Origin of the sequence: Marinobacter xiaoshiensis (assembly GCF_031631795.1) — a bacterium.
Taxonomy (GTDB): domain Bacteria; phylum Pseudomonadota; class Gammaproteobacteria; order Pseudomonadales; family Oleiphilaceae; genus Marinobacter; species Marinobacter xiaoshiensis.
Genome location: NZ_JAVMBO010000003.1, coordinates 287,119 through 517,804, shown reverse-complemented (window position 1 = coordinate 517,804; position 230,686 = coordinate 287,119). Strand labels below are relative to the sequence as shown.

The window sequence follows — 230,686 nt, the reverse complement described above, 5'->3', positions numbered from 1 at the left end:
TTCAAGAGTGTAGGTGAGTTGGTGTACTTCGTTCATGGCTTCCGGGGTGAGTTCACCGGCCAGCACTTTCTCCAGCTTGGTGTTGTACTCGGAAAAATTGGCAACGGCCTGCTCAAGGGTGTTTGCTGGCTGGCCTTTGAAGTGGCTGCTGTCGCCGGCAAATGCGGGCACGGCGATCAGCAGGGAGGCAGCTACGGCGGTAAACTGGCGAACGATTGTCATGGTAAAGCTCCGTGGTAAGTTAACGCATAATGTAATGCGAATTATTATCAGTTGCGTTACTGAAAACGATGACCACCGTCAATTTGGCCCACAAAAAAATACTTGCGCCCAAGGTGAAACTGCTTAAAAATTGCGCACTTCACTCAGCGCGATCCCGCCCATGAATTTCGTATCATTTAATATTTTCCGCACACTTGGCTTTCCGGATACGACGGTATTGAAACCGGAGAATTACCTGCGCCATAAAGAATTGCTGCGCAATGCAGACTGGGTGCTATTCCCCGAATACTGGCAGCTCAATGCGTTGGTACATGGCTTGAAATGTCGTGTGTTCCCCAGTGTGGCGAGCTACCACATTGGCCACGACAAAGTGGAAATGACCCGGGCGTTTGAGGCGGTTGCGCCAGAGCACATTCCCTGGACAATCATTGAGGCTAACGGCCCGGAGGAGCGCGAGCACATCTGGAGTGTGATGGCGCTGCCGTTTGTGGCAAAGCTGCCCAAAGCCAGCATGGGCGAAGGTGTGTGGCTGATTGAAACCCGTGACGATTGGCATAAATACTGCGATCGCACCGAGGTCCTGTACGCTCAGGAATACCTGCCGCTGGATCGCGATGCGCGCATTGTGGTGGTGGGCGATAAGGTTGTGACAGCCTATTGGCGCACCCAGGCGGATCAGGGCTTTTACAACAATGTATCCAAGGGCGGCAAGATTGATAACAGCCCGGTGCCGGAGGTGATGACCGATTTGGCGCTGCGGCTTGCCCGAGAGCTTGGCGTGGATCACGCCGGTTTCGATATTGCCTTGGTTGAAGGCTATCCCTTTGTGCTGGAATTCAACCGCTTATTCGGTAATCAGGGGTTGGGCCAGGGCAGCGATCTGAAAGACGCTATTCTGGAATACCTGCAACAGCAGAGTGAGCCCCGGGACCCTGGTGGATCCAACACCCCCGAGCCATTCCACCCTGTGGCGGTTTGAGCCCTGGGTTAGAGAGTTAGACAGTTAAAGGGTTACAGGTTTTCGTAACGGTTAATGTCGAAAATTCCTGCCTGCAGGGGCTGGTGCTCACGGTGCCAGGCGGTAATGTCGTGAAGAATTTCCCAGAATTGTCGGTGGGTGCGGCGTACGCCCCATACGCTCACCAGAGATTCAAACGCTTTTGGTTCCTCTGCCTTCAGGGCCTTCATCCGGTCTTTGAACAAGCCGAGCTGTGCGGCGGGAATGTCGAAGATGAAGTTGGGGTAGCTGCCGATGATTCCCGGGTAGATGGTCAGCTTGTCGTTCTCCGGCTGGTAACGTGAATCCTCTCCCAGCAGGAAGGCGACATTGCTGTGGGCGCGGTCGCGGATAACCGTGTAAACCGTGCGCTGCCCTTCCCCATTGTGAACCCGCAAGAAGGTAACGTCTGGCAGGTAGTTGATTGCCGGGAGGAATTCAGCCCGGGTAGCAGCTAACTCAGACAGTACCTGATCGGCTTCCCGAATCCACTCTGGTTCATCTTTGCGGCCACAGTCACTGCCGCCACAGCGGTTGATAGGGTCATCCCGTTCAGCATTCAGTTTGTGGAATTTCAACAGCATGCGAGCGCCCAGCTCTTCATTAAAAGCTGAAGTGGCATAGGGCACCTGTGAGGGGACCGTATCGTCCATGCTGGCGTAGCTGTAATCCAGTTTTAGCGAACCTGAATCCTGATACCAATTGCGCAAAACCCGATTGCGCTCCCCTGGCGGTATCAACCGGAGGTAATCCTGTTCACCGCCATTCCGGATCAGGTCAAAGTAGAGTCGCGTTTGAACCTGATGGGCCACATTGCCAAACACGTCGAAATTAACCACCAGCTCGTAATAAGTGCGTTCAAACAGCGGGTAATCCATCCACCAACTGGTTAGCGGCACCTGGCCGATGAGCCCGCGCTGTACTGAGGCATTATTGTGGTGGCGGAATACCGTTAACAGGGCGTTGGTATTCTTGCCGTCGCCATCCCAGATATGGTCGAGGGAGGCACCTTTCGGGTAAGCCTCTCTGTAGGCCTGGTTTCGCAGTTCATGGTAGCGGTTACGCTTGCCTTGATAGGTAATCCAGTTTTCCCCCAGATCCAGCAGTGCGCTGTCCTGACCAGGCAATGCCAGTAAGGGGCTTACCTTGTCGCGATACTCGGCATCGGTTATGTAAAGATCGTCTTCCGGATCGTGGTAGCTAACCCAAAAGTGATCCCGGATTACGTCGGTGGCAATCTGGCCACGGCATACCGGCCCGCGAATGAAGGTGCGTGTGAAGTACTCTGCGTTATCCAGCATGAACTGGTAGCGGGCTCTTGCCGGTATGTCTGCAAAGGTTACAAACGGGTTGGCGCGGCTATCACGGCTGTAATCCGGCAGGGTGTCTACCTGCCAATCGCCGGCTTCAAACAGCTCCCGGGTGCGCTCAAAAGGCTTTTCCCCGAACGGGAAGGTGATGTGGCGCTTGTGCACAATGCTGCCGGCAACCGGGCGCAGGCGGTAATACACCGGGCCTTCGGGGTCGTCGTTGGGGCGCCGGGTTGCGATCATGTCGATAGGGGTGCCCGGCACCGTGTAGGAACGCACGATTTCAAAGAAGCGGGTATCGGCCCCCTCATCCTCAAAGTACAGGTGCGCCAGATAAAGATGTTCGTAAATCCAGCGGCTGATCAATTGCTGGCGGGGGCTACGATCATTCAGCCAGGCTTCCCAGCGGTTAATGTGGTTCAGATCGGCGTCATTTAACTTGGCAACCAGCGGGCTGATAGCGCCACCCTGATTAATCCAGCCGGTGAGCGTGGCGTATTCGTCGTCGGTGAGGCCGGTTACGGCCAGTGGCATGCCTTCATAGGGATGGTCGCTGGCGTAATCTGAGAAATCTTCGTTGCTGACACATTGGTTAGCACGGGACAGCCCCAATTCTATGTTTTCGGGCAATTTGCTGTTGGGTGCAAACTCATACTGTTTGCCAAGGCGAATCATGTTCTCGAACAGACTGCGGGTTTGGTCACCTCGGGCCAGCACGGAGTAAAAGCCCATCTCTCGCCACTGTTGTTCGGTTTGGGCGTCAATGCCCAGGCGGGTGGTTTGTTGGGTGTTAAAGCGGGCGCCGTCGTAAACAGGATCTTTGTGGGCACCGCGAATCAGGCCGTCGGAGTATTCCATTTTGAGCTGGCATGGGGCGTCAAAGCAGCTATGGCAAGCCAGGCACTTGGCTTCCACAATGGGGCGCACGTCTTCGTTGAAACTCACGGGTTGGTGAGTTGCAGTGGGCAATGCTTGTTTGAATGTGGGCGGCGTGGTGTTTTCGGCGCAGCCTGCCAGGAATAGCAGGGCCAGGAATGCAGCTGCAATGAGTTTCGGCATTGGGGGCCTGTAGTCGTCTGAGTTTTGTGAATTATAGACGGTTGAATAGGTGTTCGCTAAGGCCTCTTTATTTGGGCCCCGGCTGCTCGGCCTGACGGCCATTCTTGAGAGCAGATCGCTGTACAAATTATGGGTAGATGTGCTCATATCTGTGGGGTGGGAAAAGCTTGATTATCGCGCCCATTGCAGGGGGCCAATTTGGGTTTGGTGCCCTTATTCAATATTGCTTTATTACCCCTGGGGGGACCACCATCCATGACCGAGTCAGCCAACGCTAACATCGCCGATTATTACACTGCCGAGACCTTTGAGCGGATCAAGGCGTTTGCGGATACCAAGGAAACACCTTTTGTGGTGATTGATACCGCCACCATCAACCGTCAGTACGACGAGTTGGTAGACGGTTTTCCTTACGCGAATGTGTATTACGCAGTGAAAGCCAACCCGGCTCCGCAGGTTCTGACCATGCTGCGGGACAAGGGTGCGAGCTTTGATATCGCGTCGGTGTATGAGTTGGAAAAGGTTATGAGCCTAGGTGTGACCGGTGATCGGATCAGCTACGGCAATACCATCAAGAAGGCGCGGGATATTCGTACTTTTTATGAGAAGGGTGTTCGTATGTTCGCCACGGACTCCGAGGCGGATTTGCGTAACATTGCCAAGGCGGCGCCTGGCTCGAAGATTTACGTGCGTGTTCTGACCGATGGCACGCAAACAGCAGATTGGCCTCTTTCCCGGAAGTTTGGCTGTGAGAATGACATGGCCATGGACCTGCTGATTCTGGCCCGCGATCTTGGCCTGGTGCCTTACGGTGTGTCCTTCCACGTGGGCTCCCAGCAGCGTGAAATTGGTGCCTGGGACTCGGCACTGAACAAGGTAAAGGTCATTTTCGAGCGATTGAAAGAAGAAGACGGCATCGAATTGAAAATGATCAATATGGGCGGTGGTTTTCCGGCTAACTACATCAACCGGACCAACGAGTTGGGTGTATACGCCTCTGAAATTACTCGCTTCCTGAAGGAAGACTTTGGCGATGATCTCCCGGAAATCATTATCGAGCCCGGTCGTTCGTTGATTTCCAACGCCGGTGTTCTGGTGAGCGAGGTGGTTTTGATCGCCCGTAAATCCCGTACAGCGCTGCACCGTTGGGTGTTTACGGATGTGGGCAAGTTTAATGGTCTGATCGAGACGCTGGATGAAGCGATCAAGTTTCCAATCTGGACGGATAAGAAAGGTGAAGGCGAAGACTGTGTTATTGCGGGCCCGACCTGTGACAGTGCGGACATTATGTACGAGCACCACAAATACCCGCTGCCACTGAATCTGGCCATCGGCGATCGCATGTACTGGCTGTCCACTGGAGCCTATACAACAACCTACAGTGCCGTGGAGTTTAATGGGTTCCCCCCATTAAAGGATTACTACATCTAACCAAAGTCAGAAGGCCAGGGTGTGGGGTGTCTTTTCCGCCGGGAAAAAGATGTCTGAGCGCAGCGAGTTGTTTTTCCCGGCGGAAAAGACACCCCGCGCCCAGGCCCTGCACCAACGCTAGCAGGCTGAGCTTTACTGTCGCTCCAGGTTTAGTTTGATTGCCAATGGAGAAACCAGAACTCCGTAGGCAATCATTACTGCTATGGCGTGTCGTATGTCGCCGGTCCAATCAGAAAGTACGCCGCCCAGCATAGGTACCGCGAAAGCTACTGTGTAGCCGACAAGAAAGTTGCCGGCGGACAGTCTGCCGGTTTCGTTGGCGGGTACCAGAAGCGGCGGTAACGCCACCATCATGATCAGCAATATGCCCGCCGTGAAGCTCATGAACGTTGCGCTGGCGATTGCCCACCATCCTGTAAACACCAACAAGCCGATTGTTCCCAGCAGGCTGAGTATCAGCATGATGAGCAGTGGGGCTTTTCTTCCTACCCAGTAGCGGGCCATTTTCAGCATCAACAGAGAAGCCACCACCTGAGCGAAGTTGTACCAGAATAATGCTTCGGTGAGGTTTTCGAATTCTCCCCTTTGTTCCAGTAATGCCGCCAGGTAAGCGTTTACGCCAAAAAACAGCGAGCCGGATACGCCGAGTAGTAAGCCCAGTTTAAGCGTGAGCGGGTTTTTCCAGTCTGGTAGCCATGCGACTTTGCGGGTGGGTCTTGCCAGATCGCGCTTGGGCAGGAACAGGCCTGCGGCAACCAGCAGTGCGGGTAATGACCATACCAGCATGGTTGCGCGCCAGCTGTTGTCCAGTAGCGGCATGATGACCGGCAGGGTGATTCCTGCGCCGATGAATTCGCCCATCAGCATGCCGTTCATGTAAATGGCCGAGCCGAGCGCCAGGTTTTTGGGTTCCAGCCAGCGTGGCAGCAGTGCCGGTAGTGCGGGTTGCATCATGGCAATGCCTACACCCATAACGGCGCTGGTGAGCATCAAGGTGATGGTGTCGGGTGCCAGCCCGCGGCCCGCGGATCCGATGACCATAATGAGCATGGCCAGTGCCAGTGTGTTGCGTGGGCCAATGCGGGAAATGGATAGAGAGCCAGGCATGGAGCCTATGGCCAGCATCAGAATGGGTAGTGTAGTCAGGGCACCGGTGAGGGTCTGAGACAGTGCCAGCTCATCACCGATAAACGGGGCCAGCGGTGGCGCAACCAGTATGGGGATACGCAAATAGACCCCGGCCAGCCAAAGTAATATCGCCACCGGCAGCAGGTTTGCTGTCGATGACGGTGTGGATGGCACAGGGTGTTCAGCTACAGACAAGAAAGATCAGTCTTCGCTGGTATCCGGCAGGTAGGCGCCGTCTTCGTCGTGTACTTCCTGACCAGTAACTGGCGGGTTGAATGCACAGATCAGGCGCATGTCTTCAGTGCCTCCACGAAGGGTGTGCTGATCGTGCTTGTCGAGGGCGTACAGCGTGCCGTCGGAGATCTGGTGGGTTTCACCGGTGGCTTTGTCGGTAATGCTTCCATTGCCGGCTACGCAGTAAACCGCTTCCAGGTGGTGCTTGTACCACAGGTTCAGCTCAGCACCGGCAGGGATGATCGTCTCGTGGAAAGAGAAGCCCATGCCGTCTTTTTTCAACAACATACGACGGCTGGTCCAGCCTGGGCCGTGCACTTCACGTTCGGTACCGATGATGTCCTGAATTCGTACAATCTTCATGAGCATTCCTCGTTGCTTGATGGAATAGCCATACAGTATAAACACTCATTTCAGGTCCGGTTCAACCGCCAGTCGTCATAAACTGCCATGCATTGCTCTATAGCGGCGTTAAATTTTTGCTGCTGAGCGCCATCCAGGGGCTGCTGCTTTCGGCATTTATCCAGGGTCCTCTGGATGGTTTGGCGGCTCTTTTTATCGAGGCGCTCGAGCCAGTGATGATCTGCCGGCTGCAGATCGAGCAGGTCCCTGCCCGCGTGGTTGCGGTGGCTGATGTGCCACCAGTGATCCACCGCTCGCCCGAGCACCACATACCCGAACTGGCTATCCTGAACGGGTCCGAAAGTGGCTGTTTTCAAGCCGTCTTGCAGCAAGCCAATATTGAGCACCGGCAGGGAGAGTTTGCCTCCGTATAAATAACTACCGGCTGCACCGATCAGTCCACCCACCAAAGCTCCAGTGCCCAGGGATGAACCCAGGGTCAGGGCATCCAGCCCGGCGCCACTGACCGCGCCTGCACCAAAACCGGCTGTGGCCAGGTAGCGCCTGCTAACAGCCCAGTGCTTCCGGCTGTCTTCCGAGAACAAGTCGTGATCACTGTGCCATTCCAGCTCGGCTTCCTGTCGCCGGATGCTCTGATGCTGATACAGGTGTTCTATTTGAACCCGCAGCGACTGTTCCCGTTGGCGCTGGTGTTGGTACCAGCGCTGCCGGAGCTGATCCGCCAGGGTGCTGTCGCTGGTGCCTGCGACCTGATCCAGTGTCAGGGTGCGCTTTTCCTGAAACGACATCATGTCATGCAATGCCTTGGCAATGATGCCGGCTGCCTGGTGTCGACGCTGTTCGCGCTGAGCCGATAAGTGATGCGTTGCCTGATCCAGAGGTTTTTCCCAGTCTGGTTCAAGCTGCCCGAAGGCGCGCAAAAGGCTGAGATGTTGCTCGAACGGGGCGCGAACTGCATCGAATTTGCGTACAACCTGAAAGAACTGGCCAAGCGCGGAGTGCCAGGTGTCGCTGTAATCGTCGGGCCCGATGCTGTTGATCAGCGCCAGGCTGGGCTGGCCGGTCCAGCGCAGTATGGTCATCTCGGCCTCGTGCTCGGCGCTGTATGGGGCGGAGCCGTCCACCACATAGATGATTCCCGCACCTTCAATCAGCGGTGTCAGCAATTCACACTCGTCAGTGAAGCGGCTGTCGCCCTGATGTTGCAGAACAAATGCTCGAACCGTCTCGCTGTGGTCTGAGGCAGATACACTGTGGGCTTCAAGCCATTCCAGCACTCGCCGGGGGCGTTGAAAGCCCGGAGTGTCCACCAGTGTGTAGAGAACCTTGCCGTCCACTCTCAGCGGGTATGACTGGCGCTTGCGTGTGGTGCCCGGCTCCAGCGCAATGGCAATTCCGTCGTTCTGGGACAGGGTTGCCACGACGCTGGACTTTCCCTTGTTAGGATGGCCGACAACGGCAAATGTGGGTGCGCTGTTCATTCCATGTATCCCCCGTTGACATCGGCAAGGGTTCCATAAATGGGTACCAGGCTTACCGTTACAAACTCCAGCCCGATTCGCTTGGCAAAACGAAGCCACTGCTGAACCTGATGATCATCTGGCTCCCGGTCTATGCGGGTGGCAAGTGGCACCAGTGCAACCCGGGTGCCTTTGGGCCAGTGCTCGCGGGCATTGGCGAGGAAGTCTTCCAATTCCCCAGTGGGAGGCTCCCAGCTGCGGGTTACCACAATAACCGTGCGACCAGCCTGCTCGGCCAGTTGCTCGGCTATTTTTTTCAGTGTTTGCCGGTCGTTTTCGAGCGAAAGCCTGCCGCCTGCTTTGGCAATCAGGCTTTTGCCGCTGGCAAGAGCATCCGGCAGCTCCGGGTCGCCTGCTCCAGCCCAACACAGCACAATGGCTGCGTCTGGCAAGGGTTGCAGTTTGAGTTGGGTGTCGGTATCCGGTAAGTCTGAAGCATCATTGTATTGGTTGCCGGTATCCAGAGCCGGAGTTTCCATTCGATACAGCAGTGCCTGCATGGCCGGGTGGCTGGCAAGCAGTTGCCGGGCTTTGCGCCGGATCAGCACACCTGCCAACAAGGCTAGAATAAGCCGTGGCAAAAGCGCCCAGGTTGTCCAGAGCATGGCTATAAAAGGCCACCATTGGCCCCAACGTGCCGGCTCCATGCCGGCCGCTCCGGCACTGGCACGGAAGAATCGTGTGGCTTCCACCAGCGCTAAATCCGGCGCAGCGGCTGGCCAAATCCAGGCCCAAGGCGTCGCAATCGCAGCAATCAGGCTGTGATAGCGGCTGGCATTGGTTTCAAGCGTGGTGCTCCAGCCAAACGCCAGGTCTTGCAGCACCACCATAACAAGCAGGGTCGCCAGACCAGCCAGGGAAAAACACACGCCGCCCAACTGTGCGGCCCGTGCCATGAGTACTGGCTGAAGCTTTGTGAAAACCGGTGATTCCGGATGATTGCGAAAGCGCCGGAGCAGCGCCCGCCAGGGTTGCCAGCCAGCCAGAGACTGAACGGTGGTCAGCACTGCCAGCAATAGCTGAAAGGCGACAAACGCGACGATAACCGTCACGTTGATACGCTGGCCCCCATCGTAGAACAGCAAGCCAAGCATGGTGAGTAAACCAAACAGGGTGCCTGCAACCATGAAACCAGAGTTGATTCGCTGCCAGAAGCGCAGGGTAGTCGCCGAAGGGGGCGTTCCGGCACCCGGGCCACTCAGATGGTTGATATGAGCCAGCCAGCGTTTCGGGGTGGGCTTTACGTTTTGCTGCTCGCAAGTGAGTGCAAACTTGCGATCCCGCCGGTGCAGAAATGCCGGAGCCTGGCCTTTGTCTCTTTGGGCGCAGGCATCAAAATCCAGCAGCAAGCGGAGGGAAGAATCAGTCATGAAGGGTTCCGGTGATAAATTCGGTCTTTGAGTCTATGGTGTTAGGATATCGGCATTACCCCGTCCGATACCAGATAACGAGTCGTCATGCCCCATCATTTGATGAATTTGCGCCACGTACCCGACGATGAAGCCGAGGAAATCCGGGCGTTGTTTGAAGCCCACGATGTGCGTTATTACGAAACCCCGCCAAGCCGTTGGGGCATTAGCATGGGTGGTTTCTGGGTGCACGACCCAGAAGAAGCGCAAAGAGCCAAAACTCTGCTGCAGGAATACCAGAACCAGCGTTTGCACAGCCAACGAGAAGCCTATGAACAATGGCGCTCGCAGGGCGAGGGTGGCGGTGTCTGGTATATGCTCCGTAAAAAGCCTGTACGCACTCTGGCTGCCCTCCTGGCAATTCTCACCATTGGCGCTCTCAGCCTGCTGCCGTTTATCCGCATAGGATAGCTTTTCAACAATTCTCTATGCCTTGTTTTTATGGTGTCCGGAAGTCCGGACAGTTAAAGTGAAGGCTTGGAAGGCTAAAAACAAGAAAGCTCAAAAGATCAGATAGATATGGATATGGCACGAGATGCGCATAGCAGCTAGTACGCGCGCCCTTCGTTTGCTCGCCTTGCAGGCAGGGCCATATACTTCTGATGCAGCACCTCGCGCGGCTGGGTGCCAAGGCTTTTACTATGAATAATTCTGACTCCGGCGGTAAGCGCTACATGGCACAGTTGTTCGGAAGCAATAATAAAAACGGGCTAACCCGAGAGCTTATTGAAGCGCTTTTCCCTATGTTTGAGGAAGCCAGCGCGGGCGCTATCGCTGTAGATCGCGAGTCCCGGATTACCTGGATAAACAGCAGTTATTCACAGCTTCTCGGCCTTAAAGACCAGGCCGCCGCCATTGGCCGGCCAGTGCGTCAGGTTATTCCTGAAACCCGCATGCCTGAAGTCGTTGAAACCGGAAAGCCCCTGCTGCTGGATATCATGGAGTACCAGCAGCAACAGTTGGTGGTTACCCGGCTTCCCTATTACGACGAAGCGGGCGAGATAGAAGGTGCGGTCGCCTTCGTACTCTATGACGATCTGCAGCCCTTAACGCCACTGGTGAGCAAGTACCGAAGCCTGCATAAGGATCTTGCGGCTGCACGTAAGGCATTGGCTAAAAAAGCCCGGAGTACCCGGTACAGTCTTGGGGATTTTGTTGGTGCAAGCCCGGGCGCACTTGAAGTAAAGCGCCGCGCGCGGCTGGCAGCGGGGCGCGAAATGGCCGTGCTTCTGCTGGGTGAAACCGGAACCGGTAAAGAAGTGTTGGCTCAAGCCATACATTCAGTTTCCAGACGTTCAGACAAAGCTTTTGTGGGTGTGAATGTGGCGGCTATCCCGGAGAACCTGCTGGAGGCCGAGTTCTTCGGCGTCGCTCCAGGCGCCTATACCGGCGCTGACCGGAAGATGCGTGAAGGCAAGTTCCAGCTAGCCAATGGTGGCACCCTGTTTCTGGATGAAGTGGGCGATATGCCCTTGCCACTGCAGGCAAAACTTCTGCGAGTCCTCCAGGAGGGGGAGGTTGAGCCCCTGGGCTCCAACAAGGTTATCCCGGTCGATGTCCGGGTCATTGCAGCCACCAGCCGCAACCTCGAAGCCATGATTGCCGATGGCAGCTTTCGGTCGGATTTGTACTACCGGCTGAACGTACTGGAAATCCCCATACCCCCGCTGCGGGATCGTTTGGCGGATCTTGGGCTGCTGTGTGAAACCCTGTTGTGGGAGGTCAGTGAAGGCCTGGATATGCGGGCCGAGATTGCCGATGCCGGCGTTGCTGCTTTGGCCAGTTATAACTGGCCAGGAAACATTCGAGAACTGCGCAATGTGCTAGAGCGAGCCCTGACCATGAGCGAAGAAGGTGGCGTGCTGGATGCAGATGCCATTTTCAAGGTTCTGCCCCTTAGCAGCGAGGGCAGTATCGCCCGGGCAGCCCCCCGACCTGTCAAGCTGCTGGCCGATATATTGGCCAAGGCAGAGGCGCAAGCGATTGAAGATGCACTGGTTGCAACCCGGGGTAACCGCACCAAGGCCGCCAAGCTACTGGGTATCTCCCGCTCAGTGCTTTACGAAAAACTCGCCAGAATGTCCTGATTTCCGGACATTCGTCCTGAGTTCAGGACAGTTTTATACGACTCTGGTTCAATAGTGTCCAGGTTCCCGGACGAATATACTGCCTCTTGTGCATCGGTGTTTTTTATGTTGTTGATAATAATGAGAAAAATCTGATTGGCACAGTCTCTGCTCAGTCTGCCATTCAGGACGTCAGAACAACACAGAAAACAATGGCTGACGCCAGATACAACAACAAGAAGGATCAGTTATATGTCGATCAAGCAAAAGCTTTCGGGTTTGACCCTGGGTGTTACGGCGGCAGCGCTTATGACAGGCGCTATGGTAAGCAGCAACGCTTTGGCGGCGGAGAAAATTCGTTGGCAAGTGCCCCTGGCATTCCCCTCACATCTTATTGGGCTGACAACGCCCGTCAAACACCTTTCAGAAAACCTCAAAGCCATATCCGGTGGCGATATTCAGCTGCGTTACTACGAGCCAAATGAGTTGGTTCCACCCTTTGAGATCATGGATGCTGTAGGCGGTGGTAAATACCCCGCAGGCTATACCTGGGTTGGATACGACCAAGGCACTATCCCCGCCTTACCGCTGTATTCCGGTGCACCTTTCAACATGGAACCGCCCGCTTATCTGGCCTGGTATTACGAGGGCGACGGCCGTGCGTTGCTGGAAGAAATTTATGCCAAGCGCAACATCCATCCCATGCTATGCAGCATCATCGGCCCTGAAGGCGCAGGCTGGTTCGCCAATCCAATCAAAGGCGTGGAAGATTTTGATGGCCTGAAAATCCGCTTTGCCGGCATTGGTGGCAAGGTTCTGGAGAAGCTCGGGGCTTCCGTAACCATGGTTCCGGGCGGCGAAATCTATCAGGCGCTGGAGCGTAAGACGATTGATGCCACTGAGTTCTCTCAGCCGGCCATCGACAAGATGCTGGGCCTGGATCAAATCATCAAGAACTACATCATGCCCGGTTGGCACCAAACTCTGACCACCTCCCACTTGTTGGTGAACAAAGATGTTTGGGAGAAGCTGGAGCCACAGAGCCGCGCGCTCATCGAAATGGGTTGCGAATCTGCCACGCTTAAAGGCTTTGCTCAAAGCGAGTGGGCCCAGCCAACCGCACTGCGTGATTACGAGAAGGAAGGCGTAAACGCTCAGACGTTGCCAGAACCTGTACTGCGTGAACTGCAAAAGGTCACGAATGAGGTGCTGGATGAAATTGCTGCCAAAGATGAAATGTTTAATCGCGTGCTGACCAGCCAGCGTGATTTCATGAAGCATCACTCCATTTGGCACTCCAATGGCTACCTGCCACGGGATTTCTACAAGTACGACTGATCAACGGATGATATATCGCGGGTAACGGCTGGCCGTTACCCGCATCCTGCCCTGCATCCGAAAAATCCGAGGTTTTTGTGACTGATACCAATATCTCAGGAGATAAGCACGCCCAGGCATCCGGCACAGATTCGCTGCCAATCAATACGATGTCCTGGCACCTTGACCGGTTGGTTGTGGCTGTTGGCCGCTTCGCCTCCTGGTTGTGGATTGCCGTGCTGATCGTAATTCTGATCAACGTATTCTCCCGCTATGTCTTGTCTCAGGGCTCCATTGCCCTTGAAGAGCTGTCCTGGCACCTGTTCGGAACGGCCACCATGCTCACACTGGGCTATGCCGTTGTGCGGGACGACCACGTTCGTGTGGATGTGCTGAAAGAGAAATTCAGTCCCAAAGCCCAAGCCATTATCGAGCTTTTGGGAATTGTGCTGCTGGCGCTGCCCATCATTGCGCTGATGATCAGTGCTCTGGTGCCCTACGCCTGGATCGCATGGACATACATGGAGCACTCGCAGGCACCCAGCGGGCTGCCTTATCGCTTTATATTCAAAAGCATGCTGCCTCTGGGGCTGGTGTTTGTGATGGTCGCGCTGGTATCCCGCGCCACACGTTGCACCACCTACCTGTTCCGTTTTCCCAGGGCTATTGAGCCTCCCTACGATGATCGGCGCTCCGTCGGCCATCCTAATCCCTGAACCGCGAGGCTAACGTCATGGGTGTAGAAGCGATTCTTGTTATCGCCATGTTCGCCAGCTTTATGGTGCTCTTGCTCTCGGGTTTCCCGGTTGCATGGTCACTGGCGGGTATAGGCCTGGTATTCGGTATTGTCGGCCACGTAATGGTCGAATACCTGGATTCTCCCCTGTGGTTTACCTGGCAGGGAACCATTGGCGTTTTGGACGCCAGGATTTACGGCATAGTTGCCAACGAGTTGATGGTGGCGCTGCCCATGTTTATCTTCATGGGCATCATGCTTGACCGCTCAGGCATAGCCGAAAAGCTGATGCACAGTTTGGTGCGCGTGCTTGGCGGCTTGCGCGGTGGCTACGCGATTACAGTGGTACTGGTTGGCGTATTGCTTGCGGCATCTACCGGTATTGTTGGCGCTTCGGTGGTGCTGCTGGGCATGCTGTCTCTTGGCCCCATGATGCAGGCGAACTACAACAAGTCTCTGGCAGTGGGCACGGCGTGTTCGGTCGGTACCTTGGGCATTCTGGTGCCGCCAAGCATCATGTTGGTATTGATGGCCGATCGCCTCGGCACCTCGGAGGCTTCCGTAGGCAAGTTGTTTATGGGCGCGCTGATCCCGGGCGTTATGCTCGCCATGCTGTACATCCTTTACATCATCATCGCTTCCTATATCAAAAAGGACCTGGCTCCGGCGCCGCCTAACCGGCAGCGTCTTGATATCCGGGCCTGGATTGGCGTGCTCTGGGCAATTTTGCCGCCTATGGCCCTGATTATTTCCGTGCTTGGCTCCATCTTCTTTGGCATAGCGACTACCACAGAAGCCTCTGCGGTGGGTGCCGGTGGCGCGCTCCTCATGGCCTTTGTGAGCAAACGCCTCGATATGGAGACTTTGAAGGAATCCCTTTACCAAACCAGTCGCACCTCGGCCTTCATCTTTGGCATTTTTATCGGTGCCACCGTGTTTGCCTCGGTACTGCGTGGGTTGGGCGGAGATGAAGTTATTGAAGGTGCAATCACCGGTTTGCCCTATGGCACCACAGGCGTATTGCTGACCGTGTTGCTTATCACCTTCCTGCTCGGGTTCTTTCTGGATTGGGTGGAGATCACCTTGATTGTGTTGCCGCTGGTCGCGCCCGTGCTGTTCAAAATGGGCGTGGAGCCGGTGTGGTTCGCCATCATGTTTGCCATGTGTTTGCAGACCTCGTTCCTGACACCGCCCGTAGGCTTCTCACTGTTTTACATCAAGGGAGTATGCCCGCCGGGTATTACCACCCGGGACATCTATCTGGGCGTGTTGCCGTTCATCATGCTGCAGCTTCTGGCTTTGGCACTGGTGTTCTGGTTCCAGCCGCTGGCGACATGGCTTCCAAATGAAGTGTACGGCGGCTCCTGACACGCACGTTTTGCGCAGGTTTTCACTAACAAAAATTGAATAATAACCAGGGGGCAAACACCATGCGTCTCGAAAACAATATCGCTCTTATCACTGGCGCAGCGCGAGGCATTGGGCGGGCAATCGCTGAACATTATGGCCGTGAAGGTGCCCGTGTAGCTGTGGCAGACCTTACGCTGGAAAGTGTACAAGACACCGTTAACGCCATAGAGAAAGCTGGTGGAACCGCCATGGCTCTGGCCATGGATGTAACCGATGAGGCCGCCGTGGACGAGGGCGTAGCGGCCATTGTAAAGGCCTGGGGTGGTCTGGACATTGCCGTGGCCAACGCCGGCATCCAGCACATAGACCCGGTTCATAAGCTGGCGTATGCGGACTGGCGCCGGGTAATGAACGTGCACCTTGATGGCGCATTTCTGGTTACCCGGGCGGCGCTGAAGCAAATGTACGCCAACGGTGGAGGCACTATGCTGTACATGGGCTCAGTGCACTCACTGGAGGCCTCGCCCTTGAAGGCACCTTATGTGGCGGCAAAACACGGTATGCTTGGATTATGCCGCGCCGTTGCCAAAGAGGGTGCTGAGCACGGAGTTCGCAGTAACATTATCTGCCCGGGCTTTGTAAGAACGCCACTGGTGGATAAACAGATACCGGAGCAAGCGAAAGAGCTGGGCATTTCCGAAGAAGAAGTCGTCAGCAAGGTGATGCTAAAAAACACAGTAGATGGCAAATTCACCACGCAGGAAGATGTTTCCGAAATGGCGGTGCACTTGGCGGCCTTCCCTTCAGCCGCCCTCACAGGACAATCTATTGTAGTCAGCCACGGCTGGCACATGCAGTAAGCAACAGGAGCAACGGATGAGCGTTATTGAGCAGTCCCCAATAGTCTGGTCTCCATCGGAAGGCGAGTTGACCAATACCCAAATGGGTCGCTTCAAAACCTGGCTGGAAGAGCAGGGCTATGGCCCTTTTGCTGATTACCACGCTTTGCACCAGTGGTCTGTTGATGACCTTGAAAGCTTCTGGGCAAAGGTTTGGGATTATTGTGGGCTGATCTGCGAAACACCGGCCAGTAAAGCGTTGGGTAAGCGGGATATGCCGGGTGCCGAGTGGTTCCCGGGTATGAAGCTGAACTTTTCGGCTAACCTGCTGCGCCATGCTGAGGGGGATCACGCCGATAAAGAAGCTGTGGTGGCTTATTGCGAGACGCGCCCTGTTCTGCGCCGTACCTATGGCGAATTGAAAGCCGATGTGGGTGCCCTGGAAGCCTTCCTGCGTAGCAAAGGCATCCAAAAAGGCGACCGCGTAGCCGGTGTGGTGACCAACGGTTATGAGGCGCTCGCCGGCATGCTGGCGGCAACCAGCCTGGGTGCTATCTGGAGCTCTGCTTCGCCTGATTTCGGTGTGGGAGCCATTCTGGATCGGTTTGGCCAAATTGAGCCTTCTGCACTGATTGTCGTGAACGGATACGGCTACGGCGGTAAGGTGCTGGCACGGCAAGAAGAGTTTGCACAGTTGATCGCCGGCCTGCCAACCCTGAAATGCGTGGTCAGTGTTCAACAGCTACCTGAAGCTGCACAAATTACGGGTGAACTGGTTACCACCTGGGATGAGGCCATTGCCTATGGCGCGGGCGAAACGCCTTCGTACACGCCAGTCGACCCGGATCACCCGGTATACATACTCTATTCTTCCGGCACCACCGGCAAACCCAAGTGCATAGTACATGGCACCGCAGGCCTGCTGATCAATCATGCCAAAGAACTCATGCTGCACGGCGACGTAGGCCCGGAAGACCGGTTCCTCTACTTCACCACCTGCGGCTGGATGATGTGGAACTGGCAAGCCTCCGCCCTGCTAACAGGCGCTGCGGTCATCACTGTAGACGGTTCACCCGGCTACCCCAGCCTCAGCTTCCTTTGGGATACAGTAGCGCATGAGCGCGTAACCCACTTCGGCACCAGTGCAAGGTTCATTGCAGGCTGCCGCAAAGCTGAAATGGCTCCGGCCGAAACCCTCGACCTGAGCAAATTGAGAGTCGTGTTCTCAACCGGTTCGCCCCTGCTCCCCGAGGACTATGATTGGGTATACAGCCAAGGCGCACCCAAAGCCCTGCTGGGCTCAATTGCCGGCGGCACCGACATCTGCGGTTGCTTTGTAGGCTCTACGCCCTTGCTGCCTGTGCGCCGTGGCGAAATCCAATGCCGCTTTCTCGGTGTCGACGCCGTAGCCTACGGCGATGACGGCAAACCCGTAGACCAGGGCCGAGGCGAGCTCGTGTGCCGCCAGCCCATGCCTTCCATGCCCGTCGCCTTCTGGGACGACGCCAACGGCGAACGCTACCGCGAAGCCTACTTCGACACCTTCCCCGGCGTATGGGCTCATGGTGACTTCATAGAATTCACCGAACACGGCGGCGCCATCATCTACGGCCGCTCCGACGCCACCCTCAACCCCGGCGGCGTAAGGATCGGCACCGCCGAAATCTACCGCCAGGTAGAAACCGAAGCGGCCATAAAAGACAGCCTCGTCGTCGGCCGCCAGATCGATGGCGACGTAGAAGTGGTGTTGTTTGTAGTGCCTGCCGAAGGCCAGGAACTCAGTGCCGACCTTCTGAAACAGCTAAAAGCCCGAATCCGCACAGGCGCCAGCCCACGCCACGTGCCCAAGCACATAGTGCAGGTGCCAGACATCCCCTACACCCGCAGTGGCAAAAAAGTAGAGCTGGCCGTAGCCCGCCTGATCAACGGCTCTACCAAAGCCGACAACCGCGATGCCCTGGGTAACCCCGAAGCACTGGACCAGATTCGCGAGCGGCTTGCGGAAGAGAACCTTTTGCCGAGTGGTTGACTGAACAGGTGAAGGGGTAAAACATCCGGGTCTCTACTTTTTGCGGTGTGACTCCGGTGCAGAGTTTTCATCCTAAGGGTTGTTGGAGTTAACTGAAAAGTTTGTCGAGCGGTGGGTGTGCTTTCTCCTAAAACGGTGCGGAGCCATGGATGGCGGAGCCCAAGCGCCACATGGATGTGCCGCAAGGAGCGTGTTTTGGGAGAAAGCACACCCATCGCGATACTCCCAAGCCAGCAAAGCCAACACGCCAAAATGTTAGAAAGTTTCGTAAATTCCCCTCATTTGATCCCCCAGTTACCGAAGATCAAGGGTTTTTAGTCCGTTCTTATACTAAGATCGTAACCCGAGATTACAAAAAAATGCTATCTTAGTAGGTCTATCAAAAGTTTAAAAAATCAGTCATTGCGAAGCTCAGTCGTTCACAAGACGCCTGATCCAGCTATGACCGTCCTGAACCCACCTATTAGCCTGAGGACGAAAATGAAATCATCCAAAGCAAAGATTATTTATACACTGACCGACGAGGCACCTGCCCTCGCAACACGGTCACTGCTACCGATTCTTGAGACCTACGCCAAGCCGGCTGGTATCGAATTTGGAACCAGCGACATCTCCCTCGCGGCGCGTATTCTGGCAACATTCCCGGACTACCTTGAGGAAGACCAGCGCGTTCCAGACGCACTGACAGAACTGGGCGAATACACCAAAGACCCAGACGCCAACATCATCAAACTGCCGAACATTTCTGCGTCCATTCCGCAGTTGCGTGCAGCTATCAAAGAATTGCAGGACCAGGGTTTCAAGGTTCCTGATTACAAAGAAAGCCCTGTAACCGACGAAGAAAAAGATGCGACCAAGCGTTACGCCAAAGTACTTGGCAGTGCCGTAAACCCGGTTCTGCGTGAAGGTAACTCTGATCGCCGTGCACCAGCAGCAGTTAAAGCATTTGCACGCAAATATCCCCACAGTATGGGCGAGTGGAGCCCGGCTTCACGTACCCACGTGGCACACATGCGCGGGGGCGATTTTTACTCTAATGAGCAGTCCATAACCCTCGACAAGGCAACAAACGCCCGCATTGTGTTCGAGAACAAGAAGGGTGAGCAAACCGTCCTCAAGTCCGACCTGCCACTCCAGGAAGGTGAAGTGCTCGACGGTATGTTCATGAGCAAGAAAGCGCTGTGCAAATTCTTCGAAGACGTTATCGAAGACTGCGAAAAGACCGGCGTGATGTTCTCACTGCACGTGAAAGCCACCATGATGAAAATCTCTCACCCGATCGTGTTTGGTCACGCGGTGAAGATTTACTACAAAGAGCTTTTCGACAAATACGGCGAACTGTTTGACGAAATCGGCGTAAACCCGAACAACGGTCTGTCGTCTGTGCTTGAGAAAATCAAGCAGCTGCCAGAGTCCAAGCAGGAAGAAATTCAGGAAGCCCTGCACAAGACCTACGAGCACCGCCCGGAAATCGCCATGGTTGACTCCGTTAAGGGTGTTACCAACCTGCACGTACCGAGTGATGTGATTGTTGACGCCTCCATGCCGGCAATGATCCGTAACTCAGGCAAGATGTGGGCGCGCGATGGCAAGTTGAAAGACACCAAGGCTGTAATGCCTGAGTCTACCTATGCCACGATTTACCAGGAAATGATCAACTTCTGCAAAACCCACGGCGCGTTTGATCCCACTACCATGGGAACAGTGCCGAACGTAGGCTTGATGGCGCAGAAGGCTGAAGAATACGGCTCCCACGACAAGACGTTTGAAATCGAAGAAGACGGTATCGTGCGCATTCTGGCTGAAGACGGCACAGTCCTGACTGAGCACAATGTCGAAGAAGGCGATATCTGGCGTGCATGTCAAACCAAAGACCTGCCGATTCGCGACTGGGTCAAGCTGGCCGTTACCCGTGCCCGTGCGACTGGTATGCCAGCCGTGTTCTGGCTCGACGACGAGCGTCCTCACGATGCCGAGCTGATAAAGAAGGTGAATACTTACCTGCAGGATCACGACACCGAAGGGCTGCACATCCGCCTTGAGTCGCCTGTGCGTGCTATTCGCTGGACTATGGAACGCCTGATTCGTGGTCTTGATACCATCTCGGTAACCGGTAACGTACTGCGTGACTACCTGACCGACCTGTTCCCGATTCTGGAACTGGGCACCAGCGCCAAAATGCTTTCGATTGTCCCCCTGCTGAACGGTGGTGGCCTCTACGAAACCGGAGCTGGCGGATCTGCTCCCAAGCACGTGCAGCAGCTACTGCAGGAAGATCACCTGCGTTGGGATTCACTGGGCGAATTCCTGGCCATTGCTGTATCTCTGGACGAGTTGGGTGAGAAGCACGACAACAACCGTGCACGCCTGTTGGGCCAGACTCTCGACAAAGCTACCGAGCGCCTGCTGGAAAACAACCAGTCGCCTTCACGGGTAACGGGTGAGCTGGATAACCGTGGAAGCCATTTCCACCTGGCTCGCTACTGGGCAGAAGAGCTGGCATCTCAGGACAGCGACAAAGAACTGAAAGAGTTCTTCGCCAAGATGTCTGCACAGCTGGAAGAGAACAAGGACAAGATTCTGGAAGAAATGAGCGTTATCCAGGGTCATCCTGCCGATATCGGTGGCTACTACCACCCACCCAAAGAAAAGGTGGAGGCAGTTATGCAGCCGAGCGCAACCTTCAACAAGATTTTGAAGGATGCCCGTGCATCGGTTAAGTAACCCCTGACGGTATCCGGGCATCGTGCCCGGCCACCTGGAATGAAAACCCGGAAAGCCTTTAATCGGCTCTCCGGGTTTTTTTATGCCTGCTGCAGAGGCACCAGTTTCCCCCCGGTCAAGCTGGCCAGATCAGCCGGAGACAGCTCAATTTCCAGCCCGCGACGGCCTGCGCTAACGTAAACAGTGTCGAAACCTTCAGCGGAGGCATCAATAAAGGTTTTTAAACGGTTTTTCTGGCCCAGTGGGCTCACACCTCCCAGTACATAACCGGTGCGGCGCTGTACCTCTTGCGGGTCTGCCATGACAGCCTTTTTGCCACCGGCAGCCTTGGCAATCAGCTTCATGCTTAGCATGCCGGTAACCGGCACCACGCCTACCGCCAGTGTTTTGCCATCGACAGCAACCACCAGGGTTTTGAAAATACGCGCAGGATCAACCCCCAGCTTGTCTGCAGCCTCGTTGCCGTAGCTTGCACTGGCAGAATCGTGCTCGTACTCGTGGATAGTGTGAAAAATGCCGGCTTTGCTGGCTGCATCGATACCGGGTGTCATAGACTGCTCCAGAAACGGTTGGTTTGCCCCCTGATCAGCTGCCTATAATAACGTCTGAGCCGGCTCGAAATACATTCCGGATTGGATTCGGTGTACGCTTTGACGCACTGGTTGGCGGTTTTCAGCCAATGAACCCGGCAGCGACCACCGTGAAGATAGAATAAAAACAGCCACCACAATCAAGGCGTACCTGATGAACCCAATAGCCCGTCGTGCACTGCACAGTTGCAAGGTTCCCAAGGATTTATCTACCGTTACCCAGCGTGATACCGCAGGCGAAAGGCCGGAAGCAGTTGGCATAGATACCCGCACGGTAGACACTATCTGGAAAAGCGTAGAAGCTTTGTATCGCACCGGTGTCCACCCCGGTATCCAGATATCTGTGCGGCACCGTGGCGAACAGATCCTGCATCGAGCCATAGGGCATGCCAGCGGCAACGGCCCCCACGATACGGCTGGCACGCCTACAGTCGCCATGACCACAGACACACCCATTTGCTACTTTTCTGCCTCCAAGGCGGTTACCGCATTGCTGATGCACATGCTGGTTGAGCAGGGCCTGGTTAACCTGATGGACCCCGTGTCTTATTATTGCCCGGAGTTTGCCCAAAACGGCAAACGTACCATCACGGTGCATCAGATCCTGTCCCACAGGGGCGGCATTCCTTCCATTCCGAAAGAGACACCCATTGAGGTTCTGTGGGATCAGGAAGAGATCTGGCGCTTACTCTGTGAGTCCAGAGCCATTGCTGTAGACGGTGCCAAGGTTGCCTATCATGCAATCACCGGTGGCTATGTGCTGCAGCGGGTGCTCGAAAGGGTAACCGGCGACACCATTGAAAATTACCTGGACAAGCACATTCGCCAGCCCATGGGCATGAAATGGTTCACTTACGGAATTCAGCCAGAGAATTTGCATGAGTTGGCCACCAACTACGCGACTGGCCCGACACCGCGTTTTCCCGTGTCCTGGATCGTAAACCGCGCACTTGGCGGCGATATCTCGACAGTAGAAGAAGTAACCAACAATCCCCTGTTTCAGGAAGCGGTAATCCCGGCGGGTAACCTGTGTGGCACCGCCGAAGAAATGGGCCGATTCTTCCAGATGATGCTCAATGGCGGTACCTGGAAGGGTAAACGTATTTGCAGCGAGATTACCGTTCGCCGTGCCATTCAGCAGTTTGGTTCATTGCAGATTGATCGCACCATGATGATACCCATGCGCTTCAGCGCAGGCATGATGCTGGGTGGTAACCCGGTTGGAATGTGGGGGCAACGCAGCCGGTACGCATTTGGCCATGTTGGCTTGATCAACAAGCTTTGCTGGGCTGATGCGGCGCGGGATATTTCTGTGAGTTTGCTGAACACCGGGTTTCCGATTGTGGGTCACCACATTCCCGCGCTCGGCAAGTTTGTCTATACCATTGCGCGGGAGTTTCCGCTGCGCCCGGAAAGTGAACGCCCGGCGGTGGCCGTTTAAAGCGGCCACTCACAGGGTTCTTAGTTGATCCTCAAGAATACCGAGTACGGATGAAAGTATGTCCCGGAAGTCTGTCAGCGTTTGCGTGCGCTGAATGACTTCTTCGCGGCTTTCATCCAGCCTTTCCAGTTTTGGTACAACACGGCGAATGCCTTCAGTGATCACCTCATAGGGATAGTGGTGGTCCTGAATGCTGAGCTTGTTTATCTCAGACACCTCCTGGCTGAAAATACTGATGATGTCGTACAGCATGTCCTTGTGGGCAATGTTGGAGGCTTCCCAGTAAGCGTCGTCCAGTAGCTCAAGCAAAGACAGATATTCCCTGAGGGTGTCGGCAACGGATGTCGGGTTCATAAACAATCCTGGTAGGGGTGAAATTGGTAATGGGAACTATAGCAGTGGATTCGTCGGGATTCTCTGGGCGCGAAGTTGCCGTCTGATATATTGCGTAGAAGTGAAACTCTATTCATTTTGTTGCACTTTGTTAGACAGTTGTGCAAACTACAGCCTGATAAAGGAATCGCGGCAACTCAATGGATGAGAAACGCAATGGATAAGCCAGTAAATCACCACAAAGAAATCCCCCCCTCGCCCCGGCAGGTTCAGCTCGACCACCACGACAGTGTGCGTACTCACGTGCATCAACAAGTCTGCACCGAAGTGGAACGTTTGGAGCGCCGAATCGAAATTTTGCGACTGGCCAAAGCGCCCCATGTAGCCGTCATGATTTCAGCATACGAACGCATGATCGACCGCAAAAAAGGCTTTTTGGAGAATTGGGAGATGGGTGAGCGTTTGCATTATTGACGCTCGAAGGCGCCTTTAGCTACCCAGCTCACCGCAGCTTCGTTGTTGCTGCAATGGGCATCATTATCCTTGGTTTCGTCAGGGTTTTCGGCGGTTGGAGCATCAATTTTTGCGGGCTCGCCGTTGGAGTGGAAAATTCTCAAGGTAGACGTCACGTAGTCCAGTTCAATTCTCAGGCAATCGGGGCTCGAATCGGCCAGATTAATGCCGTGACGACTCAGGTCTAACAAAGGTTTGTCTGCGCTTTTGATAAACAGCGTGTCGGATTTGTTCTCAGTGAATTCTTGCCTCAGTTCGATGCCGCCAAAATTACGACTTACATAATCTGCCGTAGCTAGCTCCGGCCGGTTGTAGCCTCTTGCGACAAAGCTATTAGCATCAAAGCGGCTCCCGGCAAGCAGGCTAATCAGCTCGGGTTGAGCCTCCGCGTCTTCAGGAGCAACGCTTCTGTTAACATACTGAATGGTCCGGTAAACCTTTTCGTCCAGATCGGTGCCTTCAGGCCCTATAGGCGTATAACGCCAATCCAAAGTTGGATAGACCCAAATTTTGTCGTTTAACGATTCATCGTTAAATACTGCATTTTGGTCTGTAAACTTGATGAGGGCACCGTTCGCGCGGTTGCTGTAGTTGCCTGCTTCAGTGGCGGCAATGCGTTGGCTGATGTAGCGCCGGCCTTCCGTAAAGTTATCTATTTCGTTGAATGCAATTACTTGATTCATCAGATCTAGCGGATTGCGTACCTTTTCATAGCTTTTCCCGTCTGGGCTGCGGGTTGCACGGATGAATTTGTCTATGTGGGTACGAATCTCGTTCGCAGTTTCAAGGTTCTCGTCGGTAGCGTCGCTGCCTGTGGGCTGAATACCCTGATAGAAATCCCAAAAACGGGTGTGCTCAAGGTTGTCAGGCGCCTTGTCGGTATTTTCCAGGTCAAACGTTGATAAAGTCGGATTCACACTGGTAGCAGGATTAAACGCTACCGGCCCGGTATCCGCCATCTTGCACCCACTGATGCCAAGAAGTGCGATGGAGATAGCAGTGAAAAAGCAGGAGTGTCTCATTTCAGAAGGCCCTGAGGTGCGAAAGCAGCCATAAACGGCTAAAGTAAATACCCGCGGGGCGGTCTGCCCCGATCCGACTGCTGACAATAAACTATAAAACAGGCTCATGCCCGCGCGGAGATCACATTTTGCAGCAACGGTGTAAACCGGCCTCATTCAAAGCAGTACAGTGGCTGCTTTTCGTGATATGCCTTGTCACGTCTATGGTTCTGGTGCCTGGCGTGGCGAGCGCTAAAGAGTCGTGCCGCAATGGTCAGCTTGTTCTGGACAGGGGCACGGAAAGCCTCCGCGATTTTGGCGGCTGCATCCAGTATCTGGAGGATGCCGGCCAGCTTTATCTTTTGCCTGACATCCTTGCCATGGCGCCCGAGCGGTTTACCCGGCACGAAAGCGGCGTGCTGAATTTTGGCTATACCGAATCGGCTTACTGGATTCGCTTTGATGTGCGTGCGGATCCCGGAGTGGCCAGTAAAGAATGGATTCTGGAGTTGGCTCTGCCGCTGGTAGATGAAGTTGCCTTGTATATGGTGCGCGACGGTGAGCTTATCGATCAGCGCAAGGCTGGCTATCATGATAATTGGGCAGAGCGTGATCTGGCAGTGCCCAACCCCACGTTCCGGTTGGATCTGGAGCCGGGTAGCGTTTCATCTGTGTACCTGCGCATTATCAATACCAACACCTTCCGTCTGCCCATCAGCCTCTGGAGCCCGGACAGCTACATTGAAAAGGTGTCGGTAGACGAAATTATCCGGGGTGCCCTGCTGGGCAGCTTGCTTGCCATTCTGGCTTACAACTTGTTTGTTGCGGTTTCCGTTCGTGAGCGCAGTAACATCTACTATGTGCTCTATCTGGTGTCTGCTGGCGTGTTTATCGCCACCGAGCAGGTACATGGAATCCAGCTTCTGGACAGCCGCCCTGCGTTGTTCAACAAGGAGTATCTGCATCTACAGATCATCATGACCTGGTTCTGGGGCCTGTTGATGGCCCGGGCACTCCTTGAAACCCGCACCCGGTCTTTGGATCTGGACCGGGTTTTGATCATGTGCCGTCACTCGGTGCTTCTTACCTTTGTTCTGTCGCTCTTTGTGCCTTACCACATTGCCATGGAATGGATTGTTATCGGCTCGATGATACTTTGCCTGATTTTGATCGTGGTGAGCTATTTGTCCTGGCGCTATTACAACCCAGCGGCCCGCTCCTATTTTTTCGCATGGACTCTTGCCCTCGTTGGTTTTGGTATATACGGAATGACGGTTATGGGCTACCTGCCGCTCAATACGTTCACAGGCTATGCACCCCAGATAGGGCTAACTGCGCAGATTATTCTGTTTTCTTTTGCCCTGGCAGATCGCATCAAACAGGTTCAGGGCCAGGCGCTGAGCTGGAGCCGCCGGGCGCTGTCTAACCTGCAGCGATACCAGTCACTGTTTGATAATGCCATTGAGGGCGTTTTTCAGATGTCGGCCGAACGCCAATTTGTAACAGCTAACCCGGCTATGGCGAGCTTGATGGGTTTTGGTAGCAGCCAGGAGTTACTGGAAGCTAACCCCGATGTGTTGGACGCATGCATAGCCGATGACCGGCTGCGGGAGCTAGTGGTTGAGCAATTGCAAGCGCGGGGCACGGTAAAAGGCGTTGAGGCCCGCTATCTGACCCGCTCAGGGGAAGAGCGCTGGGCCATTATCTCGCTCCACACGGCTTACGATGCCAACGGTGAACCTACCCATCTGGAAGGCACCTGTGTTGATTCCACAGAAAGCCACAGGCGTCAGCGTATTGAACGTGAGCGTGAACAGGAGCGGCTCGAAAAAGAACTGGCCCGCAACTCAGCCGAGGCCAAGAGCCAGTTCCTGGCCAATATGAGCCACGAGATTCGCACGCCGCTGGCGGCCATTATTGGTTACGGTGAAACCCTCATGGATCCGGACCTTGATGAGCAGGAAAAGCGCAGCAGCGCGGAGACCGTTGTACGTAGTGGGCGGCACTTGCTGGAGCTGGTGAACGATATTCTCGACCACTCCAAAATCGATGCCAATAAGCTGGACGTTGATGTGGTTTCGGTAAACCTGCCAGAGCTTCTGGAAGAAATTCGCGCATTTTTTGCACCGCGGGCTCGGGAAAAAGGTCTGGACTTCAACATAGTTTGCGAATTTCCCCTGCCTGAACAAATCCAGACAGACCCAACACGCTTGCGGCAAATTATTATTAATTTGTGTGGAAATGCGCTGAAATTTACGGAAAAAGGATCGATCTCCCTGGCCGTACGGTGTGAGCGCCAGGCTGAGATTCTGGTTGCCCGCATAGTGGATACCGGGATTGGCATGAAGCCAGAACAGATAGGCCGGTTGTTCGATCCTTTTGCTCAGGGCAGCGCAGCGATATCCCGGCAGTATGGTGGAACCGGTCTTGGCCTGAGTATCTCGCGCAGGCTGGCGGAAATGCTTGGTGGCAGTATCCGTGTCAGCAGTACATACGGTGAAGGCAGTGAGTTCGAGTTGTCCATTCGCACCGGTTCTCTGGAGCATGTTCACTTTCTGCGGGATGCTTCTGAACTGAGCCAGCGCCGCCGAAGTATCCCGATGACCGTGGCACCGCGTCTTTCCGGGCGTATACTCTGTGCCGAAGATAATGATGTGAATCGACGTCTGGTGTCGTTGCTGGTGGGCCGAACCGGTGCTGAAATGGTGCACGTTGGCAACGGTGCAGAAGCGCTTGAAATGGCCATTCGGGAACCGTTTGACCTGATACTGATGGACATTCAGATGCCGGTGATGAACGGCCGGGACGCTACCGTGGCGCTGCGGGAGGCGGGAGTGAATACTCCGGTGATTGCGTTAACCGCAAATGTCATGACCGAAGACATCGCCGATTACCGGTTGGCGGGCTGCAATGAGCACCTGGCCAAACCCATCGACAAGCAGCGTTTTTATGAGGTTTTGGCGCGCTACCTTGAGGTTGAAGCGGGTAGCTCCGTGGTGCCCGCTCCGCAACATTGCGGCAGGGTGCTGGTAGCAGAAGATAATGCCGACAACCGGCAGTTGGTAGAGCGAATGCTTACACGCCTGGGCCTTGAGGTTGTCTCTGTTGCGACAGGCGATGAAGCCGTGCGCAAGGCACTTTCAGATACAGTGCAGCTGGTGCTTATGGACAGACACATGCCGGAAATGGATGGCGTTGAGGCAACCCAACTGCTCAGGCAGGCAGGTTTCCGGCGACCGATTATTGCATTCACGGCGGGCGATCAGCAGGAAACCGACGCACTGCGTGAAGCAGGTTGCGACGGAGTGCTCGAGAAGCCGATAGACGAACATCGACTGCAAGCGTTGCTGGCTCGTTTTCTGGATTCCGGTCCCGCCGAGCTGGAAGAAGATGAGGCCATGCGCCGCTTGGTAGCCAGATTCCTGGCGGGGCTGGTCACACGCCAGCAGCGAATGAAGCAGGCAATGGCAGACCGTGACCGGGAAGTACTCCAGACTGAAACACACCAGATAAAAGGGTCTGCTGGCACCATGGGCTACCCGGAAATGACCCTTCAGGCAGGCATTGTAGAAGCACTTGTGAAGGAAACGGACCCCCAGTGGAGTCAGATACAAAGCGAGTTTGCGATACTGAATGACATGATCGAGCGTGAACTAACCCAGAACGAAACAGGAACGGATCAATGAGTGAGCGCCAGTTACACCGTGAACAGCAGTCCATGAGCATGATGTACGGCACCTATGCCGACGTACTGTTCGTGCTTTTCCCGTTTCTTGTTATTGGCATGCAGCGCCTATGGGACGGGCGCCTCTACGAGATGCTGATGCATGCAGACCTGAGTATAGCTGCGGCCATTCTTGCCGGGTTGGCCATAGGCAAATTCGTATTGGGGTTGGTAATAAATCGGGATCTTGGCCGTTACAAGGAGCGTATTGTATTCTTTATCGCTCTGACGCTGTTTGTAGTGCTAGGGCCGGCCATCATCCTTATACTGAGCATTATTAGTGGCGCTGAAGTGCCGGGGTATGTGGCGTTTGTGCAGCCGATTCTGCTCATTCTTGCTATATCGCTCTATTCCACCGCCGTGGCAATCAGCAATATTCTGACCCGTGATGGTGATCAGGATGCCTACAGCCCGCGCGCTGAGGGGCATGTAGCAGATGCCGGTAACCCGGCCAGAGCAACACATGCGCCTCTGGACCTTCCCCGGCATACCGGCGCCGATTCGTGGTAATCATCGGGATACACGAAACCCGGACAACCTGCGCCCGACGAAAAAGGAGATAGTAATGGATAAGCTGACGGTACTGGTTGTGGAAGATGAGCCGGTAATGCGCGAACGGTTGGTGGATATGCTCTACAAGGCAGGCGCTACAGATGTAACGGATTGCGAAAACGTAGCAGCGGGCCGCAAGGCGTTTGACGATGGTAAGTTCAATATTATCCTTCTGGATCTTGGCTTACCGGATGGAGACGGACACGAACTGATGAAAGAGTTCAAAAAAGCACGGGATGGCCAGCATATTGTTCTGGTTACAGCAGATGACTCCATCGACAGTATTCAGCGGGCAATCAGTGCCGGCGCCAATGGTTATGTGGTGAAGCCTTACTCGCAGGAAAAGATACTCGATGTGATTAATAACTACGCGGTGGTGCATGGCCCTGATACGGCTGTTATGAATGGTTTGAACCGGCGCCATTGACCGGCTCAAACCATGTGCTGTCGCGTTATGCCACCTGACGCGCAATCCAGGAGTTGTGGCGGGTAGCCAGCGCGCGAACGTAGCGTGCTTCCGCACTGCCCAGGCTGGCAAGCACGCCGTTAAAGATCCACCCCCGCTCGTAAACGCCAAGTACCCTCTGCTCGTCATCCAGATTCACGCGCTGGTTCAGCTTTTTGCAGATAGCATCCAGCAGCGGTAGCTGTTCCGGGCGACGAATAGCCCCTGCCCGGTTATTGATAGGCTGGTTAGCGGCACGCGTTGTGTGTTGTCTTTTCATGGTGATCTCCTTGTCGTTGTTCGACAGCAAAAACAAAACCCCGGAGCCGAGGGCAACCGGGGTTTGCTGGAGATGCTGCCCCGGTCGCTTGAAAGGCTCCCGGGAACTGACCGAAAGCCGTTAGATAACTTCTACCATCGCACGCACACAGTGGCCTTTACGGCATTCTGCTGCGGCACTTATCAAGAGCTGTGGAATCATTCGGATCATAACGGGCGTTTCTGGTGTATTTGATCCGATAGTGTATCCGTTAAGCCGGTGTTTGCAATAGTCCGAGAGCTGCGGCAAACCCCTACAGACGCGGGTAAGGAACGCGCAGTTTTTGGTAGTGGAAAGTCCGTAGCCACTAACTCGTACAGATGTTCGGGGCAGTTTGGGGGATAATTTGCACACTAACCAATCACCCATACTGATAGATACCCAGAGGTTGAAACCTAAGAAAATGTCCGACGAATCCGGATCTGCCCGTAACAAGTTCCGTTTCCATTTTGTCGTAGAAATTATTTTGATCGCCGCGCTGGCCATGTACATGGTGCTGGCAAAAGAACAGGTTGTTGGTGATGATTTGGCCTTCACCGTTATTGGTGCAGGGCTGATGGCGCTGGTTACATACTGGACGCTATCCACTTTGAGAGGTGGTCTGGAAGTGATCGCTCTCAAAATGAGTGCGCTCAAGCACTAACGTAGAAACCAGCTCCAGGTCTTGGCACCTTCGCCCGTTTTATACGGGCGTAAACCCTTCCTGCCTTTGCACTGCTACAATACCGCCTCGTGATTACCCGGTCTTTACAGAACCCTTTATCCGCTTGCCAGGAGCCTGCATGACTGACACCGTGGTTGTTATCTATTCCGGAGGCATGGACTCCTTCACTTTGCTCCACCGCGCCCGCGCGCAAGGGCTGAAGGTTCACGCTTTATCGTTCAACTACGGCCAGCGCCATGTGCGTGAACTGGATGTTGCCCGTTCGGTGTGTGCCAGCCTGGATATACCCCACAAGGTTATAGATATTCGTGCCATGAGCGAGGTTATGTCTGGCTCTGCGCTTACCTCCGGCGGTGACATACCCGAGGGCGATTATGACGAAGACAACATGAAGGCCACTGTGGTGCCAAACCGGAATATGATCCTGCTCTCGCTGGCTACAGGCTATGCGGTGACGGTGAACGCCGGCGCGGTTTGGTATGGCGCCCATGGTGGAGATCATGCAATCTATCCTGACTGCCGGCCCGAATTTGTAGAAAAGATGGACGCTGTATGCCGGGTTGCCAACTATGAGCCCGTTGGCATTGAGGCGCCCTTCATGCACATGACCAAGGGCGATATTCTGGCTGAAGGCCTTAAGCTTGGGCTCGACTACGCTCACACCTGGACCTGTTATAACGGCCGGGAAAAGGCTTGCGGGCTTTGTGGGTCTTGCGTAGAACGACTTGAGGCGTTTGCAGAGAATGGTCTTTCAGACCCGCTGGCCTATGAGGCAGGTCGCTAATGTACAAAGTAAAAGAAGCTTTTTACACCTTGCAGGGTGAGGGCGCCCAAGCCGGTCGCGCTGCGGTGTTCTGTCGTTTCAGCAAGTGCAACCTGTGGACTGGTCGGGAAAAAGACCGGGCGGCGGCCGTATGTAATTTTTGCGATACAGACTTTGTAGGCACCGATGGCCAGAATGGTGGTGTTTTTGAGACAGCAGAAGCTCTGGCAGATCATATTCTCGGCTTGTGGCCGGATGCGCCGGGTGCGCCCTACGTAGTGTGTACCGGTGGCGAGCCATTGCTGCAGTTGGACGAACCGTTGATCGAGGCCTTTCACAAGGTGGGCTTTGAAGTGGGAGTGGAAACCAACGGTACCTTGCCTGCACCCGCCGGGATTGACTGGTTGTGTGTGAGCCCCAAGGCAGACGCGCCGGTGGTGATTGAAGCCTGTGATGAGTTGAAGCTGGTGTACCCTCAGCCTGAAGCCATGCCGGAACGGTTTGTTCACTTCAACGCCCGGCATTTATTCCTGTCGCCAATGGCCTCGCCATCGGCGCCCGACGGCAGTACAGACCCGATCAAGCAGAGCAATACCCGCAAAGCGACGGATTATTGCCTGGCCAACCCCCGCTGGCGTCTGACCTTACAAATGCACAAAATTATCGGCATTGACTGATTTATGCATGAGCTGGGGTGCCGGAGTGTAGAAACATCCTGCCTGGTTTTTCTTCTGCATCCCTGTACCGGCTGGGGCTGCTTCCCGTCCAGCGCTTGAATGCCCGGGTAAAATTTGCCGCATCGGCATAGCCCAGAACGTCTGCAATCTGGTTCAGATTCATGCTGGTGCCGGTGAGCAGTTCCCGGGCACGTTCCAGCCGAACCTGATCCACCAAATTCTGAAAACTGGCATTCTCTTCCTGCAGTCGGCGTTTTAATGTGCGCTCGGATACAAACAGGGTGGCCGCCACTCTCGCCAGCTTTGGTGGGAAGGGATAGCTGGTTTCAATCACCCGTCGCACCCGGCACCCGAAGCCTGCATCTTCTGTAAGCTGTTTCAAGGCATCTTCACACTGGGCGCGTGACGATGCTGCAAGCTGATCGTCACTGAAGCGGATGGGCGCTGACAGCATGCCTTGGGGAATGACCAGAGCATCTTCCTGGGAGCCATAGTTTACCGGTATCACGATCGCTTGTCGGAACCGACGGAAATACGAGGGTTCCGGGCCTTTTCGCAGAATCGCCGCTCCCCCGATAGTGGTGCCCGTAAGCTGTTCGCCCATGAAGGCGCAGCCAAACAGCATGGCGTCCACAATGAACCCCTGCAGCGGCCCCGGGTCGCCATCACAGCGAATGGTGTAGTGCATCGCATCGCCGTGCTCGCGACTGCTAACGCTCAGATGTGGCGCCCGAAGCGTGAGGTAGCGGGTCATCATATCCAGCGCGTCTTTCAACGTGCGGCTGCTCATCACAGCCACGCCCAGCGCACCGTGCAAAGGCAGTTTCAGTTCACGGGCCAGCATAATGCCAAGGCCGGGTTCGCCGCTTTCAATGATGGCGCGGGTCACAAATTCGTTGGCTTGCGCGTGGCTAACCCGAACGTCTGTTGACTGCAGCCGGACAGGGTCCAATCCAACCCTGAGCAGCAGGTCGCGCTCGTCCAGACCAATGGTTTTTAGCAGTTCAGCCAGTATATGCAGGTAGATGGCCGGCATACCCAGATCCTGTGTATTGGAAGCAGAGACACGCATGGTAATCCTTGTTATCCGCTGTTCTTGTTGTCAGTAAATCTGAATGCTGACACTGATTATGACCTTTGCAGCACCCGGCCCCCATGACTTCAATGACGGGTAAATGGGGGTGGCAGGCCAATTGGAGGGTATATCAGCGGAATCCCTCAGGAATATGAGGCAAGGGTCAGAGCCGGATATCGGTAATCACAGGATTATGATCTGAAGAACGCCAGGGTAAGGCAGTGGTGCCCGGCAAACTTGTCTTGTAACCGAGGGCCCGGGGCTCATCTGCGTTGATGGCCCAGGTAGTTGCGTTGAGCACCCGTGGCACCAGAGACGACGACGCAAGCGCGTAATCCAGAGAACCTTTCTGGCCCTTGTACCTGAAGGTGTAGTGATCACACTGCTGTGCTGAGCATGGGTGGAAGTGATGCACCATACTGGTGAAGCCGGCAAGTTTCAGGGTGGTCAGCGGTGTTTCCTTGTAATAGCTGTTGAGATCACCGGTGATCAACGTGCCGACATGGGCTGTGGTTGTTGGTAGTTGCTCAAGCCATTGCACAAGTGCCTGAGCAGCCTCTGAGCGACGGTGAGCGTAACAGCCCTGGCCATCGTTGTTGTCCTGGTTGTTTCCGGTAGCACCCCGGCAGGATTTTGATTTGAGGTGTGGCACGACTACCTGAATGGATAGGCTTTGGCCCTTGGGCCTGAACGCCTGCATTATTGGCGGCCGGCTGAACAGCCCCGTGGTGAGGCGTTCGGGCTGCCCTTCAGCTGTAATGCGATCATGCCGGTACAGCAAGCCCGTGCGTATCTGGTCGTTACCATCTGCGCCCGGGGTCGCGATAAAAGACCATTCCTGGCCGAGGGCTCGGGTCAATTGCGCTATTGCGCTGGTCTCGCTGTAACCGTCGTTTTCCAGTTCTGTAATCGCCAGTATGTCCGGGTCTGGTGCTTGTAGAGCCTCTACCAGCCGCTTGAGCTGGGTTTTGTGTGCCTTTGCGGTTGGCGCACCCCGTGTTGTGGGAAAACCATCGCCTGCACCATCACCATTGAAGTAATTTTCCAGATTCATGGTCATCACCCGGATATGTTGGGTGTCTGGCCGCAACGGGGCTATAGGGCGAGTGTTAACCGGGCTGAAAACCGGAGGGCGCTCGGGCTGTATTCTCCATGCACCAAACCGGTAGTCGAGAATGCCAGCTATTTCATGGGCTCTATCGCCGCTGCGTACGGTGTTCGTGCCCGTTAGCCCGCCCGGGGGCCAGGGAATCGGCTTAGGTTGGCGCACGCCGCGGCCATCATCCAGTAGCAGCCTCTGCTGCAGGTTGCGCGCTGCAATCTTTGCGGCCTTGGGCCCAGGTTCCAGATATTCGGTAGGCACAACCTGATCGTTGCTGGCCAGCGTTAGTTCGCCGTAACGAGCGAGGTTCCAGGAATCAATAATGGTTAAGGGCTGGGTTACACGTACGCGCATGTTTTCCAGCGACTCCAGGTTAATCGACCCCGGCAGGGATAAAATCTGAGCGCCAGGAACCGTCGCGGGGCCGCAAGACTGTATCGCCTTTACCTCAACCAGTTCGGTCAGGCCGTGAAATTCTTTTACGGTACCGGTAACTCGCAGACGCTCACCGGGCGTGCCGGTTTTCTTGCGGGTGTAAACAAACAGGGCTTCCGAGGTTTCAGGGTTGCCATCGGTTTCAGTGTCAGCCTGTTGCAGGTAAAAGCCGCTAAAACCGCCTTTCATGCGGGCATCGAGTGTGAGCACGCCCTCGACAGTAACTTTTTGACCTGCAAGCGGGGAGCGGTCGCCTTTCCCCTGAATTTTGGAGATCGGCGTTGCTGGTCCTCCACAGGACATGGCAGCCAATGCCTGAAAGGACGGCAGCAGCAATAGAATTAAAACTAGGGCGCGAAGGTATCCGGCTCTTGGATTCACACTGCTCGCTTAACGGTTAACGGAGGCCCGCAACGGCTTTCAGAGCACGCTCACGTTTGCTGCCAAACCCTAGGTGGTCCGGATTGGTCAGCTCAAGCTGCTGAACGAGGGGGTCGGGGTGGTAGTTATCCAGAGTGATGCCCAGGCGCGATAACACATAGGGTGCAAGAGCCGCGCGGGTCTCAACTTCCAGGCAGCCATGTTCCATGCCGTAATCCAGCTCGATGATTTTTTGCTGTGCTTCGGTAAGGCGGTGATCCGGGGAGATGGACATGGTAACCGTGCGGTTCCAGTCTTCGTCCTGCTGTATCGAGTGCTTGGCTTTTTGCCGCAGGGCCACAGGTGCAGCATGGAAACGGCTGAGGGCAAAGTCCCGGAACTCCCGGTTGGAATCGCACCAGGCTCGCAGGTGCCAGTTATCACCTGTGCACACCAGAGTATGTGGCTCAAGAATACCTTCTACGGCTTCGGGGCGGCTCAGTGAGGAGTAGCTGGCCCGGAGTTGCCTGCCATGGCGTGTTGCTGTTACCACAGCGCGCATGGTTTCGGGTGCAATGACTCTGTTGGGGCTGTATACAACGGTACTGTCTGGCAAGCCGATATCCAGGGCTTCAAATGTGCTGCTGAGGCTTTGCTGGCGGGCCAGAAGATCCAGGTACTCGCTGACATGCCCGCGGGTTACTACAGGCTGGTAGCGGGGAGATGGCACATAGCCCTTGAGATGGCGATCATAAACAAGGTTGCCCGGAGCGAGTTCGCGCAGGTATGTATTGATATCCTTGGATGCCTGCTGCCTGCCGATGCCAAAGCTGTGGCAAATGTGGTTTGTCGTAAGGCGACCTTCCCACAGTGCGATGGTTTCGATGAGACGGTAGCGAAGCAGCAAATCCCATCGGATGGGCCAGTCCGTTTTTTTCATAACCAGGCGCTCACGGTTTCGTTGAATAATGATTATTGATGTTACCTCCTATGGACTTGCGGGTCTGTTACGGCACATTAATGTAAAATATTGTAAAACGTCGCCATGGCCGCTTGTTGGTATGCTTTGAGGCCTTCTTCGGCTTCGGGAAGTGCTTAGTAGTCAGGCCCGCAAAGGGCTGCTGTAATAGCTTGTTAGAAACCCCCGGAGTTTCCGCCATGACCCGAATGGTCGCCTCTCTTTCAGCTCTCCTTTTGAGCATCGTTTTGCTGGTCAGCGGAAATGCATTTCTGATGACGTTGCTGGGTATTCGCCTGAGCATTGAAGCGGTTTCGCCCGACATCATCGGCTGGGTGCTGGTGTGCTATTCCATCGGCTTTGTTCTGGGCACTCTCTACGTACACCATATTATCGGCCGTGTTGGGCACATACGCGCGTTTGCCGTATTTGCAGCGATTGCGGCGGTAACGTCACTAATGTACCCGATGGCGATATCGATGGTGTTCTGGGCGCTCCTGCGTGTGCTCTCCGGTTTTACCATTGCTGGTGTTCTGGTCGTTATTGAAAGCTGGTTCTCCAGCCGCGCGAGCAACAGCAATCGCGGGGCAATGTTCGCGGTATACCAGATTGTTTTTTACCTTTCTGCTGCAGGTGGTCAGCTCATAATCAACGTGGGCGACCCCGCCAACTTCATGCCGTTTTCCATTGCTGCAATCTTGCTGACACTGGCGTTGGTACCTCTGTCGCTAACGCGGATGGAAGCGCCGGTTATTGAACAGGTGCAGCGCATCTCCTTTTTCACGCTGGCCCGAGAGTCGTTCACCGGTGTTGCCGGCGCCCTGATCTGTGGCGTGCTAATTGGTGGGTTTTATGCCATGGGGCCGGTTTACGCCACCCTGATGGGGCTTGATGTCGCCAAAATTTCAACCTTTATGGCCAGTGCTATTATTGCGGCCATGCTGTTGGCCTGGCCTTTGGGGCGGCTTTGTGACCGCTTTGATCGTCGCCGTGTAATGTTCTGGGTGGTGTCTTTTGCCGCACTTGCAGCGGTTGGTGTCAGCTTTACCGGTGCAGATAACCTTTGGCAGCTAACGCTTCTTGTTGGCGCGTTCACTGGCCTTTCGGCAACGATTTACCCGATCTCCGTTGCGATCACCAACGACCGTATGGAAAGCACACGTATTGTGGCGGCCAGTGCCACGCTGCTGCTTAGCTATGGTGTTGGCAGCGTGATTGGTCCTATTGTGATGGCTGAACTGATCAACCTGCTGGGTCCGAAAGGTTTGTTCCTGGGCAACGCCGGGTTCCTGCTGGTTCTTGCCATCGTTACATCCCTGCGCATTACCTACACAGAAGACGTGGCAGTAGAAGATCAGGAGCACTATGTGCCGGCTATGCCGGAAACATCCTCTGTGCTTACTGAACTCGATCCGCGAAATACAGAGTTCTGCGAGTCCCCCGAGGTTGAAGAAATGCATGAAGAGTCCCTGCGCCAAACGGGCTGACTCACAGGATCTGTATTTTTTGCCGATTCTGTTTTGCGTTTACATCTATTTTTAATACAATTGTTAGCTTACTATTGGTAGCTTTCCTGTAATGTAAGCCTTTTGGTCGGCGCTGCGCGATTCGCGGAGCGCGAATCCGGCCCCGGAACGGAGTATTAGTTATGAAAGATCAGTTCCCTTTTGCTGTCGCCCGGGTAACCCGTCGCTGGCGCAAGCTGTTAGACGAACGCCTGAAAGATCTGGGTGTTACCCAGGCTCGCTGGACCACAATGGTCTACCTGCAAGAAGGCGGTGAAGGCCTGACCCAGCGCGAACTGGCCGGATTGATGGCCATTGAGAACCCGACACTTGTGCGCCTGCTCGATAGCCTGGAACAACAGGGGCTGATTGAGCGCCGGGCATGCCCTAACGACCGCAGAGCCCGTCGACTGCACCTGACCGACCCAGGCCGTGAATTCATGGAAGTCCTCACCGACCGCGCCAACATGCTTCGGGACGAAATGCTCGAGGGCGTGGACGAGGGCGATATTGCAGTTGCCTTGAAGGTGTTCCACAGAATCATGGAAAACGGCGAAAAGCAGAAGTAATCACTTGAGTGATAATTCAGTTGCGGGGCTGACGGCCCGATATGGTAACAGCTGGCGCTGGCTAGCCGTCTGCACGGTCATGGTGGGCACCATCGCTACGGTGCTGAGTGCCACTGTGGTGAACGTGGCGCTCCACGAAATCATGGTGGAATTCAATATCCGCCAAGGCATGGTGCACTGGCTGGCAACCGGGTTTATTGCAGCCATGACCACCACCATGCTGGGCTCTTCATGGCTGCTTGATCACTTTGGCGTGCGCAAGACGCTGGCGGTTGCCATGGCCGCGTTTACGGTGATTTCCGTGATTGGCGGTTTTGCCAGTTCGCCGGAGCAACTCATTGCGGCCCGAATTGGCCAAGGCGCCATGGCTGGCCTTATGCAGCCCATGGGTATGTACCTGGTGTTCCGCATCTTTCCCCGCAATAAACGCGGTCAGGCTATGGGTATCTATGGCATGGGTGTGGTGCTGGCCCCGGCACTCGGGCCGGTTCTTGGCGGCTTTCTGGTGGATCAGCTGGACTGGCGTTTTGTAATGTTTGCACCAGCACCGGTCACGTTCATTGGCGTATTTATGGCACTGAGATTTCTGCCGGTGCCAGCCACCCGGCCAGCTCCTTACCGCTTTGATCTGCCCGGGCTGGTGTTGCTGGGTGCCACTATCGGGTTTGCCCTTGATACTCTGAACCGCCTGCAAAACCTGGGTGGCCAGGAGGTTCGGGTTGCCCTCGAAGGGCTGGTGGCTCTGGTGTTTCTGCTCATGTTTGTACTGCGTGAAAGGCGCATAGAACACCCCCTGGTGAATGTTGGCCTGCTGCGCAAGCCCAGCTTCCTTTACGCCAATCTGGGCGCTATGGCACTGGGGTTGGCCCTGTTTGGTTCCACTTACCTGATACCGCTATACGTTCAAACGGCCTTGGGCTACACAGCTACTCAGGCAGGGCTGTTGATGCTGCCAGCGGGCATTGTTTTGGGAATGACCTTCCCACTGGCGGGAAAACTGGCTGACCGCGGCGGCGATGCCCGCAAACTGGTTATTTTCGGCATGGCGATGTTTGCTTCATCGGCTATCCTCTTTGCGTTATCCAATCTTACTCTGGCGTTTGGCTGGCTTGCGCTATGGACGGTGTTCGGCCGGATAGGAATAGGGTTTATGCTGCCATCCTTGTCTATAGGCGCACTGAACCCGCTCAAACCCGAAGAGCTGGGCGCAGGCTCCAGTACCATCAACTTTACCCGTCAGTTGGGTGGCGCTTTTGGCGTGAACATTGTGGCACTGACTATTGAGTTCGGTGAGCACAGCGGTGGCGTACCCACCATCAATGCGTTCCATACGGCCTGGTGGCTGGTTGCTGTGTTTGTGGCGGTTGCGGTGGTGCCTGTTTGGCGCATGCGTGCCTAGTGATTTGCCAAACTCCGCGTGATTGACTAACATTGGTCCAACTCTTCAGGGGAGTAGCCTCCGCATCGGTTATCCGGGGCGGACGGTAGTCAACATACTTGGGGCTCAATCCCCATGGCTACCGTGTTTCACTTGGATTCAGTGAAATTGGCAAGACCTGAGGCAGTTTCACCTCCAAGGGCGGAAGGTGGGCTGTCTCATGTCTGATCATCCGCCCCGGAAGATTCCATGGACGCATTTCTCACCTCCACAGTAGCGGTTGCCATTGCCGAGATTGGCGACAAAACCCAGCTACTCTCTCTTTTCCTTGTTGCTCGCTACTCCCAGCGTACCCCCATTATCATGGGCATACTCGTTGCAACAATCCTCAACCATGCGCTTTCGGCCTGGCTTGGAGCCTGGGTGGCTGCCTGGATCCCTGCTGCCTGGTTACCCTGGATTCTTGCCGTAAGCTTTGTGGTAATTGCCTTGTGGCTGTTAGTGCCAGACAAAGATGACAGTGAAAACTCGCGATTTCTTGGCATGGGTGCCTTCACCGCAACCACGGTGATGTTCTTTCTGGCAGAGATTGGCGACAAAACCCAGATTGCCACGGTTGTTCTGGCGGCCCGCTATACGGAGACGTCCTGGGTTGTTATCGGTACAACAGCGGGGATGTTGCTGGCCAATATACCGGTTATCATAGCGGGGCACTGGTTGATGGACAGATTGCCACTGGCAAGTGCCCGGGTTTGTGCAAGTATTTTGTTCGCAGTTATGGCGGTTGCAACACTGTCATCCGTGGTTTGGAACTACTGAGAGTGTCGGCTGTCACTGAACGCTAAGAAGCAGGGTTTTCTGGAATGGGATTTATGGGATTTAAAACGTATTCGGTACTGGCTCTGCTGGCGGCGATTCTGGCTGTTCAGTCTGCGTGGGCTGCAAAACCAAAAAGCACACCTGAGCAGCCTGCTGCTGCACAGGCAACGGATCGTAGCCCTCGTGTACCCACGTTCGAGATCAAGGGGGATCTGGCGGGCCGTCTCGACGTGTTTACCACCCAGTATGAGGATACCTTTGCCGAAGTGGGCAGCCAGCTTGCAATGGGCTATCTGGAATTGGTGAAAGCCAATCCGGGGGTTGACCCCTGGCTGCCGGGTGAAGGCACCACCATTACCCTGCCACGCCAGTACATAATTCCTGATGCCCGCCGCGAAGGCATTGTGATTAACCTTGCGGAATACCGGCTTTACTATTTCACCGAAAAGGGTGTGCAGGTGTATCCAGTGGGCGTCGGCACATCTGAGAACCCATCCCCCCTGGCCGACGCAAAGGTCACCATGCCTCTGGAATCTCCGGCATGGTATCCCCCTGAGAGCATTCGTGCCGAGCATGCAGCCTCTGGCGATTTCCTGCCCCGCATGATCCCGCCTGGCCCGGATAACCCGTTAGGAACTCACGCTCTTTTGCTGAGTGAGAAGGGCTATCTGATTCACGGCACCAACAAGCTGTTTGGCGTTGGCATGCCTGTTAGCCATGGTTGTTTCCGCATGTACAACGAAGATATCTCGCGTTTCGTATACCAGGTGAGCAAGGGAACATCGGTACAGATCGTAAATAAGCCGGTAAAACTGGGTCTTTCCGGAGGGGAAGTCTGGCTTGAAGTTCACCGCCCCCATGAAGACTACAGCCAGCAGGAGAGGGATCGCCTTTGGCGTGAAGTGACTCAGGAAGTTGAAGCCTTCCGCGTGAAATATCCGGGTGTTGAGGTGCAGCGCAAAGCGATAGAGCTGGCGGTGGATCAGGCAGACGGTATTCCGACTATGGTTGGTGAGCAGGTTTCAAGAGTGGCTTCGGATAAAACGCCCAAAGACAAACAGAGCCCTGAATCGGCCGAGCCGGAACAGAAGCTGTATTTCTGATTTCACCACTGTGCGGTTTTCCATCTAACAATAAAACGGGAGAGTTCATGAAGCGCACCATACTGATCACCGGAGCCAGTTCCGGGCTTGGTGAGGGCATGGCCCGCGAGTTTGCGGCCAGAGGTGATAACCTGGCCCTGTGCGCTCGTCGCACCGAGCGGCTGGAAGCCCTGAGGGAGGAGTTGGCGGGTAAATACCCGCAGATCACCATCAGTATTCGTGCTCTTGATGTAAATAATCACGAACAGAATTTTGAGGTGTTCCGGGCCTTTCAAGAGGAATTTGGCACCCTGGACCGGATTATCGTTAATGCCGGCATTGGCAAAGGCCAACCTCTGGGCACTGGTGCTTTCAACGCCAACCGCCAAACTGCAGAAACCAACTTTGTTGCCGCCCTGGCGCAAATGGAAGCGGCCATGGAGATTTTCCGTGAGCAAAACCGGGGGCACCTGGTTACTGTGTCGTCAGTAACTGCTGTGCGAGGCATGCCGGGTAATGTGAACACCTACGCGGCAACCAAGGTAGGCCTTGCGGCGCTTTCAGAGGGCTTGAGGGTTGAGCTGAAAAAGGCGAAATCCCCCATCAAGGTGACAACGCTGTATCCGGGCTACATCAGAACGGCAATCAATGAGAAGGTGAAGAATGCGCCGTTCATTGTGGATGCACAAACCGGTTGCAAGGCGATGGTGAAAGCCATTGAGTCCGGGAAGAGCGAGAGTTTTGTACCCGGCTGGCCCTGGACGCCTATCGGTTTCCTTATCCGCCGCCTGCCGGTTTCGGTATTGGCGAAGCTGTTCTGACGAATCAGACGCAATAAAAAAGGCCGGGATTCCCGGCCTTTTTCTATCGTGCTTTCAAGCAGAAGTATTACTTCTTGCTTGCACGCTCAAGCATACGCTTGGCGCGCTCGTTTGCTTCGTCAGCAGATTTCTGAGCTGCTTTAGCGGCGGCCAGTGCACGGTCAGCGGTCTGCTGGGCAGAACGCGCAGCGCTTGCTGCACTGTTAGCGGTGTTCAGTGCCTTGTCTGCGGACTGCTCAGCAGAGCTTGCAGTTGCATTTGCTTCGTCAAGAGCGCCCTGATCGGTAGTTGCACAGCCTGCAGTCAGAGCAGTAGCCAGTGCGATTCCGGCGATTGTCAGTTTACGCATTGTAAATCCCCTTATTGGTCGAGTTATTTCCTGATGTTCCAAAAGTCAGTGTAGACGACTTTTTCACAGCTGCGGCCCGATAGGCATTGACTACCGGAGTCGTGAAACAGTGTAAAACACTCTGAGAGTAAATGTTAACTCAGTATATGTATATTTTCTTAGGATGTGACAGCAACTTAATACTTGTGCCACGGGGATGTCATCAGGGAAGGATGCGAATTGGGGTGCCGTCGTTGACCAGTTGCCAGATTTCATCCATCTCCTGGTTGTTGACTGCAATGCAGCCATTGGTCCAGTCCAGTCCGGCATAGGCAAAGGCCATATCCTCGGCGCCATTTGGCAAGCCGTGGATCATAATGCTGCCACCAGGGCTCAACCCCCAGTTTTCGGCCATCTCGCGATCTGTTTTGCTAGGGTAGGAAATATGAATGGACTTGTAAAAGTCGCTGCCGGGGTTCCGCCAGTCAAGAGTGTACTCGCCCTCGGGGGTACGCTGGTCGCCCTCGTAGAGCTTGTGCCCCTCGGGGTTATCCCCAAGGGATATGCGATAGCTGCGTACAACTTCTTCCCCGTTCATCAGGTAAAGACGGCGTTGCCCTTTTTTCACCAATACCTTGTTCACCACCAGGGAGTCGCTTGGTGAATCCTTGACTACCGGCATGTGGGTATCGGCTCTGGCCAGCAACTCTGTGCCATAGGCCGGAACACAAGCCGTAATGAAAAACGCCAGGAGGAATCGGGGTAATAAACGGGGAATAGCCATATCCTAAGCTTACCAATGATTAATCTTTACGCAGTTCAGTTTATAACATAACTGCTCATTGGAATGTTAAGGGGTTTTGTTAACTTTTATGGCTATCTCGCGCATAGGTCACACGTTTTGTGACCGATCCATTTTTAAGCCTACCTTGGTGACCTGGTCGGCCTCTGTTGCCCTTGCCACCAGCGTGACGGGCCCGAGGACCACGGTATCGCCAATAACCGGGTGGCCCTTGGTGCGTTTGGCAAAGCACTCAGCCAGCGACAGCTCCGGGGCCAGCTCATCAAACTCAATGCCGTAAACCTGCTCTACATCACCAAGCAGCGCATCGCCGTTCAGCACAAAGTCCCCAAAAAAAGCTCTTTCCGCGAGATACTTCGGCGTGTGACGGCCGCTTAGTGCTTTGCCCAGCTCCTTCAGCACGCTCGGCGTCGCAAACATAGCCACCATGTCGCCACTGGACACTTCCAGATCAGCCTCGGGCTGCAGGCAAACCTGGTTGCGGAAGACTCCCGCAACGGCAGTGTTTTCCGGAAAGCGCAATTGGCCGAGCACCCTTGGGGATTCCCAGTTCTCGCCTCGCAAGGGGAATAGCATGAGCTCGTGGTCGCCGGCTGCCGGTACATCAAGCGGCAATCGCCGAAAAGGCTCGCCGTTTGCGGGGATTTCCAGGCGCAGCAGGCGCGCAAGGGGCGTAATTGTGGTGCCTTGAACCAGCAGGGAAACCAGAACGATAAAGAAGGCCGCATGGAACACCAGTTGTGCCTCCGGTAGGCCGGCTATGATCGGGAACAGCGCCAGTACGATTGGCACGGCACCCCGCAGGCCCACCCAGCTGATAAAACCCAGCTCCCGGCGATTAAACCCGAAGGGCCAGAGGGTCGCCAGAACGGTGATGGGGCGGATCACGAAAATCAGTGCCAGTGCCAGTACCAGGCCCGCCCCCGCCAGTGGCAACAGGTCGGAGGGGTTCACCAGAAGGCCCAGAATCAGGAACAGGCAAAGCTGAGCCAGCCATGCCAGGCCGTCATGCACCTGCAGAATCATCGGCATCATCCTGACCTTGCGGTTACCGATCACTACGCCACAAAGATAGATCGCCAAAAACCCACTGCCGCCCAACAGGTTAATTACGGAGAACAACAGAATGCCTGCGGCTACTACCAGCAGTGGATAGAGTGAGGGCATCAGGCGGATGCGATTAGTCAGTTCGGAAATCAGAAAGCCGCCAAGGACGCCGCCAATACCACCAATGCTGAACTGCTTGAACAGCAGAATAAGCGAATCCTGAATGGCGTGGTCGCCGTCACTGGCAATCAGGGTAACCATCATCAGCGTCAGGAAGATCGCCATAGGGTCGTTACTGCCGGATTCGATTTCCAGAGTGGCACTCACCCGCTCATTCAGGTGCAGCCCGCGCCCCTGAAGTAGCGAGAAAACCGCTGCCGCGTCGGTGGATGAAATAATGGCCCCCACCAGCAATGCGGTCATCCAGCTCAGATCGAAAACCAGCCAGGCGACCAGCGCCGCGCCCAGTGCTGTCATGGCAACCCCAACCGTGGCAAGCAGCATGGCGGGTTTCAGGCCTACGCGGAAGGTTTCTGCCCGGGTTCGCATTCCGCCGTCAAGCAGGATAACGCCCAGTGCGAGGCTGGCTACAAGGAAGGAGAGTTGGAAATCGTCAAACTCGATGCCGCCCGGGCCGTCTTTGCCCATCATCATGCCCACCGCCAGGAAAACAAGCAGCACCGGCATGCCTACCCGGCTGGAAAGCGGGCTCAAAAGGATGCTGATGACAAGCATCAGAGCACCGACCAGGGTGAGCATTGGGTCCATCAGAACTCCGTATGTGACTGCTTGCCGGGAAATGGCGGAAGCGCGAGTGGGCTAGCTCAAGTTTGCCCATCGCGGGCCCGATAGACAAGTAAGAGTGTTCCTCAATGTCATCTTGCAATCAGCGCATCAAACGTGGTGATTTCGCCAGGATTGTCTGGCTCATATCCTGACACCGTGTTGATGCGGTCTATCAGTGCCGGTGATTTCATCAATGCGGTCAGGTACTCCAGAGTGGCAGCGGGCAAGCGATCCTGACGGTAGATCAGCATGTAGTGCTCGCAGGCCAGCTCAATAAATCTCAGATTGAACTGCTCCGCCGCAGCCTGCACGCCAAAACCCACTTCTGCCATGCCGGAAGCGACAAAAGCGGCAATGGCAGTGTGAGTAAATTCCTGTTGAGGGGTGCGGTTAATCCGGCTTTCGGCGATGCCTTGCTGCTTCAATAAAAGGTTAAAGAGAACTCGGGTGCCGGAATGGCGATCGCGGCTTACAAAACTGAGCCCGGATTCGCTCAGGTCCTGCAGGGTGCGAATGTGTTCATGCTCACCTTTGCGCATCATCAGCCCTTCGCGCCGGGTAACAAAACGGATCAGGCGATGATTGTTGTCGCTCAGGTGCCGTTGGTAGTGGCTGAGAATCTGTCGAGCGAGTGCCGGGCAGGTCGGTATGTGAAAACTCGCAACGTCGCATTCACCGCTATTGAGTGCAGAAAGAGCGTCTTCCGGGTTCCGGTACTGCAGGTTGATGTTTACCTGCTGTGAAAACTCCGGCAGCAGTGCCACCGAGTACCCGTGGCTGGCATGCAGGCGCAGGGTGGGTTGCGCACCCGCGAGCAACTGCTGAACCTGATCGTTAAGTTCTGCCGTCATGCTGTCGATTTGCGGTCCCAGCCGGGCTTTCACCCGGTGCTCTGCCCACAGCAGCGTTTCGCCCAAAGCTGAGAGTTGGCTACCGTGGCCCTTGCGCATAATCACCAGAGGCAGGCCCAGAATGTCGGCCGCCCGGTTCAGGAGGTTCCACGCATGGCGGTATGAAATCCCTGCAGTTGCTGCCGCAACCGTTAGCTTGCCTGTGTCGCGAATGCTTTCAAGCAAACGAAACAAAACCGGCTCGAAGAACTCGTCGGCATCGGTGCGAAACACCCAGGCAGGGACAATGTCCAGTTTTTTGTTATGCATTCGAGTTCATATTCCTTAGGTGTGCTGGGAGTGCTAATTTGGCTGCAGAGAGCTTGTTTACTGTATCAGAATAAAAACAGGTAGGAACAATTATGCATATGTCAGAGAACGCTAACCACAGCGCGGCGGGGACGACCCTGCCCGAGGACTGGAGCCCTGACATCATCCGTCAGCAAGTCGCAGCTTTGCAGCATGAGCCCGGCGCACTTTTACCCATTCTGCATGCCATACAGAACCGCATTGGTTATGTGCCGGAGGGTGCCGTACCCATCATTGCCGAAATGTTGCAGCAGAGCCGCGCTGATATTCACGGGGTTATCAGCTTTTATCACCACTTTCGCACCCGCCCTGCCGGCAGCAACCTGCTGGAAGTATGCCGTGCGGAAGCGTGCCAGGCGCGGGGTGGCCGCGCATTTGAACGACACGTTCAGGAAAAACTGGGTGTGGACTACCACCAGACCACAGCGGACAACGAGTTCACCCTCGAGCCTGTGTATTGCCTGGGCAATTGTGCCTGTGGCCCTTCTATTCGCATAAACAACGAAACCATCGGGCGAATGACTCCACAGAAATTTGACCAGCTGGCGGACAAGCTCACAACGTCTGTCCTTCAGCTAAAGTAATAGCAGGAGCAAAACTCATGACAATAACAGTGTATGTGCCCTGCGACACCACAGCTCTTTCTCTGGGTGCTGACAGAGTGGCACAAGAGCTGCTGAATGCGGCGGCCACACTCAATCTGGATATCCACTTGGTGCGTAATGGCTCGCGCGGTTTGTTCTGGCTGGAGCCCTTGGTAGAAGTGCAAACGCCCTATGGCCGTATGGCCTATGGCCCTGTGGAACCCGGTCAGGTGAACGAACTGGTGGCCGCTGGCTTATTTGAGGGGCACCCGGACCACCCCTTGTATCTGGGGGATATCACGCAACATCCCTACTTGCAGCAACAGCAGCGCCTTACCTTTGCCCGAATCGGCATTACCGACCCTGTCTGTATTGAAGACTACATTGCCCACGGTGGCTTTGCAGGGCTGAAAAAAGCCGCAGCGCTTACGCCCCAGGGCATTGTTGATGAAGTAAAAACCTCTGGCCTGCGCGGCCGGGGCGGGGCTGCCTTTCCCGCAGGCATCAAATGGCAAACCGTGCTGGATGAGCCTCGCGAACAGCAAAAATACGTGGTGTGCAACGCCGATGAAGGCGATTCCGGCACCTTTGCTGATCGCCTGGTAATGGAGTGTGACCCCTACATGCTGATTGAAGGCATGGTGATTGCCGGCCTGGCGGTGGGCGCGACTCTGGGCTTCATATACGTGCGTTCGGAATACCTGCTGTCCAAAAAAATGCTGGATGAAGCCATTCGCAGGGCAGAAGCCCACGGCTATCTGGGTGATAACGTTTGCGGCAATGGCCGCAAATTCCACCTGGACGTGCGCCTCGGCGCAGGTGCCTATATTTGTGGTGAAGAAACCTCATTGCTGGAAAGCCTGGAAGGCAAGCGCGGGCTGGTTCGTTCCAAGCCGCCGCTGCCCGCCATCAAGGGCCTGTTCGGGCAGCCAACAGTAGTAAACAACGTGCTCTCGCTGGCGGCGGTGCCCTTCATTATGGCTCACGGCGGCAAAGCCTACGCCGATTACGGCATGGGTCGCTCGCTGGGCACCCTGCCCATTCAGCTGGCGGGCAATATCAAACAGGGTGGTTTGATCGAACTGGCCTTTGGCGTGACCCTGCGCAAAATTCTGGAAGAGTTCGGTGGCGGCTCGTTTAGCGGTAGGCCTATGAAAGCCGTGCAGGTGGGCGGCCCGCTCATGGCCTACATGCCGGAAAGCCAATGGGACACTCCCATGGATTATGAGGCCTTCGCCGCACTCGGTGCCGGCATCGGCCACGGTGGTGTGGTGGTGTTTGATGACACCGTGGATATGGGCGAACAAGCCCGTTTTGCCATGGAGTTCTGCGCTGTTGAATCCTGCGGCAAATGCACACCCTGCCGGATAGGTTCGGTACGCGGCGTGGAAGTGATTGATCGCATCCGTGCCGGCGAGAACCAGACCAGCAATCTGGAATTGCTGGAAGACCTGTGTGAAACCATGGTAGACGGCTCCCTCTGCGCCATGGGCGGCATGACCCCCTTCCCGGTTCAGAGCGTTATGAAATATTTCCCCGAAGACCTGATGGCCAGTCCGCGCCAGGTGGAGGCTTGATATGTTGCACTACTTCGATCCAATTACCCAAAGCTACGAGCCTGGCAAGAGCGGCCTGAACCCTGATTTCGACTCTTTTTCCAGGGATATGGGCACACCGCCCAGTCTCTCAGAAGAATTGGTATCCATATCGGTGGATGGTCGTGATATCACGGTTCCCGAAGGCACCTCGGTATTACGCGCAGCCGCATTGGCGGGCATCAACATCCCCAAATTGTGCGCTTCCGACAACCTGGAAGCCTTTGGCTCCTGCCGCCTGTGCGCGGTAGAGATCGAAGGCCGCCGCGGTTACCCGGCCTCCTGCACTACACCAGTGGCCGAAGGCATGGCCGTTACCACCCAGACCGGCAAGCTGGCGAAACTGCGCCGCAACATCATGGAGCTTTATATCTCCGACCACCCGCTGGATTGCCTCACCTGCCCCGCCAACGGCAATTGCGAGCTGCAGGATGTGGCCGGCGTAGTGGGCCTGCGGGAAGTGCGTTACGGGTTTGAGGGCGAGAACCATCTGGAGGCTGAAACCGACAGCTCCAACCCCTATTTCAGCTTCGACCCCAGCAAGTGCATTGTCTGTTCCCGCTGCGTGCGCGCTTGCGACGAGGTGCAGGGCACCTTTGCACTGACTATTGAAGGCCGCGGCTTTGATTCCAAAGTGGTCGCCAGCCAGAACGACCCGTTCATGGATTCCGAGTGCGTGTCTTGTGGCGCCTGTGTGCAGGCCTGCCCTACGTCCACCTTGATGGAAAAAAGCGTGATCGACGCCGGCCAGCCCGAGCACAGCATAGTCACCACCTGCGCCTACTGCGGTGTTGGCTGCTCGTTCAAGGCTGAGATGAAAGGCGATCAGGTTGTGCGCATGGTTCCTTACAAAGGCGGCGAAGCCAACCATGGCCATTCCTGTGTGAAAGGCCGGTTTGCCTTTGGCTATGCCACCCACGAGGATCGCATCAGGGAACCGATGATTCGCGATTCCATCAACGACCCGTGGAAAGTCGTGTCCTGGGACGAAGCCCTGGCATTCGCAGCGAAAAAACTCAAAGACACTCAGGCCCAATACGGCCGTGAAAGCATTGGTGGCATTACCTCTTCGCGCTGCACGAACGAAGAAACCTATCTGGTGCAAAAACTGGTGCGGGCAGCCTTTGGCAACAACAATACCGACACCTGTGCGCGGGTATGCCACTCCCCTACAGGTTATGGCCTCAAAACCACCTTGGGCGAATCCGCCGGCACCCAAACCTTTGATTCGGTAATGAAGGCCGACACCATCATGGTGATTGGCGCCAACCCAACTGATGCCCACCCGGTATTTGGCTCACTGATGCGCAAGCGTTTGCGCCAGGGTGCCAAGTTGATCGTAATCGATCCGCGCCGCATTGATTTGGTCCACACACCCAATGCCGAGGAAGGCCTGCACCTGCCGCTGCGCCCCGGCACCAACGTGGCCATAGTGAATGCCCTGGCCCATGTGATTGTGACCGAAGGCCTGGAAGATCAGGCGTTCATCAACAGCCGCTGCGACACAGAGGCCTACAACACCTGGCGTACCTTTATTGCGGAAGAACGTAACTCCCCCGAAGCCATGGAAGCGGTTACCGGCGTACCTGCAAGTAAAGTACGGGAAGCCGCCCGCCTTTATGCCAAGGCGGGCAACGGCGCCATCTATTACGGCCTGGGCGTAACTGAACACAGCCAGGGCTCCACCATGGTGATGGGCATTGCCAACCTGGCGCTGGCCACGGGCAACATTGGCAAAGAGGGGGGCGGCGTGAACCCGTTGCGCGGGCAAAATAACGTGCAGGGTTCCTGCGATATGGGCTCCTTCCCCCATGAGTTGCCTGGCTACCAGCATGTGAACGATCAAGCCGTGCGTGAGCGCTTCGAAGCTGTATGGGGTGTGCCCATCGATAACGAACCGGGGCTGCGCATTCCGAATATGTTTGACGCAGCCATCGCTGGCAGCTTCAAGGCTCTTTACGTGCAGGGCGAGGATATTGCCCAGTCAGATCCCAACACCCAGCATGTAGAAGCGGCGCTGAAAGCATTGGACTGCCTGATTGTGCAAGACATCTTCCTGAACGAAACCGCCAAGTTCGCCCATGTGTTGCTGCCGGGTTCCACCTTCCTTGAAAAGAACGGCACCTTCACCAACGCGGAGCGCCGCATCAACCGCGTGCGCAAAGTGATGGAGCCCGTTGCGGGCATGGAAGATTGGGAAGTAACCATGGCGCTGTCTAACGCTCTTGGCTACCCCATGCACTACAACCATCCTTCTGAAATCATGGATGAAATTGCATCGCTAACCCCCACGTTTACTGGCGTGAATTACGACAAGCTGGAGCAGTTGGGCAGCATTCAGTGGCCCTGCAACGATGAGTACCCGGATGGCACGCCCACCATGCACACGGTGGATTTCCCTATCGGCAAGGGCCGGTTTGCAGTAACCGAGTACCTGGCTACCGAAGAACGCGCAAGCCGCCGCTTCCCGCTGCTGCTGACCACAGGGCGAATCCTGTCCCAGTACAACGTCGGCGCCCAAACCCGCCGCACCAGTAACAGCGACTGGCATGAAGAAGACGTGCTGGAACTGCACCCAAGCGATGCAGAACTGCGCGGCGTAAAAGACGGTGACTGGCTGGGCATCAGCAGCCGCGTTGGCCATACAGTGCTGCGAGCAAAAGTGAGTACCCGAATGTTGCCGGGCGTGGTTTACACCACCTTCCATCACCCAAGCAGCGGTGCCAACGTGGTCACCACCGACAATTCCGATTGGGCCACCAACTGCCCGGAATACAAGGTAACTGCCGTTCAGGTAGAAAAAGTGTCCCAACCATCGGATTGGCAGCGTAACTTTGTAGACTTCGACAAGCGCCAGAAGTCCTTGCTGAAGCCGGCCATGGAAAGCGAGGGAGGCAGCTATGCAAACGCTCTCAAATAACCAGGGGCAGGTCGCCATGGCTGATACACCCGCAATTATTTCGCCGCCTATGAGTGAGGCCAGGGTGAGTGTACGCGGTGGTATTGAAGGTGCCCGATCAAGAGACCTGATTGCCGAAGAGGTTCCGGTCGCCATGGTCTACAACGGCGTGTCCCATGCCGTGATGATGGCTTCTCCCTGCGATCTAGAAGATTTTGCGCTGGGTTTCAGCCTGAGCGAAGGCATTCTGCAGCGGCCGGATCAACTCTTCAGCATCGAGATAAAACCGGGCGAAGACGGTATAGAAGTAGACATGCACATTGCCGGCGACTGCTATGCCCGCCTGCGCGAGCAGCGTCGCAACATGGCCGGCCGAACCGGCTGCGGGCTCTGCGGTACGGAATCACTGGCCCATGTGGTGCGAACCCTGGAGCAAGTCGCGCCGCAGCCACTCCCAGGCGACAAGGCTGTGCAGGATGCGCTGAGCCATTTGAAGAAGCACCAGCCGTTACAACTGCAAACCGGGGCAACCCACGGCGCAGCCTGGTGCGATTCTCAGGGCAGAATTGTATTGGCGCGGGAAGATGTAGGCCGGCATAACGCACTGGATAAACTGATTGGTGCCCGGCTACGGGAGCATGGCGATCAAGCCTTCAATGAAGGCTTTGCCCTGATCTCCAGCCGGGCGAGTTTTGAAATGGTACAGAAAAGCGCCAGCGTGGGCATCGGCAGCCTGGTGGCAGTGTCTGCCCCCACGGCTCTGGCCATTCGAGAAGCACAAAAAAGCGGTATGAACCTTATCGGATTTGCCCGCCCGGGCCGCCACGTAATCTATACCTGTGGAGCGGCAACGGCTGAGGAGAAAACGTTGTGAGCGACCAGCAGCTGAACAACCTGATTAAAATGCTCGACCAGATAATTGCTAACAACCTGCATTACGGTGATGATGACAAGGTGACAGATGTAGCCGCCGATCACCTGCATAAGTTCTGGGCCCGCAGTATGAAACAGCTGATAATTGCTCACGCAGACCAAAGCCCGGAAGAGCTGTCTGGATTGGCGCGGTCGACAGTTATAAAGTTGAAAACACACATCAACCGGTAGCACATGTCTGGAATTGGTAAGCAGGAACAAGGGTATGTTTAGTTAGTTTTGATCACTGGCTTGCTTTGTGCTGCGGCCTTTACGCAAGCTGCAAATATTTTACACATCGATGATCCTGTACCACAGTTAGGTGATGGCCACTATGAGGCGATCGATGTGAAAAAAAACCTGCCAGTCACAGATGTTGAGTACACCTTTCCAGAGTCGCAAAAGCTGATTTCATCCACAGACCTGAAAGGAAAAATACGCCACTGCAACCAGTCGTTTGTAGAGGTTAGCGGGTTCTCGCGGGAAGAGCTGATTGGCAAGCCACATAACATAGTGCGCCACCCCGACATGCCTCCAGAAACCTATAAAAACCTGTGGTCCCACCTGCAGGCAGGCACACCCTGGATGGGGATGGTCAAAAACCGTCGCAAAGACGGCGACTACTACTGGGTTAGCGCCTACATAACACCCATCACCAAAGCTGGCGCGGTTGTGGGGTACGAATCGGTTCGCTCCTGCCCGTCCAGAGAAGATATTCAGCGTGCTGAAAAACAGTACGCCAGAATTCGCCAAGGCAGCGTCCATACACCTTTCTTCAAAAGATTTGCGCTACAAACCTTGTTTATGGCTGCCGTGGTGGTTGTGGCTGCGCTCACCTTTTTCTCCGGTCAGTCTCTGGCAGCCCAGGCTATTCTGTTGATTGGAGCGATCACCTACGCTCTCTGGCTGCACAGCTCACGGCGCCAGTTAATAAGCTCCGTAATGCAGCTTCTTGATAAAAGCTTTACCGACGACCTCGCCGCACGCAGCTTTACCGACGACGATTTGGAATCCGGGCGCATGAAGGTTGCCGTAATGGCGCAGAAAGCCCATCTGGATGCCGTGCTTTCTCGCCTGGAATACTCCGCAGGAGAAGTGAAAACCGGCGCGGTTCAAGGGCTTGAAGTCACTTACGAATCCCACGAAGCCCTGAGAAAACAGCAGTCAGAAATCAGCAACGTGGCGGCCTCTGTGCATGAGGTATCCCAGACCATTACAGAAGTGTCTGCCAATGTTCAGAGCACGGCCCAGAAAGCAGAAGAATCCCGTGAGCTGGCGGATAGTGGGGCAAGTGTAATAGGAACAACCCGTGAAGGAATTGAAGGCCTGCAAGCGGCAGTGCACAGCATCAGCGAGTCGGTTGGTGAACTGGCTACAGAAACCCAGAGAATCGCCAGCGTTGCCAAGATTATTGAAGAGATTGCCGAACAGACCAACCTCCTGGCACTGAACGCAGCCATTGAAGCAGCCCGGGCCGGCGAGCACGGGCGCGGCTTTGCCGTGGTAGCTGATGAAGTGCGGGGCCTTGCCAGACGAACGCAAGATTCCACCCGGGAAATACACGGAATAATTGAAGCCCTGCTCTCCCGAACCTCCGCTTCTGTGCGCGCATCCGATGAGGGTAAAAAATCGGCCGATAGCGGGCTTGCCCACATGCTGGAAGCGGAAACCACATTGGGGCAGATCGCCAAATCGGTTAGCACCATTGCTGAAATGTCGATACAGATGGCCGCAGCCGTAGAGCAGCAAGCCCAAGTATTTGATGAGATAAATGAGCAGGTTGAGCACATATCCAGCCTGGGCTCCGATAGCCTGCAAAAAGGGGAGCTGGCAATAGAGCGGGTTCAGCGGCTGGAACATATAGCCGGAGAACTTCACGAGCTTGTTGTGCGATTCAAATAGACGGGCAGGCCATAAGTTGCCTTAACGGTTTGTATTTATAAAACAGTCGCTTATATTGTGCTCTGTCGATAATAAAAGAGCATTGCCCGGCATGAGCCAATCGGTTGCCTACTACAACGCGCACGCGCAGCAATTTATAGACGAAACGCTGCATGTGGATATGTCCGCGCTGTACGACGCTTTTTTGCCACATCTCCCTGAAAATGCCCATATTCTGGACGCAGGTTGCGGCTCAGGACGGGACTCCCGCGAGTTTCTGGCCCGTGGCTACCGCGTTACGGCGTTTGATGCCTCCGAAAAACTGGCTGCCCTGGCAACCAAAGCCATAAGCCACCCGGTTTCTGTTCGCACGTTCAGCCAGGTTACTGAACATCAGGCCTACGATGGCATCTGGGCCTGCGCCAGCTTGCTCCACCTCCCCCGGCAGCAGATACCCCAAGCACTTTCCCAACTATGGCAAGCCATGAAGCCCGGCGGCGCTTTATACCTGAGCTTCAAACGTGGTGAACACCAGCGCGAACACAACGGCAGGCACTTTACCGATGCGACAGAGGCTCAGCTTGAAGGCTGGGCAAGTGCTCTACCGGGGCTTGAGAAGATAACCACATGGCAAACTGCAGATCGCAGGCCGGGGCGGGATGAGTATTGGGTGAATGGGGTATATAAGCGCGCAGGGCTGCTTTAATTGCACAGCCACGTCTTCTGGAAGAGATTTATCAGGTGATTAATTAGTAGATATTTTTATTCCTAACGCTTCTGCAGCGGAATTAAATAGGTTGTCGACAAAGCCCTCTAAAGCGTCGTTAGAAAGTGTAGCTAAGTGGCGTGTTTCGTTTTGTAGCCTGACTTGTAAAGTGACTTTCCTCATAAGCTCCTCCATCTTGGACGAGCCGTACGCTTTGGAGGCTCTTAACCAGCCTTCGGCTAGCGCAATTGATAAGGGTCTACTGCTCGCGATACTAGGTCTTTCGGTAATCTGCACAAGAGCGTCTTCGGTGAGCTGTTCCAATAGCTCCCACCTGTGAGGGTGATCCTCACCCCTGTCCAATATCTGCCCTCTTAGCCATAGACGCTGGAACGCATTTCTAACCCCTCCGTGAAAGCGCTCGCGAGCACTTAGGGAGAAGCGCCAAATAACTATGTCTGGCAAGAGAACGGCAGCTATACAAGCCCAGACATCGTCACGCAGGAATTCACCTGTATTAGTGTATTCACTCTCTGCCAGCCAGACTGACGTTTTCACATCAAATATTGCGGCGCCTGAGCGGTCTGGTTGATTTGGGTAGCCAACATTCCTAGCTATATCAAGTATCGCGCCACGCATATCAACCAAGGTAGAATGGGTGGCTTTGCTTCCCCCAGTTGGGGCATACGAAACGGCGTCAGGAAGGCTTGATGCGATAGTAAAGGCCGAGCCACGAGAGTTAGAATCAAGCTTCTCCAACACTTGGTCGACAGCAATTCGTTTAAGTCGAGGGAAAAGTCTTACGTTCATAATTCCTCTTGGCTTTCTGCGATAGCCCAAATGGAAGCTCGGAATATTCCGGGTTGAGATTCAAACTTGTGTTTCAGGCTGACCAAGCTGGATGTTGGCCATGCTAGCTTTATCCAGCTCGCAGCCTGGGCAGCAAGGGAGCCTCCGGGAGCATTAGCTACTATGTCGTCGGCGTCTGTTTCGGTTAGGAGTTTTTCGAGTACCTGACCTACAACATCCACGCTGATTGTTTGTAGCAGAAAGCTATCTCCAGCCTGTATTTTTGTAATAATTTCTGGGTAATCATTGTTTAAATAAAGCCGAACCGCGCCATGAAAGTCGCGATTCCAGTCACCCGGGTTCCAGCTAACAAACCAAGGTGCCCTTGCCTCTGGCAGATTACCGAAGAGGCTTGCAAAGCTCGCTTCTTCGATTGGGAAGCGAGGTTCTTCGCCATCAAGGCGCGTTACAAGCTTATCCTGCCACAGCCTACTGTTTGGGAGCGTAGGAGATAATTTTCCAAAAGCTGAAGGCTTGGAAGCGAGTACGAGAGTTGTAGATATAAAGAGAAATGATGATAGATGCTCACTAGGGGGGATTAGTGATATATCAACTTTAGGAAATGCAGTGGTAATCTTAAAACTGTTTGTTGAAAGAATTTTCCTGGGTAGACGACCCGATCCCGTACCAATATCTACAATTAGCCTGACTTCGAGAGAATCGGAGGGAATTTCCAACAAACTCGAAACATCCTCCATGTTTAATTCTATAGATCTGGATAGGCATAACTCTGTGGCATAGTCCCAATCTGCAATATAGTCGCCGATTGGAGTAGAGCCGCCTCCATCCACACATAGAAACCATGGTTCAGCGCTGATGCATGAGTCTGGAACGGTAAGAAATGGGAACGCGATATTGCGGCTCACAGATCTTCACTCCTCAACATATCAAGGCGCAAAGTCACTGCACCGTGCTCAGGCATCGCCACATATATTTCCAGTGTTCCGTTATTACCATCAACAGATACGCCGGTAGCGTCACCGATAATCAAATGCTCTGGACCTTCAAACCTGTACTCTAGAATCTCTGGCTTCTCTGGTAGATCCGAGTCCGCTGAAATGTTACTACCTTCAATAGCAAACATGGCGTCGCCACATACAACAAGACCGGAGCGGTCCCGGTCTTGCACAACATCAGAGCGAAAAACCGCCACGGCACCAGCGAACTGCCCGTAACCATCCAAGAGCCTGTCAAAGGTCGGCTTGGAAACTCTAGCGCGCTTTGTTGTTTTTCTAGATGGCCGGGCTTTACTTCGACGTGCGCCTGCACCATCACCTAAGCCTCGATCGAGGATTGAGCCGATCATCCCTGCGACTTTCGCAAGTGAAGGCCCCGCTTCGCCGGGGAGGTTGTAGGGCGCTGATTTTGCTGCCACCTCACGGGCAGTTTTTTTTATTTCTCTCAGAGCCACGTTGACGTAGGTCTTAGCGTGCCCTTTTGGGAGATTGTCGGGGATCCAGTTATCGTGGGCTGGTGGCTCTGCATCGGCAAATGCCTGCTCGACTTCGTCGTCATCATCAACTACGAAGACTCCTGCCCATTCCAGCCTCTCATCAGGAAGCGGCTCCCCCTCAAAATACTTGACGACAAGCTCAACTGGCCGCATGACCGCGATGTGGCAAGATAAAGTTGGAAAGATACTTCCCACGCCTACTAGTGGTGTTCTTTTACCCCGCAAACCTTTCTGCAGCCCGAGCTTGCCGAGAGCCTTTGATGGGCGTTGGCAAGATATTTGTGCAACGTCAGCCTCGTTACCCGAGCGAATTTTGTCCATTGCCAGACAGAAGAGATCGAGTGGTGGGAATTGCTCTGGAGCAGGAACTGCCATGGGAATTCCGTCAACTTCTACACTGCACTTAAGACGCCTGTTTGGCGGCGTGCTTTGCATCATTCGTGGCCAGAAATTCCAAAGCAGGGTTTCCATAATTCTTGCGCCGATAACGGTGGGTGACTCCGTCCGCGACTCATCATCATGGATATTTACTCCAAGGATCATGATGGATGTACCACTGCGACTAGCACTTCTTTTAGGGAACCCCACAGCTTCTGAAATTGCGGTAGCGTCAGAATTAATCACTGGCTCAGCAAAGTCACCTTCAGATGTTAGAGTCCCCCACCAGTGACGTCCTGTATAGCGCTTCTCGAAACCTCCTTGCTCAACCCCAAACGACTTGCCTACATGGCATGCCATCAGTCGTCGAGTTTTGTCGCTATCGCCATGTACGTATGTGTCGACGAGGATCGTATTGCACTGACTCATGGCATATAGCGAGACCTTCCCAAACCCGTAAGTTCCTCCTCCATGAGTTGTATCTCTGCTGCTACCGATATTTCGTAAAAAGTCGATGAAATCAGTTTCTGTTGTGCCGATTGGTATTTGATCGGAGCGGGTGGGCCCCCCCAAACCAGTGGTGCCGAAATCACAAATTTCCAAGACTAGAGGAGCTTGTGTATCGAGAAACTGTGCAATACGTTCACGAGATGTAGTTTCACCAGGCAGATCGCTGAATACCTTCGAGGACAGCACAGCCAACTGACCATCTGTCAGATGACGCAGTCTAATTAGGACTTCGGGAGGATTGCCGAGTTTTGACGCATCCAGAGTGTTTTGTACTGACTCCCGGATCACTGTCTGTAGTGGGTCCAGTGCAGGGGAGCCAAGTAGTTTCCGGAAGTTCTCCCCAATATTTCCGGATCTACCGTACTGCTCGGAATGCAGATTCATTCTGGGGAAAGGCATGCAATTAACTCGTTCTGTATAGTTTCTTTTTTGTCAGACGTAATTATGCAGTCACTGGCATGGCTCAAGTCGATTTTGTACGAGATATCCAGGACCCCTTGGGGAGATTTCGAGCCAACGAAATTATCTTCAGTCAGGCGAGGGAAACTGCCGCCCACCTCAAATACTTCTTCACCCTCGAACGAAAAGCTGAGGTGGTTCCACTCATCAGCACTTGGATCTGAGCAATCCAGGCCTAGCAGTATCTCCTTTAGTTTTTCAGGCTCTGAACATCTAAGCGCAGCACGATTGTACAGATTGGCCACGTTGAGCACGCCGCCGGGTGTTGGCTCAAGCGTTAAGCGGGTCAAGTAGAGTTGCCCGCCTGATGGCACACTAAGCTGGTCAACTGACTGGATGGTTACAAGCGTATTTGAAGCAGAACGAGTGCTCTTTACTTCAAGTGCCAAGCTTCCTGCTCTAAAATCATGTCGCCCACCTTGGGGGCCCATCCAGGCACGCCACGCTTCCGGGGAGCGGTCTAACAACTCGTTCAGCACAAATAACTCACCAACCAATCCCAAGACTATCTCTGTTGGAATAGTTTTTGTCGGTGTTAAAAACAGCAGCGCTCTGAAGTCATGAAGGGTTGAGCGTAGTGCTGACGGGACGCTGGTCCCTTCTTGTATTCTGGACAGAATCTCATCGACGACTTCCGTAAAAACGCTTTCCAGCTCTTTTACTGTACACATTATATCCAAAAGGCGGGAAGTTGAGCCGTCGATAACTGCGTGTGTTTCTTTTATGCGCAGTGATGTGCTGACAGGAAGCTTCCCAACCTTCTCGGACTTTGAGAGTGGAAGTAAAAGTCTCGCCTCTTGCGCGGGACCTAGTGCAAAGCGAAGAGGGCCAGCTGTTACCTCGACATTAGCAAGCCTGGTTGGTAGCTCATCTTTGCTTGGAGCGAAGTCCCCTTGGCGAAGGAGGCTCCAGTGGTATCCTGCAGTCCTTTTGCTGTCAGACATTTGCAGCCTCCGCTTGAGCCAGCTCTTCAGCATCAATTTCTTCAATCTCGTCACCGGAAACAAAATCCAGGTCGACGCTGAAGTATTTGCCCGAAGAGTCGGAGCTGCCCGGAAAGACAACTCCAAAGCCAAGAATGTCTGACAGTGCCTCAAGGTTAGATCTGGATTTACTATTTGTTGTTGCTGGCTCTGAGCCCTTATTTATTGCATACAATAAAAGAAGCGGCTTATTCCCTGCCAACTCTTCTCTGGAAACTTTCAGGTCGGACCACTTCATTGTCGAGTCGAACTTAATATCGGTGTCCACTGCCAAATCAGAGCGTGACATAAGGGCTTTTATGTCTGCAGTATCAGGGCGACTGGCCGAGTTCAGTTTTGCGCGATTTACAGTAAAAACGGGCCCGATACTCCCAAGTGCTTCTGATGACTCACCAGCTCGCTTAGTGCCAATGACCGCCATATTCCATTTCTTGAGCGCGTCTCCACCGCCCGAGATAAATTCACTGAGAGTTTCCTCAGATAAATCTTTGTGGTCAGCATGAACGGAATACATCTGAAAGAATCGCGCCACTGCAGTGCGAGGAACATCTCGCCACAAAGGGCTGGTAGACGATTCGTCTCGGAGGCCAAGGTTCTCTGCTTGACTTACAAGATCTGCTCCCGCCTGCCAGTTCTTTTTTAGGATATCAGGGTCTTTGTGGTTGAAGCGGAATGTTTGCTTATGGGTGCCCCAATAACTGATCGCACATCGGTTGGCAGCTTTCATTTTAGAGGCAGCAGTAATCGCCATACCCGGAATGGCACGAACACGCACAGCCATTTCCATGGGGGTAATTTCACGTAAACGATACTCTTCAATCTCTTCTCGGACTTCTGCTTCGATTCCCGCTAAGGCTCTAAATTTGAGAGCTAGATCTTCAGTGGTCCAGATACGAGGCAAGTCCTCATATTTCGGACGAAACCCAAACCAGCGCCCCATCTGGAGCAGGGTATCGTACTGGCTTGCTGACCGCAGGAAGTAACTAACCATTAGTCCTTCAATAGTGAGGCCCCTTGCCAGAACTGAACCACCAACTACGATATATGTCTTGGGCTCTTTTGTGTAATCAATACGTTCGCTGCTCTCTCCATTCTCAACAGGTACTTCTATTGCATCGAGCACCACTGGGATTTCATGAAATAGCTCCGAAAAGGATACAGAGGTAGCGCTGGTAATGTTCGAGTCAATTCTCTTACTTTCGTCTTGCCAGATCTCTTCCATCAGTTCTGAAATAGGACTGTCAGCCTTCTTCAGATCTTCATCCTTGGTCTCAAGCCAGCCATGAATCAACGATGCAAGCTTCTCATGCATTGTCACATATGCGGATGTGTGGACAAGCATGGACATGTGCTTGTCAGTATCACCTCTAACTCTTCTTGCAGCACAACAGCACAAAAAATAAAGAATTGCCCGCTCCAGTGACGGCGTCATTTTGGGCTGAAAAACATCCCTGTCTTTTGCCTTGACGGGCTGCAAATCGGCGATCTCTTCTTCTACGATAAAGCGAATCATGTCTAACCCATCGTCACCATCATCGTCTCGGTCTGATTCAACTGGCGGCTGACCAAACAGTTTTTTTGCGCCAAAGTAGCGCTCAGGAGTTGGCAGACTGGTTACGAAGTCGCTTGGATATAGATCATCAAGAGTGACGCCGTCCGGTTTATAAGGATTGATAAATACGTTTGCGAACGGGGTAGCGGTATAACCGACGTAGGTAACAGCGGGGAAAAGGTGAATTAGCTCTCTTATCCGCTCATTTATTGAGGTCATATCTGTTTCGCCAGAAGCGGAGTTAACGCTGGCTTGGTCGCACTCGTCATCTATTATCAAGACTTTCAACCGATCTAACGCAACCTTTGGAGTTTCTTTAATGGCTTGGTAAAGCTGCCGAAGCGGGGAGACGTTTTTCTTGGCGACTGCCAGTTGAACACCGTTGGGATTGGAGAGTAAGCCTCCGCTAGGTGGAGTCCTGAAGTCGCCTCGTTCATCCGTTGGTGTTCGTACATCCCATAACAACCGACGCCGATCGACGAGGTCTTCTATAATTCGGAGCTGAGTTTGCCGGCGCAACTTGTTGGTCAGGCCTGCCAGTATAATAATTGTGTTGTAGCCAGCATCGACGGCCTTCGCGATTACGCCGGTCATATTTGCGGTTTTACCGGACTGAACATGCCCTACAACTAATCCCTTACAGGTAAAGCGATCTTCTTTCGGGTTGTTTAGCAAAGACACAACTTCATTAGATGACGCATTAATGCTTTCAACGTCATCCGGGTGCCAATCCTTCTCTTTGAGTAAATACCCCTTGAGAGCCGGCCAGTGCAGATCAGAAGGCTTTGGGCCGTAATACCACGGGTCACGTTTGCTGATAATTGAGTTGACCTTGATCACCTCAACATCCTCAAGCCGTTTGGCCAGGATTTTATAAGCTTCCGCGTATACCTCGGGTGATAAAATTCCTGGGCTAAGAGCTTCGAGCCGGCTTTTGACAGTGTCTAATGCCGAATCGAGGTTCTTTGAGCTAGGCATTGCCTCTTCAAGCATCTCGACCAGTTTATCAACCTGAGGGTTGGACATTTCTTGGCTCCCAAACAGCTAAAATTTTGGGATCACGAAGCTAACTGATTGTAATAATTAGAGGCGTGCTTGCGTGATGAATCCCTTCAACTGCACAAACTAGCCGTAATATTGAAAACTATCCAGTGAGCTTGCGAAGTATGCTGTGTGTTTTTACATTATTTTATGGGAGCGATCGCAAAGGAGAGAGAGCACCACTTGTGCAATTCTGTTGGCTAGCAGCGGAGGTACTGCATTACCCACTTGGACATATTGCTGAGTGCGGTTCCCTTCAAAGAAGTAGTTGTCAGGAAACGTCTGAATCCTGGCGGCTTCACGCACCGTAAGGCTGCGGCACTGGGCAGGGTCATAGTGAATGAAGTAGTGCCCGTCCTTTGAAATGTGACTGGTTACCGTGCTGGCCACTCTGTGGCGAGACTGCACTTTAAATCGATCTGCAAAGTGACCACTTTTCCAGTTTTTATGTGCGGGCGCCAGTTCATCTGGATAGTCCGCTGACCTGGGAGATAGGCCTTCGTTTATCTCCGCATAGCAGCTGGCATAAAAGTACCTGTGCAGATCCTCCGGCATATGATTTCTTGCCTGATGATTTGGGACGCCCTCCAGCTCTTTGTCCAAGTACCATTTCTGTAAGGCTTCAGGCATTCGTTGTAGATTCTTTTCGGCTTGCTCTACAAATGGCAGGCCTTGGCCTGGATCCACACTAGGTCGACTGCCAGCTTCCCGCGCATATTTCTTCGCCGCATTTCGGAGCGCGGGTGTTAAACTCGCATGGCCTTCGGCCTTTTTCAGATTATCGAGCCATGCCTGATAATCGTTCTTCAGAACCTTGGTTTGGCCGCTCCTCAGAGAGGGAAGGTCATATAGGACTTGGTCGGCAGTTATTAACTCGTTTGTCTGCCACTGTCCGAGGAGTCGGCTGCTGGGTACTTTATGCTGATGGTCTCTCCTCACGCCCAGAATTATGACTCGATGGCGAGCTTGGGGGATGCCAAATTCCTCTGCTCGAATAACGAAGTCTTTACCTGAGTATTTAGCACGCCCTTTACCTATTTCCACCGCCAATGGGTAGAGATCGTATTCAACGTCACTGCCATGATTGCCAACAGCTTTTCCGGGGTGCCGTAAGTCCTTCTGGATCTCCTCGAAGATAGGATTTCCATTCACCTTGGCTGTCAGGATGCCCTTTACGTTCTCCATCACGAAAACGTCAGGGTTCACAAGGTCGAGTACCTTGAGGTATTCCTGATAAAGGAAATGCCTGGCGTCTTCCTCTGGTTGGTAAGACTTGTTGCCCTTATTTCTGGCCCTCCCGACTAACGAGTAGGCCTGGCAAGGGGGACCCCCAATAACGACTGTTGGCCCCTTATGATTTTTGAGAGCGTCCTCTATTGCCTGAAAAATTTCATCGTGGTCTTCGCTGCCGAGAGCTTTTGGCCCACCCAGGGTTTCATCCTTTGCTGCCTGGAGCTGCTCAAGGTACTCGCTGAAAACTTCGTCCAGGTCACCCCTGCCGCCTGAACGGACGTAGTCGTAATATTCCTTTGGCACTTCTTTGCCTCGAAACTGGCGAAAGAATGCTCTGAGCGTTAGCGTTTTATGCGCGCTGGGCTCCATTTCTACGGAGGCTGCGATTTGAAATGGGAAATCTCCGTTCTCGGTCTCAAGAGCTGAAAATCCTTCCCCTAAGCCACCGGGGCCAGCGAAAAGATCAATTATTTTGATTTGGTTTTTCATGAGATGATCACCGAGATTTGGTGGCGCACTAGCATACCAGGCCTTTGAACGAATTCCAGGTTTTAATATCAGATGACTGACATTGTTGATAAGCAAACACGCTCACGAATGATGTCCGGAATCCGTGGCAAAAACACCAAGCCGGAGCTTGTTGTTCGACAAGCGCTGCATGCCAGGGGATTCCGGTATCGCCTTCATCGTAAGGATCTTGCCGGGAAACCAGACATTACGCTTCCGCGCTACAACGCTGTGGTTTTCATCAATGGGTGTTTTTGGCACGGCCACAGCTGTCACCTGTTCAAATGGCCTAAAACCCGGCGAGAGTTCTGGCGTTCAAAAATTGGTGCGAATCAGGAGCGTGACCGCAAAAGCATTGAAACATTGCTAGATCGAGGCTGGCGGGTTTTCATTCTGTGGGAGTGTTCAGTAAAGAACGCACGCGCTGAATCCCTTGCGTCAGTCATCGACGATCTATCAAGCTGGATTACCGGGTCGAGCTGTTTTGGTGAAACCAGCCCAGCTCGGCCATGAGCTTTCTCAGCTGAACGAAGCTTCGATATCAATGTAGTCGGCAGCGCTTCCTTTTCGACCTGATTCTAACCACTTACTGAGAGCATCTGCTACGGCATTGAAGTGGTCGCATATTTTCTGCACATCCCAGTCCCACTCATAAAAGCTGCCAACTTTGGAGCCTTGCAGGGCTTCGTCCAGCAGATACATGTTGTGATCGCAATAGTCTCCAATCGTGGCAAAATCAGGAATGTCATCGGGTAAAAAGTTGAATTTAATATCCTGTTCTATCCAGGCTTGAGCGACGAGCACTCGATAGCGGATTACGTCCTCGGGCGTAACTGTGTCTGGGTTTGGAATCGGGATATTGAGACGATGAGTTCTGTCGATGCCTTCATCCAGAACGCTTTTTGAAGTTTGAAGTTCCTTCTTCATGAGGGCTCCCTGTAATGAATACTGTGTTTATGTACAGTACTCTGAGGAGTTAATGTTTGCAACGTTAAAAAGCCGCCCAAGTCACAAATTCGGGCGGCTTGTTCATCATGATTTTATTGGCAAAGCGTTGGGTTTTTGAAGAACCTGAGACCTTCAGGTTTTAGCCGAGAACCCATCAATGCAACTTCATCCTCGGCTGCATAGCCCGGCTAATCTTATCCATAAACCAGATCACGCCCGTGCGCAGAAAGCCGTGCAAGGCCACCTGGTGCATGCGGTATAGCGATACATAAAACAGCCGCGCCACCTTGCCTTCAATGTACATGCTGCGGCCAGACAGGTTGCCCATCAGGTTGCCTACGGTGGTGTAGTGGCTGAAGTTGATCAGCGAACCGTAGTCGTTGTACACGAAGGGCACGGCGTCTTTGCCTTCCAGCCGGTTGCACAGGGTTTTGAACAGGGTGTCGGCCTGTTGGTGTGCCGCCTGAGCGCGCGGCGCTACGGGGCGGTCAGAATTCGGCTGCGGGCAGGCTGCGCAGTCGCCGAAGGCGAATATGTCTGTATCCTGGGTGGTTTGCAGGGTTTGGTGCACTATTAGCTGGTTGCTGCGGTTGGATTCCAGCCCGTCGAGGTTGGCCAAAAATGCAGGCGCTTTAATGCCAGCGGCCCAGATGGTCATTTCTGAGGGCAGTTCGGTGCCGTCTTTCAGTACCACAAGGCCAGGGCGAATTTCGCTTACGGGTTGGCCATTGAGTACTTTCACGTGTTGGCGGCCTAGCTCTTTGGTGGCGGCTGCCGATAGCCGCCCCGGCAACGCCGGTAGAATCCGGTCGGCGGCTTCAATTACGGTAATGGATACATCGGAGGCTTTCAGGTGGTTCATGCCGTAAACGGGCAGTTCCCGTGATGCCATTCGCAGTTCTGCAGCCAGCTCAACCCCTGTGGCGCCTGCGCCTATAATGCTTATGTTGAGCGCGTGAGCCCCGCCTTGCATGGCTTCGTGGTTTTTGCGCAAAAAGGCGTTGAGCATCAGGTTGTGGAAGCGCCGTGCCTGCTTCAGGCTGTCGAGGAACAGGCAGTTCTCCTGTGCACCGGGAGTGCCAAAATCGTTAGCGGTGCTGCCTACGGCAATCACCAGCGTGTCGTACTTCAGTCGGCGCTCAGGTACTACTTCAATGCCCTCCTCATCAAAAAAGGGGGCGATCACCAGTTCTTTGGCCTCACGGTTGAGGCCATTCATGCGGCCGAGCTGGAATTCGTAGTGGTGCCTGCGGGCGTGGGCCCGGTAGTTCACTTCGTTGGAGTTGGCATCCAGTGAGCCGGAGGCCACTTCGTGCAGCAGGGGCTTCCACACGTGGGTAAGGCCGGCATCAACAAGGGTAATGCGGGCTTTGCCTTTTTTGCCGAGTTTTCTGCCCAGGCTGGTAACAAGTTCGAGGCCGCCGGCACCACCGCCGACCACCACAATGTGATGAAGGTTATCCATAGCGTTCAGACCTTTAAGTAATGAAAGCCAAACGCTCTTGCGGAAAAACGCTTGGCTGTCGTCACTGGGGCTAGCTTACAGGTAGGATACGGGTGCTGCGGGGATAATACTAACGCGCGCCGGGCAGGCTGCACAATTGGTCGGAAGGCCCATTAATCATTTGAAATACAGCAAGAGACAGGAAGATATGAAAGTAGCAGTTTACTGTGGTTCCCGTTCAGGTAATGAGCCGCTCTATATTGAAAAGGCCAGAGAGCTGGGCGAGTTCTTCGGTAATAACGGGATAGATCTGGTGTTTGGTGGCGGGCATGTTGGCCTTATGGGCGTTGTTGCTGATGCGGTATTGGCAGCCGGAGGTAAGGTTTTTGGCGTGATTCCGCAGCATCTGGTTAACCGGGAGCTGGCGCATCCGGGCCTTACCGAACTTTTTGTTGTAGACAGCATGCATGAGCGCAAAGCGAAGATGGCAGAGCTGGCCGATGGCTTTGTGGCCCTGCCAGGGGGCATTGGCACATTGGAAGAGATCTTCGAGGTGTGGACATGGGGGCAGCTTGGTTTTCACAGAAAGCCCTGCGCTTTCTATAATGTGAATGGATTTTACGACGCGCAGCTTGAGATGGTTAAAACCATGGTGGCTTCCGGGTTCGTCAAGCAGCAATACCTCGACATGATTGTGTTGGCCGATACACCGGCGGCGCTGATAGAGGGCTTTAATGGCTACACGGCGCCGCAGGAAAAGTGGACCTGAGCCCGTGTGGCCCATCAAATGACGTTAAAGCCGGATTACCTTGCTCATTATCTGCTTCCAGCCAATAGGCAGGCGCTTTTCCAGGCTGGCAAGTGCAGGATCCTTCGGGTGTATGGCCTCAAAGGGTTGTTTGCTGGCATACACAATGGTGTTGTTGGTTTTGCTCTTGAAAGCCAGTAACACGGCAAAGTGCTTTTTCAGCTGGCGGAAGTAAGGCCCGTCCGGATCTGGTGGGCGATGGTAATTCAGTGCGAGCCAACCATTGTCGCTCAGCGCCCGGCTGCAGCCTTCTACAAACTGGCGCTGCGCCTGTGCGGGGCTCATGCGGTCTGCGCTGTACAAGTCGGCCAGAATCAAATCGGTGCTCTTTTCAGGGATGTTGCTCAGGGCATCGCGGGCGTCGGCAATGGTTACGTTCAGGCGCTCACTTTCGGGCAGGTCAAAGTACTCCCGGGCCACGTAAAGCACAGCCTCTCGCAGTTCAATTGCATGTATGTGGCACTCAGGAAACAGGTGATGAAAGGCGCTGGCCATTACACCGCCACCAAGCCCCAGTATGGTGACGTGTTGCGGGGTTTTGAAGGCTGCAGGCAGAAACATGGCGCGATTGTATTCGTGCACGGGAACGTGGGGGTAGCGCCTGTCGATCTTGCTTTGTTCAAACATTGAGTTGAAGGTCAGTACCCGATGTTTGCGGTAATCGATCACCAGAATGCTGCCGAGCTTATCCCGGCTGTGATGAATAATATCGCCTGTGTTGAACATACGATGCTCTTGGAGAAGGCCGGGCTAGGGGCTCAGGAGTTTAACGGTGGCTTGGGAATCTGTCGCGCGGGCAAGGCTCAGTGCCGTATTGCCTTCTTCATCCTGTAATTCGGGATTGGCGCCTTTTTCCAACAGGAGTTGTACCGTACCTGCATGGCCGTTGCCGGCAGCAAGCATCAGCAGGCTTTTGCCGTCGCTGGTGCGCATGTTTGCGGGTACACCTGCGTCCAACAAGGGGCGAAGCATGTGGGTGCCACCGTTGCGGGCCAGTTCAAAAATCCCCTGGGCAAAGGCAATGGCGTCTTCATCCAGTTGGCTTTCGGGTTGTTGAGGCTGGCCGGGCTTGTGTTCGCTCATCTGGGCTCCATCTAAATAATTGCTGAACAGTTGTTGTAGACATGAGTACGATACCGTTGATACAACCTTTTATCACAGAATGAGTTAGCTTCAGGCACAATCGTTGTAATAGAACGACGCTAATAACAGCAATAACTGACAGGAGAAAGCACCATGAAACTGAACGTTGAGGGGATTGAAGAGGGTAAGCCGATCCCGGATCTATTCGCGTTCGGCGTGTTCCACCCGGAAGATCGCATGAGTTTTGGTCCTAACCGGAACCCGGGAATGTCCTGGGAGGGTGAGCCAGAAGGCACCAAAAGCTTTGTGGTTATGATGTTCGACCCGGATGTACCCAGTGTGGCGGACGATGCAAACCAGGAAGGCAAAACCATTTCAAAGGATATTCCACGGGTGGATTTTTTCCACTGGCTACTGGTGGATATTCCGGCCCGCATTAGCCGCATTCCTGAAGGCGAAGACAGTGATGGTGTTACGCCAAAAGGCAAAGACAGCGCTGATGGCGTGTTTGGCCTGCGCGGGGTGAATAACTTTACCCAGTTTTTGGCAGGCAACCCTGACATGGCCGGCACTTACACCGGGTACGATGGCCCCTGCCCACCCTGGAACGATGAGCTGCTGCACCACTATCACTACGAAGTGCATGCGCTGGATGTGGAGTCGTTGGGGCTTTCTGGCGAGTTTGATGGCGAGGCGGTGCGCAAGGCCATGAAAGGTCACGTATTGGCCAGTGCCCGGGTAACCGGAACCTATACGCTGAACCCGGATTTACGTTAAAGCCGACCGGTAATGGGCAGCTTATAAGTCTGCCCAGTCGATGGCTCTGAAATTGAAGTTGTTTTCCAGCGTTGGTTTGATTATCTGGAAGTACGGCGATGCATCGAAATCCCTTGGTGTAAACAAGGATGTTTGCCGGATTCGGTAGTGCTCACGAATGCAGTCCCGGCAGTTGGGGTCGTCAGAAGGAATGGTGTCTATGGTCGGAAGTATGGGGTAGCGCAGGCGCTGGAAACCCTCTGCAATAAACGTGGAACATATCGTGCGTGTTGGATCGCCGCTGCCGAGGGATAGTAATTTGTGTCTGTGCCTTGAAGGAACCGGTGGCGTCTGGATGAGATAGCGCGCCAGATCAAACACATTTTTCAGATCGTACCGGTTGCCCAGTCGGCTCAGGGCGTAGTCAGTAAGCATTCGAATATTTTCGTCATCCAGCCCTAAAGGGCGACAGATTCGGGTATGGCTGTTGCGATAGAAGGATAGCGGCAGCGTGCGAATGCCAACCTCCAGGTCTGCCTCAATCAGCGTGTGGGGCTCGCCATTTTCTGATGTTCCCAGCCCGGCATCGGGCCCCAGATAAAGAACCGCATGAGACCAGGTGGATTGGGTCAGGTACTTTATCGCCACACTGATGCGGGTGTCACCCTCCACAAGCAATACATCTCCGGGCCTGAGCGCCTTTGCCATGGCCTCATAGGTTGAGGTGGCCACAGAGTGCTGCGCTACCTGCTTGGAAAGGTAGGCGGCGAGATGCTTCGCTAGCCAGTTCAGAAACATTCTTCACTCCGGTTGTGTATATTTGGCTTTCTGTCTTCAGGATAGCTTCTCAAATTCATTTCATGTGCGCTGCAACATTTGGGCGGTGATCGTGTCACAGCAACAAACGTATTGTTCTAAACATTTCTTACAGGCTTAGACATGAATCGAAGCAAGCTGATACTGATTCTGGCCATTGTGGCCGTGGTTGGCGTTTTTATTGGTCTGGACGGCCATAAACTGCTCACCCTGGCTAACCTGCAGTCCCATCAGGCAAGCCTGGCCCAATGGATTGAGGCAAATCTGCTGCTGGCGGTTGCAGGCTACATGGCTATTTATGTGGTGGTGACGGCGCTTTCCCTGCCTGGCGCGGTAATTATGACCCTCGCTGGCGGTGCGTTTTTTGGCAACATATACGGGCTGCTGGCGGTTTCCCTGGCGTCTACTGTGGGGGCTTCTCTCGCCTTTCTCGTTGCCAGATTCCTGATGCGCGATACCCTGCGTTCCCGCTACCGGGAAACCGTGGCGAAGATGGATCGCGGTGTGGAGAAAGACGGCGCTTTCTATCTCGCCACCTTGCGGCTGGTACCGGTGTTCCCGTTTTTCCTGATCAATCTGGCCATGGGCCTGACGTCAATGAAGCTGCGCACCTATGCGCTGGTAAGTTGGGTGGCAATGCTGCCTGGCACATTCATCTATGTGAACGCCGGAACCCAGCTGGGTCAGGTTCAGTCTACGTCCGATATTGTGTCTGCCGATTTGTTGATCTCCCTCGCCTTGCTGGGCATTTTCCCGTTGATTGCCAAGTTCGTGGTGGGTTTTATTCGTCGTCGCCGTGTTTACGCTGGCTGGCAAAAACCGGAATCCTTTGATTGCAACATGCTGGTGATTGGTGGAGGGTCTGCCGGTTTGGTGACGGCTTATATTGCCGCTGCCGTAAAAGCCAAGGTGGCGCTGATTGAAAAGCACAAGCTGGGAGGCGATTGCCTGAACACTGGCTGTGTTCCGTCCAAAGCACTGATTCGTAGTGCCAAAGCCGCCGATACCATGCGCCATGCCAACCGTTACGGGCTGGAATCTGTGCCTGTGAAGGGCTCCTTCAAAAACATCATGAGCCGGGTGAAGGAGGTGATTGCCAAGATAGAGCCCCACGATTCCCCCGAGCGCTATCAAAAACTGGGTGTGGACTGCATCTTTGGTGAGGCCAGTTTCGTATCTCCTTGGGAGCTTGAAATAAAACACAATGATGGCCGCACTGAACGCCTGACCGCGCGCAGCATCGTGGTTGCGACCGGCGGCAAACCGGCCATGCCTCCGATACCCGGGCTGGCGGAAATGAGCCCGCTGAATTCAGACAACCTGTGGGATCTGGAAGAGCAGCCAGAGCGGTTGCTGGTTCTGGGCGGAGGGCCTATTGGTTCGGAATTGGCCCACGCGTTTGCAAGGCTGGGTAGCCAGGTGATTCAGGTGGAGCGGGATGACCGCTTACTGGCTAAAGAAGACGTTGATGTGTCTGATGTGGTGAAAAAGCAGTTTGAAGCCGATGGCATTGATCTGCGCCTGAACCATGCGGCCACAAAATTCTGCATGGAAGACGGTGAGAAAATTGCCTACTGCGATCACAAGGGTGAGCAGGTGCGTATTCCGTTCGATCAGGTGTTGGTGGCTGTGGGCCGCGCTGCGAATACGTCAGGCTTGAATCTAAACCGGATTGGCATTGAACCCCTGCCTAACGGCACTGTGCCAGTAGACGACGACATGAGCATGCGATATCCCAACGTATTCGCCTGTGGCGATGTGGCTGGGCCATATCAGTTTACTCACGCGGCGGCGCATCAGGCCTGGTATGCGGCGGTAAACGGCTTGTTTGGCCAGTTCAAGCGCTTCAAGGTGGATTATCGGGTGATGCCCTGGGTCACTTTTACCTCGCCGGAAGTGGCTCGTGTGGGCCTGAGTGAGGCGGAAGCGAAGGAGCGGGGTGTGGCTTACGAGTTAACCCGCTACGGCCTGGACGATCTCGACCGGGCGATTACCGACAGCGAAGACTACGGCTTTATCAAAGTGCTCACGCCGCCGGGCAAGGACAAGATTCTTGGTGCGGTGGTAGTTGGCGCCCATGCCGCTGAAATTCTGGCGGAATTTACCCTGGCCATGAAGCATGGCCTGGGCCTGAACAAGATCTTGGGCACGATTCACCCGTACCCCACCTGGAACGAATCAGCCAAGTACGCTGCGGGTGAGTGGAAGCGTGCCAATGCGCCCGAGACGGTTCTCAGGTTGCTGGAAAAATTACACGGTTGGCGACGTGGCAAAAGTCCATGCAGCTTGCCCGACACTTCAAACGTGACGCCGTAATGTCACCGAATCAAGGAGCATCCATGCCCCTGACTGAAACACGACCTGCCAGGCAGCGCATACCCGCGGTAGAAGTGCGGGCACCCAGAGGCCGCGACAGCTGGACCCACACTCGCAATGGCGACCCTCGGGGTTACATTGATGCGGACAAGCTGAAAGAGTTGTGGATTCACACGGGCACCGCCTGCAACCTGGCTTGCCCGTTCTGCCTGGAGGGCAGTCATCCCGGTGATGGTCGTATTCCTGGCATGAAGCTGAGCGATGTGAAGCCGTTTATCCACGAAGCCATTGATATGGGCGTGGAGCAGTTTTCCTTCACGGGTGGCGAGCCGTTCGTGATACGCGATTTTGTGAATATTCTCAATTATGCCAGCCAGCACCGGCCCTGTTTTGTGCTGACCAATGCCACTGAGCCGTTACTCAAGCGCCGGCATCAGGTATTGCCTTTGCTGGATAACCCCTACCCGATTCATTTCCGAGTGAGCCTGGATTTTCCTGATCGTGTACGCCATGACAAGGATCGCGGTGAGGGAAGTTTTGATCAGGCGCTGGAGGGGATTCACTGGCTGATTGAGCAGGGGTTCAAGGTTTCGATTGCCCGGCAGACGGATACCAATGAGGTGCCGGCAGATGTGGAGGCGGCGTTCCGTGGGATTTTCCGTGAGTGGCAGATTCCGGAGAATCTGGCGTTTACGGCGTTCCCGGATTTGGGTACGCCGGGTTCTGAGGATGGTAGTCCTGAGATTACTGAGGGGTGCATGGAGAAATATCCAACGCCTCAGAGTCGTGCTCATTTCATGTGTACTTATACGCGGATGTTGGTGAAGAAGGGCGATTCGGTGCGGGTTTATGCTTGCACGCTGGTGGATGATGACCCTGAGTATGATTTGGGTGGGTCGCTGGCGGAGAGCATGGGTGAGCGCATTATGTTGCGGCATCATCGGTGCTTTTCCTGTTACCGCTATGGGGCTAGTTGTTCGGCGCCTGGTTAGGTGTTTGGCCTGGTAGCTTGCTGGGTAGGGAGTTGGCGGCATGGGGGGTGACAGTTTATTTTCTTGGAAAAACAACTCGCTGCGCTCAGACATCTTTTTCCGGCGAAAATAAACTGTCACCCCCCATACCGCGGGAACACCTTGCGAGCCTCATGGTTTAAAAATGTAAGTGTTTCAGGCGCCTTTTTTGTCGGGGAACGAAAGAACTTGGTTCAGCCAAGGTGCTGGTGGGGTTGGGGTCAAAAAATGTGGAGCGCCAGGGATGGCGCGACCAAGCCCCCCATGGATGGGTTCACGGGCGGTTTTTTGACCCCAACCCCACCAGTGCCGACACCTCTGAACCAGAAAAACGAACAATGCCCCCGGATAAAGTTCTCTAGGCAGCCCCCGGAATACAACGAGGAAGTAAACAACAGTGAATATCACAGAAGCCGCCCTGTTTTGGGGGTTCTTGCTGGTTTATGGCGTGGTTATGTATGTGCTGTCGCCGAAAAGCAGGAACTCGGAGTCTTTTTACAAGGGCGCTGATGATCAGGGTAATCCGGTTAGTCAGTGGTCGCTTACGGCCAGTATTTTTATCAGTTGGATTTTTGCCAAGTCGGTGACGAATGCGGCGAATCTGGGGGCAGATTACGGGGTGGTTGGCGGGCTGGCTTATGCCAGTTATTGGCTTTCGATTCCGGTGGCCGGGTATGTGATTTATCTGATTCGCACGCAGACCGGGGCGCGGAGTTTGCAGGATTTTCTTACGTCGCGGTTTGGGCGTTTTGCAGGGTTGGCGTTTGCGGCGGCTATTCTGATTCGGTTGTATAACGAGGTTTGGAGCAATACGGCGGTTGTGGGTGGTTACTTCGGGCTTCCCGGGGAGTTGGAGTATTACCTCGCGGCGATGGTGTTCACGGCGTTTACGCTGGCCTACAGCCTGAAGGGCGGGCTGCGGTCTTCGATTTTTACGGATGTGATTCAAACGTTCGTGTTTGTGTTTTTCCTGGGGGCGGTGCTGTTCATGATTATCCCGGCCAACGATTCCTCCGCTTTGCTGACCGAGGGTGAGTTCCGTTTGAACGCCGGGTTTGATTTGCTGCTGGTGGCTCTGTTGCAGATGTTCAGCTACCCGTTCCACGACCCGGTGCTGACGGATCGGGGCTTTGTGAACAAGGAAAAGACCATGCTCAAGAGCTTCGTAGTGGCGGGCTTGCTGGGCTTTGTGGCGGTGTTTTTGTTCAGCCTGGTGGGTGTTCACGCGCGGCTTAACGGTATTGAGGCGATGGGCAATGCGCCGGTGGCGGTGGGTCAGTCCTTGGGGCTGGCGGCGCTGTTTTTCATGAGTGTGGTGATGATGACCTCGGCTGGCTCCACGCTCGACTCCACCTTTACCTCGCTGGCGAAATCTCTGGCGGTGGATTTGCCGCGGCTGGCAAAGCGTGCGAAAGAGCGGCTGCCGAGCATGCGGGTGGGTGCCGTGGTGATGATTGTGTTTGCAGTGATCGGCAACCTGCCGATGTTCGCAGGCACGGATATTCTCAAGGCAACCACTGTTTCCGGCACTATGGTGATGGGGCTGGCTCCGGTGTTTTTGTTTTATGGATTTACCCGCTGGTCGCCGTGGAGTTTTCATCTCAGTTTCTGGACAGGCCTTGGGCTTGGCGTTCTTTTGGCGGCGGGGCTTATTCCGGCGAGTTGGGCTATCGGCGATGGCAAGTACGCCACGCTGCTAGGCGTTAACGCCTATGGGTTCCTGATCTGCACCGCGGGCTTCTTCCTGCCGCTGGTGGTGCGCCTGCTGGCCGGGAGAACTTTGGCGGCCGGAGAAGCGCGATGACGGAAGGCCGCAGTTGTCCTCTGGCGTATCGCTATCAACCCGCTGCTTTGTGCGCAGATCCTGTGCCGGTGGCTGAAGACGTTATTTATGTAATTGGCGGGCTCTACGGCAATCCGTTTGCGCTGGATGAAATTGAGAACATGGCCCTTGCAGAAGAGCGGCAGGGGCGCAGCGTAAAGCGGGTGTTCAACGGCGATTTCAACTGGTTTAACGCCAGTGATGAGCTGTTCCGCGATATCAACAGCCGGGTACTGAGCCACATGGCCATTTTGGGAAACGTGGATTATGAACTGGCAACTCCGAATAGCGGTGCCGGGTGTGGCTGTGCCTACCCTGAATTTGTGGGCCAGGGTGTGGTTGAGCGTTCCAATCAGATTATGTCGAGGCTACAAAAACTTGCCGGATCGCACCCGGATATTCAGCAGCGGTTGGCTGCTCTTCCAAGATATCAATGCTTGATGTTTGGAGGACTAAAGGTTTTGGTCTTGCACGGCGATCCGGAGTCTTTGGCTGGTTGGGGGTTGGCCCATGAATCCTTTGCTGCCGGCAACGAACGCAGTCTTGAAGGGTGGTTTCGGGAATCCGGCGCAGATGTAATGGTCTCTACCCATACGTGCCTCCCTGTGCTTTGGTCTGGCCGGGTTTGTGGGAGGCCTTGTGCGGTGGCCAATAACGGCTCATCCGGTATGGGCAACCTGAGCGGAGACACAAGAGGGCTGATTATGCGCATAAGTCGCACGGTGTCAGCTGTTGAGCCTGTGGCTGGCCTGCCTTCGGTTGCCGGGTTGCACGTGGATTTGATACCTGTAGATTATAACGTCAGTGCATGGGTGGAACAGTTCGACCAACTCTGGCCATCGGGTTCGCCGGCAGCAATATCCTATCGGAGGCGTCTTATCGAGGGCGCTTCGCTCAACCCTGGTGAGATTGTTTTCCCTGCGGCGTCATAATCTTTTTGGTGTTGGAAAATGCAGTGAGTCAGACTATTCTCAGAGTGAGTATCAGGGTTTTCCGGGACGTAATTCCCCTGCCCGACTTGAAATATATTTTGTGGTCTATATAATTTAACGCTTAATTTTAAAAGCGAACCACTTAAGTTATGACTTCTGAAGGATCGAATACCACCGCCATCACCCTTCGTACCCCCACTAAGGATGATGGCTTCAGGCTCCACCAGTTAGTGGCAGAGTGCCCTCCACTGGACGCCAACTCCATTTACTGCAACCTCCTGCAGTGCAGCCATTTTGCCGAAACAGGCGTAGCTGCGGAGAAAGATGGCGATCTGGTCGGTTTTATTTCCGGATATATCCCTCCCCAAAAACCCGAAACCGTTTTTGTATGGCAGGTTGCCGTGCATGAAAAGGGTCGCGGACAAGGCTTGGCCAAGCGGATGCTGAAAGAGATCGTGGCCCGGGAAGCGTGCAAAAACGCGACCCACATGGAAACCACGATTACCGCCGATAACGAAGCTTCATGGGCGTTGTTCCGTTCCTTTGCGCGAGATATGGGCGCAGAGATTGAGCACCATGAGCACTTCGAGAAAGGCATTCATTTTGGCGGCAAGCACGATTCTGAATTTCTGCTGCGCATTGGGCCGTTTACCAAGAAGCCCTGAGTGCCCGCACGAACAACATCAGAACCATCAATCAATCATTCTGCATTAAAGTGCCGGAAGGCAAAGAGGTAACATTATGGAAATTTTCAAGTCCACTGAATCGCAAGTACGTGTATATAGCCGCGCATTCCCCGTGATTTTTAACCGCGCCAAAAACGCGCATCTTTACACGGAAGACGGCAAGCAGTACCTGGATTTTCTGGCCGGCGCTGGTTCACTGAACTACGGCCACAATAACGACACACTGAAAAAAGCACTGCTTGAGTACATTGAGGCGGATGGCGTTAGCCAGGGCCTGGATATGTTTACGACAGCCAAGCAAGGTTTCATGGAAGCTTACAAGAAGTACATTCTTGATCCCCGTGGCCTGGACTACAAAATTCAGTTCACTGGTCCTACCGGCACCAACAGTGTGGAGGCCGCTCTGAAGCTGGCCCGCAAGGTAAAGGGCCGTTCCGGAATCATTTCGTTCACCAATGGATTCCACGGCGTAACCATGGGCGCTGTTGCGGCTACCGGTAACAAGCACCACCGTGGTGGTGTGGGTGTGCCGCTGGGCAACGTAGATTTCATGTTCTACGACGGCTACCTGGGTGAAGACGTAGACACCCTGGAAATTATGGACAAGGTGCTGTCAGATGGCTCTTCCGGTGTTGAAGTGCCTGCAGCAGTCATTGTTGAAGCCGTTCAGGGCGAAGGTGGCCTGAATGCTGCCCGTGCCGAGTGGCTGAAAGGACTGGAAGCGCTGTGTAAGAAACACGACATGCTGCTGATTCTGGATGATATTCAGGCGGGTAATGGCCGTACCGGTAACTTCTTCAGCTTTGAGTTTGCGGGTATCAAGCCGGATATCGTAACGGTTTCCAAGTCGCTGAGTGGCTATGGCCTGCCAATGGCGCTGGTGCTGTTCAAGCCGGAGCTGGACATCTGGTCTTCAGGTGAGCACAACGGAACCTTCCGCGGTAACAACATGGCATTTATTACCGCCCGTGCTGCCATTGAGACTTACTGGAAAGACGATACCTTTGCCAAAGAAGTACAGGAAAAGGTTCAGGTACTGGGCGATGCGCTCAAGGCCATTTGCGACAAGTATCCGGGTGAGTTCAAAATGAAGGGCCGTGGCTTGATGCGGGGCATCGAGGCGACCAATGCTGATATTACCGGCCCGATTACCAAACGCGCCTTTGAGCACGGCCTGATTATCGAAACCAGCGGCCCGAATGATGAAGTCATCAAGTGCCTTATGCCGCTGACAACCAGCAAGGACGACCTGAAACTGGGTGCCGAGTTGCTGGCAAAGAGTGTGGATGAAATCATGCAGGAAGGAATCCGCGAAGCGTCGTAAGACGCTTGCGCACTCAGGACATTCATTCTGCAGGGTAGCCAGGGTAGGAATATGACAAGCCAATTACATACCGTCGAGAAAATCGGCGGTACTTCAATGAGTAACTACGAAGCTGTACGTGACAATATTATTGTCGCGGATCGTAGCAAGGAAGAGCTCTACCAGCGTATTTTTGTGGTGTCTGCATACGCCGGAGTAACCAACGAGCTGCTGGAGCACAAAAAGACCGGCGAGCCGGGTGTCTATGCCCTGTTTGCCGATGCTGAATCGGATTGGGCGTGGGGTGACGACCTTACCCAGCTCATCAAGTTTATTACCGATATTAACAGCGAACTGTTTGAAGACCCGATGCTGAGGCAGCAGGCGGACCAGTTCATTACCGACCGTATTGAAGGCGTTCGCGGCTGTCTGATCGATTTGCAGCGTTTGTGTTCATACGGCCAGTTCCAGTTGGAAGAGCATTTGCTGACGGTTCGTGAAATGCTTGCCGGCATTGGTGAGGCGCACAGTGCCTTCAACACCACATTGAAGCTTCAGCAGGAAGGTATCAATGCACGTTTTGTTGACCTTACCGGCTGGCGCGATACCGAGTTGTTGCCGCTGGACGAAAAGCTGAAGCAGACATTCGAGTCTGTTGATCTGAGCCGTGAATTGCCCATCGTGACCGGTTACGCACAGTGCAAAGAAGGCCTGATGCGTACCTTTGACCGGGGCTACAGCGAGATGACCTTCAGCCGTGTGGCGGTGATGACCGACGCTCGCGAAGCGATCATTCATAAGGAATACCACCTGAGTTCGGCTGATCCCAACATTGTGGGTGCCGATAAAGTGGTTCCTCTGGGCCGTACCAACTACGACGTGGCCGACCAGCTGGCTAACCTGGGTATGGAAGCAATTCACCCTCGCGCCGGCAAAGGCCTGCGCCAGGCGGAGATTCCGCTGCGGGTGATGAATACCTTTGAGCCTGAGCATACTGGCACCCTGATCACCGGCGATTATGTCAGTGAGAAGCCCCAGATCGAGATTATTGCCGGGGCCAAGGGTGTTTTCGCCATAGAGGTGTTCGATCAGGACATGCAGGGCGAGCCGGGTTCCGACCGTCGTATTCTGGATATCCTGAGCCGCTTCAAAGTGCGCTTTATGGCCAAGGACACCAACGCCAACACCATCACCCATTACGTGGGTAGCACGCTCAAGCACGTTAAGCGCGTGGTGAGTGCGCTGAAGCAGGAGTTCCCCAACGGTGAAATCAGCACCCGCAAAGTGGCGGTGGTTTCAGCGATTGGTAGTGATATAAAAATACCGGATATTCTCGTGCGTTCGGTCAAAGCACTGGCTGATGAAGAAATCAGTGTGCTGGCCATGCACCAGTGCATGCGCCAGGTTGATATCCAGTTTGTGGTTGATGAAGATAACTATGAAAAAGCGATCATCGCATTGCACGGTGCGCTGGTTGAGCCTCACAACCACGGCTACGCTATTGTTGCCGCCTGAATACTGAAAACCAGGATGGATTCGTTGCAGGGTGTGGGCGCCTTGTGATGAATCCATCTTTGGCATGAGGTCGTATCCTCTGTAAATTGCTACCGGTACCAGGCCATGACGAATTTCGAAAGGCTGGGTCCGTCTCCTAAAATGCCCAACGATGGTGAAAGGGATTCTGTAGTAGGGCTGTATTTCAGGGATGCGTCCCGGTATGAAATGCTCACAGAGGCGACTGAACGCCGCCTTTCTCGCAAACTGACACGATGCTACCGGGTTATCAGCGCGGAACTGATGCTGCCTGACGACACCCCTCAAACTTTCCGCGCTGTTATCGGCAGCCTTGGCGATGCTTGTGCATTTTCACCCAAGTGCCGTCGTGCCTTCCATCTTGCAAACGCCTGTCGCAGCAAGCTCATCCAGAGTAATTTGCGCTTGGCGGTGCATATTGCTCGCCGCTACAACCAGCAAGGCATACCCATGTCTGATCTGATTCAGGATGCCAATGTGGGTCTGATCAAAGGTGCTGAGCGATTTGATCCAACCAAGGGCTTCCGTTTTTCGACCTATGCCTACTGGTGGATCAGTGAAGAGGTAAAACGCTGCCTGCAACGGGGTGTGCGCCTGGTTCATACGCCAGAGAATGTGGTGGAAGAGATTCGTAACCTCCAGAAAGTGTCTCTGCGAATGCATCAGAGCCTTGGGCGTGTGCCCTCACAAACCGAGCTGGCACGAGCGTTGGAGGCAACGCCATCGCGTATAGGCCTGCTCAGAGCGCTTGCCAGGAGAGAGATTTCAACGGATGTGCCGTTAGTTGAGGATGGGTCCATCACTCTGGGTGATAGCCTTGGGACGGGTGAGCGGGCAAGCCCTGAGCACAAAATGTCTGGTCGGGATCATCGTCGTGCTTTGAAGGCTATGTTTAGTGAACTTACCGACAGGGAGCAGGCAATCCTTTCTCGCCGTTATGGTCTTGGTTTGTCAGAGCCCGATACCCTGCAGGCAATTTCAGACGATATGGGGATCAGTCGGGAAAGAGTGCGGCAAATAGAGAAGGTGGCGCTGCGCAAGTTGCAAGCGTTGGCCGATAGGCCGGAAGCGCTTTACCGACTCTGAGCTTTTTCACGGTGGTGGTAATGACATCATAAGTTGGCCGCTTCGGTCGCAAAGCGAACATTCGGTGCCGCTTCGACAACATGTAATGAGCGAGCATTATTAATGCCGCTGCCATCCTGGCCGAGTCCACATTGCTGGCAACGGCAGCCGCAATTAAAGCGGGCTATTGCTCTGGGCTGCTGTGATATCCATGTCAGTGGTGTCAATGATTATTTAGCTCGCTCGCGCCTTCTCACGGAATTGTTCACGCGCAAGCTTCTAGGGCCAATGAGCCTGTCATCCCCACTCTTCGGATATTGTGTCGACTCAAACGAATGTGAGCCGGGGGCATTCGTGTGCTAAGCTGTATCACGTCTCAGGTAATCTGACTCAATACGAACAGCCAAAAAACACCTTTGTTCGGATGGCATAAATGGCGGAAAAGATCAAAGCACCCCTGATCGAGGCAATATTCGAGATTCGATGGGGGCGGAAGGATCAAAACTCCTTCGAGTACTCTAACAATGAGCAGTCGTTGTTTCCTGGCCAGATTAGCGCCCACGCTTCGAACGAGGGTTTTACTGAGGTTGAGTCATTTAACTTTGGGCCTGCGCCGAGCGGGGCTCTAATTCCTCAGCGAATCACTCATCGTTTTCGGGTGGGGCCGAACGCTTGGCCTTGCATCCAGTTGGGGCTAGGTATTTTTACTGTTAACCAAGTTGAGCAAGGTTATTCTTGGAGCGGCTTCAAAAACAGTATAGCCAAAGGCCTTCGTGTCTTTAAAAACTCGAAGCCAGAGAATTTCCTTAAACCCTCAAAATCAGTAACACTCGTATTGAGATATAACGACGCTTTTTTCCCGTCGGAAGAAGGTTTAAATAACAAAGAATATGTTGAGAAACACTTCAACATTGATGCGTCTTTGTCAGATCGTTTTATTTCAGATCCAAGAATAATTGATGATGTGACAGATATTAGCTTTAGGGTGTCGATGAAAACCTCTAACCCTGAAGGCACGATATCAGTCAGTATCTTTAGTGCTGTGATTGGTGGAACCCCTGGGCTAATCATGGAGACTATAGTAGAAAGCGACGCAAGATTGTTTTCTCTTGATAACTTTTCATTGGATAGAGTTGTTGGTTGGTGCCATGAGGCACATTATTTCCAAAAGCATGCTTTTGAAACATTAATTAAACCGAGCGCCTATAAATTATGATTGGAATGGATACGAATCAGGATGCATACGGGCACGTATCTTCGGCTTTCGGGGCAGTAGCTGAGCATGCGAACGTTGGGACTCTCTATTCAGCAGGAAACTTATCTTCTATCCCGGGAGTTGTTATCGAATTCCCTTCTGCTGGAGCCACATCCTCGGTGATTTCGGTCGGGAAAGAGGCTAGGGTATATACCGCTTTAGTTGAGAGGCACGAGTGGTTGCGCGATTTCTTTGACAATTTATCCGGCGTTGATTCCATATCAAAACTGGCGCCCATCTACTCAAAAATCAATGATTTGTTGATGAGCAAGGCTTTCTCAGAAGTCGATGACATCCTTTATTGCGTCGACGCCAAGAAATGCTCCGACCTTCTCATGCTTGGATTGGCGAGAATTACCTTCAGTTACCGGGATCAACTATTTTTTTGGGACGAGTATCGTGCGTCAGTTGCTAAGGAAGGTGAACTGAGAAATTTGGACAAGAGATCACTTATTGGTTTGGTTTGAATGCAGAAGAATTGCATCCACAGCTCAAGCCACGATGATGTTGCTTCTTTTTCAGTTGCTTTGGCGAGACCAAGTCTGAGAAGAAATCAACAGCATACAGGCGTTTATTTTAGAGATGAGGATGGGGCGCTAAATTTCCTCCACCTAGCATCCCACAGACAGCTGCGCTTGGATCCCCCTGATGATCATTACGTTTGGGTTGACGTCCAATTAGACGAGTTGTCAAAAATGCTTTTAGCAACATATTGCACCAGTGTTGTTAGTAAGAATCCTCATGGGCTACCCTATTCGGTCTGTAAAGAAGGCGCTTTTTTTCAGGCAGATGGGACGTTTCACCAAGAGTTTGAATATTCTGGACTAACATGTGCGACTTTTGTGCTAGAAATTTTCCGTTCCCAAGGCTTCGAAGTTTTGGATTTGAAAAAATGGACTCAGCTTCCGGAAGACCGAGTTTGGCAAATTCAAATTCTTCAGGTTCTGGAGCAGTTTGGTATGCCGGCAGACTATCTGGATGCTCAACGCAAACAGTTAAAACAGGGCGTTGATAGATACCGCCCGGAGCAGGTTGTTGCGGCTACTGCAATGGATGGCTGGCCTCTTGGTTTTTTTGATGTAAAAGAACCCTCGGAAGATCTCCTTAGCTATTCCATCAAGCATAGAGAAGTTTGCGGATAAGTTTTCGATTGGCTTATCACTCCAAATCTTGGCGGTTAAGGCTCCCGATGCAATGACCACTTTAGAAATTTACGACTGAAACACGCAGCCTGATTGGCACCAAAAGCTGGTAGGACGGAGCACTAGCCCATCTCGTCGCGGCAATAAGGACCGCTTTCCCAATGGAAGCGTGGATCTTTAAAAAGAGATTATTAATGTCCGCTTTTGTTTAGAGTGTCGCCTTGGATGCGCGAAGGTCGCAAAGCGAACGTTCAGATTTCGGAATAACGCCCGGGCTCAGCGGCCGATTTGGAGGCGTAGCGCGCCGGAAAAACAGTCCGCTGCAGCCCTTGGTTAGGAGCTGCCTATGACTTCAGTGCGGACTAAATCTGCTAGCCACTTCGGCTGATCACATTGTACTGAATGACCACTCTCTGGGCATTGGTGTACACCAATACCGCTCACTTGATCCGTCAATTTTTTCAAAATTGAATGGTGGATTGTCCTTTCTTCGTCACCCATGATCACATGCTTACTGCAAGGCAACTCAGAAAGCCTTGCCAAATCGATTGGCAACACCCGTTGATCGCTATCGGTAATCTGCTGCCAAATATGTTTATAGATGGGCTGGCGCTTAGCATAATCTGCTAATAAAAAGTTGGAAAGTGGCCAAAATTCGGGTGGTGGATTTTTGAGTGCGAGCCCTAAAAGATGGGTGTACTCCTGCTGCGTTGACGCCCAAAACGGATTCTTTCTCATCCACCAGACTAAAAAACTCGGAGGATGAGGTTGCGGGCACCCCCACAGGCCCGATTAAAGTGAGAGTCTTAACATAGGACGGACTCTCCATTGCAAACAGACAAGCTACCCAAGCACCTACTGAGGCCCCAACAAAATGAGCAGTCTTTATTTGGCTTCGGCATATAACTTCATGAACCAGCGCCGAGGTCTGTTTCTGAAAAGAGGTTTCATGATCAAAACCACTTTCGCCATGACCTGGTAAATCAATCACAATAAAATTTAGTTTACCTCTGCATGACCGCATGAAGTCTGACCAGTACTCCTTGAACCCGGTGAATCCATGAATCAACACTATAGTTTCAAATTCAGGATCAACGGTACTTGGAGCTAAATACGCATATCTGGTGTCATTGATAGTGATTATATTTTTTTCGAGTCCATTGCTTTTGCGACCAAGAAACAAGAAAAAGGACCAGATTAAGTGTCCTATCTTGATTGATATCCTTTTCATTTTTACTCCTAACGCTTAGGTAACCGGCACCGGAGCGCCAGCGGAGGGAACCAAGAGCAGAAAGCTTTTGGTGTCCGGTTGACCGTCTGGTTATGCATGTTTCGGCCACATGCCATCCATCATCACAGGGTAAGTGACTGGCTTGTAGTCGGTAAACTCAATGTCTCTAACATGGGTAAAATCTGTCCAGAGCTGCCGAGCGCCTTTCATCCAACTCGAAGGCTTAACCCGCCGTTCTATTTTTTCGACTTCTTCGGGAGTAGCTTCACGAATTGGCCCAACTTTGCCATACAACCTCACACCAGGTGGGGCAACGAAGCGACCTTTTAATAGAGATCGCAGCCAAAAAAAGCGGCCAGCGTTTACTGCCATAATGCATACGTGAGGGTTTTGATCAATATTGCTACCCAAAGCTTGGGCAGATGGGTTCTTTGGGTGCGGCCACTTGTACCGTTGGCGTGCAGGCGATGAGCGCCAGCGGCAGTAATGGCAGCAGTAGGCGCTTTAGCATGGTCATGGTGTTGCCTCCTGCCCGGACTGTTGCAGCCGTTCGCGAACACGTTCGGTAACGGCTTCGTTTACTCTGCCGCTCAACTGCAAGCTGGTGAGCAGCGCGGGGATGTCTTCTTCCAGGTTCACATTGAGCACAATTGGCTGGCCGTTGCGGATGTCCGGGTTGTTGCCCTCAAGGCGCAGGCCAAGCGTGAGTTTGCCCTTTTCATCGTAGTCTATCGCGCTGCTGAGCACCGAATAATGAAAGTTTTGCAAAGCGCGGGTTACGGTTTCTACCGTGCCGCCGCTGCCAAGCATGGCCTGCAACTGGTCAGCCGGCAGTTTGAGCATGCCGCCGGGGCTGAGGGCGGTGATGCTGCCTTGCTGTACTTCGACACCCGTGCCTGAGATTTCCAGGGGGATAGCGCCGCTGAGCCGGCCGGAGCCTTCGAAGCCCTCGGCGGGGTATACCTGCAGCAGGCGGGCAAGGGAGATTTCGTGGGCCTCCACGGGGATTCTGACGGGCTGGTCAGCCAGGCTGATGGTGCGCGGGGCGATGCGCAGGCGGCCATCCAGGAATTCGGCATTCGCCTGCTGGATGCTGAGTTCGCCGGCGAACGGCTCCTCTTGAGTGGCCCGGTAATCCGCCAGCAGGCTGACGGGCCCCATGCCGATGCCGGAGTTGAGCTGGCCGACGGCTGTGTCCCGCACCCGGGCGGTGAGCTGGTTGTTTTCAAGGCTGAACAGCAGGTGGCCGCTGAGGTTGGTGATGGCGGTTCGGTCCACCAGGCCGCTGAGGTTCCGAAAATCCACGCGGCTATGCACGGCCATGGGGGCGTTGGGTTGTAGATGAATGGTCACCTCGGCGCTGAGTTCGCCGCTGTCGAGTTCCAGCAGGTTCAGCTGCTCCGGCCAGTTGGTGAGGGTATTCCTGAAGATGCCGACGGCTTCGCTGCCGGCCAGGGTGGTGCTCAGCCGTATACTCTGGAATTCGCCGGCTACGTGGCGCACGCTGATATCCGCTTCCAGCCCCGCATCGTTACTGATCTGCCCGTCCAGCTGCACATCAGACAACGAACCACCAACCCGCCCGGTAAACAACCACCCCTGCGGCTTCAGCGCCGGATGACTGATGTCCTCCAACCCGAACCGGATCTGCTGCACCTCAAACTCCAACGCACCCGCCGGCCCGGCCACCAGCAGCCAAAAAACCACAACCGGGGTCAAACCCCCGATACATTTCGCACCACCAAATGTACTGGGGGTCTGACCCCGCCTTCCTGGCACCCAAGTCTCAGCCAACCCGAACCTGATCCCGCCCACCATGCTTGGCACGATACAGCGCTCCGTCAGCCCGGGCTAAAAGCTGCTCCACAGATTCTCCCTCCTGATAGATGGCCACGCCGATACTCGTGGTTATGCGAATAATGTCACCGTTATCAGTCTGGCACTCGATTCCCGCCACGGCCATCCGGATACGTTCGGCCAGCGCAGAAGCATCCGCCAACGATAGGTTGCGGATGGCAACTACGAACTCTTCACCGCCCGTGCGGGCGAACACATCGCCTTTCCGTAAAAGCTCCATGATTTGTGAACTGAAAGCTTTGAGAACACGGTCGCCGGCATTGTGGCCATAGGTATCGTTCACCCGCTTGAAGTGGTCTATGTCGAGCATCAACAGGCAAGGCGGATTGGTAGCGTTGGTTGTCCACACATCCAGCTGCTGCAGCAGTGAACGCCGGTTTAACGCGCCGGTCAGGCTGTCTGTTGTGGCCAGTTCGGTGAGGGTTTTCTCCATTTCGATGTGAGAACCGATGTCCGAGATTGCCACAATGGCCCGGCGCTCACCGCCTTCACCGTAGGTGCTCACGCTCATCGTCAGGTGAACGATGCTGCCGCTGCGGTCCAGCATCCGCTCGTGTTCGCTGCGATAGGTTTGTCCGGTTTGCAGGGCCTCAAGGGTTGGGCAAGGGCCTTTGTGCAGAGATTCTCCGTCCTCGAACTGATGGCAGGTTTCATGCAGGTTCTGCCCCTCCAGGTCGGCTTCTTTCCAGCCCAGCAAACGCTCTGCCTCACGGTTCATCCATTCAACGCAGCCCTGGGCATCCACTCTCAACAGGCCGTGGCCTGATTCATTGGCAATCAACCGCAGTTCTTCGTTCCTGGCCTCAAGGTTACTGACCAGCTCGCGCTTTCGGGCACTGGCCCTGTGCCACAGCAGCAACAATGGAAACGACAAACCAAAGGCAATCGCGAATCGCAAGCCGCCCTGCTGGACGTTATCGAGCAACTCTGTCGTACAAGGTGCATCAACCCGGCGCTGCCCGATCAGCCAGCGGGGCGAGCTTACTTCGCCCTCACGGTAACTGTGCCATGTGTAGTTGTAGCACTCGCCTGCCAGCTCGAACTGCCCTGTCTGCGACGATTTGATGCTTTCCCAGAGGCTGGGATGGCTGGAAGCAAAGGTGGCGCTCGGGGTTATGGAAAACTGCCAGTCCTGGTCACCGCCCCCGGCCAACCAACCGCCTTGTTCGTTCAGCAGGATGAGCTCGGAGGTGGCAGGCAGCGCAGTTACCAAACGGTGGATTAGTTGGTCGGCATTGCCGTTGATCACTACAATTCCGGGCGTATAGTACTCACCCACTTCCCCCAACCGTGCGATGGCCCTTAATGCAGGCCGGTAAGGAACTTCGATACGGCCATTTTCCCGGTTCAGTTCGAAGGGCGAAAGGGCCGTCTCACCCGGCTTCAAGGCCAGGCCCTTACGCACGTAGTCCCTGTCGGATTTCACCTGCAGGTCGTCGGTTACCAGTTCGGATTGCCCATTCCGGCGGTTCACCCGAATCTGCTCGATGCCAAACCGGTCGATGTAACGAATCTGGTCGTACTGGGGGCGAAGCGTCGACAACACCCAGAACGCCTCCTGCGCCGGCGCCAGGGCATAAGGCGACATGCTGCGAAGGTAGTTCTTGAGCACCGGGGAATTGGCGATGAACTCCGCATCCCGCACCAACTCCTCCACGTGGTTTTCCGCCATCAATTGCATCAGCGCCAGGTTACGCTGGATTACCACCTGGCCCAGCTCACGGTCTTTCTCGTAAAGCCGGTGCTGCGTAAACACCACGATCAAACCGATCACAACAACCAGCACAAGGGCCTTGAACACCAACGAATGTGGCCAGGAAAGCTTTGACATCAAACAGGGCTACCAATAGTCGGAATGTGTATTCATAACTATCATAACCCATGATGGTAAGGAGGCCAGCCCCCGAGAATTGACTAGGGGTCTGCCCCTACGCGGACTGACCCCTCTAGCCCGGATTTCTCATAGTTACCCAGCAAGTCTCGCAGACTGAGCGGGTTACCGCCATGGCCGCTCAGATGCGGTCATGAACGCCTAATAATTGATCAGTTTCTATTGCTTGGACGCACTGCCCCCTTTCCCCCATTGCATCGGGCCGGGGGAGCCCGGGCATCTACCCCGGAACCAGGCGGCGTACCAGATCCGTGAGTTCGTCTTTGTAGGGGTAGCTATCACTCATCAGCACCCGGATTCGGCGGGTATTGCGGATGATGACCGCGCCAACCTTGATCAGCTTCAGCCGCAGGTTGTTGGCGCTCATCCGCTCGAACGGCGTCTTTTTCAGGTGCGCTCGTAACCGCTCGAACAAGGTGTAAGCGAAGCCGGACAGGACCAGCCGCCATTGATTGGTCCACCACTGAACGCTCGACGTTCGATCCGCGAACAGATACAGCTGCTGATCCTTGATCCGGTTTTCCATATCGCCTCGGGCGCAGTACTGTTCGTAATAGAGCTTACAACCGTCGTCATAGCGGGAGCTGATGACAAAGCGAGGATTGGCGCCAAGCTCGCCTTCTTCCAGGCGGGCCACCACCCAGCGAGGGAACTTCCAGGAATGCGCCTGGTACCGGAACCGATAAGTGGCGGAGACTTTTTCACCGACTTTCTGGTGCGTGTCCCGGACCAGTTGTGACGGCGCTTCCACGTCCTTGAGCAACCGGCTGTTTTTGCTGATGCCGACCAGGTAATCCACGTTATTCCGGTCGCACCAGCCCAGCAATCGGGGACGGTAGAAGCCGCTGTCACCCCGGAACACGATGCGGGTATCAGGCCAGTACTGCCGAATGAACTTCACCAGCAGGGCCAGAATGGCCCAGCTGTGGCGGCTGTCGCTGCGGTTACTGGTGCGCAGGTAGCTCACCAGCAGGTGGCGGCCGCAGAATACGTACAATGGAAAGTAACAATGGTGATCGTAATAGGCGTTAAAGAACTTGCCGGGCTGGTCGCCATGAACCGGAATATCGGTGCCATCAAAATCCAGCACGATTTCCTTCGGCGGTGTCTCGTGCTGTTCGATAAAGTGATGCCAAAGTAGTTCGTGGGCTTTAACGACCGATTGCCTGTCCACCTGCTGCTCCATTCGGCACAGCGTGGACTTGCCGGCTAAATCGCTCTCTTTGCCGACCGCGGTTTGCAGAGCCTGATCAAAACGCAGCGCTTCATGATCGTTCAGGTCTTCGTATCCGGCAGCTACGCCGAAAACCCGTTGACGGGTCATGGCTTCCAGCTTGTGGCGAACCAGCGCCGGGTTTCGTGAATCGTTAAGCACCGAGGCCAGGCGCTGAGTCAGGCCATGCTGCTTGTCGACTTCACGAAGCAGGAGCAGTCCAGCATCAGAGGTGATATGACCACCGGAAAAATCGGCTTCAATTTGGCGGCGAGAGAGTGGCGAGAAGGTCAGTTTTTTAGGTACCATTTTGGATAGCGGCTGTTGGTTCAGTGGTGATGGTGTAAGGTCCTGAAACCATAGCACTTTCAGCCGCTCCCTTCCTCCTTACGCTACCTTCTCATGAGAAATCCGGGCTAACTCACCCGAGGCCATCTGAGAACCTCAGTCGCAATGTCCGCTTTTGTTTAGCTCGGGCTGGTCGCAAAGCGAACGTTCAGATCCGAGTCGCAAAGTCCCCGTTTGAGGCTCGGGTGTGCCATTCGTACTGGGTAAGTCCACAGCGCTTTCGGGATTTAACGAAACATACCAGCCACTCAGAGCGATCTGAGTTTGTAGCGTACCTTCAGGATGACAAGTAGACTGGCTCCGGCAGATTCACAGGCTTGGAAGGGTTTTGTCATGGGTGATCAACACTGGTTGATGTATCTCGTAAGCGGAGTCATTGTCTACTTTGTTCTGAGAGATAACTTGAAGCTCAGCTATCAGAAGCGCGGCGCAAAAGGTCCGATCATTTGCATAGTATTAATCATCATCGGTTTTCTGAGTGCTGCAAAATCATTTCATTGGGGTGCCATCATGATGTTGCCCGTCGTGGTGATTATCAGCAGCGTTTGGTGGCTTCCTGGTGTTTTGGACAAGCTGTTTCCCAATGACCTGATAAAAGAGAGAAAACTAAGGGCCGAAAATCCCGACTGGGACAGGTGAATACTCCTCGGCACCATTCAAGTCTCCTGACATACTCCCCCAGTGGCTTGATCAAATTGATGATTCTGTTCACGGCATCACGCACATGTGTAGGGGGAGGCAATTTCAGACCGAGCGCGTCACGTTCTTCATAGTGGGCGCATACGCAATCCTTGTGAACCAGCAACTCAGCTTGCAGGCTGCTCCTTTTCGGGCTTTAGAGGAAACACAACTCGGTGTAACGGAGTTGGATAGTCGGTGTTTGTTGCCTCAAAGGGACGCCGGAGACTCGTAATTGCCTGGAAGTGTGCATATATTGTTGGTTGGATCACAAAGTCACTTGAAATTGACCATCAACATGAGATTTTCAAAAAAAGCCCTGCTGCTAGCATCTCTAATTTCAGCGTACTCTCATTACGTGCTTGCGGAAATTGAGCCCTATTCGTGCCGCAATGGCCACTTTCCATCATACCAGGACATGAAGCTTGGCTTTGTGAGAGAGAGCGTCTCAGATCGAAGCTATTTTCACGATGATGATACGGGTTGTCCTTACGAGGACACATGTAAAGAAAACGCATACATAGTGCCGGGCGATGAGGTTTTGGTTTCGAAGACCCAAGATGGTTGGAGTTGCGTCTGGTATCAGGGGGCGAACCGTGGATTTGTTGGCTGGATGAAGTCTGAGAATCTGGGGCTAAAGCTCTATGAAGACAATTATAGCCTCAGCGACTGGGTCGGCGACTGGCGATTCATCGGCACAGATACTTATCTAAAAATCACGCAAGCCCAACAAGCTGAACTGAATGTCAGTGGTGAAGCATACTGGTCGAACGGCAGAGGTCTTACTAATCTCGGCTCAGTTGATGAGACTGGAATCCCCAATGGAAGGAATTTAGAAGTGAAGTCTGGCGATGAGATATACGATTGCAAGGTTCATCTGAGGCTTCTTCAAGAATATCTCGTGGTCTACGACAATAAATCGTGCGGTGGAATGAATGTAAGCTTCGATGGTGTCTACCTGAAAAAGACGAACTAACTTGACGGCCCCGGGGACTTAAACTGGGGGAACTCCACCGCGTACTGCTGCGACTTGTTATAAATTTTGCAACTCGCCAGCCAAACAACCCTTGAATTGCTGAAATTTGGACAAGGGAGCTTTGTAAATAGTGCCTTTGATACGAACTGATAGTGTTTCACCCTCTCCGGCCTCGAAAACCAATTTTCCTGGCAGTGAGAACTCGGTGAACCGCTCCCAGACTCCACTGGTATAAACGTCTCTGGCCTCGCTGTTTGAACGGACTAGGAAGGCTTGGTCGACCACATCACCGACCCGAACGTCAGCATTCTGAGATAGCCGTGGCCAAGGCGTATAAGGCCCTTGGTTAATCATCCCAAAATCGGGATCAAAAGCCCGAACTCGCTCCTTCTCATCGAATGTTATCGACAATGCTGAAGACTTTTGGTCAGGCGCTCCGGTAATCGAGAGCACTCTCCTGTTGCTTATACCAATATCTGAGGAATACTCCTTAATGTGGCGGGCGACACAGGTTTGTTTTTCTGTGAAATCGTCGGTTTCCTTCTCGAACTCCCATTTAACGATATTTGTCGGCTGGGGTGATGTTGGGGTTCTGCTATTGCTCGTGTTCTGCTGATTTGCGCAGCCGAGAATCGCTCCATAAGCTATGAGCAGAAGAAAAACTCGCAAGGTAACCCCCTATTTATAACACCTAATTATCGTTGCAGAAATTTGACCACATCATTATTACTGATCTTGAACCCTCAATCGCGCATCACATAAAACAATAGCTTAGCCGAGCATGGCCATCTCTGCCATGTAATCATTCAGCGTCTGCAATTTGCTCCGCCAATCATACTGGATGAAATCGCTGTGATTAGCTTGAAGGCTCTGGAGGAAAGCCCTGACTCGAGTGTTTCGCTTTTGTTTAGGTGTCGCGTCGGATGCGGGACGGTCGCAAAGCGGACATTTGCATTGGTCTAGTAAACGGAGCTTTGCGGCTTTTTTGGGGCAGCGAATCGGCGGAAAGTTTTTTGGAGCGCGGCAACGGTGAGCTATCTGCTCACCATTTGCAGCACAAGAGACTTTGGCCAGTGATGTGTAATCCGCCAAAACTCAGAACAAGCGTTCCCCGTTATCCACTGGAGCCTCCGGTCTTACCAGAGTAACTGCGCCCTTCTCCGTCTGCACACCAGTGACCAGGCACTCCGATAAAAAGGGTCCGATCCGCAGTTCAACTTTTTCAAAATCGTCCCAAGTAATCATCACGCTGCTCCCTCGGGGTAGTTAGTCTTTTAACATTTCTGGCTCGGCAACCGCCCGGCTTTTCGCACGGCCGGCGATCAAAGAACCGATGACGATCAGAATGCTGGCACTCAAAAGGGCAAATGTAGCCTCGCCGAATCCGGCAAGGATCAACAGGATCACTGAAATGAGTGGCGCACTGTATGCCAGGGCTCCCAGTAACTGGATGTTTCCGTGTTTTACACCATGGTCCCAGGTAAAGAACGCTACGCCCACCGGTCCGAGGCCCAGCCCGATCACGCCAATCCATTCCGTTGCGCCCTCCGGCCATACCGTTTCTTCCCACAAAAGGTGGCAGACCAACGCCAGAATGGCCGTAACACCGCAGAACCAGCCCACTGCATCGGTCGGTACCGAGCGAACCAATCTGCTAAGAACGGAATAAGATGACCAGATCAGAGCGCAGGACAGAGCCACCAGGTAACCCGGCAGGTTCTCCCAGGCAAATCCGTCTGCATTACGGCTGATCAACAACCAGCAACCTGCCAGCGCAACCATGGCCCCAACGATGTACTGAGCTCGCAATTTCTCGCCTGGCAGCAAGGCCGACAGCAGAACGATCAGTAGCGGCCAGAGGTAAGCCAGAAGACTGACTTCAACGGCAGGGGCCAGCGTCATGGCCTTGAAGTAGGCAAAGTGATAACCGAACAAGCCAACGATGCCGATGCACCATGCAAGTGGCGACTGCCGTAAATAACGCACACCGGAATGCCCCGAGAAGATCCAACGGCTGCACATCAACAGGAAAGCGATGCCGAAGGTCATGGCCATGAGCTGAAACTCTGGAATCTCGCCACCGGAAAGCTTGGTCAGCAATGCCAAAGTGCCCCATAACAGAACGGAAATCGACCCGATCCAGGTTGCGGCGTTAACGGATGCCATGAAGCCCTCCCCGAAATTCTCATGTGTGAATGATTTCAGAAGGGTATCCAGTGCGAAGAAGAGAAACTTTCGAATCCTGGCGGAACTATTTCGAAATACGGCGGAAGTGGCTGGGCGCTTTGCCAAAGTGGGCTCTGAACCGGTCGCTAAATGCTGATAACGACGAATAGCCGACAGCGTCAGCAACTTGCTGGACACTGAGCCCCGACTGCTCCAAAAGCCGCCAAGCTTCTTTCATTCGCAACTCCGTGAGGTATTGATGCGGCGTCATGCCGACCTGGCGCCGAAACAGATCGTTCAACTGCCGAATGCTCAGATGTGCCACGGCAGCCGTTTCGGCCAAGGACAAGCGTCGGCTGAAGTTTTCGTCCAGAAATTGTTTTGCGGCGTGAACTCTGCGGTCCAGCTTTAGCTGACTTCCATGGCGCTCCTGAAGCAACTGAATAAGCAGGAGTAGCATTTGATGTTGGGTAAAATCCGACTCAGTCCCATTTTGGAGCTGTGCGTGAAGGAACTGGACGTAATGGAGCAATGCTGGATCTAGGTCTACGAAACAAGGCAGCTTATCTAGCGCCGGGGCCAAGCCTTCGGGAACGTCTGCAACCAAAAACCGGTTATCGTCGGTCGCAGCGTATCCATGACCAATTCCTGCGGGAATGATTGCTGCTCGACGCTGAGCAACCTCGCCTTCCCTGGCATCTACTGACAGAGATAATGTTCCGGCTAAGGGTAGTACCAGTTGATGATGGTCGTGGGAGTGACTTTTCCCCTCATCATCGTACGTTCGTATGTGCAGGCCAATCTCTGAATGCTTCATGTCACCAGTATAATCAGAAACATTTGAGAGTCCTCACACAACCACTCCTTGGAAATTCAGTTTAATCATCCAGACATCACCCCTGTCAGGCCTGGCTGACCACGACGAAGTGCCCCGTGAACAACGAGTCGAAACGGATTTTTCTATAATGCCCAAGAAAATGACAGCGTCCCAAAACTGAAGTTATCTTTATGACGCTCGTCTTCGCTTGTCGAGGCACGCAGTGTGACGGAGGCCAGCAGGTAATCCCACTGCCAGGTAGCGCCCAGACCGAGCTGACCGATCAGCGGCCCTTCGTCAAAACGATAAGCCCCGGCATTGTCGTCAATATAGGAATAGCCTACATATTCCACGCCCAGCCCAACATACACTGACCAGCTACTGCCTGAATCCTTGAAAGAGCCCGGCAGGGCGATGGTTGAAGAGGTGCCTGCGTAATCCGGCACAAAATTTATTGGAAGGTGCCTACCAAGCTGCCAGACCAACCCGGTTTTTGCAGAGGTTCGAAAACTGGACAATAGCGCAGTCCCAATCACCGACACACGCTGCTCAATGTTGCCGCCCTGCCCGAGTTGCAGCAGCTTTCGGCCATGCGCACCCTGAATGCCACCCACCACATCGGTCCCAAGCTGATTATCCCATCCTTGCGGCTTGTCGCTTCCAGTGGCTTTATGCACCCATTTCTGAACCGACTCGGCACCGCTTTCGGGCCCAATAACACCGATGTGAGCGCCAAAACCGGTAATCGTATCGGCGTCCCAGCTCCAGAGCGTGCCGCTGAATGACAGGTGGCCGGCATAGGGAATGTCGTCGAATTGCGGATTCTCAACCGTGATATCGTCAGGCGTAACCATGAATTGCCGCAAACTCAGTGTAACCGCATGCTCTGAATCAGGAGCACCTATACCGGGCAGAAAGCGCAGCCCATCACGAAGAGTTCGGGCAAATCTTGCCGATTTTCCATCGTTCTCGTCAGCGGTGTCCGTCAGATACGACAAGCGCACCCCGTTTGTATATCCGCGGTCGGTTCCAGTAAGCAGGTCGTTATCCCAGGACAGGTTCACGACTTCTGCCTTCAGGCTGGCTGGCAAAACGCTAATAACGAAAAACAGCAGGAGGGTACATTCGCAGCGGCGACTCAAGTCCATCCCTCCCATCAACGTCGTCAGATCTCAGAGCAACACAGGTTCCGGCAACCAACCCGCCAGCCCCATGAAATGGAAGAGGATGGTCAGCCCGCCAAAAATCAGAACCAGCGCAATGCCCAACTGACCGCCCGGGGCCATAAAGCCACGACGCCCACCCTTCAGTGTTCGGGATTTTCTGGCCAGCAGCGCCGGTACAATACAGGCCCAGACCGCCGCAGCCGCACCGGCGTAGCCAATGGCCAGAACGAAGCCAAACGGAAAAAACAACGACAGCAGCAATGGCGGAATAAAAGTAATTGCCCAGGTTTTGGAGCGCCCTTTGCGATCATTATCGAAGCCCAGCAGGTCGGCCATGTAATCAAAGGTGCCCAGACCAACGCCGACAAAAGACGACAAAATGGCAGCCGTTGAGAAAGCACTGATGGTGGTCGCCACCCGCTCGGAATTGATGGCAAAGCCCAGGGCGGCGAGCAGAACATCCACGTCACCGCCCTGGGCGACCACCGGGCCGAAATGCGCTCTCGGCAGATTGCCGAATATGCTGAACAGCCACACCAGGTAGAACATCAAAGCCACCAGTGTACCGCCCAGAATGGCATTCTGAGCCCTACTCTCCTCGCCATAATAGGCGCGCATTGATGCCACCGAATGATGATAGCCGAAAGACGTCAGCGCCACTGGCAACATCGCCATCGCATAGGGCGCATATTGGCCGTCGGCATTTGCGGTATCAAACAGGATAGCCGGGTCAATTCTGACCGCTAGCCCAGAGACGCCGAGTACAAAACTCACCAGCATGAAAGTGATGAGCACCACCGAAAGTCGGTCCACTGCACGGGTTGAGTGCCACACTACCAAAGAGGACAACAGGACAAAAACAACCGAAGCCAGCTTGCTATCGATCCCGGTCATGCTCTGCAGGATCAGGCCAGACGACGTGATGTAGGCATACAGGAGAATGCCGCCTACAAAGTACACCGTCAGATTACTGAATGCGTTCACCCGGGAGCCGAGCAGAGATTTGGTAACGGTATTGAACGATGCCCGCAAACCGAAGTGCTTGAAGGCTTCCAGCAGCATCCAGCCGGACAGTGTCATCACCACCATGGTAAGCACCAGTGCCAGGCTGGACCAGGTCGTCCAGGCACCAGCACCGGAACTGGGCAAGCCCAGCATACCGGCACCGACGCAAACACTGGCAATAATACTCGCCCCGCCAATTAGGGAAGGTCCGGATCTGGACTCTGCGCGCTCGGTCAATAGGCCTCCGTCGTCGCGTATCAGCTTTTGGAATTAATAGCGGCCGCATGATACCGCTTTGAATTTGCCGACACTACGGGCAGAAATAACGCCAGAACTGATTCTATTAGCAAAATCTTGAATGCCGATCTGCCGGGAAAAAGAGCTTGGTTTGAAATACGAGGCGAATATCCGCTTTTGTTTAAAAGAAAGCAGAACAGGTGGTTTCGAAATTCAAAGGCCGTGGCTGGAATGCAGCAGGAAGAACCAGGCGCCGACGGTGAGTTGGCAGACAACGGCTACGAGTGTCAGAACCAGTCGTAAACGTAAGTACCAGGCGGGCCAATACTCTTTCATCCAGCGTACATCAGTGATGTAGAGCGCAAGGTAGGCCAAAGTGTAAACCGCGATCTGCGCCGGTGTGCTCAGCAACAGGCCAACGCCTGCGACAACAAAGAACACTTGGCTCAGAAGCATGGTCACCAACGGCGACTGTTGGTAGCACCGGTTATCCAGTTGCATGGCAATAGGCCAGTAAACACCCGCCATGAATGCCAGAATGCCTGCGCTGTAGAGGTAAAAATAGTTCAGCAGGGAAACACTGTATTGTGGCATTGCAAAAATAGCCGCAATGCAGGCAATGAAGGGTACCAACCCCGCCATTCCAACAAAGAATGCCAGTCTTGCTACTGAAATCATGCTTTTCGCCCCGCAGTTTGCTGTGTCTGAACCCGGATGCGCAAAGGCTCTACAGCCGATGGTTCCATGCCGATCATCTCGTTGTACGCAGAAGGGTGAACAACCTGGGATTCTTTGATGGTGAAGTTGGCGAGCGCTTCCTGAAGCTGTCGGGCGCTACGAAAAAGGCAGGTCACCCCATTTTTATCGGTCAGCAAAAGCTGCTTGTGGCCAAGGCTCAGCCTGGCCATGTACTGCTGGCCTTCAATGGATATGATTTCCAGCAGGTCTATGGCCTGCATGGGCTGGGTAGCGAGTTGTTCCAGTGTGATGCGCACGGCCAGGCTCCGGGATATCTGAATCTTCAGAACTTACGAGGCCATGGACTTTTAAGATCATTCCGCCAGTGAATGGCACTGGGCGTGTTGTGGGCAATACACCATGTGGTCGTTCACCATACCGGTGGCCTGCATGAATGCATAAACAATGGTTGGGCCAACAAAGTTAAACCCTGCGCGTTTGAGCGCCTTGGACATGGCCTCGGATTCTGGCGTGGTAACGGGTACCTCATCAAAGCTGCGCCAGTTGTTTTGAATGGGTGCGTGGCCGACAAACGACCAGAGAAAATCTGAAAACCCCCTGCCTTCTTCCTGCAGTTTCAAAAAGCCTTTGGCGTTTTTGATGATCGACTGCACTTTCAGCCTGTTTCGTACAATGCCAGGGTTCGCTAACAACTCCGCCACCTTGGTATCGTCGTACTGAATGATCTTCTCCGGATCGAAGTTGTTATAGGCAGCCCGATAGCTTTCCTGTTTACGCAGAATGGTTATCCAGCTCAGGCCGGCCTGTTGGCCATCCAGGCAGAGTTTTTCGAACAAAGCCAGGTCGTCGTATTCCGGGCGCCCCCAAACGGTGTCGTGGTAGTGCACGTAAAGTGGATCGGTGCCGCACCATGAGCAGCGCTTGGCGATGGTTTGCGCCGTTTGGGTGTTTTTGTTGTCTGGCGAAGCTGGCATGGTTGGTTCCCTGTAATTCCACTCAGCGTTGGGCGTGAATTTTGCGATAAAACAGTGGCTCCCAGTGCGTTTCCAGGTGCTTGGCCGTATTCAGGTTGTAGTCATCAGGTGGCGGCTCCAGCAGTGTGATTCTGGGCCATGAGCCATTTTTATTACTTGGGTTCTGCCTGTACACCAGCGTGCACAGAAAGCCTTCTGTGTAAAAGGCACAGGCTTGCCAGTGGCCTTCAGGCTGGTCGCCGTAGAGTTCGAAATTCCTGTGCACTTCCAGCGTTTGCAAGTTGCCGGCAATGCCACGGCCAGTGGCCTTGAGCCAGGCTTCTTTGAGTGTCCAGGCCTGAAGGAAGGCTTCGGGGTCGTCCTCTTGAAATAGCCATTCCTGCTCCACCGGGGAGAACCAGCGTTTTACCACCTTTTGCCATTGTGGATATCGTTTGCTGGGTTCAATGTCTATGCCCAATGCTGAGTCGTATTGGGTGGCGCAGGCAGACAGCCCGTAACTGTGGCTCAGGGAGAGATTCCAGCCTGCCGGGCAGGCAGCGGCTGTTGGCCGGCCTTCAACCGGGCAACACAGGTCAGGCTCTATTGAGCCTGCTTTGCTCAAAGTCTGGCGGATTAACCATCGGCTGGTAAGGAACTCAACCGCGCGATCGCCACTTAGTTGGGCGAACCGGTCGAGCTCATGAGCGGTCAGCCAGCCCGGTGCTACGTCGGGTACTTGCCCGGTCTGGTGACACAGCCTTATGGTGGGCTTTTGCAGAACGCCGCCGGAATCAGGGTTGGAGCCGTTGGATGAGCCAGCCATCACTTTCCCTCACGTATTCAAAGCGATCGTGAAGGCGGCTGGGCCGGCCCTGCCAGAATTCGATGCGCTCAGGCACCACTCGGTAGCCACCCCAAAAGCCAGGTAGTGGCACCTCGCCTTCGCTGAACTTGCGTTTCATTTCCGCCACTTTCTGTTCAAGCAGCCCTCTTGAAGTGATGGCCTTGCTCTGCTCGGAAACCCAGGCACCAATCTGGCTGCCCCTTGGGCGCGAAGCAAAGTACTTGAGGGATTCGGTTTTACTGACCTTCTCTACCTTGCCCTGAATTCGTACCTGGCGGTTCAGGCCAATCCAGGGAAACAACAGCGCCGCCCGTGGGTTTTCAGCAATCTCGTGAGCTTTACGGCTCTCATAGTTGGTATAGAACACAAACCCGCGGTTATCAAAATACTTCAGCAGAACCGTGCGCAAGTCGGGCATGTTGTCGGCACCTGAGGTGGCGAGGGACATGGCATTAGGTTCGAGAATGCCAGCATCGCGCGCGTCTCCGAACCAGGCTTCGAACTGTTGCACCGGGTCATTGCTCAGGGCCTCGCGATCGAGCCCTTCACTTTCAAAATCGCGACGCATATCGCTGATGTCCATAAAAGCCTGCCCTCACATGCTCAAATTTAAAAAAGACGTACTCAAAAGAGTTTATTAGCTGAGCTCTATACGAAGGTTCAGGATATAGAGTTCGGTTTCCTGTGTCAGCGGTTGCGGCACAGTGGCTGACAAACTGGTGCTCACCCGACTATCCTTGTGGAAGGGATTTACTCGAATTCCACTGACTGTAAGGAGATAACAGTGGCCGAAAGCCGTCAGCGCAATCGCCTTCCCGAAAATCTGGTAATCGGCGCGATTATACTCATCGTGTTATACAGCCTCGCCGGCTTTCTGGTGCTGCCCTGGTGGTTGAAACGTGCCTTGCCTGATCAATTGGCACAACATATGAGCTGGCAGGCAGATATTGCCGAGATCAGCAGTAACCCGTTTGCATTGAGCGTTGAGGCCCTGAATCTGTCGGCCCACGATAGCGACAACCAAAAGGTTGTGGGGTTTGAGCGTTTATATATCAACCTCAATTTCTTTGAGCTGATTCGCGGCATTGTCGGGTTCGAGGCGATTGAACTGGACGAACCGTTCATCCGTGTGGACTTGCTTGACGATTACAGCGTGAACTTTGTCCGGGACTTCCAGGCTGCCAGTGCACGTGATGAGGGGCTGGCTGATGAGTCCACTGAGCCAGAGGAAGGTCAGTCGCCTCCCTTGCTGTATTTTCAGCAACTCAATATTAATGGAGGTGAGTTGCTGTTCCGGGATTTTACCAAGCCGGAAATGGCAGAGTTCCGCATTATGCCTCTGGATCTTACCTTGAGCGATCTGGCTACCTGGCAGAGGGATGACCGCAACAGTGATTATCACCTGCAGGCAGCCAAAGGTGATCACAGTGTTGAGTGGCAGGGTAACCTGAGCATTACACCGCTCTATTCCAGCGGAAGTCTTGCTATTTCGGGGGTCGACCACAAAACGATCGGGCATTTTCTTGCACCCTATCTGCCCTACGGTTTGCTCGGCGGCAAAGTAAGCGTGGCTTCCGATTATGAGCTACAGGCAGGAGACACTCTGCAACTCACCACTACCAATGGCAGAGTGTTGGTGGAAAATCTGGCTGTTGCGCCGAATAGACAGGCAGAGCAGGCTCGGTTGAGCGCAGTCTCAATCGCCATCAACGATATCGGGTTTGATCTCCGCGCCCGCGAAGCCAGGGTTGGGCAAATTACCTTGGCGCAGCCAGATGTTGCGTTGGCTCGGAACAACCGCGGAGAGATCGACTGGATTGCCGCACTTGCTGAGTTTTCCAAAGAGAGTGAAGCGGGCAACGAAGGAAAGGCTCCCGAGTCGGGCGAGCCTGCACCCGCGGAAACTCAACAGCCGTTTCGCTGGTCGCTAGCTGGTATCGATGTGTCTGAGGGCCGTGTGCTTTGGCAGGACCAGCAGCCTGGATCGCCGGCGGAGCTAGTAATTGAGCCGCTATCCCTGTCTATCGGTAGCGTGAACAGCGCTATGGAAAATCAGGTGCCGTATGAGCTTCAGGCGGCTCTGGGTAGCGGTGGTACGCTTTCCGTAAAAGGCCAGCTAACGCCTCAGCCTTTTACGTTGGAGGCCGCCATCTCAGGCTCAGGCATTCTCTTGGCGGTTTTTGAACCCTATTTGCAAGAATCCGCCAATCTCGCCATTGCTGGCGGCACACTGGGGTTGGATGGAAACCTGGATCTGGATGGCCAGCAGGAGCCTTTAACCGGCACCTTCAGCGGTACCGCAGAGGTTTCCGGTTTGAATCTTCAGTTGCCGGACAGCAAGGAGCGCCTTGTGTCATGGCAGACTTTGCGCCTGGCCCCCATTGAGTACAACGTGCATCCGGCCCGGCTGGAAATCGGCACGGTGACACTCGCTGAGCCAGCGATTAACCTGGTGCGTAACCCGGATAACATACACAACGTTGAACAAATCAGCCTGGCTTCCGCAACGGCCGATGCGGCCGAGCCCGCACCGGAGGAACCCGCAGATGAACCTGGGCTTATCTTCCGCATTGGCCAGTTGGTGATTGAGCAAGGCGCTCTGGATTACACAGATCGTACCCTTAATCCGGCTTTCACTACCTCTATAGACAGGCTCAACGGCACGGTTTCCGGCCTCAGCAACGTGTCGCCACAGCAGGGTAAGGTAGCCCTGAAAGGCCGGATAGGAAACAGTGCGAGTATCGATTTTGATGGCACAATCGGCACCCTGGGCGCGGAGGAGACCAACAGTCTTACACTGGTGATGAAAAACCTCTCATTGCCCGCTCTTTCGCCTTATTTGGGGCGTTATCTGGGCTATAGCATCGACAGCGGAAAGCTGGAACTGGATCTCGACTATGAGATCACCGGTAGCCAGATAAAAGCCTCGAACCGGGTGATTATGGATCGCCTTGGGCTGGGCCAGTCGATTGCCAGTAAAGACGCCGTTAATGCTCCCGTGAAGCTGGGGCTGGCGCTGCTGCGGGACAGCGATGGTGTTATTGACGTGAATGTGCCAGTCAGCGGCGATTTGAGCAGCCCGGATTTCAGGGTCGGCCAGGTGGTGATGCGAACCTTTGTGAATTTGTTGGCGAAAGCAGCAACATCGCCGTTCAGTATGCTGGGTTCTATTGCTGAGCTTGCGGGCTTGAGTGGCGAAGAACTTGGCCAGGTAAGTTTTGAGCCGGGTACAAGCAGGCTGGGCCAGGGTGAGGCAGAGAAGCTGGCGGCTTTAGGCAAAGCCCTGCTGGATCGCCCGAACCTGTTACTGAATGTTCGCGGTGGCGTTTCGCCTGAGACTGACGGGCTCGCGCTGCTGCGTGATGAGATGGAGGCAAGCCAGGGCGGCGAGTTGACAGAGCAAGCCTGGGAGGAGGCCCGCGAGGCGTATCTTGCTGGCGAGCGGTCATTGGCGCCAGAGACGCTGAGTAATCTCGCCAATACCCGGGGTACTGCGTTGATGGAGATACTGCGCGATACCCACGGTGTCCCAGGCAAGCAGCTATTTCTTCTTGAACCCTCCCGCGATGCGACTGTGTCGGAAGATGGTCAGGTTATCGTAGGCTTCACTCTGGATACCCGCTAAGGAATACATGCAACACACAACCGCATTTAAAAGGAACACAACGCGTGCCCAAGGCTAGCAGTCATTTCTTTGCCTACGTTTCCCGTTTGCGCTGGATCAAGCGTTGGGGGTTGATGCGTAACGCCATAGAAGAAAACGTAGCAACCCACTCCTGGGAAGTGGCCACCCTGGCCCACGCCTTGGCCATGATCCGCAACCGGCACTTTGGCGGGCAGGTAAATGCCGACAAGATTGCTGCAGCCGCGCTTTATCATGATGCAACTGAGGTTATTACCGGCGATATGCCCACCCCGGTGAAGTATCACTCCAAGGTTATGCGAGAGGCCTTTGGCGATATTGAGCATAAGGCAGAATCGGAGCTACTGGCGTTGTTACCAGAGGATTTGCGCGAAGACTTTGCGCCTTATCTTCAGGAGTCTCAATTGCCAGAAGGGGATCGCGAACTGATCAAGGCGGCAGATCGTTTGTCAGCCTGGTTAAAATGCCAAGCGGAAGTTCGTGCGGGGAACCGCGAGTTTGAGCCAGCTGAGAGGCAGATCAGGCAAAGGCTTGAGGAAGAAGGGTTGCCGGAGGTGAACTACTTTATGGAGGTGTTTGCGCCAAGCTATGAAGAGCCTTTGGACAACCTGCTGGGATAGGGCCCAGCAGGTTGTGTTTGCTTCACGCTTGCAACAATTCAGGAGTTGCTTGCGCTACCCACTATTCCGCCGCGTAGGCCATCACGTTGCAGTGACTGGCGAACTGCGTCTTCCGGGCTTCCGGCCAGCTCCCGGAACATACCCATAGAACCTAGCAGAGCAGAAGACTCGTAAGGTACAAATACCCGCTCGCCGTCTTTTGCCATGTTCGGAAGCACCTTGATGTAGCTTTGCCCCAGCAGGTAGCCGATAACGGTTTGCTTGTTTTCTTCTGTATCGCCCATGGCACTCAGTACCAGGCGGATGGATTCCTGCTCACCCTGGGCTCGCAAAATGGCCGATTCTTTATCACCCTGAGCGTTAAGAATGGCAGATTCACGTTGGCCCTGAGCCTTGGCAATGGCTGCAGATTTTTCACCCTCGGCCTCGGTCACCGTGGCCCGGCGTTTACGCTCGGCGGCCATCTGCAGGCGCATGGCCTCTTCAACTTCTTCCGGCATACTGATGTCCTGAACTTCCACCCGGGTCAGCTTTACGCCCCACTTTGACGCCGCTTCTTCCATTTCGGCCTGAATGGCGTTGTTCACTTCAGCGCGGGATTCGAACAGCTTGTCCAGTTCCATTTTGCCCACGACTGAGCGCAGGGTGGTTTTAGCCAATACTTCTACCGCCTGGCTCATGTTGGCCACTTCGTATACCGCACGGCGGGGGTCGATGATCTGGTAATAGAGCGCGCCATTGATCTTCACAGTCACGTTATCGGTGGTTACTACTGGCTGGCCCGGGAAGTCCATGACCGTTTCCCGGCGGTCGATGCGGGTTTCGTCAGACATCATCGGGTGGTATTCCTCGCCCATGCGCATGTAGCGGATCATGGTGATGGGGCGGGGTCGTTCGACAAAGGGAATAATGATGTTCACACCACTTTCCAGAACGCGATTGAAAGAGCCCAGACGCTCAATAACCATCACTTCTGACTGCCGGATAATCACCAATCCTTTTGCGATGACAAAGACGCCGATAGCGACAACAATCAGGCTGATGATCAGCCCTGGTGTAATAAACGCTTCCATACTTATTGTTCCTTGTGTGTGGCTGAGTGAACGATGGCAGTTGTGCCATCAAATTGTCTGAAAATAACCTCGGTTCCTTCCGGGAAATCGGTGGCGCCGGTATTGTCGTCCCTCAGGCGATAAAAATCGCCGTTGATCTTGATGCCGGTAGCACCATCAAAATCCCGCTTGAGGGTGCGATAGCGCACGCCTTTCTCCACACCGGTACCTGTGGTTCCGTAGGCCACGCCTTTTGGGGAGAAGCGCGGGCGAATCCAGCGAATCATAATGGGTACCAGCAGGCCCGAAAATACGCCCATGCCAGCCAGCTGCCACTCAAACGACATGCCGACGTAGGCCAGTGTGGCGGTGAGAGCAGCGGCTATAGCCAGCGCCAGCAGCAGAAATATGCCATAAGCTAACTCAGCCAGGCCCAGTGCAAGGGCCAGAATCAGCCAAAAATGCGTAAGACTCCATTCCATACAGAAAGTCCGCAGGTTCAGGGTTAAAGAAATCCGCGAGATTGAACTCCCGGAAGGTGGATTGTACCCAAAAGCCCGGGCTGAATCCGAGTGGCCCGCGCGTCGTGCAACGCAGAAGTTCAAGGCCATAGGCTGTTCATAGGCAGTTGATAGAGTATCTTCTATAAGCAGCACAACACACAACAAGAGTGCAAAGCCCATGAAAGATCTGAAAAACAAAGTGGTGGTAGTGACCGGTGCAGGTTCTGGCATCGGTCGAGCTCTGGCGAAAGCCCTGGCAGTGCGGGGCTGCAGGCTGGCGCTGTCGGACGTTAACGAAGAAGGCCTCGCGGAAACCGCAGCTGCAGTGTCGGGTTCCGAGGTCAAAACATACAAGCTGGATGTTGGCGACAAGGATGCGATATACGCCCATGCAGCGGAGGTGGTGCAGGATTTCGGCCAGGTTAATGTGATCATCAATAACGCAGGCGTTGCGCTCTCTGCCACGGTGAGAGAAATGTCTGACGAAGACTTTGCGTGGATCATGGATATCGACTTCTGGGGCGTTGCCCATGGCACCCGTGCCTTTTTGCCGCACCTGATTGCCTCTGGCGATGGCCATGTGGTGAATATATCCAGTGTGTTTGGCCTGATTGGCGTGCCCACGCAAAGTGCTTACAACGCGGCCAAGTTTGCGGTTCGTGGCTTTACAGAATCCCTGCGCCAGGAAATGAAAATGGAGAAGCTGCCGGTGGCGGTAAGCTGTGTGCATCCGGGCGGCATTCGTACCAACATCGCCAACTCTGCACGCATGAGCAGGCTCGACAGCGCGGCGGAGTTGCGCAAGTCGTTCGACAAGATTGCCATGACCACGCCGGAAAAAGCTGCAGAAATCATTGTAAAAGGCATTCTCAAAAATGAATCCCGCATTCTTGTCGGGCCGGATGCATGGGGTATAGATGCCATTAACCGGTTACTGGGGTCGGCTTATCAGCCTTTGGTGGAGCGCTTTACTCGCAATAAGCTGATTGTTTGAACACCCTGAGCTGAAATTTCCTGAAGTGGGCAATAGGGCCGCTGGCTTGCCTGCCCAAGTGCGGTATTCTTACGGTTGTTATTCCGACACCGCAAGGAGCCGCATTTTTTATGTGCGAACTACTGGCCATGAGCGCCAACACACCCACTGACCTTTGCTTCAGCTTCACTGGCCTGACTCGCAGGGGCGGCGACACCGGCCCCCACAAGGATGGCTGGGGCGTGGCTTTTTATGAGGGCAAGGGTGTACGGGCCTTCCACGATGTAGATGCCAGCGCCAACTCCCGGCTTGCTGAAGTGGTTCAGACCCACCCGATCAAAAGCGAAGTGGCGATTTGCCATATTCGTCAGGCCAATGTGGGTGAAATCTGCCTGGCCAATACCCACCCGTTCATGCGCGAACTCTGGGGCCGTTATTGGGTGTTTGCCCATAACGGCCAGCTGTCTGAATTCCAGTCATCGCCGGGGTTTTACGAGCCGGTTGGCGGCACCGATAGCGAGGCGTTGTTCTGCGAAATCCTCAACCATCTGCGCAGCCATTGCGACAGGAATGATTCGGCCGAGGTAACTACACAGCATCTGGTGGAACTCTCGAAGACGTTTGCAGGACAGGGCGTTTTCAACCTTTTGCTGAGCAACGGCGATTGGCTGTTCACCTACTGCACCACCAAAATGGCCAGCATTACTCGCCGCGCCCCGTTTGGCCCGGCAAGGTTGAAAGATGCGGATGTGATTGTGGATTTTGAATCTGAAACCACGCCGAACGATATTGTAAGCGTAATCGTGACTGAACCGCTGACCAGCGATGAAGAATGGGATATTTACCAGCCCGGCGAATGGCGGTTGTGGCGCAAGGGTATTGTGGAAGCCAAAGGCATTGCAGTTAACGAACAAAGTGGTACTGCGGCTAACTAGGCAGGCCAGCGTTGTATTGCTGGCTTGCCTGGTTGTGCGCTGGAATTACTGCAGGGTTTTACGGTTTCCGTTCTGGTATTGAGGTGCGATGTAAGATTGAATCTCCGCTTTGAATCGCGCGATCAGCTCACTGTTGTCATGATCCCAAGGGTGATACCCCGGTTTGAAGTAACTGAACCATGTGGGGATCAGGCTTGAGAAAGTACCGTTCTTACCCCACATGCGCCACAAGCCACGACCAGTATCGGCGATCGAAAAGCCTTTGGTGTCGCTCAACACCATACGGCCCGTGAAATAAGAAGCCATCACACCCAGAGCGGCCGTGCTGAACACAAGGTAAAAGGTTCGCTCGGCGTAGGTGCCGCCCACTTCCTGAAACACATCGTAGGCAACCGCCTTGTGCTCAGTTTCCTCAATGGCATGCCATGCCCAGAGCGGGCGCATGGTGTCGTGCATGCGCTCGCGCACATCGTCGCGCTCCAGAAGCATATCCGCCATCATGGCTGTCATGTGTTCCAGCGCACAGGTAATGGCAAGTTGGTGACGCTTCGGCAGCATTTTGGCTGCATCCAGAACAACTTTCAGGTGCTTTTCCAACTCCTCAACCGGCATGCCCTGGTCCCGAACATGCTGGTTCATGGCCATGTGCTCCAGAGAATGCATGGCTTCCTGGCCGATAAAACCCCGCACTTCGGCTTTCAGTTTGGGATCGTTAATCTGATCCCGATAGGCACGCACAGAATCCACAAAAAACTGCTCGCCCTGAGGAAAGAGCACCGAAAGTGCGTTCATCATGTGGCTCAGAAAAGGGCTGTCCTCCAACCAGTACTGGGGCACCTGCTCATCAAACTCGAAGCCCATGCGCTGGGCCTTGATATTGACGTTATCCGGCGTCTTTGAAGCCCGATTGGCTGCTGTGGCCTGCTGCTCGACGGCTTTTGTACTCAGCATGGGTCTACTCCTCACATTGGCTGATGACATGGCTTCAGTGTGTCGGAGTCGACTGTCGGGATGAATGCGAAAGCAGGCCGGTCACCATTCAAAATGGGACAAAGAGGCAGAAAGGTTGACCAACGCGACGGTAGATCAGGTGCAACCGGCCCCACTGCCATGGCTGCGGGCTTCTGCTAGAGTCTTTAAGAAGTACTCACTCAGGCAAACAAGGGCAACCTATGGCGATCTCCGGGCCGGAAAAAGAACGGCAGATGCTGGGACTATTCCTGGTGCCAGGCGTTTATATGCGGCTGTTGGCTCAGACCGTAAAGCAGCTCGGCCATAACGAGCGCCTGCTCTACGAAGGCCTGAACTTCAGCTCCGAAGACCTGAAAGCCAACAACAGCCGAGTGTTTGTGACCGATGCCATCGTTATGGCCGAGCGCGCCGTGAAGCTGGCGGGCAAAGACGGACTGAGCTTTGTGCTGGCCCGGGAGCTGCGGGTAACTATTCATGGCACCCTTGGATTTGCCGCGCTAACCAGCCCTACCCTTGCCGGAGCCCTTGATTCGGTTCGCCGTTATCTGCAGCTACGGGCTCCGTTTCTGAGCATGAGCCAGGCAGAAACCGAAGACAGCGTGCTGGTGAAACTATGCACAGAATTCGACGTGCCCGGCCTTGCACCGTTTCTGGTAGAAACCGTTTGCACAACACTGGTGATGCTCACCGAACAACTACTCGACCGCAGCGATGCGGAAAACCGCGGATTCTCCACAAGCGACGGCAAACTGCCCGGCGTCAGTGTGCGCCTGAAGGGCCCTGAGCCGGCATACTACCGCCAGTTTGTAGACCAGTTACCAGTAAAATTCGAGTATAACCAGCCAGACGAACTACTGGTGCTCCCGAAAGCACTGCTGGACGTGCGCATGAGACTGGCCGATGCAGAAGCGTCTCGTATGGCCAGCGACGAGTGTGAGTTCGAATTGCAAAAAGCACTGAAAGAACAGGGCGACCTGGCCCTCGCCGTACGCAACCTGTTGCGCCTGACCCCCGGGCCACTGCCCTCCCTGGAGGTTATGGCAGAACGCTTCTGCGTTTCCTCCCGCACCTTGAAACGCCGGCTGGCGGACCGCGAAACCAGCTACCGTGAAATCGTGGAATCAGTACTCAAAGACCGCGCCATCCAGCTCTTGCGCTACACCAACCAATCCGTAAGCGAAATCGCCTACGAACTGGGCTACGCTGACCTCTCCAACTTCAGCCGAGCCTTCAAAAAATGGACCGGAAAATCCGCCAGCGAATTCCGAGAAGGCGGCCCCGACCCCGCACCGGAATTAGGGCCATGACCAACGTCTAAAGTATTTGGAGGTATCGCAAGAGTCGAAGGACGGAGGGTGGCGCATATTCTCCGCCAGGAAAAAGATGTCTGAGCGAAGCGAGTTATTTTTCCCAAGGAGAATATGCGCCACCCTCCGGCCCAGCACCCAAGTCAAAGACCTTGCAGAACCAACTCCTCAACCCCATATAAAAGTCACAAACAACCGCCCCCCGGAGTAGCAATGATCAACCGCCCAGATACACACAGCAAACTGTTTGGATACCTACTCTGGATCTTCGGATTTCTGGGCGCACACCGCTTTTATTACGGCAAACCCATCACCGGAACCATCTGGTTCTTTACGTTCGGATTCTTTCTGATCGGCTGGATAATCGACTTCTTCCTGATCCCCTCCATGGACGAACAGGCAGACAGCAGGTTTAGAGAAGGCGAAGTCGACTACAACATCGGCTGGCTACTACTTACCTTCACCGGCGTATTTGGCCTGCACCGAATGTACATGGGGAAATGGATCACAGGCATCATCTACCTGCTGACCGGCGGCCTCTTCCTGATTGGAATTCTCTACGACTTCTGGACGTTGAACGAACAGATCTCAGAGCGTAACCGCGAAGTGAAATTCAACTAGCCATATCCTGCTCCAGCTCCACCAAACCGTCCTCCAGATAGTCCAACATCCGCTGGAGGCTTGGTAAGGTGCGGCGGCAGCCGACCAAACCAAACTCCACCTGATCGTTGTAGCTGGTCACAGTCATATTCAGTGCCAGGCGATCCATAGCGATCGACACAGGGTACATGCCCTCCAGTTTGGCGCCGTTCCAGTAAGAGGTCTCTTTCGGCCCAGGAACGTTTGAAATCACCACATTGAACGTTTGCCACTTCGGAGCCATACCGGTAAGCAGGTGAAACCCCGCCGGCGCCAAGGTAAGCGCGGTATAGTTCAGAATTTCTTCAGGCGACATGTGAGCGTAGCGATCCTTTGCTTCCTGCATGCCCTGATGAATCTTCTTCAGCCGTTCACCTGCGTGGTGTTCGTCCGTATGCAGATTGGCCAGAATAACACCCACCTGATTGCCTTCCGCTTGATCCTCCCCTGGCTTCTGGTACTTGCGCAAAGAAACCGGAACCATCGCAATCAATGGCTTTTCCGGCAGCGCATCCAGATTCATCAAATAGGTGCGTAACGCACTGGCGCACATGGCGGTGACCACATCGTTCACAGTGGCATCGTTCGCATGGCAAACGGCTTTTATGCGTTTCAGGCAGTACGACTGAGCTGCGAATCGGCGGGAGCCGGTAATCTTGCGATTAAGGATGCTGCGCGGAGCATGGAACATGGAATTGTAGACAGGGTCCTTGCGAGCCTGATTCACCGAACGCAGTAACTCCCGTGCGACGGTTGGCACCGTTCCAAGCTGCTTCCCCGATTCCCCCAGTAAATGGCTGATACTCTGCCAGAGAGAGGGGCTGCTTCTGTCCCCGCCTCGCCCCTGCCGTACAGACATATCCCAAACCGGCGGCATGTTGCGTTTTGAGGGATCTGTAGAGAGCATTTTCTGAGTCATGCGCATAGCAGAAATGCCATCCACAAGGGAGTGGTGCACCTTCACGTAAACCGCAAACTGCCGGTCGCCAAGCCCTTCAATAAGGTGGAACTCCCACAAGGGCCGCTCCCGATCCATAAGATGGGAGTGCTCGGCGGAAACAAACGCAAGCAACTCACGTATGCGGCCGGGTGTAGGCAAGGCTTCGAAGCGGAAGTGGTGCTCCAGATCCAGGTGTTCGTCGTGCACCCACACAGGTTGTGCCAAGCGGCTGTCCAGCCGCAGGTTGAAAGGCGCTGTTACTTCCGTATCTTTTCGAAGTTGTTCCGCAAGCCTTGCGACATAATCGTCAGGCGCATCCTCCGGAAACGAAAAAATCTGCAGCCCGCCCACATGCATGGGTTGCTGGCGCTTTTCCAGCCAGAGAAAAAGCTGGTCTGTAGGGCTGAGAGGCTTCACGGGCAGGATCCCTTTTTATGATTGTTTCACTGATCTTACATCAGGTTGCCCGCGAGTGATTCAAGGTTAGGCTGCCACAGCCTCCTGATGTGTATCCCTTGTTTCCAAAAGAATCCGATTTCCATCGAGAAGCACCGAGTAGGTTTTGACCCTAACCGACTCATCCTCCAAACAGGCACCGGTTTTCAGATTAAAGTGTTGTTTGTACAACGGCGATGCGACGATCGGCTCACCCCCAAGATCCCCCGTGATACCTCGCGCCAGAACATTAGCGCCGCTGAATGGATCTGCATGGCTGATGGCAAAGAGCGCCGGCAGCCGATGCGGCAAATAAAACACCGCCACCGGCCCCTCGTTCGTCCAGACCGCAATTCCGGATTCCGGCACCAGATCATCAACAGTACAAACCGTGTTCCAACAAGTACGAGTTCTCATCTGTATTCTCCTTGAATTTATGTTTTTGGCTTTTCGATATCCAGGTGGACCGAGAGCGTGGTGGTATGGGGTGCCTTTCCGCCGCGCGCCCCCACCTAAACAACCAGGCTAAACAGACTCCAAAACAGGCCGCCTCTGCCCCCGCTCAGTAGTCCACTGCTGCACCGGATCCCTCTGCTCTGGCAAGTTCACAAACTCCCGAAACCGCTTACGCTTCCCGGGATCCTCCACAGCCGTTTTCCACTCACACTGATAGGTATCTACAATGCCGTTCATATGCTCTTCGAGCTCAGCACAGATGCCCAGACTGTCCTCAAGAACCACCTGCTTCAGATACTCCAGACCGCCCTCCAGGTTCTCCATCCACACACTCGTGCGCTGCAGCCGGTCGGCCGTGCGCACATAGAACATCACCACCCGGTCAATGGTGCGGATCAGCTCATCATCAGACAGATCGGTGGCAAACAAATCAGCATGGCGCGGACGCATGCCGCCATTACCGCAAACATAGAGATTCCAGCCGTTCTCGGTGGCGATCACCCCGAAATCCTTACTCTGCGCTTCGGCACACTCACGGGTGCAGCCAGATACCGCCATCTTCACCTTGTGCGGTGCCCGCAGGCCCTTGTAGCGATTCTCCAGAAGGATCGCCATGCCCACGCTGTCCTGCACGCCATAGCGGCACCAGGTGCTGCCAACACAGGATTTCACCGTGCGTAGCGATTTTCCGTAGGCATGGCCAGTCTCGAAACCAGCTGCAATGAGCTTCTCCCAGATCTCCGGCAACTCACTGAGCGTGGCGCCAAACAGGTCAACCCGTTGGCCGCCGGTTATCTTGGTATACAGGTCGTACTCTTTGGCCACCTCGCCCAGCACGATCAGCTTATCGGGCGTGATCTCCCCGCCAGGAATGCGCGGCACAATGGAATAGGTGCCGTTTTTCTGCATGTTGGCCATGAAGGTGTCGTTGGTGTCCTGCAGAGGCACATTATCGGTGGTCAGAATATGCTCATTCCAGCAGGTGGCCAGAATGGAGCCGACGACCGGCTTGCAAATGTCACAGCCATGGCCCTTGCCGTGCTGGCTGATCAGGGTGCGGAAGCTGCGGATGCCGTTCACCTTCACCAGGTGGAACAAGTCTTGTCGGCTGTAGGGGAAGTGCTCACACAGGTCCTTGCTGACTGCCACGCCGCGTTTTTCCAGCTCGTTGTCTACGACGCTCTTGAGCAATGCGGTACAGCCACCGCAACCGGTACTGGCCTTGGTCTCGGCTTTGACGCCGGCAAGATCGCTGCTGCCAGCATCAATGGCACAGCAAATGTCGCCCTTGGTGACGTTGTGGCAGGAACAGATGGAAGCGGATTCCGGAAGCGCGTCGGGGCCCAGCGCCGGCGCACCGCCCTGGCTCACCGGCAGGATCAGGGCTTCCGGATTATCGGGTAGTGCTATGCCATTCAGTGCGTACTGCAGCAGAGTATCGTAGTAGCTGTTATCGCCTACCAGAATGGCACCCAGCAGTGTTTTACCGTCTTCGCTGACAACCATGCGGCGGTAGTGGCCTGTTTGTTCGTCGTTAAAGCGTATGTTGCGGGCGCCGGGCGCCGGGCGTCTGGCCCTGGGCATCACCGATGGAGCCAACATCCACGCCCAGCAATTTCAGCTTGGTGCTCATATCGGCACCGGTAAAGGCAGCGTCAGAGTCGCCGTTCAGCACGGATGACAGGGTGCGGGCCATGGTATAGCCGGGCGCGACCAAACCAAAAATCCTCTGGTTCCAGAGCGCGCACTCGCCAATGGCATGGATATGCGGATCGGAGGTGGTGCACTGGTCGTTCACGACGATGCCGCCACGCTCGCCCACGTCCAGGTCACTGGCTCGCGCGAGCGCGTCTTGCGGACGAATACCGGCGGAAAATACGATCAGATCGGTCTCCAGATGGCTGTCATCGCTGAAGTTCATGCGCAGCCGCGCGTTCTCGCCCGCAACGATGGCGGTGGTGGCTTTCTCGGTGTGAACCTGAACACCCAGCTCTTTAATTTTGTGGCGCAACAGCGCACCGCCGTCGGCATCCAACTGCACCGGCATCAGGCGGGGGGCGAATTCCACCACATGGGCCTGCAGGCCGAGACTTCTTAGCGCATTGGCGGCCTCCAGACCAAGCAGGCCACCGCCTACTACGACGCCGGATTTGCCCTCTTTGGCGCTGGCGCGAATGGCGTCGAGATCGTCCAGGGTTCGGTATACAAAACAGTGGGGGTGCTCGCGGCCTTCAATCGGCGGCACGAACGGGAAGGAGCCAGTGGCCAGCACCAGTTCGTCATAGTGGTATTCGCCTTTCGGTGTGACCAAGGTACGCTGATCCCGGTTCAGGGCGGTGACCGGTTCATTTAAATGCAACTCAATACCTTGCTCGGCGTACCAGTTCTCCGTGCCCATGGCGAGATCAGCATGGGTAGAGCCTGCGAAGTACTCAGACAGGTGAACCCGGTCGTAGGCCAATTGCTTCTCTTCGCCGAAAACCAGAATGTCATAGTCCGATGCCGCAGAGCTGGCGACAAATTGCTCGATAAAGTGATGGCCAACCATGCCGTTGCCAATCACGATCAGGGTTTTCTTGCTCATGGTTTTTCCTCTCTTCATGGGCAGCGCTTCAGGCCGCTGCTTCGCAATAGGGTTTGCCAAAGGGCAACTGAGCCCGGAATGGTTGGATGTTAGTGTTGTTGTTGATCAGCTCCTGGTACCACGGGCCCTGGCTTGTGTTGCCCATCAGAATGGCGCCAACCAGCCGGTTATCGCGAACCAGCAGGTGGTTGTATCCGCCGGTTGTGATGTCTTGCCAGATCAGGGATTCGGTATGCTCATCGGGTGCCTGCTTGCCACAGGAAAAAACGGGTATGCCGCCGATCTTGAGCCTGGTGGCGATTTCAGAAGGATGGTATGTCGCGCTTCTGGTTGTTCCTGCCAGTACGCATGCCAAGGTTTTTGCGTGCTGGTAACCCGGCTCCACAAGCCCATAGGTTTCGCCGTTGAACTCGCAGCACTCGCCAATGGCGAAAATGTCTGCAGCGCTGGTTTGTAGCTGAGCATTGACCTGTATGCCGCGCCCGCAGGCCAGCCCGGCGTTTTGTGCCAGTTCACGGTTGGGCTTGATGCCGGTAGCGATGACAACGAGATCTGTGCTGATCAGAGTCTGGTCGTTCAGTTGAATGGCAAGAACACGTTCTTGCCCCAGTATCCGGGTGGGGGATGTGGACGTCAGAATATGCATGCCGCGTTCGGTCAGGGCGTCAGACAGAAGCTTGCCACTGTCCGGGTCCAGCTGCCGGTTAAGGAGATGACAGCTTCGGTGCAAAACGGTGACATCCATGCCCCGGCGCAGCAGACCTTCGGCAGCCTCAAGCCCGAGAAATCCGCCGCCAACCACGATGGCCCGCTTCCGGCTTTTGCTAAGCTCAATCAGGGTGCGAGTGTGGTTAAGATCGCGAAAATTCATGACGCCGCCCAGTTCTTCGCCGGGAATACCCAGGCGGGCGGGGCTGGCTCCGGTTGCAATAATCAGTTTGCTATAGCTGTAAACACGACCTGAGCTTGTCTTCACCCTGTGCTCATCCGGAGCGATAGCCTCGACTGCTTCACCGTGATGAACCTGAATGCCGTGATGAGCAAACCAGGCGTCTGGTTTCAAGGGCAGGCTATCCTCTTGGGTGTCTCCGCTGAGCAGGGTAGAAAGCTGAACCCGGTTGTATGCCGCATAGGTTTCGCCGTTGAACACAATGATATTCCGATAGGGGATTGAGGCTTTGCTCACCAACTCTTCAAGGAATCGTTGAGCCACCATTCCGTGGCCACAGACGATCAATGTCGGTTCCATTTTCCGGATCATCTTTGCACCTATGCCCCGCTTAAAACCAAAAAAGCCGGAGCATCTCGTCCCCTCGGGGAATCGATGATCCGGCGCCAATGCCATCAATAGTTTTCTGGAAGCTCGGCCGAATCCTTGGCCGTAACAATCGTCCTTGAATTGTATAAAGCGATGTTCGTGCCAAATTGAAAAAACCTTTAAAATCAATGTTTTGATGTTTCCTTGATAAGTGTGGAGCTTGGGTATCCGGTTTTTTTGCACCTTGCAGGAGCAGGCTGCACGACTTTGATGCGTTTTTGCTGGCGCGGTAATTGCTCCGGTTTCCAGTGATGCAGCAATGTGACTACACCCGGAGTTTTGAAATGGATATCAGCAAGCGTCGACACAACCTTGTCCAGCCCTCGGCTGAGGCGTACCTGATCGCATCGCGACGGTGCGAGCTTATGAACCTCCAGTATTTTTTGCAGATGGGGAAGTTGGTGCAGAGCATCAGCAATCTCGTGCACGGGCTGCAGCGGGAACGCGGAGCGTCCTCCATTTTTCTGGGATCGGGTGGTGAAAAGTTTGGCCTGGAGAGAAAAACCATGGTCGCTGAATCGGAGTGTTTGTATACCGTTTTCAAGCGGGCACTGGCTGAGATCCATGAAGAGTTGACGACACACCCTGTCAGCAGCCACTTGCTGGCTCATATTGCCAGTGCCCTTCATGGGCTGGAGAGCCTGACAGCGCTACGCGTGCGGGTGAAAGCCCGGGCACTGTCGGTGCCAGAGACAACCGAGTCCTACAGCACGCTTATCCAGCGGCTGATTACCGTGGTTTTCGAAGCGGCGGATACTGCCGTAGATCCCTCGCTTGCGCGTTTGCTGGTGGCTATGGTGCATCTGATGAAGGGCAAAGAGTTCTGTGGTCAAGAGCGCGCAGCAGGCTCCGTCGGATTCTCCACAGGACGCTTTGACAGTGCACTGAGCCGGCGCATGACGCACCTTGTTGAAGCGCAGGGGCGGTGTTTTGAGGTGTTTGTCGAGTTTGCCGATGAGCAGAGCGGCCAGCTACTGAAGAGCCTGCTTGCTCATGAGCGGGAACAGGAAGTGGAGCGTCTGCGGCGGTTCGGATGCGCCATTGGTCGATACAAACCTCTGGACCCGGAACATGCTGATCACTGGTTTGCGCTAATGAGCGAGCGTATGGATGAGCTCAAAAAGGTAGAGGAATCGGTGGAAAACAGTTTTCATGGGCGCTGTGCCGAGCGCTATGCAGACGCACGGAACTCACTGGCACATCATGAGGTACTGATTGCAGCACTTGAGCAGCCAGAAAATTCTGTGCCGTCCATGTTGGTACTCTGTGAGCCAGACAACAGTGGGCAGATCCAGTCAGGCGAAGTCTGGAACAGCGACGGTATTGGTCAACAATCTGGACGGTCAATTTTTGACCTGGTGCAGGCGCAGTCACGTCGGCTTCAACAGATGAGCGAGGATTTGCAGAGTGCCAAAGACGCTCTGGAAGAGAGGAAAGTTCAGGAAAAGGCGGTCTTGTTGTTGATGCGTCACCGCAAAATCAACAACGATGACGCTCACCGGGTTTTGCGAAAGCTGGCCATGGATCAGGGTAAAAAGCTGCCCGAGGTTGCTCGGGCACTGGTGTCTATGGCTGATGTGTTGAAGTAAGCGACCTGTTCAGGCCTTCGCCGCCGGAGCGGTGTCTTTGTGCATGTTTGTGCCAGTCGTTTGATTATTCCGGCGTGGGGTGATGCTTTCCAGCTTGCGTTGCTTCTCATAGAGAAACTTCAGAACCTCCTGCCGGTAGTGCACGTAGGTGGGATCATCCGCCAGAGTGACCCGGTTACGGGGCCTTTCCAGATCGATATAAAGATCTTCCCCGACGGCGGCAGCGGGGCCGTTGGTCATCATGATAATGCGGTCAGACAGCAACACGGCCTCGTCCACATCATGGGTAATCATGATCACCGTGTTGTTCAGCTCTTGCTGGATTTCCATCAGGGAGTCTTGCAGGTGAGCCCGGGTAAGTGCATCCAGAGCGCCAAAAGGCTCATCCATCAGCAGCACGCTGGGCTTCATTGCCAATGCCCGGGCGATGCCAACCCTCTGTGCCATGCCACCTGAAATTTCCCCCGGCCGCTTGGTGGCAGCGTGGGCCATGTTGACCAACTCCAGGTTGTGATGGATCCAGCTTTGACGCTCCTGTTTTGTCATGGACTTACGGAATACCTGTTGCACCGCCAATTCCACGTTCTCGTACACCGTCAACCAGGGCATCAGAGCATGGTTCTGGAACACCACGGCCCGCTCTGGCCCGGGAGAGTTGATCTCATGGCCATCCAGAATGCATCCGCCCTTGGTAGCTTGCAGCAGGCCGGCGACGATGTTCAGGACTGTGGATTTACCGCAGCCGGAATGGCCAATCAGGGAGACAAACTCACCTTTTTTGATTTTCAGGTTGATGTTATCCAGTGCAATAAAGGAGCCCTTGGGTGTATCAAAAGACATTTCCACGCCGGTCAGTTCCAAATGGGGCTTGCTCATAAGTTTCTCCGTTACTCGTTCCACGCAATTTTCTTCTGAAGCGTCAACATGATGCGATCCAGTACAAAGCCGATAAAACCGATGGCCAGCACGGCCGCCATGATCCGGCTCAAGGACTGGCTGCTACCGTTCTGGAACTCATCCCAGACAAACTTGCCAAGCCCGGGGCTCTGCGCCAGCATCTCAGCAGCAATCAACACCATCCAGGCAATGCCGAGCGAGACGCGAAGCCCGGTGAAGATTATGGGTATCGAGGATGGAAGAACGACCTTCATCACGTGGGTCCAGAATGACAACCGCAGAACCCGCGAGACATTCAACAGGTCGGGATTCACCGCAGCTACGCCAACGCCTGTGTTGATCAGGGTGGGCCAAAGGCTGCACAGGGTGACGGTGATCATCGAGGTGAGGAATGACTTCTCGAACATCGGGTCTTCACTGACGTAAGTAGCCGATACCACCATGGTGACCAGAGGTAGCCATGCTAGTGGCGAAACGGGTTTGAATATCTGGATCAGTGGGTTGATCGCTGCTTGAAGGTGCCGGTTAAGACCCAGCACTATGCCCAGTGGGACGGCGATCGCCGTTGCCAGAAGGAAACCCGTCATGACGGTGATCAAGCTGGTGGCAATCTGGTCCACAAACGTCGGGGCACCGGGGTAGCTTCGGATCTTGACTTCGGCGTCTGGGTTTTTAGCCAGAATTCGAGCATTTCGATCCTCCTGCATTATTACGAACTTGTCCGCCCGTTCCCTTTGATTGATGTGCTCCTGCCAGAGCTGTCCGCTCTGCTCCCAGACTTGCACCGGGCCAGGGAAGGAGCCCAACGAGGTGTTCACCTGGGGTGCAGCCAGATGCCAGAAACCGAGGAAGACCAGAATGCCGACCATCGGGAGTACCAGCTGCTTGCCGGTTCGGGCCAGCTCCATGCCAGTGAATCGATCTGTCAGTGCTTTCAGCCCACCGAAACGTCGAATTCTGGAGCTTGTGTTCATTAGTGTGCTCATGTGGTTCTCCTGAGAACGGCGCGTTAAGGGGTATCGGAGCCTTTCAGGCCAATGGCAAAACTGTTGATGTAGGCATTGGGTTGGCGCGGGGTAAAGGCGACACCATCTATCAGCGCTCCCTGATGGGGGCGGGAGAAGTTTTCCTGGCTGAAATCGGGGAAATCTTCAGCCTTCATCAAACCATCGTCGATCAGGGATTGGGCTGCTTTGGCGTAGATGTCTCCGCGGTAAACCTGTGCGGCCGTTTTCATATACCAGTCATCCGGTTTGGCCTCGGCTATCTGGCCCCAGCGGCGCATCTGCGAGAGATACCAGATGGCATCGGACGGATACGGGTAGGTGGCGTAGTGGCGGAAGAAGACGTTGAAATCTGGCACGCCCCGGACATCGTCTTTTTCGTATTCGAAAGTGCCTGTCATGGAGTTGGCAATGACTTCGGCATCTGCGCCCACGTAGCTCGGGCGAGCAAGGATCTCGACGGCCTCTTCCCGGTTGGTGTTGTTGTTTTCATCCAACCAGTAAGCGGCGCGAATCAGGGCGCGCAGCAGGTGCAAGTGGGTATTGGGATTCTCTTCGGCCCAGGCCTGACTGACACCGAATACCTTCTCCGGGTTGTTGGGCCAGATCTCGTAGTCGGTGATCACCGGAACGCCTATGCCCTTGAACACGGCTTGCTGGTTCCAGGGCTCGCCCACGCAATAGCCCTGAATGGTGCCAGCTTCCAGAGTGGCGGGCATTTGTGGGGGCGGGGTTACAGAAAGGTGCACGTCTGCATCAAGGGTGCCGCTGGTATCGCCGCTCTGAGGGGCGTAGTAGCCAGGGTTCAGGCCACCTGCCGCCAGCCAGTAGCGTAGCTCGTAGTTGTGGGTGGAAACAGGGAACACCATGCCCATGCGAAAGCGTTCGCCCTTCTCCCGGGATTGCTCTACTGCCGGTTTCAGGGCACTTGCGCTGATCGGGTGCACCGGCTTTCCGTCCTTCTCAGGAATGTGCTGGCGCATGGTCTCCCATACACTATTGGAAACGGTAATCGCGTTGCCGTTCAGGTCCATGCTGAACGCAGTAATGATGTTGGCCTGAGTGCCATAGCCAATGGAAGCGCCCAGTGGCTGGCCTGCCAGCATGTGGGCGCCGTCCAGTTCGCCGGTGATAACTCTGTTCAGCAGCACCTTCCAGTTGGCCTGTGCTTCCAGTTCAACGAATAGGCCTTCGTCCATAAAGAAGCCCTGCTCCCAGGCAATGGCCAGAGGCGCCATATCGGTCAGTTTGATGAAACCGAGCTTCAAATCCGGCTTCTCTGGTGGGCCAATCTCGGCCTGGGCCATGCCGGCACTGGCCATAAGGGAGACTGCAGCAGCCAGCCCAGCCAGTCGGCTGAATGATCCTGCGACCATGTTCAGTGATGTTTTCATGAATTATCTACCTCGTGACATTCTTTCAGACAAAAAAATACCTGCCCTCCGCTGTCGGAACGCAGGCACCTATGCCCGTTTAATCTGAGTGGTCTCGAATGTTCAGGGTGGAGATTGCACAGCTTGTGCCAGTGATAAAAAATACTTTAAAAACAGTTTTTTAGTGTTGTTTGTCAGGTTTCAGGCGGAATTTTAGAAAGGTTTTTCTGGTTTGCTTTAGTGCAGGATTGAGTGGTTTTGCACCATTGTGAATCGTTGGAGACGTGCCAAGCGAGAGTCTGTCGCAGGTACGTTATGGGCGCGCGGGCCCTGTACGCAGCGTTTCGGGGCCAGGTTCATGGTTTGTGGGGCTGCGCTGGCCTTGTTATTGCAGTTCGCATCTGGGTTTTGAGCAAACAGTGATCAAACACAGGCGAAGAGGTAGCAGCGTGGATTCCAATATCAAACCGGCTGACAGCATTCAAACCACGTGCCCATACTGTGGTGTGGGTTGTGGTGTGGCAGCGACACCTTCTGAAGTGACTGGCGACAAACGCCACCCCGCCAATCAGGGCCAGCTGTGTGTTAAAGGCTCAGCGTTGCATGACACCCTGGTACCTGCCGGAAGGCTGTTGAAACCCCGAATTGAAGGTGAGGAGCGAAGCTGGCCCGAGGCGCTTGCCGCAGTGTGCGGTGCCATTCGCGATGCTGTTGATCAGCACGGCCCGGGGTCTGTGGCTCTGTACCTGTCGGGTCAGCTGTTAACAGAGGACTATTATGTTGCCAATAAACTTGCCAAAGGGTTTATTGGCACACCCCATGTGGATACCAACTCGCGGCTTTGTATGTCATCAGCGGTGGCAGCCCACAAACGGGCGTTCGGTGAGGACTGTGTTCCCGGCTGTTACGAGGATCTGGAACTCGCGGATCTTCTGGTGCTGGCTGGCAGCAACACCGCCTGGGCCCACCCTGTGCTCTATCAGCGTATGCAGGCATCACAGCGTGCGGGCCGCCGGGTGGTGGTCATTGACCCCCGGCGAACCGCCACGGCAGACCTTGCAGACCTTCACCTCAAGCTGAAACCGGGCACAGACACGGTTCTTTTCAACGGCTTGCTTGTGTGGCTGTCACAACACGGGGCGACAAATCCTGACTATATTGCGAAGCACTGCAGTGGCTTTGAAGAAACCCTTGCCTGCGCACTGGAGGTTGCACCCTCGGTGGCTTCAGTTGCCGCCCAATGTGATCTTGCCGGGCATGAGGTTGAGCAGTTCTATCGGTGGTATGCCGATACACCTCGCACTGTGACAACGTTCTCCCAGGGGGTTAACCAGTCGGCAGCCGGTACCGACAATTGCAACGCCATTTTCAACTGCCATTTGGCCACAGGCCGTGTTGGCAAGCCAGGTGCCAGCCCTTTTTCCCTGACCGGCCAACCGAATGCCATGGGGGGCCGGGAGGTAGGCGGTCTGGCGAATACCCTTGCCGCACATATGGAATACGACACCCCGGGAGCACGTGAGCGTTTGGCCGGATTCTGGGGTACAGATCGTCTTCCGGAGGCGCCCGGGTTCAAAGCCGTTGAGCTCTTTGAGGCAGTGCATCGAGGTGATATCAAGGTGCTCTGGATTATGGGCACCAACCCTGCGGTCAGCCTGCCGGATTCGGCGCGGGTTTGTGAGGCTTTGGCAGCTTGCCCGACGGTGATCGTGTCTGACTGCATGGCGAATACGGATACCACAGCCTTCGCCAATATATTACTGCCGGCGGCTGGGTGGGGTGAAAAAGACGGAACCGTGACCAATTCGGAGCGCTGCATTTCGCGCCAGCGATCTTTTCTGCCTTTAACTTCCGAAGCTCGCCCAGACTGGCAGATACTGACGTCGGTTGCGCGGGAGCTTGGGCACGCCCAGGCCTTTCAGTATCAGCGTCCGGCAGATATTTTTCGGGAGCACGCGATGCTCTCCGCCCTTGCTTGCAAGGCTAGCGATGGGCGTCAGGTGTTTGATATCGGCGTTTTGGCCCAGTTGACAGATGCTCAGTATAACCAGCTGGAACCTGTGCAGTGGCCTGTGTCCATGGGTGCGGCGGGTGATGTAACCGGCACACCCCGGCTGTTTTCTGACGGGCGCTTTGCCACGGATAACGGGCGCGCCCGAATGGTGCCCATTTCTGCAGGGCTGCCCTGCCAAGTCGTAACCTCACGCTATCCACTTGTGGTCAATACCGGCCGTATTCGTGATCAATGGCACTCCATGACGCGCACGGCACTGGTCTCCCGGCTTCTGACGCACCGCCAGGAACCTTCCATTGAAATCCATCCGGACGATGCGCTCCACTATGGGATCACTGACGGGACCTTGTGCCAGCTCACCGGGCCAGGGCCTGAGGCATTTCTTGGTCGGGCTCGACTGACAGCGGATCAACGCCCCGGAGAGGTCTTCATACCGATTCACTGGAGCGGATGTTTTGCCTCGCAAAGTGTTGCAACAAATCTGATTGCTGCTGTGACCGATCCGATCTCTGGCCAGCCAGAAAGCAAGCACGGTATTGCCAGCCTATCTAGCCTTGCGAGCCGATGGCAGGCTCGGCTGATGCGTCGCGAATCCGGAGGAGGGCTGGGGGCACTGGCGGGACTTTGTGATTATTGGTGCCGCCAGCCACTGACCCATAGTACGAGCTGGTGGCTGGCCGGTAACCAGACGATGGACTGGGGCAGTGATGCGCAGAGTTGGCTGGGGGGAGAGCCACAGCTGATCATGGCTGATGCGGCGCAAGGGCGCTTCCGGGCAGCGCACGTAGTTGATGGCCGGTTGGATGCTGTTCTTTTGGTTGATCGTGAGGCGGATCTTTTGCCGGACCTGGCGTGGTTGGATCAGTGCTTTTCGGCTGAACGTTTGAGCGATGATCAGCGACAGTGTTTGCTTGCGGGCCGGTCTGTGGAAACGGAAGAAATCGGGGCCCTGGTGTGCAGCTGCTTTCAGGTGGGTGACCGCCAGATTGCCAGTGCCATCCGCCGTGGGCACGCGACACTGGAAGCCTTGGGGCGCACTCTAAAGTGCGGCACCAACTGTGGCTCCTGTGTTCCGGAAATTCGTGAGTTGTTAGCGCACCCTGCGTAGCATAGGCATGGGGACTCGGTAGCGCTGCCCGCTGAATCTGCCTGTGCCGTCGACGGTGCAGGTTTTGCGGTTAACCCGCGTAATCTCGCCCTGAAATTCCCGCAAGCCGTGGTCAAAGGCCACCGCTTCCCCAATGTTCCAGCCCGCCTTCTGCTTCTTGAGATCCGGCATTTCGAAAGGCTGTTTAGACAGATCAATGCCCAGCTGTTCCGCGTGCTCCGCTAATACCTCCCGTACGACACCAGCCTCTCCATTTTCATGCAGTCCATCAAGAATGTTATAGAAGTGCCGGTTGTGAACCGAGCCAGGAAACCTGTGGCCCGCACTGTGTTGCAGCAGGTGGGCGAACTCATGGCAGCAGGTGTGTGCCAGCAGATTAAGCGTGTTCAGCTCGCCGCCGAAATATCCGCGCCGGTGAATCTCCCGGCTGGAGAGCCAGCCGCTCGCTGTGGCGGGATGATGCTTGGCCTGAATCATGCGAAGGCCGTAAGTGATCTGGTGCTGCTTTGGCTGCGGGTCAAAACGGTGATAGGTCGCCTGGCCTGAGCCTACCCGGCACACCAGAGTGCTTCCGGGCGCTTGCGCCTGAACCCGGTTTGCAGCGGGTTGCCAGAGAATCTGCTCTGTAACATTGCACATCAGCTCGCCTAGCTGGCGCATTTGAGATTTTGGGTGCTTCATGTCAGTGGAAGGGCTACGCGCCTCATGATCTGGTAAATCGGTTTCGTTAGGGTACCTGCCAATTTACTGGATTCTCGGCGACGAGTCAGACAAACCGTCACCAAATAAAAATAAGTGGTGACGGTTTGTCTGAAGGCGGCGTATTAAATTCCGGCCGAGACTGTCTTGACGATTTCGTCGAAGTCACCTTCAGGGAAGCTGAAAATAAGAATTGAGTCGGAGTGCGTTTCGCTGAATAGGTAGCCGGTAACGTAATTACGATTTTTTGCTGCGTACCCCGTGAAGCCAGATGGGAGATTCAATGGCGTTGTATTCGTGGATGCTGATTCAGAGCTGAGTTTAAGCTCGTTCAGAAAAGCTTCCGCTGACTCGGAGCCTTTGGGGACAGGTTCAATGCGGATGAACCCAATGGCTTTTCCTTTACTGAACAGGGATATGTCATTTGCGTCAATACGCACTGTATCGAATAAAGAAGAACCCACAGACACTGAGTAATCCTGGCTCGGCGAAAATGATACGAGCTGAACCGAGCTGCAGCCCGACAAAAGTAGTAACAATATGACTGTGCTGATGAGCTTCATCTTTTCAGGTTTCCTTGCCTTATCTGAAAACTGATTCCAGCAAGCTTTGGAATGGTGATCCGCGAATGAGTTTACTCGAAAAGCTTCACGCCATTAATGCGAACAGAATCTGAGCCTTCCGTCGGCCCTTGGAAGGTGATGAGAGATTGGGCAGAGCCATCAGGCACGATGAAAATTGTTCTAAAATCTCCTTGAACTACACCAAATGCCTGAGCGTCAGGAATAGACTCTATCCAGGCTGGTTTGCTAGATCCCTGAGCCGCGCTTTCAAATAGAGCTATAGATGCGTCACTTGCAGTGTCTGAGCTAGCTGTGTTGGGGATTTCATCTGATTTGACGAAACCGATGATCCGGTTATTTTTCAGAAAAAGGAGCTCACCATCCCTCACCTTAACGGAGGAAAACATGTCGCTTGGTACTTCTATAGACAACTCGTTGGACGGTTGAATGATCAGTGACGAATGGGGTGCGCAGCCCGGGAGCAGAAGCAAAAAAGCAATAATTAGACCGATCCTTGGCATGGCAGAAATCTCATCTCAAAGTCGTTTCGATAGAGGTTCTAAACTGGCCAGAACGGACATTCCGGCACATCCAGCTTACCCTCACTTCATTCTGCAGAAAAGGTTTTCCTGCCTCGCGAATCAGGCGTAAAGCCCATTTGGTGATCCTACGAGTTGGCCGCAGCAGATCCTGCGGGGAAGGGACAGCATCAATCCACTTGCTGCAATCAACCGTTTCTACAAGCATGTGGGCAATCGCCCGGACTGTCTCTTCAGTTACGCTGCTTTCAGTGAAACCCGAAGCAACAGATTGGCCGTAGAATGCCTCCATTATCGCTCTGATTTTATCAATATCTTCGGACGATAAATGAATATCCATATTTTCATCCTTGAAAATATAGAAGGGGCCCCTCCAGAGAGGCCCCTTCTAGGGTTATTAAGCCTCGATTGGCGAACGCCAGTCGTCTGCACCGGAAGTGCCGGCAACTGCGTGCTCCCAGGTTACCTTGCGGTAGGACAGGGACACGGTAACCAGCTGGGTGAAGTCAGCGCTGGCAGCGTCCTGGCAGTGGGGCATGGTGCAGTTGATGTCGATAATGGTGGCATCTTCCAGGATGGTGGAGAAGAAGTGCTCCTGCTTGCCTTCAACCGAGGTGCGGTACCACTTGAGCTCAACCTTTGGCAGCATTTCGCCAGAAGCCAGTGCGTTGTACATCAGCGGTGTGGATTTGTTCAGTGCGGATGTAAACTTGAACGGCTTGTGTACACGCTGGCCGGAAGGCTGGCCGGACTGGGGATCGGTAGGAACAGTAACAACGTGGCTGAATTCCTGAACCAGCACTTCGTCTTCGTGGCCTTCAACGTAGATGTTGCCTACAGAGTCGGAAGTGAATGCACCAGCGGTAATGTTACCCTGGGTTTTGCCTTCGATAGAGATATAACAAGGAGTTGGCATAGTCTGCTCCGTGACGTTTGAATGAATAAAAGTCCCTGGATGTTCCGTGGACGAGCAGATGTAAGCAAAGCCCGTGCCAAGTTGGAAAAGTGCTTTTAAAACAGTGAGTAGACGAATCCAGATAAGGCTCCATACTGCGGTGGGCAAGCTTATGCTCAGCCTCTGAGCGAGAAGTTGCTGTCTGGGCCAATAATTGCCCGAGCAGGGTGTTGCGCCTATTTCCGGTCTGTAATCCCCCGTCTCCCAAGCCTCTGTTAGAATTAAGGCGTCGAGGAGCTTGTTTGCCTGAATGACCTGATTCGAATCCGGAGGCCTTGCCATTAACATTCAATCGCTGCAGAACCGAGAAAATCTGCTGTGCTAATTGGTCGTTGGCTGGGTAGCCTGGTCAATCGGGCGGTGCTTCTCGTTGTGGGCTTTGTTGTTTTGACGGCGCTGCTGGTTGCGCTTGCAGGCGCGCTTCTCAGCCGATCGGAGCTTGAGCAGCAGGCGGCAACCCAGGTTGAAACCATTGCGCAGCTCGTTGCCGGAGAACTGGACGACAAGCTGTCGCAGCGTCTCGATGCATTGAGCCACGTCGCTGAAAGCCTGACCATGAGTGAAGCGGCTTTTGAAGTGCGTGCAAAAATTCTTATGCGTCGCCAAACGGCCTTGCAGCACTTGTTTGATGGTGTTTACCTGATTGATGCGACAGGTAAGGTGATTGCGGAAAATCCCGAGACTTTGAAGATGATCGGGACAGATGTCAGCAACCGTTCCTACTTTCGCATATCCTCTGAGCAACTTGCCCCCCTCATCAGTGAACCCTACCGCTCCCACTACCAAGGTAGAGCTGCTGTCATGGTGGCGGTCCCTCTGTTTGATCACAACAAGCGGTTTATTGGCATGCTCGGGGGCGCAATATCGCTTGCGGGTGAGCACCTTATTGAAGAATTCTCTGATATCCGCATTGGCAAAACGGGCTATTTGGCCATCGTAACCCGTGGCGGGATGGTTCTGGCCAATGGCCGGACTGGTGAAGTTATGCGGCCGATAAGCGATGCGAACCCCCTGCTGCAAGATGCGATGGGTGGATTTGAAGGCACCGCCAGAACCCGTAGCTCTGAGGGTGAGAGTATTATCCTGTCGGTGCAGCAAATGTCTGAGGTGCCCTGGTTTGTCGCGGCTGTCTGGCCCGCTCGGGAAGCCTACGCGCCGGCTACCCGAATCAAGGATGCGTTTCTCTGGGTTTTGTTGGTAGTGATCCTGCTGATTGTTCCAATGGCCATGTGGCGCTTCCGTCGCCTGATGGCGCCTTTGGGCGAGCTTGGTCAGCAGGTGCGTGAGCGCCACATGGGCGTGCGAAACAACCCGGTTGGAGTCTCGGGTAGCTCAGAAATAAGCCAGGTGGCTGACATATTCAACATGGTCATGGATGAGCGTGATGATGTTCTGAGTTCTCTTGCCGAGCGGGAAGCGTTTTTCCGTTCACTCTCCCGGGGTGCACCTATCGGCATTGTCCAAGCTGATGTTCTTGGTCGCATTGAGTTCGTGAACCCGCAATTTGAAAACATTATTGGCCTGAGACTGGCCGAGCTTTCAGGTTCTCATCTATTTGATTGCGTTTGTGAAAGTGATCGTGATGCGGTGATTCAGGGATGGCAGCAGGCGCTTGAAGAGCAGGAAGTATTCCGTGGCCGCTTTCAGCTGCAAGGGCCGAATGCCGGCTCGCCAGTATGGTGTCAGGTAATGACGGCGATCCTTGAAACACCTGAAAAGGTAATGGGTACCATCACGGTTGTACGGGATATTTCCCACGAACTGGCAGTAGAGGAAGCTCTGCGAGACGAACAGCAGAGAGCGGAGATCATACTGGGCGTGATGCAAGACGGTGTTTTGATGGCCGATACCGGCGGTGTTATCCGTTACGCAAATCAGGCCGCGGCTCGCTTTTTGGGTGCCGGTGGGGAGTATGTTGGTAAAAACGTATTTGAGCTGGTGGGAATTGATCATGAGGATCAGGCTCTCAGCCACGAGTGGTTTTTGGGTGGCAATGATCTGGACAGCCTTTACGTTACCCTTCGCAATGCCAGCGGCGATCTGTTTGATGTAGACCTCAGCATGATTCATATCCGCCAGGGCCGGCAAAATGAGCGGCTGGTATTTGTCCTTCGGGATGATGCCGAGCGCCGGCGTCAGGAAGAGCGGTTGTCCTGGGAGGCAACCCACGACAGTTTGACGCAGCTTCTGAACCGTCGGGCCTTCACCGCATCGCTTAACAAATGCTTGGGCGATATGCCGCGACAGGACACAAGCTCAGTGTTAATGCTCATCGATCTTGACCACTTCAAACCGGTGAACGACGAAGGTGGGCACCTGCTTGGTGATGAAATGCTCCGTCGGCTTTCCGATCTGTTCAAAGACTCGGTGCGCCAGTCGGATACGGTTGCCCGCTTGGGTGGCGACGAGTTTGGCATCATTCTGCCAGCGTGCGGGATGGGCAGAGCCAAAACCCTTGCCGAGCGCATTCGCGCAGGCGTTGAGGCGCTAAAAATAGAGCACGAAGGGCGTATATTTGGCGTTACGGCCAGTATTGGAGTGACTGAACTGCTCCCGACAGACCGGGACCCCAAAGACGTGGTTGCCCGCGCCGATGAAGGCGCTTATGCAGCCAAATCAAAAGGCCGCAACCGGGTTGTCGTTATACCTGCGCCAGAGCAGTAACAAGATAACGTCACGCCCACCAGTGTGCTGCGAGGCTGGCCTGCCAAATCAGGCGTAAAGCCAGAACGGTCAGAACCAGATTGAGCGCTTTGCTGAACCAGTGGTTGTTCAGTGAGTGCAGAACACGCAATCCTAACCAGGTACCGACAAAGCCGCAGGCAATCATGGCCAGGATGAACGGCAGCCAGTGCGCGAACACAAACCCCGTCACACCAAAAACCAGGGCCTTGGGGGCATGCTGCAGAACCATGGCGGTGGCAAAGGTGGCGACAGTGCGAAACCGGTCTGCATGAATCTGTTTGATAAACGCTGCGACCAGCGGGCCAGTAGCACCCACAAACAGACTGATAAAGCTGGTTAGTGCGGCAGCGATAAAAACACCAACCGGGCCGAAGGCACCTTTTGGTAATGATGGTCCCCAGCACAGGTAGAGCACGAAGCCTGCAATGGCCAGCTGCCATAAATAGGCTGGCAGGCTCACCAGCAACCAGGCTCCCGCCGCTGCGCCCAGGATAACGCCGGGGGCAAACGCCGCAATGGTTCTCCAGTCGATGTGCTTCCAGGTCAGAATTGTCCTGCCACCGTTAGAACCCAGCTGAATCATGCCGTGCACAGGAATAATAGCGGCTGCAGGCATCCATGTGGCCATCAGAATCAACAGGAGAACACCCCCGCCAGCACCCAGGCTGGCGGTGATCATTGAGGTAACAACAGAACTCGCCAGCAGGAAAATCGCTACTGACAGGCTCAGGCTCTCAGGAAGCAAAGCTATTTCCACGCGCAGAATTCCTCAGATTCAAGAGTGGATGTTCGGCATAAGGCTTCGGTTGCCAGCTGCACATCGGCCACATAATACAGGGATGCCAGCCCAAGTCTGTCCCGGCCCAGATTGTGAAACACCATGCCAAAGGCGATATCCCCTGCGGTGAAGCGTTCGTGGTTGGCTGCGAAGTATTCCGCTGGCTTTGCCAGGGTTTCATCATCAAGAAGCGCCTGCACCCGGCCAGCACCACCGTGGTAGGCCTGAACCAGCAAGAGCACAAACAACTCGTTGCGTTTGTCTTCGGGCAGGTGGCCGAAGCGCTCGGTAAAGGCCGGTTGCAGATTGCGGGCGTTCTGGTGCATCAGGCGCAAGGCGCAATCAATCTGCGCCAACCGGTGCCAATAGTTTTGCGGCTTGATCTGGCAGTCATTCAGGGCGGAGGGAGACAGCTGAAGAATGCCTTTAGCGTCGGCACGGGAGTGCGCGCGGGCTTGCCCACCGCTTTCAATCAGGATTTGCCCGGCAAGATACCTGGGTAAAACCGCCGGCAACGTATATCGGCTTTGTTCGCTCCTGAGCTGAACTATGTACATCAGCGCATCGTGTAGCGATCCCGGGTTTTCGCGCGTGGCGAAGGAGAGGTCGTCCCAGGCACCCCAAACACGGTCTCTGCTCCTGGCGCCCAGATAGCGGCCAACGGCAAGATCCAGGTCTACGTGGGGCTGGTCACAAGCTAATGCAAACGGGTAGCCATTGGTAGTGGCGCTCCCGGCAATCCATTCATCCGTGACTCCTTTTGCGTGCTGTGCCTGGCGGGTGTCGTTAAGACGCTGCTGAGTGGCGGCACTGGTAGCACCATTGCTGATCCACCCCAAAAATTGCCCGCGCATATCGAACAGAATGTGGCGATCTGTGTTTGAGCAATAACCGGATTCCTTCAGAACCCATCGGCGGATTGTAAGGATATTGGTGTAAACGCCCTGGCTGACCCAGTAGGGCGAGTTCCTCACAATGGCGGTCCAGCCTGCAGTATCAGTGCTTTCGGCTTCGGACTGATTTTCCTCTGACTGCGCTGCTGTAGGCGCCAGCACAGTCAGGATGAAAATAGCAGCAAGCTGACGTAAGCTTGCGAATCTTGTGTACATAAGCAATGTGTCCGTGGCATTCCGGGCACCACAATAACAAATGGGCGCCGCTATGAAGCAATCTGAATATCTGCGTTATGACGCCACCGCACTGGCCCATCTTATCCGCCGTGGCGAAGTGACTTCCCGGGAAGTATGCGAGGCTGCAGTGGAACGGGCAACCGTTGTGAATGGCGCCCTGAATGCCATCTGTTTTCCTCAGTTTTCAGAAGCCCTGGCTCAGGACTTTCCAAAGCAAGGAGCGTTTGCAGGTGTGCCCCTGTTGCTCAAGGATTTGGCTCAGGAGCAGGGTAATCGGCCCTGCACCTATGGCAGCCGAGGCTTCCGGAATTACATTGCGCCTCAGGATTCCGAGTTTGTGCGCCGTGCCCGTGAGGGTGGGCTGGTGTTTATGGGACGTACAGCAACGCCGGAGTTCGGCCTCAAAGCGGTGACGGAATCCGAGTTGTGGGGGCCATCACGCAATCCGTGGAACACCAATCTTACCCCGGGCGGTTCCAGCGGTGGGTCCGGTGCTGCCGCTGCAGCCGGTGTGGTGCCCATGGCTGGTGCAAACGATGGCGGTGGCTCAATCCGTATCCCTGCAGCTTATAACGGCTTGTTCGGGCTCAAACCTTCTCGCGGGCGCATCTCCAATGGGCCTTTGGTAGGCGAGGCCTGGACGGGCGCTTCGGCAGATCATGTGGTTACCCGCACGGTACGCGACAGTGCGACCATGTTAGATGTGCTCAGTGGCCCGGCTTCTGGTGATCCGTTTGTTATTCCAGGCCCCGGCGAAGCCTATGCAGATTTGATGCAGAAGTCGCCCGGCAGCCTGAAGATTGGTGTATTCACCGCGTCACCCTACGATACCGCGGTTGCTCCCGAATGTGTTGCTGCGGTTGAGGAAACTGCGCGGATTCTGGAAAACCTGGGACACAAGGTTGAATACGCCCGGCCGGAGTTCGATGGCATGGCGCTGGCCCGTTGCTACCTTGGCCTCTATTTTGGAGAAGTGTCGGCCTTGATAGCGAAAGCCAGGAGCCAGCTTGGTGCTGCAGACAGTGATTTTGAGCTGGATACACGGTTGATGGGCATGCTGGGTGATACCATGCCGCTGTCCGATTATGTGCTTCGTCGCCAGCAGTGGAATGAGTTCGCCCGCGCGCTGGGCGCGTTTTTTGCGGGCTACGATCTTTACCTCTGCCCCACCACCGGCCAATTGCCTGCGCGCATCGGTGAGCTGGACACGCCGGCGCACCTGAAAATGGCCGCAAAGCTGATGTTGGCCCTGAAGGCGGGGAAAGTGCTGCACCGTAGCGGCCAGGTGGATCAGATTGCGATGGACAGCCTGGCCCGCACACCATTTACCCAGCTTGCCAACCTGACCGGAACACCGGCCATGTCTGTGCCCATGCACTGGACGGCCGATGGGCTGCCCGTTGGTGTGCAGCTGGGCGCGCCCCATGGCGGTGAAGGCGTATTGCTGCAGCTGGCGGCTCAGCTTGAAGAAGCCGCGCCCTGGTTTGGCTATTACGAACGGCTGGAAAATGCTTTTCCTGCAGCGGGCTTGTGATCTGTTGATCGAAACCCCACGTTTATCTTTCTACGCGTATCAGGCTATGCTGTGTGTCAGGGAGACCATCTTCCTGTTACACCCTGATGGCATCGAGGAGGCGAGCGTATTATGAACCAACCGATGGCAATCGAAGAACTGGTATCAGTAGCACAGGCAGAAGCCATGGGAGAGCTGGATGCTCCCATGATGGCGATTGTTCTTGCCAGTGAACAAAGTTATGACCTGCCCATCAACTCACTTGAAACCGATGCCGACAAGGCACGCTGGGGATTGATTCTCCGCGCTGCCCGGGAGCATGTTGAAGCGGATGCCGTGGCGGTTTTGTACCCGGCCTGGACAACCATTCGTGAGAAAAAGAAGGAAACCGAAGCAGATGATGGCCTTGAAGCCTCATCAAGTGATAGCTCCGAGGACGAGCCAAACGAGCCGATAGATACCTTGTTTGTGCAACTCCACACTCGGGATCATGTTTACTGGCGTGGATTTGAACAGATCCGGGACCCCAAGCATCAGCGCATCATCGGCTTTCGCCGTATCAAGGCGTTGTCTACGGATTACCGGCGTGACGAGGAGCCATCAATCGCCTCCTGGCTCAGCACGCTGTTTGACCCCCTGCCAGAACATGGTGAGGATATGGACGTTGATCTTGAACTGTCTGGATTTATGGATGAACCGGAAGTCAGTGCTGCGCTGTATCCGAGACAGTTGCGGGCGTTGCACTAACTGATAATTCCCAAAACCTGAATTGAAATGCCGGGCCAGGCGCCCGGCTTTCAGGACCCACAACCATGGTAAATAACGCCCGCTGGCTATCCGATGCCATTGCCCGTATTGATGCAGATTTCAATCGATCATCTGACACCCACCTGATCAAGCTGGATCTGCCCGGGCTGCGGAATGTAGATATCTACCTCAAAGACGAGTCGACCCACCCCACCGGCAGTCTCAAACACCGGTTGGCGCGCTCGCTTTTTCTGTTTGGGCTCTGTAACGGCTGGATCACGCAGAATACACCCGTCATCGAAGCATCCAGCGGTTCTACGGCGGTGTCCGAGGCCTATTTTGCCAAGCTCCTGGGGTTGCGCTTCATAGCTGTGATGCCCAGAACGACATCGGCCCAAAAAATCGCCAAGATAGAATTTTATGGTGGTGAGTGTCATCTGGTTGATAACGGCAGCGAGATTTACACCGAATCGCAGCGGTTGGCCAGTGAGCTGGGCGGTCACTACATGGATCAGTTCACCTATGCCGAGAGAGCAACGGACTGGCGTGGCAACAACAATATTGCTGAGAGCATTTTCCAGCAGTTGCAACGGGAACCACATCCTGTTCCTCGCTGGATTGTGGTCAGCGCCGGCACTGGTGGCACCTCCTCAACTATCGGGCGTTATATCCGCTACGGCGGCCACATCGCTCAAGGCTGTGAACTGTGCGTAGCCGACCCTGAAAACTCGGTGTTTTATGAGGCTTTCGCCAGCGGCCGATCGGATATCACTGGCCAGTGCGGCTCACGTATTGAGGGTATAGGCCGCCCAAGGGTGGAGCCCTCTTTCAATCCCGCGGTTATCGATCGCATGGTGCGCGTGCCTGACGCCGCCAGTTTCGCTGCGTTGCGCTATCTCGAACGGCACCTGGGGCGGCGTTGCGGAGGGTCTACGGGTACTAATCTGATTGCCACGCTGAGCCTGGTCAGCGAGATGCAAAAAGCTGGTGAGAAAGGTTCAGTCGTCACACTTCTGTGTGACGGTGGCCATCGCTATATCGACACCTATTTCAACCCCGCCTGGATTGCCAGCCAGGGGCTGGATCTAACGGAATGGGAGAGGGCCCTGGATAACTTCGATCGTAGCGGCGTGTTTGAGCCAGGCCTTGAAAGCACGACCACGGGCTGATTCTGCGCGTTGCTCAACGGTACGAGTTCTTGTAGCGATTTGTGGGTTCGGGTTTGGTGGGTGAATAGGCTATAATCGTCGGCTTTATTCTTGCACTCACAAGGCGCTGATCGTGATTGTATTTGACCAGGTACAGAAGTCGTATCAGGTGGACGGCCGGGCGATCCCCGCGCTGCACCCAACCGATATGACCATTGAAAATGGCGAGGTTTTCGGGATTGTCGGGCATTCCGGGGCGGGAAAATCCACGTTGGTGCGCCTGATCAATCTTCTTGAGCCGCCAACAGGAGGTGAAATTCTGATTGATGATGAGAATATCACCCGCTACAGCGCTGCCGAATTGCGTGCGTTCCGCCGTAAAGTCGGGATGATTTTCCAGCACTTCAATCTGCTTTCCTCAAAAACCGTTTCGGACAACATCGCCTTCCCCATGAAGTTGGCGGGTATATATTCCAAAACGGAAATTCGCGATCGGGTGCAGGAATTGCTGGATCGTGTTGGCCTGGCTGATCACGCCACCAAATATCCTTCTCAGCTGTCGGGCGGTCAGAAACAGCGAGTGGGTATAGCCCGGGCATTGGCATGCCGACCAACCATCCTGTTATGTGACGAAGCCACCAGCGCACTGGACCCCCAAACGACCCAGTCGGTGCTGCGTTTGCTTTCCGAGATCAATAAAGAGCTTGGCCTCACCATCGTGCTGATTACCCACGAAATGGATGTTGTGCGCAGAGTATGTGACCGGGTTGCAGTAATGGACGGTGGTCGCGTGGTGGAAATGGGCCCTGTGAGTGAGGTTTTCCTGCACCCGAAACACCCTACCACCCGGGACTTCGTATTTGAAAGCGAAAGCATCGATAGCCAGGAAATGCAGGAAGACCTGCAAAAGGCCAATGGCCGTATTTTGCGGCTGACTTTCAAGGGCGAATCCACCTACCAGCCTCTGCTGGGCAGCGTGGCACGTGCGTCGGGTGTTGATTTCAGCATACTTTCTGGCCGCATCGATCACATAAAAGACACGCCCTACGGCCAGCTAACGCTTTCGCTTATCGGTGGCGACCTGGAGGCGGCCATGACCGCACTGGAAGCAGCCGATGTACACGTGGAGGTGCTGCGCTGATGGAAGCCTTACTAAGTAACGTGGATTGGCCAGAAATTGGTATAGCAAGCTGGGATACACTGGTAATGGTAGGCATGTCGCTGCTGTTCAGTGTGCTGGCTGGCCTGCCCATTGGTGTATTGCTGTTTTTAACCAGTAAGCGACAGCTACTGGAGCAGCCATTGGCATATGGCGTATTGTCCTTTGTAGTGAACGTGCTTCGCTCAGTGCCATTCATTATTCTGCTGATAGTGATGATTCCCTTCACCGTGATGTTGATTGGCACCTCATTGGGTGTGGCCGGCGCGATTCCGCCTCTGGTTGCCGGTGGTGCGCCCTTCTTTGCAAGACTGGTGGAAACCTCATTGCGTGAAGTGGACCGTGGCATCATTGAGGCCACACAGGCAATGGGTGCCAACGTGCGACAGATCATTTTTGGTGCCTTGCTGCCTGAAGCACTTCCGGGCATCATCGCCGGCATCACTGTTACTGCGATCACGCTCGTGTCCTACGCGGCCATGTCTGGCGTTATTGGTGGTGGCGGCCTGGGTGATCTGGCCATTCGGTTTGGTTACCAGCGCTTCCAGACAGACGTAATGGTCATCACTGTCGCGCTTCTGGTCATCTTCGTACAAGTGCTGCAGATGGCCGGCGACCGTCTGGTTCTGTATTTCAGTCGTAAGTAGTTATTCAATTTAACAGGAGAGTGAATGATGAGCTTTAAGAAAGCCCTGGTGGCACTGGCTGCCGCATCTGTTTTTTCCGCTGCGGTCTCCGCTGAGAAGCTGTCTGTAGCAGCAACCCCTGTACCCCATGCTGAACTGCTGGAATTTGTGAAGCCACAGCTGGCAGAACAGGGCGTGGAACTGGATGTGAAAGTATTCACCGACTATATCCAGCCAAACGTACAAGTAGACCAGAAGCGTATGGATGCCAACTTCTTCCAGCACCAGCCGTACCTTGATGAGTTCAATGACGGCCGTGGCACTAGCCTGGTGACGGTTGCCGGTATTCACGTTGAGCCGTTTGGCGCTTATTCGAACAAGATCAAGTCTCTGGATGAGCTGAAAAATGGCGCAACTGTTGCCATTCCAAATGATCCCACCAACGGTGGCCGCGCACTGCTATTGCTGCAGAAAGCCGGGCTGATCACTCTGAAAGACGGCAGCAAGATCACCGCAACCCCGCGTGATATTGCCGACAACCCGAAAAAACTCGACTTCAAAGAGTTGGAAGCGGCAACCTTACCACGAATTCTTGGCCAGGTGGATGTTGCACTGATCAACACCAACTACGCGCTGGAAGCGGGCCTGAACCCGTCTGAAGATGCGCTGATTATTGAAGGTTCCGAGTCGCCGTATGTGAACATTCTGGTTGCGCGTCCTGACAACAAAGACAGCGATGCCATGCAGAAGCTTGCGAATGCATTGAAATCTGATGCGGTTCGCAAGTTCATCAAAGAAAAGTATGAAGGTGCCGTTGTTCCGGCATTCTGATCGAAGCCAGAACACAACCTGAAAAAGCAGTACAAAAAAAGCCGGGCAGTGAAAACTGCCCGGCTTTTTGCATTCAGACACTGGCGCTGGTGATTACTCGCCACCCCAGTTAGCTGAGGGGTCTGGCGTCATCCGCAGGTAGGACTTCACCTTCTTGTAGCCCTTGGGGAAGCGCCTCGCAATCTCATCTTCATCCTGAAGCGATGGCACAATCACCACGTCTCCGCCGCGCTCCCAGTTACCCGGGGTGGCAACTTTGTGGTCGTCGGTCAGTTGCAGAGAATCAATTACCCGCAGAACTTCGTTGAAGTTACGGCCGGTGCTCGCTGGATAAGTGATGATCAGACGAACTTTTTTGTTCGGATCAATCACGAACAGCGAACGTACGGTAAGCGTGCTGTCGGCATTGGGGTGAATCATGTCGTACAGCTCGGCAACTTTACCGTCGTGGTCTGCAATAATCGGGAAGTTCACCGCGCAGCCCTGGGTTTCGTTGATGTCTTTGATCCACTCATGGTGGGAATCAACGGGGTCAACGCTCAGCGCGATGGCTTTGACGTTGCGCTGTGCAAACTCGTCTTTAAGTTTCGCAGTCAGGCCAAGTTCTGTGGTGCACACTGGCGTAAAGTCTGCCGGGTGAGAAAACAGCACACCCCAGCTGTCACCTAGCCAGCTGTGGAAAGAAATCTTGCCTTCACTGGAATCCTGTTCGAAATCCGGCGCAGTATCGCCTAAACGTAAGCTCATATTTGCTCTCCTTCGGTGTCACTTGTTAGTGGCTTTATTCGAGCTTCCAGCGGGCATCTGCCCACCGGAACTATCCAGTAAGTGTATACGAGTATCATTGGTGCGGGATGACCTGTTTGCAAGGGTCACTTGATTCACCTCATCCCGCACCGGATGCCTGTTGAGCTATTACTGTGTTAGAACCCTGCAGCCGTTTTTCGTTCAAAGTGTTCTTTCGTCAATTTGAATACAACCGGGCTGAGTAACAACAGGGCGATCAGGTTTGGCAGTGCCATCATGGCATTCAGTGTGTCTGCCACCAGCCATACCAGACCCAGATTTACGGTTGCACCAAGAGGAATGGCAAGGATCCAGGCAATACGGTAAGGCACGATAGCCTTCACCCCGAACAGAAACTCTACGCTGCGCTCTCCGTAGAATGACCAGCCAAGCAAGGTGGTAAATGCAAAGATTGCCAGAGCAAGAGCAACTACATAATCACCAATGCCCGGAAGCGCCTGCGCGAAGGCCATGGAGGTGAGTTCAGCGCCGGATTCGCCAGATGTCCAGGTACCAGAGGTAATGATAACCAGCCCGGTGATAGTGCAAATGATAATGGTATCGATAAAGGTGCCCAGCATGGCCACCATGCCTTGGTTAATCGGATTTTTGGTTTGGGCTGCCGCATGAGCAATTGGCGCAGAACCCAGGCCGGCTTCGTTGGAAAAGACACCGCGGGCGACACCAAAACGTATTGCGGCCCACACGGCTGCTCCGGCAAAGCCACCTTCTGCTGCAATGGGGCTGAAGGCATGCTCGAAGATCAGGGCAAATGCGTTTGGGATTTCCGAGAAATTAATGCCAAGAACAACCAGGCCTGCAACCAGATAGGAAAGTGCCATCAGGGGAACCAGGGCGCTGGCGACCTGGCCAATGCGGCGGATACCGCCAATCAGCACCAGACCCACAAGTACCATCAGAATAACGCCTGAGATCCAGTGTGGCAGGCCGAAGGTGGCCTCCATAACGTCGGCAACCGAGTTGGCTTGTACTGTGTTGCCAATGCCAAAGCCGGCAATAGCAGCAAAAATCGCAAAGAGTACACCCAGCCAGGCCCACTTTTTGCCAAGACCATTACGGATGTAATACATGGGGCCGCCAACGTGGACGCCACGTTCATCCACTTCACGAAAGCGTACCGCAAGCACGGCTTCAGAGTATTTGGTGGCCATACCCACGAGGGCGGTGAGCCACATCCAGAAAAGAGCACCCGGCCCGCCAAGGAAAATGGCGGTTGCTACGCCGGCGATATTGCCGGTTCCGACGGTTGCAGCAAGGGCGGTCATCAGTGCCTGGAACGGGGGGATTTCACCCTCGGATTCTGCGTCTTTGGAGCTGCGTCCTGACCACATTAACCTGAGGCCGGTACCAATCTTCAGCACTGGCATGAGTTTCAGGCCGAGGCTCAAGAACAATCCAACGCCAAGAATCAGTATCAACATGGGTGGTCCCCAGACCAGCCCGTTAATTGAACCAACAATGTTTTCAAAGGCTTCCATGGGGTTCCCCTTTTTGTGCCATGGCTTGATGTTGTGATTTAAACCGCAAGGAGTATAACTGGTTGAGTTTAGTCACATATTGGCATCTGTAAACTCAGAGAGTGGAAAATGGAGGATTAGGCGCCAATTGTCTATGTTTACAGTAGAGTATCGGGTCAGGAACCAGTTACTGCTGCTGGGCTATCAAAACCGTAAGGAGTTAACCATGTGTGCGCTTAAAGTCTCCAATGTCATGTCCAATCATATTGAGCCCATCCGTTGCGGAACACCGCTGACACAGGTGGTCAAGTCACTGCTTGAAAATCATATAACCGGGCTGCCAGTGGTGGATGCGGAGCGGCGTATACTGGGGTTCGTTTCAGAACAGGATTGCATCCATGCCTTGCTGGTCAGTAACTATCACTGTGAAGGTGACCCGATTGTGGACGATGTTATGTTCCGTGAGCCTTTGGCGATTTCACCAAACATGGCGATTGTTGACCTCGCCCAGAAACTTGGCTCTGGTAAGCCGAAAGTTTACCCTGTTGTGGAGCATGGAAAGCTCATTGGAATTGTGACGCGCGCAGCGGTTCTCGCTGAGCTTGCCCGCATTGGGTGTGGGCTGGAACTTTCGAAGGGCACCCGCGACGACGACTGATAAAGCCCAGCCGCTAAACACAGCCTTCCCGATAGACAGAGGGAGGGTATGTGGAATTTATATCTGTAGCTTTATATGACGCTTTTAAGGCATTTTGTTACAAAGCGTAGCATCTGGAGCTTATCGGGCCGTACTGAATTATGCTTGGGGAGCAAGCTCTGCCTGACCGGAATATACCAAGCATGTTGAAGCGCTTAAGAGCCGATTTTCGTCTGTCGATTATTACTATTCTGGGAGCTACCTCTCTCCTGGGCATTACCCCATTCGCGATCATGCGTTTTTTGCAGGGAGATCTTGTTGCCGGAGCTATAGATACCACTCTTGTGCTGACCATCTTCGGAGGTATGGCCTATGCGTGGATCACCGGCGATACGCGGCGCTCCGGGATGGTTCTTGCCATTATTGCCTGCTCGGGAGCCGTCGTTGTAGCTGTGGTGGTTGGCGAGGTGGGGCTGTTTTGGCTTTATCCTTGCCTTGTCACAACCTTTTTCCTGGTGAACCCGCGGGTTGCAACACTTCTCAATCTCACATCAATCGGTGCCTTGGTGCTTCAGGGTGATGTGTTCCAGGACGATATTCAGAAGTGGACCTTCACGGCAACGGCCATGGTGGTTAGCGCGACCGCTTATGCCTTTGCATTGCGCACGAACAGCCAGCGTGAGCGCCTGGAACAATTAGCGACTATTGACCCCCTGACCGGTGTTAAAAACCGACGTTCCATGGATGAGGAGCTTAATCTGGCAGCGGCCCATGCAGAGCGCACCGGCATTCCCTATGCACTGGTTATGCTGGACATAGACCATTTCAAGAAGGTAAACGATGAGTACGGCCACGGAGTGGGCGATGAGGTTCTCATTGATCTGGTGACGCTGATACGACACAGCACACGCAAGTCAGATGAGCTTTTCCGCTATGGCGGCGAAGAGTTCGTGTTGTTGCTGCCGGGCGTTGATGGTGCAGGGCTGGTTGCAGTCATGAATAACGTCCAGCACATCTTGCGGAAAAAGATGACGCACCCGGGCGGCCCAATCACCGTGTCGGTTGGAGTTGCACTGCTCAAGCACGGCGAGAGTGTGGGCAGTTGGCTGGAGCGGGCCGATGGGGCCCTCTACGAGGCGAAACAGGCAGGACGGGATCGGGTAGTGTTTTCCGATACCATGCCCGGGACTACGCCGGAACTAGCCACCTAGCGGCAAACTGGTTGCGGGGCGATAGCGGAACAGCCGCCAGCCCAGCAGCAGGCTGGCGCACGCCAGACCCCCCGTCAGCCCTACCCAGAAACCAGCAGCACCCATGGCCGGCACTAGCAGGTCCGTGAAAGTGAGAATATAACCTACCGGCAAGCCCACCCCCCAGAATGAGAACAGCATGATCACCATGGGAATGCCCGTATCCTTATACCCCCTCAGAGCGCTGATGCAGGTAACCTGAATCACGTCTGCCACCTGAAAAATAGCCGCGAACATTAACAGCCTTACCGTCACCGCCTGAACCTCTGCATCACTGGTGTAGAGCGCTGAAACGCCCTGTGAAAATGTAAATAACAGAGTGGCAAACACCAGAGCCGTTGTGGCGGCCAGAATCAGAGAGCTGCGGGAAATCAGCCGGGCTGTATCCGGTGCGCCAGCGCCGATCAGAAAACTGACCCGCAGTGTCAGGGCCATGCCAATGCTCAGTGGCAGCATGAACAACAAGGAGACAACGTTTAGAGCAACCTGGTGGCCCGCTACGACTACAGGCCCCAACGGCGCAAGAAACAGCGCGATTACCGAAAACATGCTGACTTCTACAAAAATGGTGAATCCGATGGGTATGCCAATACTCAAAACATAGCGAATCAGGGCGGCGTTTGGCTTGGCCCAGTCTGCAATCAGATGAAACTTTTTGAAAATCTTGCTGCGGCTCAGGTACACCAACAGTGCAATCGCAGCAACGCCATTGGAAATCGAGGTCGCCCAGCCGCAGCCAATGCCGCCCATGGCGGGTAGCCCGAGTTTTCCGTAGATAAAAATATAATTCAGGGGCAGGTTGATCAGTGTGCTCAGCAGCGAAAACGCCATGATTACGCGAGTGTGGCCAAGGCCATCTGTCAGGCCCCGAAGCGCGGCCATCAACAGGAGTGCTGGAATTCCCCATACAAACGCATCCAGGTAGCCCTGGGTAATGCGCGCAGTATTGGCTTCCAGGTTCAGCCCTTGCAGGACCGGGTGAACATTGGTGAGCAGCAGGATCATAATGATAGCCCCTACCCCCGCAATATAGAGGCCTTGCCATGTGGCCGGCATTATTTTTTCCGGAGTACGTGCTCCGTTGTAACCCGAAATGATGGGTTGCAGTGCCCCGAGCATCCCCATGAAGAACAGGAATAACGGTGCCCAGAGGCTGCTTCCTATTCCTACGCCCGCCAGGTCTTCTGCGCTGGCATGGCCCGCCATCACCGTGTCGATAACGCCGTTGGCCATCTGGGCTAACTGGGCAATCAGAATAGGTCCGCCGAGCATAGCTAGGGTTTTCCATTCGGTCAGTGTTCGCGAGACAAGCGATTTGCGAATTTCCGGTAGTGGCTGGTCGGCTTCATCCATAGTGTGCTGATCCGAAGGGCTTTTGTAGTTAGGCGTTAGCGGCTGAATTGCGGGCCAAATATCCTACCGGATCGCGAGGGTACGGGTTATAGGGAATTGTCGCGCAAAGGCACTGAAACTCACTTTAAAACCCGTTAAAGTACACGTCCATTTCATTCGAGTGTCAGTCAATATGGGGCTCCTGGTTTTCGTAACGGTTCTCTGGGCTTTTTCCTTCAGCTTGATTGGTGAGTTTCTGGCCGGTCAGGTCGACAGCGATTTTGCTGTGCTCAGTCGCGTATTGCTGGCCACGCTCATCTTTTTGCCCTTTACCCGCTGGCGTGGTGTTCCCGGGGGGCTCCGGCTAGGTGTTCTGGTTACAGGCATGTTGCAGTTTGGTATCACCTACCTGTGCCTTTACCGCTCATTCAGTTACCTGACCGTGCCGGAAGTTCTTCTGTTCACCATATTTACGCCGCTCTATGTCACCCTGATTGACGATGCACTATTCCGGCGATTTTCTCCCGTGGCGTTGGTTGCTGCAGCCATAGCCACATTTGGTGCGGGCATTATTCGTTATGACGGGTTGAGTGAAGACTTCATTACGGGCTTTCTGCTGCTGCAGGTTGCCAACTTCACATTTGCGGCGGGTCAGGTGGGCTACAAGCACGTGATGCAGCGCTATCCACTGGATATTCCGGCTTATCGCACTTTCGGCTACTTCTTCATAGGTGCGCTGATTATTGCCCTGCCGTCGTTCATGATATTTGGCAACGCCGAGCGTTTGCCTTCAACGGCCCTGCAATGGGGCGTTTTAACGTGGTTGGGCCTGGCGGCTTCCGGGGCCGGCCTGTTCCTGTGGAACCGTGGCGCCTGCAAAGTGGATGCAGGCACACTGGCCATCATGAATAACGTGCTGGTGCCTGCCGGGTTGGTGGTAAACCTTGTGATCTGGAACCGTGATGCCGATCTGACAAAACTCGCTTTGGGCGGCGCCATTATCGCATTTTCACTCTGGGTGAACGCTCGATTGCACCCCCGTGCGCGCCTGGCCGGGGCCGCATAACCAGTTAGATGCCGCCTCAGAAATGGGGCGGACTGATAAATCCTGTTACTCAGCTTTACGTTTGATGAATATCAATAAGTTGAGCAGATCTATATTGTGTGGCACTTCCCATTCCCGCCCGCAATGAGTAACAGACCAGAACATGCGCAAGAACCTCCCCGTAACCCAGCGTGAAGTAAAGATGCGCAAGGGCGCCCGGCTTATTACCACCACTGATCTCAAAGGCGTTATCACCTACTGCAACGAAGAGTTTGCGGAGATAAGTGGTTTTTCCGAGGCTGAGCTGATTGGCCAGGCTCACAACATTATTCGCCACCCCGATATGCCGCAGGCCGTATTTGGCGACATGTGGAGATACCTCAAAGCGGGCAAGGCCTGGATGGGCCTGGTTAAAAACCGTACAAAGAACGGTGATTTCTATTGGGTGAGTGCCTATGTGACCCCAATCCGGGAGAACGGCCAGGTGAGGGGCTATGAGTCGGTGCGGGTAGAGCCGGCTCGTGAAGACGTAGCAAGGGCTGAGAAGCTCTACCCACGAATCGTTGCCGGCAAGCCCATCCGGCACAAGTTGAGCCGAGTCCAATCCACACTGAAAACAGCCTGGCCACTCATTTTATCGCTGGCACTGAGCGTTGTTGCTCTCGGGTTTGAGAAAACCTGGTTAGCAGTTGGGCTGATTGTAACGGGCCATCTTTTGGCTGCACTCCTGTTCCAGAAAGGCCTTACAGGCCGGCTTAGAAAGCTGTTGGAGCTTCGCCCGGATGCATTCCATGACCCTGTCGTCGCTCGTACCTACAGCGGTGAGGCTGGAACTTTCTCCCAGTTGGCCATGTTGCTGATTAGTGAAGAAGCCCGAGTGCGTACTGCTCTTGCAAGAATTGAAGATCAGGCAGAGCTGCTTTTCGAGCAAGCCCGGGCCTCCCATGGGTATATAAGTGATGGGGCCCTGGCCATTGGGCGCCAGCGTGCTGAAACAGATCAGGTAGCCTCTGCTATCACAGAAATGACGGCGTCCATTCAGGAAGTCACAAGCTCCATGTTGAGCAATGCCAACGAGGCGGAAGAAGCAGATCGCCTAGCGGTGATAGGCAGTGAGCGCAGCTCGGAAGCACTTGTGGCCATTCAGCAGCTGGTGACCAGTGTAAACGGGATTGGTCAGGCCATCAGCAGGCTTGGGGAATCCACCAAAAGCATAGGTGAGGCCACCAGCCTGATTTCAGACATTGCGGATCAAACTAACCTGTTGGCCCTGAATGCGGCCATTGAGGCAGCCCGTGCCGGAGAGCAGGGTCGTGGTTTTGCGGTTGTTGCGGATGAGGTCAGGTCGCTGGCCCGGCGCACGCGTGAGTCCACCGTACGCATTCAGGATGTAATAGATGATTTTCGCTTGCAGGTAGGCGCTGCAGTCCAGGCTACTCAGGATGGTGAGGCGGTTGCCGGCCAAGGCCTGGAAAAAGTGAGCGAAGCTGAGAACTCGCTGCGGGATATTGTTACATCCATAAGAAACATTTCTGGCAGTTTTATCAGCATGTCGGCAGCGTTTGAGGAGCAAAATCAGGTGTCTGAGGAAATTAATCGTCAGATTATCAACATTGCCGAGCTGGCAGACCACAGCGAAGAAGAGGCCAGTTCCGCCAAACAAAGCAGTGATAGCCTGAGCAATATGTCCCATGGGCTGAAAGATCTGGTTTCGCGTTTTCTCCACAAAGGCGATTAGGTGTTCCTGCAGGGAATCCGGGGCCAATCTGTTGCTGGCTCTGGTATCCCACGGCTACTGCTGGCAAAATTCCCACAATTTTTTCAAATCCGAGTCCTCAGCCAAAAGCACAGGAACTAAACATGTCTCAGTCTAACCCGGCTTCAACTAACGATTCCGGCGTATCCCGCGGCCTATGGTCTTCTCGCTTTGCCTTTATTCTTGCCGCAACCGGTTCCGCGGTTGGTCTTGGAAACGTGTGGAAGTTTCCTTACATCGTAGGTGAGAACGGGGGCGGTGCATTTGTGCTTGTTTACCTGTTGTGCATCGCCATTATCGGCGTGCCCATCATGATGGCTGAGATCTACATAGGCCGCAGCGGCCGCCATAACCCGATAGGCAGTATGCGGTTGGTTGCCGAGCGCAACCTGAGCTCACCTGCGTGGCGAATCTCAGCCGTTATCGGCATGATCGCCGCCTTTGTAATTTTGTCCTTTTATTCTGTTATTGGTGGTTGGGCCGCATCCTATATTGGCCATGCCGCAATGGGTGATTTTAACGGAGGCAACGCAGAGTCGATTGGTAAGCTTTTCGGTGATCTGCTGGCGAGCCCCAAGCAGTTGTTAGCCTGGCATACGGTGTTTATGGCACTGGTTATCCTGGTGGTGTCTCAAGGCCTTAAAAACGGGCTGGAGAGGGCGGTCAGCATACTCATGCCGGCGCTGTTCATACTGTTACTGATAACGGTTGGCTACGCGACTACCACAGGGCACTTCGGTGAAGCCGTCAGCTTCCTGTTCAACCCTGACTTTAAAGCTCTGACAGTAAACGGTGTGCTGATTGCTTTGGGCCATGCGTTCTTCACGCTCAGCCTGGGCATGGCCATCATGATGGCATACGGCTCGTACCTCGGGCGCGATGTGGCTGTCGGGCGCACCGCGGTAACCATCGGGCTGATGGATACTGCCGTGGCACTGCTTGCCGGCCTGGCCATTTTCCCGATTGTATTTGCCAATGGCCTTGAAGCCGGTGCCGGCCCGGGCCTGATATTCCAGACCTTGCCACTGGCGTTTGGCAGCATGCCCATGGGCGATCTGTTCGGAACCCTGTTCTTCGTGTTGCTGCTGTTTGCAGCCTGGACCTCGGGAATTTCTCTGCTGGAGCCAGTTGTTGAATGGGTAGAAGAGAACACCAATATGGAGCGTTCGGGCAGTGCCATTTTTGTTGGCGTGCTGTGCTGGCTTCTGGGTATTGCCTCCGTGTTGTCGCTGAACGTCTGGGCCGATGTTGCACCCCTTGATATGTTCGCGCGTTTTGAAGGCAAAACGATTTTTGACCTGCTGGACTTCTTTACAGCCAACATCCTGTTGCCGCTGTCGGGCTTGCTGACGGCGATCTTTGTAGGCTGGTTTGTAGCTAAAGAGTCACTGAAAGCAGATCTGGGAATGAGCGACGGTACCTTTGCACTGTGGCTGAACTTCTTGCGTTTTGTTACGCCGGTGGCGGTTGTGATCGTGTTTGCATACAACTTGCTGGTGTAATTGCCCCGGAAATAAAAAAGCCCGGAAGGCAGTAGTGCTTTCCGGGCTTTTTTTTGTGGATAAGACTCAGTCTTCGTCGTCGTTCAATACGGCCTTCAATGCTTTCAGATGAGGCCTGATGGCTTCAATGTCGGCAGCAGGTACATTGTCTGCGGTTTTTGTCATGTTAATGGCGGCACCCATCATTGCCTGCATTTGTGCTTTTATTTCAGGTGACAGGTTCGGATCGCTTTCCATTTCTGCCATAACTTCGGCCATTTCCGAGGTGGCGTCAGCACTTTTCATTTCAACCGCCATCATTGCTGCGAAAACCCGGTCACCAACAGATGCCCAGGATGGAAGGTTTTTGAAGCCGTGCTTTTTAACCAGGCTTTCGTACTTGTCATAGGCGGGGCCGCCTTTCATTTTTTTCACGCCTTCAGAAAAAAGCCGTGACAGGTCAGGCATTGAGTCCATATCTTCGCCGTCGGCGTCTGGCCAGCCCTCAGTGCCTTTATATTGATCCTCCAATATTTGAGCGTCCTGCATGGAAGCAATAAACGCACGAATTGTTGAGTCAGTCAGCTTCTCTGCCTGTGCAGAGAATGCCAGTATCGATAGTAGCAGTGTCAGCATACACTGACGGATGGTGTGACCCCTGAACATAGAACGCTCCTTATTCATAACGTTAAATTGCATGATTCCACCTTTCTTATTCGATGGATATACAACCTGAGTTCGAGCTTCAGATTAGACCATAGCTTTTATCTTGGCGACGGCCTCGCGTAAAGGGGGTTGCTAAGGCCAGAGGCAGATGTGGTTTTAATAAAACCGTGAACTTTTAGCGCAAGAGTCGCTCCATAATGGAGCACGCAAAAGAATCCACAGCGCTACAGGTTCGTATAAGTTCGTGAGCGTTTTTCAACGTATCTCTCAATAGTGAACCCAGGAGAGTTGTTATGAGCCGCAAAATGCTCGCAATAGTCACTGCACTGTTTATAGCCGCACCCGGTATCTACTATGCCGCCGCTGCCACGGCTGAGGAAAACACAGCCAGGACTAGTGAATATGCGCCGTCAAACCCCGATTTGAAGGTCGCTACCTTTGCCGGTGGCTGTTTTTGGTGCGTTGAGGCGGGTTATGAAAAGATCCCCGGCGTAGTAGAGGCTGTCTCAGGCTACGCAGGTGGAACTGAGCCTAACCCGACCTATCAACAGGTCGCCTCGGGTAGCACCGGGCACACAGAAGCGGTGCAGGTTTACTACGATCCGAATGAAATAACCTACGAAGGTTTGCTGCAAGGCCTTTGGCGGATAATGGACCCGACAGATGCCAACGGCCAGTTTGTGGACCGTGGGCAACAGTATCGCCCGGCGATTTTCTACCATAATGCCCAACAGAAGAAGCTGGCAGAAGCGGCTAAAAAGGCACTGCAGGCCTCCGGTATTTATGAAAAGCCGGTGGTCATTGAAATTACGCCATTCGATACGTTTTACGATGCTGAGAAGTACCACCAGGATTATTACAAAACGAATCCTGTGCGCTATAAGTTCTACACCTACAACTCGGGCCGTTATCAGTTTATTGAGAGCGTGTATGGCGATGACTATGAACTGGACTTCAGCCAGTTCAAGCCGGACGACAAGGCAATGAGTCGCTCGGGTGAGAATAAAGGCTTTGATCCGGCGACCTTTGTGAAGCCGGATGCCGAAACGCTGAAGCAATTGCTGACCAGCACGCAGTATGAAATAACCCAGAATGACGGTACCGAGCGTGCGTTCAGCAACCCCTACTGGGATAACAAGCAGCCCGGAATATACGTGGATGTGGTCTCAGGTGAGCCGTTGTTTTCTTCCCGGGACAAATACAAGTCCGGAACCGGTTGGCCGAGCTTTACCCGCCCACTGAGCTCGGACGCGGTTGTGGAAAAGGAAGACAACGGGTTCTTCATGAAACGTACCGAGATTCGCAGCCGGTTTGCCGACTCGCATCTTGGGCATGTGTTCAATGATGGCCCTGCACCTACCGGCTTGCGCTACTGCATGAACTCAGCAGCGATGAAGTTTATTCCGCTGGAGGAAATGGCCGCGGCAGGCTATGGCGACTGGATTGCTGAAGTGAAGGCGCAGTAATAGTACCGAAAGCTCTTTGATCGGTTTACAGCCATAAATTGCCAATAGGTGTTTCCAGGCTGAAGTGATGTTGTATCTGAGCTTGCAGCAATTCCGCAGTGGCAATGGCATCCACCAGAGCGTTATGGGCGGCATAGTGAGGTAGCCCGTAACGCTTTCTGCTATCTCCAAGACGTATAGATGTTGGTTTTTCCCCCACCAGACGTTTAAAGAAAGAAGGTTGTCGGTCTGGGTGCAGATGCGCCTCTATGGCCATTGTGTCGATAAGAGGAAAACGAATTCCTTCATCAAGGCGGTACTGTAAGGCCACGTTCAGGAAAGGCCGCTCGATATGCCTGAAGTGTACGACCGGAATACGGCCGTTCAGGCTGGCAAATACCTCCTCAAGTATTTCTGACAGATCTGGCGCATCGCTGATATCAGCGTGGGTGATGCCATGGAAAGTCACTGATGTCTGGTGCAGTGGCAGTCTTGGGCGGACAATCCAGTGTTTTGCCTGGTTAAGCAGAATGGCATCCAGTGTAAATGGCACCAGCCCGATACTGACGATTGAGTGAGCTTCTGAATCCAGGCCTGTTGTCTCAAAGTCCAGCGCTACCATGGGAACCTCGGAGATGGGCGTGTCCTCAGAAACGCAGCCGGCTTCATAGAATGCCTTCAGCACGGGCGCTTTGGCACTTTCCGATAGAGCCCGGTATTGCTCGGGCCATGGCAGGGATTTAACGGCATCTGGCACAGGTTGGTTTTCAGACATGCCGGGTGGCCTGCGAGTTATAGCGGAACCGCAGAAACTTCTGGGCGTTGCTCACAACCTGAAACGCATCCTTGAGATGGCTGCGTTCGAATGGCGACAAGTCTTCCGGCCGCACGTTGTTGTCTGGCTCTTCCCCTGCCTCAAGCGCCAGCGCCTGGTGGCGAATACGCACAATAGAAATGAACTCCAGTGCATCCCGCAAGTTGCTCAGATCGTCTTCCATAATCAGTTTGGTTTTACCGATGCTTTTCAGTCTCTCGAAAGAGTTCTGGGCCCGCGAACCGGAAGCCAGTGCGTGAATACGGATCAGGTCAGACAGCGGTGCGGTACCCCGGCGTTTAAGGTTGAAGGTTTTCTGATGCTTTCCGTCTTCCTCAAGTACAAAGGTGCGGAAAAAGCCAAGTGGCGGCGTTCGGTTCAGAGCGTTACGCGCCATAAGTGTCAGGAATAGCTGGCTTTTGCTGGCCTTTTCCGCGACCAGCGCTTTTAGTTCTTCGGCATATTCTGTGCGGCCGTGTATGCCATCCAGATCAAAAAAGATATTGCTGTTCAGAAGGGCCTGCGCCTTGGGGTTTTCTATCCAGTCGGTAAAGTAGTCGCGCCACACCCTTAATGGCTGGCGCCATTTCGGGTTGGTCGCCATTATGTCGCCGGTGCAGTAGGTGTAGCCGCACTCAGCCAGCCCATCGGACACAAATTTTGCCAGTGCGAGAAAGTACTCGTCGTGTTCTTCCGGCACAAAACTGTTGTCCAGGATCATGGCGTTGTCCTGGTCTGTCACCACCAGTTGCTCGTCCCGGGCCATGGAACCCAGCGCCATGAAGCAGTATGGAACCGGTGGCGGCCCAAGTTTTTCTTCCCCCAGTTCCAGCAGTCGTTGCGTGAAGCTGCGACCAATGCCTGCCATGGCACTGCCAATCATGTGGGAGTTGGCATCTTCATTCACCATGCGCACAAAGCTGTCGCGTACATCCCGGCTGATTTTTTTCAGGGCTTTCACATCCTGCTGGTGGAAAATATTGCTCACCAGATACAGGCTGCTTTGGCTTTCGTACCTCACGATGTCCGCAAGAGCGATCACGCCCCGAACTTCATCTCCGTCTATGACTGGCAGATGGTGCACATTGTTATGCAGCATGGTGAGCATGGCTTCAAACACATAGCTGCTGGCCCGAATGGTTATCAGGCCAGTGGTCATGATGTCGCTGACCGGTGTTTCGGAAGGAAGTGCTTCAGTGACCGCCCGGGTGCGCAGATCCCGGTCGGTGATAATGCCCACCAGACGCTCACTGTCGCAGGTGGCACCGCACTCTTCGTCCATCAGCAACAGAGCCGACACGCCCTGATCGGTCATGATTCGCGCAGCTTCCTGGAGCCGCACAGTGGTGGGTGCAGAGACGGTTTCCCTGGAAATAAGCCGGTTAACGCGGGAGGTCATCAGAGCGTTGGACTTTTCCCGGCGGGACACGGCCGAGCGCAAACGGCTGCGGTCTTCAATCTCCACAAAGTCTGCAAAGTTTTCGTCGTTTTCAAACAAGTGGTGAAACGTTTCGGCAGGAACGCGATAGAGCAGGCTATCTTCCAGTGCCCGGGCAGGAAATCTCACCTGGCCACGCATCAACAAACCAAACTGGCCAAAAATTTCGCCCTCACCTATGCGGTTATAGAGCTCGCCCGAGCGGCGGAAGATTTCCACTGCGCCGCTGCGCACATAATACATACGGGTGCTGGTTTGCCCGGTTTCCGTTATCTGGGTTCCCGCCCGCACATAACTGATCTCAATGTTGGCAGTAAGCTCGTTAACCAGTTCCTCAGGCATTTCATCAAATGGCGCATGCTGGATGAGGTGGTTACGGATGTCGATCAGTTCAGCCTGCATGCTGTCTCCCGGATGGAATTTGATAACGTTTGGGCAAAACTATAGCAGAAGCCGCCGGCTGCCGCGGTGGAGCTTGGGCCGAAAGGCCATATCAGCGTTATCCAACTTCGCAGCGGACATGGAGATTTTGCTAGGTGTTTGTCCCTAGCCGGCATCATTAAGTCGCATCAACTTGATAAGGATCAATCTGCATTTGCTTGGCCTGACTATGGTTAGCCTACTACCGGTTATGAAGCGTGTAATTCCAAGCAACTGAAATGCAGGAGATTTAAATGAAGCAGCAGCGCAAACTTTATCTGGCTATCGCTTTGATCAGTGGCGGTATGGCCGCCGCCTCGGCTTCCGCAAAAACCGTAGAAGTGCCCGATCTCGATATTGATACCTACGGCTGGGTGAACATGGCGGTGATGTATGGCGACACTGGCAACGGTTCTGAAACCTACATTGTGGACAACAAATACGCCTCCAGCCGTTTCGGCGCGAAAATCAGCAAAGAGCTGGATGATCTTGGTGTGCGAGTTGGCACCCATCTGGAGTTTGAGTATGAGCACAACGATTCAAGTAAAGTCACGCCGGACAACCGCTCGATAGGCGGTGAGCTGGAAGAGCGCCACCTTAACCTGTTTGTTGCGGGTGGCTTTGGCCAGGTTTCTATTGGGCAGGGCTCTGGTGCTGCTGATGGCAACACCGAAATTGATCTCTCTGGTACCAAGGTGGCGGCATTCTCTAACCTTGGGCTGGTAGGTGGTTCGCTGCCGTTTGTGGCAAAAGATGGCTCTGGTAACGACGTAAAACTGCTTCAGGCTCTGAACAACCAGGATTTTGAAGCACGCTACGACCGCGTGCGTTATGACAGCCCCCGTATTGGCCCTGTAACTGTTTCAGTGAGCCAGGGTTACAAGCAAAAAAGTGGCGGCACCGGCAGTGATGATGTAACCGAGCTGGCAGCTACCCTGACCTTGCCATTGGCGGGCAAGCTGGTTGCGGGTGTTGGCTATTCCCGCAAGGACGTTGGCGGTGCAGTCGATAAACTGGAAACCTATGGTGGGTCCGCTTCCTGGCTGCACACCAGTGGCTTCAACCTTGGTGGCGTCTATTCCATGCAGGAGGATAAAACACGAACCTCCTCGGACTTCTATATGGTGAAAACCGGCTACAAAACCGGCAACCACTCGGTAGCGATTCACCATGCGATCGGTGAAGACCGCACTGAGTATACGCCAGCTCCTGTAACCGATAGCGAAGTTAAAGCCTACGGCATCAGTTATGTCTATGCGCCAGCGAAATGGCTGGATGTGTACGCTTCGTTCAATAACTATCAGTTGAGTGCAAAAGAGCGCAGCTACGATGACATCAATATTGCTATGACCGGTGCCCGCGTGAAGTTCTAATCTGCCTTTGGAAATAAGTTCTCTCCAACCCTTGCCCCGTTCGCGGGGCTTTTTGCTTTTCGGTCGGTTGGCCAGTTAGCATGCACTCCTGATTCCCGGAGGCAGAATTGCATGCACACTTTGGTTCTTGGCGGTATCCGTTCCGGTAAAACTGCGCTTGCGGAGCGGTTGGCTTCGGGCACAAACAATTCAGTGGTGTACCTGGCAACCGCAACCGCCGGAGACGACGAGATGCGCACGCGCATTCAGCGCCATCAACAGCAGCGCCCGGATGGTTGGGGGCTTGAGGAAGAGCCGCTGGCCCTGGCCCAGGTGCTTGTCCGCCAGGCGAAGACCACGCATGCGCCGTGCATACTGATTGATTGCATGAGCTTGTGGGTGAGCAACCTGTTGCACGCAGGGGAAGCAATCTTTGCCCGGGAACGGGAAGCATTTTTAGATCAGGTAAGCCTTTATCCTGGCGAGCTTGTGATAGTCAGCAATGAGGTAGGCTTGGGTACGATCGGAATGGACCCGCTCACCCGGCGCTTTGCGGATGAGCTGGGTTGGCTGAATCAGGCGTTGGCCGCGGTGAGCGACAAAGTGGTGATGAGTGTCGCCGGGCTGCCTATGGTGTTGAAGCCTTGAATGATCCGTGGGCTACAAGGCTTTGGAAAAGCCCGTGGGCCGAGGTGTCTACCTGTATTCTGCTGCGGCAGGCATAGGGCGTGGCCACGCTGGAGAACGAATGCTCCAGAGGGATGTTCATTACATCTGCAACAACCATTCGTATCACGCCACCATGGCAAACGATCAGGACCTTTTGGCCCGCAAGTTCTTCCCGCCAATGGTGCCAGCTTTCAGTAACGCGGCGATTGAAGTCCTTGGCTGTTTCACCACCGGGAGGCGTGTGGGCAACCGGATTCGCCCAGAACTGGCTTAGCCTCTCGCCATCGTTGGCCATTACCTCATCGGCCGTGCGCCCTTCCCATTCCCCGAAGTTGATCTCCCGCAAGCGCTCGTCCTTGTGCAGGGGAATCCCGCGGGTATCCGCCAACTCCTGAGCGAAGTGTACGCAACGCAGCATGGGCGACGTAACTATGGCATCCCAGCGGTCGCTTTCAGTAACCGCGCTTCGCATCTGCTGCCACCCCATCTCGCTTAGCGGGTCGTCTTTGCTGCCGCGATACATGGGGCCGCCTTCCGGCTCGCCGTGGCGAATAAGGTCAAACATGGATGTGCTATCAGCCATGATGCCAATCCTCTTTATTCCTGGTCTCTATTGCTAACGCCAGCGTCTTCAAAGCTGGCCATTTTGTTGTGTAGCTCACAGGCCATTCTCAGTAGCGGAATCGCTACAGCTGCGCCGCTGCCCTCACCAAGACGCATGCCAAGATCCAGCAGGGGTTCGGCATCCAGTGCCTCAAGAATGGCTTCGTGGCCCGGCTCAGCAGAGCGGTGTGCAAACAGTAGCCATGGGCGTATGTCTGGTTGCTGGCTTACCGCAAGCAAAGCTGCAACAGAAGCAATATAGCCGTCGACCAGCACCGGAATGGATCGTGCTGCGCAGCCAGCAAAAGCGCCAGCCAGAGCGGCAATTTCAAAGCCGCCAAAGGCCTTGAGCACGGCAATGGCATCCTCGCCATCGTCGTCGTTATCGTGGCGCTGAATGGCCAGAATGATGACTTCCGCTTTGTGGCGCACGCCCGCCACATCCAGACCCGTACCGGGCCCGGTCAGTTTCATGGGATTTTTGCTCATGAGTGAGCTGGCCAGAGCCGTGGCGGAAGTGGTGTTGCCTATACCCATTTCGCCGCCAATGAATAACTGGCTGCCCTTGTCTGCAGCACGCTGGGCTGCGGCATCGCCGTGGCTCAGCGCGGCGCATAGCTGCTCCGTCGTCATGGCATCGGCTTCTGAAAAATTACGGGTGCAGGGTGCGATGTGAGCATCGATAACACCGGGTAAGTTGGGTGGAACATCCGCAACCGTTCCCAGGTTAACAACTTCCAGTTCCGCCCCAAGGGATTTGGCCAGCACGCTTATGGCCGCGCCGCCATTGGCGAAGTTGGCAATCATTTGAGCCGTAACCGCCTGGGGATAGGCTGAAACGCCTTCCTCACAAATACCGTGATCACCCACAAAAACGCTGATCTGAACACGATCAACTGCTGGCGTAACAGTGCCCTGCAGCCCGGCTAGCTGAACCGCCACGTTTTCAAGCCGGCCCAGCGAGCCGGCCGGCTTGGTCAGAACGCTTTGGCGTTGTGCGGCTCGTTCAAATAACAGTGCATCGGGTTGCTGGGGAGGGGTAGTCCAACTGCTGGGAAACGACATTTCACATACCTTCAGACATCAATAGATCGCAATGCCAGGAGCTATTGCGGTGATCAGGGCTTGGGTTCAATAGAGTATGGAGCGGGATCATACTCCGACTGGCTGTAATGAGGTAGGCTTGACGCTTTCATCGACTGACCGGCTCGGGATCACCAGTGTTGCTATTCGCTCCTTTGATTGTTCTTGTGCTTGCTCTCGCCCTTGATTGTCTGTTCGGTGAGCCCCGCCGCTTTCACCCTGTGGTCGGGTTCGGGCAATTGGTAAATGCAGCTGAAAAGCAATTTAACACCACACCGAATAATTCCCGGCTAAGTCTGTTGGCTGGTCTGTTTTCCGTGTTTTTGCTCACAGCGCCGTTTTTGGGCCTGGCGATCTGGACGTCTGCCACTCTTGATGGCTGGCCGTTGGTGTTGATTCAATCGATTGTCCTTTGGCTCGCCATGTCTCTTCGCGGATTGGCTGAGCATGGCAAAGCAGTGGCAGAGCCATTGCAGGCCGGCGATCTTGAGACAGCTCGTGAGCAAGTCAGTCGTATTGTCAGCCGTAAGGCGAGTGCGCTGGACGAAAAAGGTGTGGCTGCAGCGGCAACTGAGTCCATGTTGGAGAATGGGGCCGATGCGGTGTTTGCCAGTTTGTTCTGGTTCCTGGTTGCAGGCATTCCGGGTGTGGTGCTGCACCGAATGGTGAATACCCTGGATGCCATGTGGGGCTATCGCAACCCACGGTTTCTGTATTTTGGCCGAGTGGCAGCCCGGCTGGATGACCTTATGGGCTGGGTGCCGGCCCGCCTGACAGCGCTTACCTACATGCTGCTGGGCCATCGCAAACTGGCCTGGTGGTGCTGGAGAAATCAGGCGCCACAATGGGATAGCCCCAATGCCGGCCCTGTGATGGCGGCGGGTGCCGGCGCACTGAATGTTCGGCTTGGTGGGCCCTCACCCTATCCTTCCGGCGTCAAGCAGCGCCCGGTGCTGGGTGGTGCTCATGATGCGAGCTCCGCCAGTGTGGACGCTGCGATCGCATTGGTGCGGCGCGGTGTCTGGCTATGGCTTGTGGCGGTTCTGGTGACCACAGTGTTTATATTTTTGGCGTTGCATTCATCATGATGCTGGAACATGGAGGGCGCTTGAACCAAGCGGCAGAACGCTGGGGAATCCCTCGGTCGGAATGGCTTGATCTGTCTACCGGCATTAACCCCAATGGCTGGCCAGTGCCTGAGATACCGGCAGAGCTTTGGCAAAGGCTGCCCGAAGCCGATGATGGGCTTGAAGAAGTTATTCGCAAGTGGTCAGGAACGCCCGCGGAAGCGGCCTGTGTGCCTGTGCCGGGTAGCCAGGCGGCGATTATGGCGCTGCCGAAATTACGCAAACCCTGCCGTGTGGGTATACCCGTGCCGGGCTATCGTGAGCATGGCCACAACTGGCGGCAGGCGGGCCATGCAATTGTTCCGATAGGGCCTGAGCAAACAGGCGGTGGGGCGACAGGCTGTGATGACCGGTGGCTGGACCGGCTGGATGTGCTGGTGTGGATCAATCCTAATAATCCTACTGGAGCAATCGTCCCGCCCTCTACTCTCTTGCGCTGGCATCGGCGGTTGCAGAAGCGCGGTGGCTGGTTGGTTGTTGATGAAGCGTTTATGGATGCTACGCCGGCATTCAGTTTGGCGCCCCGTGCCGGTTTGCCGGGTTTGGTTATTCTGCGTTCTCTGGGGAAGTTTTTCGGGTTGGCTGGCGTGCGAGCGGGGGCGGTGCTTTCAGACTCAGTTGTTGCCGAGTCGTTGAAATTAATGCTCGGGCCCTGGTCCCTTAGTGGGCCTGGTCGTTTCGTAATGCGCAGGGCGCTAGAAGATGGGGCGTGGCAGCAGCAATCCCGGATGAACCTGCAGTTCAGCGCTTCCAGGTTGCGTGCAATGTTGCAGACAGCAGGGCTAACGCTGGTTGGTAGTGGCACGCTATTTCAGACCGTGCGTCTCGACAGGCCTCAGCCGCTGGCGGATCAGTTGGCCACCTGGGCGGTGTTGGTCAGGGTCTTTGAACAACCGGGAATGTTGAGGTTTGGGCTGCCAGGAGGTGAGAGCCAGTGGCAGAAGCTGGAAGTCGCGTTAGCGGGCAAGCCTTGCGATTAGTCATTGACCAGACATTAACGCGTTGTTAGCCTTGCCCTGCGTTTGTAGGTGCTGTTGTCGCGTAATCATCAACGCCCCAGCAGTGAAACGGGAAGCCGGTTAAAGTCCGGCACTGCCCCCGCAACGGTAAGTGAGTGATCGGCTAAGAAAGATGCCACTGTGTGCAAGCATGGGAAGGTTTGTGCCGATCAGCATACGCTCACAAGTCCGGAGACCGGCCTGTCAAACACACCGAACGCTGCGGAGGGCAGTTGCGGTGGGTAAACACCGGCCTGTCTCACGGAATTTCCCCACCCCTTGTTATGCTCCAGCCTGTTTTTTGTCGGGCTACGCTTCCCTTTGCAGCACTAAATAATCAACCATGCGGGTGCGCGTGGTGTGACTGCGAGTGTATGTAATGAAAGTTTCCCGATCGATTACCGGTGCTCTGGTACTCCCTTTTGCATTCAACCCCCTCTCGATAGCCATAGCCCAGGAAGCCGAGTCGCCACAACTGGATCCCATTGTTGTTACCGCAACGCTGGGGCCGAAAACGGTTGGTGAAAGCCTTGCGTCGGTCACGGTCATTGATGAGGAAGAGGTTCGTTCCAAAGCTCCTGCGGATTTCACTGACCTTTTGCGTGGCCAGCCAGGCATTAACGTGACCGGTAACGGCTCTTTCGGCAAAACGACAAGTGTATACACCCGCGGTGTTCAGAACGCAGGAACTGTATTGCTTGTGGATGGCGTAAAACTCCGTTCCGCAACCAGCGGTGGCGCTTCCTGGCAGTACTTTCCAACAGACCTGATTGAGCGTGTTGAAATTGTAAGGGGGCCTCGCAGTTCACTTTATGGTGCCGATGCCATGGGAGGCGTTGTTCAGGCCTTTACGCTTGATCCCAAGTACGGCAAGAGAGGTTGGGTCGAGGCCGGAGCAGGCAATTTCGATACCCAAAAAGTGAGCGCTGGTGTTTCAGGCTCCGTGGGCAACACAAGGTTCAGTCTGAGTGGTCTGCACAAGGAAACTGATGGTACGGCGATTATTGAAGACGGTGAGGATAAAGGTTTCCGCAATACTGCCGGTCTTGGCCGGGTAGTGCACGCCCTGGACAATGGCGGCGAAGCGAGCGTAATGCTGTTGCAGTCTGAAGGTAACACAGAGTACGAGGGTGGCAATATTGATTATATGATCCGAACCTTTGGCCTTGGGCTTATGACGCCTGTGAATGACAACTGGAAAACGTCAATTCAGTTTTCGGAATCGAGAGACGAGTCGGATACCTTCAGCAGCTTTAGTGACACCACCTATAACACACGGTTGCGGCAGGCCCAGTGGGAAAACACTTTCACATATAGTGTCCATGAACTGGTTGTGGGTACCGAGCTCCAACAGGACGAAGTTAGCAGTACCCAGGATTATTCCGAAACCAGTCGCACTAACGCCGCCGTGTTCAGCCAGCTACGGCTGAATTTTGGCCCCGTTGATGCTCAGTTCAGCCTGCGCAGTGATGATAACGAAGCATACGGAACCAAAGAAACTGGCGGCGTGGCGTTTGGCTATATGTTCGACCGCTCGCACCGTGTGCGTGCCAGCTACGGCACTGCTTTCAGAGCTCCCACATTTAATGATCTTTACTGGCCGCTGGCGTTCAATTACCAGGGTAACCCGGATCTGGAACCCGAGACGTCAGAAAACTATGAATTAGGTGCGAGCGGGTCATATGAAAGATGGTTCTGGGACCTGGCAATCTATCAGATGGACATTGAAAATCTGATTGGTTCGGGCCAGGTGGGTACTGTCGATACGCGGGTCAACATAGATAGAGCGCGAATTCAGGGTGCAGAAGCTAGCGCTGGATACGAGTACAACGGCTGGCGCACGGCTGTCGCCCTGACTTACCTGGATCCTGAAGACCGCAAAACCGGCAATCAGCTCCGTCGCATCACAAGTCGTACCGCCCGGATTGATCTGGACAAGGCGATCAGTGACTTTACATTCGGTGGGTCTGTGGTTGCAGAAGGCGATCGTTACGACGACGCGGCGAATAACAACCGGCTCGCAGGCTTTGCAACCTTGGATCTACGTGCGGCCTGGAATTTCGCTCCGGACTGGAATGCACGCCTGACACTGGTGAACGCACTGGATAAAGAGTACTCAACGGCCGAACGTTTTGATGGTGTAAAGTATATCGCTTCGGGTCGCACGGGTATGCTTACCGTGCGCTACGATCTCCGCTGAGCGAGAGTTAATTAATGAACTACTGGCCGGTTAAAGCATTGCTTTGCGCTCTTCTGACACTGCCCGCAATGGCGTGGGCAGAGGTGTGTGCTGAAGATCGACGGGGGGTGCAGGTGTGCCTGCCCGAACCGGCCAAACGCATAGCAACCCTGTCGCCAGGTGCAACAGAGCTGATGTTTGCAGCAGGTGCCGGGGAAAAAGTGGTGGCTGTGGTTAATCACAGCGATTATCCGCCCGCTGCACAGAAAATCCCGCTCGTTGGCAACCACACCCGAATAGACCTTGAGGCCCTGCTGGCCCTCGAACCTGATCTGGTAATCACCTGGGTAACGGGCAATCCGCCTGCCCAGATGGAAATGCTGCAGGAACTCGGCCTGACCACATTTGCTATTGAACCGCGAACGTTTGAGCAAGTGTCTGGCGTGATAGAGCGGCTTTCTGTTCTGGCTGGAACGGAAAAAGAAGGCTATGCAGAAGCGCAACGGTTTCGCGCAGGTATTGCGGCTATTGCAGAGAAATACCGCAATGTAGAACCAATACCGGTGTTCTATCAGGTATGGGAAACGCCTTTGATGACCATCAGTGATGATCATTTGATTGGCAAGGTCCTGCAGCTGTGTGGTGGCCTTAATGTGTTTGGTGATATGCCCCGGCTGGTGCCCAGAATCAGTGCCGAGGTTGTGCTTGCTGCCGATCCTCATGTCATTCTGACGGGCAGCGTGGAAGGCACAAGCGATGACGAACTTGATCACTGGAAAAGCTATTCCGGTATGACGGCCGTTGCCCGGGGTAACCTGTTCTTCATTCCCGCCTCTCCTATCTCCCGGCCTACGCCAAGGCTTCTTGAAGCCAGCGAGGCTGTGTGCCAAAAGCTGGATATAGCGCGTGAGAACTAATGCCATGACCAGATCTTTGCGGGCTCGGGATCAATGATTCGCTCGCTGTCTGTCCTGTGCGTTGTCGCTTTGCTGGCGGTGTTACTGGCCCTGGCTTTGGGCAGTGTGACCGTCTCTCCCATTGACCTGATTGCGGTTATACAGGGTGAAGGCAACGCGCTGCACCGCACGCTTTTGTGGGAGCTGCGTTTGCCGCGTACGCTTGCGGCGTTTGCTACCGGTGGTCTGCTGGCTGTTGCCGGCGCTCTCATGCAGGTTTTACTCCGCAACCCACTGGCAGATCCCTATGTGCTCGGGTTGTCCGGCGGTGCTGCCGTGGGGGCTCTGCTGGCCATGCTGACGGGTATGGGAACTCTTTTGATATCAGGGTCTGCCTTTGCCGGCGCTATGCTGGCCACTGTGCTGGTATTTGGCCTGGCCCATGGAACCGGCAGCTGGACTCCTTCGCGCCTTTTGCTGACGGGCGTAGTGGTTGCAGCAGGCTGGGGCGCGGTTATCACGCTTATGTTGGCTATCACCCCTTCTTACAAGCTCCCCGGCATGCTGTACTGGTTGATGGGTGATGTTTCCTATGCCCGCACACCCTGGCCGCCGTTGATGGTGTTGGCGTTATCCATTGTGCTGGTTCTGCCCCTTGCCCGTAATTTGAATGTGCTGGCCCGAGGCCCTATGCAGGCGGCGGCACTGGGCGTATCCGTTCGGCCTCTGGAGTGGACGATTTATATACTCGCCAGCCTGCTGACCGCAACGGCTGTTACAACCGCCGGCAGCATCGGCTTTGTGGGCTTGATTGTGCCCCACATGCTTCGGCTGGTACTGGGCAATGACCAGCGGATTATCCTGCCGGCCTGTGCCCTGGCAGGCGGCACATTATTGGTGCTGGCGGATACTCTGGCGCGCACGGTCATTGCGCCCGAACAGCTGCCAGTGGGTGTGATTACCGCTTTGCTGGGCGTACCTACCTTCCTGTACCTGCTGCACCGGAGCCGCTGATGAGTACGTTGCGCACCCGTGGTTTGGTTATCAATGTACCGGGACGGCCTGACGGTTATGCGCTGGATATGGATATTGAACCTGGCCAAACCTGGGGTGTGCTGGGCCCCAACGGTGCCGGCAAAACCACCTTGCTGCACACCCTCGCGGGTTTACTTCCTGCACGCAGCGGTCAGGTACTGTTAAATGAGTCACCGCTAGCAGACCTGAAGCGCCGTGAGATTGCCCGTCATATCGGGCTGGTGTTTCAGGAACGACAAGACAGTTTTCCCGCGACCGTTATGGAAACTGCCCTGATAGGACGGCACCCCTGGTTATCCCCCTGGGAAAGCGAGCAAGGTGACGACCAGGCGCGGGCGCAGCAGGCCCTGACTTCGTTGGATGTGGATCACCTGTCCGATCGCTTGCTGAACACCCTGTCGGGTGGAGAGCGCCAGCGTGTCGCTATCGCTACATTGATGACCCAAAACCCGAATGTCTGGCTGCTTGATGAGCCCACCAATCATCTGGACCTGCACCATCAGGTCAAAGTGATGCACTTGCTTCGGAATCAGGCGCGTGACGGGAAAACCATTTTTATGTGCCTGCACGATCTGAATCTCGCTGCCCGCTGGTGTAGCCATGTCCTGTTGCTCTATACCAACGGCGATGCCTGTTGGGGGCCAGCTAACGCAATGCTTGAATCATCGGCACTTGAGAAACTGTATAACCAGAAGTTGATCACCGTAGAAGCGGACGGTGCCCCCGTATTTGTACCAGTGTCCGCCTGACTCACTTTATGAAAATGGTAAGCCAATGAGTAAAGCCGTACCGGCCGTGATGATTACCGCTCCCGCCTCCGGGCAGGGAAAATCCATGGTGACAGCTGCGTTGGCGCGCTTGCATCGTAACGCCGGGCGCGAGGTGCGGGTGTTCAAGCACGGCCCGGACTATCTGGACCCCATGGTGCTGGAAGTCGCGTCAGGAAACCCCGTTTATCAACTTCACCCCTGGATGACCGGAGAAGATGAGTGTCGCTGGCGATTGGCTGAGGCAGCACAAGACGCTGACCTTATTCTTATTGAAGGTGCGATGGGGTTGTTCGACGGCGACCCATCCAGTGCTGATCTGGCAAAGCTTATGGGTATTCCTGCATTGCCCGTGATCGACGCCAGTGGCATGGCTCAGACCTTTGGTGCTCTTGTGTTGGGGCTTGCTCGCTTTGACCCAGAGCTGTCTGTTTACGACGTGATTGCGAACAAAATTGGTAGCCCACGGCATGGTGAAATGCTGAAGGAACGGCTACCTGAAGGAATCCGTCTGTTAGGGGCTATCCCCAGAAACGACGCCATGAACATACCCGAGCGGCACCTCGGCTTGATGCAACCGGCAGAGCTGGGCAACCTCGACCAGAAACTGGATGACGCTGCCCACGTGCTGAAAGAGGCGGGGCTCGACGAATTGCCGAAAGCGGTGGAGATTCCCGCCGTTGAACCGGCAACTAAGCCGAAAGCGCTGTTGGCCGGCGTTCGTATTGCGATCGCTCGTGACGCCGCCTTCAGCTTTATCTATCGCGCCAACACCGAGCTGTTGCTGGCCATGGGGGCTGAACTGCACTATTTCTCCCCGCTGGAAGACTCGGAGCTGCCGCCCGCAGATGCCCTTTGGCTTCCAGGTGGTTACCCGGAGCTGCATGGCAATACGCTGGCAGAGAATGCCGCGATGGCGAATTCGATTCGTGGCTTTCATAACGCGGGTAAGCCGATATTGGCGGAGTGTGGCGGTCTGATGGCCTGCGCGGAAGAATTGTCGGATAAAGAAGGCGTTGTACATTCGCTGTATGGCCTCATACCGGGGCGCGCAGCTATGGCCAAGCGCCTACAGGGCCTGGGTATGCACAGCCTGACGGCGGAACAAGGCGAGTTGCGGGGCCACACTTTTCACCGATCCACGCTGGACACCACCTGGCAACCTGTTGCCCAAACTCGAAAGCAGGCGGGCACGGGCAGTGAGGCAGTTTTTTGTCAGAACGCTCTCGTGGCCACCTATTTTCACGGTTACTTCCCGTCAGCACCGGAACTTGTCGCTGCCATTTTCCGCGGAGAGGTGCTGATCTTTCCCAGCAACTCCCAGAAAGATCATTCGTAATCAAACATAATTTGTGAAAGGGCTTCCACGGATGCGATATCTGAAGGTATTTCTGGCGGCCATGACGGTAATTTTTGGGGCGCCTTCAGTGATGGCTGCTACCGTCGTGGGCATTATTTCCGAGCGTTCAGCCGCAGAAATGGCCGCGGGCGCTCATCGGTTTTTAGACCACAACCCAGACCACCGCGTGTTGCTGCGAACTCCCGATCAACTGGCCACTCAGAGCGACCAACAAGTGCTCGAGTTGCTCAAGAACGCTGATGCCATCGTGCTGGCGGCGGTGTTTGGTGACCAGGTGGAGCGCCTTGCCGGGTTGGTGAAAGTCGTCGTAGCGGGTGACGCTGCCGGGCAGATGCCAGTGCTAGGTATCAACAGTGATTGGCGTATTTCACGGCTGTCTCAGCTCAATGGAGAAAAGCCATTGGCGGAGCTGGATGCCGCTGGGCTCAAGGCCTTGGTCGCCGCGCCGGCAGCCGGAGTTGATGCTGCTGAGGATTTGGTAAACCGGCAGGCCCGGTTTCCCGGCCAGGCTGACTGGTTGGAAGGCCGTGCTTTCTATCAGGGCCGGACGCCGAACCATCTGGATGGCCTGATACGGTGGCTGTTGGCCAAAGCGGGACACGGCATGGATTACGAAAAGCCCAAGCCCCGCGCCAGTATCCGTTATTACCAGAATGGTGAAGCGAGCGTTGAGGCTTCAGCACTGACGCTGACCGACGCCCCCGTAGTCGTGGTTCTTGATCTGGACAGCGGAGACCGGCCGGGAGATCGGGATTTACTGAACGATACCTGTGCGGCTTTGGAAGCTCGGGAGCTTCAGTGTTTTGCAATCCTATCCCGATGGGGTGGTGCCAGCCTTGATGCCTTGCGCACGCTCGAAGAAGCGATTAAACCCGCAACATTGGCGGGCATTGTCAGCCTGCAGGATTTCACCATTGGCGGAGGTGAGGGCCGCCGGGAGGTTACGGAAGAGTTGATCCGTCTCAACGTGCCTGTCATCAAAGGCCTTAGGCTGGCTTCCCGGACTCGGAATCAATGGCAGCTTTCCGTTGATGGTATCCCCACCGATCAGGTGCATTACAACCTGGCCATGCCGGAACTTCAGGGTGTAAGCCAGCCCATGGTATTGGCAACGGCGGAGCCTGAAGAGATCGATCCCCAAACTGGCGTTGCGTTGACGCTGACACAACCGGTTCCAAACCGTGTGGCTGCATTGGCTGAACGCCTTCAGCGTTGGCAGTTGCTGCAAACCAAAGATAATGCCGACAAACGGGTGGCTATTGTTTATTACAACCATCCCCCCGGGCGCCAGAACATAGGCGCGGACAACCTGGATGTTCCAGCTTCACTGTTCCAAATGCTGAGCTGGCTAAAAGCCGAGGGGTACAGCACCGGCCCCCTACCTGACAGCCCGGAAGCCTTGCTCGACCTGGTTCAACAGCGCGGGGTTAGTCTGCCAGATGACCCGCGCTCGATGAAGGAAATGGCGACTGGGGTCCCTTCGATGAGCGCGCAAACCTACCAGGGTTATCTGCAATCTCTACCAAACGTTGTGCAGCAAGAAATAACCCACGGTCCGCTGGGGTATTTGCATGAACGCTTGGAACAAGCGCATCAATTAGGGGAGCAGGACTTGGCCCTAGGCATTTTGGATCGCGGCGTTAAGGATCTGCGGAATTTAATCGAGCATGTACAACACCCGAACCGGCCCGCAGCTCTCGCCCAGCTTGATCAATACGAAGCATTGTGGAGCCAGCGCCTAAAAGAAGGTGGGCATAAAAGCGAATTGAACGAACAGCGAGCTTTATTGGCCGATACGGGCATACCGGGGCTGAAAGGCTGGGGTGAAGCGCCGGGGCTGTCGATGGTGGTGGACGACCGCTTGATCTTCCCCGGCCTGCGATTCGGGAATATTTTCATTGGGCCCCAGCCACCGAGAGGCTGGGAGGTGGATGAAGAGCTGCTGCACGCGAATACCACTTTCCCACCAACGCACCAATATGTGGGCTTCTACCATTGGTTGAGAGACCACTATAAGGTCGATGCGCTGGTATACGTGGGGCGGCATTCCACCCGTGAATTCCTGCCACGGCGTCGCGCTGGCCTGACTGAGGATGATTACCCTGATTTGCTGGGGGGTAACCTGCCATTGATCTACCCCTACATCGTCGATGGCGTTGGTGAAGGCATTCAGGCCAAACGGCGTGCGCTGGGCGTGATGATCAGTCATCTGACACCGCCCCTAGCGGTTACTGAATTGTACGACGACCTGCTTGAAATAAGGCAGTTGGTGGAGACTTGGGAGTCGGCGACCGATCCTGATAGCCCAACCCGTGAGCGGGCGCTGCAAATGCTACGCGAGAAAATCTTGCTGCTGGATATCGGCGACGATATCGAACAGGAAATTGCCAATGAAATGGGGCTTTCCGCGGATGAAGTTTCGATAGAAGAGCTGTCGCCCGAGCTACTGGTTCACGAAGCCGGGCACTATGTGACGGACATTCAGGAGCATTTTATGCCTCTGGGGTTGCATGTGTTTGGGCAGGACTGGACCGACGAGATGCTGGACACGATGCTGACCTCAATGGCGAGCCAGTCAGGTAAGCCAGAACCGAGCTGGCGACAGAGGTTGGCGATGTCACCAGCGGCTGAACGGACGAGCTGGCTGAACGCGCTTGATGGTCGTTTTGTAGCACCCGGGCATGGCAACGACCCGCTGCGAACTCCAGAAGTCTTGCCAACGGGGAGAAATTTTCATACGTTGTCTGACGACCTGATTCCGACGCGAGTGGCCTGGTCACTGGCCGAGGATCTAGCCGCAAAAGCAGAAAAAACGGGCACCCGACAAAGTAACGAAAGTGATGCATTGGTTCTCTGGGCGTCGGACACGGTGCGGGACGAAGGCGTAATGATTGCCTTCGGCCTGAAACTTATGGGTATCCGCCCGGCGTGGAACAGCCGTGGCATTGTTAATGGTCTGGAGCGACTACCCGCAGGACCGGGCACAGATAACCCGGTTCGGCGTAACGTGCTCTTTACCACATCCGGGCTTTTCCGGGATCTATACGGAAGCAAGCTGGAGTGGCTGGATCTGGCTTCTCGGTACGCGCTGGCGGCCGCCGCAAAAACCATAGCGACTGAGCACCCGGATTTGGTGCCCGCACTCGATCAGGCCTTGCAGGTCTTACCGGTAGCCCTGCAAGAACGCGGTAGCGAATCGCTGGAAATCAATGGTGTGGCCGCACGCTGGGTGGCTGATACTCGGGTTCTCTTAGCTGCCGGGCAGTCGCCACAGGATGCAGGACATCAGGCGGCCTACCGGGTGTTTGGCGCAGCGCCGGGATCTTATGGAGCTGGGGTGAACCGGCTGGCTACCCGCACTGGCGCATGGCAGGGGCGGCAGCAACTGGGCGAAGCCTATCGTCGTCGAATGGGGCATGTTTACGGTAAAGAAAGCCTAGGTGAACCTGCGCACGAGGCCTTTGATCGCCAGCTGCTTTCCGTAGACAAAACCTATCTGGGACGATCCAGCCATTTGTATGGCCTGCTTGATAATGATGACGGCTTTGACTTCCAGGGCGGGTTGTCCAATGCGGTGGAACATTTGCGGGGTGAGCCGCCGGAGAATATGGTTTTACAGTACAAGGATCCGAAGAACCCAACAGTGGACTCGCTTCAGCGGGCACTGCAGGTTGAGCTTCGTGCCCGAAATTTGAATCCCCAATGGCTCGCGCCGTTGATGGAGCATGGGTATGCCGGTGCGCGCACCATGGGCAGCGATTTTCTGGATAACCTTTGGGGCTGGCAGATTACCAGTCCACAGGTGCTTCGCTCGAGCGTCTGGGATGAAATTAATGAGGTGTATTTTCAGGATCGCCACGGGCTGGGCCTGAGTGACTTCTTGGCAGAGGGGCACAATGTTCATGTAAAGACCCATATGCAGGCCATTGCCCTACTGGCAGCCAAGCGTGGTTTCTGGGAAGTGAATGTGTTCACCCTGAAGTCCCTCGTGCGTGATTTCGCCGGCAATATCATTGACCATGGCTTGCCCGGAAGCGGCCACACTCGCCCGGACCATCCTTTGATGGACTGGGTTGCGGGCCAGTTAGACCCGCAACAGCGGGAGGCTTTCGATTCGGCCCGTAAGGGAGGGTCTACGATTTATCCGTTCGTGCACGGCGCGAGCAATGACTGTCAGAAGCAGGGGACGCTGGTGTCTTCATGTTGAAACCATATTTGTTGCCTATCGTTGGCCTCTCGGTGCAGGAGCGGCTGGCAACGATTGTTCGCAGCCTAGGGCTGACATTCCATAATGACACGGAGAATACTCATGCGTGAACGCGCAAAAGACCCCGAACGCCACGCCAAACGCATGGCCGCCAAACAAAAAATCATGCAGGAGCGCATTGCGAAAGCTCAGAAAGAACAGGGCATATTGCTGGTGCTTACCGGCCCGGGCAAAGGCAAAAGCAGCTCCGGTTTCGGCATGGTGGCCCGCGCCCTTGGCCACGGTATGAAAGTTGGCATTGTGCAGTTTATCAAAGGCGCCTTCAGTACTGGCGAAGAGGCGTTCTTTCGGAACCTGCCCAATGTGGATTACTACGTAATGGGCCAGGGCTACACATGGGAAACCCAGAATCGCGAGCAGGATGTGGCATCGGCCAATGCTGCATGGGATATCGTTGCGGGCATGCTGAAAGACGACAGCTACGACCTGATTTTGCTGGATGAGCTCAATATCGCCCTGAAGTACGACTACATTGATCTGGACCGTGTACTGGACGACCTGCAGGCTCGACCGGAGATGCAGCATGTGGTGGTTACTGGCCGCAACGCCCCGCAGGAGCTGATTGATATTGCGGATACGGTGACAGAAATGGGTGTGGTCAAACACGCTTTCAAGGATCAGGGCATCAAGGCACAAAAAGGCGTTGAGCTCTAACCCATGACCACCCTCATGATCCAGGGCACCACCTCCGACGCCGGCAAAACCACCGTTGTTGCGGCCCTGTGCCGCTGGTTGGCTCGGCAGGGCGTATCGGTGGCACCGTTCAAGCCGCAAAATATGGCATTGAACAGTGCGGTCACCATTGATGGTGGCGAAATTGGCCGTTCAACAGCGCTACAGGCGCTGGCGTGTGGCCTTGAACCACACAGCGATATGAACCCGGTTTTGCTGAAGCCACAAAGTGACTGTGGTGCCCAGGTGATTTTGCGTGGGCAAGTGCACGGCAATATGGATGCGCTGGATTATCACGCCTACAAAGCCGAAGCCATGGAGGCGGTGATGGCCGCCTGGCGTTCACTCAGCGAACGCTACGATGTAATCATTGCCGAAGGCGCTGGCAGCCCGGCGGAGATTAACCTGCGGGCCAACGACATCGCCAACATGGGCTTTGCGGAAGCGGCGGATTGCCCGGTGCTGTTGGTGGGCGATATCGATCGGGGCGGTGTGTTTGCCCAGTTGGTGGGCACTCTGGAGCTGATTTCTGCCAGCGAACAGCAGCGTACCAAAGGCTTTATTATTAACCGCTTTCGCGGTGATATCGGCTTGCTGGAACCGGGCCTGGACTGGTTGAGCGAGCGCACCGGAAAACCGGTCATTGGCGTGCTGCCCTATCTTCACGGCCTGATTGTGGATTCTGAAGACAGCATAGGCACATCCGGCACCAGCGAAGCCGGAGCACTCAATGTGGTTGTGCCGGTATTGCCGCGCATTAGCAACCACAACGATTTTGACCCGCTTCGGTTGCACCCGGGTGTAAATCTGCAGTTCATCGGGCCGGATCAGCCTATTCCTCCGGCGGATTTAATCATACTTCCCGGCAGTAAAAGCACCCGCACAGATTTGGACTTTTTGCACAGCCAAGGCTGGGCGCAAGCCATTCGTAAACATCTGCGCTACGGCGGCAAGGTGTTCGGTATCTGTGGCGGTTTCCAGATGCTGGGTAAGCAGGTGACTGACCCAGATGGGCTGGAAGGCGACCCGGGCAAAACGGATGGCTTGGGCTTGCTGGAAATGTCCACCAAAATGGTGGCCGGTAAACAACTGAAAAACGTGCAGGGCGTGCTAAACCTGACGGCAACGGATTCTGCGCAGGTAGAGGCCAGTTTCAGCGGATACGAAATGCACAACGGCGTGAGTGAGGGAGCGGCTCTGACGCGCCCGCTGGGCCGGATAAATGGCAGCAACGAGGGCGCGATGAGTACTGACGGCCAGATCGCCGGAACCTACGTGCATGGGATATTCGACGAGCCCACCGCCTGTGATGCAATCCTGCACTGGGCCGGGTTGAATCAGTCGGGCGCTGCGGTGGATTATCAGCAGCATCGCATGGAGCAACTGGACCGATTGGCGGATCAGATAGAGCAGCATCTCGATACCGCGTGGTTGCGCGAACTGCTGAACCTGAGCCCGATAGCGTTCACCCCGGAGGACACCAGGCACAATGAGTAATTCAGATAACAGCTTCAGTGACAGCGAGCGCGCCGGACTCTACCGTGCCATATACGAACGCCGCGATGTGCGCTCACAGTTTCTACCAGACCCGATTCCGAAGCCAGTGCTGATGAGGCTCCTGAAAGCCGCGCACCACGCGCCTTCCGTGGGCTTTATGCAGCCTTGGGACTTTATCCTGATCGACAGTCTGGAAGTTCGCGAGGAGGTACTGGCCAGCTTCAATGAAGAAAACGCAAAAGCCGCAGACAATTACACCGGGGAGCGCCAGCAAACCTATCGCAGCCTGAAACTGCAGGGCATTACTGAAAGCCCGATGAATCTGTGTATTACCTGTGATCGCAGCCGCGGTGGCGCCCATGTGCTTGGGCGTAACTCCATTGTGGATATGGATCTGTTCAGTACCTGCCTTGCCGTACAAAACCTCTGGCTGGCGGCGCGGGCGGAAGGCATCGGTGTGGGTTGGGTCAGTATTATCGATCAAACCAGACTGGCCGATATTCTGAACCTGCCGGAAAACGTCTACCCGCTGGCGTATTTGTGTCTGGGTTATGTCAGTGAGTTTCTGGACAAGCCGGAGCTGGAGACCAAAGGCTGGCGCTCACGCCTGCCGCTGGAAGAGTTGGTGCATGGAAATGGCTGGGGGAAGCCCCTGATTTGGTGACCTTGGGGCGCAATTTGGGCCTTATTGCGGTTGCTCAGAAACCACCCGCTTCTTCGGCTTTTTCAACGCCTCAAACCCGATAATCACGTCCATCAACTCGTTGGTGATCTCCGTTTGCCGCACCGATCGAAGCTCCCCCTCCACCACCTCAATGCGCTCATCCACCGATTGCTCCGCCTGCTGCATCAAAGCCAGCCGGGCGGAGTTCTCTGTCACCATGGCTTCTGCCGAGGCCCGGAAAACGCTGGCAAAAATATGGCTGCGAATCAGGGATGACAACAGCGCGTCCGCTTCCATGGTGTAATCCGGAAGTGAGCGTGAACCCCAGTGTGTTTTACGCTCGAGTAGTGAGGGTGCAAGCGGAAGAAGGCTCTGTATTGTCGGTTCCCGCGTGCCGTGTTCGCCGCGCTGGGTAAACGCCAGAGTGACGGCCAGATGATGCAACGGTTGGCCTCGGCTAAAACGGTCTATGCGGGTAACTATATCGCCAGCAAGGCGGCCTATGCCATCCGCAGACGCCGGTGGCAGCAAGACAGCTTCTGGCAGCAGGTCCTGATCATCCAGAGCATCGTTCATTTGCGCGCCGATACAGAGCAGGCGTTGCTTGCCGATCGTTTGGCTCTGGCAATGTTGCTGCACCACTTCTGCAAGCACCTCATTGTAATTGCCGCAGAGGCCGTGGTCGGAGCCGAACACGATGACCAGATGCTCCACAGCATTTTCCTGTCGCAGGTTGATACCACCAGTTCGATAAGCGAAGGCGGCAAAGCCCTGCAATATGGTCTGGTGATAGGCCTCAATCGAGCGGGCCGCGTGTTCATAAGGTGCCGCGTTAATCGCCGACAGGGTTTTCATGGTGTGAACGATGCCGCGAATGCTCGTCAGGGTGTCGCTGTGCCGGGTCAGCGTCTCAAGCGTCTGGGCCATGGCTGACCTCGTCTGAGCGGTTCGCAGACAGTGCGGTGCGAGCGGTTGTGATAATCCGTTCGCGGTCTTCTTTGCTCAACCCCTTGTTTTCGCTGATACGCTCGTCGATAAACTGGAAGTGTTTCCGGGCAGCGGCACGAATGCGGTCCATGGCACCGCTCAGTTGTTCTTCCGGCAAGGCATCGAAAAGCCCTTCCATTGCGGCAATCAAAACCGCCAGTTGCTCGGCGGGGGGCATGGGGTCACGCTCGGCCTGGCGCAAGGCGGTGCGAACGGCAGCGCCACGGGTGAGGCGGGCGCGGGTGGTGTCGTCCAGGCGTGTACCGAAGCGGGCGAAGTCTTCCAATTCTTCAAATTGCGACAGGGTAACCCGCAAGTTGCCGGCTACTTCGCGAAGGGTGCGGCTTTGCGCTTTGCCGCCTACGCGAGAAACGGACAGGCCCAGATCCACGGCCGGGAACTGGTTACGGCGCACCAGTCGTGGCGACAGGTAGATCTGCCCATCGGTGATGGAGATCAGGTTGGTGGGAATGTAGGCCGACAGGTTCTCCGCCTGGGTTTCCACCACCGGCAAGGCGGTAATCGAGCCACCACCGGCTTCCTGAGTAAACTGGCCGGCCCGTTCCAGCAGGCGGGCATGCACGTAGAAAATATCGCCGGGGAAGGCTTCGCGCCCTGGTGGCCGGCGCAACAGCAATGATAGCTCGCGGTAGGAGCGGGCGTGGTGGGTAAGGTCATCAAAAATCACCAGCACATCCCGGCCCTGATCGGAAAAGTACTCTGCCATGGCCATGGCGGAGTAGGGCGCTATGTAAGCCAGCCCTGGTGTTTCTTCGTCACCGGCCGACATCACGATGCTGCGGGCCAGCATGTCGCCCTTTTTCAATGCTGCAATAACTCGGGATACAGCATCGCCACGCTGGCCAATGGCGCAATAGATGCAGACAACATCTGAGCGCGATTGGTTGAGCATGGTGTCTATGGCGATGGAGGTCTTGCCGGTTTGGCGATCACCGATGATCAACTCGCGTTGGCCGAGGCCTACAGGTACGGCAGCATCAATGGCTTTAAGGCCGGTTGCCAGCGGCCGGAAAATAGCTGAGCGGCTGAGAATGCCCGGTGCTTCTGCTTCAATGGGGGTTTCTGCAACTGCGGCGATAGCTCCCAAACCATCCCTCGGGCGGCCCATGGCATCAACCACACGCCCGAGCAACGCGGGGCCGACGGGCACGCTCACCACCTTGCGGGTGCGGCGCACATCCTCGCCCAGAGTAATCAGCTCGGAAGGACCAAGCAGAATCACCCCGAGCCGGCCAGGTTCCAGATCCAGCACTATGCCCTGAACACCGCATTCAAAAATCAGCAGCTCATCGGCCAAGGCACGAGCCAGACCGGTCACAATTGCAACGCCATCGCCTACTTCGGTTACACGGCCTACTTCGGTTATTACCGGTGCTGGCATAGGCGCTGCCAGCAGGGATTCCCGCCATGTCTCGAACTGCCCGGCTGAATGCAATTCAGCGTGCGATTGGGGCTGTGATGGAGAGCGGTTTTTCGGAGCACTGTGATCGGTGTCGGCCATAGCGTTTAATCTATCCTTTTTATGCACAACCGGGTTTATGTGCCCGCCGGCTGAATGCGCCCGGAAGCACCCGCAGCCATGCGCTCGTTTAGCAGCGCATCAAATTCTTCGGTATAGCTGTCCACAGTCCAGGCTACCTGTGCGCCGCCAACCCGCAGAACCAGGCCTGGCGACTGTTGCGGGTCGCTTTCAAAGCGCAGGTTGATGCCTGGTAGCAAGCTTTTAACGTCAGCAAGCAGCAGCGCCTGTGCCGCTTCGGGCAAGGTGTCGCGTGTGGTTGCTACCGCCTCCTTGCTGTCGCCGGCAGCATCCGAGAGTTCGCCAGCAATAGGCCGCAAACGCGCGCTTACATGGCGAACGATAGCCTCTTCCAGGGATTCATCCGCAAGATCCCGCAGTGCTTTGCGGGTCAGCTCCAGCAGGGTTTCTTCGCCGGTACGCTGCAGCTGTGCGGTGAACTTCTGGCGTTCACGCTCAAGGTGCTTGTGCCAGTCTTGCTGTTCCTGCTCCAGCTTGGCGCGAGCTTCGGCCAGCAGGCTGTCGCGCTGATCTTCCGATTCCCTCAGGGCCTGTTTGACCACAGCATCCTGATCCGACAACAGCTGTTTTTGCTGCTGGCGGAATTCCGCTTCGGCAGCCTGGGCCTTTTTCTCGGCCTCTCCTGCCTCTGCCATGCGGCGCTTTATTTCAGCCTCACGGGCATCTATGCCATCAAGAATCGGGCGGTAGAGAAAGCGCTTCAGCAGCCACACCAGCACCAGAAAGTTGGCGATCTGCGCGATAACGGTAATCCAGTCAATGGACATGATCGGCTCTAGCCTCCTGCGGCAACCTGCATGGCATCCCAGAACGGGTTGGCAAAAATAAGAATCATAGCCACCACAAAGCAGTAGATGGCGGTAGATTCAATCATCGCCAGGCTCACGAACAGGGTTCGTGACAGAGTTGGCGCTGCATCCGGTTGCTGTGCAATGGCGGCAATCGCAGCGGCGGCGGCTCGCCCTTCACCCAGTGCCGGGCCAATGGCGCCGATGGCAATGGTAAAACCCGCGGTAAATATCGAAATGGCCGCAATAATGGCTAGATCGGTCATGACTTATCCTCTTTTTTGAGCGCTGGAGCGTCTGGTTCTGCCGTGGCAGATGAAATGTAAACGGTAGCAAGAATCGCGAATATATAGGCCTGAATCATGCCGGTTAACAAGCCAAGCATGTCCATGACCACCGGGAAGAAAAACGGCGCGACGGTAAGCAGGATGGCCGCAATAACCGCCCCGCTCATTACGTTGCCGTAAAGACGGATGGCCAGCGAGATGCCCCGGGAGAACTCGCCGATGATGTTGAATGGCAACATGATGACCGAGGGCTCGATAAAGGTTTTGAGATAATGCCCTACGCCTCCACTGGCGATGCCGAACACCGGTACCGCCACCAGCACAGACAAGGCCAGTGCCGCTGTGGTGGATAGCGACGATGTGGGCGGTGAAAACCCGGGTACCACCAGCATCAGGTTTGATAAAGCGATGAACAGGAACAGGGTGCCGGCAAAGTACATCACGTGGCGTGCGGAGTTCCGGGTTACCTCTTCGATCTGGCCTTGAATCAGCTTTACGATCACTTCCAGCGAGGTGCGCCAGCGATTGGGCGGTACATCTGGCCGGAGGTTGCGGGTAATCAGCATGGAAATACCCACCAGCAACGCCATCACGATCCAGGTGTTAACGATGGTGGCGTTAACCTCCCAGCCGGCCAGCGTAAAAACGATAATGTCATCCGGGGTAAGCTGCATTATGCGCCCTCCTGTGTAGCCGTTGCGGGTGCCTTGCTGATTCTGGCCCAGAGCACGGCCACCAGCCGCGCCAGGAAAAACGCCAATGCGTAGCCGGCGATGGCCCAGTTACTGTCAGCGTAAGCCGTTACCAGAAAACCAACACCAAGCAGCATTGCAATCCGGCAAAACGAGCTGGCCATCAGCCAGAGGCCGGGCCGGTCAGAGCCCAGGGCGCGTCGCATACCCCAGGCCAGCCCTATGAAGAACAGCGCACTGACGGGTAAACCAAATGAAAACCCCAGCAATACCGCTGGCCAATCTACAATTATCAACGTTTGTCTCCCTTGCGGTCTGGCCCTTCCCGTTCGATCCAGCTCCAGGCAATGATGCCTCCTGCAACCACGCCACCCAGAATCAGGGCAATGGGCCAGGAAAAGTTCTGTGGTGCTACGTCGTTCAGCCACAATCCCAGGAAAGCGCCCCCCACGGTGGGCACTGCAATCGACCAGCCGATGATTCCAAAGGCACCAAGCCCGCGCAGGGGGCTAACTCCGGGCTCATCCCTTGCGCGCTTCATGCGCTCGGCACTGCGCCGTATGTCTTCTGCTGAGCGATCGTTTTTTGGGCTCATACCGAGGGTTTCCGCAAGTCGCCAAACCGACGTACTATCCCTGCTTCCAGCCGGGACAAAGCCGAGCGTGCAACCCGCTCTTCCTCATCCACTTCGATAAACGCAGCCTGAATGGTTTCGTTCAGGGATTCGAGATCCTTGCCCTGAACGCCTCGGCGTATGGCGATGTCTACCTGGTGGCCTTTTTTCATCAGCACACCTTCGTCCACACCAAAGAAGGCTTCGGTGCCGTCGGCTGATGTGAGAATCAGCACCGAGGGCACCAGCGCCGTCACAAAATCCGTATGGTTCGGAAGCATGCCGAAAGCACCGTTTTGCGCGGTGGCGAATAGCCGCTGCACGCTGCCTTCGAACAGGGTTCGGGTTGGCAGGCGCAGTGTTACCTGCATGGCTTCGGCAAGGCTCATGGTTTTTTCTCCAGATCCTTCAGGGAGCCAATCATGTAGTAGTCAGTTTCGTTATCGTGAAACTCGCTCTGATTCAAGATGGTTTCGCAACCGTCCAACGTGTCCTTGATCGACACGCGCCTGCCGCTGTCGCCGGTCAGCGCGCCGACGGTGAAAAACGGTTGTGTGAGAAAACGCTCAAGCCGCCGCGCTCGCGCTACTGTGGCCCGGTCGGCGGCTGAGAGCTCTTCCATGCCCAGCATGGCAATAATGTCGCGTAGATCTTCGTACTCGGCCAGGGTGCGCCTTACCGCCCGGGCAATGTCGTAATGGCGCTGGCCAACGATGGCCGGAGTCAGCATAACCGAGGCAGAACCGAGGGGGTCCACCGCCGGGTAAAGGCCCTCACTGGCACGCTTGCGCGACAGCACCACCGAGGCGGAAAGGTGCGAGAAAATGTGCGCCGCGGCCGGGTCGGTGAAGTCATCAGCAGGCACGTAAACCGCCTGAATAGAGGTGATAGCGCCGTTGCGGGTAGAGGTGATGCGTTCCTGCAGCGTTGCCAGTTCGGTGGCCAGCGTGGGCTGGTAGCCCACCCGGGAAGGCATGCGACCCATCAGCCCCGAAACTTCCGAGCCCGCCTGCACAAAGCGGAAAATATTATCGATGAGTAGCAGTACATCCTGTTTCTGCACGTCGCGGAAGTACTCCGCCATGGTGAGTGCGGTTTTGCCTACCAGAAACCGCACACCCGGGGCTTCGTTCATCTGCCCGAACAGCATCACGGTTTTATCCCGCACACCGGCATCGCCCATCTCGCGGTAAAGCTCTTCCGCTTCCCGCGAGCGCTCGCCAATGCCGCAGAACAGGCTTACGCCCTGATAATGTTGAACCGTGTTGTTGATCAGCTCGGTAATCAGCACGGTTTTACCCACGCCGGCACCGCCGAACAGCCCGGTCTTACCGCCGCGCTCAATGGGGGAGAGCAAATCGATGGCCTTGATGCCGGTTTCCAGAATATCGCTGTGGATGACGCGATCTTCCAATGCCGGTGGGGGCTGATGAATGGATCGCCGCTCTGTGGCGGCAGGGGCGGGCTTGTCGTCGATAGGCTCACCAAACACGTTGAGCATGCGCCCCAGCACCGTATCACCCACCGGTACCTGAATTGCAGCCCCTGTCGCTTTTACTGGCATTCCCAGGCCCAGCCCACGCACCGGTGCCAGCGCCATGCAGCGCACGGCACCATTTTCCAGGAGCGAGGTTACTTCCATCGCCAGGCTGCCAGCGTAAACCAGATCTTGAATACGGGGTGAGGTTGCCGGAAACTTCACATCGACAACGCCGCCGCGAACGCCTACAACCTGTCCAACATCAACGATCTGATCCGACATGAATAACGGGCCCGAGTGATTAAGTGTTATGAGTGGCGTCTTTGCTGATGAGTGTGCCTGCGCGCCCACCCAGAATATCGAGTGCATCCTCCAGTCGGCCAATGCCACTGACACCTCCAGTGTCGGCGAAATTGCAGGCCGCCGCCACCTTTGGCCCCATGGAGCCCGCTGGTACATCGAGTCTGCGGGCATGTTCCGGTGTGATTTTACGAACCGGGGTTGCAGCCTGTGTATTGAAATCTTTATACACAGCATCCACGTCGGTTAAAAGCAGCAGGGCATCGGCTTTTAGCTCGCGCGCCAGTAAAGCGCTGGCGGCATCCTTGTCAATCACGGCTTCTACACCGGTCATGCTGCCGTCGTTACGGCGTAGCACCGGAATGCCACCACCTCCGGTGCAGATGATAATTACCCCCTGATCCAGTAGCAGTTTCAGTACCCGCATGTCGGGTATTTCTTTAGGTGCAGGGGAGGGTACGACTCTGCGCCATTTGTCGCCGTCGGCCGCAATGTGCCAGCCGGCTGCTGCTGCCCGGGATTCGGCTTCTGCCTTATCGTAGACCGGGCCGATAAATTTGGTGGGATTTTTGAAGGCCGGATCCTCCCGGTCAACCACCACCTGGGTGAGCAGGGTTGCCACAGGACGGCTATGGTTGAGGGCGTTTTCCATCTCCTGCTCGATCATATAACCGATCATGCCACCGGTCTCCGCGCCCAGCACATCCAGCGGGTAGGCTTCCTCAGGCTTGTATGCCGCGCCCTGCAATGCCAGCAACCCCACCTGGGGGCCGTTGCCGTGGGTAATCACCAGCTCATGTCCGGCCTGTACCAGTTTGGCCAGTGATTTCGCAGCAATTTTCACGTTGGTGCGCTGAGTCTTGGCGGTTAACGGTTCGCCGCGCTTTAAGAGGGCGTTACCGCCCAGAGCTGCAACAATCAGCATCCTGTGCATCCTTTTCAGCAGTTGGAGCCAGTATCAGGCCCCAAGTGTGGCTACCAGCACTGCCTTGATGGTGTGCATGCGATTTTCCGCCTGATCAAACACGATGGAGGCGGGGCTTTCGAAAACGTCATCCGTCACTTCCATGGCAGTAATGCCGAACTCGGCCTCTATTTCCTTGCCCACCGTGGTTTCGGTGTTGTGAAACGCGGGCAGGCAATGCATGAAGCGGGCTCGCGGGTTGCCGGTTTTTTCCATCAGGGCGGCGTTCACCTGGTAGGGCATTAACAGCTTAATGCGTTCGCCCCACTTTTCTTTCGGCTCACCCATGGACACCCACACATCGGTGTACACAAAATCGACGCCTGCTACGGCGGCATCAACGTCTTCAGTAATGGTGATCCGGGCACCTGTTTCCTGAGCGATAGCCCGGGCTTCGTCTTGAATGGACTGCTTTGGCCAACACTCTTTTGGCGCACACAAGCGCACATCCATGCCCATTTTGGCCCCGCCAATCAGCAGGCTGTCACCCATGTTATTGGCGGCGTCGCCAATATACACATAGGCCACTTCATGTAGCGGTTTCTCAACCTGTTCCTGCATGGTTAAAAAATCTGCAAGAATCTGGGTTGGGTGAAACTCGTCGGTCAGGCCGTTAAATACCGGCACGCCGGCATACTCGGCCAGCTCCTCAACAATTTTCTGGCCGAAACCCCGGTACTCAATGCCGTCATAAACGCGGCCCAGAACCCGGGCGGTATCCTTTACCGATTCCTTGTGGCCAATGTGGGTGCCTGAAGGCCCAAGATAGGTCACTCTGGCGCCTTGATCGTAAGCAGCCACCTCGAAGCCCACCCTTGTTCGGGTGGAGTTCTTCTCAAAGATCAGCGCGAGTTCTTTGCCAGTCAGCTGGGGCACCTCGGTGCCCGCGTATTTGGCCGCTTTCAGGTCTTTGGCCAGTCTCAGCAGAAAGCCGATTTCTTGCGGGGAAAAGTCCCGCAAGGTGAGGAAATGACGATTCTTCAGATTAAAAGCCATGGTCTTTGTCCTCCTGGATCAGATGGGGTCACGCATTGTGGGGCAACTCATGCAACGCCCACCGCCACGGCCACGGCCCAGCTCGGCACCCGGAATGGCCAGCACTTCAATGCCCGCGGCTTCCAGTGCTGCGTTGGTGTCGTCGTTGCGGTCGTAACCAATGACCACGCCGGGGCTTAGTGCCAACACGTTGTTGCCATCGTTCCATTGCTCCCGTTCCCGCTCGGCCGGGTTATCACCGCCGGTCGGTACAACCTCGAGGGATTTGTAGCCAAGAACGTCAGCCACCACATTAAAAAAGGGCCGGGGGTCCTGGCGGAAAGACAGGTGCTTTTTGCCTTCACCGGGGCGCAAGTCGTAGCAAATCAGCTCGTCAGCCATTTCTTTAAAGGCGGTAACCACGTTGCCGCCGCAGAAAGTAAAGATGGTGTCCAGATGCATGGCTGCACGGGTTTTGGGGATCTGGCAGGCAATAACCCGTTCCGCCGTGCCTCTTTCAAACAGAGCGTTAGCCAATTGCCCAACGGCCTGGGGTGATGAGCGCTCCCCCATACCGACAAGCACGGTGCCATTGCCTACCGGCATTACGTCACCGCCTTCAAGCGTGGCAAGGCCGTGGTTCCTGGTCGGGTCACCCCAGAGCACATCCACCTTGCCGGCAAACTTCGAATGGTATTTGTACACGCCAGCCATCAGCAGGGTTTCCGGTTGGCGCGCAGCCCAGTACATGGGGTTCAGGGTAACGCCCTCATAGATCCAGGCGCTGTTGTCCCGGGTGAACAGGTAGTTGGGTAAGGGTGGCAGTACAAAGCCATAGTGGCCAAGGTGATTACCGAAAAGCCCGGTGGGGTCAAAGGGCAAGTCGCCCACTTCCAGGCCGCCAATCAGATATTTTGAAAGTTCGGTGCCGGGGAGCTCGTCCATCCAGGCGCGCAGATCAGAGATCATCCCCACGCCTATGTCGTTCCAGGTAATCCGGTGGTCCAGAATCCACTTGCGGGCTTGCGGAATGTCCAGGGTTTCGGCCAGCAACTCGTTAACATCAAGTACCTCGACACCGCGGTCACGCATTACGCTGACAAACACATCGTGATCTTTCTGCGCTTGCTTCACCCAGAAAACGTCGTCAAACAACAGGGCGTCGCAGTTGGAGGGGGTCAGCCTCCGGTGTGCCAGGCCTGGGCGGCAGACAATCACCTGCCGCAGTTTTCCGGTTTCTGAATGTACGCCAAGCTTATGTTCAGACATGGTTCAGTCCTCCGTTAAATAAGTGCAGCTGCGCTGATAACCACCGAAATGAAGATGGTAAGGATCAGGAGCAAAGGCCAGATAAACGCTATCCAGCGGTCGTATGAGACGCGGCCAATCGCCAGGCCACCGACCACTACGGCAAAGGTCGGGTTGATCAGGTTCACCAGGCCGTTGGCCGACTGGTAGGCGGTTACCACAAGATCGCGCCCTACGTTGGCGAAATCAGCAAGTGGCGCCAGAATCGGCATGGACAGAACCGCCAGCCCGGATGACGAGGGCACAAAGAAGCTCATGCCTACTTCAATCCAGAACATCAGGTTGATAAACGCCAGTTCCGGCAGGCCACCCAGGGATGTTTCAGCACTGTGCAAAATGGTGTCGGCAATCATGCCCTGATCCATAATCACGACAATGCCTCGCGCAAGCCCGACCACTAGAGCAACACCCAAGAGATCGCGTGCACCATCCACAAAGCTGCCAGTGAGCTCTTTCTCACCAAGGCGGGCAATAATGCCTATCACAATGGCGGCACCAAAAAACAGCGCACCCATGCGAGCCATCCACCAGTCCTGGGACGATACACCCCAGATCATGACCACGAAGGTGGCAGCGAAGATGAGGAGTGCAACAATCTGGGTTCTGGTGAGGGTAGACGTCTGGATTTCATCAGCATGCTTGCCCAAAAAGAGCCTGCGGTGTGCATCCCATTGCTTGGATACCACAGAGCGGGATGGATCCGCTTTTACTCGAAGGGCGTAACGCATAACGTAGGCAGAGCAAATCAGCAGGCCGCCAATGAGCAGGATAAAGCGCACCACAATGCCGTCAGTAAACGGGATTTGAGCTGCGTTCGCGGCGATAACCGTGGCAAACGGGTTGATGGTGGAGCCCAGTACGCCAATGCCGGCGCCCACCAGAATGATGGCTACCCCGGTTACCGCATCGTATCCTGCGGCCATCATGACCGGGATGAGAATGGCATAGAAAGCCAGGGTCTCTTCGGCCATGCCATAGGTTGTGCCTCCTATGGCAAAAAGGGTCATCAATATGGGTATCATCCAGATTTCATGGCCCTTGAGGTGTCGCATGGCGCTGCGTATCCCGGTATCAATGGCTCCCGTAGCGTTCATTACGCCGAGGAAACCGCCCAGGAAAAGTACGAACAGGGCAACATCAATGGCGTTGGCCACATAGCTGTCCGGATCATAGAAGCCGGCCGTGGGGGCAAGCATTATCTCCATAAAACCCTGAGGGTTGGGGTCGACCGTCTGGTAGGTGCCTGGCACGGCCACTTCACGCCCGACTTCTTCGTTCATTGCGCGGTCGTATTGCCCGGCGGGTATAATCCAGGTTAACGCCGCCACAAATATGATCAGCAAAAACAGAATGGTGTAAGCGGTGGGGAACCGCGTTGCCAGATCCTGTTCCGGGTCATTGTGTGAGTTATCCGGCGTGTTATCAGAAGGGGTTTCAGGGGATCGGAATTCATCATCCACAGCGCATCTCCTTTTATCTGCACAGGCAGTGTGTAGAGCTAATGAAGGGACTCGACTCCAGCTGAGAGCAATATGTTCTTGTGCAGCCAGGAGCGAGCACGATTTCCGGATCGTTAACCCCAAGGTAGTAGAAATATGAGAAAATGTTTTGAGTTAGGTCACTATTAATTAAAAAGCGACATTAATTCTTGGCCATCTATTACTAAATCGATGATGAGACGTTATGGGTTTTTCAAAGATTCACGAACGTGCGATTGCACGTAAAGGCGGCATCGAAGAGCTGAATGCCCTGCTGCCCAAATTGCCGGCTGCGACTGCGCTGGAGGCGCGGGCAGACGATCGCTACCTTTCGGAGATTACCCGCTGCGTATTTAAAGCCGGTTTTGTGTGGCGAGTTATAGATAACAAATGGGCAGGTTTCGAAGCGGCCTTCCATGGCTTTGTGCCTGCCTACTGGCAGCAGGTACCGCCAGACGTATTGGAAGAGCTGGCTCAGGATGAGCGAATTGTGCGCAACATGCAGAAAATCCGCACTGTGCCGGAGAATGCCCGAATGATTATGGATGCGGCGCGGGAACATGGCAGCTTTGGCGCATTCCTGAGCCAGTGGCCGTCGGAAGATCAGATGGGCTTGTTGCTGTGGTTAAAGCGCAATGGCTCTCGCTTGGGCGGTAACAGCGCCCAGTACTTTTTGCGTATGGTGGGCTGGGACGGTTTTATCCTGTCCCACGATGTTGTTGCCGGCCTGCGCCATGCCAATCTTCTGGATGCTTCGCCCACGAGCAAGAAAGGATTGCAGCAGGCACAGGCAGCGTTTACCGCCTGGCACCAGGAAACTGGTCTGCCGTATAGCCAACTGTCGCGCATACTGTCGTATTCAGTAGATTGAGGGTGCAGTCTAAGGGCTAGAGCCCGAGCAAAAAGACCAGCTCACAAAACACCACACTGGCCCCCAGTGCGTCGCCGGTGTAACCGCCCAATTGCTGTTTCAGATACCAACCCCAAAGCAACGCCACGGCAATAATGGCAGTGACTGCGGCCAGCCACAGCCCCGGCAACCAGAGGCTGAAAGCCAGAGCGACCAACGCGGTAAACCCGCAACTGACCAGCAAGCGGTTGCGCGAGAAGCCTTCCGCAACAGGTTTGCTTTTGCTCTTGTCCGGGTCGGTTACATAGGGCAAAAATGCCATCAACAACAGTGGCGTCAGCCTGCTGATCGCTGGCGCTACCAACATCGCCAGCCAGATGCTTTGGGCATCCATCAGCAGCGCAGCTTTCAGGCCCAAAGCCATGACTAATGCCACGGTGCCATAGGTGCCGATGCGGCTGTCTTTCATAATCTCCAGGCGCTTCTCAACGGTATATCCACCACCCAATGCATCCACACTGTCGGCCAGACCGTCTTCATGGAAAGCGCCGGTAACAAACAAGTGGAAGCACAAAACCAGCAGCACGCACACCAGCGGGCTCCAAGCCAGATTAAGCAGCGCAAACAAGCCGGCATATGAGGCACCGAGCAAAAGCCCTACCAGCGGGAAGTACATGCTGCACTGGTTCATCAGCTTCTGGGAGTAATCAATGCGAGCGAGCATGGGAATGCGGGTGAGAAAGCCAACGGCCAGCCAGAAGGCTTGCCATTCATTGGAAAGCTGATGTGTTTTTGTGGGCATGTGCGACTCGGTTCAGCTGAGGGTGTTCCCTCGGGCAGTGAAACGCCGGCTAACGGGAGTGTCTGGAAGGTATCATGAGTGCGGATGTTTTTCCTGAAGGAATCGCCCTTCCTGGCCATTAACAAGCCAGGAAGGGCAGCCTTTTCTAACGAATACTATCGATGCTTACAGCTCTTTGGTGCAGTAGTAGAAGTCTACACAGTCGTACTCGCCGGAGCTTACGCGCTGGTCAGCCTCTGCCGCAGTGGCTGCGGGTGGCACGATAACGCGATCACCTGGCTGCCAGCCTTCAGGCGTTGCTACTCCGTGCTCGTCACTGGTCTGCAGGGCATCCAGCAGGCGCAGGAATTCCGGAATAGAACGGCCGTTGCTCATGGGGTAGTACACCATCGCCCGCAGCACGCCTTTCGGGTCGATCATGAAGGTTGCACGGACCGCAGATGTGTCTGCAGCACCCGGGTGAATCATGCCATAAGCGCGGGCAACATCCATTTTAAGGTCGGCGATGATCGGGAAGGGTATCTCGACGCCAAACTTCTCCTTGATGTTACGCATCCACGCAATGTGTGAGTGGTGGCTGTCTATGGACAGGCCCAGCAGCTCGCAATTGCGCTTGTTGAATTCCGGCGCCATCTTCGCGAAGGCCATGAATTCAGTGGTACAGACCGGTGTAAAGTCAGCCGGGTGGGAGAAAAGCACCAGCCATTTGCCCTTGTAGCTGTCGAGGGTCTTTACGCCATCGGTAGTGGGGGCGTTGAACTCAGGGGCGCGTTCATTCAAACGTGGCAAACCGAATACTGGGTTGTTTGATTGTTCCATGGTATGGCTCCTATGCCGTTGGTGTTGAGTTCACTATAGCTCTATAGGTGCTTAATGGAATAAGGATATTCTAATTGGTGCTATAGGTGATTTTTATCAACAGATCAGATGCGCTGCTCAGAAATAGCTCTGCGTGGCACTGTGGACTACACTTTTTTGAACAAGGCAAATTCGCGGTAAGCAAATGAGCAGCCCATGACAGAACAGGCTGGTAAGCGTCAATGGTGTGCCAATACGGACTCACCGCTCCGGAAATTGGTTTCGGCTATTCCCGATGTGCTCAGCACATATTGGCTAAGCGCGGATGGTGAGGCGCATCGGTTTTTGTTTATCAGCGAGCAGGTGCAGAGCCTGCTGGGCATCGCTCCGGATATATTGCGGGAAAGCGCAGATGCTTTGTTTGCTGCGGTCCATCCAGATGATGTGTCTGCTGTAAGAGCGAGTATTGTTGAGTCTGCTGCAGCCCTGACCCCATGGGAATATCAGGCTCGAGTAAAAGTGAAGGCCGGGCATTATGAATGGTTTGAGGCCCACGCAGTGCCGGAACGCCAGGGCGATGGAAGTACCATCTGGCATGGCCAGTACCATAATATTCAGTGTTACAAAGACCTTGAACACACACTCAGGGAACGCGAGGCAGAATCAGCATTCCAGGCTGATTTTCAGAAGCTGATTGCCAATCTGTCGACCCAGTTTATTAATCTGGGCTTTGGCACTATTGATCAATGCGTTACCGAGTTATTGAAAACCATTGGCAGCTTTTTTGAGGTGGACAGGGCCTACTTGTATGAGTTTTCTCCGGACTACCGTGTTATGGATAACACTCACGAATGGTGTTCCGCCGATGTGCAACCCCTTATTGATGATCAGCGCAATGTGCCAACTGACGACTTTGAATGGTGGAAGTGCAAAATCAACGAAATGGTGAGTGGCAACCGGGTCATCTTTGTTGAAGAAATAGAACAGATACCGATCGGCCCCGAGCGTACGATGCTTGAGGAGCAGGGTGTGTGCTCAATGTTTTGTGTGCCGGTTCGTGTGCGAGGTGTGGTAACCGGCTTCTTTGGCGTGGATTCCATCCGTAAGCGTGCCTGGCGAGAAGACCAGGCAGACCTCCTGATTATCGTATCCAGCCTGCTTTCGGGTGCGCTTGAGCGCAACCGGCTTGAGAGTGAGCTTCTTAACCAATCCATTCGTGACCCCTTAACCAAACTGCACAACCGCCGCTATCTGATGCCAAGGCTTCATGAAATGCTGAGCCGTGCCAGCCGTTACGGGGAGCCCTTTGCGCTGGCCATGTTCGACCTCGACCGCTTCAAGCAGATTAACGACTCCATCGGTCATTTGGGCGGTGATAACTGCCTGCGTCATTTTGCCGATATTCTTCTGGAACAAACCCGGGAAGCCGATGTGGTGGCGCGCTTTGGTGGGGAGGAGTTCGTGGTTGCGTTCAGCGGTATAAGCCCGGCAGGTGTACGACGTATTGTAGGCCGTATTCTTTGTGCCGTGCGCAATCATGATTTCGTTCTTGAGGGTCAAGTCGTGCCGTTAACGGTGAGTGCCGGTGTTGCTGATATCAGTGAACTGGATGTTGTTCCAACCTGGCCTGACCCGCTGATCCGGTTGGCAGACGACAGGCTTTATGCTGCAAAGCAGGCGGGGCGCGACTGTCTTGTTGATGCATTAGGGGTATCGCGCATATAGGAAAAGAGAATTTCACCTTATATTCCGTTTTGGTATATCCTTAGAATTTAAGTGTAGGATTACGCCCCAACGGAGGTGAGTGCAGTGAACAGCCCTATTGTTCAACATTTTTTTGATGAACCCACCAATACGTTCAGCTACGTGGTGCGCGACCCTGCCAGCCAGGCCTGTGCCATCATCGATTCAGTACTCGATTTTGACTACGCCTCAGGCACTACCGATGTGCGCTCCGCAGATGAGATTGTTGAGTACGTGCGCGCGAATGGTTTGAGTGTTGAGTGGATTCTGGAAACTCACGTTCATGCGGATCACCTGTCTGCCGCGCCATATCTTCACCAGAAACTCGGCGGAAAAACCGGCATTGGCGCCCACATACGGGATGTGCAGGAAATTTTCGGTAAGGCCTTTAATGCGGGTACAGAATTTGCCCGCGATGGCAGTCAGTTTGATCGCCTTTTCCGGGACGGTGACACCTTTGCGATTGGCGGGCTTGAGTGCCGTGTAATGCACACGCCTGGCCATACTCCCGCCTGCCTGACTTACGTGATTGGTGACGCGGCCTTTGTGGGAGACACCCTGTTCATGCCGGATTATGGCACCGCGCGGTGTGATTTTCCGGGTGGCGATGCCCGTGTGCTGTACCAGTCGATTCGCAAGGTGCTGGCCCTGCCGGCGCAAACCCGTATTTTCCTTTGCCATGACTACAAGGCCCCGGGACGGGATGAGTATGTGCACCAGACAACCGTGGCAGAGCAGCGTGAGGCCAATATTCACGTGCACGACGGCATCAGCGAGGACGAATTTGTGAAGATGCGAACCGAGCGCGACGCAACCCTCGATATGCCACGGCTGATTCTACCCTCTGTGCAGGTGAACATGCGGGCAGGAGAGATGCCGCCGCCAGAGGATAATGGCCAGGTGTACCTGAAAGTTCCGGTCAACTTCTTCTGAGCACCGAATGAACTTCAAACGCTTTCTGCCTATTCTTCAGTGGGCGCCAAAGTACGGACGTAGCCAGGCCACCAGTGACATGGTGGCGGCGGTTATTGTGACCGTGATGCTGATTCCGCAATCCCTGGCTTACGCCCTGTTGGCTGGTTTGCCTGCGCATATAGGTTTGTATGCCAGCATTTTGCCACTGGTGCTCTACGCTCTCTTTGGTACAAGCCGCACGCTTTCAGTGGGCCCGGTGGCGGTGGTCTCTCTTATGACCGCCGCTGCACTGGCGCCTTTGGCTGAGACCGGAAGCCCGGAATACGTTGCCGGGGCCATACTGCTGGCCGTTATGTCGGGGCTTATGCTCACCATGATGGGCATTTTACGGCTGGGGTTTCTTGCTAATTTTCTCAGCCATCCGGTGATCTCCGGCTTTATCACTGCTTCTGGAATTGTGATCGCTGCAAGCCAGCTAAAACATATTTTAGGCGTGCAAGCCTCTGGCCAGAACCTGCTGACCATTGGTCAGTCCCTGGTTGTGTCGTTGGGCGATACCAATCTGCCAACCCTGTTGATTGGCTCCGGAGCTTTGCTGTTTCTTGTCTTTGCGCGCAAGCAGTTAAAGCCATTGCTGATCCGTTCAGGTATTGGCTCCCGGCTGGCGGATATTCTTACCAAAACCGCACCGATTCTTGCGATATTGGTAACTACGCTGGTTGCCTGGTTGCTCCAGCTTGATACTCAAGGCGTCCGGTTGGTGGGTGATGTGCCTTCGGGGCTCCCAGAGCTGACCATGCCCTCGATGGACTGGGGGCTTTGGCAGCAACTGGCGGTCAGTGCCTTGCTGATCAGCGTGGTGGGGTTCGTGGAGTCGGTTTCTGTGGGCCAGACGCTGGCCGCAAAGCGGCGCCAGAGAATCGACCCGGATCAGGAGCTGATCGGCCTGGGTGCGGCCAACCTGGGCGCGGGTTTTTCAGGTGGTATGCCTGTTACCGGTGGGTTTTCACGTTCCGTCGTCAACTTTGATGCGGGCGCAGAGACGCCAGCTGCGGGTGCCTATGCTGCCGTCGGAATTGCCCTCGCAACTTTGTTTCTTACACCAGCCATTGCCTTTTTGCCCCAGGCCACTCTTGCCGCAACCATCATTGTTGCCGTAGCAACACTCATCGACTTGCCGGCGCTGGGCCGCACCTGGCGCTATTCCCGTACTGATTTTGGCGCCATGCTGGCGACTATTGTCCTGACGCTTGTGCACAGCGTGGAAGCAGGCATTATTGCTGGGGTTGTGCTTTCTGTGGGGCTGTTCCTGTACCGTACCAGCCGTCCCCATAGCGCGGTTGTTGGCCGGGTTCCGGGCACGGAGCACTTCCGTAATGTGCAGAGGCACAAGGTTGAGTTGTGCTCGAAGGTGACCTTTTTACGTGTCGATGAAAGCCTGTATTTTGCCAATGCCCGCTTTCTGGAAGAGGCGGTGATGGATTTGGCCGCCGGCGAGCCGGAACTGAGAGATTTGGTCTTGGTGTGCCCTGCGGTTAACCTGGTGGATGCGTCGGCCCTCGAAAGCCTGGAGGCTATAAACGAACGGCTGAAAGATGCCGGGGTTCGGTTGCATCTTTCCGAGGTGAAGGGGCCTGTTATGGATCGCTTGAAGCGCACTGAGTTTCTGTCGCATCTGGGTGGGCAGGTATTTCTCAGCACTTACGAAGCCTGGCAGGCGCTCACTGATAGCCGGGGCCCACTAAAAGACGTCGCCTGATGCAGGGCTCTGTTCCGGCTTTGCTTCGTATAATCCAGACCATTGGTTATGGGGTCGGTAACACCGTTATCATGTAGCCGGTTCCGGATTTCAGCGAGCGCTTTTTATTATGGGCATGACCGACAATCTGCTATCGACCGGCCAGTGGTTTGTAACACTGTTCCTGTTTCTGCTTGTCCTGTTGCAGGCCGCACGCTCTGTGCGTTGGCGCACCTTGCGTTCAGACAATGTTCTGCAGCACTCTTTTTTTGGCGCAGCGGTTGCCTTGGGTTTTATCTGGCAGTTGCGCGCCGGCATCTATCCCGGCCTCGCCATTCATATCTTTGGTATCACCGCGGTCACTTTGGTGCTGGGTTGGGGGCTGGCAGTATTCGCCGGGCTTTTGGCCCTGGTTCTCACTGTGATTACCGGCCGGGAGCCGGTCATCATGTTTGCTGCGAATGGCTTGATTACCGTGATGATTCCTGCGCTTGTAACCCATGGCATCATGCTTTGGGAGCGCCATCGGAACTTCAGTAATTTCTTTGCCTATATTTTCTTCTGCGGTTTTTTCGGGGCGGGTATATCAGTGGCTGCGGCAGGACTGGTGATGTGCCTGATGCTCTGGTTTAGCGGAGTGTATGAGTTTTCAGAACTGGTTCACGACTACCTGCGGTATCTTCCGTTGTTCATGATTCCCGAGGGCTTTGTGAACGGCGCGATTGTAACGGGTATGATGGTATTCCATCCGGACCGGCTAACAACGTTAGATCCGCGTCGTTATCGATAGCTGGGCGTGCTTGAAACTACCAGCCTGCAGGCTGCGCTGCCTCAGATGAGGCAGGGTGGCTCTTGCGCCACTGCTGCGTCCACTCAAGAACATTGCCAGCTGGCATTGGTCGTCCAACCCCGTAGCCTTGCATATACTCGCAGCCTAAATCGCTCAAGGCACGGGCATGGTCAAAAGTTTCAACGCCTTCGGCCAGAATAGGGTGGCTAAACCGCTGGCCCATAAAGATCACACTTTCCACGATTGCTCGATCGTTTGAGTCGTTGAGCATGTTGATCACAAAACTCTTGTCTACCTTCACCAGATCGATCGGTAAAGTGTTGAGGTAGGACAGTGACGAAAAACCCGTGCCAAAGTCATCCAGAGCAACGCGGAACCCCAGTTCCTGACAGCGGGCAAGCACATCACTGGCACGTTTTATGTCCTCCAGAGAGGTCGATTCCAGAACTTCCAGGGTTATTTGTTCCGGCTTGATTGCCGGGTGACACTGCAGATAGTTTTCCAGGTAGGAGGTAAAGCTCCAGTCCATCATGTGTCGCGCACTGATGTTTATGCTGACAGACAAATCCTCGCCCGCATCGTGCCAAAGACCCATCTGAAAAACTGCCTCTTCAAGAACCCACTGGCCCAGGGGCACTTCCAGGTGACTGGCTTCCAGCGATGGCAGGAACGCGTCTGGATAAAGCAGCCCTTTGTGCGGATGATTCCAGCGGATAAGTGCTTCAAAACCAATGACTTTACAATCGGCTATCCGCACCTGAGGCTGGAAGTGGAGCTCAAACTCTTTGTTTTCCAGCGCCCGGCTGAGCTCTATGAGTTGCGCGCGTCTCTGTTGGCGATGTTCGTTCTGTTCCGGGTCAAAAACGTGTAGCAGGTTTCGCCCTTTGTCCTTGGCTGCGTATACGGCCTGATCGGCATGGCGAATCAGGCCTTCAGCGTCGGCGTTGTCTTCAGGGTAGCGGGTGATGCCAAGGCTTGCTGTAACAACGATCGAGCCTGCCTCTCCACCAAGATCAACCGGTTCGTTGATGGAAGACAGTATGCGGTCATAGATAGCGTCATGGTTATCGCTTTGCAGGATAAGGCCAAATTCATCGCCGCCAATTCGGGCCACTGTGTCGCCGCTGCGCAAGCCTTGCGCCAGACGGCTGGCCAGGATACACAGTATTTTGTCTCCCGCCTCTGCTCCAAAGTTTTCGTTAATTGCCTTGAAGCCATCCAGATCAATGTAACCGACCGACAGGCTTTTTTGGTGGATATCCGCCTGTATCTGAGCATGGTGCAGGCGTTCTTTCAGTAGCTGTAAATTGGGCAAGCCGGTGAGATCGTCGTAATTTGCTGCGCGATCTATGTCTTTGGCATGATTTTTCAGCTCTGTAATATCGGTGAAATTAGCCACATGGTAATAGCTTCCGGGTTCGTCCAGGTGAATGCGACTGATGGACTGCAGCTCGACAAATTCTTCCCCGTTTTTCCGTCGGTTCCAGATCTCCCCTCGCCAGTGCCCCGACTCTTCAATGCTCTGCCACATGGCCCGGTAATAGGCCGGGGAGTGTCGCCCGGAACTGAGAATGGAAGGGTTAAGGCCCAGAACATCGGCACGGCTGTATCCTGTAATCCGCGAAAATGAAGGATTTACATCGAGTATGCGGTTGTTTTGATCCGAAATGATGATGGCTTCGTGGCTTCGGTCAAACACACTGGCCGCTATACGAAGGCCGCGTTCGCTGTGCTTGTGGTCCGAAATATTGTTCATGATAACGATAAAACCCGGCGCCACGCCCTGTTCATCTCCAATAGGCAGCCCGTAGGCGTGAACCCAGAATGGTTCCCCGGCGCGGGTGTAGAGCAAAACCTCTTCTTCGAATTGTTTAACCCTGTGCAGTTCGCGGGCAATGCGTGTAAGCGCTGTCGTATCTGTGGCGGGGCCTTTGAGCAGCTCGCTGGGGCGGATACCGGTAATGTTCTGCAGCAGATGGCCGGTATATTCCTCAAAGACCGGATTAGCCCACTCAATTGTGCCTGCGGCGTCAAGGATCAGAACCATATTGCGGCTGGCGCTCGCAACCAATGACAAGCGCTTGGGGTCAACCTTGGGGGTGGGCACTTTGTCTACTGGATCCTTTATGTTTGGCATGGCTCAATTTGTGCCTCCGCAGACATTTCGGCGGTCATATTTAGAAAGCAGTCGTTCAGGTTACTTCTGATTGCGGATATCAGGTTTGATGTACATCAAGTCTATGCCTGATGTTTCAATTGCGCCAGCGAGAGTGTTTTTGCAGTTTGCGTTGCAGGGTTCTCCGGTGCATGTTCAGAGCCCTGGCGGTGGCGGATACATTGCCCTCATGCTCATTGAGTACCCGTTGAATGTGCTCCCACTCCATTTCTTCCACCGACGGTGGTTCAGGGCGAAGCTCGGGAGCAGTTGCCAGAGCATCAAAACCGCTGATGAGCTGATTCACGGTAACCGGCTTGCACAAATAGTTGATTGCCCCGCGGCGCATGGCCTCAACTGCTGTGGCAATGCTGCCATAACCCGTGAGTACGAGAACATTCAGATCAGGTTGTCGGCTGAGCAGCTCGGGCAGAAGTTGCAGGCCGCTTTCGCCGGCAAGGTTCAGATCGAGCACGCACCGATGGAAACTTTGTGTGCTCAGCGCGCCAAGCGCTTCAGCATGAGATTGGGCCTTGGTGGCTTCGACACCTTGGCGCTTGAGGGCGCGTTGAAGTATCTCCAGAAAGGCAGTGTCATCGTCAATAAGCAGCCAGTTATCAGTGGTTGTCACGTGTTACTCCAGGTTTCCAGACTGGACGGTCCGGCTTGGGGCATATCGATGATCATGGTCGTGCCATGCTGGTCAACTCGTGCCTTCAGTGTGCCCCCCAGGCGCTGGATGGTCGCGTTGGTAAGAAAGAGGCCAACGCCCATGCCATTTTCCGAGCCAACAATCTGTTCGCCCAGGCTGTTCTGGAAGGCATCTTCCAGCCCGTCACCATGATCTTCCACCACCATTTCAACCCGGTTGTTTTCTGCGCAGCGAACACTGACAGCTACCCAGGAGGGGCTGGCGGTCAGTGCGTTGGCCAACAGGTTCAGAATGGCCTGATCCAGGGTGGCATCTACCGCAACCCGGCAGTCCGGAACTACCGCCGACCAATCAATGGGCGCAGCGGGCCACAGCAGCGTTGCCGACTCTTTCAATCGTGCCACCCAGTCCTTGGCAGTGAGGCTCTCAAGCTGCGCAGTTTTTGCTTGTACTGCGGCTCTGGACAGTTGCTGCAGGTGTTTGCTGCAAAGAACAAGTTGTTGCTCCATCAGGTTGAGGTCTTCGGCGAGCTCGGGGTTCGGGAACGCAGAGCGGAGTTCTTCCACTAGCAAGGTCATGGTATTCAGGGGTGTTCCCAGCCTGTGGGCAACGGCCGCTGCGGAAAGCCCCAGTGAAATGATCTGTTCATCGCGCAGGCGTGTTTCCCGAATGGTTGAAAGCTGCTGCTGTTGCTGCCCTAACCTTCGTGCCAGGGCACCGACCACTAATAGCAGAATTGCAGCCGTCATGGCGAAGGTCACCCACATGCCGGCCAGATGCAACTGGGCCAGATTGGCATCGTGGTGATCATGGGTAATGGGGGTGTGCCACAAAACCAGGGCGGTATAAATGCCGATTCCTGCCAGAGTCAGTGCAATGCTCTGACTGAGTGGTACCAGAATGATTGCTACCGCTATAGGTAGCAGTAACAGGGACACAAGGGGGTTGGTGTAGCCGCCGGTGAGAAAAAGCCAGGCGCCAATCAGGGCCAGATCTACTGCCAGGCCAACACTTACACTGATTGGGGAGCGTGGTGGTCTGCGGGTAAACCAGAGCCAGCACAGGGTCGCAAAAATGCCGTAGACCAGGCAAAGGATGAGTGCTTCAGCCCGGTGGGCAAGGGAGATAACTGTTTCGGCTACCGCGATGGCAGCGAGCTGGAGCGTAACGATGGCCAAACGCATACCCAGCAAGTAGCGGGCAGCCTGTTGAAAACCGGTTTGAGAGTGAGTGAGCCATTCCATGGACTGGATTCTAGCAGGGCAGGGTGTTTATTGGTGCTAGAGGCAGTGAAATAGTTGATAGGTATCAAACAGGGTAGTAACAGGCCAGGTCCTGGCTGATCACATCGCCGGTCAGCTGCAGTGGGTTCGCACGCAGGTCAAAACTCTGGATTGCGGCCTCAGGAGAAACACCTTGCCTGTGTGTGCTTGTGCCGCGGAGTCGATCTGGTTGGTAAACGCTGTTCCGGCCATTGGGGAAAAGAGCCGCGTAGGCGATACCGGCTTCTACCAGATCCTGGAAAAAATGTGAGCCATAAGAAAGATCCGGCACCATATCACCGTCCATTTCTGCCACTTCAACCAGCACGGCCACGCCCGCGATGTCCGCAAAACGAACTGGCACGCCCAGCTCGGGGCTACTGGTGCCCCAGCGGCCGGGGCCAATAAGCATGGTTTTACCCTTGTCCATACGCACCTGCTCGCCTACGAGGTTGGCAACGTCGTAACGTTGGCTCACGCTAAGCTGCCTATAAACGGCAGCATCCACCCGGATAACGCGCTGGATTCCCAGGTTGATATTGCCCCCCATAAAGTGTCCCTGGGTGCGGAACAGAAGGTTCTGTGCCGGTATTTCCTCGGGTATTGCAACGGCGGTGGTTTCGCCGATGGTTGCCAGCGGCCTGCATTGCACCAGGTTAAAGGCCGGTTCTCCGGCGCTGTTCAGATGCATGGTAAACTCCACGTCCACCGGGTGGTTATATCCTGCTTCGAGGGTTTTCAACAAGCAGGAGAGGCGGTCCACAAAAAGACCATTGCGTACCAGGGGTTGAAAGGTCAGGCGCCATACCGGTGTTGGCAAGTTCAGCTCCCGGGCTCGTCTGCTGGCGGGCTGGTCTATTTCGCCCAAGTGGCCCAGCGGCAGATCGGGAACCTCCTTTGTGAGCTGGCTCAACGGGAGGGTGGTTAAATCTCCTTCTCGCAGATCCAGTACATCCAGTAGGTGCTGGGAGAACTTGTAGCTTTCATCCTGATTGCGAAAGGGCTGGCGGTGGGGGTAATCCAGTGCCATCACACAGGCGTGGTCGCCTTCAATCCGATCAACGGCCCGGGTGCCCAGCCCCATGACCAGGCGAACCATGCCAGCGGCCGGGTCCATATCGGTATCCCAGGCAAAGGTATTACGAGAAACACCAACACCCGCAGCATCTGGCAGGTAGTAGCGGCCATGGAAGCGACCATTGACTCGCTGAATCAGCAGCGCCATGGGTTCTTCCCGCTGGTCGAGGCCGCGTTGTTTACGGTATACCAAGGCGTCGTCGCTCATGGTAGAGGCATAAACCTGGCGGATGGCGTACTCCAGAGCGTCAAGCCGGTGTTCTGGAGCGCCCTGGTTGATCACGAAAACGCTGTCGTACTTGCCGGCAAAGGCGTTGCCAAAACCATCTTCCTGCAGGCTGCTTGAGCGCACCAGAATCGGATATTGCCCGTAGTGATCCAGCAGCCGCTCCAGTTCACTCCGGATTTCCGGTGGGAACTCACCTTCCAGTAAGCCTTGGCGCAAGGTTGCCGCTTCACTGAAATACCCCTCGGGTGCACGCTGACGCATGATCGCTGGCCACAACCCATTGTGTACGAGAAATGCGTAATAGGCGTCTGAGCCAAGATAGCGGGAATCATGAGGCTCCAGGCTTTCCTGCCAGATAGCTGGCTGATTGGTAAGCAGGATGCTGCGGGCGATCAACATGCCAGCGGCCTTTCCACCAATGTACCCGCTGCCGATCATTCGCGCGCGTATCGCGAGCAGGTCCTCAAGATTCAGATAGTTTCTGGCCAAGTCCAATATGCGCGAATCCCGGCTGATCAGTACGTTCAGCACCCGCTCATGAATAGCGGCAGCCTGTTCTTGATCATCATCTTGCATGGCACTGGTAACCTGCATGAACAGACGGTCCCAGTAATCCAGAAGCGGTTGTCGATGTAGTTGCGCCACCTCCAGACCGGCTTGTAGTCGGGTGGCATCGCTGCTGTCGGAGACCGGCAGAAAACGACCATCGCGCTCTCGATGTGGCAGAAACATGGTGGGGGATTGGCGACACCAGGCTTTGATCGGCTGAACCTGTACATCGTCCTCCAGGCGGTGCACATCCACCATTACCTGGGTTGTCTGCCGGATGCGATCCAGCGTTGTGCGGGAGTGCCGGTCCGGGTAAAGAGCAAACCAGGCGACCGTATCCAGTTCAAAGAGGAAGGGGCAAACCACCCGGAAAAAATTGCCTACCATGGCGTCGGTGGCCCAGGCGTTGAGCAGATCACTCAGGCAGTCGCACACATAGAATGCGCCGCGCCCATGTTCTTCTATCAGGCGCCATACTCTACCGGTGAAAGCTTCAAAGCCATCCAGAGCATCGACGTTTTCGGTGTGGATGTTGGTGTTTGCGGGCACCAGCGGAGGATGCTGGCCAAAACGCAGATAAATGATACGGCGCCCGGCGGACGCCGCAGACTCAATAAATGGAGTAACGAATCGCCGATAGTCGTCCAGATCGTTGACTCTCCAGACCACATTATCGCCAATTCTCAGGCCGTCAAGAACGTCATCCAGCCCCGGGAGGCCGGTGGAAACCCGGTTGCTATCCTGTGAGTTTCCGCCGTTCCTGCTCATGAGCCCTACTCCATAATCAGATAACGCCCATAGACTGCATGGCACGGGCGACCTTGATAAAGCCGGTCACGTTGGCGCCCAGTACGTAGTTGCCTTCAGAGCCAAACTCGGCAGAGGTCTCGTAGCAGCTCTTGTGGATGTCGATCATGATGTCTTCAAGACGCTTTTGCGTGTAATCGAAGGTCCAGGAATCACGGCTGGCATTCTGCTGCATTTCTAAAGCAGAGGTAGCTACACCACCAGCGTTAGCGGCTTTGCCTGGGCCGTACATCAGCTTGGCCTTCTGGAAGATGGCGATGCCTTCAGGCGTTGTAGGCATGTTGGCGCCTTCAGCGACTGCGATACAGCCATTTTCAACCAGTGTTTTGGCGTCGTTGGCGTTGAGTTCATTCTGGGTGGCGCAGGGCAGAGCTATGTCGCAAGGAACAGACCAGATACTGCCGCCTTTGACGTATTTCGCGTCTTTATGGAACTCGGTGTATGCGCTGATGCGACGACGATCTACTTCCTTGATCTGTTTGATAGCTGCCAGATCAATGCCTTTTTCATCTACGATGATGCCACTGGAGTCGGAGCAGGCAATTACTGTAGCGCCCAGTTCATGAGCTTTGGCAATGGCGTAGATAGCGACGTTGCCGGAGCCGGAAACAACCACTTTTTTGCCTTCCATGGAGTCGCCGCGGGCTTTCAGCATTTCTTGTGTGAAGAACACAGTGCCGTAGCCAGTTGCTTCTGTACGTGCGCGGCTGCCGCCCCAGTCGAGGCCTTTACCGGTAAGTACGCCAGACTCGTAGCGGTTGGTGATGCGCTTGTACTGGCCGAACATGTAGCCAATTTCCCGTTTGCCCACGCCAATATCACCGGCTGGGACGTCTGTGTATTCACCGATGTGGCGGTACAGCTCGGTCATCAGGCTCTGGCAGAAACGCATAATCTCGTCGTCGGAGCGGCCTTTGGGGTCAAAGTCGCTGCCGCCTTTGCCGCCGCCGATAGGCAGGCCAGTCAGGGCGTTCTTGAAGATCTGTTCGAAACCCAGGAACTTGATGATGCCCAGGTATACGGACGGGTGAAAGCGCATGCCGCCCTTGTAGGGGCCCAGGGCGCTGTTGAACTCTACGCGGAACGCACGGTTAATCTGGATTTCGCCGCTATCGTCCTGCCAGGGCACCCGAAAGATAATCTGGCGCTCAGGCTCGCAGATGCGCTGAATGATTTTCTTCTCGGCAAATTCCGGGTATTTCACCAGAACGGGCCCCAGAGTCTCAAGAACTTCGTGTACAGCTTGGTGGAACTCGTTTTCACCCGGATTGCGGTGCAGAACGTCTTGGTAAATCAGTTCCAGTTTCTCATCAAGTCGGGCGGTCATAGAGTCTTCCTCATTTCGGTTCTTGCTTATTGCAGGAAAGTGAAAAGGATGGTGGAAAAATGGGGCGGTGATTTGACCATATTGCGGCAGGTTTGGCAAGCGAGCCCCGGTGGCAGGGGGGGGGTTGAACACCTACCCCCATAGAGATGCGGCATTGTGTCTCACGCGCTGCGGCGGCTGCCTGTTTATCATACCCGGACACTTTTGTTCCAGAGATTAATAGGCGGAAACGCCCCGGGGAAGCAGTTGCATGAAAGAACCAGTATTTGCGAAATGCGCATGGATCGCGGCTTTAGGATTCGCAGGAATGCCTGCTCTTGCACTGGCGCAAGCCTCCGGGGATAGCCTTGTTATTCGGGTTACCGAAGGGCAGGCCAGTGACAATTCCGCTGCTGTGTTGGCCAGCGAGCCTGTAAGCCGGCTGGCCTCGGATCCTGCAGTCTCGCTCTCCCGGATGGGCGGTCGCGGCTTGGAGCCTGTGGTGCGGGGGCAAAGTCAGGAAAGAGTGGATGTGTTGCTGGACGGCATTCGGGTGGAAGGCGCTTGTCCCAACCGCATGGATCCACCAACGAGTCGCCTGAGCAGCGCACTGGCGCCGGCTCTGGAAGTCCGAACCAATAACCGCACCCTGCGTTGGGGCCCTATTGCCGGCGGGCAGGTGATTGCCACAACCGCCGAGCCTCGGTTCAACGACGGTGTGACCACCGGCCAGGTAACGCTTGGTGGTTCAGATAATGGAAGCGGCAAGCTGGTGAACGCCGCAGCGGCCGTGGGCAGTGAGGCGGCCTGGTTAAGGCTTTCTGGTGGCTATGACGAAGCGAATGATTACGAAGACGGTGATGGCAACAAAGTACGCAGCGCCTACGAAAATGCCGAAGGTCGCGCCGACGCTGCCTGGACAGCGGAGACTGGTTTCTTCATCAAGGCCATGGTGAGCCGGCAGGAAGAAAGTGATGTGAAATACGCCGGTTCCGGTATGGATGCACCGCAAACCGACACAGATATTTACCGCATGGAGATCGGTTCTCCGGTAGCAAAGGGCGAGTGGAGTTTGCTCGCGTGGCAGGCCGATGTGGATCACATCATGGATAACTTCAGCCTGCGCCCGGCCGGCATGATGAAGATGCAGACGAATTCCATCACCGAAACCCGAGGCCTGCGTTTCACACTCGACCAAAGCCCGAACAGCGTAACCGATTGGGCCGTGGGTGCAGATCTTGAGGCAAACGACTGGGATGCCACCCTGTTCAACGTCAGTAACCCTATGCCAATGACGGTGTCGCTCATGTGGCCGGGAGTGGAGCGTGAGCGAGCGGGGCTTTTTGCAGAAGGTTTTCGACGCGTTGCCCGTGACATAAAAGTGGGAGCGGGCCTGCGTTACGACCGTGTGGAAATGAATGCGACCAAAGCGGACGACGTGGCAAGTATGGGTATGACTCCGGCCATACTTTACCAGAGTGCTTACGGTACGGCGGATGTAGACGTTGAAGATAACAACGTAAGCGGGTTCGTATCGGGCGAATGGCGCCTGCCACAGAACCAGGCGCTAACCTTGATCGGCAGCCGCAGTGTGCGCAGCCCCAGTGTTACGGAACGCTACCTGGCGCGCAATACCATGGGCGATAGCTGGATTGGCAACCCGGATCTGGATACCGAAAAACATTACAAACTGGAGCTGGCCCTGAGTGGCAGCAAGAATCAGTGGAGCTGGAAGCCTGTTGTCTGGGTCGATCAGGTGGATGACTTTGTGCTGCGTTACAAAGAAACGCAGGCCCAGTGCGGCAAGGCCAACGGTTGTACTCGTTACAAGAACATAGATGCCCGCTTGTTGGGTGTTGAGGCAATGATTGGGTGGACCGATGGCACCTGGAGTAGCAGCAGTGCCTTGGCGTCGGTTCGCGGCGAAAACCGTGATGATAATAAAGCCCTGCCGCAGATTCCCCCGGTTCAATTTGTACAAACTCTGGGCTGGCAGGCGATGGGCCATAGCATTGAGGCCGAATGGCAGCTTGCCCGCCGTCAGGACCGTATCGATCCGCAATCGGGGCTGGATGCGGGGGTTTCACCCGGGTATGGCGTGTTCAACCTTTCCGGTAGCCATCCGTTAATGGAGTATCTCACCTTTAATTGGGCTCTGAATAACCTGTTTGATAACACCTGGGCGCCGCACGTGAGCCGCGCAAACACCGATCCGTTCAACCCTGATGCGATCCGTGTAAACGAGCCGGGGCGCACGTTACGCGCGGCACTGACGGCCAGGTGGTAAACCTTGCAATGGCGGTTGCCCGCTACTCATAGCCAGCGGGTAACTCTTCGCCCCGTGCAGGATTACTCCCCCTGCACGGGGCTTTTTTGTAGGAGTCTTTATGAGTTGGCCCTGTTGCTATGGACTATGCTCTAACTGACTAAATTGCAGGAGAGTAATCGTAGGTAGCTGAGGGGAGATGGGTGTGTCCTACTCTTGAATATATCGATAACCTATGGTTATTACCTAATAACTGTTTCCGAGGTGGCTGGTGGTGAGACACATTTCTGTACTGGGCGCGATTGTGCTTGGGTTGGTTTGCGCGGCACCCGCTCTGGGTGCGGATACGTCTGGCCAGTTGCAGACTGCGCCAGTTGAGCGCAGTGAGCTGCAGGAAACCCTGGTTCTGGATGGTGTGATTGAGGCGGTTCAGCAGAGTACCGTATCTGCACAAACCAGCGGCACCGTTCAGCAGTTACCTTTTGATGTAGACGATTCGGTGGCTGCTGGCGATCTGATTGTGCAGCTGGATAGCAGTGAGCAGCGCGCCCGGCTCAATCAGGCGCAAGCTGGCCGGGACGAAGCCAGGGCTACCCTGGATGATGCCCAGCAGCAATTTGACCGGATTGAGAGCATCCACGAGCGCGGGCTTGTGTCCCGGCAGGAGTTTGATAGTGCCAGGAACAATCTGGCGGGTGCGAAGGCACGGTTGGAGCGGGCCGAGGCTTCATTGGCGGAAGCCCGGGAACAGTTGAGTTATACCCGTATTATTGCGCCTTACGGCGGCATACTGACTGAACGCCATGTGGAACTCGGTGAGTCTGTCAGCCCGGGCCAGCCCCTGCTCAGCGGGCTATCCCTGGAGCAGTTGCGGGTTGTTGTAGATCTGCCCCAGCAATATGCCGATCTGGCCCGGCGCGACCGCCAGGCGAAGGTGACCCTGGGCGATGGCCGGGTGCTGGAAACCGGCGATATGACGTTCTATCCCTACGCCAATCCGGCGACTCACACCTTCCGTTTGCGGATGCGCCTGAGCGAGCCTAACGGCTCGTTGTTTCCGGGCATGCTGGTGAAGGTGGGTGTTCCGGTCGCAGCGCGTGAAGTGTTGTGGATACCCGCCAGCAGTCTAGTTCGCCGCAGTGAGCTGAGGGCCGTGTTTGTGCTGGATGATCAGGGGCGCCCACGGTTACGGCAGGTTCGTACCGGTGCGCAGCAGGACGGCCGCCTGGAAGTTCTGGCAGGGCTGAGTGAAGGCGAGCAGGTTGTTATGTATCCCGGTGAGCTGGTGGGTTCAGATCGCTTGAACAAGGAGGCTGGGAATTGAGCAGCAAACTGCCTCCGGTCGGCCCGTCAGGGGCGATTGCCCGGGTTTTTCAGGATAACCATCTAACGCCTTTGATAGCGCTACTCTCTATCATTCTGGGCGTGCTTGCAGTTGTGGTCACGCCAAAAGAGGAAGAGCCGCAGATAGACGTCACCATGGCGGATATCATGATCGCGTTCCCGGGGGCCAGCACCCAGGAAGTGGAAAGCGCCATCGCAACGCCTGCCGAGCAGGTAATGAGCGAAATTTCCGGCGTTGAACACGTGTATTCCGTGTCCCGTCAGGGTCAGGCCGTTATTACGGTGCAGTTTGAAGTCGGTATTCCGCGGAAGGAAGCGCTGGTTCGGCTTTACAATCAGGTGTATTCCAACCAGGACTGGCTGCCGCCGGAACTGGGTGCCTCTCAGCCGGTCATCAAGCCCAAAGGCATTGATGATGTGCCGGTCATGACGCTGACTCTCTATGACCCTGTTAATGGTCATACCGGAGAAGAACTGACGCGCCTGGCCCACATGTTGGAAGTGGCGCTCAAACGGGTGCCCGGAACCCGGGATGTTTACACCGTGGGCGGCGTGCCCGACCGGGTGGATATCCATTTTGATCCGGCCCTGCTTGCCGGGTTCAATCTTACCCTCGGCGATATTCGCGATGCCCTGAAAGCCGCCAATGCCAGCGCTCAGGAAACCCGTATTACTCGCGATAACCTGTCCATACCGGTTCAGGCCGGCACTTTGCTGGAGAGCGTCGATGATGTGCGCAGCCTCGTGGTGGGTATGCACGCTGGCGCAGCGGTGTATCTCGACGACGTAGCCAGTGTCAGTCGCGGTGGCACTGCGCCGGACCAGAGCGTAATGACCGGCTTCGGGCCGGCAGTGGATACGGGCAGTGTTGGCCAGCCTGGTGATGTGTACCCGGCAGTGACACTGGCCATCGCCAAGAAGCCCGGGCAAAACGCCGTGGATATCACACGGGCCATTGAGCAGCGATTGGAGCAGATCCGCAACCGGGCTTTGCCTGAGGGTGTGGAAGTTATTGTTACCCGGGATTATGGCGAAACGGCTTCTGCCAAGGCGCAAAAACTCATTTCTGACCTGATTTCCGCTACCCTGGGCGTGGTTCTGCTGGTGCTGATCGCCATGGGTTGGCGTCAGGCATTGATCGTCGGCATAGCCGTGCTGATTACCCTGTTGCTGACGCTGGTATTCAGCTGGGCCTGGGGCTTTACCCTGAACCGGGTGTCGCTGTTCGCCCTGATTTTCTCCATCGGTATTCTGGTGGATGACGGCATTGTGATAACCGAAAACATCAACCGCCGCATTCGCAATTCCAACCACCCCTTGAAGGACATTATTCCGGTAGCGGTGGACGAAGTGGGTACGCCCACCATCATGGCCAGCCTCACTATTATGGCGGCGCTGCTGCCTATGGCCTTTGTGAGCGGTTTGATGGGGCCTTATATGAGCCCCATTCCCATCAACGCATCCGCCGGTATGGTGCTGTCCCAGATTGTTGCGTTTGTGGTCGCGCCCTGGCTGGCGTTCCGGTTGTTGAAGCGCAAAGAAGGCGAAACCGTTACGGAAACGGAAGAATTCGGCAGTTCCGCGGATGGGGTCAGCCCCATGGCCATGAAAATATTTGGCGGTGTTCTTACGCCCTTCCTGGGCGAGCACCACTGGCGTCGCCGCTTTCTGGCCCTCGGCGTGATCCTGCTCACTCTGGCAGCGGCTTCGTTGCCGGGGTTTCAGGCGGTGATCATGAAAATGCTGCCTTTCGACAACAAATCCGAATTCCAGATTGTGGTTGATATGCCCGAACACACGCCGGTTGAACAAACTCAGCGGGCGCTTCTGGAGATGGGGCATTATCTGGAGACTGTTGACGAAGTGACCAGCTGGCAGAGCTACGCTGGCACTGCCGCGCCCATCAACTTCAATGGTCTGGTGCGTCAGTATTACCTGCGTAGTGACCCCTACCAGGGTGATATTCAGGTGAATCTCAGCGATGAGAGCGTGCGCCTCCGCCAGTCTCACGACATTGCCCAGGCGTTGCGTGCGCCCTTGACTGCTATTGGCAAGCGCTACGATGCCAGCGTCAAGATTGTTGAAGTGCCACCGGGGCCGCCTGTGCTTTCGCCCGTGGTGGCAGAGATTTACGGTGCCGACGCTCATCAGCGCGCCAAGCTGGCTCGCTCCGTAGCCGCCGGCATGGCAGAGGTGGAAGGCCTTGTGGATATTGATACCACGCTTGAAGCCCCTACACGGCAGTGGGAAATAGCAGTGGATCGTGCCCGCGCTGCCCGTTTGGGCGTATCTCAGGCGCAAGTGGTTGAAGCGTTACAAATGGCCCTGGGTGGCATGAACGTCAGCTTCTTGCACGACGATCATGCCAAATACCCCGTACCTATCCGGGTAACGCTTGAGGATGCCGATAAGGCTCAACCATCGGTGCTTATGTCTCTGCAGGTGCGCAGCCGGGCCGGCAATCTGGTGCCTCTGGCCAGTATTGCCCAGGTGCGTGAAGCCGACTGGATGGGTGCCATCTACCACAAAAACCTGTTGCCGGTGACCTATGTAACCGCCGATATGGCAGGGGATATAGACTCCCCGCTGTATGGCATGTTTGCCATGGTGTCGCTGCTGAAACAGCAGGAAGGCGCGCCGGAGCAGTTCTTTATTGATCAGCCACCTCTGCCGGAAAAAGGCACGCTCAAGTGGGACGGTGAGTGGCAGATTACCTATGAAACCTTTCGGGATATGGGCGCAGCCTACAGCGTAGGTGTGTTCATGATCTTTGTGTTGCTGGTGGCGCAATTCCGTTCGTATATTCTGCCGCTGGTAATCATGGCGCCCATACCGCTGACCCTGATTGGCATCATGCCCGGGCATGCACTGCTGGATAGGGAGTTCACGGCAACCAGTATGATCGGGATGATTGCGCTGGCGGGCATTATCGTGCGCAACTCCATTCTGTTGGTGGTGTTTATCCAGCAACTCCTGGAAGAAGGGATTGAACTTGAGAAAGCTGTGGTTCTGGCGGGGGCGGTGCGCATTAAGCCCATAGCCCTGACGGCTGTATCGGCGATGGTGGGCGCTTACTTCATCCTGAATGACCCGATTTTCAACGGGCTGGCAATCTCGCTGGTGTTCGGGCTTGCGCTCTCTACCTTGCTGACCGTTGTGGTAGTGCCCTTGCTTTACTACACGCTGGCGAGATGTAAGTGGATTTAGCTGCCCGTCCAGTAGCGCTGCATTTTCATGAACAGGAAGGAAGCGCTCCAGGTGATCAATACTAACCCTGTGAGCCCTTCGATGCCGGTCAGAAAACGCAGCGCGCCCAAGGGCTCGATATCACCATAGCCAACGGTGGTGAAGGTGCTGAAAGAAAAGTACACGCAGTCGAGAAAACTGCCGTTGAAGTTGCCTTCCAGCGTGCCCCATGCATCGGCGTGGTGCATGAAAAAATAGGCCGCTGCAAATACCCACACCTGTGCTGTGTGGGCAAGCAGCACACCAAGAACTGCAGTGACCAGGCGCAGGTGATGGCGAGAATGCATTATTTTCAGTAAAGCGCTCAGGCGAACAAGCGCCTCGCGATGCATAAGCACAACAATCACCACAATGAAGGAGTTGATGATTGTGGCACTGAACAGGTTGGCATAATCTTCTGAGAACAAACGTATAGTACTCCTGAAGGTACTTTTTTATAGCAATCCGGAGGTGTCTTTCAGAGGCATCTCGCTACTCGTTCCCGTCTTGTGGCGGAGCTTTATTTACCTTAGCTGGCCCACACGCTATGTCCAAACGATTTATACCCGTAATTATTCTCGCCGCCGGAATTTTGGGCTTCCTGTTTCTGAAAATGACCCGCCCGGAGCCGGCCCAGGTTTCTGCAACTGAGCGAAGCTGGCGGGTGCAGGTTCAAGTGGTTGAACCAGCCGTGCACACGCCCGTGCTGCCTTTGTACGGCGAAGTGGTGGCCCCCGAGCAGATGTTGGTGGTTGCTGCTATGGCTGGCCGTATATCAGAGCGGCCCGTGGCAGAAGGGCAGCGGGTGAGTGCCGGTGATCTGTTGGTGGCTCTGGATGCCCAGGATGTTGAGCCAGTGTTGGCCCAGGCGAAAGCCCAGGTGGCTGATCTTGAAGCGCAGATCCGCTCGGAACAGGTACGCCACCGCAATGATCAGGCTGCGCTCAAAAGCGAGCAGGCCATCCTGGCCAATGCTCACCGGCAGCTGGAGCGCACGCGTTCTCTGGTGGACCGAAACCTTGCCTCCCGTGAGAGCCTGGAAAGCGTAACGGATGGCGCTGCCAGAGCTGAGTTAACCGCAAGCATTCGCCAGCGCGCCATTGACGAACACCCGGCACGGCTGCAAAGCCTGGAGGCCAGGCTGGCGCAAGCAGAAGCCGCACTTGCGACAACGCAGCGGGATGCCGACCGCTCCCGGGTTGTCGCGCCGTTTGATGGGGTTGTCACGGATGTTCAGGTGGCTCTGGGCGATCAGGTATCGAAAAACCAGAAGCTGCTCTCCGTGTATGCGATAGAGGGTCTGGAGCTCCGGGCCCGGGTGCCTGACCTGTATCGGGCAGAACTGATGGGCGCATTGGCGCAGGGCAAAGACCTGTTTGCCTACAGCGATCAGCGTGAGATTCGCTTCCGGCTCAAGCGTTTCGCCGGAATCAGCGACCCTGCAGGAACCGAGGCGATCCTCGCACTGGCTGGAGATTCAGCAGGCTTGCGCCCTGGAGCCCTGTTGCCCGTCACCCTCGAGCGGCCAGAGCGCAGCCAGGCAGTGGCCATTCCGTTCAGTGCCTTGTATGGCGCCAACAACGTATACCTTATGGCAGATGATAGCCGTATGCAGCGCGTGTCTGTTGAGCGGGTAGGTGAAGCGCTCTCCGCCAATGGTGAGCGGCGCCTTCTGGTTGCCGGTGAAGCACTCAAGCCGGGCAGCCAGCTCATCATTACCCATCTTCCCAATGCCCTCACTGGCCTTAAAGTAGACGTGGCCAGCGAAGGGAGCCCGGTTCAATGAGGCGCAGAAAAGGCGTCATCGGGTTTTTTGTCCATCACAAGGTTGCTGGCAACCTGGTGATGTTGATGATGCTGCTTGCCGGTACCCTGGGCCTTACCCGTATGAACGTCCAGTTCTTCCCCACATTCGCGCTGGACGTGGTCAGTGTGCGCGTGGTCTGGAGCGGTGCCTCTGCGGAAGATGTGGAGCAGGGCATTACCAATCCGCTGGAGCAGCGGCTGCGCAGTGTGAATGGCCTCAAGAAGATGACATCCACCTCCGCCCAGAGCATTGCGTCGATCACTCTGGAGTTTCAGGAGGGCACCAACCCGATCACAGCTCTGGATGATGTGCGCCAGCAAGTGGATGAATTCAACAACCTGCCCACAGACGCCGAGGAACCCCGGGTCGCCCGAATTGAGCGCTACGAGCCCGTCGCCCGATTGCTGGTGTTCGGTGATATGAATCGCAGTGAACTGCGGGCGCTGGCTTACCGCTATGAAGACGAACTCCTGCAGCGGGGCATAGACCGGGTGTCTTTCCGGGGCCTGCCGGAGCAGCAAATCAGTATTGATGTTCCGGTGGAAAGGTTGGAGACGCTTGGGCTTACGCTCGGGCAGATTGCTGACAGAGTAGCGTCGGTTTCGCGGGATTTGCCCGCCGGAATCATGGCACAGCAGGATGCGGCCCGTGAGCTGCGATCCATAGAACAGCGGCGCAGCCCGCAGGCGTTTGAATCCTTGCCAGTGCTCAGCGGTGAGCGTGTTCAGTTGCGGCTGGGGGACATTGCCGATGTTCGTCAGGAAGACCGCGAAAGCCAGGTGGCACTCACCCGTAATGGTTTTCCGGCCATTGAATTACAACTGCAGCGATCTGAAAACGGTAACTCCCTGGCAGCAGCCAAGGTTCTCGAACAGTGGCTTGATGATACCCGTGCCACCTTGCCGCCTACGATACAGCTGGAGGTTTACGATGAAACCTGGCAACTGCTGAACGACCGTATTTCCCTCCTCACCAGCAACGGCCTCAGCGGCCTGATACTGGTGGTGTGCCTGCTGTACCTGTTCCTTCCAGGGCGCGTTGCGCTGTGGGTGGCCGTGGGGATTCCAACGGCTTTTCTTGCAGCACTCGGTGTGTTCTGGCTGATTGGCGGCTCCATCAACATGATGTCCCTGTTTGCACTGATCATGGCGCTGGGGGTCATTGTGGACGATGCCATTGTGGTGGGGGAAGACGCAGACGCCCATGCCCGCATGGGAGAGGCCTCCATTTACGCCTCGGAAGGCGCGGCAAAACGCATGGTGTGGCCGGTACTGGCGTCGTCGTTGACCACCGTCGCTGCCTTTATGCCGCTGCTGGTTGTGGGTGGTGTGATCGGCAATATCCTTGGTGATATTCCCGTCATCATGATCTGCGTGCTTATTGCGTCGCTGCTTGAGTGTTTCATTGTTCTGCCGGCGCACTTGCGGCACGCTTTCAAGCCTCGGAATGCTAACAAGAGTACTCCGGAACCTGCCGGGCCCAGCCGTAATCCTATTGCACGCTTTCGCAATCGTTTCGAACGCCGGTTTGATCGTTTTCGCGAAGGCCCCTTCCGCCGGTTTTCCCAGCGCAGCCTGGAGAACCGTGGCGTTACCATGGCCTGTGTTCTGGCCCTGGCGCTGGTTACCGTTGGGCTGCTGGCCGGTGGTCGCCTCGGATTCAACTTCTTCCCCACTCCCGAGCCATCTGTGCTTTACGCCAACGCCAGCTTTGTTGCGGGCACCGACAGCCAAACCGTAGACCGGTTTATGGCGGATATGCAAAAAGCACTGAACGAGACGGAATCGGCGCTGGGCGGCAATCTCATATTGCATGCAGTGACCACAGAGGGCGCCACCCTGGGCGGAGGTGGAAGCTCCCGTGCCGGTGATGAGCTGGGTTCCATAATGATTGAGCTGGCGCCGTCGGACCAGCGTGACGTGCGCAATCCGGACTTTATCAACGAATGGCGTAGCCGCCTGAACCTGCCTGCCGGGCTGGACAACCTGTCCATCACCGAACGCCAGGCCGGGCCGCCGGGCCGCGATGTGAATGTGCGGCTTACCGGAGAGAATGCACAGAACCTGAAGTCTGCCGCAGAAGAGCTGGCGCAAGCGTTATCAACATTGCCCGGCGTGCTGGATGTAGAAGATGACATGCCCTGGGGGCGTGAGCAGTTGATTTATCAGGCCAGTGCTTATGGCGAGGCGCTGGGCCTCACCACCACCGATTTGGGTAGCCAGTTGCGGGCAGCATTTGATGGCAGGGTTGCCCAGATCTATCAGGGTGGGCGCGATGAGATGGAAGTGCGGGTACAGCTGCCCCGGGACCAGCGCGAGCGTTTATCCACACTCTCTCGCGTGACTGTGCGCATACCGGATGGCCGCTTCGTGCCACTGGGGCAGGTAATGAACCTCGATCACCGTCAGGGCTTTGAGGCACTGCGCCATGCCGATGGCAAGCTGGCCGTAGAGGTAACCTCCGCCCTGAACACCCGGGTAAGCACCACAGACCAGATTATCGAAGGCCTGGAGGCCGACGCCCTGCCGGACATTGCCAGCCGCTTTGGCGTGCGTTACAGCTTTGAAGGCCGGTCGGCGGACCAGCGGGAAACCATTGCAGATATGAAAACCGGCATGGTGGTCGGTATAGCCTTGATGTACGTGATACTGGCTTGGGTATTTGCCTCCTGGAGTTTGCCGTTGATCGTGATGGCGATCATCCCCTTTGCACTGGTGGGTGCCCTGCTGGGCCACTGGGTGATGGGGATTCAGCTAACGGTGCTGTCTCTGTTCGGGTTGTTTGGGCTGGCCGGTATTGTGGTGAACAATGCGATCATTCTGGTGTCGTTCTACAACCATCAGCGTGAGAAGGGGTTGGGCATTAACGAAGCTCTGAACGAAGCAGCGGTGCAGCGGGTGCGTGCCGTGCTGTTGACCTCGCTGACCACCATTGGTGGGCTGTTACCCCTGCTGTTTGAAACCTCCTTGCAGGCGCAGTTCCTGATTCCCATGGCCACCTCGATTGCGTTTGGTTTGGGGCTGTCTACTGTTTTGGTGCTGGTGATTATTCCGGCCCTGCTATCCTTGCTGGAACAGTTTCGCGAATGGAGGCAAGGAGGAGCGCCAATATGACAGAGTCTCTGCTGGCTGTTCGGGGCTTGAGCAAGCACTTCGTCAGCGGCAATGAAACCGTCCCGGTGATCGAAAAGCTGACGTTCACCCTCGACCAAGGCCAGTCATTGGCTTTGGTGGGTCGTTCCGGCTCCGGTAAAAGTACGCTGCTGAACCTGTTGTGCGGCCTGGAGTCGCCCGATGCGGGCACCATTGTTATGCAGGGGCAGGTTTTTGATGCGGGCAGCGCAGCGACACGGGAAAAGGCTGCGGCATGGGCCAGCTTGCGCCGGCAGCAGATTGGCGTGGTATTTCAGGAAGCCAACCTGATGCCCGCCCTGACGCTACTGGAGAATGTCCGGTTCCGCGCCCAACTGGCAGGCCGTGATCCCGCAAACAGTGAAGACTGGCTGACACGTCTGGATATAGGTGAGCTGGCCCAGCGTTATCCGGATCAGGTATCCGGCGGCCAACGCCAGCGTGCGGCACTGGCTATGGTGTTCGCCATGGAGCCAGCACTGATTCTGGCAGACGAGCCCACCGGCAGCCTTGATCGCCAGACAGCCGCCGAGGTTGCCCAGGTGTTGTTTGATCTTCAGGCCCGTTACTGTTGCGGCCTGATACTGGCAACCCACGATGCCGAGCTTGCCGCCGGTTGCCAACAGCTTCTGGATCTCGGCCACCTGAGCGCCTTATGAAGGGACTCATGTCTCGCCTTCCGTCTTTACCCCTACCGCGGGCCCTGCTCAGCCATTATCGCCGTCACCCTCTGCAACTACTCGCCCTGGCGGCCATGATCGTTCTCGCCACCATGTTGTGGACGGGGGTAAATCAGCTCACCAGCCAGGCGCGAGCGAGCCTTGAGCAGAGTGAACAAACGGTGGCAGAGCGCCAGCAAGTGGTCAGGGATAACGGCCAGGCTTTGATGGTTGAAGACTTTGTATCTCTTCGCCTTGCCGGTGTGTGCGTAATGCCCTGGCTGGAGGTAACCCCGGCATCGGGCAACCGTATTATCGGTATTGATCCCTTGGCGGCCCACTGTTTTGGCGCCGGGGCATCTCGGGGGGTCGATCAACCACTGGATGGCAAGCCCTTTGTGGATATGAGCACCGCAGCCAGCGCTGGTGAAGCTCATTTGTATTTGCTGACACCTGACTCTACCCAAGACTCTGATCTACCGGCTGCCTACCACCTGAAAACCTTCGCAACCGGCCCGGAAACAGGTGAGCTCGGTGACAGCTTTTTGCTTAATCTTGAAGCCTTGGGCGTTCTGGTTCTGCTCATTACCGCTCTGCTATTGCGCAGTGTTTACCTGTTGGGGCTGGCACAACGCCGGGACAGTTTCGCTTTGCTGCATCGGTTTGGGGTTTCGCCCGGGCAAGTTCAGCGTTGGCTGGTGCTGGAAATTATTGTGTTGGCGCTGATTTGTGTGGTGCCCGGCGTATGGCTTGGCCGGTGGCTGGCGGCCGGGCTTGGGGGTGGTTTTGGCCAGGCTCTTGATGGGTTGTTCGATATACCTCTCTATGCCGGGCATGGGCAGGGTTGGATAACGCCGGTTCTGGTTATGTTGACTGTGGTTGTGATTGCCTGTTTGGGGGATCTGCTATTGCTCAGATTCCGTGAGCGCTTGTCTTTGTCGGTGCCCAATCAGGGCAGATTGGCGACGGCTTTGCTTTTGGCTGGACTGGTTATGGCCTGGTTGGCGCCTTCGCTGCCCTGGGTGTTTGTTGCGGTGGCTTTGGTTTTCGCAGGGGCTACCTGGCTGACACCCGCCACGGTCACACATTTTGCCAATTGGCGCGCAGATCAATCGAAAGCCCCGCTTGCCCGGTGGCGCTACAGGGAACTCGCCGTGCTGGCGCGTCGCCTGACATTGCCACTGGTTGCCTTACAGTTTGCCCTTGCCATGGTGCTGGCGGTTCAGGCTCTGGTTACGACCTTTGAAGATACCTTTGATCGCTGGCTGGCCCAGCGGCTGGAGGCCGCCTATTACATTGAAGTGCCCGTTGGTGCAGATAGCCGCAAAGCAGCCGATTGGCTCACCAGCAAGCAAGTCAGTAATCCTGGCATGAATTGGCATCAGGTAATTCGGGGCAGCACCCGGATGACAGACAAGGCTGCTGCAAGCAGTCAGCAGGTTGATGTTTACGCTCTTGCGCCCATAAGCACTCTGATAACCGGGTGGGGACTGCTGGAAGCGGAAGATCACCCCTGGGAGGCGTTGGCTGGCAATAAGGGCGTAATGATCAACGAGCAACTGGCCCGCAGGCAAACGCTTGGGGCTGGGGATACCCTGCAATTAGTTCTCGACGAGCAGACTCGGGACATGCGGATTCTCGGGGTTTACCCGGACTATGGCCGCCCGGTGGGTGAAGTGTTGATGAACGCAGAAGCTCTGCCCGAGAATTTCATTGCCCGTTCCGAGAGCTTCTCGATAACGCCGGGTGAGTTGGGGATTACGCCTGTTACCGATGGATTAAAGCGAATCTGGAGTGTTGAAACCCTATCCATGAGAGACAACAGCACCATTCGCGAGCTGGCGACCGGCGTGTTTGATCAGACCTTTGCGTTAACTCGCGCCATGACTCTGCTTACCCTGATTCTGGCAGCGTCTGCGTTGTTGATGATGGGTTGGGTGTTTTTCACCACTCGAGCCTGGTACTTCCGGCTTCTGGTGGTGTGGGGTATGTCTCAGCAGGAAGTTGCAGGCCAGTTGCTGCGGTTGGCATTGGCGCTGACTGGCGGTATTGCCTTGCTGGCCCTGCCACTGGGTGTCTGGCTCACCTGGGTGCTGGTGCACCGGATCAACCCCCTCGCATTTGGCTGGTCGCTGCCCATGGCCGTGTACCCGACATTTTGGCTGGAACTTGGCGCTCTTAGCCTGGCCATTGGCTTGAGCATTGCTGTGCTGATGCGCAGGCAACTTGGCAAGCCCTCCGTTGCACCTGTATCTGCCAGCGCCTTGACGGGAGGCGAGCGATGAATCGGTATCTGGGATTTTCATTGGGGCTACTGCTATTGGCTGGCTGCTCTGGCGATGCCAGCGAGCAAGGCTTTGCAGGTTTGGCGGGGCTTGAGCAAAGTGCTGCAGGAGAAACGCCCTATTTGCAGCCCGGCCCCGGAGATCGGTTGGCGTTCCCCGCTGATTTCGGCCCGCATCCTCAGCATCGAATCGAATGGTGGTACCTCACTGCAAACCTTGAAACGACTGACGGCGAGCCCTTGGGTGTGCAGTGGACCCAGTTCCGGCAGGCACTTCAGCCCAGAGTTGCCTCCAAGCCAGCGCCGGATTCAACCGCGTGGCCATTGCAAGCGGCATGGATGGCCCACGGCGCAGTGAGTTGGAAGGGGAAGCACTACTTTACGGAAAAGCTGGCCCGTGGCGATATGGGGAATGCGGGGGCAACGGCCGTTCCCTTTCAGGTTTGGCTGGATAACTGGCGGCTGCAGGGCAATGCCAATAACGATCGCTGGCAACTGCAAGCGGCAGGCGAAGGCTGGAGTTACGACCTGATGCTCGCTATTCATGGCGAGCCAGTGGGCCATGGGAATAAGGGCTTCAGCGCCAAATCCGCGGGTGGCGAGGGTTCCATGTACTTCAGCCTGGTAGACATTGCCATAACCGGCGAGGTGGTGCTGGAAGGCAAGGCATTGGAGGTATCAGGTAAAGGCTGGTTTGATCGGGAGTGGAGCAGCCAGCTTCTGAAAACCGGGCAAAAAGGATGGGACTGGTTTGCGCTGCATCTGGATAGCGGCGACAAGCTGATGGCATTCCAGCTACGGGACGACAGCGGCAGTTTTCGATCAGGCACCTGGCTTCCTGCAGAAGGTGATCCCATTCCCTTGAGTTCTGAAGAGGTTGGCGTGAAAGCACTGGAGCGGCGTAAGGGCGTACCTGTGCGCTGGCAGCTCAGCGTTCCGGCCTATCAGGTGAATCTGGAGTTGAGTGCGCCACCAGGCGATTATCTTAACGCCGGGCTCTATCCTTATTGGGAGAGCCCGGTAGAGGTGTCAGGAAGCCATTCTGGAGTGGGCTATATGGAGCTCACGGGTTATGCCGATTGAGCGTGAGCTACCAGGTAATGGTGCCTGAATCCGAATCCGGGCTGACAGGGCGGATATCGATGATGGCCTCGCGCTCGGCTGTGTCTTTTTCAATTAATTCACGAAGCCGCATACGCTGCTCTTCCAAGGGCTCGGACATATCGATGATGATCTCAACGCGTCGGTTTCTTGCCCTGTTCTCAGCGGAGGTGTTGGCTATTCTCGGCTCTGTGTCAGCCAAGCCTTTAACGGCCAAGCGTGTTGCATCAACGCCTCCGGTGGCTAACAAGGCATTGGCAACGGCTGCTGAACGGGCTGCAGAAAGATCCCAGTTGCTGTAAAAGCGCGATGTTCGAATGGGAACGTCGTCGGTGTGGCCTTCCACTGTCAGATCCCCGGGCATATCCGCCAGTACCTTTGCCATATCCAGAAGCAGGCTTTCAAACTCCCAGGTCAGCTCTGCTGAGCCCGAGGAAAATGAGCCCTTTTCTTCTACCCGGATAACAATTCTGTGTTTGTCCAGATCGGCTTCAACTGTAATGCGCCCGTCGTCGATGGCCTCTTCAAGAACCTCTTGAATGCGGCTGGCACTGGCTTCAAGAGATTCATTTGCAGCAGCTTCCAGCGCATCTTCTGTTGGGCTTTTAAGGGTCTGTAACTCTGGCTGTTGATCGGTTGTGGTCTGTTTGATTTCGTTAACCAAGGTTGGCTCTGGCGGCGCCGGCGAGAATTTGTCGAAGATCGGGCTGGTGCCCATGGGGATTTCCAGGGCCGGTATATCCCGCTGCACGCCGAAGGCTTTTGAGAGCTCGCCAGCAATCTGCTTGAACTTCATCGCGTCGATTTCAGAAAACGACAACAGAAGTACAAAGAAGCACATCAGCAGCGACATCAGGTCGGCAAAGGTCACAACCCAGGCCGGGATGCCCGGTTTTTCCTCTTCTGGGAGCTCATCCATGGGGCTTATCCGCTGGCGGCCTCCGCCTCAGGCGCCTTGGTGCGCTCTTTTGGAGTCAGGTAGCTGGACAGCATCTGTTCGATAACCCGCGGGTTAATGCCTTGTTGAATGGCCACCAGCGCATCGGTGTAGAGCATTTGCATGCGGGCTTCTTCAGTCATCCGCAAAGATAGCTTGTCGGCAATTGGCGTGGCGATCATGGTGGCAATCATTGCACCGTAAAGGGTGGTCAGCAGCGCAACCGCCATGGCCGGGCCGATGGATTTCGGGTCTTCCATGTTGGAGAGCATCTGCACCAGACCAATCAGAGTGCCGATCATGCCCATTGCGGGAGCAACATCTGCCATGGCCATAAACACTTTGGAGCCGGAGCGGTTGTAATCCAGCGTCATCAGCCGCTCTTTGTCCAGAAGCTGCTTGATGGTCTCATCGGTTTGGCCGTCCACCAGCATCTGGATGCCACTGCCGAGGAAGGGAGAGCTGACCTCCCGCCCTTCAAGCCCCAGGGGGCCTTCTTTGCGAGCTATGTTGGCAACCTCTACCAGCTCTTCAATGCTAGTCTGGGTTTCCGGGAGTTTAAACTTGAACGCCCGGGCAGCCGCCTTGAAGGCACCAAGAAACTGCGGAATGCTGAATTTTGCGAGAACCACCAGCAAAGTTCCACCAAGAACGATAAGCAGTGATGCACCGTTGAGGAAAACACCGGGGGCCGCACCGAGAACAACAGCCGTTACGATAAGTAATATGGCACCAAGAAGGCCAATCAGGGTGGCTAAATCCACGTGATCTCCAGGGGATTTGACGGTTTAAATGGGGAATTAGCTCAGGTTACCTATAGTTCATTATTCAATCAATCAGCATGTACCGATTGCCTTGATTCTTCTTTAACCTCTTTCCAGGCTGCGTACTTGTGTAAATCAGACTCGACCAGCTTCAAACATAGTGCAACCACCCCGACATCATCCAGAAAGCCGATGCCAATGATTATGTCGGGGATGAAATCCAGAGGGTTCATTACGTAAAGAAGTGCGCCAGCCATGGCGGCTATGCTCTTCCAGGGCACGTCGCGATAACTGCCGTTCCAGTAGTCCCGGATCATGGAAAACATCAGCTTTATATCGGCACTGAACCGTTTGAGCTTACCGCTGCCTTTGACCTTCTTCTCAATCGCCTTTTGCCGCTCCAGTAACATTTCCAGATCGGCACGGTTTACCTTCTCGGCTTCAGCATCTAGCTGTTTGCGGGCATTCTTCTGGCTGAACAGAGCCATGAACACGTATCCTCAGTTGAAAAAAATAATGGATGACCGGTCTGTATAATGTCACGAAATCGGCCAGTCTGCCGCATCCACTGTATGCAGGATAACGGGTTGTTCTGCATGGCCGCGCCACCTGCTGACAAATATGCCCGGTGGATCGTATTGCTGTGTCTGCTTTTCAAGGTTGAACTGGCGGAGACCGCGGGGATCAGCACCGACACCGGCCAGGTATTGCCAGTTACCATAGTTACTCGCCACATCATAATCGATCAGTTGCTCTCGCCTCGTCGGAACAGGTCAGCGCCGTGAGGGTGCTTATTCGCAATTGATCAGGGCCGCGCTCGCCGATCTTTTCAATCTGTTTGCGAAACTGGGAAAAGGTATCCGGCAGGTCCTCAAGACTCATGGGAAGCGAGCCCTGGGTAAAAAGACTGAGAGTTTCAAATTCCTGAAACACTCTACCGGGCAGCTTGTCCTGAATGGCTTGCCACTGGCCCAGTGCTCTCAGGCTTCGCTCCAGCTCCATCAGGCTTTGCCATAAAAAACGCCAGCGATGTGCCCCCATGGTTTTCGACTGCAGCGGCCCGGGCATAAACCAGCGCGGATCAACCACATAAACGCAGAGCAAAGTGTCAGATTTGGAGGCGGCAAGCAGGGCCGCGTTGTCGTGCACGCGGAGATCCCGAGCAAACCAGTATAGTGTGCGCAATTTATCGATCCCGCATTACAGATGACTTAGGTGTTTCACCTTTGACGGTACGTATCGCCCAGCCATAAAGATCGCGGGGGCGGTGAGCTTGCGCCGCGATGGGGGGTATCCGGAACCAGCTATCTTTGAGCCTGATTTCCATGCGTTGGCGAATGAGCGGACTTGCTGATTGTGCAAATCAGCGAATGTTTTTCTGTCGGTCAGGAAACAGCCAGAAGGCGAACCAGCGTGTCATTCTTGGCATCAGTACATAGCTCATCAATAGCATGACGACCATCGTTACCAGCATGGTTCGCAACAGCAGCGGCATGGTTGTCAGAAGATCACCGAACAGAATAAAGACCAGTGTTACTGCCGGGTACAGTGCAAGCCAGCTCACCAGGGTCATTTTCCATTTTGGGGGTGGCTGTACCGGGTTCTGCCCGGGCAGGGTAAACCAGGTAATTATGCCGGATGTAACGTCTCTTTCACTGGGCTGCAGTAACAGGCTTTCAATCTGTTCAAGCAGCTCTGCCCGATCTTCGGACTTTTCCCAGGCATCGAGAGTTTGTCGGTCCCGGAATTTGAACATGATCCGGTATTCAGGATCCTCCGGGGAAGATGGTCGGAACATGGTGGCCCCCAGGTGGCCTGGAAAACGTGAGGCTCTCTCCGTCATTTGACTGCTCAGTTTCTCGAACTCTGCTTCCTGCCCCTTTCTGACACGCCTTGAAACCACCACGGTTAGTGGTACGCTTGAGTTCCTCGCAAGATCCTCTGCCATGAAACAGTTCCTTTCAGCAGTGCCTGATATTGAATGGGCGTTTGCCTATCCGTTTAATTTTTCTGCAGTATGCCGGCTTTTTTGAGCCGGTAAGCCAGTGCTGGCCGGGTGAGTCCAAGCAAGCGTGCGGCCTCGGACACGTTCTGGCTTGCCTGGTCCATCGCCCTCCGCATAAGGGTTTCTTCCACCTCATCGAGGCTGACATTATTGTTGATGATGCTCTCCGCCCAGTGCGCGGGCCCACCTTGCTGCGAATCGCCGGAGACTACCTGACCCGTGTCATCGATAATTTCCGATGATTGAGGTGATGCCTGCTGAAATTCACTGTTGGGGAAGACCGCAAAAAGCGCGTCCTGGCTGATGGTCTCGTTATTATCGGTGAGTATTACACCGCGCTCGATCACGTTCTCCAGTTCCCGGATATTGCCGGGCCAGCGATAGCGAAGGCAAAGCTCCAGCGCCTTGTCCGACAGACCGAGAGTGTGTTTGTTGTATTCTGCTTCGAACTTCCGCAGAAAATGCTCTGTCAGGAGCGGAAGATCTTCAAGGCGTTCACGCAAAGGTGGAATCTGCACCGGAAAAACATTCAGGCGATAGTAGAGGTCTGCCCGGAATTTACCGGCCTCAACCGCTTCGGCAAGGCTTTCGTTGGTTGCGGCTATGATGCGCACATTCACCGATCGTGTGCGGTTATCGCCAACGCGCTCAAGCTCCCCCTCCTGAAGCACTCGCAGTAGCGAAGCCTGCGCCCGGGGTGTGAGTTCGACCACCTCATCCAGAAAAATCGTGCCTTTGTCTGCCCGTTCAAAACGTCCCGGCCGGGATTGATTGGCACCGGTAAAGGCGCCTTTTTCAACGCCAAAAAGCTCGGATTCGATAAGGTCGGGTGGTATGGCGGCACAGTTGACGGCTACAAATGGCCCGTCAGCCCTTTCGCTGCGCAGGTGAACACTGCGTGCAATCACTTCCTTGCCTACGCCGGTTTCCCCCAGGAGCAACACAGATACTTTCCCAAGGGCTGCTTTATCAATCATTTTGCAGACCTTGTTGTAGGACGCCGACTGGCCAATACCATAGTACTGCCCCTGTTGCTTTTCGAGGCTGCTGCGCAGGGAGCTGACTTGGGATTGCAGATCGTAAAGCTCTTCTATGATGGGATCTGCCTTGAAATAACGGGCAAACTCCTCTGCGTCGTCCCACTGCTCTGCAGGCTTGCCCACAATCAGGCATTTCTCATCTCCACAGCCCCGGCAACTGGTCTCACGGAAGATGATTTCGCGCCCCATGAATGACGATGTGTAGGCACAGGCATAGCCTAACAAGGCCCAGCAAGCCGGCTCGTCCATTTTTCCAAGCTCGGTCTGGCAGATTTCTACTTCAAAAGAGTCAATCCACTGCATTTCAGCATAGAAGTCGCCGGTTTCCTGATTTATTTCTACCTGAACAGGAATGACGTTAACCATGCCTTTCAGGGCGTGCAGTTGCGGGCCTGCAAGAAAAATATCAATTTCTTCGCAGTGTGGGCGAAGCTTGCGGGCCAGTTCGGCGTCCTTCAGGCCGGACTGATAGCCGAGGCGCAGAAAAAAGCCTTTTGCCCGTGCAACACCCATGCTGTTGACCATTTCGCGCCGGAATGCTCCCATGGCACTTACTGCCATCAACAGCATGCGCTGCTCACCAAGCCAGATTTTTCCTTCGGAACTCAGGAATCGAATCTGATCAGTAAGATCTTGAAATTGAGTGTGTTTTAGCTTCGGCTTGTAGCTGATAGCCATGTTCTGATCCCCCATTATTTTTGTGCGGGGTGAGCATAAATGCTCAGACAATGATCTATCCATATAACCCCTGATTGATGCCAAAAATCAACCAAATGGTAAGAATCGAGCGGAAAGTCGTAGTTGGCTCGGCGCATTTCATCAATTGCTCACTTCGGATCTTGAGGTTTATCAAATGATCAAATTTTTCTGATCAATCTCAAGATTAAAAACCACTCCTAGATAGTCGAAAAGGCCTGAAGGACTTAAAAACATCCCTAAGAATCAATGTTTTGGTGTTGTTTTTAGTGGTGGTCTGGAAATTGTGGCACAGCCGTTGCTCCAGTGTGTTCAGCAAACAACAACAACAACGACAACGGGGTCAGCAATGGACCAACGACTGAAGACCTTCAACGAATACACCCGCTATATCCGGGTTCGCAGCGCACCAGAAGACAGGTTTGTGGAGTTCGATTTTGCAATCGGCTACCCCGAGCTGTTTGTCGAGCTGGTACTGCCCCGGGATGCCTTCAAGATTTTCTGTGAGCACAACAATGTGGTGCACATGGATTCCGACATGATCCGCCAGATTGACGAAGACATGGTCAAGTGGCGTTTCGGGGAGAAAGGCCACCGCTAGAGCCAGTTAACCACCAACGCCAACATCCACCCCACAACAACAACGATGGTAGGGCAGTTATGACTATTGAAATAAAAACCACCTCAGTGGAACCCATTCGCAATACCTATTCGGCGATTGCACGTCGTTTCGGTGACAAGCCGGCAACCCGTTATCAGGAAGCCAGCTTTGATATCGAGGCGAAAACCAACTTTCACTATCGGCCCCTTTGGGATCCGAAGCGCACCCTCAATGATCCCAGCCGTACCGCTGTACAAATGGAAGACTGGCATGCGGTGACCGACCCGCGGCAGTTTTTCTACGGCGCCTATGTTGGTAACCGGGCAAAAATGCAGGAAGCAGCAGAAAGCAATTTTGGCTTCTGCGACAAGCGAAACCTTCTGACCCGTCTCCCCGAAGAAACCCAGCATCAGCTCCTGCGGTTTTTGGTGCCACTGCGCCATGTTGAGCTGGGCGCCAACATGAACAACAGCAAAATTGCCGGTGATGCGATTGCCACCACCGTTGCCCAGATGCACATGTTTGCAGCCACCGACCGCCTTGGCATTGGTCAGTATTTGTCCCGCATTGCTCTGTTGCTGGATGGCAGCACCGGCAAGGCGCTCGATGAATCCAAAACCTTCTGGATGGACGACGAGCTCTGGCAGCCCATGCGCAAGCTGGTGGAAGACATGCTGGTGATCGACGACTGGTTCGAGGTCACGCTGGTGCAGAACGTTCTTCTGGACGGTTTGATGTACCCGCTGATTTACGACTGGATGGATGCCTGGCTGGGCGAACAGGGTGCCGAGGATGTGTCTCTGCTCACCGAGTTCCAGCGTGACTGGTACAAGGAATCCCTGCGTTGGACCAACGCTATGATCAAAACGGTTGCCGGTGAAAGTGAGAGCAACCGTGGGCAACTCCAAGCCTGGGTAGCCCGGTGGGAACCCCGCGCCTATGAAGCCCTGAAGCCCATTGCCCAAGCCACTACCGGTCTTGACGCCCTGGATGAAATCCGCGCTGAGCTTTCTGCCCGGCTGAAGAAGGTTGGTCTCGAAAGCACAGGAGTTCAGGCATGAGCCAGAAAGTATTTATCGCATTTCAAGACAACGACAACGCCCGCTATCTGGTTGAAGCGGTCATGCAGGACAACCCGGATGCCGAGGTACAGCACCAGCCGGCCATGATCAGGATTGAGGCGGAAAAACGCCTGGTGATCAACCGGGCCACCATGGAAGAAACGCTCGGTCGCGAATGGGATGTCCAGGAAATGCTGATAGATGTGATCAGTATTGGCGGCAATGTCGACGAAGACGATGACCACTTCATTCTTCAGTGGAACTGATTGGGAGATCTAACATGGCTATTAAAAACAAGAAGCTGAACCTTAAAGACAAATACCAGTACCTCACCCGTGATATGGCCTGGGAGCCCACGTACCAGAAAAAGGAAGATATCTATCCGGATGAGCAGTTTGAGGGCATCAAGATTACCGACTGGTCGCAATGGGAAGACCCATTCCGCCTGACCATGGATGCCTACTGGAAATACCAGGCCGAGAAAGAAAAGAAGCTGTACGCGATCTTTGACGCATTTGCCCAGAACAACGGCCATCAGAACATCACTGACGCCCGTTACGTTAACGCACTGAAGCTGTTCCTCTCCGGCGTTTCACCACTTGAGTACGCTGCATTCCAGGGCTATGCGCGGGTAGGACGTCAATTCAGTGGAGCCGGTGCCCGGGTAGCGTGCCAGATGCAGGCCATCGACGAACTGCGCCATTCCCAGACCCAGCAGCACGCGATGAGCCATTACAACAAGCACTTTAATGGCCTGCACGATGCGGCGCACCAGCATGACCGGATCTGGTTCCTGTCGGTTCCCAAATCGTTCTTTGACGACGCGCGCTCGGCGGGACCCTTCGAGTTCCTGACCGCCATTTCGTTCTCGTTCGAATACGTACTGACAAACCTGCTGTTCGTGCCCTTCATGTCCGGCGCCGCCTATAACGGCGATATGGCCACGGTCACTTTCGGGTTCTCGGCCCAGTCGGATGAAGCTCGTCACATGACCCTTGGCCTTGAGGTAATCAAGTTCATCCTTGAGCAGCACGAAGACAACGTGCCCATTATCCAGCGCTGGATCGACAAGTGGTTCTGGCGCGGTTTCCGCCTGCTGAGCCTGGTTGGGATGATGATGGACTACATGCTGCCCAACAAGGTGATGTCCTGGGCTGAAGCCTGGGAAGTTTACTACGAGCAGAACGGCGGAGCCCTGTTCAAGGATCTGGAGCGCTACGGCATTCGTCCGCCCAAGTACCAGGACATTGCCAACGATGCCAAGAACCACGTAAGCCACCAGGCCTGGAGCACCTTCTACCAGTACAGCCAGGCTACCAACTTCCATACCTGGATGCCGGAAGAAGAAGAGATGGCCTGGCTTTCGGAGAAGTACCCGGAGACTTTCGACAAGTACTACCGTGCCCGTTTCGAGCACTGGGACAAAGAGCATAAAGAGGGACGTCGTTTCTATAACAACACGCTTCCCCAGCTCTGCCAGGTGTGCCAGATACCGGTGATCTTTACGGAAAAAGACGACCCGACCGTGTTCAGCCATCGCCAGATCAAGCATGAAGGTGAGCGTTACCACTTCTGCTCCGACGGCTGCTGCGACATCTTCAAAAACGAGCCCGAGAAGTACATCCAAGCGTGGCTGCCCGTGCACCAGATATACCAGGGCAACTGCGGTGGTGCCGATGTCGCAACAGTGGTTGAGAAGTATTACCACATCAATCCTGGCGTCGACAACATGGAATACCACGGCTCGCCGGACCATCAGCGTTGGCTGGATATCAAGGGCCTGAAGCCATTGAAGTCCCAAAGCGAGAAAAAGACCGCAGCCTGACCAGATTTGCCCGCCCCGCGCTGTCAGCGTCGGGCGGGCCACTAAAACAAAAAGGAGAACGCCATGAGTGTTAATGCTATTTCCGAATATCACGCAGAACCCAAAGACCGTGTTGAGAACTTCAACGGCATGCAGTTGCTTTATGTCTACTGGCCCAAGCATCTGATGTTCTGCGCACCTTTTGCGTTGCTGGTTGCGCCGGACATGACCTTTGGTGCGTTTGTGGACGAGCTGCTCAAACCGGCCGTTGCAGGGCATCCGGATTCCGGAAAGGCCGACTTTCTGAATGCCCAGTGGCTTCTTAACGATGAGGCCTTTACGCCCGACCCGGCCGCATCACTGATCGACAACGGTATTGACCATAAGAGCATGCTGACAGTGACCACTTCGGGCCTGGAAGGCATCCAGGGTTCCGCATCCTGAGGGTTGAGTTATGAGCCATACCGTAACCATTGAGCCGATTGGCGAACAGATTGAAGTTGAAGATGGCCAGACCATCCTCCAGGCCGCGCTTCGTAATGGTGTGTGGTTGCCCTTTGCTTGTGGCCACGGCACCTGTGGAACCTGCAAGGTCCAGGTGATCGACGGTGATGTCGACCTGGGTGAAGCCTCTTCATTTGCGTTGATGGACAGCGAGCGGGAGGAAGGCAAGGTTCTGGTCTGCTGCGCCACCCTGGAAAGTGACGTGACCATCGAAGCGGATATCGATGTAGACGAAGACTTTGAAGGCTATCCCGTTGAGGACTACCAGGCCACGGTCACTCAAATTGTTGACCTGTCGCCAACCATCAAGGGTGTGCACCTCAAGCTTGACCGGGAAATGACCTTCCAGGCTGGCCAGTACATCAATATTGATTTACCCGGGGTAGAAGGCTCCCGGGCCTTCTCGCTGGCGAACCCGCCAAGCCGTGCTGACGAAGTGGAGTTGCATGTGCGCCTGGTAGAAGGGGGTGCAGCCACATCCTACATTCACCAACAGCTGAAAGAAGGCGACACACTCAACCTGTCCGGACCCTACGGCCAGTTCTTTGTGCGCAGTTCCCAGCCCGGGGATCTCATTTTCATCGCCGGTGGCTCCGGGCTTTCCAGCCCCCAGAGCATGATTCTGGACCTGCTGGCGCAGGATGATGACCGCCAGATCGTGCTCTTTCAGGGCGCCCGTAATGTGGAAGAGCTCTATAACCGCGAGCTGTTCGAGGGCCTGTCCCGCGACCATGACAACTTCACCTACGTTCCCGCCCTGAGCCAGGCAGAGGACGATGCAGGCTGGCAGGGGTTCAAAGGCTACGTGCATGAGGCGGCGAAAGCCCATTTTGATGGCCGCTTTTCCGGGCGCAAAGCATATCTGTGCGGCCCACCGCCAATGATCGATGCAGCCTTGACGGCGCTGATGCAGGGACGCCTGTTTGAACGGGATATCTTCATGGAAAAGTTCCTCACGGCAGCCGACGGAGCAGAAGACGCACAGCGCTCTGCACTGTTCAGGAAGATCTGAGGGAGACCAGGCCATGGGGGAGTTCTTGCAGGTTACCGAACAGTGCAGTGGCCAGTCGTTTCGTTGCAAGGCCGGCCAGAGCGTTCTCAAGGCCATGGAGCAGCAGGGGCTCAAGTGCGTGCCGGTAGGCTGCCGAGGCGGTGGTTGTGGCTTCTGCAAGGTCACCGTACTCAGTGGCGATTACTCATGCGGAAAGATGAGCCGGGTGCACGTGCCCCCGGAAGCCCTTGCACAGGGCCAGGTGCTGGCGTGCCGCATCTATCCATTGACCGATCTGATTATTGAATGCCGGCCGCAGCAACCTGCAGCCGGGCATATGAATGAGCACACAACAACAAAAGCAATGAGGTAATTATTATGAAAAAGGGTGTAATGCGTCCCGGCCACGTCCAGATCCGTGTTCTCGATATGGATGAAGCCGTCAAACACTACAAGGATCTTTTGGGTCTGGTCGAAATGGATCGCGATGACCAGGGCCGTGTGTACCTGAAGGGCTGGACGGAAGTGGACAAGTTCTCCGTCGTCCTCAGGCAAGCGGATGAGCCGGGAATGGACTTCATGGGCTTCAAATGTCTGAGCGAGGAAGTGGTTGACCAGTTGCGCGGCGAGCTCGTCGAGTTTGGTTGCGAGGTTGAGGATATTCCCGAGGGTGAGCTCAAGGATTGCGGCCGTCGGGTAAGGTTTATTGCACCTACCGGCCACGCGTTCGAGATCTTTGCTACCAAAAAGCAGACCGGCAAGTGGGGCGTTGGCAACCACAATCCCGAAGCCTGGCCGATGGGGCTGGAAGGCATGAAAGCAACGCGCTTTGACCATTGCCTGCTCTACGGGCCGAACCTCGATGAAACCCTGGATCTGTTCCGCGATGTGCTTGGTTTTGAACTGGCCGAGCAGGTTATTGCGCCGGATGGCAAGCGGGTTGCGCAGTTCCTGACCGCCAGCATGAAGGCACATGACGTCGCCTTTATTCACCACGAAGAGCCGGCCAAATTCCACCACGCCTCCTTCTTCCTGGAAACCTGGCAGGATGTGCTCAAGGCTGCGGACCTGTTGTCCATGACCGACACCTCCATCGATATCGGCCCAACCCGGCACGGCCTTACCCACGGGCAGACGATTTATTTCTTTGACCCTTCCGGCAACCGCAACGAAGTGTTCGCCGGCGGTGATTACCACTACCCGGACCACGAGCCAGTTACCTGGGATGCCGAGGAGTTGGGCAAGGCCATTTTCTATCACGACCGTGCGTTGAACGAGCGATTCCTGTCGGTATTGACCTGATTAATTGGGTATACGAAGCGGCACCTTTATCAGGAGGGCCGGTGACACCGTTACCGACCCCTGAAAAGGGGCTGGCTTGGGTGCCGAATTCCATCGAATAAGGAGAGGTTATGCCAATTGCACAGCTTTATATCATTGAAGGCCGTAGTGATGAGCAAAAAGAAACACTGATCCGGGAAGTGAGCGAAGCCATGGCCCGCTCACTGGATGCGCCTATGGAGCGCATACGGGTGATGATCACCGAAATGCCCAAGCAGCACTTCGGCATTGCCGGGCAGTCTGCGAAAAAACTCGGGCGCTGACCCTGGAAGATACATTTCCAACAATTACAAAAAAGGAAAGCTTGATGAGATACAAAACAGTTATGACTCTGGCCGGTTTGCTGGCGGCAGCGCCTCTTTCGTCCCCCGTGCTGGCAGCCAACGGGCACTATGTTCCCGGTGTAGAAGGCATAGGTGGCCCCGCCGTACCGCCGCCAGGCATTTACTACCGTGGTTATCTGGCGCACTACGACATAGACAATGTGAGGGATGGCCAGGCCAACAAAGCACCCGGAAAGAACACGGGCGAAGTAACTGCGTTGGCCAACCGCTTTATCTGGATCACCGATAAGACCTTCCTGGGGGCCAGCTACGGGGCAGAACTGATTGTGCCCTTGCAGCGCACCTCGCTTGATTTCAAGGGTATTGGAGTAAAGGACAGCGACAGCGGTCTGGGTGACATTTTTGTGGGGCCGGTTGTACTGGGGTGGCATGGCAAACAATGGGACGCAGTGTTTGCCGCTGGCCACTGGTTTGATACCGCAAGCTACGAGCCAACGGAACCGGCCTCCATCGGCAAAGGGTATGGCACCACCATGCTGACCCTGGGTGGATCCTGGCATTTTGACCCCGACAAACGCTGGACGTTTTCAGCGCTTTCCCGCTACGAAATCAAGACCGAACAGGATGACACCGGTGTTACACCCGGCGACAGCTACCTGATCGAGTGGGCCCTGAGCCACCGTCTGGACAGCGGGCTGAATGTGGGTCTGGTGGGCTATGAAGCCTGGCAGCTCGAGAGCAATGACGGTGGTCCCGCCGATAAAGCCGAAAAGCATGCCCTTGGTGCGGAAGCCGGCTATTTCTGGCCTGGCCACGGGTTAGGTCTGAACGCAGCGGTCTACCAGGAGTACAACAACGAAGCAGGACCGGAAGGTGCATTGCTGCGCTTGCACCTGACCAAAGTGTTTTAAAGCAGGGCGCTGGCCAGTTTTTCGTAACTGGCCAGGCGGTGCTGATAGTCGTGAGTCACAGTGACAACACCGACTTCATCCGACTGGTATTGCCGGGCAAGGCGCAGAATTGTTTCAGCACATTCGTCTTCTGTGCCAAGAACCATTGAGTTCAGAACCGCATCGAAGAAGTCTTGCTCGGCTGGGCTCAACTGCGCTTTCAGGCGCAGAGCCTCATCGGGGGCTTTGACCACCTCGCGGATGCCCTGCCGGAAGGCTTTGACTTTCCAGTACACCGAAGGGGCTGCCAGGTATTCCGCCTCTTCGCGGCTGTCGGCACACAGGGCGGCTACAGCGATACTTGCTTCGGGATGGCCCGGGTGGCCTGCATCGCGCCATGCCTGCTGGTACTCGGCAATCACACCGGGTGGAGCCGGATCCGGGCTGATGAACAATGCCAGCGTCATGTTCATGCCCAGCTGCCCGGCCAGGCTACTGCTGCCACTGCCGGATGCCAGCATCCAGGTTTGCGGAGCGGCGGGCTGGCCGGGCATCACGCGCAGGGTTTTGTAGGGGTGATCGTCCGGCAGAGTATTGTGCAGCAAGCCTTGCAGTAACCAGGCTTGTTCTGAGTAGTTGCCGGAGCCCGGCCGGGCCGGATACGCCAGCGCATGGGCGGCCAGCTCGTCGCCACCGGGGGCGCGGCCGATACCCAGGTCAATGCGCCCCGGGTAGAGGGTTTCGAGCATGCTGAACTGTTCGGCGATTTTGTAGGGGCTGTAATGGCTCAGCATTACGCCGCCGCTGCCCACACGAATGCGCTCGGTCACGCTTGCGATGTGGCTGATCAGAATCTCGGGGCAGGGGCCGGCAAAATTGACACTGTTGTGGTGCTCGGCCAGCCAGTACCTGTGGAAGCCGAGTCGGTCGCAGGCGCGAGCCAGATCAACAGTAACTGCTACAGGAGAAACTCCGTTGGGCAGGCCTTGCACAGGGGATTGGTCGACGACGGTCAGTTTCAAAATAATCTCCGGTAGCCATGAGAAAGCAAGAGTAATGGCTGACAAATATAAGCTCGCACAGATATTTGTCGACAGGATTGGCGGGAAAGCATGATTTCATTATTGAGAACAACCATATGAATTATCAGGACTTGTTCTATTTCATCAAGGTGGTTGAAAAGGGCAGCCTGGTTTCTGCCGCCCGTTATCTGGATATACCCACCTCAACCCTTTCCCGTCGTTTGCAGGCGTTTGAACAGCAGCTCGGCTACAAACTGGTTCACCGGAGCTCGAAGAAATTTGGCCTGACCGAGTCCGGGCAACGCTTTTACAACAGCCTTTCTCCGGTCATGAGTGAACTTGAGATACGCTCGGAAGATGTGAACAGCGAGCTGTCGTCCCTCTCCGGAGACATCAAAATCACCGCTCCCATTGCTTTGGGGCACCACAAGGTGAAGGCCTGGGTGTTCGAGTTTATGGAGCTTAACCCCCGGGTAAGCGTGGAAATGTTCCTCAGTAACCAGAATGTGGATCTGGTGAAGAACAGTATTGATATCGCCTTCCGCCTGGGTTCGGTGACACTCAATGACTGGATATCGCGCCCTCTTATGAACACGGAAATGCTGATAGTGGCTACGCCGGAGCTGCTGGCGCTCTATCCGCAGCCAAAGCGGCCTGATGAACTTGCGGCGTTGCCGTTAATCGTCCTCAAACGCTCGGCCTTCTGGCGATTTCAATGCGGCGACGGTTATGCCGAAACCTTTACGCCCCACGCACACATCCGGACTGATGAAATCACCTTTGCGTTGGACGCGGTCAAGCGGGGCCTTGGTGCCTGTTGTGTGCCCCGATACGCAGTGGAGCAGGAACTGGGCAGCGGCGAGTTGGTGCAACTGCTGCCTGATTGGTCAATGGAAAAACGCACCATGCATATGATCTATCCCCACCGGGACAACCTGCCCTTGAAAACGCGGGCTTTTATTGATTTTGTGATGGCGAAAGTGAGCGATGGGGCGGTGGATGCATGACTCTGCCAACAGGTTTCGGGCTTCAGGTTGTTCCCGAATATGGGAACTTAACTCCCCATTCCTGGTGGTTTTATCCCGTATTTGCAAAGTTATACTGATTTAAAAAAGACGATACGGGTTGCGTAATTGCTGAAACACCCGTGCTACTCAAAACCGGAACGCTGCGGCAGTGCGCAGGTTTAGTTAACAAGAAAGGTGAGCCATGAAAGAGTTCAAACATTTTATCAATGGCGAGTACGTGCCCTCTGCCAGCGGAAAGTTATTTGAAAACCGCAGCCCTGTCGACAACAGCCTGATTGGCAACGTTCACGAGGCCGGTGAAGCCGAAGTTGATACCGCCGTTCGCGCCGCCAAGGCCGCCCTGAAAGGCCCCTGGGGCAAGATGACGCAAAAGCAGCGGTCTGAAATGCTGTACAGGATTGCCGATCGTATCAATGAACGCTTTGACGAGTTTCTGGATGCAGAGTGCCTGGATACCGGCAAGCCACGTTCCATGGCGAGCCACATCGACATTCCCCGTGGGGCGGCGAACTTCAAGGAATTTGCGGACTCCATGAGCCATCCCACCGAGGGCTTTCGCATGGACACCCCGGACGGTACGGGTGCTCTGAACGTTGGTCACCGCACTCCAAAGGGTGTTATCGCTGTTGTTTCCCCGTGGAATCTACCTTTGCTTTTGATGACCTTTAAAGTGGGTCCGGCGCTGGCCTGCGGCAACACCGTGGTTGTGAAACCATCCGAAGAAACACCCGCCACCGCAACCCTTCTGGGTGAGGTTATGAACGAGTGTGGTGTGCCGCCCGGAGTGTTTAACGTGGTGCACGGTTTCGGCCCTGACTCCGCTGGCGCTTTCCTGACCACTCACCCCTTGGTTGATGCAATTACTTTCACCGGCGAAACCCGCACCGGTGAAGTCATTATGAAGGCGGCGGCGGTTGGCTTGCGCAATGTTTCTATGGAGTGCGGTGGCAAGAACGCGGGCATAGTGTTTGCCGACTGTGACCTTGAAAAGGCAGTAGAGGGCACCATGCGCTCGGCATTTGTCAACTGTGGCCAGGTTTGTCTGGGCACGGAAAGGGTGTATGTAGAGCGCCCGATTTTTGACCGCTTCCTCGCTCGTATGAAGGAAGAAGTCGCCAAACTGAAGCTGGGTCGCCCGGAAGACCCTGAAGCCAACTTCGGACCGCTGGTCAGCCTCGAGCATCGGGCAAAAGTGAAGAGCTATTACGACCTGGCGCGGGAAGAAGGTGCAACTGTAGAAATCGGTGGCGGCATCCCGGATATGGGCGCCGAGCTGAACGAAGGCGCCTGGATTGAACCGACCATCTGGACCGGTTTGCCGGAAGACGCGCGCGCTATCCGCGAAGAGATTTTCGGGCCCTGTTGCCACATTCGTCCGTTTGATACCGAGGACGAAGCCATCGCGCTGGCCAATGACACCAATTACGGCCTGGCCTGTGCAATCTGGACGGAAAACTCAGCCCGCGCCATTCGTGTGGCGGAACAGATGGAAGTTGGCCTGGCCTGGGTGAACTCCTGGTTCCTGCGGGATCTGCGCACCTCGTTTGGTGGCGCCAAGCATTCCGGCCTGGGTCGCGAGGGTGGTGCACACGGCCTCGAGTTCTACTCCGAAACCAAAAATATCTGCATCAAACTCTGAGGAACGGATATGGATAAGCAACAGATTCAGGCCTGCGGTGATGAGCTCTATCAGGCCATGGTCAACCGCACTGCCGTGCGACCACTGACTGAGCGCTTCAGTGATATCACCGTTGAGGATGCCTATAACATCTCCCTCCGGATACTGGAGCGCCGTATCGAGTCGGGAGAAAAGGTGATCGGGAAAAAGATCGGCCTGACTTCCAAGGCAGTGCAAAACATGCTCAAGGTGGGGCAGCCGGACTTCGGTTACCTCACCGACAAAATGGCGTATAGCCAAGGCGAGGAAGTCCAGATTTCCGGTCGCCTGATGCAGCCCAAGGCGGAAGGTGAAATCGCCTTCATTCTGAAAAAAGACCTGTTGGGTCCGGGCCTGACAGCAGCAGATGTGCTGGCAGCAACCGATTGCGTGCTGCCCTGCTTCGAGGTGGTGGACTCCCGCATTGAAAACTGGGAAATAAAAATTCAGGACACAGTAGCCGACAACGCATCCTGCGGCGTGTTCCTGCTGGGGGATCGGGCGGTGAATCCCCGCAAGGTGGATCTAGCTACCTGCGGCATGGTGGTGGAAAAGAACGGATCAATTATCAGCACCGGCGCGGGCGCGGCGGCTTTGGGAAGCCCCGTTACCTGTGTTACCTGGCTGGCAAACACCCTGGGACAGTTTGGTATTCCACTGAAGGCTGGCGAAGTGATTTTGTCCGGTTCGTTGGTGCCTCTGGAGCCGGTGCAAGCTGGTGATTTTATGAGTGTGAGCATAGGTGGCATTGGCAGTGCGTCTGTCCGCTTCATCTGATTGCTCCCGTTGATACAGGAATCCGAAACATGAACAAGAAACTCAAAGCGGTCATTATTGGCCCAGGCAACATCGGCACCGACCTACTCATGAAAATGCAGCGTTCCGAGTGGATTGAGCCCGTCTGGATGGTGGGTATCGATCCGGAATCAGAAGGCCTCAAACGTGCTACCGAAATGGGCATTAAAACCTGCTCAACCGGGGTGGACGGTGTTCTGGAACATATTATTAAAGATGATATTCGCGTCGCCTTTGATGCAACCTCTGCCTACGTCCATGCCGAGAACAGCCGCAAGCTGAACGAATTGGGCGTAATCATGGTAGACCTGACGCCAGCAGCCG

General features: G+C 55.1%; 203 protein-coding genes, 1 pseudogene and 2 riboswitches (2 of these 206 running past the window's edge). Of the genes and pseudogenes, 108 read left to right on the top strand and 96 right to left on the bottom strand.

Translation table 11 applies throughout. From position 1 onward, the window contains the following. Positions 1 to 222, bottom strand: partial view of a DUF6746 family protein gene (locus RKA07_RS02335; RefSeq protein WP_200201544.1) — the 5' portion only. Its footprint begins 147 nt before the window's first position; 222 of the gene's 369 nt are visible here — the first part of the coding sequence; the start codon lies at positions 220 to 222; its stop codon lies off the left edge, out of view. A 160-nt stretch (positions 223 to 382) separates the two neighbouring features. Here RKA07_RS02335 and RKA07_RS02330 point away from each other — a divergent pair, with 160 nt between their 5' ends. Then, complete coding sequence (locus RKA07_RS02330; RefSeq protein ID WP_200201543.1) at positions 383 to 1,201, top strand: ATP-grasp domain-containing protein; 819 nt, start codon at positions 383 to 385, stop codon at positions 1,199 to 1,201. Between the two features lie 32 nt (positions 1,202 to 1,233). On the opposite strand, the gene RKA07_RS02325 is transcribed toward RKA07_RS02330, so the two are convergent. Continuing rightward, the gene (locus RKA07_RS02325) at positions 1,234 to 3,588 is read right to left on the bottom strand and encodes a fatty acid cis/trans isomerase (protein WP_310965445.1); all 2,355 of its coding nucleotides are present in this window, start codon (positions 3,586 to 3,588) and stop codon (positions 1,234 to 1,236) included. Positions 3,589 to 3,843: 255 nt separating this feature from the next. Between RKA07_RS02325 and RKA07_RS02320 the strand changes: the two genes are divergently transcribed. Further along, positions 3,844 to 5,019, top strand: a complete 1,176-nt coding sequence (locus RKA07_RS02320) for a type III PLP-dependent enzyme (RefSeq protein ID WP_200370751.1) — start codon at positions 3,844 to 3,846, stop codon at positions 5,017 to 5,019. A 132-nt stretch (positions 5,020 to 5,151) separates the two neighbouring features. On the opposite strand, the gene RKA07_RS02315 is transcribed toward RKA07_RS02320, so the two are convergent. From RKA07_RS02315 to RKA07_RS02300, 4 genes are read right to left on the bottom strand one after another with little or no spacing between them, the layout of a single operon-like run. Continuing rightward, positions 5,152 to 6,342, bottom strand: coding sequence for an MFS transporter (locus RKA07_RS02315; protein WP_310965444.1), 1,191 nt, complete (start codon positions 6,340 to 6,342; stop codon positions 5,152 to 5,154). A 6-nt stretch (positions 6,343 to 6,348) separates the two neighbouring features. Then, positions 6,349 to 6,744, bottom strand: a complete 396-nt coding sequence (locus RKA07_RS02310; RefSeq protein ID WP_200201540.1) for an ectoine synthase — start codon at positions 6,742 to 6,744, stop codon at positions 6,349 to 6,351. Positions 6,745 to 6,794: 50 nt separating this feature from the next. Then, the gene (locus RKA07_RS02305; RefSeq protein WP_310965443.1) at positions 6,795 to 8,225 is read right to left on the bottom strand and encodes a GTPase/DUF3482 domain-containing protein; all 1,431 of its coding nucleotides are present in this window, start codon (positions 8,223 to 8,225) and stop codon (positions 6,795 to 6,797) included. After that, complete coding sequence (locus tag RKA07_RS02300; protein WP_310965442.1) at positions 8,222 to 9,634, bottom strand: DUF2868 domain-containing protein; 1,413 nt, start codon at positions 9,632 to 9,634, stop codon at positions 8,222 to 8,224. Before RKA07_RS02300 ends, RKA07_RS02305 begins: the two co-directional genes overlap by 4 nt. Positions 9,635 to 9,721: 87 nt before the next feature. Between RKA07_RS02300 and RKA07_RS02295 the strand changes: the two genes are divergently transcribed. The 8 genes from RKA07_RS02295 (at position 9,722) to RKA07_RS02260 (ending at position 20,734) form a co-directional block, all read left to right on the top strand. Further along, complete coding sequence (locus RKA07_RS02295) at positions 9,722 to 10,084, top strand: DUF6164 family protein (protein ID WP_200201537.1); 363 nt, start codon at positions 9,722 to 9,724, stop codon at positions 10,082 to 10,084. 263 nt (positions 10,085 to 10,347) lie between these two features. After that, positions 10,348 to 11,760 carry a sigma-54 interaction domain-containing protein gene (locus RKA07_RS02290; RefSeq protein WP_310965542.1) on the top strand — a complete coding sequence of 471 codons (1,413 nt, stop codon included), beginning with the start codon at positions 10,348 to 10,350 and terminating at the stop codon, positions 11,758 to 11,760. A gap of 231 nt (positions 11,761 to 11,991) precedes the next feature. After that, complete coding sequence (locus tag RKA07_RS02285) at positions 11,992 to 13,077, top strand: TRAP transporter substrate-binding protein (RefSeq protein WP_200201536.1); 1,086 nt, start codon at positions 11,992 to 11,994, stop codon at positions 13,075 to 13,077. A gap of 149 nt (positions 13,078 to 13,226) precedes the next feature. After that, positions 13,227 to 13,772: a TRAP transporter small permease subunit gene (locus RKA07_RS02280; protein ID WP_227715169.1), complete on the top strand. Its 546-nt coding sequence runs from the start codon at positions 13,227 to 13,229 to the stop codon at positions 13,770 to 13,772. Between the two features lie 17 nt (positions 13,773 to 13,789). Beyond that, a complete protein-coding gene (locus RKA07_RS02275) occupies positions 13,790 to 15,160 on the top strand; it encodes a TRAP transporter large permease (protein ID WP_200201534.1) in 1,371 nt (456 codons plus the stop codon). Between the two features lie 62 nt (positions 15,161 to 15,222). Beyond that, positions 15,223 to 16,002, top strand: a complete 780-nt coding sequence (locus RKA07_RS02270) for a 3-hydroxybutyrate dehydrogenase (protein WP_310965441.1) — start codon at positions 15,223 to 15,225, stop codon at positions 16,000 to 16,002. A gap of 16 nt (positions 16,003 to 16,018) precedes the next feature. Continuing rightward, entirely contained in the window at positions 16,019 to 18,010 is a 1,992-nt protein-coding gene (locus RKA07_RS02265; RefSeq protein WP_310965440.1) for an acetoacetate--CoA ligase, read from the top strand. Positions 18,011 to 18,490: 480 nt separating this feature from the next. Beyond that, positions 18,491 to 20,734: an NADP-dependent isocitrate dehydrogenase gene (locus RKA07_RS02260; protein ID WP_200201531.1), complete on the top strand. Its 2,244-nt coding sequence runs from the start codon at positions 18,491 to 18,493 to the stop codon at positions 20,732 to 20,734. A gap of 80 nt (positions 20,735 to 20,814) precedes the next feature. Here RKA07_RS02260 and ybaK read toward each other — a convergent pair whose 3' ends face one another. Then, a complete protein-coding gene (ybaK, locus tag RKA07_RS02255; protein WP_200370740.1) occupies positions 20,815 to 21,285 on the bottom strand; it encodes a Cys-tRNA(Pro) deacylase in 471 nt (156 codons plus the stop codon). A gap of 193 nt (positions 21,286 to 21,478) precedes the next feature. Here ybaK and RKA07_RS02250 point away from each other — a divergent pair, with 193 nt between their 5' ends. Continuing rightward, positions 21,479 to 22,765 carry a serine hydrolase domain-containing protein gene (locus RKA07_RS02250; RefSeq protein WP_200370732.1) on the top strand — a complete coding sequence of 429 codons (1,287 nt, stop codon included), beginning with the start codon at positions 21,479 to 21,481 and terminating at the stop codon, positions 22,763 to 22,765. Positions 22,766 to 22,774: 9 nt separating this feature from the next. On the opposite strand, the gene RKA07_RS02245 is transcribed toward RKA07_RS02250, so the two are convergent. Further along, positions 22,775 to 23,119, bottom strand: coding sequence for a hypothetical protein (locus RKA07_RS02245; RefSeq protein ID WP_200370731.1), 345 nt, complete (start codon positions 23,117 to 23,119; stop codon positions 22,775 to 22,777). Positions 23,120 to 23,314: 195 nt separating this feature from the next. On the opposite strand from RKA07_RS02245, the gene RKA07_RS02240 reads away from it, so the two are divergent. Next, on the top strand, positions 23,315 to 23,572 hold the full coding sequence (locus RKA07_RS02240; RefSeq protein ID WP_310965439.1) for a hypothetical protein: 258 nt from the start codon (positions 23,315 to 23,317) through the stop codon (positions 23,570 to 23,572). Here RKA07_RS02240 and RKA07_RS02235 read toward each other — a convergent pair. Then, positions 23,566 to 24,633, bottom strand: a complete 1,068-nt coding sequence (locus RKA07_RS02235; protein ID WP_310965438.1) for a hypothetical protein — start codon at positions 24,631 to 24,633, stop codon at positions 23,566 to 23,568. The genes RKA07_RS02240 and RKA07_RS02235 overlap by 7 nt on opposite strands. A 203-nt stretch (positions 24,634 to 24,836) precedes the next feature. Here RKA07_RS02235 and RKA07_RS02230 point away from each other — a divergent pair, with 203 nt between their 5' ends. The 3 genes from RKA07_RS02230 to RKA07_RS02220 are packed head-to-tail and all read left to right on the top strand — an operon-like array spanning position 24,837 to position 29,315. Next, a complete protein-coding gene (locus tag RKA07_RS02230; RefSeq protein WP_310965541.1) occupies positions 24,837 to 28,298 on the top strand; it encodes a response regulator in 3,462 nt (1,153 codons plus the stop codon). Continuing rightward, positions 28,295 to 28,846, top strand: a complete 552-nt coding sequence (locus tag RKA07_RS02225; RefSeq protein WP_200201524.1) for a hypothetical protein — start codon at positions 28,295 to 28,297, stop codon at positions 28,844 to 28,846. The genes RKA07_RS02230 and RKA07_RS02225 overlap by 4 nt, the downstream gene beginning before the upstream one ends. A 55-nt stretch (positions 28,847 to 28,901) precedes the next feature. Then, positions 28,902 to 29,315: a response regulator gene (locus RKA07_RS02220; RefSeq protein WP_200201523.1), complete on the top strand. Its 414-nt coding sequence runs from the start codon at positions 28,902 to 28,904 to the stop codon at positions 29,313 to 29,315. Positions 29,316 to 29,340: 25 nt separating this feature from the next. Here RKA07_RS02220 and RKA07_RS02215 read toward each other — a convergent pair whose 3' ends face one another. Further along, complete coding sequence (locus RKA07_RS02215; protein WP_200201522.1) at positions 29,341 to 29,613, bottom strand: hypothetical protein; 273 nt, start codon at positions 29,611 to 29,613, stop codon at positions 29,341 to 29,343. 442 nt (positions 29,614 to 30,055) lie between these two features. Between RKA07_RS02215 and RKA07_RS02210 the strand changes: the two genes are divergently transcribed. From RKA07_RS02210 to queE, 3 genes are all read left to right on the top strand, one after another. Continuing rightward, positions 30,056 to 30,295 carry a hypothetical protein gene (locus RKA07_RS02210; protein WP_200201521.1) on the top strand — a complete coding sequence of 80 codons (240 nt, stop codon included), beginning with the start codon at positions 30,056 to 30,058 and terminating at the stop codon, positions 30,293 to 30,295. A gap of 139 nt (positions 30,296 to 30,434) precedes the next feature. Then, positions 30,435 to 31,100: a 7-cyano-7-deazaguanine synthase QueC gene (gene queC / locus RKA07_RS02205; RefSeq protein ID WP_310965437.1), complete on the top strand. Its 666-nt coding sequence runs from the start codon at positions 30,435 to 30,437 to the stop codon at positions 31,098 to 31,100. Beyond that, on the top strand, positions 31,100 to 31,756 hold the full coding sequence (gene queE, locus RKA07_RS02200) for a 7-carboxy-7-deazaguanine synthase (protein ID WP_200201519.1): 657 nt from the start codon (positions 31,100 to 31,102) through the stop codon (positions 31,754 to 31,756). Before queC ends, queE begins: the two co-directional genes overlap by 1 nt. Position 31,757: 1 nt before the next feature. Here the strand turns inward: queE and RKA07_RS02195 are convergent, their stop codons facing one another. From RKA07_RS02195 to RKA07_RS02185, 3 genes are all read right to left on the bottom strand, one after another. Further along, complete coding sequence (locus tag RKA07_RS02195) at positions 31,758 to 32,828, bottom strand: AraC family transcriptional regulator (RefSeq protein WP_310965436.1); 1,071 nt, start codon at positions 32,826 to 32,828, stop codon at positions 31,758 to 31,760. Positions 32,829 to 32,994: 166 nt separating this feature from the next. Further along, positions 32,995 to 34,671, bottom strand: coding sequence for an ExeM/NucH family extracellular endonuclease (locus RKA07_RS02190; RefSeq protein ID WP_310965435.1), 1,677 nt, complete (start codon positions 34,669 to 34,671; stop codon positions 32,995 to 32,997). A gap of 94 nt (positions 34,672 to 34,765) precedes the next feature. Beyond that, on the bottom strand, positions 34,766 to 35,668 hold the full coding sequence (locus tag RKA07_RS02185) for a helix-turn-helix transcriptional regulator (protein WP_200370725.1): 903 nt from the start codon (positions 35,666 to 35,668) through the stop codon (positions 34,766 to 34,768). 218 nt (positions 35,669 to 35,886) lie between these two features. Between RKA07_RS02185 and RKA07_RS02180 the strand changes: the two genes are divergently transcribed. The 6 genes from RKA07_RS02180 to RKA07_RS02155 all read left to right on the top strand — a co-directional run bounded on the left by RKA07_RS02180 (position 35,887) and on the right by RKA07_RS02155 (position 41,860). Next, a complete protein-coding gene (locus RKA07_RS02180; protein ID WP_310965434.1) occupies positions 35,887 to 37,173 on the top strand; it encodes an MFS transporter in 1,287 nt (428 codons plus the stop codon). A gap of 161 nt (positions 37,174 to 37,334) precedes the next feature. Next, a complete protein-coding gene (locus tag RKA07_RS02175; protein ID WP_200370717.1) occupies positions 37,335 to 37,760 on the top strand; it encodes a MarR family transcriptional regulator in 426 nt (141 codons plus the stop codon). Positions 37,761 to 37,764: 4 nt separating this feature from the next. Continuing rightward, on the top strand, positions 37,765 to 39,159 hold the full coding sequence (locus RKA07_RS02170; protein WP_310965433.1) for a DHA2 family efflux MFS transporter permease subunit: 1,395 nt from the start codon (positions 37,765 to 37,767) through the stop codon (positions 39,157 to 39,159). Positions 39,160 to 39,197: 38 nt separating this feature from the next. Next, a riboswitch (yybP-ykoY riboswitch) is annotated at positions 39,198 to 39,308 on the top strand. A gap of 79 nt (positions 39,309 to 39,387) precedes the next feature. Further along, a complete protein-coding gene (locus RKA07_RS02165; protein WP_200370713.1) occupies positions 39,388 to 39,957 on the top strand; it encodes a TMEM165/GDT1 family protein in 570 nt (189 codons plus the stop codon). A gap of 53 nt (positions 39,958 to 40,010) precedes the next feature. Beyond that, positions 40,011 to 41,060, top strand: a complete 1,050-nt coding sequence (locus tag RKA07_RS02160) for a L,D-transpeptidase family protein (protein WP_310965432.1) — start codon at positions 40,011 to 40,013, stop codon at positions 41,058 to 41,060. Between the two features lie 47 nt (positions 41,061 to 41,107). Further along, positions 41,108 to 41,860: an SDR family oxidoreductase gene (locus RKA07_RS02155; protein ID WP_200201510.1), complete on the top strand. Its 753-nt coding sequence runs from the start codon at positions 41,108 to 41,110 to the stop codon at positions 41,858 to 41,860. A gap of 67 nt (positions 41,861 to 41,927) precedes the next feature. On the opposite strand, the gene RKA07_RS02150 is transcribed toward RKA07_RS02155, so the two are convergent. The 4 genes from RKA07_RS02150 to RKA07_RS02135 all read right to left on the bottom strand — a co-directional run bounded on the left by RKA07_RS02150 (position 41,928) and on the right by RKA07_RS02135 (position 45,983). Beyond that, positions 41,928 to 42,209 (bottom strand): Lpp/OprI family alanine-zipper lipoprotein, encoded by a 282-nt coding sequence (locus RKA07_RS02150; RefSeq protein WP_200201509.1) that lies wholly within the window; start codon positions 42,207 to 42,209, stop codon positions 41,928 to 41,930. A 202-nt stretch (positions 42,210 to 42,411) separates the two neighbouring features. Continuing rightward, positions 42,412 to 42,972, bottom strand: a complete 561-nt coding sequence (locus tag RKA07_RS02145) for a L,D-transpeptidase family protein (RefSeq protein ID WP_200370711.1) — start codon at positions 42,970 to 42,972, stop codon at positions 42,412 to 42,414. 108 nt (positions 42,973 to 43,080) lie between these two features. Further along, on the bottom strand, positions 43,081 to 44,805 hold the full coding sequence (locus RKA07_RS02140; RefSeq protein ID WP_310965431.1) for a potassium/proton antiporter: 1,725 nt from the start codon (positions 44,803 to 44,805) through the stop codon (positions 43,081 to 43,083). Between the two features lie 107 nt (positions 44,806 to 44,912). Continuing rightward, on the bottom strand, positions 44,913 to 45,983 hold the full coding sequence (locus RKA07_RS02135) for a substrate-binding domain-containing protein (RefSeq protein ID WP_310965430.1): 1,071 nt from the start codon (positions 45,981 to 45,983) through the stop codon (positions 44,913 to 44,915). A 98-nt stretch (positions 45,984 to 46,081) separates the two neighbouring features. On the opposite strand from RKA07_RS02135, the gene RKA07_RS02130 reads away from it, so the two are divergent. The 7 genes from RKA07_RS02130 (at position 46,082) to RKA07_RS02100 (ending at position 54,599) form a co-directional block, all read left to right on the top strand. Further along, on the top strand, positions 46,082 to 46,606 hold the full coding sequence (locus RKA07_RS02130; protein WP_310965429.1) for a formate dehydrogenase subunit gamma: 525 nt from the start codon (positions 46,082 to 46,084) through the stop codon (positions 46,604 to 46,606). A gap of 17 nt (positions 46,607 to 46,623) precedes the next feature. Beyond that, positions 46,624 to 48,183 (top strand): formate dehydrogenase beta subunit, encoded by a 1,560-nt coding sequence (locus tag RKA07_RS02125; RefSeq protein ID WP_310965428.1) that lies wholly within the window; start codon positions 46,624 to 46,626, stop codon positions 48,181 to 48,183. A gap of 88 nt (positions 48,184 to 48,271) precedes the next feature. Next, entirely contained in the window at positions 48,272 to 51,121 is a 2,850-nt protein-coding gene (gene fdhF, locus RKA07_RS02120) for a formate dehydrogenase subunit alpha (RefSeq protein ID WP_310965540.1), read from the top strand. Further along, complete coding sequence (gene fdhD, locus RKA07_RS02115) at positions 51,102 to 51,974, top strand: formate dehydrogenase accessory sulfurtransferase FdhD (RefSeq protein ID WP_310965427.1); 873 nt, start codon at positions 51,102 to 51,104, stop codon at positions 51,972 to 51,974. Before fdhF ends, fdhD begins: the two co-directional genes overlap by 20 nt. After that, entirely contained in the window at positions 51,971 to 52,204 is a 234-nt protein-coding gene (locus tag RKA07_RS02110; RefSeq protein ID WP_200370698.1) for a formate dehydrogenase subunit delta, read from the top strand. The genes fdhD and RKA07_RS02110 overlap by 4 nt, the downstream gene beginning before the upstream one ends. Before the next feature lie 156 nt (positions 52,205 to 52,360). Continuing rightward, entirely contained in the window at positions 52,361 to 53,914 is a 1,554-nt protein-coding gene (locus RKA07_RS02105) for a methyl-accepting chemotaxis protein (RefSeq protein WP_310965426.1), read from the top strand. A 91-nt stretch (positions 53,915 to 54,005) separates the two neighbouring features. Next, entirely contained in the window at positions 54,006 to 54,599 is a 594-nt protein-coding gene (locus RKA07_RS02100) for a class I SAM-dependent methyltransferase (RefSeq protein WP_310965425.1), read from the top strand. A gap of 39 nt (positions 54,600 to 54,638) precedes the next feature. On the opposite strand, the gene RKA07_RS02095 is transcribed toward RKA07_RS02100, so the two are convergent. From RKA07_RS02095 to RKA07_RS02070, 6 genes are all read right to left on the bottom strand, one after another. Beyond that, positions 54,639 to 55,409, bottom strand: coding sequence for a DUF6339 family protein (locus RKA07_RS02095; RefSeq protein WP_310965424.1), 771 nt, complete (start codon positions 55,407 to 55,409; stop codon positions 54,639 to 54,641). After that, positions 55,406 to 56,314, bottom strand: coding sequence for a hypothetical protein (locus RKA07_RS02090; protein ID WP_310965423.1), 909 nt, complete (start codon positions 56,312 to 56,314; stop codon positions 55,406 to 55,408). The genes RKA07_RS02095 and RKA07_RS02090 overlap by 4 nt, the downstream gene beginning before the upstream one ends. Beyond that, complete coding sequence (locus RKA07_RS02085; RefSeq protein WP_310965422.1) at positions 56,311 to 58,188, bottom strand: hypothetical protein; 1,878 nt, start codon at positions 58,186 to 58,188, stop codon at positions 56,311 to 56,313. The genes RKA07_RS02090 and RKA07_RS02085 overlap by 4 nt, the downstream gene beginning before the upstream one ends. Then, positions 58,170 to 59,192, bottom strand: a complete 1,023-nt coding sequence (locus RKA07_RS02080; protein ID WP_310965421.1) for a PD-(D/E)XK motif protein — start codon at positions 59,190 to 59,192, stop codon at positions 58,170 to 58,172. Before RKA07_RS02080 ends, RKA07_RS02085 begins: the two co-directional genes overlap by 19 nt. Further along, positions 59,185 to 61,809: a Z1 domain-containing protein gene (locus RKA07_RS02075; protein ID WP_310965420.1), complete on the bottom strand. Its 2,625-nt coding sequence runs from the start codon at positions 61,807 to 61,809 to the stop codon at positions 59,185 to 59,187. Before RKA07_RS02075 ends, RKA07_RS02080 begins: the two co-directional genes overlap by 8 nt. Positions 61,810 to 61,962: 153 nt before the next feature. After that, a complete protein-coding gene (locus RKA07_RS02070; RefSeq protein ID WP_310965419.1) occupies positions 61,963 to 63,546 on the bottom strand; it encodes a DNA cytosine methyltransferase in 1,584 nt (527 codons plus the stop codon). A gap of 72 nt (positions 63,547 to 63,618) precedes the next feature. Between RKA07_RS02070 and RKA07_RS02065 the strand changes: the two genes are divergently transcribed. After that, entirely contained in the window at positions 63,619 to 64,077 is a 459-nt protein-coding gene (locus tag RKA07_RS02065) for a very short patch repair endonuclease (protein WP_310965418.1), read from the top strand. A 6-nt stretch (positions 64,078 to 64,083) separates the two neighbouring features. Here the strand turns inward: RKA07_RS02065 and RKA07_RS02060 are convergent, their stop codons facing one another. After that, positions 64,084 to 64,491, bottom strand: a complete 408-nt coding sequence (locus tag RKA07_RS02060; protein ID WP_310965417.1) for a hypothetical protein — start codon at positions 64,489 to 64,491, stop codon at positions 64,084 to 64,086. Positions 64,492 to 64,666: 175 nt separating this feature from the next. Next, the gene (locus tag RKA07_RS02055) at positions 64,667 to 65,977 is read right to left on the bottom strand and encodes an NAD(P)/FAD-dependent oxidoreductase (RefSeq protein ID WP_310965416.1); all 1,311 of its coding nucleotides are present in this window, start codon (positions 65,975 to 65,977) and stop codon (positions 64,667 to 64,669) included. A gap of 187 nt (positions 65,978 to 66,164) precedes the next feature. Here RKA07_RS02055 and RKA07_RS02050 point away from each other — a divergent pair, with 187 nt between their 5' ends. Then, positions 66,165 to 66,725: an LOG family protein gene (locus tag RKA07_RS02050; RefSeq protein ID WP_200370683.1), complete on the top strand. Its 561-nt coding sequence runs from the start codon at positions 66,165 to 66,167 to the stop codon at positions 66,723 to 66,725. 24 nt (positions 66,726 to 66,749) lie between these two features. Here RKA07_RS02050 and RKA07_RS02045 read toward each other — a convergent pair whose 3' ends face one another. Next, positions 66,750 to 67,490 carry a spermidine synthase gene (locus RKA07_RS02045; RefSeq protein WP_200370682.1) on the bottom strand — a complete coding sequence of 247 codons (741 nt, stop codon included), beginning with the start codon at positions 67,488 to 67,490 and terminating at the stop codon, positions 66,750 to 66,752. Positions 67,491 to 67,514: 24 nt separating this feature from the next. After that, on the bottom strand, positions 67,515 to 67,847 hold the full coding sequence (locus tag RKA07_RS02040; RefSeq protein ID WP_200370681.1) for an ankyrin repeat domain-containing protein: 333 nt from the start codon (positions 67,845 to 67,847) through the stop codon (positions 67,515 to 67,517). A gap of 153 nt (positions 67,848 to 68,000) precedes the next feature. Here RKA07_RS02040 and RKA07_RS02035 point away from each other — a divergent pair, with 153 nt between their 5' ends. After that, positions 68,001 to 68,624: a YbhB/YbcL family Raf kinase inhibitor-like protein gene (locus RKA07_RS02035; RefSeq protein WP_200370679.1), complete on the top strand. Its 624-nt coding sequence runs from the start codon at positions 68,001 to 68,003 to the stop codon at positions 68,622 to 68,624. Between the two features lie 21 nt (positions 68,625 to 68,645). On the opposite strand, the gene RKA07_RS02030 is transcribed toward RKA07_RS02035, so the two are convergent. Further along, entirely contained in the window at positions 68,646 to 69,401 is a 756-nt protein-coding gene (locus tag RKA07_RS02030; protein WP_310965415.1) for a C40 family peptidase, read from the bottom strand. Positions 69,402 to 69,542: 141 nt separating this feature from the next. On the opposite strand from RKA07_RS02030, the gene RKA07_RS02025 reads away from it, so the two are divergent. The 11 genes from RKA07_RS02025 to RKA07_RS01975 all read left to right on the top strand — a co-directional run bounded on the left by RKA07_RS02025 (position 69,543) and on the right by RKA07_RS01975 (position 82,483). Further along, on the top strand, positions 69,543 to 71,735 hold the full coding sequence (locus tag RKA07_RS02025) for a dihydrolipoyl dehydrogenase family protein (protein ID WP_310965414.1): 2,193 nt from the start codon (positions 69,543 to 69,545) through the stop codon (positions 71,733 to 71,735). 23 nt (positions 71,736 to 71,758) lie between these two features. Next, positions 71,759 to 72,727 carry a radical SAM protein gene (locus RKA07_RS02020; RefSeq protein WP_310965413.1) on the top strand — a complete coding sequence of 323 codons (969 nt, stop codon included), beginning with the start codon at positions 71,759 to 71,761 and terminating at the stop codon, positions 72,725 to 72,727. Between the two features lie 415 nt (positions 72,728 to 73,142). After that, positions 73,143 to 74,549 (top strand): sodium:solute symporter family transporter, encoded by a 1,407-nt coding sequence (locus tag RKA07_RS02015; protein ID WP_310965412.1) that lies wholly within the window; start codon positions 73,143 to 73,145, stop codon positions 74,547 to 74,549. After that, on the top strand, positions 74,546 to 75,499 hold the full coding sequence (locus tag RKA07_RS02010) for a hypothetical protein (protein ID WP_310965411.1): 954 nt from the start codon (positions 74,546 to 74,548) through the stop codon (positions 75,497 to 75,499). Before RKA07_RS02015 ends, RKA07_RS02010 begins: the two co-directional genes overlap by 4 nt. A 149-nt stretch (positions 75,500 to 75,648) precedes the next feature. Beyond that, a complete protein-coding gene (gene ectA / locus RKA07_RS02005) occupies positions 75,649 to 76,164 on the top strand; it encodes a diaminobutyrate acetyltransferase (protein WP_200370672.1) in 516 nt (171 codons plus the stop codon). 76 nt (positions 76,165 to 76,240) lie between these two features. Beyond that, positions 76,241 to 77,509, top strand: a complete 1,269-nt coding sequence (gene ectB, locus RKA07_RS02000; protein ID WP_200201481.1) for a diaminobutyrate--2-oxoglutarate transaminase — start codon at positions 76,241 to 76,243, stop codon at positions 77,507 to 77,509. Between the two features lie 51 nt (positions 77,510 to 77,560). Continuing rightward, the gene (locus RKA07_RS01995) at positions 77,561 to 79,003 is read left to right on the top strand and encodes an aspartate kinase (RefSeq protein WP_200201480.1); all 1,443 of its coding nucleotides are present in this window, start codon (positions 77,561 to 77,563) and stop codon (positions 79,001 to 79,003) included. Positions 79,004 to 79,108: 105 nt separating this feature from the next. Continuing rightward, positions 79,109 to 80,107, top strand: a complete 999-nt coding sequence (locus RKA07_RS01990; RefSeq protein ID WP_310965410.1) for a sigma-70 family RNA polymerase sigma factor — start codon at positions 79,109 to 79,111, stop codon at positions 80,105 to 80,107. Between the two features lie 412 nt (positions 80,108 to 80,519). After that, positions 80,520 to 81,302, top strand: a complete 783-nt coding sequence (locus RKA07_RS01985) for a TIGR04255 family protein (protein ID WP_310965409.1) — start codon at positions 80,520 to 80,522, stop codon at positions 81,300 to 81,302. Beyond that, positions 81,299 to 81,808 (top strand): hypothetical protein, encoded by a 510-nt coding sequence (locus tag RKA07_RS01980; protein ID WP_310965408.1) that lies wholly within the window; start codon positions 81,299 to 81,301, stop codon positions 81,806 to 81,808. The genes RKA07_RS01985 and RKA07_RS01980 overlap by 4 nt, the downstream gene beginning before the upstream one ends. Beyond that, positions 81,809 to 82,483 (top strand): hypothetical protein, encoded by a 675-nt coding sequence (locus RKA07_RS01975; RefSeq protein WP_310965407.1) that lies wholly within the window; start codon positions 81,809 to 81,811, stop codon positions 82,481 to 82,483. Between the two features lie 613 nt (positions 82,484 to 83,096). Here the strand turns inward: RKA07_RS01975 and RKA07_RS01970 are convergent. The 4 genes from RKA07_RS01970 to RKA07_RS01955 form a co-directional block, all read right to left on the bottom strand. Next, positions 83,097 to 83,714 carry an alpha/beta fold hydrolase gene (locus tag RKA07_RS01970; RefSeq protein ID WP_310965406.1) on the bottom strand — a complete coding sequence of 206 codons (618 nt, stop codon included), beginning with the start codon at positions 83,712 to 83,714 and terminating at the stop codon, positions 83,097 to 83,099. Positions 83,715 to 84,227: 513 nt separating this feature from the next. Continuing rightward, positions 84,228 to 85,433 (bottom strand): intermembrane phospholipid transport YdbH family protein, encoded by a 1,206-nt coding sequence (locus RKA07_RS01965; protein WP_310965405.1) that lies wholly within the window; start codon positions 85,431 to 85,433, stop codon positions 84,228 to 84,230. A 67-nt stretch (positions 85,434 to 85,500) separates the two neighbouring features. Continuing rightward, positions 85,501 to 87,402, bottom strand: coding sequence for a sensor domain-containing diguanylate cyclase (locus RKA07_RS01960; RefSeq protein ID WP_310965404.1), 1,902 nt, complete (start codon positions 87,400 to 87,402; stop codon positions 85,501 to 85,503). A 280-nt stretch (positions 87,403 to 87,682) separates the two neighbouring features. Continuing rightward, complete coding sequence (locus RKA07_RS01955; RefSeq protein WP_310965539.1) at positions 87,683 to 88,984, bottom strand: IS1380 family transposase; 1,302 nt, start codon at positions 88,982 to 88,984, stop codon at positions 87,683 to 87,685. A gap of 372 nt (positions 88,985 to 89,356) precedes the next feature. On the opposite strand from RKA07_RS01955, the gene RKA07_RS01950 reads away from it, so the two are divergent. Then, positions 89,357 to 89,662, top strand: coding sequence for a hypothetical protein (locus RKA07_RS01950; protein WP_310965403.1), 306 nt, complete (start codon positions 89,357 to 89,359; stop codon positions 89,660 to 89,662). A 319-nt stretch (positions 89,663 to 89,981) separates the two neighbouring features. Beyond that, positions 89,982 to 90,677: a hypothetical protein gene (locus RKA07_RS01945; RefSeq protein ID WP_310965402.1), complete on the top strand. Its 696-nt coding sequence runs from the start codon at positions 89,982 to 89,984 to the stop codon at positions 90,675 to 90,677. Positions 90,678 to 90,734: 57 nt separating this feature from the next. Here the strand turns inward: RKA07_RS01945 and RKA07_RS01940 are convergent, their stop codons facing one another. The 10 genes from RKA07_RS01940 to pdxH form a co-directional block, all read right to left on the bottom strand. Next, complete coding sequence (locus RKA07_RS01940; RefSeq protein ID WP_310965401.1) at positions 90,735 to 91,346, bottom strand: hypothetical protein; 612 nt, start codon at positions 91,344 to 91,346, stop codon at positions 90,735 to 90,737. 597 nt (positions 91,347 to 91,943) lie between these two features. Beyond that, the gene (gene yddG, locus RKA07_RS01935) at positions 91,944 to 92,843 is read right to left on the bottom strand and encodes an aromatic amino acid exporter YddG (RefSeq protein ID WP_310965400.1); all 900 of its coding nucleotides are present in this window, start codon (positions 92,841 to 92,843) and stop codon (positions 91,944 to 91,946) included. Between the two features lie 85 nt (positions 92,844 to 92,928). After that, entirely contained in the window at positions 92,929 to 93,660 is a 732-nt protein-coding gene (locus RKA07_RS01930) for an AraC family transcriptional regulator (RefSeq protein ID WP_310965399.1), read from the bottom strand. A gap of 143 nt (positions 93,661 to 93,803) precedes the next feature. Next, positions 93,804 to 94,802 (bottom strand): lipid A deacylase LpxR family protein, encoded by a 999-nt coding sequence (locus RKA07_RS01925; RefSeq protein ID WP_310965398.1) that lies wholly within the window; start codon positions 94,800 to 94,802, stop codon positions 93,804 to 93,806. A 30-nt stretch (positions 94,803 to 94,832) separates the two neighbouring features. Continuing rightward, positions 94,833 to 96,068, bottom strand: a complete 1,236-nt coding sequence (locus tag RKA07_RS01920; protein ID WP_310965397.1) for an aromatic amino acid transporter — start codon at positions 96,066 to 96,068, stop codon at positions 94,833 to 94,835. A 213-nt stretch (positions 96,069 to 96,281) separates the two neighbouring features. Beyond that, positions 96,282 to 96,746, bottom strand: a complete 465-nt coding sequence (locus RKA07_RS01915; protein ID WP_200201474.1) for a DUF3429 domain-containing protein — start codon at positions 96,744 to 96,746, stop codon at positions 96,282 to 96,284. Further along, entirely contained in the window at positions 96,743 to 97,063 is a 321-nt protein-coding gene (locus RKA07_RS01910; protein WP_200370660.1) for a DUF6482 family protein, read from the bottom strand. Before RKA07_RS01910 ends, RKA07_RS01915 begins: the two co-directional genes overlap by 4 nt. A gap of 57 nt (positions 97,064 to 97,120) precedes the next feature. Next, positions 97,121 to 97,741 (bottom strand): DNA-3-methyladenine glycosylase I, encoded by a 621-nt coding sequence (locus tag RKA07_RS01905; protein WP_200201472.1) that lies wholly within the window; start codon positions 97,739 to 97,741, stop codon positions 97,121 to 97,123. A gap of 22 nt (positions 97,742 to 97,763) precedes the next feature. After that, positions 97,764 to 98,546 (bottom strand): 4'-phosphopantetheinyl transferase family protein, encoded by a 783-nt coding sequence (locus RKA07_RS01900; protein WP_200201471.1) that lies wholly within the window; start codon positions 98,544 to 98,546, stop codon positions 97,764 to 97,766. Further along, positions 98,515 to 99,150 (bottom strand): pyridoxamine 5'-phosphate oxidase, encoded by a 636-nt coding sequence (gene pdxH, locus RKA07_RS01895; protein ID WP_200201470.1) that lies wholly within the window; start codon positions 99,148 to 99,150, stop codon positions 98,515 to 98,517. The genes RKA07_RS01900 and pdxH overlap by 32 nt, the downstream gene beginning before the upstream one ends. Before the next feature lie 201 nt (positions 99,151 to 99,351). Between pdxH and RKA07_RS01890 the strand changes: the two genes are divergently transcribed. Together RKA07_RS01890 and yfbR are read left to right on the top strand one after the other, a co-directional pair. Beyond that, entirely contained in the window at positions 99,352 to 102,192 is a 2,841-nt protein-coding gene (locus RKA07_RS01890; protein ID WP_310965396.1) for a DUF748 domain-containing protein, read from the top strand. A 44-nt stretch (positions 102,193 to 102,236) separates the two neighbouring features. Continuing rightward, the gene (gene yfbR / locus RKA07_RS01885; RefSeq protein WP_200201468.1) at positions 102,237 to 102,830 is read left to right on the top strand and encodes a 5'-deoxynucleotidase; all 594 of its coding nucleotides are present in this window, start codon (positions 102,237 to 102,239) and stop codon (positions 102,828 to 102,830) included. Positions 102,831 to 102,868: 38 nt separating this feature from the next. Here the strand turns inward: yfbR and RKA07_RS01880 are convergent, their stop codons facing one another. Beyond that, positions 102,869 to 103,903 carry an SPFH domain-containing protein gene (locus RKA07_RS01880; RefSeq protein WP_200201467.1) on the bottom strand — a complete coding sequence of 345 codons (1,035 nt, stop codon included), beginning with the start codon at positions 103,901 to 103,903 and terminating at the stop codon, positions 102,869 to 102,871. 2 nt (positions 103,904 to 103,905) lie between these two features. Then, the gene (locus RKA07_RS01875; RefSeq protein ID WP_200201466.1) at positions 103,906 to 104,364 is read right to left on the bottom strand and encodes an NfeD family protein; all 459 of its coding nucleotides are present in this window, start codon (positions 104,362 to 104,364) and stop codon (positions 103,906 to 103,908) included. Between the two features lie 199 nt (positions 104,365 to 104,563). On the opposite strand from RKA07_RS01875, the gene RKA07_RS01870 reads away from it, so the two are divergent. Continuing rightward, positions 104,564 to 105,379 carry an SDR family NAD(P)-dependent oxidoreductase gene (locus RKA07_RS01870; RefSeq protein ID WP_200201465.1) on the top strand — a complete coding sequence of 272 codons (816 nt, stop codon included), beginning with the start codon at positions 104,564 to 104,566 and terminating at the stop codon, positions 105,377 to 105,379. 110 nt (positions 105,380 to 105,489) lie between these two features. Next, positions 105,490 to 106,293, top strand: coding sequence for a class II glutamine amidotransferase (locus tag RKA07_RS01865; RefSeq protein WP_200201464.1), 804 nt, complete (start codon positions 105,490 to 105,492; stop codon positions 106,291 to 106,293). Between the two features lie 45 nt (positions 106,294 to 106,338). Here RKA07_RS01865 and RKA07_RS01860 read toward each other — a convergent pair whose 3' ends face one another. Continuing rightward, a complete protein-coding gene (locus tag RKA07_RS01860) occupies positions 106,339 to 107,244 on the bottom strand; it encodes a metal-dependent hydrolase (RefSeq protein WP_200201463.1) in 906 nt (301 codons plus the stop codon). A 221-nt stretch (positions 107,245 to 107,465) separates the two neighbouring features. Between RKA07_RS01860 and RKA07_RS01855 the strand changes: the two genes are divergently transcribed. Both RKA07_RS01855 and RKA07_RS01850 read left to right on the top strand, forming a co-directional pair. After that, positions 107,466 to 108,572, top strand: coding sequence for an AraC family transcriptional regulator (locus tag RKA07_RS01855; RefSeq protein ID WP_310965395.1), 1,107 nt, complete (start codon positions 107,466 to 107,468; stop codon positions 108,570 to 108,572). A 213-nt stretch (positions 108,573 to 108,785) separates the two neighbouring features. Continuing rightward, a complete protein-coding gene (locus RKA07_RS01850) occupies positions 108,786 to 109,193 on the top strand; it encodes an NINE protein (RefSeq protein ID WP_200370646.1) in 408 nt (135 codons plus the stop codon). Here RKA07_RS01850 and RKA07_RS01845 read toward each other — a convergent pair. From RKA07_RS01845 to RKA07_RS01830, 4 genes and pseudogenes are all read right to left on the bottom strand, one after another. Further along, positions 109,186 to 110,568, bottom strand: a complete 1,383-nt coding sequence (locus tag RKA07_RS01845; RefSeq protein ID WP_310965394.1) for a WS/DGAT/MGAT family O-acyltransferase — start codon at positions 110,566 to 110,568, stop codon at positions 109,186 to 109,188. The genes RKA07_RS01850 and RKA07_RS01845 overlap by 8 nt on opposite strands. Positions 110,569 to 110,634: 66 nt before the next feature. Further along, positions 110,635 to 111,003: a nitrite reductase small subunit NirD gene (nirD, locus tag RKA07_RS01840; RefSeq protein ID WP_200370642.1), complete on the bottom strand. Its 369-nt coding sequence runs from the start codon at positions 111,001 to 111,003 to the stop codon at positions 110,635 to 110,637. A gap of 108 nt (positions 111,004 to 111,111) precedes the next feature. Next, positions 111,112 to 113,644 (bottom strand): annotated as a pseudogene (gene nirB / locus RKA07_RS01835) (nitrite reductase large subunit NirB). Between the two features lie 10 nt (positions 113,645 to 113,654). After that, entirely contained in the window at positions 113,655 to 114,875 is a 1,221-nt protein-coding gene (locus tag RKA07_RS01830) for an NAD(P)/FAD-dependent oxidoreductase (RefSeq protein WP_310965393.1), read from the bottom strand. Positions 114,876 to 115,228: 353 nt separating this feature from the next. Here RKA07_RS01830 and RKA07_RS01825 point away from each other — a divergent pair, with 353 nt between their 5' ends. After that, positions 115,229 to 116,533, top strand: coding sequence for a nitrate- and nitrite sensing domain-containing protein (locus RKA07_RS01825; protein ID WP_310965392.1), 1,305 nt, complete (start codon positions 115,229 to 115,231; stop codon positions 116,531 to 116,533). A gap of 9 nt (positions 116,534 to 116,542) precedes the next feature. On the opposite strand, the gene RKA07_RS01820 is transcribed toward RKA07_RS01825, so the two are convergent. The 3 genes from RKA07_RS01820 to RKA07_RS01810 are packed head-to-tail and all read right to left on the bottom strand — an operon-like array spanning position 116,543 to position 119,756. Further along, complete coding sequence (locus RKA07_RS01820) at positions 116,543 to 117,409, bottom strand: ABC transporter ATP-binding protein (RefSeq protein ID WP_310965391.1); 867 nt, start codon at positions 117,407 to 117,409, stop codon at positions 116,543 to 116,545. A gap of 11 nt (positions 117,410 to 117,420) precedes the next feature. Then, positions 117,421 to 118,416, bottom strand: a complete 996-nt coding sequence (locus RKA07_RS01815; RefSeq protein WP_310965390.1) for an ABC transporter permease — start codon at positions 118,414 to 118,416, stop codon at positions 117,421 to 117,423. A gap of 23 nt (positions 118,417 to 118,439) precedes the next feature. Further along, positions 118,440 to 119,756, bottom strand: a complete 1,317-nt coding sequence (locus tag RKA07_RS01810) for a CmpA/NrtA family ABC transporter substrate-binding protein (RefSeq protein WP_310965538.1) — start codon at positions 119,754 to 119,756, stop codon at positions 118,440 to 118,442. A gap of 500 nt (positions 119,757 to 120,256) precedes the next feature. On the opposite strand from RKA07_RS01810, the gene RKA07_RS01805 reads away from it, so the two are divergent. Then, complete coding sequence (locus RKA07_RS01805; RefSeq protein WP_310965389.1) at positions 120,257 to 122,929, top strand: nitrate reductase; 2,673 nt, start codon at positions 120,257 to 120,259, stop codon at positions 122,927 to 122,929. On the opposite strand, the gene RKA07_RS01800 is transcribed toward RKA07_RS01805, so the two are convergent. The 5 genes from RKA07_RS01800 to RKA07_RS01780 all read right to left on the bottom strand — a co-directional run bounded on the left by RKA07_RS01800 (position 122,912) and on the right by RKA07_RS01780 (position 125,646). Continuing rightward, on the bottom strand, positions 122,912 to 123,568 hold the full coding sequence (locus RKA07_RS01800) for a hypothetical protein (RefSeq protein ID WP_310965388.1): 657 nt from the start codon (positions 123,566 to 123,568) through the stop codon (positions 122,912 to 122,914). The two genes, RKA07_RS01805 and RKA07_RS01800, sit on opposite strands and share 18 nt — an antisense overlap. A gap of 185 nt (positions 123,569 to 123,753) precedes the next feature. After that, entirely contained in the window at positions 123,754 to 124,191 is a 438-nt protein-coding gene (locus tag RKA07_RS01795) for a hypothetical protein (protein WP_310965387.1), read from the bottom strand. A gap of 71 nt (positions 124,192 to 124,262) precedes the next feature. Beyond that, positions 124,263 to 124,712, bottom strand: a complete 450-nt coding sequence (locus RKA07_RS01790) for a hypothetical protein (RefSeq protein WP_200370627.1) — start codon at positions 124,710 to 124,712, stop codon at positions 124,263 to 124,265. 10 nt (positions 124,713 to 124,722) lie between these two features. Next, positions 124,723 to 125,070, bottom strand: a complete 348-nt coding sequence (locus RKA07_RS01785; protein WP_200370625.1) for a hypothetical protein — start codon at positions 125,068 to 125,070, stop codon at positions 124,723 to 124,725. A 57-nt stretch (positions 125,071 to 125,127) separates the two neighbouring features. Further along, on the bottom strand, positions 125,128 to 125,646 hold the full coding sequence (locus RKA07_RS01780; RefSeq protein WP_200201456.1) for an Hcp family type VI secretion system effector: 519 nt from the start codon (positions 125,644 to 125,646) through the stop codon (positions 125,128 to 125,130). Positions 125,647 to 126,003: 357 nt separating this feature from the next. Between RKA07_RS01780 and RKA07_RS01775 the strand changes: the two genes are divergently transcribed. Beyond that, a complete protein-coding gene (locus RKA07_RS01775; protein ID WP_310965386.1) occupies positions 126,004 to 128,349 on the top strand; it encodes a sensor domain-containing diguanylate cyclase in 2,346 nt (781 codons plus the stop codon). A gap of 10 nt (positions 128,350 to 128,359) precedes the next feature. Here the strand turns inward: RKA07_RS01775 and RKA07_RS01770 are convergent, their stop codons facing one another. Together RKA07_RS01770 and RKA07_RS01765 are read right to left on the bottom strand one after the other, a co-directional pair. Continuing rightward, positions 128,360 to 129,127: a sulfite exporter TauE/SafE family protein gene (locus tag RKA07_RS01770; protein ID WP_310965385.1), complete on the bottom strand. Its 768-nt coding sequence runs from the start codon at positions 129,125 to 129,127 to the stop codon at positions 128,360 to 128,362. Then, the gene (locus tag RKA07_RS01765) at positions 129,118 to 130,257 is read right to left on the bottom strand and encodes a transglycosylase SLT domain-containing protein (RefSeq protein ID WP_200370618.1); all 1,140 of its coding nucleotides are present in this window, start codon (positions 130,255 to 130,257) and stop codon (positions 129,118 to 129,120) included. Before RKA07_RS01765 ends, RKA07_RS01770 begins: the two co-directional genes overlap by 10 nt. Before the next feature lie 52 nt (positions 130,258 to 130,309). Here RKA07_RS01765 and RKA07_RS01760 point away from each other — a divergent pair, with 52 nt between their 5' ends. From RKA07_RS01760 to RKA07_RS01735, 6 genes are all read left to right on the top strand, one after another. Continuing rightward, positions 130,310 to 131,812 carry an amidase gene (locus RKA07_RS01760; RefSeq protein ID WP_200370610.1) on the top strand — a complete coding sequence of 501 codons (1,503 nt, stop codon included), beginning with the start codon at positions 130,310 to 130,312 and terminating at the stop codon, positions 131,810 to 131,812. Between the two features lie 111 nt (positions 131,813 to 131,923). Further along, on the top strand, positions 131,924 to 132,538 hold the full coding sequence (locus RKA07_RS01755; protein ID WP_200370608.1) for a hypothetical protein: 615 nt from the start codon (positions 131,924 to 131,926) through the stop codon (positions 132,536 to 132,538). 65 nt (positions 132,539 to 132,603) lie between these two features. Continuing rightward, positions 132,604 to 133,707: a PLP-dependent cysteine synthase family protein gene (locus RKA07_RS01750; protein ID WP_310965384.1), complete on the top strand. Its 1,104-nt coding sequence runs from the start codon at positions 132,604 to 132,606 to the stop codon at positions 133,705 to 133,707. A gap of 112 nt (positions 133,708 to 133,819) precedes the next feature. Then, positions 133,820 to 134,827 carry a methionine ABC transporter ATP-binding protein gene (locus tag RKA07_RS01745; protein WP_200370604.1) on the top strand — a complete coding sequence of 336 codons (1,008 nt, stop codon included), beginning with the start codon at positions 133,820 to 133,822 and terminating at the stop codon, positions 134,825 to 134,827. Continuing rightward, positions 134,827 to 135,492 (top strand): methionine ABC transporter permease, encoded by a 666-nt coding sequence (locus tag RKA07_RS01740; RefSeq protein ID WP_200201449.1) that lies wholly within the window; start codon positions 134,827 to 134,829, stop codon positions 135,490 to 135,492. The genes RKA07_RS01745 and RKA07_RS01740 overlap by 1 nt, the downstream gene beginning before the upstream one ends. A 27-nt stretch (positions 135,493 to 135,519) precedes the next feature. Continuing rightward, positions 135,520 to 136,302 (top strand): MetQ/NlpA family ABC transporter substrate-binding protein, encoded by a 783-nt coding sequence (locus tag RKA07_RS01735; RefSeq protein WP_310965537.1) that lies wholly within the window; start codon positions 135,520 to 135,522, stop codon positions 136,300 to 136,302. A gap of 93 nt (positions 136,303 to 136,395) precedes the next feature. Here RKA07_RS01735 and RKA07_RS01730 read toward each other — a convergent pair whose 3' ends face one another. Next, positions 136,396 to 137,049 carry a peroxiredoxin gene (locus RKA07_RS01730; RefSeq protein WP_200201448.1) on the bottom strand — a complete coding sequence of 218 codons (654 nt, stop codon included), beginning with the start codon at positions 137,047 to 137,049 and terminating at the stop codon, positions 136,396 to 136,398. Positions 137,050 to 137,225: 176 nt separating this feature from the next. Beyond that, positions 137,226 to 138,587, bottom strand: coding sequence for an alanine/glycine:cation symporter family protein (locus RKA07_RS01725; RefSeq protein WP_200201447.1), 1,362 nt, complete (start codon positions 138,585 to 138,587; stop codon positions 137,226 to 137,228). Between the two features lie 205 nt (positions 138,588 to 138,792). On the opposite strand from RKA07_RS01725, the gene RKA07_RS01720 reads away from it, so the two are divergent. Further along, on the top strand, positions 138,793 to 139,224 hold the full coding sequence (locus RKA07_RS01720) for a CBS domain-containing protein (RefSeq protein WP_200201681.1): 432 nt from the start codon (positions 138,793 to 138,795) through the stop codon (positions 139,222 to 139,224). 182 nt (positions 139,225 to 139,406) lie between these two features. Beyond that, positions 139,407 to 140,414 carry a GGDEF domain-containing protein gene (locus tag RKA07_RS01715; RefSeq protein WP_200370602.1) on the top strand — a complete coding sequence of 336 codons (1,008 nt, stop codon included), beginning with the start codon at positions 139,407 to 139,409 and terminating at the stop codon, positions 140,412 to 140,414. On the opposite strand, the gene RKA07_RS01710 is transcribed toward RKA07_RS01715, so the two are convergent. After that, on the bottom strand, positions 140,403 to 141,806 hold the full coding sequence (locus RKA07_RS01710) for an MATE family efflux transporter (RefSeq protein ID WP_310965383.1): 1,404 nt from the start codon (positions 141,804 to 141,806) through the stop codon (positions 140,403 to 140,405). The genes RKA07_RS01715 and RKA07_RS01710 overlap by 12 nt on opposite strands. A gap of 172 nt (positions 141,807 to 141,978) precedes the next feature. On the opposite strand from RKA07_RS01710, the gene RKA07_RS01705 reads away from it, so the two are divergent. From RKA07_RS01705 to RKA07_RS01695, 3 genes are all read left to right on the top strand, one after another. Continuing rightward, positions 141,979 to 142,851: a carboxylate/amino acid/amine transporter gene (locus tag RKA07_RS01705; protein WP_310965382.1), complete on the top strand. Its 873-nt coding sequence runs from the start codon at positions 141,979 to 141,981 to the stop codon at positions 142,849 to 142,851. A gap of 142 nt (positions 142,852 to 142,993) precedes the next feature. Next, the gene (locus tag RKA07_RS01700) at positions 142,994 to 144,568 is read left to right on the top strand and encodes a methyl-accepting chemotaxis protein (protein WP_200370596.1); all 1,575 of its coding nucleotides are present in this window, start codon (positions 142,994 to 142,996) and stop codon (positions 144,566 to 144,568) included. A 122-nt stretch (positions 144,569 to 144,690) separates the two neighbouring features. Continuing rightward, on the top strand, positions 144,691 to 146,088 hold the full coding sequence (locus tag RKA07_RS01695) for a sodium-dependent transporter (protein WP_310965381.1): 1,398 nt from the start codon (positions 144,691 to 144,693) through the stop codon (positions 146,086 to 146,088). Between the two features lie 66 nt (positions 146,089 to 146,154). Here the strand turns inward: RKA07_RS01695 and RKA07_RS01690 are convergent, their stop codons facing one another. Beyond that, complete coding sequence (locus RKA07_RS01690) at positions 146,155 to 146,733, bottom strand: hypothetical protein (protein ID WP_310965380.1); 579 nt, start codon at positions 146,731 to 146,733, stop codon at positions 146,155 to 146,157. A gap of 293 nt (positions 146,734 to 147,026) precedes the next feature. Here RKA07_RS01690 and msrB point away from each other — a divergent pair, with 293 nt between their 5' ends. Continuing rightward, the gene (msrB, locus tag RKA07_RS01685) at positions 147,027 to 148,199 is read left to right on the top strand and encodes a peptide-methionine (R)-S-oxide reductase MsrB (RefSeq protein WP_200370590.1); all 1,173 of its coding nucleotides are present in this window, start codon (positions 147,027 to 147,029) and stop codon (positions 148,197 to 148,199) included. A 25-nt stretch (positions 148,200 to 148,224) separates the two neighbouring features. Here msrB and RKA07_RS01680 read toward each other — a convergent pair whose 3' ends face one another. Further along, positions 148,225 to 148,953: a 3'-5' exonuclease gene (locus tag RKA07_RS01680; protein WP_200201440.1), complete on the bottom strand. Its 729-nt coding sequence runs from the start codon at positions 148,951 to 148,953 to the stop codon at positions 148,225 to 148,227. Next, positions 148,946 to 150,832: a putative nucleotidyltransferase substrate binding domain-containing protein gene (locus tag RKA07_RS01675; protein WP_200370586.1), complete on the bottom strand. Its 1,887-nt coding sequence runs from the start codon at positions 150,830 to 150,832 to the stop codon at positions 148,946 to 148,948. The genes RKA07_RS01680 and RKA07_RS01675 overlap by 8 nt, the downstream gene beginning before the upstream one ends. 272 nt (positions 150,833 to 151,104) lie before the next feature. Between RKA07_RS01675 and RKA07_RS01670 the strand changes: the two genes are divergently transcribed. After that, complete coding sequence (locus RKA07_RS01670) at positions 151,105 to 152,223, top strand: porin (RefSeq protein ID WP_200370585.1); 1,119 nt, start codon at positions 151,105 to 151,107, stop codon at positions 152,221 to 152,223. Positions 152,224 to 152,334: 111 nt separating this feature from the next. Further along, positions 152,335 to 152,850, top strand: a complete 516-nt coding sequence (gene cobU / locus RKA07_RS01665; protein ID WP_310965379.1) for a bifunctional adenosylcobinamide kinase/adenosylcobinamide-phosphate guanylyltransferase — start codon at positions 152,335 to 152,337, stop codon at positions 152,848 to 152,850. Here the strand turns inward: cobU and RKA07_RS01660 are convergent. Further along, positions 152,831 to 153,454, bottom strand: a complete 624-nt coding sequence (locus RKA07_RS01660; protein ID WP_200201436.1) for a histidine phosphatase family protein — start codon at positions 153,452 to 153,454, stop codon at positions 152,831 to 152,833. The two genes, cobU and RKA07_RS01660, sit on opposite strands and share 20 nt — an antisense overlap. 14 nt (positions 153,455 to 153,468) lie before the next feature. Then, complete coding sequence (gene cobT / locus RKA07_RS01655; protein WP_200370578.1) at positions 153,469 to 154,539, bottom strand: nicotinate-nucleotide--dimethylbenzimidazole phosphoribosyltransferase; 1,071 nt, start codon at positions 154,537 to 154,539, stop codon at positions 153,469 to 153,471. A 155-nt stretch (positions 154,540 to 154,694) separates the two neighbouring features. Here cobT and cbiB point away from each other — a divergent pair, with 155 nt between their 5' ends. The 11 genes from cbiB to bluB all read left to right on the top strand — a co-directional run bounded on the left by cbiB (position 154,695) and on the right by bluB (position 170,019). Next, positions 154,695 to 155,645: an adenosylcobinamide-phosphate synthase CbiB gene (gene cbiB, locus RKA07_RS01650; protein WP_310965378.1), complete on the top strand. Its 951-nt coding sequence runs from the start codon at positions 154,695 to 154,697 to the stop codon at positions 155,643 to 155,645. After that, the gene (gene cobD / locus RKA07_RS01645; protein WP_310965377.1) at positions 155,585 to 156,664 is read left to right on the top strand and encodes a threonine-phosphate decarboxylase CobD; all 1,080 of its coding nucleotides are present in this window, start codon (positions 155,585 to 155,587) and stop codon (positions 156,662 to 156,664) included. Before cbiB ends, cobD begins: the two co-directional genes overlap by 61 nt. Before the next feature lie 29 nt (positions 156,665 to 156,693). Beyond that, positions 156,694 to 156,902, top strand: a riboswitch (cobalamin riboswitch). Positions 156,903 to 157,061: 159 nt separating this feature from the next. Continuing rightward, positions 157,062 to 158,882 (top strand): TonB-dependent receptor domain-containing protein, encoded by a 1,821-nt coding sequence (locus RKA07_RS01640; protein WP_200201433.1) that lies wholly within the window; start codon positions 157,062 to 157,064, stop codon positions 158,880 to 158,882. Positions 158,883 to 158,896: 14 nt separating this feature from the next. Beyond that, on the top strand, positions 158,897 to 159,778 hold the full coding sequence (locus RKA07_RS01635) for a cobalamin-binding protein (RefSeq protein ID WP_310965376.1): 882 nt from the start codon (positions 158,897 to 158,899) through the stop codon (positions 159,776 to 159,778). Positions 159,779 to 159,811: 33 nt separating this feature from the next. Next, on the top strand, positions 159,812 to 160,771 hold the full coding sequence (locus RKA07_RS01630) for a FecCD family ABC transporter permease (RefSeq protein ID WP_310965375.1): 960 nt from the start codon (positions 159,812 to 159,814) through the stop codon (positions 160,769 to 160,771). Further along, the gene (locus RKA07_RS01625) at positions 160,771 to 161,541 is read left to right on the top strand and encodes an ABC transporter ATP-binding protein (protein ID WP_310965374.1); all 771 of its coding nucleotides are present in this window, start codon (positions 160,771 to 160,773) and stop codon (positions 161,539 to 161,541) included. The genes RKA07_RS01630 and RKA07_RS01625 overlap by 1 nt, the downstream gene beginning before the upstream one ends. Before the next feature lie 25 nt (positions 161,542 to 161,566). Next, complete coding sequence (locus RKA07_RS01620; RefSeq protein WP_310965373.1) at positions 161,567 to 162,898, top strand: cobyrinic acid a,c-diamide synthase CobB; 1,332 nt, start codon at positions 161,567 to 161,569, stop codon at positions 162,896 to 162,898. 31 nt (positions 162,899 to 162,929) lie between these two features. After that, positions 162,930 to 167,126 (top strand): cobaltochelatase subunit CobN, encoded by a 4,197-nt coding sequence (locus RKA07_RS01615; RefSeq protein ID WP_310965372.1) that lies wholly within the window; start codon positions 162,930 to 162,932, stop codon positions 167,124 to 167,126. 102 nt (positions 167,127 to 167,228) lie between these two features. Beyond that, a complete protein-coding gene (gene cobO / locus RKA07_RS01610; protein WP_310965371.1) occupies positions 167,229 to 167,840 on the top strand; it encodes a cob(I)yrinic acid a,c-diamide adenosyltransferase in 612 nt (203 codons plus the stop codon). A 3-nt stretch (positions 167,841 to 167,843) separates the two neighbouring features. Next, positions 167,844 to 169,355 (top strand): cobyric acid synthase, encoded by a 1,512-nt coding sequence (locus RKA07_RS01605; protein ID WP_310965370.1) that lies wholly within the window; start codon positions 167,844 to 167,846, stop codon positions 169,353 to 169,355. Beyond that, positions 169,348 to 170,019: a 5,6-dimethylbenzimidazole synthase gene (gene bluB / locus RKA07_RS01600; protein ID WP_310965369.1), complete on the top strand. Its 672-nt coding sequence runs from the start codon at positions 169,348 to 169,350 to the stop codon at positions 170,017 to 170,019. The genes RKA07_RS01605 and bluB overlap by 8 nt, the downstream gene beginning before the upstream one ends. Before the next feature lie 21 nt (positions 170,020 to 170,040). Here the strand turns inward: bluB and RKA07_RS01595 are convergent, their stop codons facing one another. From RKA07_RS01595 to RKA07_RS01535, 13 genes are read right to left on the bottom strand one after another with little or no spacing between them, the layout of a single operon-like run. Further along, positions 170,041 to 170,946 (bottom strand): F0F1 ATP synthase subunit gamma, encoded by a 906-nt coding sequence (locus RKA07_RS01595; RefSeq protein ID WP_310965368.1) that lies wholly within the window; start codon positions 170,944 to 170,946, stop codon positions 170,041 to 170,043. After that, entirely contained in the window at positions 170,930 to 172,528 is a 1,599-nt protein-coding gene (locus RKA07_RS01590) for a F0F1 ATP synthase subunit alpha (protein ID WP_310965367.1), read from the bottom strand. Before RKA07_RS01590 ends, RKA07_RS01595 begins: the two co-directional genes overlap by 17 nt. 35 nt (positions 172,529 to 172,563) lie before the next feature. After that, entirely contained in the window at positions 172,564 to 173,334 is a 771-nt protein-coding gene (locus tag RKA07_RS01585; RefSeq protein ID WP_200201422.1) for a F0F1 ATP synthase subunit B family protein, read from the bottom strand. An 8-nt stretch (positions 173,335 to 173,342) separates the two neighbouring features. Next, entirely contained in the window at positions 173,343 to 173,621 is a 279-nt protein-coding gene (locus RKA07_RS01580) for a F0F1 ATP synthase subunit C (RefSeq protein WP_200201421.1), read from the bottom strand. Further along, complete coding sequence (locus RKA07_RS01575) at positions 173,618 to 174,316, bottom strand: F0F1 ATP synthase subunit A (protein WP_200363335.1); 699 nt, start codon at positions 174,314 to 174,316, stop codon at positions 173,618 to 173,620. The genes RKA07_RS01580 and RKA07_RS01575 overlap by 4 nt, the downstream gene beginning before the upstream one ends. Beyond that, entirely contained in the window at positions 174,316 to 174,630 is a 315-nt protein-coding gene (locus tag RKA07_RS01570; RefSeq protein ID WP_227714863.1) for an ATP synthase subunit I, read from the bottom strand. The genes RKA07_RS01575 and RKA07_RS01570 overlap by 1 nt, the downstream gene beginning before the upstream one ends. Then, entirely contained in the window at positions 174,627 to 174,929 is a 303-nt protein-coding gene (locus RKA07_RS01565; protein ID WP_200370558.1) for an AtpZ/AtpI family protein, read from the bottom strand. The genes RKA07_RS01570 and RKA07_RS01565 overlap by 4 nt, the downstream gene beginning before the upstream one ends. After that, entirely contained in the window at positions 174,926 to 175,336 is a 411-nt protein-coding gene (locus tag RKA07_RS01560; protein ID WP_200370555.1) for an ATPase, read from the bottom strand. Before RKA07_RS01560 ends, RKA07_RS01565 begins: the two co-directional genes overlap by 4 nt. After that, the gene (gene atpD, locus RKA07_RS01555; RefSeq protein ID WP_200201417.1) at positions 175,333 to 176,709 is read right to left on the bottom strand and encodes a F0F1 ATP synthase subunit beta; all 1,377 of its coding nucleotides are present in this window, start codon (positions 176,707 to 176,709) and stop codon (positions 175,333 to 175,335) included. Before atpD ends, RKA07_RS01560 begins: the two co-directional genes overlap by 4 nt. Before the next feature lie 19 nt (positions 176,710 to 176,728). Then, positions 176,729 to 177,652 (bottom strand): carbamate kinase, encoded by a 924-nt coding sequence (arcC, locus tag RKA07_RS01550; protein WP_200201416.1) that lies wholly within the window; start codon positions 177,650 to 177,652, stop codon positions 176,729 to 176,731. 33 nt (positions 177,653 to 177,685) lie between these two features. Then, the gene (locus tag RKA07_RS01545; RefSeq protein WP_310965366.1) at positions 177,686 to 178,687 is read right to left on the bottom strand and encodes an ornithine carbamoyltransferase; all 1,002 of its coding nucleotides are present in this window, start codon (positions 178,685 to 178,687) and stop codon (positions 177,686 to 177,688) included. A gap of 18 nt (positions 178,688 to 178,705) precedes the next feature. Beyond that, positions 178,706 to 179,935, bottom strand: coding sequence for an arginine deiminase (locus RKA07_RS01540; RefSeq protein ID WP_310965365.1), 1,230 nt, complete (start codon positions 179,933 to 179,935; stop codon positions 178,706 to 178,708). A 14-nt stretch (positions 179,936 to 179,949) separates the two neighbouring features. Further along, positions 179,950 to 181,434: a YfcC family protein gene (locus RKA07_RS01535; protein ID WP_310965364.1), complete on the bottom strand. Its 1,485-nt coding sequence runs from the start codon at positions 181,432 to 181,434 to the stop codon at positions 179,950 to 179,952. Positions 181,435 to 181,657: 223 nt separating this feature from the next. On the opposite strand from RKA07_RS01535, the gene RKA07_RS01530 reads away from it, so the two are divergent. After that, positions 181,658 to 182,323 carry a DNA-3-methyladenine glycosylase I gene (locus RKA07_RS01530; RefSeq protein ID WP_200370547.1) on the top strand — a complete coding sequence of 222 codons (666 nt, stop codon included), beginning with the start codon at positions 181,658 to 181,660 and terminating at the stop codon, positions 182,321 to 182,323. A gap of 16 nt (positions 182,324 to 182,339) precedes the next feature. Here the strand turns inward: RKA07_RS01530 and cobS are convergent, their stop codons facing one another. Together cobS and RKA07_RS01520 are read right to left on the bottom strand one after the other, a co-directional pair. Continuing rightward, the gene (gene cobS / locus RKA07_RS01525; protein WP_310965363.1) at positions 182,340 to 183,104 is read right to left on the bottom strand and encodes an adenosylcobinamide-GDP ribazoletransferase; all 765 of its coding nucleotides are present in this window, start codon (positions 183,102 to 183,104) and stop codon (positions 182,340 to 182,342) included. 165 nt (positions 183,105 to 183,269) lie between these two features. Then, positions 183,270 to 183,923, bottom strand: a complete 654-nt coding sequence (locus tag RKA07_RS01520) for a peroxiredoxin (protein ID WP_200201411.1) — start codon at positions 183,921 to 183,923, stop codon at positions 183,270 to 183,272. A gap of 195 nt (positions 183,924 to 184,118) precedes the next feature. Between RKA07_RS01520 and RKA07_RS01515 the strand changes: the two genes are divergently transcribed. From RKA07_RS01515 to RKA07_RS01500, 4 genes are all read left to right on the top strand, one after another. Continuing rightward, positions 184,119 to 185,627, top strand: coding sequence for a sensor domain-containing diguanylate cyclase (locus RKA07_RS01515; RefSeq protein ID WP_200370540.1), 1,509 nt, complete (start codon positions 184,119 to 184,121; stop codon positions 185,625 to 185,627). Between the two features lie 84 nt (positions 185,628 to 185,711). Next, positions 185,712 to 186,578, top strand: a complete 867-nt coding sequence (locus RKA07_RS01510; RefSeq protein WP_200370533.1) for an MBL fold metallo-hydrolase — start codon at positions 185,712 to 185,714, stop codon at positions 186,576 to 186,578. Positions 186,579 to 186,585: 7 nt separating this feature from the next. Next, positions 186,586 to 188,319, top strand: a complete 1,734-nt coding sequence (locus tag RKA07_RS01505; protein WP_200370531.1) for a SulP family inorganic anion transporter — start codon at positions 186,586 to 186,588, stop codon at positions 188,317 to 188,319. A gap of 109 nt (positions 188,320 to 188,428) precedes the next feature. Continuing rightward, positions 188,429 to 189,088 carry an energy-coupling factor ABC transporter permease gene (locus RKA07_RS01500; RefSeq protein ID WP_200201407.1) on the top strand — a complete coding sequence of 220 codons (660 nt, stop codon included), beginning with the start codon at positions 188,429 to 188,431 and terminating at the stop codon, positions 189,086 to 189,088. A 16-nt stretch (positions 189,089 to 189,104) separates the two neighbouring features. Here the strand turns inward: RKA07_RS01500 and RKA07_RS01495 are convergent, their stop codons facing one another. The 5 genes from RKA07_RS01495 to gdhA form a co-directional block, all read right to left on the bottom strand. Continuing rightward, on the bottom strand, positions 189,105 to 191,225 hold the full coding sequence (locus RKA07_RS01495; protein ID WP_200370529.1) for a putative bifunctional diguanylate cyclase/phosphodiesterase: 2,121 nt from the start codon (positions 191,223 to 191,225) through the stop codon (positions 189,105 to 189,107). A gap of 115 nt (positions 191,226 to 191,340) precedes the next feature. Next, positions 191,341 to 191,874 (bottom strand): response regulator transcription factor, encoded by a 534-nt coding sequence (locus RKA07_RS01490; protein ID WP_200201405.1) that lies wholly within the window; start codon positions 191,872 to 191,874, stop codon positions 191,341 to 191,343. After that, complete coding sequence (locus RKA07_RS01485) at positions 191,871 to 193,139, bottom strand: sensor histidine kinase (RefSeq protein WP_200370527.1); 1,269 nt, start codon at positions 193,137 to 193,139, stop codon at positions 191,871 to 191,873. Before RKA07_RS01485 ends, RKA07_RS01490 begins: the two co-directional genes overlap by 4 nt. A 64-nt stretch (positions 193,140 to 193,203) precedes the next feature. Then, positions 193,204 to 195,780, bottom strand: coding sequence for a PEP/pyruvate-binding domain-containing protein (locus RKA07_RS01480; protein WP_310965362.1), 2,577 nt, complete (start codon positions 195,778 to 195,780; stop codon positions 193,204 to 193,206). A 16-nt stretch (positions 195,781 to 195,796) separates the two neighbouring features. Next, entirely contained in the window at positions 195,797 to 197,146 is a 1,350-nt protein-coding gene (gene gdhA, locus RKA07_RS01475) for an NADP-specific glutamate dehydrogenase (RefSeq protein ID WP_200370523.1), read from the bottom strand. A gap of 307 nt (positions 197,147 to 197,453) precedes the next feature. On the opposite strand from gdhA, the gene RKA07_RS01470 reads away from it, so the two are divergent. The 3 genes from RKA07_RS01470 to RKA07_RS01460 all read left to right on the top strand — a co-directional run bounded on the left by RKA07_RS01470 (position 197,454) and on the right by RKA07_RS01460 (position 203,942). Then, on the top strand, positions 197,454 to 199,412 hold the full coding sequence (locus RKA07_RS01470; RefSeq protein WP_310965361.1) for a TonB-dependent receptor domain-containing protein: 1,959 nt from the start codon (positions 197,454 to 197,456) through the stop codon (positions 199,410 to 199,412). Between the two features lie 253 nt (positions 199,413 to 199,665). Then, entirely contained in the window at positions 199,666 to 200,715 is a 1,050-nt protein-coding gene (locus RKA07_RS01465; protein WP_310965360.1) for an efflux RND transporter periplasmic adaptor subunit, read from the top strand. Then, positions 200,712 to 203,942 (top strand): efflux RND transporter permease subunit, encoded by a 3,231-nt coding sequence (locus RKA07_RS01460; protein WP_310965359.1) that lies wholly within the window; start codon positions 200,712 to 200,714, stop codon positions 203,940 to 203,942. Before RKA07_RS01465 ends, RKA07_RS01460 begins: the two co-directional genes overlap by 4 nt. Here the strand turns inward: RKA07_RS01460 and RKA07_RS01455 are convergent. Further along, entirely contained in the window at positions 203,939 to 204,364 is a 426-nt protein-coding gene (locus RKA07_RS01455) for a potassium channel family protein (protein ID WP_227714891.1), read from the bottom strand. The two genes, RKA07_RS01460 and RKA07_RS01455, sit on opposite strands and share 4 nt — an antisense overlap. Positions 204,365 to 204,507: 143 nt before the next feature. Here RKA07_RS01455 and RKA07_RS01450 point away from each other — a divergent pair, with 143 nt between their 5' ends. From RKA07_RS01450 to RKA07_RS01430, 5 genes are read left to right on the top strand one after another with little or no spacing between them, the layout of a single operon-like run. Continuing rightward, on the top strand, positions 204,508 to 205,746 hold the full coding sequence (locus RKA07_RS01450; RefSeq protein ID WP_310965358.1) for an efflux RND transporter periplasmic adaptor subunit: 1,239 nt from the start codon (positions 204,508 to 204,510) through the stop codon (positions 205,744 to 205,746). After that, complete coding sequence (locus tag RKA07_RS01445; RefSeq protein WP_310965357.1) at positions 205,743 to 208,880, top strand: efflux RND transporter permease subunit; 3,138 nt, start codon at positions 205,743 to 205,745, stop codon at positions 208,878 to 208,880. Before RKA07_RS01450 ends, RKA07_RS01445 begins: the two co-directional genes overlap by 4 nt. Then, complete coding sequence (locus RKA07_RS01440) at positions 208,877 to 209,557, top strand: ABC transporter ATP-binding protein (protein ID WP_310965356.1); 681 nt, start codon at positions 208,877 to 208,879, stop codon at positions 209,555 to 209,557. The genes RKA07_RS01445 and RKA07_RS01440 overlap by 4 nt, the downstream gene beginning before the upstream one ends. Then, complete coding sequence (locus RKA07_RS01435) at positions 209,554 to 211,842, top strand: ABC transporter permease (RefSeq protein WP_310965355.1); 2,289 nt, start codon at positions 209,554 to 209,556, stop codon at positions 211,840 to 211,842. The genes RKA07_RS01440 and RKA07_RS01435 overlap by 4 nt, the downstream gene beginning before the upstream one ends. Further along, entirely contained in the window at positions 211,839 to 212,924 is a 1,086-nt protein-coding gene (locus tag RKA07_RS01430; protein WP_200370504.1) for a lipocalin-like domain-containing protein, read from the top strand. The genes RKA07_RS01435 and RKA07_RS01430 overlap by 4 nt, the downstream gene beginning before the upstream one ends. Positions 212,925 to 212,931: 7 nt before the next feature. Here the strand turns inward: RKA07_RS01430 and RKA07_RS01425 are convergent, their stop codons facing one another. From RKA07_RS01425 to RKA07_RS01395, 7 genes are all read right to left on the bottom strand, one after another. Beyond that, positions 212,932 to 213,861, bottom strand: a complete 930-nt coding sequence (locus tag RKA07_RS01425; protein ID WP_200370503.1) for a flagellar motor protein MotB — start codon at positions 213,859 to 213,861, stop codon at positions 212,932 to 212,934. 5 nt (positions 213,862 to 213,866) lie between these two features. Continuing rightward, positions 213,867 to 214,643 carry a MotA/TolQ/ExbB proton channel family protein gene (locus RKA07_RS01420; RefSeq protein WP_200370502.1) on the bottom strand — a complete coding sequence of 259 codons (777 nt, stop codon included), beginning with the start codon at positions 214,641 to 214,643 and terminating at the stop codon, positions 213,867 to 213,869. 68 nt (positions 214,644 to 214,711) lie between these two features. Continuing rightward, on the bottom strand, positions 214,712 to 215,131 hold the full coding sequence (locus RKA07_RS01415) for a YkvA family protein (RefSeq protein WP_200370500.1): 420 nt from the start codon (positions 215,129 to 215,131) through the stop codon (positions 214,712 to 214,714). A 51-nt stretch (positions 215,132 to 215,182) separates the two neighbouring features. After that, the gene (locus RKA07_RS01410) at positions 215,183 to 215,377 is read right to left on the bottom strand and encodes an FAD-binding domain-containing protein (RefSeq protein WP_310965354.1); all 195 of its coding nucleotides are present in this window, start codon (positions 215,375 to 215,377) and stop codon (positions 215,183 to 215,185) included. Position 215,378: 1 nt separating this feature from the next. After that, entirely contained in the window at positions 215,379 to 215,792 is a 414-nt protein-coding gene (locus RKA07_RS01405; protein WP_310965353.1) for a deoxyribodipyrimidine photo-lyase, read from the bottom strand. A gap of 214 nt (positions 215,793 to 216,006) precedes the next feature. Continuing rightward, positions 216,007 to 216,591, bottom strand: coding sequence for an antibiotic biosynthesis monooxygenase (locus tag RKA07_RS01400; protein ID WP_200370499.1), 585 nt, complete (start codon positions 216,589 to 216,591; stop codon positions 216,007 to 216,009). Positions 216,592 to 216,644: 53 nt separating this feature from the next. After that, entirely contained in the window at positions 216,645 to 218,366 is a 1,722-nt protein-coding gene (locus RKA07_RS01395) for a sigma-54-dependent Fis family transcriptional regulator (RefSeq protein WP_200370498.1), read from the bottom strand. A 367-nt stretch (positions 218,367 to 218,733) separates the two neighbouring features. Between RKA07_RS01395 and RKA07_RS01390 the strand changes: the two genes are divergently transcribed. From RKA07_RS01390 to RKA07_RS01345, 10 genes are all read left to right on the top strand, one after another. Next, positions 218,734 to 218,985, top strand: coding sequence for a phenol hydroxylase subunit (locus RKA07_RS01390; RefSeq protein WP_200370497.1), 252 nt, complete (start codon positions 218,734 to 218,736; stop codon positions 218,983 to 218,985). Between the two features lie 59 nt (positions 218,986 to 219,044). Further along, the gene (locus RKA07_RS01385) at positions 219,045 to 220,046 is read left to right on the top strand and encodes an aromatic/alkene monooxygenase hydroxylase subunit beta (RefSeq protein WP_200370489.1); all 1,002 of its coding nucleotides are present in this window, start codon (positions 219,045 to 219,047) and stop codon (positions 220,044 to 220,046) included. Next, positions 220,043 to 220,312, top strand: a complete 270-nt coding sequence (locus RKA07_RS01380) for an MmoB/DmpM family protein (protein ID WP_200370487.1) — start codon at positions 220,043 to 220,045, stop codon at positions 220,310 to 220,312. The genes RKA07_RS01385 and RKA07_RS01380 overlap by 4 nt, the downstream gene beginning before the upstream one ends. A gap of 14 nt (positions 220,313 to 220,326) precedes the next feature. Next, on the top strand, positions 220,327 to 221,871 hold the full coding sequence (locus RKA07_RS01375; protein WP_200370486.1) for an aromatic/alkene/methane monooxygenase hydroxylase/oxygenase subunit alpha: 1,545 nt from the start codon (positions 220,327 to 220,329) through the stop codon (positions 221,869 to 221,871). Positions 221,872 to 221,934: 63 nt separating this feature from the next. Further along, positions 221,935 to 222,294 (top strand): phenol hydroxylase subunit P4, encoded by a 360-nt coding sequence (locus tag RKA07_RS01370; protein ID WP_200370485.1) that lies wholly within the window; start codon positions 221,935 to 221,937, stop codon positions 222,292 to 222,294. 10 nt (positions 222,295 to 222,304) lie between these two features. Beyond that, a complete protein-coding gene (locus tag RKA07_RS01365) occupies positions 222,305 to 223,366 on the top strand; it encodes an NADH:ubiquinone reductase (Na(+)-transporting) subunit F (protein ID WP_200370484.1) in 1,062 nt (353 codons plus the stop codon). 13 nt (positions 223,367 to 223,379) lie between these two features. Continuing rightward, complete coding sequence (locus tag RKA07_RS01360; protein ID WP_200370483.1) at positions 223,380 to 223,718, top strand: 2Fe-2S iron-sulfur cluster binding domain-containing protein; 339 nt, start codon at positions 223,380 to 223,382, stop codon at positions 223,716 to 223,718. Positions 223,719 to 223,723: 5 nt separating this feature from the next. After that, positions 223,724 to 224,647, top strand: a complete 924-nt coding sequence (locus tag RKA07_RS01355; protein WP_200370482.1) for a catechol 2,3-dioxygenase — start codon at positions 223,724 to 223,726, stop codon at positions 224,645 to 224,647. 110 nt (positions 224,648 to 224,757) lie between these two features. Then, a complete protein-coding gene (gene thmT / locus RKA07_RS01350) occupies positions 224,758 to 224,949 on the top strand; it encodes a 2-hydroxymuconate tautomerase (protein WP_100639049.1) in 192 nt (63 codons plus the stop codon). Between the two features lie 44 nt (positions 224,950 to 224,993). Continuing rightward, positions 224,994 to 225,881, top strand: a complete 888-nt coding sequence (locus RKA07_RS01345) for a SphA family protein (protein ID WP_200370480.1) — start codon at positions 224,994 to 224,996, stop codon at positions 225,879 to 225,881. Here the strand turns inward: RKA07_RS01345 and RKA07_RS01340 are convergent. Continuing rightward, positions 225,878 to 226,882, bottom strand: coding sequence for an MsnO8 family LLM class oxidoreductase (locus tag RKA07_RS01340; RefSeq protein WP_200370478.1), 1,005 nt, complete (start codon positions 226,880 to 226,882; stop codon positions 225,878 to 225,880). The two genes, RKA07_RS01345 and RKA07_RS01340, sit on opposite strands and share 4 nt — an antisense overlap. A gap of 116 nt (positions 226,883 to 226,998) precedes the next feature. Here RKA07_RS01340 and RKA07_RS01335 point away from each other — a divergent pair, with 116 nt between their 5' ends. The 4 genes from RKA07_RS01335 to RKA07_RS01320 form a co-directional block, all read left to right on the top strand. After that, a complete protein-coding gene (locus RKA07_RS01335; protein WP_200370476.1) occupies positions 226,999 to 227,889 on the top strand; it encodes a LysR family transcriptional regulator in 891 nt (296 codons plus the stop codon). A gap of 202 nt (positions 227,890 to 228,091) precedes the next feature. After that, positions 228,092 to 229,549, top strand: coding sequence for a 2-hydroxymuconic semialdehyde dehydrogenase (locus RKA07_RS01330; protein WP_200370475.1), 1,458 nt, complete (start codon positions 228,092 to 228,094; stop codon positions 229,547 to 229,549). A gap of 9 nt (positions 229,550 to 229,558) precedes the next feature. Further along, complete coding sequence (gene dmpE, locus RKA07_RS01325; RefSeq protein WP_200370474.1) at positions 229,559 to 230,344, top strand: 2-oxopent-4-enoate hydratase; 786 nt, start codon at positions 229,559 to 229,561, stop codon at positions 230,342 to 230,344. Positions 230,345 to 230,373: 29 nt separating this feature from the next. Then, positions 230,374 to 230,686, top strand: partial view of an acetaldehyde dehydrogenase (acetylating) gene (locus tag RKA07_RS01320; protein WP_200370473.1) — the 5' end (the start) only. The gene runs 599 nt beyond the window's last position; the window shows 313 of its 912 coding nt (coding positions 1–313); it begins with the start codon at positions 230,374 to 230,376; its stop codon lies beyond the right edge, outside the window.

Coding starts and splice junctions, on each gene's coding strand:
- RKA07_RS02330 (WP_200201543.1), top strand. CDS start 383: ATGAATTTCGTATCATTTAATATTTTCCGCACACTTGGCTTTCCGGAT.
- RKA07_RS02325 (WP_310965445.1), bottom strand. CDS start 3,588: ATGCCGAAACTCATTGCAGCTGCATTCCTGGCCCTGCTATTCCTGGCA.
- RKA07_RS02320 (WP_200370751.1), top strand. CDS start 3,844: ATGACCGAGTCAGCCAACGCTAACATCGCCGATTATTACACTGCCGAG.
- RKA07_RS02310 (WP_200201540.1), bottom strand. CDS start 6,744: ATGAAGATTGTACGAATTCAGGACATCATCGGTACCGAACGTGAAGTG.
- RKA07_RS02305 (WP_310965443.1), bottom strand. CDS start 8,225: ATGAACAGCGCACCCACATTTGCCGTTGTCGGCCATCCTAACAAGGGA.
- RKA07_RS02300 (WP_310965442.1), bottom strand. CDS start 9,634: ATGACTGATTCTTCCCTCCGCTTGCTGCTGGATTTTGATGCCTGCGCC.
- RKA07_RS02295 (WP_200201537.1), top strand. CDS start 9,722: ATGCCCCATCATTTGATGAATTTGCGCCACGTACCCGACGATGAAGCC.
- RKA07_RS02290 (WP_310965542.1), top strand. CDS start 10,348: ATGGCACAGTTGTTCGGAAGCAATAATAAAAACGGGCTAACCCGAGAG.
- RKA07_RS02285 (WP_200201536.1), top strand. CDS start 11,992: ATGTCGATCAAGCAAAAGCTTTCGGGTTTGACCCTGGGTGTTACGGCG.
- RKA07_RS02280 (WP_227715169.1), top strand. CDS start 13,227: ATGTCCTGGCACCTTGACCGGTTGGTTGTGGCTGTTGGCCGCTTCGCC.
- RKA07_RS02275 (WP_200201534.1), top strand. CDS start 13,790: ATGGGTGTAGAAGCGATTCTTGTTATCGCCATGTTCGCCAGCTTTATG.
- RKA07_RS02270 (WP_310965441.1), top strand. CDS start 15,223: ATGCGTCTCGAAAACAATATCGCTCTTATCACTGGCGCAGCGCGAGGC.
- RKA07_RS02265 (WP_310965440.1), top strand. CDS start 16,019: ATGAGCGTTATTGAGCAGTCCCCAATAGTCTGGTCTCCATCGGAAGGC.
- RKA07_RS02260 (WP_200201531.1), top strand. CDS start 18,491: ATGAAATCATCCAAAGCAAAGATTATTTATACACTGACCGACGAGGCA.
- ybaK (WP_200370740.1), bottom strand. CDS start 21,285: ATGACACCCGGTATCGATGCAGCCAGCAAAGCCGGCATTTTTCACACT.
- RKA07_RS02250 (WP_200370732.1), top strand. CDS start 21,479: ATGAACCCAATAGCCCGTCGTGCACTGCACAGTTGCAAGGTTCCCAAG.
- RKA07_RS02245 (WP_200370731.1), bottom strand. CDS start 23,119: ATGAACCCGACATCCGTTGCCGACACCCTCAGGGAATATCTGTCTTTG.
- RKA07_RS02240 (WP_310965439.1), top strand. CDS start 23,315: ATGGATAAGCCAGTAAATCACCACAAAGAAATCCCCCCCTCGCCCCGG.
- RKA07_RS02235 (WP_310965438.1), bottom strand. CDS start 24,633: ATGAGACACTCCTGCTTTTTCACTGCTATCTCCATCGCACTTCTTGGC.
- RKA07_RS02230 (WP_310965541.1), top strand. CDS start 24,837: ATGGTTCTGGTGCCTGGCGTGGCGAGCGCTAAAGAGTCGTGCCGCAAT.
- RKA07_RS02225 (WP_200201524.1), top strand. CDS start 28,295: ATGAGTGAGCGCCAGTTACACCGTGAACAGCAGTCCATGAGCATGATG.
- RKA07_RS02220 (WP_200201523.1), top strand. CDS start 28,902: ATGGATAAGCTGACGGTACTGGTTGTGGAAGATGAGCCGGTAATGCGC.
- RKA07_RS02215 (WP_200201522.1), bottom strand. CDS start 29,613: ATGAAAAGACAACACACAACGCGTGCCGCTAACCAGCCTATCAATAAC.
- RKA07_RS02210 (WP_200201521.1), top strand. CDS start 30,056: ATGTCCGACGAATCCGGATCTGCCCGTAACAAGTTCCGTTTCCATTTT.
- queC (WP_310965437.1), top strand. CDS start 30,435: ATGACTGACACCGTGGTTGTTATCTATTCCGGAGGCATGGACTCCTTC.
- queE (WP_200201519.1), top strand. CDS start 31,100: ATGTACAAAGTAAAAGAAGCTTTTTACACCTTGCAGGGTGAGGGCGCC.
- RKA07_RS02195 (WP_310965436.1), bottom strand. CDS start 32,828: ATGCGTGTCTCTGCTTCCAATACACAGGATCTGGGTATGCCGGCCATC.
- RKA07_RS02190 (WP_310965435.1), bottom strand. CDS start 34,671: ATGTCCTGTGGAGGACCAGCAACGCCGATCTCCAAAATTCAGGGGAAA.
- RKA07_RS02185 (WP_200370725.1), bottom strand. CDS start 35,668: ATGAAAAAAACGGACTGGCCCATCCGATGGGATTTGCTGCTTCGCTAC.
- RKA07_RS02180 (WP_310965434.1), top strand. CDS start 35,887: ATGACCCGAATGGTCGCCTCTCTTTCAGCTCTCCTTTTGAGCATCGTT.
- RKA07_RS02175 (WP_200370717.1), top strand. CDS start 37,335: ATGAAAGATCAGTTCCCTTTTGCTGTCGCCCGGGTAACCCGTCGCTGG.
- RKA07_RS02165 (WP_200370713.1), top strand. CDS start 39,388: ATGGACGCATTTCTCACCTCCACAGTAGCGGTTGCCATTGCCGAGATT.
- RKA07_RS02160 (WP_310965432.1), top strand. CDS start 40,011: ATGGGATTTAAAACGTATTCGGTACTGGCTCTGCTGGCGGCGATTCTG.
- RKA07_RS02155 (WP_200201510.1), top strand. CDS start 41,108: ATGAAGCGCACCATACTGATCACCGGAGCCAGTTCCGGGCTTGGTGAG.
- RKA07_RS02150 (WP_200201509.1), bottom strand. CDS start 42,209: ATGCGTAAACTGACAATCGCCGGAATCGCACTGGCTACTGCTCTGACT.
- RKA07_RS02145 (WP_200370711.1), bottom strand. CDS start 42,972: ATGGCTATTCCCCGTTTATTACCCCGATTCCTCCTGGCGTTTTTCATT.
- RKA07_RS02140 (WP_310965431.1), bottom strand. CDS start 44,805: ATGGACCCAATGCTCACCCTGGTCGGTGCTCTGATGCTTGTCATCAGC.
- RKA07_RS02135 (WP_310965430.1), bottom strand. CDS start 45,983: ATGCATAACAAAAAACTGGACATTGTCCCTGCCTGGGTGTTTCGCACC.
- RKA07_RS02130 (WP_310965429.1), top strand. CDS start 46,082: ATGTCAGAGAACGCTAACCACAGCGCGGCGGGGACGACCCTGCCCGAG.
- RKA07_RS02125 (WP_310965428.1), top strand. CDS start 46,624: ATGACAATAACAGTGTATGTGCCCTGCGACACCACAGCTCTTTCTCTG.
- fdhF (WP_310965540.1), top strand. CDS start 48,272: ATGGGCACACCGCCCAGTCTCTCAGAAGAATTGGTATCCATATCGGTG.
- fdhD (WP_310965427.1), top strand. CDS start 51,102: ATGCAAACGCTCTCAAATAACCAGGGGCAGGTCGCCATGGCTGATACA.
- RKA07_RS02100 (WP_310965425.1), top strand. CDS start 54,006: ATGAGCCAATCGGTTGCCTACTACAACGCGCACGCGCAGCAATTTATA.
- RKA07_RS02095 (WP_310965424.1), bottom strand. CDS start 55,409: ATGAACGTAAGACTTTTCCCTCGACTTAAACGAATTGCTGTCGACCAA.
- RKA07_RS02085 (WP_310965422.1), bottom strand. CDS start 58,188: ATGCCTTTCCCCAGAATGAATCTGCATTCCGAGCAGTACGGTAGATCC.
- RKA07_RS02080 (WP_310965421.1), bottom strand. CDS start 59,192: ATGTCTGACAGCAAAAGGACTGCAGGATACCACTGGAGCCTCCTTCGC.
- RKA07_RS02075 (WP_310965420.1), bottom strand. CDS start 61,809: ATGTCCAACCCTCAGGTTGATAAACTGGTCGAGATGCTTGAAGAGGCA.
- RKA07_RS02070 (WP_310965419.1), bottom strand. CDS start 63,546: ATGAAAAACCAAATCAAAATAATTGATCTTTTCGCTGGCCCCGGTGGC.
- RKA07_RS02065 (WP_310965418.1), top strand. CDS start 63,619: ATGACTGACATTGTTGATAAGCAAACACGCTCACGAATGATGTCCGGA.
- RKA07_RS02060 (WP_310965417.1), bottom strand. CDS start 64,491: ATGAAGAAGGAACTTCAAACTTCAAAAAGCGTTCTGGATGAAGGCATC.
- RKA07_RS02055 (WP_310965416.1), bottom strand. CDS start 65,977: ATGGATAACCTTCATCACATTGTGGTGGTCGGCGGTGGTGCCGGCGGC.
- RKA07_RS02050 (WP_200370683.1), top strand. CDS start 66,165: ATGAAAGTAGCAGTTTACTGTGGTTCCCGTTCAGGTAATGAGCCGCTC.
- RKA07_RS02045 (WP_200370682.1), bottom strand. CDS start 67,490: ATGTTCAACACAGGCGATATTATTCATCACAGCCGGGATAAGCTCGGC.
- RKA07_RS02040 (WP_200370681.1), bottom strand. CDS start 67,847: ATGAGCGAACACAAGCCCGGCCAGCCTCAACAACCCGAAAGCCAACTG.
- RKA07_RS02035 (WP_200370679.1), top strand. CDS start 68,001: ATGAAACTGAACGTTGAGGGGATTGAAGAGGGTAAGCCGATCCCGGAT.
- RKA07_RS02030 (WP_310965415.1), bottom strand. CDS start 69,401: ATGTTTCTGAACTGGCTAGCGAAGCATCTCGCCGCCTACCTTTCCAAG.
- RKA07_RS02025 (WP_310965414.1), top strand. CDS start 69,543: ATGAATCGAAGCAAGCTGATACTGATTCTGGCCATTGTGGCCGTGGTT.
- RKA07_RS02020 (WP_310965413.1), top strand. CDS start 71,759: ATGCCCCTGACTGAAACACGACCTGCCAGGCAGCGCATACCCGCGGTA.
- RKA07_RS02010 (WP_310965411.1), top strand. CDS start 74,546: ATGACGGAAGGCCGCAGTTGTCCTCTGGCGTATCGCTATCAACCCGCT.
- ectA (WP_200370672.1), top strand. CDS start 75,649: ATGACTTCTGAAGGATCGAATACCACCGCCATCACCCTTCGTACCCCC.
- ectB (WP_200201481.1), top strand. CDS start 76,241: ATGGAAATTTTCAAGTCCACTGAATCGCAAGTACGTGTATATAGCCGC.
- RKA07_RS01995 (WP_200201480.1), top strand. CDS start 77,561: ATGACAAGCCAATTACATACCGTCGAGAAAATCGGCGGTACTTCAATG.
- RKA07_RS01990 (WP_310965410.1), top strand. CDS start 79,109: ATGACGAATTTCGAAAGGCTGGGTCCGTCTCCTAAAATGCCCAACGAT.
- RKA07_RS01985 (WP_310965409.1), top strand. CDS start 80,520: ATGGCGGAAAAGATCAAAGCACCCCTGATCGAGGCAATATTCGAGATT.
- RKA07_RS01980 (WP_310965408.1), top strand. CDS start 81,299: ATGATTGGAATGGATACGAATCAGGATGCATACGGGCACGTATCTTCG.
- RKA07_RS01975 (WP_310965407.1), top strand. CDS start 81,809: ATGCAGAAGAATTGCATCCACAGCTCAAGCCACGATGATGTTGCTTCT.
- RKA07_RS01970 (WP_310965406.1), bottom strand. CDS start 83,714: ATGAAAAGGATATCAATCAAGATAGGACACTTAATCTGGTCCTTTTTC.
- RKA07_RS01960 (WP_310965404.1), bottom strand. CDS start 87,402: ATGTCAAAGCTTTCCTGGCCACATTCGTTGGTGTTCAAGGCCCTTGTG.
- RKA07_RS01955 (WP_310965539.1), bottom strand. CDS start 88,984: ATGGTACCTAAAAAACTGACCTTCTCGCCACTCTCTCGCCGCCAAATT.
- RKA07_RS01950 (WP_310965403.1), top strand. CDS start 89,357: ATGGGTGATCAACACTGGTTGATGTATCTCGTAAGCGGAGTCATTGTC.
- yddG (WP_310965400.1), bottom strand. CDS start 92,843: ATGGCATCCGTTAACGCCGCAACCTGGATCGGGTCGATTTCCGTTCTG.
- RKA07_RS01930 (WP_310965399.1), bottom strand. CDS start 93,660: ATGAAGCATTCAGAGATTGGCCTGCACATACGAACGTACGATGATGAG.
- RKA07_RS01915 (WP_200201474.1), bottom strand. CDS start 96,746: ATGATTTCAGTAGCAAGACTGGCATTCTTTGTTGGAATGGCGGGGTTG.
- RKA07_RS01905 (WP_200201472.1), bottom strand. CDS start 97,741: ATGCCAGCTTCGCCAGACAACAAAAACACCCAAACGGCGCAAACCATC.
- RKA07_RS01900 (WP_200201471.1), bottom strand. CDS start 98,546: ATGGCTGGCTCATCCAACGGCTCCAACCCTGATTCCGGCGGCGTTCTG.
- pdxH (WP_200201470.1), bottom strand. CDS start 99,150: ATGGACATCAGCGATATGCGTCGCGATTTTGAAAGTGAAGGGCTCGAT.
- RKA07_RS01880 (WP_200201467.1), bottom strand. CDS start 103,903: ATGGAAGCGTTTATTACACCAGGGCTGATCATCAGCCTGATTGTTGTC.
- RKA07_RS01875 (WP_200201466.1), bottom strand. CDS start 104,364: ATGGAATGGAGTCTTACGCATTTTTGGCTGATTCTGGCCCTTGCACTG.
- RKA07_RS01870 (WP_200201465.1), top strand. CDS start 104,564: ATGAAAGATCTGAAAAACAAAGTGGTGGTAGTGACCGGTGCAGGTTCT.
- RKA07_RS01865 (WP_200201464.1), top strand. CDS start 105,490: ATGTGCGAACTACTGGCCATGAGCGCCAACACACCCACTGACCTTTGC.
- RKA07_RS01860 (WP_200201463.1), bottom strand. CDS start 107,244: ATGCTGAGTACAAAAGCCGTCGAGCAGCAGGCCACAGCAGCCAATCGG.
- RKA07_RS01855 (WP_310965395.1), top strand. CDS start 107,466: ATGGCGATCTCCGGGCCGGAAAAAGAACGGCAGATGCTGGGACTATTC.
- RKA07_RS01850 (WP_200370646.1), top strand. CDS start 108,786: ATGATCAACCGCCCAGATACACACAGCAAACTGTTTGGATACCTACTC.
- nirD (WP_200370642.1), bottom strand. CDS start 111,003: ATGAGAACTCGTACTTGTTGGAACACGGTTTGTACTGTTGATGATCTG.
- RKA07_RS01830 (WP_310965393.1), bottom strand. CDS start 114,875: ATGGAACCGACATTGATCGTCTGTGGCCACGGAATGGTGGCTCAACGA.
- RKA07_RS01825 (WP_310965392.1), top strand. CDS start 115,229: ATGGATATCAGCAAGCGTCGACACAACCTTGTCCAGCCCTCGGCTGAG.
- RKA07_RS01820 (WP_310965391.1), bottom strand. CDS start 117,409: ATGAGCAAGCCCCATTTGGAACTGACCGGCGTGGAAATGTCTTTTGAT.
- RKA07_RS01815 (WP_310965390.1), bottom strand. CDS start 118,416: ATGAGCACACTAATGAACACAAGCTCCAGAATTCGACGTTTCGGTGGG.
- RKA07_RS01810 (WP_310965538.1), bottom strand. CDS start 119,756: ATGGCCAGTGCCGGCATGGCCCAGGCCGAGATTGGCCCACCAGAGAAG.
- RKA07_RS01800 (WP_310965388.1), bottom strand. CDS start 123,568: ATGTGCAATGTTACAGAGCAGATTCTCTGGCAACCCGCTGCAAACCGG.
- RKA07_RS01795 (WP_310965387.1), bottom strand. CDS start 124,191: ATGAAGCTCATCAGCACAGTCATATTGTTACTACTTTTGTCGGGCTGC.
- RKA07_RS01790 (WP_200370627.1), bottom strand. CDS start 124,712: ATGCCAAGGATCGGTCTAATTATTGCTTTTTTGCTTCTGCTCCCGGGC.
- RKA07_RS01785 (WP_200370625.1), bottom strand. CDS start 125,070: ATGGATATTCATTTATCGTCCGAAGATATTGATAAAATCAGAGCGATA.
- RKA07_RS01780 (WP_200201456.1), bottom strand. CDS start 125,646: ATGCCAACTCCTTGTTATATCTCTATCGAAGGCAAAACCCAGGGTAAC.
- RKA07_RS01765 (WP_200370618.1), bottom strand. CDS start 130,257: ATGTACACAAGATTCGCAAGCTTACGTCAGCTTGCTGCTATTTTCATC.
- RKA07_RS01760 (WP_200370610.1), top strand. CDS start 130,310: ATGAAGCAATCTGAATATCTGCGTTATGACGCCACCGCACTGGCCCAT.
- RKA07_RS01755 (WP_200370608.1), top strand. CDS start 131,924: ATGAACCAACCGATGGCAATCGAAGAACTGGTATCAGTAGCACAGGCA.
- RKA07_RS01750 (WP_310965384.1), top strand. CDS start 132,604: ATGGTAAATAACGCCCGCTGGCTATCCGATGCCATTGCCCGTATTGAT.
- RKA07_RS01740 (WP_200201449.1), top strand. CDS start 134,827: ATGGAAGCCTTACTAAGTAACGTGGATTGGCCAGAAATTGGTATAGCA.
- RKA07_RS01735 (WP_310965537.1), top strand. CDS start 135,520: ATGAGCTTTAAGAAAGCCCTGGTGGCACTGGCTGCCGCATCTGTTTTT.
- RKA07_RS01730 (WP_200201448.1), bottom strand. CDS start 137,049: ATGAGCTTACGTTTAGGCGATACTGCGCCGGATTTCGAACAGGATTCC.
- RKA07_RS01725 (WP_200201447.1), bottom strand. CDS start 138,587: ATGGAAGCCTTTGAAAACATTGTTGGTTCAATTAACGGGCTGGTCTGG.
- RKA07_RS01720 (WP_200201681.1), top strand. CDS start 138,793: ATGTGTGCGCTTAAAGTCTCCAATGTCATGTCCAATCATATTGAGCCC.
- RKA07_RS01715 (WP_200370602.1), top strand. CDS start 139,407: ATGTTGAAGCGCTTAAGAGCCGATTTTCGTCTGTCGATTATTACTATT.
- RKA07_RS01710 (WP_310965383.1), bottom strand. CDS start 141,806: ATGGATGAAGCCGACCAGCCACTACCGGAAATTCGCAAATCGCTTGTC.
- RKA07_RS01705 (WP_310965382.1), top strand. CDS start 141,979: ATGGGGCTCCTGGTTTTCGTAACGGTTCTCTGGGCTTTTTCCTTCAGC.
- RKA07_RS01700 (WP_200370596.1), top strand. CDS start 142,994: ATGCGCAAGAACCTCCCCGTAACCCAGCGTGAAGTAAAGATGCGCAAG.
- RKA07_RS01695 (WP_310965381.1), top strand. CDS start 144,691: ATGTCTCAGTCTAACCCGGCTTCAACTAACGATTCCGGCGTATCCCGC.
- RKA07_RS01690 (WP_310965380.1), bottom strand. CDS start 146,733: ATGTTCAGGGGTCACACCATCCGTCAGTGTATGCTGACACTGCTACTA.
- msrB (WP_200370590.1), top strand. CDS start 147,027: ATGAGCCGCAAAATGCTCGCAATAGTCACTGCACTGTTTATAGCCGCA.
- RKA07_RS01680 (WP_200201440.1), bottom strand. CDS start 148,953: ATGTCTGAAAACCAACCTGTGCCAGATGCCGTTAAATCCCTGCCATGG.
- RKA07_RS01675 (WP_200370586.1), bottom strand. CDS start 150,832: ATGCAGGCTGAACTGATCGACATCCGTAACCACCTCATCCAGCATGCG.
- RKA07_RS01670 (WP_200370585.1), top strand. CDS start 151,105: ATGAAGCAGCAGCGCAAACTTTATCTGGCTATCGCTTTGATCAGTGGC.
- cobU (WP_310965379.1), top strand. CDS start 152,335: ATGCACACTTTGGTTCTTGGCGGTATCCGTTCCGGTAAAACTGCGCTT.
- RKA07_RS01660 (WP_200201436.1), bottom strand. CDS start 153,454: ATGGCTGATAGCACATCCATGTTTGACCTTATTCGCCACGGCGAGCCG.
- cobT (WP_200370578.1), bottom strand. CDS start 154,539: ATGTCGTTTCCCAGCAGTTGGACTACCCCTCCCCAGCAACCCGATGCA.
- cobD (WP_310965377.1), top strand. CDS start 155,585: ATGGCTTGTGGCGGTTCTGGTGACCACAGTGTTTATATTTTTGGCGTT.
- RKA07_RS01640 (WP_200201433.1), top strand. CDS start 157,062: ATGAAAGTTTCCCGATCGATTACCGGTGCTCTGGTACTCCCTTTTGCA.
- RKA07_RS01635 (WP_310965376.1), top strand. CDS start 158,897: ATGAACTACTGGCCGGTTAAAGCATTGCTTTGCGCTCTTCTGACACTG.
- RKA07_RS01630 (WP_310965375.1), top strand. CDS start 159,812: ATGATTCGCTCGCTGTCTGTCCTGTGCGTTGTCGCTTTGCTGGCGGTG.
- RKA07_RS01625 (WP_310965374.1), top strand. CDS start 160,771: ATGAGTACGTTGCGCACCCGTGGTTTGGTTATCAATGTACCGGGACGG.
- RKA07_RS01620 (WP_310965373.1), top strand. CDS start 161,567: ATGAGTAAAGCCGTACCGGCCGTGATGATTACCGCTCCCGCCTCCGGG.
- RKA07_RS01615 (WP_310965372.1), top strand. CDS start 162,930: ATGCGATATCTGAAGGTATTTCTGGCGGCCATGACGGTAATTTTTGGG.
- cobO (WP_310965371.1), top strand. CDS start 167,229: ATGCGTGAACGCGCAAAAGACCCCGAACGCCACGCCAAACGCATGGCC.
- RKA07_RS01605 (WP_310965370.1), top strand. CDS start 167,844: ATGACCACCCTCATGATCCAGGGCACCACCTCCGACGCCGGCAAAACC.
- bluB (WP_310965369.1), top strand. CDS start 169,348: ATGAGTAATTCAGATAACAGCTTCAGTGACAGCGAGCGCGCCGGACTC.
- RKA07_RS01595 (WP_310965368.1), bottom strand. CDS start 170,946: ATGGCCCAGACGCTTGAGACGCTGACCCGGCACAGCGACACCCTGACG.
- RKA07_RS01590 (WP_310965367.1), bottom strand. CDS start 172,528: ATGGCCGACACCGATCACAGTGCTCCGAAAAACCGCTCTCCATCACAG.
- RKA07_RS01585 (WP_200201422.1), bottom strand. CDS start 173,334: ATGTCCATTGACTGGATTACCGTTATCGCGCAGATCGCCAACTTTCTG.
- RKA07_RS01580 (WP_200201421.1), bottom strand. CDS start 173,621: ATGACCGATCTAGCCATTATTGCGGCCATTTCGATATTTACCGCGGGT.
- RKA07_RS01575 (WP_200363335.1), bottom strand. CDS start 174,316: ATGCAGCTTACCCCGGATGACATTATCGTTTTTACGCTGGCCGGCTGG.
- RKA07_RS01565 (WP_200370558.1), bottom strand. CDS start 174,929: ATGAGCCCAAAAAACGATCGCTCAGCAGAAGACATACGGCGCAGTGCC.
- RKA07_RS01560 (WP_200370555.1), bottom strand. CDS start 175,336: ATGAGCCTTGCCGAAGCCATGCAGGTAACACTGCGCCTGCCAACCCGA.
- atpD (WP_200201417.1), bottom strand. CDS start 176,709: ATGTCGGATCAGATCGTTGATGTTGGACAGGTTGTAGGCGTTCGCGGC.
- arcC (WP_200201416.1), bottom strand. CDS start 177,652: ATGCTGATTGTTGCAGCTCTGGGCGGTAACGCCCTCTTAAAGCGCGGC.
- RKA07_RS01545 (WP_310965366.1), bottom strand. CDS start 178,687: ATGGCTTTTAATCTGAAGAATCGTCATTTCCTCACCTTGCGGGACTTT.
- RKA07_RS01540 (WP_310965365.1), bottom strand. CDS start 179,935: ATGTCTGAACATAAGCTTGGCGTACATTCAGAAACCGGAAAACTGCGG.
- RKA07_RS01530 (WP_200370547.1), top strand. CDS start 181,658: ATGGGTTTTTCAAAGATTCACGAACGTGCGATTGCACGTAAAGGCGGC.
- cobS (WP_310965363.1), bottom strand. CDS start 183,104: ATGCCCACAAAAACACATCAGCTTTCCAATGAATGGCAAGCCTTCTGG.
- RKA07_RS01520 (WP_200201411.1), bottom strand. CDS start 183,923: ATGGAACAATCAAACAACCCAGTATTCGGTTTGCCACGTTTGAATGAA.
- RKA07_RS01515 (WP_200370540.1), top strand. CDS start 184,119: ATGACAGAACAGGCTGGTAAGCGTCAATGGTGTGCCAATACGGACTCA.
- RKA07_RS01505 (WP_200370531.1), top strand. CDS start 186,586: ATGAACTTCAAACGCTTTCTGCCTATTCTTCAGTGGGCGCCAAAGTAC.
- RKA07_RS01500 (WP_200201407.1), top strand. CDS start 188,429: ATGGGCATGACCGACAATCTGCTATCGACCGGCCAGTGGTTTGTAACA.
- RKA07_RS01495 (WP_200370529.1), bottom strand. CDS start 191,225: ATGCCAAACATAAAGGATCCAGTAGACAAAGTGCCCACCCCCAAGGTT.
- RKA07_RS01485 (WP_200370527.1), bottom strand. CDS start 193,139: ATGGAATGGCTCACTCACTCTCAAACCGGTTTTCAACAGGCTGCCCGC.
- RKA07_RS01480 (WP_310965362.1), bottom strand. CDS start 195,780: ATGAGCAGGAACGGCGGAAACTCACAGGATAGCAACCGGGTTTCCACC.
- gdhA (WP_200370523.1), bottom strand. CDS start 197,146: ATGACCGCCCGACTTGATGAGAAACTGGAACTGATTTACCAAGACGTT.
- RKA07_RS01470 (WP_310965361.1), top strand. CDS start 197,454: ATGCCTGCTCTTGCACTGGCGCAAGCCTCCGGGGATAGCCTTGTTATT.
- RKA07_RS01450 (WP_310965358.1), top strand. CDS start 204,508: ATGTCCAAACGATTTATACCCGTAATTATTCTCGCCGCCGGAATTTTG.
- RKA07_RS01445 (WP_310965357.1), top strand. CDS start 205,743: ATGAGGCGCAGAAAAGGCGTCATCGGGTTTTTTGTCCATCACAAGGTT.
- RKA07_RS01440 (WP_310965356.1), top strand. CDS start 208,877: ATGACAGAGTCTCTGCTGGCTGTTCGGGGCTTGAGCAAGCACTTCGTC.
- RKA07_RS01435 (WP_310965355.1), top strand. CDS start 209,554: ATGAAGGGACTCATGTCTCGCCTTCCGTCTTTACCCCTACCGCGGGCC.
- RKA07_RS01430 (WP_200370504.1), top strand. CDS start 211,839: ATGAATCGGTATCTGGGATTTTCATTGGGGCTACTGCTATTGGCTGGC.
- RKA07_RS01425 (WP_200370503.1), bottom strand. CDS start 213,861: ATGGATGAGCTCCCAGAAGAGGAAAAACCGGGCATCCCGGCCTGGGTT.
- RKA07_RS01415 (WP_200370500.1), bottom strand. CDS start 215,131: ATGGCTCTGTTCAGCCAGAAGAATGCCCGCAAACAGCTAGATGCTGAA.
- RKA07_RS01400 (WP_200370499.1), bottom strand. CDS start 216,591: ATGGCAGAGGATCTTGCGAGGAACTCAAGCGTACCACTAACCGTGGTG.
- RKA07_RS01395 (WP_200370498.1), bottom strand. CDS start 218,366: ATGGCTATCAGCTACAAGCCGAAGCTAAAACACACTCAATTTCAAGAT.
- RKA07_RS01390 (WP_200370497.1), top strand. CDS start 218,734: ATGGACCAACGACTGAAGACCTTCAACGAATACACCCGCTATATCCGG.
- RKA07_RS01385 (WP_200370489.1), top strand. CDS start 219,045: ATGACTATTGAAATAAAAACCACCTCAGTGGAACCCATTCGCAATACC.
- RKA07_RS01380 (WP_200370487.1), top strand. CDS start 220,043: ATGAGCCAGAAAGTATTTATCGCATTTCAAGACAACGACAACGCCCGC.
- RKA07_RS01375 (WP_200370486.1), top strand. CDS start 220,327: ATGGCTATTAAAAACAAGAAGCTGAACCTTAAAGACAAATACCAGTAC.
- RKA07_RS01370 (WP_200370485.1), top strand. CDS start 221,935: ATGAGTGTTAATGCTATTTCCGAATATCACGCAGAACCCAAAGACCGT.
- RKA07_RS01365 (WP_200370484.1), top strand. CDS start 222,305: ATGAGCCATACCGTAACCATTGAGCCGATTGGCGAACAGATTGAAGTT.
- RKA07_RS01360 (WP_200370483.1), top strand. CDS start 223,380: ATGGGGGAGTTCTTGCAGGTTACCGAACAGTGCAGTGGCCAGTCGTTT.
- RKA07_RS01355 (WP_200370482.1), top strand. CDS start 223,724: ATGAAAAAGGGTGTAATGCGTCCCGGCCACGTCCAGATCCGTGTTCTC.
- thmT (WP_100639049.1), top strand. CDS start 224,758: ATGCCAATTGCACAGCTTTATATCATTGAAGGCCGTAGTGATGAGCAA.
- RKA07_RS01345 (WP_200370480.1), top strand. CDS start 224,994: ATGAGATACAAAACAGTTATGACTCTGGCCGGTTTGCTGGCGGCAGCG.
- RKA07_RS01335 (WP_200370476.1), top strand. CDS start 226,999: ATGAATTATCAGGACTTGTTCTATTTCATCAAGGTGGTTGAAAAGGGC.
- RKA07_RS01330 (WP_200370475.1), top strand. CDS start 228,092: ATGAAAGAGTTCAAACATTTTATCAATGGCGAGTACGTGCCCTCTGCC.
- dmpE (WP_200370474.1), top strand. CDS start 229,559: ATGGATAAGCAACAGATTCAGGCCTGCGGTGATGAGCTCTATCAGGCC.